At 62.6% G+C, this 224507-nt stretch carries 229 protein-coding genes, 3 tRNA genes and 1 pseudogene (2 of these 233 cut by a window edge); 109 read left to right on the top strand and 124 right to left on the bottom strand.

Features of this window, described 5'->3' with window-relative positions; genetic code table 11:
* Both G9C82_RS04725 and G9C82_RS04720 read right to left on the bottom strand, forming a co-directional pair.
* Window positions 1-394, bottom strand: partial view of a thiamine ABC transporter substrate binding subunit gene (locus tag G9C82_RS04725; RefSeq protein ID WP_127013495.1) — the 5' end (the start) only. 731 nt of this gene lie to the left of the window's left edge; only the first 394 of its 1125 coding nucleotides appear in the window; the start codon lies at window positions 392-394; its stop codon lies beyond the left edge, outside the window.
* A gap of 64 nt (window positions 395-458) precedes the next feature.
* Window positions 459-851, bottom strand: coding sequence for a DUF5658 family protein (locus tag G9C82_RS04720; protein ID WP_007188288.1), 393 nt, complete (start codon window positions 849-851; stop codon window positions 459-461).
* A gap of 122 nt (window positions 852-973) precedes the next feature.
* Between G9C82_RS04720 and pdhA the strand changes: the two genes are divergently transcribed.
* The 4 genes from pdhA to G9C82_RS04700 all read left to right on the top strand — a co-directional run bounded on the left by pdhA (window position 974) and on the right by G9C82_RS04700 (window position 4901).
* Window positions 974-2086, top strand: coding sequence for a pyruvate dehydrogenase (acetyl-transferring) E1 component subunit alpha (gene pdhA / locus G9C82_RS04715; protein ID WP_127013494.1), 1113 nt, complete (start codon window positions 974-976; stop codon window positions 2084-2086).
* Window positions 2087-2146: 60 nt separating this feature from the next.
* The gene (locus G9C82_RS04710) at window positions 2147-2851 is read left to right on the top strand and encodes a hypothetical protein (protein WP_127013830.1); all 705 of its coding nucleotides are present in this window, start codon (window positions 2147-2149) and stop codon (window positions 2849-2851) included.
* A gap of 173 nt (window positions 2852-3024) precedes the next feature.
* Complete coding sequence (locus tag G9C82_RS04705) at window positions 3025-4350, top strand: divalent metal cation transporter (RefSeq protein WP_127013493.1); 1326 nt, start codon at window positions 3025-3027, stop codon at window positions 4348-4350.
* Window positions 4347-4901, top strand: coding sequence for a hypothetical protein (locus tag G9C82_RS04700; protein ID WP_127013492.1), 555 nt, complete (start codon window positions 4347-4349; stop codon window positions 4899-4901). Before G9C82_RS04705 ends, G9C82_RS04700 begins: the two co-directional genes overlap by 4 nt.
* Window positions 4902-4938: 37 nt before the next feature.
* Here G9C82_RS04700 and G9C82_RS04695 read toward each other — a convergent pair whose 3' ends face one another.
* From G9C82_RS04695 to G9C82_RS04685, 3 genes are all read right to left on the bottom strand, one after another.
* Window positions 4939-5187 carry a hypothetical protein gene (locus G9C82_RS04695; protein WP_004963117.1) on the bottom strand — a complete coding sequence of 83 codons (249 nt, stop codon included), beginning with the start codon at window positions 5185-5187 and terminating at the stop codon, window positions 4939-4941.
* Between the two features lie 10 nt (window positions 5188-5197).
* The gene (locus tag G9C82_RS04690) at window positions 5198-5353 is read right to left on the bottom strand and encodes a hypothetical protein (RefSeq protein WP_004963115.1); all 156 of its coding nucleotides are present in this window, start codon (window positions 5351-5353) and stop codon (window positions 5198-5200) included.
* A 73-nt stretch (window positions 5354-5426) separates the two neighbouring features.
* The gene (locus G9C82_RS04685) at window positions 5427-7343 is read right to left on the bottom strand and encodes a beta-CASP ribonuclease aCPSF1 (protein ID WP_011222852.1); all 1917 of its coding nucleotides are present in this window, start codon (window positions 7341-7343) and stop codon (window positions 5427-5429) included.
* Window positions 7344-7608: 265 nt separating this feature from the next.
* Here G9C82_RS04685 and G9C82_RS04680 point away from each other — a divergent pair, with 265 nt between their 5' ends.
* Window positions 7609-8091 carry a hypothetical protein gene (locus tag G9C82_RS04680; protein WP_004963111.1) on the top strand — a complete coding sequence of 161 codons (483 nt, stop codon included), beginning with the start codon at window positions 7609-7611 and terminating at the stop codon, window positions 8089-8091.
* A 723-nt stretch (window positions 8092-8814) separates the two neighbouring features.
* Here the strand turns inward: G9C82_RS04680 and G9C82_RS04675 are convergent.
* The 4 genes from G9C82_RS04675 to G9C82_RS04660 form a co-directional block, all read right to left on the bottom strand.
* Window positions 8815-9873 (bottom strand): hypothetical protein, encoded by a 1059-nt coding sequence (locus G9C82_RS04675; RefSeq protein WP_004963082.1) that lies wholly within the window; start codon window positions 9871-9873, stop codon window positions 8815-8817.
* A gap of 79 nt (window positions 9874-9952) precedes the next feature.
* On the bottom strand, window positions 9953-11221 hold the full coding sequence (locus G9C82_RS04670; protein ID WP_007188291.1) for a hypothetical protein: 1269 nt from the start codon (window positions 11219-11221) through the stop codon (window positions 9953-9955).
* Window positions 11222-11297: 76 nt separating this feature from the next.
* Window positions 11298-11801, bottom strand: a complete 504-nt coding sequence (locus G9C82_RS04665; RefSeq protein ID WP_127013491.1) for a helix-turn-helix domain-containing protein — start codon at window positions 11799-11801, stop codon at window positions 11298-11300.
* On the bottom strand, window positions 11798-12133 hold the full coding sequence (locus G9C82_RS04660) for a hypothetical protein (protein ID WP_127013490.1): 336 nt from the start codon (window positions 12131-12133) through the stop codon (window positions 11798-11800). The genes G9C82_RS04665 and G9C82_RS04660 overlap by 4 nt, the downstream gene beginning before the upstream one ends.
* A gap of 81 nt (window positions 12134-12214) precedes the next feature.
* Between G9C82_RS04660 and G9C82_RS04655 the strand changes: the two genes are divergently transcribed.
* The 3 genes from G9C82_RS04655 (at window position 12215) to proS (ending at window position 15394) form a co-directional block, all read left to right on the top strand.
* A complete protein-coding gene (locus G9C82_RS04655; RefSeq protein WP_127013489.1) occupies window positions 12215-12937 on the top strand; it encodes a hypothetical protein in 723 nt (240 codons plus the stop codon).
* A 94-nt stretch (window positions 12938-13031) separates the two neighbouring features.
* On the top strand, window positions 13032-13817 hold the full coding sequence (locus G9C82_RS04650; RefSeq protein WP_127013488.1) for an SAM hydroxide adenosyltransferase: 786 nt from the start codon (window positions 13032-13034) through the stop codon (window positions 13815-13817).
* Window positions 13818-13939: 122 nt separating this feature from the next.
* Window positions 13940-15394, top strand: coding sequence for a proline--tRNA ligase (proS, locus tag G9C82_RS04645; RefSeq protein WP_007188296.1), 1455 nt, complete (start codon window positions 13940-13942; stop codon window positions 15392-15394).
* A gap of 157 nt (window positions 15395-15551) precedes the next feature.
* Here proS and G9C82_RS04640 read toward each other — a convergent pair whose 3' ends face one another.
* The gene (locus G9C82_RS04640) at window positions 15552-16508 is read right to left on the bottom strand and encodes a patatin-like phospholipase family protein (protein ID WP_007188297.1); all 957 of its coding nucleotides are present in this window, start codon (window positions 16506-16508) and stop codon (window positions 15552-15554) included.
* A 472-nt stretch (window positions 16509-16980) separates the two neighbouring features.
* Here G9C82_RS04640 and G9C82_RS04635 point away from each other — a divergent pair, with 472 nt between their 5' ends.
* From G9C82_RS04635 to G9C82_RS04620, 4 genes are all read left to right on the top strand, one after another.
* Complete coding sequence (locus G9C82_RS04635; RefSeq protein WP_049938701.1) at window positions 16981-17394, top strand: CBS domain-containing protein; 414 nt, start codon at window positions 16981-16983, stop codon at window positions 17392-17394.
* 154 nt (window positions 17395-17548) lie between these two features.
* The gene (gene gltB / locus G9C82_RS04630; protein ID WP_127013487.1) at window positions 17549-22096 is read left to right on the top strand and encodes a glutamate synthase large subunit; all 4548 of its coding nucleotides are present in this window, start codon (window positions 17549-17551) and stop codon (window positions 22094-22096) included.
* 180 nt (window positions 22097-22276) lie between these two features.
* Window positions 22277-23248 carry a prohibitin family protein gene (locus G9C82_RS04625; RefSeq protein ID WP_007188300.1) on the top strand — a complete coding sequence of 324 codons (972 nt, stop codon included), beginning with the start codon at window positions 22277-22279 and terminating at the stop codon, window positions 23246-23248.
* A 164-nt stretch (window positions 23249-23412) separates the two neighbouring features.
* Entirely contained in the window at window positions 23413-24396 is a 984-nt protein-coding gene (locus tag G9C82_RS04620) for an NAD-dependent epimerase/dehydratase family protein (RefSeq protein ID WP_174789835.1), read from the top strand.
* 3 nt (window positions 24397-24399) lie between these two features.
* Here G9C82_RS04620 and G9C82_RS04615 read toward each other — a convergent pair whose 3' ends face one another.
* Together G9C82_RS04615 and G9C82_RS04610 are read right to left on the bottom strand one after the other, a co-directional pair.
* Window positions 24400-25470 carry a TrmB family transcriptional regulator gene (locus G9C82_RS04615; RefSeq protein WP_007188302.1) on the bottom strand — a complete coding sequence of 357 codons (1071 nt, stop codon included), beginning with the start codon at window positions 25468-25470 and terminating at the stop codon, window positions 24400-24402.
* Between the two features lie 183 nt (window positions 25471-25653).
* Complete coding sequence (locus G9C82_RS04610; RefSeq protein ID WP_127013485.1) at window positions 25654-28218, bottom strand: glycoside hydrolase family 3 N-terminal domain-containing protein; 2565 nt, start codon at window positions 28216-28218, stop codon at window positions 25654-25656.
* 151 nt (window positions 28219-28369) lie between these two features.
* Between G9C82_RS04610 and G9C82_RS04605 the strand changes: the two genes are divergently transcribed.
* Window positions 28370-29428 carry an NAD(P)-dependent glycerol-1-phosphate dehydrogenase gene (locus G9C82_RS04605; protein WP_007188303.1) on the top strand — a complete coding sequence of 353 codons (1059 nt, stop codon included), beginning with the start codon at window positions 28370-28372 and terminating at the stop codon, window positions 29426-29428.
* Here G9C82_RS04605 and G9C82_RS04600 read toward each other — a convergent pair.
* The 3 genes from G9C82_RS04600 to G9C82_RS04590 all read right to left on the bottom strand — a co-directional run bounded on the left by G9C82_RS04600 (window position 29425) and on the right by G9C82_RS04590 (window position 33731).
* Window positions 29425-29940 carry a hypothetical protein gene (locus G9C82_RS04600; protein WP_127013484.1) on the bottom strand — a complete coding sequence of 172 codons (516 nt, stop codon included), beginning with the start codon at window positions 29938-29940 and terminating at the stop codon, window positions 29425-29427. The two genes, G9C82_RS04605 and G9C82_RS04600, sit on opposite strands and share 4 nt — an antisense overlap.
* A 120-nt stretch (window positions 29941-30060) precedes the next feature.
* Window positions 30061-31872, bottom strand: coding sequence for a S9 family peptidase (locus G9C82_RS04595; protein ID WP_127013483.1), 1812 nt, complete (start codon window positions 31870-31872; stop codon window positions 30061-30063).
* A gap of 74 nt (window positions 31873-31946) precedes the next feature.
* Window positions 31947-33731 (bottom strand): DUF2339 domain-containing protein, encoded by a 1785-nt coding sequence (locus tag G9C82_RS04590; protein ID WP_127013482.1) that lies wholly within the window; start codon window positions 33729-33731, stop codon window positions 31947-31949.
* A 128-nt stretch (window positions 33732-33859) separates the two neighbouring features.
* On the opposite strand from G9C82_RS04590, the gene G9C82_RS04585 reads away from it, so the two are divergent.
* On the top strand, window positions 33860-34918 hold the full coding sequence (locus G9C82_RS04585; protein WP_127013481.1) for a glycosyltransferase: 1059 nt from the start codon (window positions 33860-33862) through the stop codon (window positions 34916-34918).
* Window positions 34919-34966: 48 nt separating this feature from the next.
* On the opposite strand, the gene G9C82_RS04580 is transcribed toward G9C82_RS04585, so the two are convergent.
* A complete protein-coding gene (locus G9C82_RS04580; protein ID WP_004963035.1) occupies window positions 34967-36706 on the bottom strand; it encodes a Na+/H+ antiporter NhaC family protein in 1740 nt (579 codons plus the stop codon).
* Window positions 36707-36808: 102 nt separating this feature from the next.
* Between G9C82_RS04580 and G9C82_RS04575 the strand changes: the two genes are divergently transcribed.
* Window positions 36809-38674: a DEAD/DEAH box helicase gene (locus tag G9C82_RS04575; protein WP_004963031.1), complete on the top strand. Its 1866-nt coding sequence runs from the start codon at window positions 36809-36811 to the stop codon at window positions 38672-38674.
* 12 nt (window positions 38675-38686) lie between these two features.
* Here G9C82_RS04575 and G9C82_RS04570 read toward each other — a convergent pair whose 3' ends face one another.
* The 7 genes from G9C82_RS04570 to purH all read right to left on the bottom strand — a co-directional run bounded on the left by G9C82_RS04570 (window position 38687) and on the right by purH (window position 47639).
* A complete protein-coding gene (locus tag G9C82_RS04570) occupies window positions 38687-39295 on the bottom strand; it encodes a class I SAM-dependent methyltransferase (protein ID WP_004963029.1) in 609 nt (202 codons plus the stop codon).
* Window positions 39296-39396: 101 nt separating this feature from the next.
* Window positions 39397-40890 (bottom strand): globin-coupled sensor protein, encoded by a 1494-nt coding sequence (locus G9C82_RS04565; protein WP_007188308.1) that lies wholly within the window; start codon window positions 40888-40890, stop codon window positions 39397-39399.
* 137 nt (window positions 40891-41027) lie between these two features.
* Window positions 41028-43472 (bottom strand): dihydropteroate synthase, encoded by a 2445-nt coding sequence (gene folP / locus G9C82_RS04560; RefSeq protein ID WP_127013480.1) that lies wholly within the window; start codon window positions 43470-43472, stop codon window positions 41028-41030.
* Between the two features lie 114 nt (window positions 43473-43586).
* Window positions 43587-44303 (bottom strand): hypothetical protein, encoded by a 717-nt coding sequence (locus tag G9C82_RS04555; RefSeq protein ID WP_127013479.1) that lies wholly within the window; start codon window positions 44301-44303, stop codon window positions 43587-43589.
* Between the two features lie 42 nt (window positions 44304-44345).
* Complete coding sequence (locus G9C82_RS04550) at window positions 44346-44882, bottom strand: hypothetical protein (RefSeq protein ID WP_127013478.1); 537 nt, start codon at window positions 44880-44882, stop codon at window positions 44346-44348.
* Window positions 44883-44918: 36 nt separating this feature from the next.
* The gene (locus tag G9C82_RS04545; RefSeq protein ID WP_004963016.1) at window positions 44919-45905 is read right to left on the bottom strand and encodes a formate/nitrite transporter family protein; all 987 of its coding nucleotides are present in this window, start codon (window positions 45903-45905) and stop codon (window positions 44919-44921) included.
* 153 nt (window positions 45906-46058) lie between these two features.
* Window positions 46059-47639 carry a bifunctional phosphoribosylaminoimidazolecarboxamide formyltransferase/IMP cyclohydrolase gene (gene purH, locus G9C82_RS04540; protein WP_127013477.1) on the bottom strand — a complete coding sequence of 527 codons (1581 nt, stop codon included), beginning with the start codon at window positions 47637-47639 and terminating at the stop codon, window positions 46059-46061.
* 145 nt (window positions 47640-47784) lie between these two features.
* Here purH and G9C82_RS04535 point away from each other — a divergent pair, with 145 nt between their 5' ends.
* The 5 genes from G9C82_RS04535 to G9C82_RS04515 all read left to right on the top strand — a co-directional run bounded on the left by G9C82_RS04535 (window position 47785) and on the right by G9C82_RS04515 (window position 53304).
* Window positions 47785-48339: a hypothetical protein gene (locus G9C82_RS04535; RefSeq protein WP_004963012.1), complete on the top strand. Its 555-nt coding sequence runs from the start codon at window positions 47785-47787 to the stop codon at window positions 48337-48339.
* 247 nt (window positions 48340-48586) lie between these two features.
* Window positions 48587-49654, top strand: coding sequence for a zinc-dependent alcohol dehydrogenase family protein (locus tag G9C82_RS04530; RefSeq protein ID WP_004963011.1), 1068 nt, complete (start codon window positions 48587-48589; stop codon window positions 49652-49654).
* A 129-nt stretch (window positions 49655-49783) separates the two neighbouring features.
* Entirely contained in the window at window positions 49784-51166 is a 1383-nt protein-coding gene (gene purB / locus G9C82_RS04525; protein ID WP_127013476.1) for an adenylosuccinate lyase, read from the top strand.
* Between the two features lie 93 nt (window positions 51167-51259).
* The gene (locus G9C82_RS04520; RefSeq protein ID WP_004963003.1) at window positions 51260-52567 is read left to right on the top strand and encodes an MFS transporter; all 1308 of its coding nucleotides are present in this window, start codon (window positions 51260-51262) and stop codon (window positions 52565-52567) included.
* Window positions 52568-52704: 137 nt separating this feature from the next.
* A complete protein-coding gene (locus tag G9C82_RS04515; RefSeq protein ID WP_319946525.1) occupies window positions 52705-53304 on the top strand; it encodes a phosphoribosyltransferase family protein in 600 nt (199 codons plus the stop codon).
* Window positions 53305-53329: 25 nt separating this feature from the next.
* On the opposite strand, the gene G9C82_RS04510 is transcribed toward G9C82_RS04515, so the two are convergent.
* The 5 genes from G9C82_RS04510 to G9C82_RS04490 form a co-directional block, all read right to left on the bottom strand.
* Window positions 53330-54457 carry a M20 family metallopeptidase gene (locus tag G9C82_RS04510; protein ID WP_121302649.1) on the bottom strand — a complete coding sequence of 376 codons (1128 nt, stop codon included), beginning with the start codon at window positions 54455-54457 and terminating at the stop codon, window positions 53330-53332.
* Entirely contained in the window at window positions 54457-55692 is a 1236-nt protein-coding gene (lysA, locus tag G9C82_RS04505; RefSeq protein ID WP_121302651.1) for a diaminopimelate decarboxylase, read from the bottom strand. The genes G9C82_RS04510 and lysA overlap by 1 nt, the downstream gene beginning before the upstream one ends.
* A gap of 204 nt (window positions 55693-55896) precedes the next feature.
* Window positions 55897-56376, bottom strand: a complete 480-nt coding sequence (locus tag G9C82_RS04500; RefSeq protein ID WP_241244078.1) for a Tfx family DNA-binding protein — start codon at window positions 56374-56376, stop codon at window positions 55897-55899.
* 121 nt (window positions 56377-56497) lie between these two features.
* The gene (locus tag G9C82_RS04495; RefSeq protein WP_127013475.1) at window positions 56498-56869 is read right to left on the bottom strand and encodes a hypothetical protein; all 372 of its coding nucleotides are present in this window, start codon (window positions 56867-56869) and stop codon (window positions 56498-56500) included.
* Between the two features lies 1 nt (window position 56870).
* A complete protein-coding gene (locus tag G9C82_RS04490) occupies window positions 56871-58397 on the bottom strand; it encodes an aldehyde dehydrogenase (protein ID WP_127013474.1) in 1527 nt (508 codons plus the stop codon).
* A gap of 484 nt (window positions 58398-58881) precedes the next feature.
* On the opposite strand from G9C82_RS04490, the gene G9C82_RS04485 reads away from it, so the two are divergent.
* Window positions 58882-60003, top strand: a complete 1122-nt coding sequence (locus G9C82_RS04485) for a polymer-forming cytoskeletal protein (protein WP_127013473.1) — start codon at window positions 58882-58884, stop codon at window positions 60001-60003.
* 28 nt (window positions 60004-60031) lie between these two features.
* Here the strand turns inward: G9C82_RS04485 and G9C82_RS04480 are convergent, their stop codons facing one another.
* The 6 genes from G9C82_RS04480 to G9C82_RS04460 form a co-directional block, all read right to left on the bottom strand.
* Complete coding sequence (locus tag G9C82_RS04480; RefSeq protein ID WP_164734739.1) at window positions 60032-60559, bottom strand: hypothetical protein; 528 nt, start codon at window positions 60557-60559, stop codon at window positions 60032-60034.
* 289 nt (window positions 60560-60848) lie between these two features.
* Complete coding sequence (locus G9C82_RS04475) at window positions 60849-61679, bottom strand: 2,3,4,5-tetrahydropyridine-2,6-dicarboxylate N-succinyltransferase (RefSeq protein ID WP_127013472.1); 831 nt, start codon at window positions 61677-61679, stop codon at window positions 60849-60851.
* A 263-nt stretch (window positions 61680-61942) separates the two neighbouring features.
* The gene (locus G9C82_RS20855; protein ID WP_255458637.1) at window positions 61943-62074 is read right to left on the bottom strand and encodes a hypothetical protein; all 132 of its coding nucleotides are present in this window, start codon (window positions 62072-62074) and stop codon (window positions 61943-61945) included.
* A 100-nt stretch (window positions 62075-62174) separates the two neighbouring features.
* Window positions 62175-62924: a 4-hydroxy-tetrahydrodipicolinate reductase gene (dapB, locus tag G9C82_RS04470; RefSeq protein WP_127013471.1), complete on the bottom strand. Its 750-nt coding sequence runs from the start codon at window positions 62922-62924 to the stop codon at window positions 62175-62177.
* The gene (gene dapA / locus G9C82_RS04465) at window positions 62921-63841 is read right to left on the bottom strand and encodes a 4-hydroxy-tetrahydrodipicolinate synthase (RefSeq protein WP_004962963.1); all 921 of its coding nucleotides are present in this window, start codon (window positions 63839-63841) and stop codon (window positions 62921-62923) included. Before dapA ends, dapB begins: the two co-directional genes overlap by 4 nt.
* 388 nt (window positions 63842-64229) lie before the next feature.
* On the bottom strand, window positions 64230-64517 hold the full coding sequence (locus G9C82_RS04460) for a hypothetical protein (RefSeq protein WP_004962960.1): 288 nt from the start codon (window positions 64515-64517) through the stop codon (window positions 64230-64232).
* Between the two features lie 193 nt (window positions 64518-64710).
* Here G9C82_RS04460 and G9C82_RS04455 point away from each other — a divergent pair, with 193 nt between their 5' ends.
* Window positions 64711-65208: an NYN domain-containing protein gene (locus tag G9C82_RS04455; RefSeq protein ID WP_004516675.1), complete on the top strand. Its 498-nt coding sequence runs from the start codon at window positions 64711-64713 to the stop codon at window positions 65206-65208.
* Between the two features lie 147 nt (window positions 65209-65355).
* Here G9C82_RS04455 and G9C82_RS04450 read toward each other — a convergent pair whose 3' ends face one another.
* A complete protein-coding gene (locus tag G9C82_RS04450) occupies window positions 65356-65538 on the bottom strand; it encodes a hypothetical protein (RefSeq protein ID WP_007188323.1) in 183 nt (60 codons plus the stop codon).
* 589 nt (window positions 65539-66127) lie between these two features.
* On the opposite strand from G9C82_RS04450, the gene G9C82_RS04445 reads away from it, so the two are divergent.
* Both G9C82_RS04445 and G9C82_RS04440 read left to right on the top strand, forming a co-directional pair.
* A complete protein-coding gene (locus G9C82_RS04445) occupies window positions 66128-66595 on the top strand; it encodes a PUA domain-containing protein (RefSeq protein ID WP_011222890.1) in 468 nt (155 codons plus the stop codon).
* 119 nt (window positions 66596-66714) lie between these two features.
* On the top strand, window positions 66715-67200 hold the full coding sequence (locus tag G9C82_RS04440; RefSeq protein WP_127013470.1) for a hypothetical protein: 486 nt from the start codon (window positions 66715-66717) through the stop codon (window positions 67198-67200).
* On the opposite strand, the gene G9C82_RS04435 is transcribed toward G9C82_RS04440, so the two are convergent.
* Entirely contained in the window at window positions 67201-68151 is a 951-nt protein-coding gene (locus G9C82_RS04435; RefSeq protein WP_007188326.1) for an AEC family transporter, read from the bottom strand.
* Between the two features lie 146 nt (window positions 68152-68297).
* Between G9C82_RS04435 and G9C82_RS04430 the strand changes: the two genes are divergently transcribed.
* The 4 genes from G9C82_RS04430 to G9C82_RS04415 all read left to right on the top strand — a co-directional run bounded on the left by G9C82_RS04430 (window position 68298) and on the right by G9C82_RS04415 (window position 70079).
* Entirely contained in the window at window positions 68298-68687 is a 390-nt protein-coding gene (locus G9C82_RS04430; RefSeq protein WP_007188327.1) for a nascent polypeptide-associated complex protein, read from the top strand.
* Between the two features lies 1 nt (window position 68688).
* Window positions 68689-69411, top strand: coding sequence for a methyltransferase domain-containing protein (locus G9C82_RS04425; protein ID WP_127013469.1), 723 nt, complete (start codon window positions 68689-68691; stop codon window positions 69409-69411).
* 75 nt (window positions 69412-69486) lie between these two features.
* Window positions 69487-69696: a hypothetical protein gene (locus G9C82_RS04420; RefSeq protein ID WP_004962941.1), complete on the top strand. Its 210-nt coding sequence runs from the start codon at window positions 69487-69489 to the stop codon at window positions 69694-69696.
* Window positions 69697-69698: 2 nt separating this feature from the next.
* Window positions 69699-70079: a hypothetical protein gene (locus G9C82_RS04415; protein WP_004962938.1), complete on the top strand. Its 381-nt coding sequence runs from the start codon at window positions 69699-69701 to the stop codon at window positions 70077-70079.
* Here G9C82_RS04415 and G9C82_RS04410 read toward each other — a convergent pair.
* The 3 genes from G9C82_RS04410 to G9C82_RS04400 form a co-directional block, all read right to left on the bottom strand.
* Window positions 70060-70671 carry a hypothetical protein gene (locus G9C82_RS04410; protein ID WP_121302672.1) on the bottom strand — a complete coding sequence of 204 codons (612 nt, stop codon included), beginning with the start codon at window positions 70669-70671 and terminating at the stop codon, window positions 70060-70062. The genes G9C82_RS04415 and G9C82_RS04410 overlap by 20 nt on opposite strands.
* Before the next feature lie 9 nt (window positions 70672-70680).
* Window positions 70681-71007, bottom strand: coding sequence for a transcription factor S (locus G9C82_RS04405; RefSeq protein ID WP_011222897.1), 327 nt, complete (start codon window positions 71005-71007; stop codon window positions 70681-70683).
* 116 nt (window positions 71008-71123) lie between these two features.
* A complete protein-coding gene (locus G9C82_RS04400; protein WP_127013468.1) occupies window positions 71124-72218 on the bottom strand; it encodes a hypothetical protein in 1095 nt (364 codons plus the stop codon).
* Window positions 72219-72351: 133 nt separating this feature from the next.
* Between G9C82_RS04400 and G9C82_RS04395 the strand changes: the two genes are divergently transcribed.
* Window positions 72352-72639, top strand: coding sequence for a DUF5789 family protein (locus G9C82_RS04395; RefSeq protein WP_004962927.1), 288 nt, complete (start codon window positions 72352-72354; stop codon window positions 72637-72639).
* Between the two features lie 159 nt (window positions 72640-72798).
* Complete coding sequence (locus G9C82_RS04390; RefSeq protein WP_004962924.1) at window positions 72799-72999, top strand: hypothetical protein; 201 nt, start codon at window positions 72799-72801, stop codon at window positions 72997-72999.
* A 92-nt stretch (window positions 73000-73091) separates the two neighbouring features.
* On the opposite strand, the gene G9C82_RS04385 is transcribed toward G9C82_RS04390, so the two are convergent.
* From G9C82_RS04385 to G9C82_RS04345, 9 genes are all read right to left on the bottom strand, one after another.
* Window positions 73092-73256, bottom strand: a complete 165-nt coding sequence (locus tag G9C82_RS04385) for a hypothetical protein (protein WP_004962921.1) — start codon at window positions 73254-73256, stop codon at window positions 73092-73094.
* An 89-nt stretch (window positions 73257-73345) separates the two neighbouring features.
* Window positions 73346-73510, bottom strand: coding sequence for a hypothetical protein (locus G9C82_RS04380; RefSeq protein WP_007188331.1), 165 nt, complete (start codon window positions 73508-73510; stop codon window positions 73346-73348).
* A gap of 75 nt (window positions 73511-73585) precedes the next feature.
* On the bottom strand, window positions 73586-74356 hold the full coding sequence (locus G9C82_RS04375) for a creatininase family protein (RefSeq protein ID WP_004962915.1): 771 nt from the start codon (window positions 74354-74356) through the stop codon (window positions 73586-73588).
* Between the two features lie 80 nt (window positions 74357-74436).
* Entirely contained in the window at window positions 74437-76134 is a 1698-nt protein-coding gene (locus G9C82_RS04370; protein WP_127013467.1) for an alpha-glucosidase, read from the bottom strand.
* Window positions 76135-76232: 98 nt separating this feature from the next.
* Window positions 76233-77315 carry a Xaa-Pro peptidase family protein gene (locus G9C82_RS04365; protein ID WP_127013466.1) on the bottom strand — a complete coding sequence of 361 codons (1083 nt, stop codon included), beginning with the start codon at window positions 77313-77315 and terminating at the stop codon, window positions 76233-76235.
* Between the two features lie 133 nt (window positions 77316-77448).
* Complete coding sequence (locus G9C82_RS04360; RefSeq protein WP_127013465.1) at window positions 77449-78408, bottom strand: nucleoside hydrolase; 960 nt, start codon at window positions 78406-78408, stop codon at window positions 77449-77451.
* A 116-nt stretch (window positions 78409-78524) separates the two neighbouring features.
* Window positions 78525-79538, bottom strand: coding sequence for an alanine dehydrogenase (locus tag G9C82_RS04355; protein WP_011222902.1), 1014 nt, complete (start codon window positions 79536-79538; stop codon window positions 78525-78527).
* A 78-nt stretch (window positions 79539-79616) separates the two neighbouring features.
* Complete coding sequence (locus tag G9C82_RS04350) at window positions 79617-79889, bottom strand: hypothetical protein (protein WP_004962897.1); 273 nt, start codon at window positions 79887-79889, stop codon at window positions 79617-79619.
* Entirely contained in the window at window positions 79886-81439 is a 1554-nt protein-coding gene (locus tag G9C82_RS04345; RefSeq protein WP_127013464.1) for a Na+/H+ antiporter NhaC family protein, read from the bottom strand. The genes G9C82_RS04350 and G9C82_RS04345 overlap by 4 nt, the downstream gene beginning before the upstream one ends.
* A 330-nt stretch (window positions 81440-81769) precedes the next feature.
* Here G9C82_RS04345 and G9C82_RS04340 point away from each other — a divergent pair, with 330 nt between their 5' ends.
* A complete protein-coding gene (locus tag G9C82_RS04340; protein WP_004962892.1) occupies window positions 81770-82522 on the top strand; it encodes an IclR family transcriptional regulator in 753 nt (250 codons plus the stop codon).
* Between the two features lie 105 nt (window positions 82523-82627).
* Here G9C82_RS04340 and G9C82_RS04335 read toward each other — a convergent pair whose 3' ends face one another.
* Entirely contained in the window at window positions 82628-83374 is a 747-nt protein-coding gene (locus G9C82_RS04335) for a helix-turn-helix domain-containing protein (protein ID WP_127013463.1), read from the bottom strand.
* A 134-nt stretch (window positions 83375-83508) separates the two neighbouring features.
* On the opposite strand from G9C82_RS04335, the gene G9C82_RS04330 reads away from it, so the two are divergent.
* Together G9C82_RS04330 and G9C82_RS04325 are read left to right on the top strand one after the other, a co-directional pair.
* On the top strand, window positions 83509-84552 hold the full coding sequence (locus G9C82_RS04330) for a DUF1611 domain-containing protein (protein ID WP_011222904.1): 1044 nt from the start codon (window positions 83509-83511) through the stop codon (window positions 84550-84552).
* Window positions 84549-85628, top strand: a complete 1080-nt coding sequence (locus G9C82_RS04325) for a dipeptide epimerase (protein ID WP_127013462.1) — start codon at window positions 84549-84551, stop codon at window positions 85626-85628. Before G9C82_RS04330 ends, G9C82_RS04325 begins: the two co-directional genes overlap by 4 nt.
* Window positions 85629-85671: 43 nt before the next feature.
* Here the strand turns inward: G9C82_RS04325 and G9C82_RS04320 are convergent, their stop codons facing one another.
* Window positions 85672-86790 (bottom strand): polymer-forming cytoskeletal protein, encoded by a 1119-nt coding sequence (locus G9C82_RS04320; RefSeq protein WP_174789832.1) that lies wholly within the window; start codon window positions 86788-86790, stop codon window positions 85672-85674.
* A gap of 174 nt (window positions 86791-86964) precedes the next feature.
* On the opposite strand from G9C82_RS04320, the gene G9C82_RS04315 reads away from it, so the two are divergent.
* Window positions 86965-87801 carry a hypothetical protein gene (locus G9C82_RS04315; RefSeq protein WP_127013461.1) on the top strand — a complete coding sequence of 279 codons (837 nt, stop codon included), beginning with the start codon at window positions 86965-86967 and terminating at the stop codon, window positions 87799-87801.
* Between the two features lie 22 nt (window positions 87802-87823).
* On the opposite strand, the gene G9C82_RS04310 is transcribed toward G9C82_RS04315, so the two are convergent.
* The gene (locus G9C82_RS04310; RefSeq protein ID WP_127013460.1) at window positions 87824-89284 is read right to left on the bottom strand and encodes a trehalose-6-phosphate synthase; all 1461 of its coding nucleotides are present in this window, start codon (window positions 89282-89284) and stop codon (window positions 87824-87826) included.
* Window positions 89285-89613: 329 nt separating this feature from the next.
* On the opposite strand from G9C82_RS04310, the gene G9C82_RS04305 reads away from it, so the two are divergent.
* Window positions 89614-90306 (top strand): 6-hydroxymethylpterin diphosphokinase MptE-like protein, encoded by a 693-nt coding sequence (locus G9C82_RS04305; RefSeq protein ID WP_127013459.1) that lies wholly within the window; start codon window positions 89614-89616, stop codon window positions 90304-90306.
* A 15-nt stretch (window positions 90307-90321) separates the two neighbouring features.
* Here the strand turns inward: G9C82_RS04305 and G9C82_RS04300 are convergent, their stop codons facing one another.
* A complete protein-coding gene (locus tag G9C82_RS04300) occupies window positions 90322-91320 on the bottom strand; it encodes a TIGR04024 family LLM class F420-dependent oxidoreductase (RefSeq protein WP_127013458.1) in 999 nt (332 codons plus the stop codon).
* 251 nt (window positions 91321-91571) lie between these two features.
* On the opposite strand from G9C82_RS04300, the gene G9C82_RS04295 reads away from it, so the two are divergent.
* Both G9C82_RS04295 and G9C82_RS04290 read left to right on the top strand, forming a co-directional pair.
* On the top strand, window positions 91572-91904 hold the full coding sequence (locus G9C82_RS04295) for a multidrug efflux SMR transporter (protein WP_049919248.1): 333 nt from the start codon (window positions 91572-91574) through the stop codon (window positions 91902-91904).
* A 108-nt stretch (window positions 91905-92012) separates the two neighbouring features.
* Window positions 92013-92693 carry a haloacid dehalogenase type II gene (locus G9C82_RS04290; RefSeq protein WP_127013457.1) on the top strand — a complete coding sequence of 227 codons (681 nt, stop codon included), beginning with the start codon at window positions 92013-92015 and terminating at the stop codon, window positions 92691-92693.
* 86 nt (window positions 92694-92779) lie between these two features.
* On the opposite strand, the gene G9C82_RS04285 is transcribed toward G9C82_RS04290, so the two are convergent.
* The 3 genes from G9C82_RS04285 to G9C82_RS04275 all read right to left on the bottom strand — a co-directional run bounded on the left by G9C82_RS04285 (window position 92780) and on the right by G9C82_RS04275 (window position 96200).
* Complete coding sequence (locus tag G9C82_RS04285; protein ID WP_127013456.1) at window positions 92780-95017, bottom strand: amino acid permease; 2238 nt, start codon at window positions 95015-95017, stop codon at window positions 92780-92782.
* Window positions 95014-95445 carry a universal stress protein gene (locus tag G9C82_RS04280; RefSeq protein WP_007188347.1) on the bottom strand — a complete coding sequence of 144 codons (432 nt, stop codon included), beginning with the start codon at window positions 95443-95445 and terminating at the stop codon, window positions 95014-95016. The genes G9C82_RS04285 and G9C82_RS04280 overlap by 4 nt, the downstream gene beginning before the upstream one ends.
* Window positions 95446-95546: 101 nt before the next feature.
* Window positions 95547-96200 carry a TrkA family potassium uptake protein gene (locus tag G9C82_RS04275; RefSeq protein WP_007188348.1) on the bottom strand — a complete coding sequence of 218 codons (654 nt, stop codon included), beginning with the start codon at window positions 96198-96200 and terminating at the stop codon, window positions 95547-95549.
* A gap of 211 nt (window positions 96201-96411) precedes the next feature.
* Here G9C82_RS04275 and G9C82_RS04270 point away from each other — a divergent pair, with 211 nt between their 5' ends.
* Together G9C82_RS04270 and G9C82_RS04265 are read left to right on the top strand one after the other, a co-directional pair.
* Entirely contained in the window at window positions 96412-97866 is a 1455-nt protein-coding gene (locus G9C82_RS04270) for an APC family permease (RefSeq protein ID WP_007188349.1), read from the top strand.
* A gap of 3 nt (window positions 97867-97869) precedes the next feature.
* Window positions 97870-98523, top strand: a complete 654-nt coding sequence (locus tag G9C82_RS04265) for a TrkA family potassium uptake protein (protein ID WP_004962845.1) — start codon at window positions 97870-97872, stop codon at window positions 98521-98523.
* Between the two features lie 135 nt (window positions 98524-98658).
* On the opposite strand, the gene G9C82_RS04260 is transcribed toward G9C82_RS04265, so the two are convergent.
* The gene (locus G9C82_RS04260) at window positions 98659-99816 is read right to left on the bottom strand and encodes a dihydropteroate synthase (RefSeq protein ID WP_007188350.1); all 1158 of its coding nucleotides are present in this window, start codon (window positions 99814-99816) and stop codon (window positions 98659-98661) included.
* Window positions 99817-99951: 135 nt separating this feature from the next.
* Between G9C82_RS04260 and G9C82_RS04255 the strand changes: the two genes are divergently transcribed.
* Entirely contained in the window at window positions 99952-101124 is a 1173-nt protein-coding gene (locus G9C82_RS04255; protein ID WP_174789830.1) for a HAMP domain-containing sensor histidine kinase, read from the top strand.
* A 96-nt stretch (window positions 101125-101220) separates the two neighbouring features.
* Window positions 101221-102237, top strand: coding sequence for a phosphotransferase family protein (locus G9C82_RS04250; RefSeq protein WP_004962837.1), 1017 nt, complete (start codon window positions 101221-101223; stop codon window positions 102235-102237).
* On the opposite strand, the gene G9C82_RS04245 is transcribed toward G9C82_RS04250, so the two are convergent.
* A complete protein-coding gene (locus G9C82_RS04245) occupies window positions 102234-103112 on the bottom strand; it encodes a carbohydrate kinase family protein (protein ID WP_127013455.1) in 879 nt (292 codons plus the stop codon). The two genes, G9C82_RS04250 and G9C82_RS04245, sit on opposite strands and share 4 nt — an antisense overlap.
* Before the next feature lie 168 nt (window positions 103113-103280).
* Between G9C82_RS04245 and G9C82_RS04240 the strand changes: the two genes are divergently transcribed.
* The 3 genes from G9C82_RS04240 to G9C82_RS04230 are packed head-to-tail and all read left to right on the top strand — an operon-like array spanning window position 103281 to window position 106577.
* On the top strand, window positions 103281-104774 hold the full coding sequence (locus G9C82_RS04240; protein ID WP_127013454.1) for a hypothetical protein: 1494 nt from the start codon (window positions 103281-103283) through the stop codon (window positions 104772-104774).
* A complete protein-coding gene (locus G9C82_RS04235) occupies window positions 104771-105454 on the top strand; it encodes an ABC transporter ATP-binding protein (RefSeq protein ID WP_004962828.1) in 684 nt (227 codons plus the stop codon). Before G9C82_RS04240 ends, G9C82_RS04235 begins: the two co-directional genes overlap by 4 nt.
* Entirely contained in the window at window positions 105444-106577 is a 1134-nt protein-coding gene (locus G9C82_RS04230) for an ABC transporter permease (RefSeq protein ID WP_127013453.1), read from the top strand. Before G9C82_RS04235 ends, G9C82_RS04230 begins: the two co-directional genes overlap by 11 nt.
* On the opposite strand, the gene G9C82_RS04225 is transcribed toward G9C82_RS04230, so the two are convergent.
* From G9C82_RS04225 to G9C82_RS04170, 12 genes are all read right to left on the bottom strand, one after another.
* Entirely contained in the window at window positions 106574-107086 is a 513-nt protein-coding gene (locus tag G9C82_RS04225) for an HTH domain-containing protein (RefSeq protein WP_004962823.1), read from the bottom strand. The two genes, G9C82_RS04230 and G9C82_RS04225, sit on opposite strands and share 4 nt — an antisense overlap.
* Window positions 107087-107833: 747 nt before the next feature.
* Complete coding sequence (locus G9C82_RS04220; protein ID WP_127013452.1) at window positions 107834-108907, bottom strand: methionine synthase; 1074 nt, start codon at window positions 108905-108907, stop codon at window positions 107834-107836.
* Window positions 108908-108909: 2 nt separating this feature from the next.
* A complete protein-coding gene (locus G9C82_RS04215; protein WP_127013451.1) occupies window positions 108910-109908 on the bottom strand; it encodes a 5-methyltetrahydropteroyltriglutamate--homocysteine methyltransferase in 999 nt (332 codons plus the stop codon).
* Between the two features lie 62 nt (window positions 109909-109970).
* Window positions 109971-110594 carry a HemK2/MTQ2 family protein methyltransferase gene (locus G9C82_RS04210; protein WP_127013450.1) on the bottom strand — a complete coding sequence of 208 codons (624 nt, stop codon included), beginning with the start codon at window positions 110592-110594 and terminating at the stop codon, window positions 109971-109973.
* Window position 110595: 1 nt separating this feature from the next.
* Window positions 110596-111453 carry a 16S ribosomal RNA methyltransferase A gene (locus tag G9C82_RS04205; protein ID WP_127013449.1) on the bottom strand — a complete coding sequence of 286 codons (858 nt, stop codon included), beginning with the start codon at window positions 111451-111453 and terminating at the stop codon, window positions 110596-110598.
* Window positions 111454-111533: 80 nt separating this feature from the next.
* Entirely contained in the window at window positions 111534-112106 is a 573-nt protein-coding gene (locus G9C82_RS04200) for a DUF655 domain-containing protein (protein ID WP_004962808.1), read from the bottom strand.
* Between the two features lie 175 nt (window positions 112107-112281).
* The gene (locus tag G9C82_RS04195) at window positions 112282-112638 is read right to left on the bottom strand and encodes an RNA polymerase Rpb4 family protein (protein ID WP_004962807.1); all 357 of its coding nucleotides are present in this window, start codon (window positions 112636-112638) and stop codon (window positions 112282-112284) included.
* Window positions 112635-112925 (bottom strand): 50S ribosomal protein L21e, encoded by a 291-nt coding sequence (locus G9C82_RS04190; RefSeq protein ID WP_004962804.1) that lies wholly within the window; start codon window positions 112923-112925, stop codon window positions 112635-112637. The genes G9C82_RS04195 and G9C82_RS04190 overlap by 4 nt, the downstream gene beginning before the upstream one ends.
* A 113-nt stretch (window positions 112926-113038) precedes the next feature.
* The gene (locus G9C82_RS04185) at window positions 113039-113305 is read right to left on the bottom strand and encodes an elongation factor 1-beta (protein WP_004962801.1); all 267 of its coding nucleotides are present in this window, start codon (window positions 113303-113305) and stop codon (window positions 113039-113041) included.
* Window positions 113306-113307: 2 nt separating this feature from the next.
* Window positions 113308-113487 carry an HVO_2753 family zinc finger protein gene (locus G9C82_RS04180; RefSeq protein ID WP_004516620.1) on the bottom strand — a complete coding sequence of 60 codons (180 nt, stop codon included), beginning with the start codon at window positions 113485-113487 and terminating at the stop codon, window positions 113308-113310.
* Window positions 113488-113559: 72 nt separating this feature from the next.
* On the bottom strand, window positions 113560-114159 hold the full coding sequence (locus tag G9C82_RS04175) for a DUF2391 family protein (protein WP_127013448.1): 600 nt from the start codon (window positions 114157-114159) through the stop codon (window positions 113560-113562).
* The gene (locus G9C82_RS04170) at window positions 114156-115028 is read right to left on the bottom strand and encodes a 3-hydroxyacyl-CoA dehydrogenase family protein (RefSeq protein WP_127013447.1); all 873 of its coding nucleotides are present in this window, start codon (window positions 115026-115028) and stop codon (window positions 114156-114158) included. The genes G9C82_RS04175 and G9C82_RS04170 overlap by 4 nt, the downstream gene beginning before the upstream one ends.
* A 143-nt stretch (window positions 115029-115171) precedes the next feature.
* Here G9C82_RS04170 and G9C82_RS04165 point away from each other — a divergent pair, with 143 nt between their 5' ends.
* Both G9C82_RS04165 and G9C82_RS04160 read left to right on the top strand, forming a co-directional pair.
* Window positions 115172-116140 carry a sugar phosphate isomerase/epimerase gene (locus G9C82_RS04165; protein ID WP_127013446.1) on the top strand — a complete coding sequence of 323 codons (969 nt, stop codon included), beginning with the start codon at window positions 115172-115174 and terminating at the stop codon, window positions 116138-116140.
* A gap of 94 nt (window positions 116141-116234) precedes the next feature.
* Entirely contained in the window at window positions 116235-116948 is a 714-nt protein-coding gene (locus tag G9C82_RS04160; protein WP_127013445.1) for a TIGR00266 family protein, read from the top strand.
* 31 nt (window positions 116949-116979) lie between these two features.
* Here the strand turns inward: G9C82_RS04160 and G9C82_RS04155 are convergent, their stop codons facing one another.
* Entirely contained in the window at window positions 116980-117360 is a 381-nt protein-coding gene (locus tag G9C82_RS04155) for a cyclic nucleotide-binding/CBS domain-containing protein (protein ID WP_004962786.1), read from the bottom strand.
* A 102-nt stretch (window positions 117361-117462) separates the two neighbouring features.
* Here G9C82_RS04155 and G9C82_RS04150 point away from each other — a divergent pair, with 102 nt between their 5' ends.
* A complete protein-coding gene (locus G9C82_RS04150; protein WP_127013444.1) occupies window positions 117463-118572 on the top strand; it encodes a Gfo/Idh/MocA family protein in 1110 nt (369 codons plus the stop codon).
* Between the two features lie 47 nt (window positions 118573-118619).
* Window positions 118620-119801 carry a redox-regulated ATPase YchF gene (locus G9C82_RS04145; protein ID WP_127013443.1) on the top strand — a complete coding sequence of 394 codons (1182 nt, stop codon included), beginning with the start codon at window positions 118620-118622 and terminating at the stop codon, window positions 119799-119801.
* Window positions 119802-119837: 36 nt separating this feature from the next.
* Here G9C82_RS04145 and G9C82_RS04140 read toward each other — a convergent pair whose 3' ends face one another.
* The gene (locus G9C82_RS04140; RefSeq protein WP_127013442.1) at window positions 119838-120764 is read right to left on the bottom strand and encodes a hypothetical protein; all 927 of its coding nucleotides are present in this window, start codon (window positions 120762-120764) and stop codon (window positions 119838-119840) included.
* 211 nt (window positions 120765-120975) lie between these two features.
* On the opposite strand from G9C82_RS04140, the gene hisD reads away from it, so the two are divergent.
* The 3 genes from hisD (at window position 120976) to G9C82_RS04125 (ending at window position 125191) form a co-directional block, all read left to right on the top strand.
* Entirely contained in the window at window positions 120976-122244 is a 1269-nt protein-coding gene (gene hisD / locus G9C82_RS04135) for a histidinol dehydrogenase (RefSeq protein WP_127013441.1), read from the top strand.
* A 284-nt stretch (window positions 122245-122528) separates the two neighbouring features.
* Complete coding sequence (locus G9C82_RS04130; RefSeq protein WP_241244077.1) at window positions 122529-124754, top strand: alkaline phosphatase D family protein; 2226 nt, start codon at window positions 122529-122531, stop codon at window positions 124752-124754.
* Window positions 124755-124816: 62 nt separating this feature from the next.
* Window positions 124817-125191, top strand: a complete 375-nt coding sequence (locus G9C82_RS04125; protein ID WP_004962771.1) for an iron-sulfur cluster assembly accessory protein — start codon at window positions 124817-124819, stop codon at window positions 125189-125191.
* Here G9C82_RS04125 and G9C82_RS04120 read toward each other — a convergent pair whose 3' ends face one another.
* The 7 genes from G9C82_RS04120 to G9C82_RS04090 all read right to left on the bottom strand — a co-directional run bounded on the left by G9C82_RS04120 (window position 125192) and on the right by G9C82_RS04090 (window position 129099).
* Window positions 125192-125392: a dodecin gene (locus tag G9C82_RS04120; protein WP_004962769.1), complete on the bottom strand. Its 201-nt coding sequence runs from the start codon at window positions 125390-125392 to the stop codon at window positions 125192-125194.
* Window positions 125393-125439: 47 nt separating this feature from the next.
* Window positions 125440-126099 carry a hypothetical protein gene (locus tag G9C82_RS04115; RefSeq protein WP_007188371.1) on the bottom strand — a complete coding sequence of 220 codons (660 nt, stop codon included), beginning with the start codon at window positions 126097-126099 and terminating at the stop codon, window positions 125440-125442.
* Window positions 126096-126716, bottom strand: a complete 621-nt coding sequence (locus tag G9C82_RS04110) for a hypothetical protein (RefSeq protein WP_127013440.1) — start codon at window positions 126714-126716, stop codon at window positions 126096-126098. Before G9C82_RS04110 ends, G9C82_RS04115 begins: the two co-directional genes overlap by 4 nt.
* Window positions 126717-126776: 60 nt before the next feature.
* Window positions 126777-127691: a metal-dependent hydrolase gene (locus G9C82_RS04105; protein ID WP_127013439.1), complete on the bottom strand. Its 915-nt coding sequence runs from the start codon at window positions 127689-127691 to the stop codon at window positions 126777-126779.
* Between the two features lie 67 nt (window positions 127692-127758).
* Window positions 127759-128292 (bottom strand): mechanosensitive ion channel domain-containing protein, encoded by a 534-nt coding sequence (locus G9C82_RS04100; RefSeq protein ID WP_004962758.1) that lies wholly within the window; start codon window positions 128290-128292, stop codon window positions 127759-127761.
* 24 nt (window positions 128293-128316) lie between these two features.
* Window positions 128317-128649 (bottom strand): hypothetical protein, encoded by a 333-nt coding sequence (locus tag G9C82_RS04095; protein ID WP_121302733.1) that lies wholly within the window; start codon window positions 128647-128649, stop codon window positions 128317-128319.
* A gap of 210 nt (window positions 128650-128859) precedes the next feature.
* The gene (locus G9C82_RS04090) at window positions 128860-129099 is read right to left on the bottom strand and encodes a DUF5816 domain-containing protein (protein ID WP_004962750.1); all 240 of its coding nucleotides are present in this window, start codon (window positions 129097-129099) and stop codon (window positions 128860-128862) included.
* 66 nt (window positions 129100-129165) lie between these two features.
* On the opposite strand from G9C82_RS04090, the gene G9C82_RS04085 reads away from it, so the two are divergent.
* Both G9C82_RS04085 and G9C82_RS04080 read left to right on the top strand, forming a co-directional pair.
* Window positions 129166-130530 carry a bifunctional UDP-sugar hydrolase/5'-nucleotidase gene (locus G9C82_RS04085; protein WP_127013438.1) on the top strand — a complete coding sequence of 455 codons (1365 nt, stop codon included), beginning with the start codon at window positions 129166-129168 and terminating at the stop codon, window positions 130528-130530.
* A gap of 32 nt (window positions 130531-130562) precedes the next feature.
* A complete protein-coding gene (locus G9C82_RS04080; RefSeq protein WP_007188376.1) occupies window positions 130563-131009 on the top strand; it encodes a universal stress protein in 447 nt (148 codons plus the stop codon).
* On the opposite strand, the gene G9C82_RS04075 is transcribed toward G9C82_RS04080, so the two are convergent.
* Window positions 130979-132040 (bottom strand): mechanosensitive ion channel family protein, encoded by a 1062-nt coding sequence (locus G9C82_RS04075; protein ID WP_127013437.1) that lies wholly within the window; start codon window positions 132038-132040, stop codon window positions 130979-130981. The genes G9C82_RS04080 and G9C82_RS04075 overlap by 31 nt on opposite strands.
* Window positions 132041-132117: 77 nt before the next feature.
* Between G9C82_RS04075 and G9C82_RS04070 the strand changes: the two genes are divergently transcribed.
* Entirely contained in the window at window positions 132118-132852 is a 735-nt protein-coding gene (locus G9C82_RS04070) for a proteasome assembly chaperone family protein (RefSeq protein ID WP_121302736.1), read from the top strand.
* Between the two features lie 125 nt (window positions 132853-132977).
* Window positions 132978-133172, top strand: a complete 195-nt coding sequence (locus tag G9C82_RS04065) for a hypothetical protein (protein ID WP_004962734.1) — start codon at window positions 132978-132980, stop codon at window positions 133170-133172.
* Window positions 133173-133181: 9 nt separating this feature from the next.
* On the opposite strand, the gene G9C82_RS04060 is transcribed toward G9C82_RS04065, so the two are convergent.
* Complete coding sequence (locus G9C82_RS04060; protein WP_004962731.1) at window positions 133182-133403, bottom strand: hypothetical protein; 222 nt, start codon at window positions 133401-133403, stop codon at window positions 133182-133184.
* Window positions 133404-133504: 101 nt separating this feature from the next.
* A complete protein-coding gene (locus G9C82_RS04055) occupies window positions 133505-134356 on the bottom strand; it encodes a translation initiation factor eIF-2B (RefSeq protein WP_127013436.1) in 852 nt (283 codons plus the stop codon).
* A gap of 90 nt (window positions 134357-134446) precedes the next feature.
* On the opposite strand from G9C82_RS04055, the gene G9C82_RS04050 reads away from it, so the two are divergent.
* Window positions 134447-134878 (top strand): type IV pilin, encoded by a 432-nt coding sequence (locus G9C82_RS04050; protein ID WP_127013435.1) that lies wholly within the window; start codon window positions 134447-134449, stop codon window positions 134876-134878.
* Between the two features lie 27 nt (window positions 134879-134905).
* Here the strand turns inward: G9C82_RS04050 and G9C82_RS04045 are convergent, their stop codons facing one another.
* Entirely contained in the window at window positions 134906-136000 is a 1095-nt protein-coding gene (locus G9C82_RS04045; RefSeq protein ID WP_127013434.1) for a DoxX family protein, read from the bottom strand.
* Window positions 136001-136120: 120 nt separating this feature from the next.
* Between G9C82_RS04045 and G9C82_RS04040 the strand changes: the two genes are divergently transcribed.
* The 4 genes from G9C82_RS04040 (at window position 136121) to G9C82_RS04025 (ending at window position 139288) form a co-directional block, all read left to right on the top strand.
* Window positions 136121-136600, top strand: a complete 480-nt coding sequence (locus G9C82_RS04040) for an N-acetyltransferase (RefSeq protein ID WP_004962720.1) — start codon at window positions 136121-136123, stop codon at window positions 136598-136600.
* A 39-nt stretch (window positions 136601-136639) separates the two neighbouring features.
* A complete protein-coding gene (priS, locus tag G9C82_RS04035) occupies window positions 136640-137818 on the top strand; it encodes a DNA primase small subunit PriS (protein ID WP_011222943.1) in 1179 nt (392 codons plus the stop codon).
* Complete coding sequence (locus tag G9C82_RS04030; protein WP_127013433.1) at window positions 137815-138753, top strand: hypothetical protein; 939 nt, start codon at window positions 137815-137817, stop codon at window positions 138751-138753. Before priS ends, G9C82_RS04030 begins: the two co-directional genes overlap by 4 nt.
* A 103-nt stretch (window positions 138754-138856) precedes the next feature.
* Window positions 138857-139288 (top strand): hypothetical protein, encoded by a 432-nt coding sequence (locus tag G9C82_RS04025; protein ID WP_127013432.1) that lies wholly within the window; start codon window positions 138857-138859, stop codon window positions 139286-139288.
* A 37-nt stretch (window positions 139289-139325) separates the two neighbouring features.
* On the opposite strand, the gene G9C82_RS04020 is transcribed toward G9C82_RS04025, so the two are convergent.
* Window positions 139326-140411 (bottom strand): S1C family serine protease, encoded by a 1086-nt coding sequence (locus G9C82_RS04020; protein ID WP_049944580.1) that lies wholly within the window; start codon window positions 140409-140411, stop codon window positions 139326-139328.
* Between the two features lie 145 nt (window positions 140412-140556).
* Here G9C82_RS04020 and G9C82_RS04015 point away from each other — a divergent pair, with 145 nt between their 5' ends.
* Window positions 140557-140820, top strand: a complete 264-nt coding sequence (locus tag G9C82_RS04015) for a hypothetical protein (RefSeq protein ID WP_004962707.1) — start codon at window positions 140557-140559, stop codon at window positions 140818-140820.
* A 140-nt stretch (window positions 140821-140960) separates the two neighbouring features.
* Window positions 140961-143540 carry a heavy metal translocating P-type ATPase gene (locus G9C82_RS04010; RefSeq protein ID WP_127013431.1) on the top strand — a complete coding sequence of 860 codons (2580 nt, stop codon included), beginning with the start codon at window positions 140961-140963 and terminating at the stop codon, window positions 143538-143540.
* On the opposite strand, the gene G9C82_RS04005 is transcribed toward G9C82_RS04010, so the two are convergent.
* The gene (locus G9C82_RS04005; RefSeq protein ID WP_127013430.1) at window positions 143537-144733 is read right to left on the bottom strand and encodes an ABC transporter substrate-binding protein; all 1197 of its coding nucleotides are present in this window, start codon (window positions 144731-144733) and stop codon (window positions 143537-143539) included. The two genes, G9C82_RS04010 and G9C82_RS04005, sit on opposite strands and share 4 nt — an antisense overlap.
* Window positions 144734-144986: 253 nt before the next feature.
* Here G9C82_RS04005 and G9C82_RS04000 point away from each other — a divergent pair, with 253 nt between their 5' ends.
* On the top strand, window positions 144987-145706 hold the full coding sequence (locus G9C82_RS04000; RefSeq protein WP_127013429.1) for a metal-dependent hydrolase: 720 nt from the start codon (window positions 144987-144989) through the stop codon (window positions 145704-145706).
* Here the strand turns inward: G9C82_RS04000 and G9C82_RS03995 are convergent.
* Window positions 145703-147055: a hybrid sensor histidine kinase/response regulator gene (locus G9C82_RS03995; protein ID WP_127013428.1), complete on the bottom strand. Its 1353-nt coding sequence runs from the start codon at window positions 147053-147055 to the stop codon at window positions 145703-145705. The two genes, G9C82_RS04000 and G9C82_RS03995, sit on opposite strands and share 4 nt — an antisense overlap.
* 326 nt (window positions 147056-147381) lie before the next feature.
* Between G9C82_RS03995 and G9C82_RS03990 the strand changes: the two genes are divergently transcribed.
* Window positions 147382-147624, top strand: a complete 243-nt coding sequence (locus tag G9C82_RS03990; protein WP_127013427.1) for a hypothetical protein — start codon at window positions 147382-147384, stop codon at window positions 147622-147624.
* Window positions 147625-147686: 62 nt separating this feature from the next.
* Here the strand turns inward: G9C82_RS03990 and ilvD are convergent, their stop codons facing one another.
* A complete protein-coding gene (gene ilvD / locus G9C82_RS03985) occupies window positions 147687-149414 on the bottom strand; it encodes a dihydroxy-acid dehydratase (RefSeq protein ID WP_004962693.1) in 1728 nt (575 codons plus the stop codon).
* 121 nt (window positions 149415-149535) lie between these two features.
* Between ilvD and G9C82_RS03980 the strand changes: the two genes are divergently transcribed.
* On the top strand, window positions 149536-150501 hold the full coding sequence (locus G9C82_RS03980; RefSeq protein WP_011222951.1) for a beta-ribofuranosylaminobenzene 5'-phosphate synthase family protein: 966 nt from the start codon (window positions 149536-149538) through the stop codon (window positions 150499-150501).
* A gap of 98 nt (window positions 150502-150599) precedes the next feature.
* Entirely contained in the window at window positions 150600-151703 is a 1104-nt protein-coding gene (locus G9C82_RS03975) for an NADH:flavin oxidoreductase/NADH oxidase (RefSeq protein ID WP_127013426.1), read from the top strand.
* A gap of 5 nt (window positions 151704-151708) precedes the next feature.
* Here the strand turns inward: G9C82_RS03975 and G9C82_RS03970 are convergent, their stop codons facing one another.
* The 3 genes from G9C82_RS03970 to G9C82_RS03960 form a co-directional block, all read right to left on the bottom strand.
* Window positions 151709-152719, bottom strand: coding sequence for a DUF368 domain-containing protein (locus G9C82_RS03970; protein ID WP_007188391.1), 1011 nt, complete (start codon window positions 152717-152719; stop codon window positions 151709-151711).
* 106 nt (window positions 152720-152825) lie between these two features.
* Window positions 152826-153077: a hypothetical protein gene (locus G9C82_RS03965; protein WP_004962681.1), complete on the bottom strand. Its 252-nt coding sequence runs from the start codon at window positions 153075-153077 to the stop codon at window positions 152826-152828.
* Between the two features lie 91 nt (window positions 153078-153168).
* Window positions 153169-154479, bottom strand: a complete 1311-nt coding sequence (locus G9C82_RS03960; RefSeq protein ID WP_127013425.1) for a phosphoribosylglycinamide synthetase C domain-containing protein — start codon at window positions 154477-154479, stop codon at window positions 153169-153171.
* 179 nt (window positions 154480-154658) lie between these two features.
* Between G9C82_RS03960 and G9C82_RS03955 the strand changes: the two genes are divergently transcribed.
* Window positions 154659-154931, top strand: coding sequence for a hypothetical protein (locus tag G9C82_RS03955; RefSeq protein ID WP_004962674.1), 273 nt, complete (start codon window positions 154659-154661; stop codon window positions 154929-154931).
* Window positions 154932-155009: 78 nt separating this feature from the next.
* On the opposite strand, the gene G9C82_RS03950 is transcribed toward G9C82_RS03955, so the two are convergent.
* On the bottom strand, window positions 155010-155837 hold the full coding sequence (locus G9C82_RS03950) for a hypothetical protein (protein ID WP_127013424.1): 828 nt from the start codon (window positions 155835-155837) through the stop codon (window positions 155010-155012).
* Window positions 155838-156141: 304 nt separating this feature from the next.
* Here G9C82_RS03950 and G9C82_RS03945 point away from each other — a divergent pair, with 304 nt between their 5' ends.
* A complete protein-coding gene (locus G9C82_RS03945) occupies window positions 156142-156927 on the top strand; it encodes a winged helix-turn-helix domain-containing protein (RefSeq protein WP_007188394.1) in 786 nt (261 codons plus the stop codon).
* Here the strand turns inward: G9C82_RS03945 and G9C82_RS03940 are convergent.
* From G9C82_RS03940 to crtD, 7 genes are all read right to left on the bottom strand, one after another.
* Complete coding sequence (locus G9C82_RS03940; protein WP_004593290.1) at window positions 156924-157247, bottom strand: transcription factor S; 324 nt, start codon at window positions 157245-157247, stop codon at window positions 156924-156926. The two genes, G9C82_RS03945 and G9C82_RS03940, sit on opposite strands and share 4 nt — an antisense overlap.
* A 32-nt stretch (window positions 157248-157279) precedes the next feature.
* Entirely contained in the window at window positions 157280-157915 is a 636-nt protein-coding gene (locus G9C82_RS03935) for a hypothetical protein (protein ID WP_121302769.1), read from the bottom strand.
* Window positions 157908-158780: a hypothetical protein gene (locus G9C82_RS03930; RefSeq protein WP_007188401.1), complete on the bottom strand. Its 873-nt coding sequence runs from the start codon at window positions 158778-158780 to the stop codon at window positions 157908-157910. Before G9C82_RS03930 ends, G9C82_RS03935 begins: the two co-directional genes overlap by 8 nt.
* Window positions 158781-158913: 133 nt before the next feature.
* Entirely contained in the window at window positions 158914-159750 is an 837-nt protein-coding gene (locus G9C82_RS03925; RefSeq protein ID WP_004962661.1) for an HTR-like protein, read from the bottom strand.
* A gap of 81 nt (window positions 159751-159831) precedes the next feature.
* Window positions 159832-160713 carry a bisanhydrobacterioruberin hydratase gene (cruF, locus tag G9C82_RS03920; RefSeq protein ID WP_127013423.1) on the bottom strand — a complete coding sequence of 294 codons (882 nt, stop codon included), beginning with the start codon at window positions 160711-160713 and terminating at the stop codon, window positions 159832-159834.
* Window positions 160706-161590: a prenyltransferase gene (locus G9C82_RS03915; protein WP_121302773.1), complete on the bottom strand. Its 885-nt coding sequence runs from the start codon at window positions 161588-161590 to the stop codon at window positions 160706-160708. The genes cruF and G9C82_RS03915 overlap by 8 nt, the downstream gene beginning before the upstream one ends.
* A gap of 3 nt (window positions 161591-161593) precedes the next feature.
* Window positions 161594-163081, bottom strand: coding sequence for a carotenoid 3,4-desaturase (gene crtD, locus G9C82_RS03910; RefSeq protein ID WP_127013422.1), 1488 nt, complete (start codon window positions 163079-163081; stop codon window positions 161594-161596).
* A 134-nt stretch (window positions 163082-163215) separates the two neighbouring features.
* Here crtD and G9C82_RS03905 point away from each other — a divergent pair, with 134 nt between their 5' ends.
* From G9C82_RS03905 to G9C82_RS03895, 3 genes are all read left to right on the top strand, one after another.
* On the top strand, window positions 163216-164391 hold the full coding sequence (locus tag G9C82_RS03905) for a Xaa-Pro peptidase family protein (RefSeq protein ID WP_127013421.1): 1176 nt from the start codon (window positions 163216-163218) through the stop codon (window positions 164389-164391).
* Window positions 164392-164634: 243 nt separating this feature from the next.
* Complete coding sequence (locus G9C82_RS03900) at window positions 164635-164805, top strand: hypothetical protein (protein ID WP_007188407.1); 171 nt, start codon at window positions 164635-164637, stop codon at window positions 164803-164805.
* A 44-nt stretch (window positions 164806-164849) separates the two neighbouring features.
* Entirely contained in the window at window positions 164850-165059 is a 210-nt protein-coding gene (locus G9C82_RS03895) for a ribbon-helix-helix domain-containing protein (protein WP_004593281.1), read from the top strand.
* Window positions 165060-165067: 8 nt separating this feature from the next.
* On the opposite strand, the gene G9C82_RS03890 is transcribed toward G9C82_RS03895, so the two are convergent.
* Window positions 165068-165478, bottom strand: a complete 411-nt coding sequence (locus tag G9C82_RS03890; RefSeq protein ID WP_049944582.1) for a hypothetical protein — start codon at window positions 165476-165478, stop codon at window positions 165068-165070.
* A gap of 47 nt (window positions 165479-165525) precedes the next feature.
* Window positions 165526-166206, bottom strand: coding sequence for a hypothetical protein (locus G9C82_RS03885; protein ID WP_127013420.1), 681 nt, complete (start codon window positions 166204-166206; stop codon window positions 165526-165528).
* Window positions 166207-166329: 123 nt separating this feature from the next.
* Between G9C82_RS03885 and G9C82_RS03880 the strand changes: the two genes are divergently transcribed.
* A complete protein-coding gene (locus tag G9C82_RS03880) occupies window positions 166330-167016 on the top strand; it encodes a VOC family protein (RefSeq protein WP_127013419.1) in 687 nt (228 codons plus the stop codon).
* Between the two features lie 147 nt (window positions 167017-167163).
* Window positions 167164-167442 carry a hypothetical protein gene (locus tag G9C82_RS03875; RefSeq protein WP_127013418.1) on the top strand — a complete coding sequence of 93 codons (279 nt, stop codon included), beginning with the start codon at window positions 167164-167166 and terminating at the stop codon, window positions 167440-167442.
* A gap of 121 nt (window positions 167443-167563) precedes the next feature.
* Here the strand turns inward: G9C82_RS03875 and G9C82_RS03870 are convergent, their stop codons facing one another.
* Window positions 167564-167866 (bottom strand): DUF5779 family protein, encoded by a 303-nt coding sequence (locus G9C82_RS03870; protein WP_127013417.1) that lies wholly within the window; start codon window positions 167864-167866, stop codon window positions 167564-167566.
* 126 nt (window positions 167867-167992) lie between these two features.
* On the opposite strand from G9C82_RS03870, the gene G9C82_RS03865 reads away from it, so the two are divergent.
* The 12 genes from G9C82_RS03865 to pfkB all read left to right on the top strand — a co-directional run bounded on the left by G9C82_RS03865 (window position 167993) and on the right by pfkB (window position 180188).
* Window positions 167993-169237 (top strand): LeuA family protein, encoded by a 1245-nt coding sequence (locus tag G9C82_RS03865; RefSeq protein ID WP_004593274.1) that lies wholly within the window; start codon window positions 167993-167995, stop codon window positions 169235-169237.
* A gap of 345 nt (window positions 169238-169582) precedes the next feature.
* Window positions 169583-171340, top strand: a complete 1758-nt coding sequence (ilvB, locus tag G9C82_RS03860) for a biosynthetic-type acetolactate synthase large subunit (RefSeq protein ID WP_004962630.1) — start codon at window positions 169583-169585, stop codon at window positions 171338-171340.
* Window positions 171341-171354: 14 nt separating this feature from the next.
* Window positions 171355-171942, top strand: coding sequence for an acetolactate synthase small subunit (gene ilvN / locus G9C82_RS03855; protein WP_004515606.1), 588 nt, complete (start codon window positions 171355-171357; stop codon window positions 171940-171942).
* Complete coding sequence (gene ilvC / locus G9C82_RS03850; RefSeq protein ID WP_127013416.1) at window positions 171935-172966, top strand: ketol-acid reductoisomerase; 1032 nt, start codon at window positions 171935-171937, stop codon at window positions 172964-172966. Before ilvN ends, ilvC begins: the two co-directional genes overlap by 8 nt.
* Window positions 172959-173228 carry a hypothetical protein gene (locus G9C82_RS03845; RefSeq protein WP_127013415.1) on the top strand — a complete coding sequence of 90 codons (270 nt, stop codon included), beginning with the start codon at window positions 172959-172961 and terminating at the stop codon, window positions 173226-173228. Before ilvC ends, G9C82_RS03845 begins: the two co-directional genes overlap by 8 nt.
* Entirely contained in the window at window positions 173225-174646 is a 1422-nt protein-coding gene (gene leuC / locus G9C82_RS03840) for a 3-isopropylmalate dehydratase large subunit (RefSeq protein ID WP_127013414.1), read from the top strand. Before G9C82_RS03845 ends, leuC begins: the two co-directional genes overlap by 4 nt.
* Complete coding sequence (gene leuD / locus G9C82_RS03835; RefSeq protein WP_004962615.1) at window positions 174643-175287, top strand: 3-isopropylmalate dehydratase small subunit; 645 nt, start codon at window positions 174643-174645, stop codon at window positions 175285-175287. The genes leuC and leuD overlap by 4 nt, the downstream gene beginning before the upstream one ends.
* A gap of 174 nt (window positions 175288-175461) precedes the next feature.
* Window positions 175462-176202 carry a DUF6293 family protein gene (locus tag G9C82_RS03830; RefSeq protein ID WP_127013413.1) on the top strand — a complete coding sequence of 247 codons (741 nt, stop codon included), beginning with the start codon at window positions 175462-175464 and terminating at the stop codon, window positions 176200-176202.
* 95 nt (window positions 176203-176297) lie between these two features.
* The gene (locus tag G9C82_RS03825; RefSeq protein WP_121302790.1) at window positions 176298-177059 is read left to right on the top strand and encodes a response regulator; all 762 of its coding nucleotides are present in this window, start codon (window positions 176298-176300) and stop codon (window positions 177057-177059) included.
* Window positions 177060-177449: 390 nt separating this feature from the next.
* Window positions 177450-178433, top strand: a complete 984-nt coding sequence (locus G9C82_RS03820) for an isocitrate/isopropylmalate dehydrogenase family protein (RefSeq protein ID WP_127013412.1) — start codon at window positions 177450-177452, stop codon at window positions 178431-178433.
* 88 nt (window positions 178434-178521) lie between these two features.
* Window positions 178522-179283 (top strand): HTH-type transcriptional regulator GlpR, encoded by a 762-nt coding sequence (gene glpR / locus G9C82_RS03815; RefSeq protein ID WP_004962600.1) that lies wholly within the window; start codon window positions 178522-178524, stop codon window positions 179281-179283.
* On the top strand, window positions 179280-180188 hold the full coding sequence (gene pfkB, locus G9C82_RS03810; RefSeq protein WP_127013411.1) for a 1-phosphofructokinase: 909 nt from the start codon (window positions 179280-179282) through the stop codon (window positions 180186-180188). The genes glpR and pfkB overlap by 4 nt, the downstream gene beginning before the upstream one ends.
* 54 nt (window positions 180189-180242) lie before the next feature.
* Here the strand turns inward: pfkB and G9C82_RS03805 are convergent, their stop codons facing one another.
* Together G9C82_RS03805 and G9C82_RS03800 are read right to left on the bottom strand one after the other, a co-directional pair.
* Window positions 180243-181370, bottom strand: coding sequence for a hypothetical protein (locus G9C82_RS03805; protein WP_127013410.1), 1128 nt, complete (start codon window positions 181368-181370; stop codon window positions 180243-180245).
* 3 nt (window positions 181371-181373) lie between these two features.
* A complete protein-coding gene (locus tag G9C82_RS03800; RefSeq protein ID WP_004962592.1) occupies window positions 181374-182156 on the bottom strand; it encodes a class I fructose-bisphosphate aldolase in 783 nt (260 codons plus the stop codon).
* 119 nt (window positions 182157-182275) lie between these two features.
* On the opposite strand from G9C82_RS03800, the gene G9C82_RS03795 reads away from it, so the two are divergent.
* Window positions 182276-182419, top strand: a complete 144-nt coding sequence (locus tag G9C82_RS03795) for a hypothetical protein (RefSeq protein ID WP_004962590.1) — start codon at window positions 182276-182278, stop codon at window positions 182417-182419.
* Here G9C82_RS03795 and G9C82_RS03790 read toward each other — a convergent pair.
* On the bottom strand, window positions 182416-182865 hold the full coding sequence (locus G9C82_RS03790) for a DUF5799 family protein (protein ID WP_049944583.1): 450 nt from the start codon (window positions 182863-182865) through the stop codon (window positions 182416-182418). The two genes, G9C82_RS03795 and G9C82_RS03790, sit on opposite strands and share 4 nt — an antisense overlap.
* 176 nt (window positions 182866-183041) lie before the next feature.
* Between G9C82_RS03790 and G9C82_RS03785 the strand changes: the two genes are divergently transcribed.
* Complete coding sequence (locus G9C82_RS03785) at window positions 183042-184325, top strand: FIST signal transduction protein (protein WP_011222973.1); 1284 nt, start codon at window positions 183042-183044, stop codon at window positions 184323-184325.
* A 53-nt stretch (window positions 184326-184378) separates the two neighbouring features.
* Here G9C82_RS03785 and G9C82_RS03780 read toward each other — a convergent pair whose 3' ends face one another.
* A complete protein-coding gene (locus tag G9C82_RS03780) occupies window positions 184379-184774 on the bottom strand; it encodes an OsmC family protein (RefSeq protein WP_004962584.1) in 396 nt (131 codons plus the stop codon).
* Window positions 184775-184878: 104 nt separating this feature from the next.
* On the opposite strand from G9C82_RS03780, the gene G9C82_RS03775 reads away from it, so the two are divergent.
* Together G9C82_RS03775 and G9C82_RS03770 are read left to right on the top strand one after the other, a co-directional pair.
* Window positions 184879-185250, top strand: a complete 372-nt coding sequence (locus tag G9C82_RS03775; protein ID WP_004962582.1) for a hypothetical protein — start codon at window positions 184879-184881, stop codon at window positions 185248-185250.
* Between the two features lie 52 nt (window positions 185251-185302).
* Window positions 185303-186157: a UbiA family prenyltransferase gene (locus G9C82_RS03770; protein WP_007188422.1), complete on the top strand. Its 855-nt coding sequence runs from the start codon at window positions 185303-185305 to the stop codon at window positions 186155-186157.
* Window positions 186158-186231: 74 nt separating this feature from the next.
* Here the strand turns inward: G9C82_RS03770 and G9C82_RS03765 are convergent, their stop codons facing one another.
* Window positions 186232-186891, bottom strand: coding sequence for a DnaJ domain-containing protein (locus tag G9C82_RS03765; protein WP_127013409.1), 660 nt, complete (start codon window positions 186889-186891; stop codon window positions 186232-186234).
* 127 nt (window positions 186892-187018) lie between these two features.
* Here G9C82_RS03765 and G9C82_RS03760 point away from each other — a divergent pair, with 127 nt between their 5' ends.
* From G9C82_RS03760 to G9C82_RS21015, 4 genes and pseudogenes are all read left to right on the top strand, one after another.
* The gene (locus G9C82_RS03760) at window positions 187019-187567 is read left to right on the top strand and encodes a DUF1684 domain-containing protein (protein ID WP_004962568.1); all 549 of its coding nucleotides are present in this window, start codon (window positions 187019-187021) and stop codon (window positions 187565-187567) included.
* 72 nt (window positions 187568-187639) lie between these two features.
* Entirely contained in the window at window positions 187640-188500 is an 861-nt protein-coding gene (locus G9C82_RS03755) for a CPBP family intramembrane glutamic endopeptidase (RefSeq protein WP_004962566.1), read from the top strand.
* Between the two features lie 249 nt (window positions 188501-188749).
* Window positions 188750-189829, top strand: a pseudogene (locus G9C82_RS03750) (PAS domain S-box protein); the annotation flags it as partial.
* Between the two features lie 272 nt (window positions 189830-190101).
* Entirely contained in the window at window positions 190102-190410 is a 309-nt protein-coding gene (locus tag G9C82_RS21015; protein WP_319946524.1) for a GAF domain-containing protein, read from the top strand.
* Window positions 190411-190478: 68 nt separating this feature from the next.
* Here G9C82_RS21015 and G9C82_RS03745 read toward each other — a convergent pair whose 3' ends face one another.
* The 3 genes from G9C82_RS03745 to G9C82_RS03735 all read right to left on the bottom strand — a co-directional run bounded on the left by G9C82_RS03745 (window position 190479) and on the right by G9C82_RS03735 (window position 193259).
* On the bottom strand, window positions 190479-190619 hold the full coding sequence (locus G9C82_RS03745; RefSeq protein ID WP_007188426.1) for a hypothetical protein: 141 nt from the start codon (window positions 190617-190619) through the stop codon (window positions 190479-190481).
* Window positions 190620-191282: 663 nt separating this feature from the next.
* Window positions 191283-192641 (bottom strand): NAD(P)/FAD-dependent oxidoreductase, encoded by a 1359-nt coding sequence (locus G9C82_RS03740; RefSeq protein ID WP_011222979.1) that lies wholly within the window; start codon window positions 192639-192641, stop codon window positions 191283-191285.
* 96 nt (window positions 192642-192737) lie between these two features.
* Window positions 192738-193259, bottom strand: coding sequence for a response regulator (locus tag G9C82_RS03735; RefSeq protein WP_127013408.1), 522 nt, complete (start codon window positions 193257-193259; stop codon window positions 192738-192740).
* A gap of 216 nt (window positions 193260-193475) precedes the next feature.
* Between G9C82_RS03735 and G9C82_RS03730 the strand changes: the two genes are divergently transcribed.
* Window positions 193476-194429 carry a D-2-hydroxyacid dehydrogenase gene (locus G9C82_RS03730; RefSeq protein WP_127013407.1) on the top strand — a complete coding sequence of 318 codons (954 nt, stop codon included), beginning with the start codon at window positions 193476-193478 and terminating at the stop codon, window positions 194427-194429.
* Here the strand turns inward: G9C82_RS03730 and G9C82_RS03725 are convergent, their stop codons facing one another.
* The 4 genes from G9C82_RS03725 to G9C82_RS03710 all read right to left on the bottom strand — a co-directional run bounded on the left by G9C82_RS03725 (window position 194430) and on the right by G9C82_RS03710 (window position 198722).
* Complete coding sequence (locus tag G9C82_RS03725; protein ID WP_127013406.1) at window positions 194430-194810, bottom strand: hypothetical protein; 381 nt, start codon at window positions 194808-194810, stop codon at window positions 194430-194432.
* A gap of 91 nt (window positions 194811-194901) precedes the next feature.
* Complete coding sequence (asd, locus tag G9C82_RS03720) at window positions 194902-195939, bottom strand: aspartate-semialdehyde dehydrogenase (protein WP_011222982.1); 1038 nt, start codon at window positions 195937-195939, stop codon at window positions 194902-194904.
* Window positions 195940-196007: 68 nt separating this feature from the next.
* Window positions 196008-196442, bottom strand: coding sequence for a hypothetical protein (locus G9C82_RS03715; protein ID WP_004962543.1), 435 nt, complete (start codon window positions 196440-196442; stop codon window positions 196008-196010).
* A 54-nt stretch (window positions 196443-196496) separates the two neighbouring features.
* The gene (locus tag G9C82_RS03710; protein ID WP_127013405.1) at window positions 196497-198722 is read right to left on the bottom strand and encodes an AAA domain-containing protein; all 2226 of its coding nucleotides are present in this window, start codon (window positions 198720-198722) and stop codon (window positions 196497-196499) included.
* 104 nt (window positions 198723-198826) lie between these two features.
* On the opposite strand from G9C82_RS03710, the gene G9C82_RS03705 reads away from it, so the two are divergent.
* The 5 genes from G9C82_RS03705 to G9C82_RS03685 all read left to right on the top strand — a co-directional run bounded on the left by G9C82_RS03705 (window position 198827) and on the right by G9C82_RS03685 (window position 203035).
* Window positions 198827-199867: a tyrosine--tRNA ligase gene (locus G9C82_RS03705; protein ID WP_004962537.1), complete on the top strand. Its 1041-nt coding sequence runs from the start codon at window positions 198827-198829 to the stop codon at window positions 199865-199867.
* A gap of 12 nt (window positions 199868-199879) precedes the next feature.
* The gene (locus G9C82_RS03700) at window positions 199880-200569 is read left to right on the top strand and encodes a class I SAM-dependent methyltransferase (RefSeq protein ID WP_127013404.1); all 690 of its coding nucleotides are present in this window, start codon (window positions 199880-199882) and stop codon (window positions 200567-200569) included.
* A 146-nt stretch (window positions 200570-200715) separates the two neighbouring features.
* A tRNA-Gly gene (locus tag G9C82_RS03695) sits at window positions 200716-200786 on the top strand.
* A 133-nt stretch (window positions 200787-200919) separates the two neighbouring features.
* Window positions 200920-202077 (top strand): site-specific integrase, encoded by a 1158-nt coding sequence (locus G9C82_RS03690; RefSeq protein WP_127013403.1) that lies wholly within the window; start codon window positions 200920-200922, stop codon window positions 202075-202077.
* Between the two features lie 160 nt (window positions 202078-202237).
* Window positions 202238-203035 (top strand): hypothetical protein, encoded by a 798-nt coding sequence (locus tag G9C82_RS03685; protein WP_127013402.1) that lies wholly within the window; start codon window positions 202238-202240, stop codon window positions 203033-203035.
* Between the two features lie 660 nt (window positions 203036-203695).
* On the opposite strand, the gene G9C82_RS03680 is transcribed toward G9C82_RS03685, so the two are convergent.
* A complete protein-coding gene (locus G9C82_RS03680; protein WP_127013401.1) occupies window positions 203696-203896 on the bottom strand; it encodes a hypothetical protein in 201 nt (66 codons plus the stop codon).
* Between the two features lie 141 nt (window positions 203897-204037).
* On the opposite strand from G9C82_RS03680, the gene G9C82_RS03675 reads away from it, so the two are divergent.
* Both G9C82_RS03675 and G9C82_RS03670 read left to right on the top strand, forming a co-directional pair.
* The gene (locus G9C82_RS03675; protein ID WP_127013400.1) at window positions 204038-207712 is read left to right on the top strand and encodes an Eco57I restriction-modification methylase domain-containing protein; all 3675 of its coding nucleotides are present in this window, start codon (window positions 204038-204040) and stop codon (window positions 207710-207712) included.
* Between the two features lie 306 nt (window positions 207713-208018).
* Window positions 208019-208100 (top strand) — tRNA-Gly (locus G9C82_RS03670).
* Window positions 208101-208402: 302 nt separating this feature from the next.
* On the opposite strand, the gene G9C82_RS03665 is transcribed toward G9C82_RS03670, so the two are convergent.
* The gene (locus tag G9C82_RS03665) at window positions 208403-208717 is read right to left on the bottom strand and encodes a hypothetical protein (RefSeq protein ID WP_049938778.1); all 315 of its coding nucleotides are present in this window, start codon (window positions 208715-208717) and stop codon (window positions 208403-208405) included.
* Between the two features lie 385 nt (window positions 208718-209102).
* On the opposite strand from G9C82_RS03665, the gene dinB reads away from it, so the two are divergent.
* Window positions 209103-210464, top strand: a complete 1362-nt coding sequence (dinB, locus tag G9C82_RS03660) for a DNA polymerase IV (protein ID WP_127013399.1) — start codon at window positions 209103-209105, stop codon at window positions 210462-210464.
* 6 nt (window positions 210465-210470) lie between these two features.
* On the opposite strand, the gene G9C82_RS03655 is transcribed toward dinB, so the two are convergent.
* Window positions 210471-210818 carry a hypothetical protein gene (locus tag G9C82_RS03655; protein ID WP_007188033.1) on the bottom strand — a complete coding sequence of 116 codons (348 nt, stop codon included), beginning with the start codon at window positions 210816-210818 and terminating at the stop codon, window positions 210471-210473.
* 169 nt (window positions 210819-210987) lie between these two features.
* On the opposite strand from G9C82_RS03655, the gene bluB reads away from it, so the two are divergent.
* Complete coding sequence (bluB, locus tag G9C82_RS03650) at window positions 210988-211659, top strand: 5,6-dimethylbenzimidazole synthase (RefSeq protein ID WP_049919243.1); 672 nt, start codon at window positions 210988-210990, stop codon at window positions 211657-211659.
* A 169-nt stretch (window positions 211660-211828) separates the two neighbouring features.
* Window positions 211829-213760 carry a helicase HerA domain-containing protein gene (locus G9C82_RS03645; protein ID WP_127013398.1) on the top strand — a complete coding sequence of 644 codons (1932 nt, stop codon included), beginning with the start codon at window positions 211829-211831 and terminating at the stop codon, window positions 213758-213760.
* Between the two features lie 27 nt (window positions 213761-213787).
* Here the strand turns inward: G9C82_RS03645 and tpiA are convergent, their stop codons facing one another.
* Window positions 213788-214435, bottom strand: coding sequence for a triose-phosphate isomerase (tpiA, locus tag G9C82_RS03640; protein ID WP_005535122.1), 648 nt, complete (start codon window positions 214433-214435; stop codon window positions 213788-213790).
* 97 nt (window positions 214436-214532) lie between these two features.
* Between tpiA and G9C82_RS03635 the strand changes: the two genes are divergently transcribed.
* A complete protein-coding gene (locus tag G9C82_RS03635) occupies window positions 214533-215138 on the top strand; it encodes a response regulator (RefSeq protein ID WP_127013397.1) in 606 nt (201 codons plus the stop codon).
* Window position 215139: 1 nt separating this feature from the next.
* On the opposite strand, the gene G9C82_RS03630 is transcribed toward G9C82_RS03635, so the two are convergent.
* From G9C82_RS03630 to hisC, 5 genes are all read right to left on the bottom strand, one after another.
* The gene (locus G9C82_RS03630; RefSeq protein ID WP_127013396.1) at window positions 215140-215670 is read right to left on the bottom strand and encodes a multiprotein bridging factor aMBF1; all 531 of its coding nucleotides are present in this window, start codon (window positions 215668-215670) and stop codon (window positions 215140-215142) included.
* Window positions 215671-215737: 67 nt separating this feature from the next.
* Complete coding sequence (locus G9C82_RS03625; RefSeq protein ID WP_127013395.1) at window positions 215738-216979, bottom strand: RNA-guided endonuclease TnpB family protein; 1242 nt, start codon at window positions 216977-216979, stop codon at window positions 215738-215740.
* Between the two features lie 163 nt (window positions 216980-217142).
* Window positions 217143-217751 (bottom strand): CDP-alcohol phosphatidyltransferase family protein, encoded by a 609-nt coding sequence (locus G9C82_RS03620; RefSeq protein WP_011223074.1) that lies wholly within the window; start codon window positions 217749-217751, stop codon window positions 217143-217145.
* The gene (locus G9C82_RS03615) at window positions 217748-218254 is read right to left on the bottom strand and encodes an adenylate kinase family protein (RefSeq protein WP_127013394.1); all 507 of its coding nucleotides are present in this window, start codon (window positions 218252-218254) and stop codon (window positions 217748-217750) included. Before G9C82_RS03615 ends, G9C82_RS03620 begins: the two co-directional genes overlap by 4 nt.
* On the bottom strand, window positions 218251-219333 hold the full coding sequence (gene hisC, locus G9C82_RS03610) for a histidinol-phosphate transaminase (RefSeq protein ID WP_127013393.1): 1083 nt from the start codon (window positions 219331-219333) through the stop codon (window positions 218251-218253). Before hisC ends, G9C82_RS03615 begins: the two co-directional genes overlap by 4 nt.
* 256 nt (window positions 219334-219589) lie before the next feature.
* Here hisC and G9C82_RS03605 point away from each other — a divergent pair, with 256 nt between their 5' ends.
* From G9C82_RS03605 to G9C82_RS03595, 3 genes are all read left to right on the top strand, one after another.
* Window positions 219590-220288, top strand: a complete 699-nt coding sequence (locus G9C82_RS03605; RefSeq protein WP_127013392.1) for a chemotaxis protein CheC — start codon at window positions 219590-219592, stop codon at window positions 220286-220288.
* Window positions 220289-220336: 48 nt separating this feature from the next.
* Window positions 220337-220789 (top strand): hypothetical protein, encoded by a 453-nt coding sequence (locus tag G9C82_RS03600; protein ID WP_004962482.1) that lies wholly within the window; start codon window positions 220337-220339, stop codon window positions 220787-220789.
* Between the two features lie 84 nt (window positions 220790-220873).
* Window positions 220874-221452, top strand: coding sequence for a metal-dependent hydrolase (locus tag G9C82_RS03595; RefSeq protein ID WP_011223070.1), 579 nt, complete (start codon window positions 220874-220876; stop codon window positions 221450-221452).
* On the opposite strand, the gene G9C82_RS03590 is transcribed toward G9C82_RS03595, so the two are convergent.
* The 3 genes from G9C82_RS03590 to G9C82_RS03580 all read right to left on the bottom strand — a co-directional run bounded on the left by G9C82_RS03590 (window position 221449) and on the right by G9C82_RS03580 (window position 223841).
* A complete protein-coding gene (locus G9C82_RS03590) occupies window positions 221449-223080 on the bottom strand; it encodes a GMC family oxidoreductase (protein WP_127013391.1) in 1632 nt (543 codons plus the stop codon). The genes G9C82_RS03595 and G9C82_RS03590 overlap by 4 nt on opposite strands.
* Before the next feature lie 370 nt (window positions 223081-223450).
* Window positions 223451-223524 (bottom strand) — tRNA-Arg (locus G9C82_RS03585).
* A 77-nt stretch (window positions 223525-223601) separates the two neighbouring features.
* The gene (locus G9C82_RS03580; RefSeq protein WP_004962460.1) at window positions 223602-223841 is read right to left on the bottom strand and encodes a twin-arginine translocase TatA/TatE family subunit; all 240 of its coding nucleotides are present in this window, start codon (window positions 223839-223841) and stop codon (window positions 223602-223604) included.
* A gap of 543 nt (window positions 223842-224384) precedes the next feature.
* Here G9C82_RS03580 and G9C82_RS03575 point away from each other — a divergent pair.
* On the top strand, window positions 224385-224507 hold the 5' portion of the coding sequence (locus G9C82_RS03575) for a hypothetical protein (protein WP_004962457.1). Its footprint extends 123 nt past the window's final position; only the first 123 of its 246 coding nucleotides appear in the window; its start codon is at window positions 224385-224387; its stop codon lies off the right edge, out of view.

Raw genomic sequence — 224507 nt, 5'->3', positions numbered from 1 at the left:
CAAGGTTTTCGTCAACTCGGACGAGGTGGTCGGTGTTCAGTCCGAGGTACATATCCGCCTCAATGTCGACGCCGGCGTTCCGGCGCTCGATGTAGTGGTTGACCTCGTTGCTCGGTGTCTGCCAGATCAGGCGGGCGTCGAACTCCTCCTCGAAGCGCTGTTTCACCCACGCGCCTGGACTCGTCGACGGCGAGTCGACGAACGCGCTGTAGGTCCCGACGACGAGCGTTTCCTCTACATCGCCGGCGTCGCCGGTACTCGTCCCGGAGGCGGTTGACTCGTCCGTGTTCGACGCCCCGGTGCTCGATTCGTCGCTGCCGCCCAGCCCCGCACAGCCGGCAAACGAGACGGACACCGTCGCGCCGGCCGCTGTCAGGAAAGACCGTCTATCCATTACACCGTGGTCACACCCAGTGGTACTTAATCCCGCTGTTCCTGAATCCTGACGCCTCAGCGCTTCAAATGCCCGCAACAGCCGTTATTACCCCACGGTACTGCAGGATGGTGACTGAGTTGTAGGCAACGACCGCGAGCGTCACCACGGCAAAGAGGGCAAGAAAGACCGTCGCGTTGCGCTCGGAGAGCAGTCGCCATCCGGCGACCAGCCACAGCATCGCCCCGAACTTCACCAGCCAGAGGCCAGCCAGCCCGAACTCCGCAAGCATCGTGCTGACGACGGCGTTCCCCTCCTGCAGACCGACCGTGAGGCCGGTCATCGTCAGGAGGATATCTCCGACTGTTGCGACGAGGATGACGGTCCAGAGTACCGCATGGGTGTGCGATAGGTGGTGGTCTCGCCAGAACGTCACCCGCTCACTGTCCGCCGCTGGGCCCTCTTTGCCGAGCATCATGGATACGTTGGGCGGACACGGCATGAATACTCGGGTCAGGACGTCGGCGCGTGCTGGAGTGGCTCGACTGACCGGAGCCGAACACAGCTTTTTGACGGTCCTCTCCGAGTGTAGGGTACGAAATGACACAGGACGTTTTCAATCGGGCGCCCGACGACCGGGTACAGGCGCTCGATTCAGACGGTGAGATCGTCGACCCGGACCTCATTCCGGACCTGTCCGACGAGGCGCTGGTGTCGATGTACCGCGATATGCGCTTTGCCCGCCGGTTCGACGAGCGGATGATAAGCCTCCAGCGACAGGGCCGACTCGGCACCTACTCGTCGCTGGCGGGTCAGGAGGGGTCACAGGTCGGGTCGACGTACGCGCTGGCCGACGAGGACACGATCTTCTATCAGTACCGGGAACACGGCGCACTTGTGGCTCGCGGGCTCCCCTGGGAGTACGTCCTCTACTGGATGGGTCACGAAGCGGGCAACGCCGCTCTTGGCGACGTGAACGTGTTCCCGCTGAACATCTCTATCGGCGCGCATCTCCCCCACGCTGTCGGCTGGTCGTGGGCAGCAAAAAAAAGGGGCGATGAGCGGGCTGGCGTCGTCCACTTCGGCGACGGGGCCACCAGCGAGGGAGACTTCCACGAGGCGATGAACTTCGCCGGCGTGTTCGAGACGCCGACGGTGTTCTTCTGCAACAACAACCAGTGGGCTATCTCTGTCCCCCGAGAGCGCCAGACCGCCAGTCAGACGCTGGCACAGAAGGCCGACGCCTACGGCTTCGACGGCGTGCAGGTCGACGGGATGGACCCCCTGGCGACCTACTCCGTCACCGAGGCCGCCAGAGAGCGGGCTGTGGGAGCAAACGGCGGCGAGCAGGAACCAATTTTCATCGAGGCTGTCCAGTACCGCTTCGGCGCGCACACGACCGCCGACGACCCGGACGTGTACCGGGACGACGCGGAGGTCGAAGAGTGGCGCGAACGCGACCCGCTGGACCGCATGGAGGCGTTCCTCAGAAACTGCAATCTGCTGGACGACGGAAAAATTGACGTGATGGACGACACCATCGACGAGCGCCTCGGCGAGATTATTGACAACGCTGAGTCCCATGCGCCGGACCCGACGGACCTCTTTACCGACGTGTACGACGAATCGACATCGAACATTGATGAACAGCGGGAGTACTTCGAGGGCCTCCGCGAGCGCCACGGCGACGACGCCCTGCTGGAGTCCGAGTAGCCGACCGAGCCTGTTATTGCCGTCCCGTCGCTTCCGTCTACTGTGACAGAGTGGCCACCGGTGGACCCCGCCGACGCAACGGCCGTTGCACAGCAGCGTGACGAACTGGTCGCGGCGGTCCGGGACCACGCCGGACAGGTCGCCTACCAGCTCGCTCGGCTGGAGGGCGGCGACTACGGACAGGCGGACATCGAGACCGACCGCGGCGAGTGGACCGTCAAGTACGAGGGCGGCGACCTGGAGTACCTGCGGTTCTCGCCGTCGCGCGGCTCGGATACGTATGTCATCTCGACCAAGCAGCCGCCAGAGCCGGAGCCGCTAGCGACCGCGCTCGCCGACTACGACGCCTTTGTCGAGGGGTTCAACGACTACGTCGCGTCGCTCGACGGCGTGCTCGACGACGTGTCGACAGAGTTCCCGGAAATCGCAACAACCGATGGCGTCGTGGCCGAACGCGACCGTGTCCTCGGCCGCGTCCGCGAAATCTGTGACCAGATCGCGCGGGAACTCCAGCGTTACGAGGGCGGCGACTACGGGACCTTCACCGACCGAATCGGCGGCACGCGCTGGGAACTCAAATGGGACACTGACGGCGCGTCGTACCTCCGGGTCGGCGGGAGCAACGGGCTCTATCTCCTCTCGCAGTACGAACCCCCTTCGGCAGCCGACATCCGCGAGTACGCCCCGCAGTTCGCGGATTTCGTCGACGCATACAACGACCACGTCGACGAACTGGAATCGGACCTCGGAACCGTCGAACTCTGAGCCGACGCAGTCTGTACTCTTTCTGGTAGCGGTCCGCCCGGTGAGCGTGTGGTCTGTCAATTCGGCCAGCGCTTCCATTTTCCGTAATCGCAGTACAGCAGTTGAATTACTGCCGAATACCACCGAACAATATGTCGGCAGTGTTTTCAGGGGGCCTCACCCAAGCCGGAGGTATGAGTTCGACCGAAACCGTCGATAGTTCGGCTGTGAGCAGCGGGACAATCAGTGATTACGTCGAAGCGATGGGACCGTCCTGGATTGCGGGCGCAATCGCCGCCGGCCCAGCAACGATAGCCAGCCTCGTCACTGCTGGGGGTGCGTTCGGCTACAGTCTCCTGTGGGTCGTCGTCCTCTCCGCAGGGGCGGGGGCGCTGGCGCAGTATCTCGCGATGCGGCTGGGACTGCTGACCGAGCGTGGCATTGTCGCCGTCGTCGAGGACCACCTCGGCGAAACGTGGGCGTGGCTACTGGTCGGGGACGCGGTACTCGCCGCCGGCGTGGCACAGCTCGTCATCATGAAGACCGTCGCTACCGTTTCGGCAACGGTAACCGGTATCGACGCGCGCATCTGGGGCGTCGTCTGGGCGCTCATCCTCGCAGCAGGGCTGGCGGGCGGGGGCTATCGCTTCCTCGAACTGGCCGCGAAAGTCCTCGTCCTGCTGGTCGTCGTCGCGTTCGTCGCCAGTCTGTTCGTCGTGCCCATCGACGCCGGCGCGGCGGTGGCCGGACTGGTCCCCTCGGTCCCGTCCGGGAGCGCACTGGTCGCGGCCGGCATCCTCGGCGGCGCGGTCCACATCACGCTCATCACGATGCATTCCTACACGATGCGGGCACGCGGCTGGACCCGCGAGGACTACGACCTCGCGACGGTCGACGTGGGGGCGTCGATGCTGATGGCCTTTGGCATCTATAGCCTCGCCATCTTTCTGGTGACGGCGAGCGTGCTCACCTCCGGCGACCTCACGACGGTCGGCGCTGCGGAGGCCCTCGGACCGCTAGTCGGCGACAGCGCCCGCTGGCTGTTCCTGCTCGGCCTCTGGGGTGCTGCCGTGTCGACGCTCGGGGGCAACACCATCGTCCCGCCGTTCCTGCTCGCGGACAAACTCGGCTGGGGCACCACTATCGAGGATAACCGTTATCGCGGCCTGCTCGCCGCCGTTGCGCTGCTGTCTGCTCCGGGCGCGTTCATCGGCGGGAACGTCCTCGGGCAACTCGTCCTCGTGCTCGCGCTCGGCACGGTCGGCACGCCGTTCGCCATCGCCCTTGTCCTCTATCTCCTGAACTCTGCTGCGGTTCCGGAGTCGAACTCGCTGCTCGCCAACGTCGGCGGGCTGGCGCTCATCGCTGTTTCGGGCGGGTTGGCCGCGAACTTCGTTGTCGAACAGCTCGGCGGGGGCGTCGGCCCACTTTCAGGGTTCGTGCTGGCGTTCGCTATTGCGCTCGGTCTCGCTATGGCTGGCCTCGGCGGGAAGTTCCTCCGGGAGGAACTCCTCGCGTGACCGGTCTCCAGTTCCCGCTCTCGGGGTCGACGCTCGTCACTGGTCCCTCCAACGCCGGCAAGACGCGGACGACCGCGGCCGCCCTCAACGCCTGGCTTGACAGCGAGGGCACCGAGGGTGTTGTCGTCCTCGATTTCGCACCCGAACTCGAACGCGACGGGACAATTCTGGGCGGTCGCCTTGACCGCTTCACCACTGTGCCGGAGGCGGTCTGGCTCGGTCGCATTGACGCCAGTGCACCGCGGGCTGAGAGCGAGACGGCCGAGCAGGCGGTCGCGCTCGCCCGGGACAACGCTCGCCGTGCCGAGCAACAGCTGGACGCACTCCCGGAGACTCCCCGGGCGGTGTTCGTCAACGACGCGACGATTCCGTTCCAGCACGATTCCGTTGCGGTCAGCCGGCTCACCGGATACTGTGAGAAGGCGGACGTAGCCGTCCTCAACGCCTTCGACAGCAACGAGCTGGGCGTCGATGACCCGGTGTCTCGGGCCGAGCGGGACGCGCTCGACCGACTCCGGCACTGGGCCGACCGGACCGTCGACCTGTCGTAGTCACCGTCGGTCGCATCCCGGACGCGCCAGCGGCTCGCTACTGCCCGCCGCGTTTCCGGAACCAGACGCGCTCGCCGACCGGACTTTCGTCGTCGCCGATGTCTAGCCGACTGACGAACAGGTCCCGAATGGCCATGGTGACGACGAGCTCAGCTGGCTCACTGGACTCGTCTTCGACAGTGACGACACAGTGGCCATCGCGCTCCGCTATCTCGGTGATTGTGCCGACCGTCCAGCGGTCGCGGTGGTGTGACGGTTCCTGTGCGTGAATGCGGTCGTGATTCATCCGAGTTATTTCAGCGGTTCCACTCGTAGAACCACCACGCGCCGCCGAGCACTATCAGGCCGATTCCAAGCGTCGATGTCGCAGGTTCCGGGATGATGAACAGCACGAGTCCGATGAGTACCATCCCGACCGGTTCGAGCTCGTCGAGATACTGGATGATGTCCATACGTGCTGCTTCACCCGCTTGCGGTATAGAGGTTTGTCTGACTACTGACCGCGAACAGAGAGCAGCGACCGGGTCAGCGGAAGCGGAACGTTTCGAGGTTCTCCGGCGCGAAGGTCCGGATGTTCTGGTCGTGGTACAGCGACGAGGAGAGGTCCTGTGTCGCGGATTCGTCGCCGTGCACGCAGAGGATTTTCTCAGGTCGGGGGTTCATCGTCTTCACGAAGTTCTCGAGCCCTTGTCGGTCGGCGTGCCCGGAGAAGCCGTCGACCGTTTCGACGGTCATCTCCAGTGGGACCTTCTCGTTGCGTCCGCTGCCGCTGACAGGAACCTCGTCGATGCCGCGCTGGATTCGCTTGCCGAGTGTGCCCTCCGCCTGGTAGTCGACGAAGGTGAGCGTCGAATCCGGGTCCGGGCCGAGCTGGTCGAGCCAGGACATAACCGGGCCGCCGGTGAGCATCCCGGACGTAGAGAGGATGATACAGGAATCGCCGTCGGCGATCTCTTCCCGTTCCTCGTCACCGCCGTCGATAGGATTGAACCGGTCAGCCAAGAACGGGTTCTTGTCTTCGTCGAAGATGCGATCCTGCAGGCCGTCGCGGAGATACTCGGGGTAGGTCGTGTGAACGGCTGTCGCCTCCCAGATCATTCCATCAAGATGGACCGGCATCTCGGGGATGTCGCCGTTCCGCATCGCCTCTTCGAGGACGAGCATGAGTTCCTGGGACCGCCCCACGGCGAAGGTCGGAATGAGGACCTTCCCGTTGCGGTCGTAGGCGTTCTGGATGATCTGCTTGAGCTTTCGCTCCGAGTCTTCCTGGTCGGTCTGGTAGTCGTTGCGGCCGCCGTAGGTCGACTCCAGCACGAGCGTTTCGACCCGGGGGAAGTCGTTGACAGCGCCGTCGAACAGACGCGTGTCGTCGTAGTGGATATCGCCGGAGAAGGCGACGTTGTACAGCCCGTCGCCGACGTGGAAGTGACACACTGATGAGCCCAAAATGTGGCCGGCGTTGTGCAGTGTCAGCTTGATGTCGGGCGCGATGTCCGTCACGTCACCGTACTCCAGCGGGATGGTGTGTTTGATCGCCTCACGGACCATCTCGGAGTCGTACGGCGGGGTGCGGCCGTCGTCCGCGGCGGTGTCGAGGTGATCGAGTGTCAGGAGTCCCATCAGGTCCCGTGTCGGCTCAGTGCAGTAGATGGGGCCGTCGTAGCCGTACTCGAACAGGAGCGGGACCAGCGCTGAGTGGTCGAGATGTGCGTGGGTCAGGACGACGGCGTCGATGCCGTTGGTCCCGGCACCGAACGCCTCCGGAATGTCCAGATACGGCTGCTCGCCGTTGGCACCGGGCTTGTTACCGCAGTCGATGAGGATTCGCGTGTCCGGCGTCGAGAGGATGAACGCAGCGCGGCCGACCTCCCGACAGCAGCCCAGCGTCGTAATGCGGACGTACTCGTCGTCCGACATCGGCTCGCGGTGGATCTGCCGGCCGACGCGTTCGAGGATGTCACGGCGGTCCTCGCGCTCCTGTTTGAGGAAGTTCCGGACGTTCTCGACTGTCGAGGACTCGATGGGTGGCGTCCGAACGACCTCGGGTGTCCACCCGACCTCCTGCGTGATCTCACGCAGGGTCGAGCCGCGTCGACCGATGACGACGCCGGGCTTCTGTGCCTGGACGACGACTTCACCGGTGTCAGCGTGGAAATTCAGGTCCATGACGCCGGCTTCCTCGGGGATGAGCTCCCGGATCGCCTCTTCGGCCTCGGCTGGCGGGGCCAGTACGTCCGGGTCCGGTCGGACCGTGATGCGTTTCCGGAGCTTCGATGCGAGCCGGCGAACGAGGTCGCTGTTCGCGGCGAACTCCTTCGGGTCACGCGTGTATATGACGAGTTCCGGTCCCTCGTACGTGACATCCGAGACGGAGATACGGCGCGGGACTTCCTCGTCGATCGTTGCCTTCACGTCTTCGAGTTGCTTGTCTACAGTGCTCATAGCTCAAAACGGGTCATCCCGGTAGCGGGGCCGTCCACGGCTGGTGCGGGCCGACCTGGTGCCGCGGGATGTACGCTCTCTAATAAAGTCATCAGTTATCGGTGAGTTGCCTCCGGACGTGGAGAGATGTCCGGAAAACCGTCCTCTATTTCTCAGTATTCCCCTCGTGTTATAAAAGCCTTCGCAATACGGAGGTCGGAACTGTCCCGCAGTCGCCGCTCTGTGCGCCCACAAGCGGTAAGCGGCCTCCACGTGAGACCCCAGCATGCGACTGACGCCTGAAACTGTCCACGAAGAGTACGACTGGGTGCAGGAGCGGGGCGACGACGTTGTCCCGCTAGTAAACGAAACGCGAGCCTATCTGGGTTCGCAGTTCGGTGTTGACGTTGACACGCTCACAGACGACGCCTACACGGCTGCTATCGACGAGGTGTTCGCCGACGGCGACCGGGCGGTCAACGTCGCCGCGCTGGTCCGTTTGCTCCGAGGACTGGACGTTACTGACGATTACCCGGGGTTTGTCGTCGACGAACTCCTCGGCCGCGAGTTGGCGGCTATGATCGCCGGTGAGCAACCGCTCCGACTGCTTGCAGAGGCGACCTTCCACCTTGCGGACGTACGAACCCACGGCGATGACACAGCCACTGCGGGTGCTGACGATCTTGATGCTGCGCTCGCGGCTGGGGTCCAGACACGCGTCCCGGGTTGGCCGTGGCAACAGACTGAGAATCCGTTCGCTGTGGAGTGAAATCGGGTATACTGTTGCTGTACCTGTCTGTTATGTTTTCTGCCATTTAAATCCTAAATATAACGAGTATTATGTTATTTTAGGGAGGAAATATGACCCAAGAATGGGATTGTGACTATACAGATAGTCCCAATGCATGTTTGGTGAGCCGGTTCCGAGTCAGTGTCCAGAGTGCGGAGTAGTCGCTGTCCGGATACACAGGGTTGCACCGTCCTTTCACGAGCGCGGAGACGAGTGGAGCATCCGTGCCGAGTGCCGCGATTGTCACGATTACACCGAGTGGTTCGACTGACTGAAAGGGGGCCGTAAGCGTGGTGTTGCAGTCTACTGCAGCCTCTGGGTATTGCTGGAGCGGCCGTTCACATCCCTCACCGTCTCCCTATTGGGTAGTTACCATTGTACTGACCATGTAGCCTCCGAGAACCGCAACTGGCCGGTTCTGTTCTACAGTCAGTGTTGACTGTGCTGTGAGTTGTACGCTGCCGGCTTAGGTGTAATTCAGGGGGAAAATAACATTACTGACAACTGAGAATTGTGTATTAGCCAAGAGGAAACCAGACGATGTCCAACTCCAAAATACCAGGACAGTGTCCGAAATGCGGCTCAGTGAACGTCAACGTCACCAAGGTGGCGCCGTTGAACCACGACCGCGGTGAGAGATGGGCGACCCGCGTGGAATGCGACGAGTGTCCGGACTACGTCGAATGGATGGATTAATCGCGGTTAGCCGCTGGCAAACGAGAACGAAGGCGCCGTCAGGAACGCTGTCTCGTATCCCTCGTGACGAGATACCTGTGGCGGGGCGACGACGTCGACACTGACGGACGGCGCTTGCGCTGCTGTCTCGACGATTGCGCCGTAGTGATATCCGAGTTCGGGGTGGACCGCGGCGGTCAGCGCGTCTTCAAACAGCGTCTCGCTGTCGGCCTCTACGGTTCCGTCGAGGGACATCATCGGGAGGGGAACGCGGTTGTACGGCGTCCGAGCCGAGACGGCGAGGTACGACTCACCGTCGGCGAGGAACGCGGCGTCCTGCAGCCACGTAACGGCGTAGACGCCGTCACTCCCTTTGTCCGTCCCGAGGACCGTTCCGGGCAGGGCCGACACTTCGGGGACCTGCGAGGTTGGCACCATATCCATGTTCATCAGGTCGACCGCCGCGCGTTCGCCCTGTGAGTCCGGGAACTCCTCAAAGGAGAGCTGGTCGCGCGTGTTCTGGGCGAAGTCGAATTCGACCGTCGCCTCGCCGGCCTCGTTGAATCGGCCTTCGAGGGCACCCAGCCGGCGCTCGCCCATCCCGTTGACGCGGACCGAGAGCTGATAGACGCCGTCGCCGCCGAGTGCGTAGTTGTCGCCGTAGTGAAAACCCATGTTCTGGGAGATCATCGGCCACGGGGACTTGTCGGCGACTGTCTCGCCGTCGCGCTCGATTGTGATTGAGAGGCCGGCGGACACTGGGAGTACCATTTCCGTTTCGGGGTCCCAGATAGTCGCCATCAGGTGGACGCTGTCCTCGCTCCGGATGTCGACCTTTTCGGCTGTCGTCCCGGTTACTGTCCAGAACCGGTGGGGAAAGGAGTAGCTCAGTCCGACCATGTACTCGCCCGCCTGCGCTATGCCGGCCATCCCCATCCCCTCTGCGTGGGTTGGGCGGTACGTGGCGTCAGGGCGGTTCTCGACCAGCGGTGGAGCGCGTGTCGACTGGGAACTCAGCGAGCCACACCCCGCCAGGACCGTCGTGCCGGCGAGGCCGGCACTGGCGAGGAACTGTCGTCGATTCATAGACCGTCTTTGGGTCCTCATCTGAAAGACCGTTCTGGTACGGCGGCCGAAAGCAGGACTGCGTGGCTCCGCCTACCGCTCACGTGTCCGGGTTCGCTCGGGGCAGGGAACGCAGCGAGCGTGGCGGGAGCAGGTAGTTCCCGCGTCGCGTGACCGTCATATACTGGAGGATACCGTTGTTCACTCGCTGCCCGACAGCGGAGTCGTTCGCGACATCGGTGCCGTTCATCGCCTGTTTTGTCGCGACGAAGTCGGCGATAGAACGCTGTAGCGAGAGGAAGTGCAATCCCGCTTCACCGCCGTCGGTCGAACTAAAGTCCCGGCGGAGGAGCGTCGGTGTTCCGTCTTCTCTGACGCGGGACATCTTCTGTGCGTGGCCGACAACGCCCTCTCGCCGGCCGCTGTCGACCACGTCTTCTGGGCACTCACCGGCACCGTTGTCAGTGCCGAGGTTCTCGCCGACGCCCTCGACCTTGTCCTCGGCGGCGTGGGCCGGACAGAACATCTTCGAGACGCGCTGGTCTCGGGAGTCCTGTTCGTACCACTGCTGGAGTTGCAGCCGGATTTTCGAGAGGTGCTGGGTCGCGCCGCCGGCGAACGGCCCCGAATTGACCGTTACCCGGTCCTCGGAAGCCTGGTTCTCCTTGAACCCGGATTTGAATCCCATGAACAGCGGGGCCTCCTCGGGGACCGGTTCGGAGTCCGGAACCCCGTCGACGTCTTGATTCTCGGCGGGCAGACCGGCGCCGACGAATCCCGTCCGGCGCTCCGCCTCGCGCAGGACACCCTCGAAGGTAGCGCTCATCTCGTGGCCGTTCACCGTGTCTCGGTTGCCTTTCAGCGCTTCCTCGGCGGCGATAACGGCCCGCTCGTCATCGCTCGCGAGGTGTAGCAGTGCGTCTGGTGTGTCGAGTTCTGGGTCCTCGAAGGGGGCAAGCGCCATTGGTTCGGGCAGGTCGACACCGGCTACGTCGGCCTCAAAGCGGTCGAAGTAGGCCGGACTGTATGCGAGCGTGAACAGCAGTCCCTCGTTGCTCCACTCGTAGGCCCGTTCGAGGTCTCGAAGCGCCGCTTCGACCTGCTCGCGGTCGGCATCGGTCGGCGGTCCGTCGCTGGCGTAGTCAAGCAATAGGAGGACGTGGTGTCGCGACAGTCGGTGGTTCCCCGCGTCGTCCGTCGCCAGCGACGCGTCCCAGGCGTGCTGACGCGCCGGGAGAGACGAGGGGTCGTCGGTTCCCTTGGGTACAGTTCCCGACCCACGGTCGAGACAGGCAGCCAGCGCCGCGGTGCCGCCGATGGCCACGGCGCTCTTGGCGAACTCGCGTCGGGAAATCCCACGTTCAGTCATCATCGACGTTATGGGCTGCCCGTGCAATTGGATTGTGGTACAGGACTCGAAAGCACCCACTCCCGCGGAAACCGGGCTACTCGCTCTCGAACAGTTGGTCGAGTAGCCGGGTAAAGCGGTCCGACAGGCGGCTGGATATTGTGGGCTCAACTGCCGCGAGCAGTTCGACCGTCAGGTCCGGCCGACAGAGCGCCAGTGTCACCCGGCCACTGTCTCGGCGCTTTTCGACGACATCGTGCTCGACCAGACCGCTGAGGTGGTGTTCGAGCGTGCTCCGTGCGATATCAAGATGGTCCGCCACCTTGCCGGGGCGAGCGGTTTCGTACTCTATGAGCGTAAGGAGAATGTCTCTCGCCGTCTCGCGACGGAGGAAGGCGATTGCGTGGCGCTCCCATGAGTCAAATGACGACGTGTAGTAGTGCGTGCGCCCGTTGACCGACTCGCTGTGAACGCGGTCAAGCCGGGACAGGTGGTACTGGACCTGTCCTGTTGCGAGGTCCAGCGCCCGTGTTAATTCTCGGAAGTGGACGCCCGGATTCGACTCGATATGCCGGTAAATCCGAACTCTGGTGTCGCTCATAGTCCCTCCTTATCGAGGCGCTTCTCGACTGTCCGGGCGTAGTACACTGCACCGAGGACGAGGACGACAAAGACGGTATCGAGCGCGTGTTCGAGGAGATGGTGGGTCGGTGCTGAAACCACTGAAAACCCAGATAGCAGCGCAATGAGTGGGCGGACGAACAGCGCGGTGAGTGCGAGCGCAATCAGCAGATATGCACGCGTCCCGCGCTGTCGGTACGCGGCCAGGGCGAGTCCGCACAGGACTGCACCGGCCACGGCGGAGAGGACAACGACGGCGACGATGTCCCAGTTCTCGGCACCGGAATGCCCTCCAATACTGAGCAGGTTCATCAGGCCGTCACTTCGCAACCACGGTGCCTCAGTCGTTCGGTTTTGCGCGACTTTTTTATCGGACCGCTGAGACGTGGCGGTATGGACTGCATCGGCTTCATCTGCGAGCCTGAACACCCGGTGTTTGGTGCCGTCGCAGAGCGGCTCTCCGCTCGGGGGTTCGACATCCAGTTTCTCCGCCCCGGAAACCCGGTGGCCAAAGCCGATATCGACGACCTATCTGCACTCGTCAATACAACGCTCGGGCCGGAGTCATTCAGCGCCCTTCGGTACGCCGACAGCGTTGGCGTTGAGACGTGGAACGGGTTCCTGCCGACGACGGCGCTTGCCTGCCGACTCGTCGCCCTGCACGGACTGGAGCAGGTCGGCTGTCAGGTGCCGACCGTCTGGTTCGAGAAGCCCGGCTGCGATTACATCCCCCGCACTCGCTACTCTTGGGACGGTGTGCCGGTAAACAGTGACGAGGGTGATTTCTACCAGGCCTGTGTTCAGGAGGAGCCGGTGGAGTACAAGTACTTCGCCGTCAACGACGGCCGCGAAACCCATCTGCGAGCGATTCAGGTCCGGTCGGAAGTGTCCGGGCTGGACCGTATCATCAGCGAGGAGACCGTCGAGGTGACGCTTGCGGCCCGCGTCCGGGAGTTGCTAGACCGCTTCGGCGCGCGGGCACTCTGCGTCGAGTTTGTCGAAAGCGAATCGGAGTTCTACGCACAGGGTGTCGACCCCGTGCCGGGATTCGCTGGGACAGGGATGGAACGCCGCGTCGCCGACTCTATCGCCTCCCTGACAACAATCGGTGCCTGAGTCGGCGTCGTCAGGGACGCTCGATAGTTCTGCATCTGGTACCAAGGCACAAGATTATACAGGCGTACCGACGTGGTGGTGACCGGAGCTTCACATGAGCACGTTCGTTCATCTCATCGCGGATTACGGCCCGGCCGACCCGGCCTTCTCAGAAGTCGTCCATCGTCTCACTGCCGCTGACCCGACGATGACCGTTCAGTCGACCGAAGTCAAGCCATTCTCGACGGTCGCCACTGGATTCTGGATCGCGCAACTCGGCGTCCACAATCCGACGTTCGACGACCTGCTGCTTTACTCGAACACGGCACCACGAACGACAGAGTCGACGCCGGAGCGAGCCGACACCGGCGGGGCGCTCTGTTATCTCGAACTGGACAACGGCGTCCCCGTCGTCGCCGTCGATGCCGGCTACAACCTCTCGTTTATTGCCGACCACGCCACGACCTTCCGTGAGATCGAACTGCCGGCGGACACCGGTCAGTTCCGCTCGCGGGACGTGTTCCCGCGCCGCGTCGCCGAAATCGCAAACGGGAATCACTCATCTCTCGGGGCGGAGCGGTCACTCGACGACGTGCCGGCCCCGCCTGAGTCCGTGGTCTGTCACGTCGACGGCTACGGGAACGTCAAGACCTCGATCCGCCACTCAGCGTTCACACCGGAGAGCGACACAGTCACTGTCGAACTCAACGGCGAGTCCTGTGAGGCCGTCGTCAGGGACGCTGTGTCGAACGTTCCGGAAGGGTCCCTCGCTATCGTCCCGGGGTCAGCAGGCGGGGACGACCCGTATCAGGAACTGTTCCTTCGCGGCGGGTCCGCGGCGTCAACTTTCGGCACTCCTGGGCCCAGAGAGGCCCTCTCCATTCGGGCTGAACAGGCCTGATACCGGCCCCAATACAACGGTCCTCGCGGCGCGGAGTGGGGCATCGAACTGGGTCGGTCGGCGTGCCAGCGGCTCACCACCCTTCGGGGAGTTTATTAGCGCCGTGGGCCACGACACACCTAATGAGTGGCGAGCAGGAACTCGGAATTACCGAGAGCAAGGAGCATTCACCCGGCGAGTGGTACGCCGAGGTCGTCCAGAAGGCCGGCCTCGCGGACTACGCCCCTATGGGCGGGTTCATCGTTACGCGCCCACGCGGCTACGCTATCTGGGAGCGTATCCAGAACAACCTCGACGGCTGGTTCAAGGACACCGGCGTGCAGAACGCCTACTTCCCACTGTTTATCCCCGAGAGCTATCTTGAGAAAGAGAAAGACGTTGTCGAAGGGTTCGACCCCGAGGTGGCGTGGGTAACCCACGGCGGCCACAATGAACTCGAAGAGCGGCTCGCCGTCCGGCCCACCAGCGAGTCCATCATCGCGCCGTTCATGGCACAGTGGACTCGATCGCACCGGGACCTCCCGATGCGGCTGAACCAGTGGTGTTCAGTCGTCCGGTGGGAAGCAACGGAGACGAAGCCGTTCTTCCGCACCAAGGAGTTCCTCTGGCAGGAGGGTCACACCGCCCACGCCGACGAGGACGGCGCGTGGGAGGAGACGATGACCCGTCTGGACCAGTACGCCCGCCTCTACGAGGAGGTCATGGCGATGCCGCCGCTGAAGGGCCGCAAGCCCCCTCACGATAAATTCCCCGGCGCGCACACGACGACTACCATCGAGACGTTGATGCCCGACGGCAAGACCGTGCAGGCCGCCACCTCCCACTACCTCGGGACCTCCTTCGGCGAGGCGTTCGACATCACCTACGCCGACGCCGACGAGGAGGAGAACACGGCCCACACGACCTCGTGGGGACTGTCCTGGCGCGCGATGGGTGCGCTCATCATGACCCACTCCGACGACCAGGGGCTCGTCCTTCCACCAGCGCTCGCCCCCGATCAGGTCGTCGTCGTCCCGATCTGGCAGGAGGACAACAAGGACGAGGTCATCGACTACGCCGCCGACCTCGCCGCCGAACTGGACGAGGCCGGCGTCCGGGTCGAACTTGACGACCGCGAACACCGCAATCCCGGATTCAAGTACAACGAACACGAACTCCACGGCGTTCCCCTCCGTGTCGAAATCGGCCCCCACGAGGTTGAGGACGGTGAGGCCACGCTGGTCCACCGGCCCGACGGCGAAACCGAGACGGTCGACCGCGACGGCATCGCCGACACCGTTACCGACCACCTCGACACCGTCCACGCCAAGCTATATGCCAGCGCTGAGGAGACGCTGGAAGGCGAAATCCGTGAGGCTGAGTCCCGCGAGGAAATCCTCGGCACCATCGGCCAGCACGGCGGCTACGTGAAGTGTGGTTGGTGTGGCGACGAGGACTGCGAGGAGCCGATCAAGGACGCTATCGCGGCCGAAATCGTGATGGTGCCCCTTGACCGCGACGAGGAGCCGATCCACGAGGACTGCGCCATCTGTGGTGAGGACGCCGAGGAGACGGCCTACTTCGCCAAGAGCTACTGAACGGGCCCGAGCGGAGCGAGGGACCGCAGTTTTCGCCGACGTTTTGCGACGAGCGGTGCGAGCGTATCACGAGCGCACCCGAGGAAGTAAAAGGTCGGAACGAGACGGCCTACTTCGCCAAGAGCTACTGAACGGGCCCGAGCGAAGCGAGTGGGCATCAGGCGATCCGGTTCAGGAAGTCGTCGGCCTCGCGCTCGCCGCGTTCGAGTAGGTCCTCTATGAACCGCGGGTCACGGTCCACCTTCGAAGACGGAGTGTGCTTCCTGGCGAGTCGCAGGTGTCGGATCTCGACGTGTCTGTATTCGTCGGGGAGATAGCCAGCCCGTACCCAGTCGTTCACTGTTTCGATGAAGTCCAGTTCCTGGTTCAGCGAGATGTTTCCGGACAGTTCCTGCCGGCGGTCGGTGATTTCCGCCAGCGAGGTCGGGACGCCGTCGTAGGTCTGTGGCTCGATCTGGATGACCCAGAGTTCGTCGGGCTTTGGCCGCTCGCTGGTCAGGAACTCCTTGACTGGCGGGTTCTGCGAGAACAGGCCGTCCCAGTGCCAGTGGTCGTTCATCTCGACGGCCTCGTACAGCAGCGGATACGCGGCGGATGCGAGCACCGTCTCCGGGGTGATGGCGTCGTCTGAGAAGGTTTCGAACTTGCCGCTGTTGAGGTCAACCGCACCGATGGTCACGTGCGGCGGGGTCGCAGCCGCGAGCGAGTCGAAGTCGTCGAAGTCGATGTGTCGGTCGAGCAGGTCCAGATACCAATCTTGGCCGGCATTGCCCGGCACTGCGTACGGCGAGACCTCCGGGATGGGGAACATGAGTTGCCGGAGGCGCGAGCGCCAAACGAGCGACTCATTGACTAGAAACTCGCCAGGGTCGGTCGCGGCGACGTCGCACCAGACATCATCCAGCATGTCGGCCGCGCGGTCAGGGCCGGCGCTGAGCAGGCCGTACCACGCGGTGACCGCACAGAGTGCGCCACCGGAGGTTCCGCTCAGTCCCACGAGTTCGTAATTAGCGTCGACAGCGGGTAGCAGTCGCTTCAGCGCGCCGGCGGTGAACGCGGTGTGGCTGCCGCCGCCCTGACAGGCGATAGCGACGCTGGGAGCATGACCAGACATGGTTTAATTCATATACGATTGGCTCGTATAGATAGATGCCGGCTGATACTGCCGTGAAGCATATTGCCACTGCTGAGGGAGTATGCGTTCTCACGAAGGTACAGCTAGCAGTATGAAGGAAGGATGGGGTCGGGGAGCGTGTGACATTTTCCTCCGTGCCCCCGATAATCACTGCTGTCCCTATGTATATAAATCGCCGTCAGACTACAGTCATACAAACGCCAAACGGCGAACAGATACCGTCGTAGGAAATATAGTTATACAGACAGTTTACGACAGCAATGGAAGGCCGACAGTCCTGATGCAACCGACCAGTTGGAGTGGGATATCGGAGACAGGAGGCCAATAGTTGAAGGGGTGCATACGTCGTGGCGAGCGCAGAATATTAAGACCTTATATATTTCTCAGCAGGTGAAATGGATAGATATCCGGAACCAACACGGTTATATCTCGGCCTATGTTATCGACTGTCATGGACGACGTGTTTGTCGGACGAATTATGTCATCGCCTGTCACCACTGTTGCCGCCGACGCGAACGCGAAAGCGGTCGCCAAGCGGATGCTTGACGAGAACATCAGTTCTGTTGTTGTCGTCGACGCTGACGGAGCGTTGCTGGGGATTCTCACCTCCACGGACTTCGTCGAAATCGCCGCAAAGGGTGGCGATACGGCGGGGTTAGACGTGTCCGAATTCATGACGACGGATCTGGTTACAGTGACGGCAAACGACCCGGTTGAGGCGGCCGCAAGCGTGATGTTGGACCACAGTGTCCACCACCTTCCTGTCGTTGATGAGACGGAAGGAGTCGTCGGAATGTTAACGACAACTGACATGACGGCCTACGTTTCTGGTATCGAGCAGTCATCTGCACCCGTGCTCGGCTGAACACCAAGTGAACCGCCGGCCTGCAGACGACTGTTTATAAATGATGATACAGTTCGAACAATCGTTATAAATATATATTACCTAATGTGGGGTTAAACAACACTAATACCATTAGGATTACCCTCTTATAGTGGCATCCCCAGTCGTGAAACACATGGTTGAGCGACAGACAGGTCTCTCTGCAGGCGACGCCGGGCTTGCAGATCCCACGGACGAACGGTCGAACTGTGGTGTCGGAGTCGTCATGGACCTCGACGGCCAGAGCGACCACTGGGTTGTATCGGACGGACTCGAACTCCTCGACAACCTCGAACATCGAGGGACGACAGGAGCAGAGCAAGATACGGGCGACGGAGCAGGCATCATGCTCCAGATTCCACACGAGTTTTTCGCTGCCGAAGTCGACGCCGACCTGCCACCCGCTGGCGAGTACGCCGTCGGCACGCTCTTTCTCCCCCAAGACGACGAGGTCGCCGAGAGTCTGAAAGACCTCGTCGAGACGGAACTCGCCGCTGAGGGCCTCGATGTCCTCGACTGGCGCGACGTTCCCACGGACAACAGCGATCTTGGCGCGACGGCGCTCGAATCCGAGCCCGACATCGTTCAGTTCTTCGTTACCTCCGCGACGGGCAAAACCGGGGACGCCTTCGAGAACCAGCTATACATCGGCCGCCGGGCGCTCGAAAACACCATCGAGGAAAAAAAGCCGCCGGGCCACGAACGATTCTACGTCGTCTCGCTTGCAACCGATGTCGTGGTGTACAAGGGCCTGCTCAAGGCCGAACAGCTCGAAGACTACTACCCTGACCTCGAAGACGAGCAGATGCAGTCGACGTTTGCGATGGTCCACGCCCGATTCTCGACGAACACGTTGGGCGCGTGGCACCTCGCCCATCCGTATCGTCGCGTCATCCACAACGGCGAGTTCAACACGATTCAGGGGAACATCAACTGGATGCGCGCTCGGGAAACCGACATCCAGAGCGACGAGTTCGAGGGCGATCTGGAGAAGATCAAGCCCATCATCGACGACCCCGAGCAATCAGACACCGCGAGCGTCGACAACGCGCTCGAACTGCTCTTGCAGGGCGGCCGCGACCTCCCCCACGCCCTCCGGATGCTCATCCCCGAGGCCTGGCGCGGCGAGATGAACGACGTGACTGGCGACCGGCGTGATTTCTATGACTACCACGCTTCGCTGGTCGAACCCTGGGACGGCCCGGCCCTCGTCGCAGCCACCGACGGCGACCGTATCGGCGCTGTGCTGGACCGGAACGGGCTGCGCCCGTGCCGCTACGACGTGCTTGAGGACAACACGCTCGTGATGTCATCCGAAGCCGGTGCGCTCGAACACGACGCCAGCGAAATCAAGGAACGCGGGCGCCTCCAGCCCGGCCAGTGTTTCCTCGCCGACCCCGAAGAGGGACGTGTTATCCCTGACGCGGAAGTGTTCGACGACATCACCGACGACAAGTACGGCGAGTGGGTCGCCGAAGAACAGGTCGACATCGACGAGGTTGCCGACCGCGAGGACAACGCACCTCGGGACCCGTCGGACGCGCTCCGGAGCCAGCAGGCCATGTACGGCTACACGTACGACGAGGTCGACCACCTCATTGAGCCGATGGCCGAGAAGGGGAAAGACCCCGTCGGCTCTATGGGCGATGACACGCCACTGTCGGTTCTCTCGCAGTTCAACCGCCCGCTGTTCACCTACTTCAAGCAGCTGTTCGCTCAGGTGACGAATCCGCCGCTTGACTACATCCGCGAGGAACTCGTCACCTCACTGGAGTCCCGGCTGGGCCATCAGCGTAACATCCTCGACGAGAGCCAGGGCCACGCCCGCCAGCTCGTGCTTGACTCGCCAATCCTCACTGACGAGGAGACGCAGTCTATCAAGGACCTGAACGCCAACGGCATGTCCACGAAGGTCATCGATATCACCTACAAAGAGGGCGGCGACCTTCGCCAGGCCGTCGAAGACGTGCGGGCCGAAGCCGACGCCGCAGCACGGGAACACGACATTCTCGTGCTCTCGGACCGTGCGGCCAGCGAAGGCCGCGTGCCGATTCCGAGCCTCCTTGCCGTCGGTGGCATCCACCACCATCTCGTCCGCAACGGTCTCCGCAACCACGTCGGGCTCGTCGTCGAGTCCGGTGACCCGCGTGCGGTCCATCACTTCGCGACGCTCATCGGCTACGGAGCCGGCGCGGTCAACCCGTACCTGGCCTACCAGACCATCGAGGACCTGGTGGCCGGACCGGACGGCGCGGACCTGGCTGATGCCATCGATGCCTACATCACTGCCGTTGAGGACGGCCTGCTGAAGACGATGGCCAAGATGGGTATCTCCACGGTCGAGTCCTATCAGGGTGCCCAGATCTTCGAGGCCGTCGGCCTCTCCTCGGACTTCATCGCCGAGTACTTCGAGGGGACGACCTGCCGGACCGACGGTATCGGCATCGAGGAAATCGAGGACGACCTCACCCAGCGCCATGATGTCGCCTGGAGCGAGGAAGAGCCCGATATGCCGCGACAGGGCGAGTACGAGTTCCGCTCGAACGGCATCCACCACCAGTGGAACCCCAACACGGTCGGCAAGATCCAGCAAGCCGTCCGGATGGGCGACTACGATACGTACAAAGAGTTCGCCGAACTGGTCAACGACCAGAACGAGGAACTCCAGACGCTGCGTGGCCTACTCGAATTCGACTCCGACCGCGAGTCCATCCCCATCGAGGATGTCGAGCCGGTCGACGACATTGTCGAGCGCTTCGAGACCGCGGCGATGTCGCTCGGGTCGCTATCGCCCGAGATGCACGAGAACAACGCCATCGCAATGAACCGGCTCGGGGCCAACGCCAACACCGGCGAAGGCGGCGAACCGCCCGAACGGTTCGACACCGAGAAGGAGTGTACGACCAAGCAGGTCGCTTCCGGCCGCTTTGGCGTTACCTCCGACTACCTCGCGTCGGCTGACGAACTCCAGATCAAGATGGCACAGGGCTCCAAGCCCGGTGAGGGTGGCCACCTGCCCGGCAAGAAGGTCAACGAGATGATTGCCCACGTGCGGTACGCGACGCCGGGCGTCGGCCTCATTTCGCCGCCGCCGCTGCACGATATCTACTCCATCGAGGACCTGAAGCAACTCATCCACGACCTCAAGGCCTCAAACCCCGAGGCTGACATCAACGTTAAGCTGGTCTCCGAAGACGGTATCGGGACCATCGCGGCTGGCGTCGCCAAGGCCAACGCCGACGTAGTCCACATCTCGGGCCACGACGGCGGGACCGGTGCGTCGCCGAAGACCTCAATCAAGAACGCCGGGCTCCCTTGGGAGCTAGGTGTTTCGGAGGCCAACCAGATGCTCCGGGCCACCGGCCTGCGCTCGCGCATCAAGGTGACCACCGACGGCGGCATGAAGACCGGCCGTGACGTGGCCGTCGCCGCCCTGCTCGGTGCCGAGGGGTACACCTTCGGGACCGCCTCGATGGTCACCTCGGGCTGTGTGATGGCTCGGCAGTGCCACGAAAACACCTGCCCTGTCGGCATCGCCACGCAGAACGAGAACCTCCGCGAGCGCTTCCCCGGCGAGCCACAGCACGTCATCAACTACATGACGTTCGTGGCTCAGGAACTGCGCGAGATCATGGCCGAACTCGGCTTCGAGACCATCGACGAGATGATCGGCCGACCGAGCGTACTCAAGCAGCGCGACGACGTGAGTCAGCCCAAGGCCCAGAAGCTCGACCTCTCGGGAGTCATCGCTGAGCCGGCCGACAACGACGGCCGCTACAAGCAGCGCGAGCAGACCCACGAGGTCGACGAACAACTCGACTGGGACCTCATCGACGCCGCCGAGGACGCCATCTACAGCGGCGACCCGGTCGCTATCGACACCGATATCACCAACGTCGACCGTGCGGTCGGGGCGACGCTCTCGAACCGCATCTCCCGCGAGCACGCAAGTGACGGCCTCGCGGACGACACTATCCGGGTCGACTTCGACGGCACGGCCGGCCAGTCCTTCGGCGCGTTCCTCGCACAGGGCGTGACGATGGAACTGACCGGGACGGCCAACGACTACGTCGGCAAGGGGCTCTCCGGTGGGAAGCTCATCGTGAACACGCCGGATCAGGCCCCCTTCGATCCGTCGGAGAACATCGTCATCGGCAACGTCGCGCTGTACGGCGCGACGCAGGGCGAGGCCTACGTCAACGGCATGGCCGGCGAGCGCTTCGCCGTCCGAAACTCCGGGGTCAAAGGCGTCGTCGAGGGTGTCGGTGACCACGGCTGTGAGTACATGACTGGTGGCGCTATCGTCGTGCTGGGCGAGACGGGCAAGAACTTCGCGGCCGGGATGTCCGGCGGCGTCGCGTACGTCTACGACCCCGACGGCGAGTTCGCAGCGAAGGCAAACACCGGCATGGTGTCCCTGGCCGATACGCTCGAAGGCAAGGACCGCCAGATGATTACTCGACTCGTCGAAAACCACGCCGCCTACACCGACTCCGACCGAGCGGCGGAGTTGCTTGATGACTGGGACGCCGAAGTTGAGAACTTCACGAAGGTGATGCCCGACGCTTACGCTGAGGTCATCGCCGACCGCGAGCGCGACGACGTGCGCAACGAGCCGCCGGCCAAGGCCGCGGCGAGCGCCGAAGCCGCTGAGGCTGACTTCGCCGCCTCGACAGACGACTGAAGCGCCACTGTTCGACGTTTTGTCTGTCGTCAAGGGCGCTGTTTTTCCGCCACAATCGAGCCGCGTTCTGTGGTCGTAATGTGACACCGTGACAATCAATCGCTGGTCCTATAGCTGTCGGGCCAAAGTGCTGGACATGGTCCCCGTACAACCACCCGTCGTATCGCATCGGAGCACAGCATGAGTGACATCCCCGGTCCTGACCCCGATTCCGGGTCGGACATCGATATCGATGTCGGCCGTGGCCTCCGCATTGCCGTCAGCGTTGTTGTCGCCCTCGCTGTCGCAACGGCGCTGTTCGGTGGCTATCATCAGGTCCCCGAAGGCCATGTCGGCGTCCAGAAATCGTTCGGCGCGGTAACCGGCGATCAACTCCAGCCGGGCGCACACATCATCGTGCCAGTCAAGGACTCGGTTCAGGACGTGGAAATCCGACCCCGGACCTACACCATGGCCAACACTGAGGGCGAAGGCGACAGACCGTCACAAGCCGATGCGGTGACCGTTCAGACCATCAATGGGACGACGGTCGACATCGACATCACCGTCCGGTACAAGATCGAAGAAGCGGACGCGTCAGGGTTCGTCACCCAATGGCGAACCGTCGGGCAAGCGGAAGAACGACTCATCCGACCGTCCGTCCGGTCGCAACTCCGGAATGAGGCCGCAGGTATCCAGACGAGCGAGATATACACCAACGACGGCCGCGAGCGGCTTGGCGATGCGGCACAGCAGAAACTCGAATCCGCGTTTGAGGGCGAAGCGCTCGTCCTTGAAGAGGTACAGGTTCGGACCGTTGACCTCCCGGAATCGTACGACCAAGCACTCAACGACAAGGAAATCGCAAAGCAACGCGTCGAAGAGAAGAAATTCGAGATTCAACAGGCCGAACGCGAAAAGGAACGGCAGGAGATTCAGGCCGAAGCCGACGCCCGAGTTATCGAGATTCGCGGTGAGGCGCTTCGGGAGAACCCAGTTGTGCTGAAACAGCAGTACGTCCAGAGCATCGACGATTCGGATAAGGTCATTCTGGCGACTGACGACGAAGGAACACCCATCATCCTGCAGACTGGCCGGAGCAGGGGCGGGAACACGTCAAGCGCCGATACAGGGTTCTCGACGAACGTGACGAACGCGACGGCCGGCAACTGACCACAGACGCGAGGGCGCACCTCATTCGTTTTTTCAGCCGTGCTGTTCTCTGGAGAGGGTCGGTCGTCATGCCTCTCCAGCAAACGCTCGGTGTCGACTGTCAGACCGCGGCAGACGCTGGCGGTGAGCCACACTGTTTTGCTGGTCCCGTCCGAGAACGGCGTATGGACAGTGTCCTCGTCATCGGCGGCGGTCGGTTCATCGGTCGGCACACAGTCACCGAGTTCCGCGACGCAGGCTACGACGTGACAATGCTCACCCGCGGACGGCGTCAGAATCCGTTCACGAACGCTGAGGTTGCCCACATCGAAGGTGACCGACGTGAGCGGGACACACTCGAAACTGCTCGGGAGCGGGTCGACCCGGACGTAGTCGTCGACTGCGTGGCGTACTTTCCGGAGGATGTCCGAGTGGCGACCGACGTGTTTGCCGATGTCGGCGCGTACGTGTATATCTCAAGCGGCGCGGCCTACGGGGCTGAACGGACGCCCAAGCGAGAGGGGGAGACGCCGCTTGCAGGCTGTACTGCCGAGCAGGCCACAACTGACAGCGCGGAGACCTACGGGCCACGGAAGGCCGAAGGCGACCGCGAAGTGTTCGCTGCCGCGGAGGACGGCGTACAGGCGATGAGCATCAGGCCGACCGTCGTGTACGGTCCCTACGACTACACCGAGCGGTTCGCCTACTGGGTCGACCGCGTGGCCGAATACGACCGGGTCGTCGTTCCCAGCGACGGCCTCAGCCTGTGGCAGATGGCCTACGTCGAGGACGTGGCGAGTGCGCTCCGTCTCGTCGCGGAGCGAGGGACGGCTGGCGAGGCCTACAACGTCGGCGACGAGCACGCGCCGACGCTCCGGGAGTGGGTCGACCTGCTTGCCAGAGTGCACGAGACGGATGTCGAGACTATCGGCGTCGGCGAGCGCGAACTCAGGGCGGCGGGGCTTGCCCCCGACGATTTCCCCATCTACCGAGACTCACCGCATCTGCTGTCGACGGCGAAGCTCCGAAACCTGGGCTGGTCGTCGACGCCCCACGAAACGGCATTGGCGGTGACCGTCGCCGAACATCTGGAGAACGACCGAACCGGCCGTGAGTTCGGACCTGACCGTGACACGGAAGCAGCGCTTATTGACCGCCTAACCGAGTGACAACTACGCCCGGCGGAGCGTCGTGTGCTTGACCTCGTAGTCCTCTAAGAACGCACCGTATCCGCCGACGGTGATGCGGCTGTCTCCGGTATCCACGACCAGCGAATTCTCGAACCCGAAATCGCTGTTGTGGGGCGCAACGAGGTTCTGTCGGACACCGACCACCTCGCCGGATATCACTTCGAAGTCGTCGTCGGAGCCCGTCGGCCGTGCGTACAGGTCGGCGACGACGGACTCACCAGCCCGGAGCGCAAGCGTGGTCGTGAACACGACGGGGCGGAACATATCGTACCGAGCCGGGAGTGACGGGGGTCGCGAAACGAGGACCTCCTCGCCTATCGGCCAGTAATTGCCCAGGTAGGAACCAACCAACACTGCTGCGACAGCCTCTTGCGTAAACGTGATCGCGTTCGTCTCGTCGTGGTCCCAGCTGAGCATCGTCGACGGAGAGACGAACCCGCGCTGCTGGTCCGTCGCAAGCAACGAAGGCGCGCCGTCGAGGCCGATTCGGACGGCGTTGGCGATCTCCTTCAGGTCCAACTCCATCGTCGCCCGGTCGTAACTCGACAGTGTCAGGAGCACGAGGATGCCCCGCTCCCGGGCACGGCGGAGCGGGTCGCGGATATCGGGGAGTCGTCGGGCCGGGATCTGAAGGATAACCTCGCAGTCGGCCGCTTCGATGTGTTGCTCCAGCCGTTTGACGATGGTCGGTCGGGACTTGACCACCTCGAAGGTGTTATTCTCGGCCGCGGTGTCCTCGTATCGGGTCTGTACTGCCGCCTCCAGTGTGTCCAGTTCGCGTTTTAGCGCGCCGAAAGCCTCCGACGGGGGCGTCGCGCGGATGACCGTCGGCGTCCGATGGTCGTCGACGCTGACGAAGCCGTCCACGGCCAGCGAATCACAGATGTCGTACACGTAGCTTTTGGAGACCCCCGCCGTTTCGGCCACCGTTCGGGCTGTTGCCGGTCCCTTTTCGACCACGGCGAGGTACGTTTCCGCCTCCGTCTCGGAGAGGCCATACTGCTGGAGTCGGTCCCGAACGGGCGCGCTGGGTTGGCGTGTGGAGTCAGGCATGGATGTCCTGCTGAAACCGTGCTGGCTGATTCTCTGTCACTGGATCGCTGTTTCAGCTAATCTAATCGAACATACATAATGATTGGTGGGTGTGGGAGCGGGCCGGCATGTGTCTGTGCGTAGTGGGTATTCGGGGTCCGGTGCGCCGGCGGGAACACCCCGGCGTAGGTCGCGGGACCTGTCTCAGGATCTCCCACGAACCTCGTCGAGCAGGTCAACGACGTCTTCCATGGTGGGGTCGCGGCTGGTGTTGTTGCCGTTACCATTGTTCCCACTATTGCCCCGACCGGGGGTACTCCCTGACCCGTCCGGGAGGCCCGGAACGGGGTCGGGATCGGTGATGCTCGCCGTGTTCTGGACCGTGAGCGTGGCCGTCGGGCCGTCTTGGCCGACAGTAAGTTCGTACTCACCGGCTTCGACGACCTTCGGGCCAAGTCCGAGCACGTCACCGGGAACGACCTCCAGCGCCGTCAGGTCGACAGTCACGTCGACTGTGGTCAACTCGCCGGGGCCCAGCGAGACGCGCTCGTAACCGAGCAGCCGGCGTCTCGGCTGGAGCACTGAGCCATAGGACTGGGTGTTGAACACCTCGACGATGTGCTCGCCGGCCATCCGGCCGGTGTTTGTCACCTCGACGCTGACGGTCACCTCGGACTGGTTCGCCGGGTTGCCGACAGTGGGCTGAGTGACCGAGACGCTCCCGTACTCGAAGTCGGTGTAGGAGAGCCCGTGGCCGTACTCGTAGATTGCGGTGTTATCTGTCCCGCCTGTCGATGTTGGGTCGTAACGGGTGTACTGCACGGGTGTGGTACCAACGTTCTCTGGCCAGCTGAACGGGAGCTTCCCAGAGGGATTGTACTCGCCGACCAGCGTCTCGGCGATAGCGACCCCGCCGTCGCTGCCGGGCTGGCCGGCAAACAGGAGGGCGTCAAGCTGGCTAAACGTTTCTGGAGACCCCCGTGGCGAACCGGCAAGCATGACGCCGATGATCGGCGTCGAATCGTCGGTGGACTCGACGACGGTGTCGAGAAGCGCCTGCTGGGACTCGTCGAGCACCAGTTCGTCCCGGTCACCGAACCCTTCGTTGTGGGTTCCCTCGCCGAGCACGACGACGACGACATCGGATTCAGGTCCAGCCGACTCGACCCGTGACCGCTGCTCGGCGGTAAAGTCGAAGTTGCCGTTCTCGTCGCTCTGCTGGTTCTCGCCGTCGCCCTCGCCGGCCCACCAGGTGGTGTTCTCGTACGAGGTGGGAACGTGCGTGAGACTGCCGACGCGAGCGCGGAGTTCCGCTTCGAGGAGGTTCTGGCGCGGGAACGGGCCGCCGGCGCTGGCCCCCTGCCAGCCGAGCGTCCAGCCGCCGTGTTGCATCAGCGCGCGGGTGTTGTTGCCGTTGCTGTCGACGCCGGGGCCTGTCAGCAGGACGCTCTCGTCGCCGGATAGCGGGAGCGTGTCATCAGTATTTTTCAGGAGGACCATCGACTCCTTTGCCATCGTCTCGGCGGTCTCCTGTGCGCCGCCGAGCACGGTCTCGATGCGGGACTCGTCGACTGTCGGCTGCTCGAACAGGCCGAGGTCGGCCTTTAGTTCGAGGATCCGCCGGACTGCCTCGTCGATGCGCTCCATCGGAATCGCACCGTCCTCGACGAGGCTGACCACGGTGTCGATGAACTGAACCGGGCCCGGCGCGTCACCGCCGTTACCGATCATGTACATGTCGACGCCGGCGTTGATCGCCATCTCGGTCGCCGTCTCGAAGTCGGGTGCGTAGTCGTGGTTCGTGATCATCCGGTTCAGGTCGTCCCAGTCTGAGACGACCATTCCCTCATAGCCGTAGGCGTCCCGAAGTAGCGTCGTCAACAGCCAGTGAGAGGCGTGGGCCGGAATCCCGTTTATCGACCCGCTGTTGACCATTACCGTCCCGGGTTCGGATTTCAGTGCCTCCCGGTACGGCGGGAGGATGTTCGTCCGGAGGTCACGCAGCGACGTCGAGGCCGGTGCGCGGTCGTTGCCGTTGTTCGGGATCGAGTAGGCCGCGAAGTGTTTGACACACGCCGTCAGCCGGTCGTCGTCCTCAAGCGCCCGTGCTCGTACCCGCGAGACATCCGCTTCGAGTTTCGGGTCCTCGCTGATGCCCTCGAAGAAACGGCCCCAGCGGGGGTCCCGCTGTAGATCAGTCGTTGGCGCGAAGGTCCAGTGTGCGCCCATCGACGCCGTCGCCTCGCTCGTGTGCCGTTCGGCCGCCTCGATCAAGCTCAGGTCGCGCGTCGCACCCAGGTTCAGCCGTTGGGGGAACACCGTTGCCCCTGCCAGCAGGCCGTTCCCGTGTGTCGCGTCGACGCCGTAAAGGAATGGGATGTCGTGGTCGGCGTTTTCCAGGTTGTACTCCTGTAGGGCATTGATTCCCTGAACCACGGTCTCGCCGTCGAAGCTCGGCGGTTCGGCCCCACCTGAGAGGATCGACCCGACGCCGAGTTCGCTGAAATACTCGCCGACCGTGTCAACCCCGAAGCTGTCGGGGACGTTCGATTCCTCGGGTTCCGCCTCGAAGGAGCTAATTGCGACCTGCGTCATCTGGGCCGCTTTCTGCTCCAGTGTGAGGTCGCCGACGAGCGAATCGACGTCCGGTTGCGCCGCGGCGGTTCCAACACCTGCGCCGGTGGCAGCCGCTGCCGTGGCCACGCCGGTCGCTTTCAGAAACGTTCGCCGAGACGCTTGCATGCCGTCATCAGTCGTGTCATGTGCCATGACAGGCGCACCCAACCGAGGATGTTAATAATTGTTTTTGGAAAACTGGTGTGTAATATTTGTCAAAAGATTTGCCGCCGGTTCGGTTTCGGCGCCCTGACTGATGCTGCGCACCTAAACTGTTTTCACGCGTGCCCGGAGACAGGCAACCATGTTCGAGAAACGCACCTGGATCCGTCTCCCCCGGAACGTCGTGGTCGGGCACGGTGTCCTCAGCCGGACAATCGAGGCCGTGAGTGAACTCCACTTGACTGGCCGGCCGCTCGTCGTTTCAAGTCCGACGCCACACGATGTCGCCGGCAAGCGGGTCGTCGAACAGTTCGAGGACGAGGGGTACGACCCCTCCGAAATCGTCATTGAGGAAGCCAGTTTCGACGCCGTCCAGCAGGTCATCGACCACGCCTCGGAGATCGACGCGGGCTTCCTGCTTGGTGTCGGCGGCGGGAAAGCTATCGATATCACGAAGATGGCGGCCGACGACCTCGGACTGGGGTTTGTCTCGGTGCCGACGGCCGCGAGCCACGACGGCATCGTCTCTGGTCGGGGCTCAGTTCCTGAGGGGGATACGCGCCACAGCGTCGCCGCCGAGCCGCCACTGGCGGTCATCGCCGACACCGAGGTACTGGCCGAGGCCCCCTGGCGGCTGACCACTGCTGGCTGTGCCGACATCATCTCGAACTACACCGCGGTTCGGGACTGGCAGCTCGCCCACCGACTCAAAAACGTCCACTACTCCGAGTACGCTGGCGCGCTCTCTCAGATGACCGCCGAGATGCTCGTTGAGAGTGCCGACTCGATAAAACAGGGGCTTGAGGAGTCATCCTGGATTGTCGTCAAAGCGCTCGTCTCCTCAGGCGTTGCGATGTCTATCGCCGATTCTTCGCGTCCAGCAAGCGGGGCGGAACACCTGTTTTCACACCAACTCGACCGGCTTGTCCCCGACGGCGCGCTCCACGGCCATCAGGTCGGTGTCGGCTCGATCATGACCGAGTACCTCCACAGCGGCCAGAAAGGCAAGTGGAAAGCCGCCAGAGACGCACTGGCCGCCATCGGCGCGCCGACGACGGCAGACGAACTCGGCATCGACGACGAGACGGTGATCGAAGCGCTGACCACGGCCCATCAGATCCGCGACCGCTACACGGTGCTCGGGGACGGAATGAGTGAAGAAGCGGCCATCGAAGCGGCGACGGTCACCGGCGTTATCTAAACCAGTTCCGCCACCGCGATATCGCCCGCGTCGTCCCACCGGATCGACGCTTCAGCCTCGCCGGTCGTCTCAGCGCCACTGCTTTCGGCCGCGGTGCTTTTGATCTCCGCGTCGAACACGATACTGAGCCGGTACACCGTCTCGGCGTCCGGGTCCGCCTCGTTTCGCACGCCACAGATGGTCGCTCGAACCGCGTCCCGAATCGTACACGCGACGCCGGCCGTTTCGGTGACGACCCGCTCGACCGCTGTCGCCGGCCGCTCGGCCCCCTGTGTCTGGCCTTGCGGGATCTCCCAGGACCCGTCAGCGTCGCTCAGCAACACGTCGCCCGACTCGTTGTGGACGAACGCGTGCACGTCGACCTGCCCCTCCCGTGAGCGCTCGACAGCACGCTGGTACGCCTCCGAGCTCACCGAAAAGGTGGTCTGGTCCACCGGCGTCGAGCCGAACTCCTGTTCGAGACGGGCGAGACGCTCTTGCACCCGTGCTCGCGAGCGCTCGGCTATCTCCATACGAAACGGTGCTTCGGCAGCATAATAAATCCGCCTGAACACTCTCATGGTTTGAAACTACCCGGTGCACCGGTGACAACACGCGTACAGTGGACCCGCGACAACGTTAGTATGACTCGCTCAGACGTGGTCGTCGAGGAATTCGACGACAGCGGTGTACGCCTCAATGCGGTTCTCCCGCTTGCTGATGCCGTGTCCCTCGTCATCGAAAACGAGTTTCTCCACGGGAACTCCCTGTTCGGCCGCTTGCTCGGCGATTTGCTCGGCCTCGCCGACCGGAACACGCGGGTCGTTGGCCCCGTGGAGGACGAACAGCGGCGCATCGATTCGGTCGACGTTGTTGATGGGCGAGATAGATTCGAGGAACTCGCGGTCTTCGTCAAGGGAGCCGTACTCGGCCTCGCGGAGTTCCCGCCGCCAGTCACCGGTGTTCTCCAGAAACGTCACGAAGTTGGCGATGCCGACTACGTCGACGCCGGCCGCCCAGAGGTCCGGGTACTCAGTCAGTGCCGCAAGCACCATGAAGCCGCCGTAAGACCCACCCATCGCCACGATTCGGTTGGGGTCGACAGCCGGGTGGTCATGGAGCCAGTCGACGCCCGCCCGCAGGTCCTTCACGGAGTCCATCCGCCTTTCCACGTCGTCGAGGTGCGTGTAGGCCTTCCCGTAACCGGTCGACCCGCGGACGTTGGGCTCGAAGACGGCGTACCCCCGCGAGAGGAAGTACTGGGTCAGACCGGAGAACGAGGGGCGACGCTGGCTCTCCGGGCCGCCGTGGATGTCGACGATGACAGGCGTGTCGCCGTCCGCATCATTTCCGTTAGCTGCACTTTCTGGCAGCGAGAACAGCGCCGGAATCTCGCGCCCGTCGAACGAATCGAACCGAACGACCTCTGGCGCGATGAACGTCTCGCGCGGGATGCCAGCCGTCGAGGCGGCCGTCCACTGCTCGCTCTCGCCGGTTTCGGCCTCTACGACGAACACGTTGGTGTTGACCTGCCGCCCGGTGACGCTGACGGCGAACCGTTCGGCGTCGGGTCCCCACGAAACGCCCCCGGCCAGCCCGCCCGGCAGGTCCGGCGTCGGGAACGTCTCAATGGTTGTCGGCCCTTTCAGTTCGCCGACGGTGAGTTCGTTGTAGCCGTCGATGTTGCGCGAGTACACGAGACGGCCACTGTCCTTGTCAAGCGCGACGCCGTCGATGTTCCACTGTTCGTCCGAGCGGACGATGTCGAGGTCGCCCTCAAGCGAAAGGCGGGCAAGTTCGAGCGTGTCGCTTTCGGCGTCGGTGACGAGATACACCGCCTCGCCCTCCGGTCCCCACGACGCGCTCGTGTAGCGGACCTTCCCCTCGTGTGGCGTGAGATGGCTGCGGTTCCCGCTGTCGATGTCAAGCACGTAGATGTCCTGGTCGAAACTGGAGTGGGCCTCGCTGACTAGCAGTCGCTCACCGTCGGGCGAAAAGCCGCCGACGGAGAACCAGCCGTCGCCCTTCCAGATTAGTTCCGCATCGTCGCCGGTCGCGTCGCGGTCCTGTACGTAGATGTCAAAGACAGCCTCATTTCGGCGGTTCGACGCGAACGCGAACCGCTCACCGTCCGGCGACCAGCCGCCCCAGCGGTGTTTCGCGTCGGGCATCCCAGTGAGTTCGTGGATGTGCCCGTCCGCGTCGAGCCGGTATAGCTGCGCCCGCTCGTTGCCGCCCTCGTCCATGCCGAAGACGAGTTCCTGGCGTTCGGGCGAGAAGTCGACGAAGCTCACAGTGTCGTCGTAGAACGTCAACTGTTCGGGCCAGCCGTGGGGTTCGGGAAGCGACCAGAGCTGGGCAACGCCGGTCGTGTTCATCAGGAAAGCGAGCGTCCCGTCCGGCGCGAACGAGCTGCCGTAGGCGCTCCGGACGTTCAGATAGCGCGAAAGGTCGTACGCGGTCACAACCGGAGGGAGGGCAGGGACCGGCAAAACCCTTTGTGGCGGCCGTGGTCTGATTCAGCGGAACGCGGCGGCTGTTATCCAGAGAGTCGCCTGAGTGGCTCCTCACCCTGCCAGCGGGCGTACGCGTACGAGGCGACGAGGAGGATGCCACCCAGTACGAGGAACGAAAGGGTCCGGGCGAGCGTATCGAGCCCCTGCGTGTCGTAGAGGAACACCTTGGTCGTCACCAGGCCGAGGACGACGACGCCCTGAAGCCGACGACTGCGGTCATCCAGCGCGAGGCCAACCCCGACGAACGCGAGCCCCAGGACGGCCCACGCAACCGACAGCCCCGCCCCCGAAAGCTCCAGCCCCAGAAGCACCACCGCGAGCCCGGTCGCCGTCCAGGCGTACGGCGCAGCCACCGAGAGTTCGCGGTCAGTGCTTGGCACCGTCGTCGATGCGCCGCCGAACCACCGACCGAGCGCGTAGAAGACCGCGATTCCCAGCAGGTATGCGGCTGGTCGCCCCATCGCGGTCGCCAGCGGGTCCGCGAGCGAGAACGCCGGTAATTCGGTCGCGTCCACGGCGAGCAGTTTGGCGACGGTCCCGACGGCGACGAGGTGCCCGCCGACACGAACTGCCATCGCGTCGCGGCGCGACCCGAGCGCCAACGCCCCACAGAGCAGGAGGAGGAGACCGGCGGTCGCGAGGAACGGGTCGGCCGCGAGGACGACGCTGACGGCGAGTAGCACGACGGCCAGCACCCCAGCCGCGCTGTCTTGCTGTCCGAGGCGTGACTCCGTGACGGCGTAGACGCCGCCGAGAGCGAGTCCGACTGCGCCGACAGCCACCCCGTCTGGCGCTGTCGGGATGAGTCGACGAACGACGCCTTCCAGCAGGATTACGGCGAACACGGCGTTGAGCCCTGTCGTCGCCTCCACCAGTCGGCGGTGCCATCGGTCCGTTCGGTCGCTCGCACGGAGCACGTACACACCAGCGGCGTAGACGGCGAACGTCGCGACGAGAACAGCGGTGGCAACCGCTTCGGGTGGCTCTAGCCTGTCCATCCAGACGATGTGGAGCACGTAGGCCGGGAGGACGCTGCCGAGGACGAGCCGGCTCCACGGCCGGACGGCGGCGATGGTCACCAGCCCGGCCGTGAGAAGCACGACGTAGGCCGGCGAGACGACGAAGGAACCAGCATCGAGCCCGACGTAGGAAGTGACATAACCCAGCAGGAACGCCTCGCCGGCGACGGCCGGCGCGTGGTCCCGCACCGAGACAACCGCTGTGGCGGCCACGAGAGCTGTCAGGACCAGCAGAACCACCCACAGCGGCGCTCCGATGGCGGCTCGATACGAGTCGAAACCGTAGGCCGCGTAGACGCTGAAATACGCGATGGCGAGGCCGGTCCCCGCGACGAGCCGACCCCATCGGTCATAGCCCTGCCGCTCGGCGGCGTACCGACCGCCCGCGAGCAGTATGAGCCCGCCCGCTGTGCCGGTGAGCACACGCCCGAGCGGGCCGAGGTAGCCCGCCTCGATGGCCAGACGAATGAAGAAGACAACGCCGACCACCAGCGCGAGCCCGCCGACCCCGCCGAGCCACTTCATCCCGATGTCGCGCTCCCAGTTCCGCTCGTCGACAGGCGCGTCGCTGTCGGCTGTCGCGCCGGTCTCTGGCGCTGTCCCCGAATCGTCCGGGGCCTCCGATTCGGCGGCCGCCGTGTCCGCTTCAGTGGTTGCAGTTTCGTCCCCGACAGACGGAGGCGGGTCGGTGTCCAGTTTCGATTCCAGGGCGGTGATGCGTGTCTGGAGGGCATCGACCTCGGCGCGGAGGTCCCGTACTTCCGCTTCGAGGTCATCATCATCGCTCATACACTGACACGTTGCAGAGTCGCTGTAATAAACATCCAGTCGAACGACAGTTCCAACGGCTAATCCGCCATCTATCGTCGTCAACCGCGAACGGGTGGATTTTTGAGCGGCCACGTCGTCGCCCCTGTATGCGTGTCGCGGTCGTCGCCATGGAGACGAGTCAGTACCGGGACACAGTGGGCCGGACCCGGCTGGAGCGGGTGGCTACCGAACTCGCCGCTGCCGGCCACGACGTGACCGTGTTCTGTTCGCAGTGGTGGCCGGGATTCGACAATCAGCGCGAGCGCGACGGCGTCACGTACCGCGCCGTCACCGTCTCGCCGACCGTCCCCTCCTTCTGTGTCCGCCTCCCGGCCATGCTCGCCCGGTTCCGCCCGGATGTCGTCCACGTTCACCCGACGCCGTCGTCGGTCGCACTCGCGGCCAAGACCGGTGCAACGCTGTCTCGCGCGCCGCTTCTCACGGAGTGGTATGGGGACGAAGACGTGCCCGAAAGCCGCCGGGCCAACCTCGCGCTCCGCGTGTCGGACTGTCTCGTCACCCCCTCCGAACTCGTCCGCACGCGGGTCCGAGAGCGGGGCGCGACCGCGGACCAGACTGCGATACTCCCACAGAGCATCGACATGGACCTCGTCAGTGAAGTCGATGCTGGCGAGGAAATCGACGTGGTGTACGCCCACCGACTGGACGGCAGTGCGAACGTCGAATCGCTACTGCTGGGTCTGGCGGAACTCAGGCAGAAGGGCTGGTCGGCGACGATTATCGGGGACGGGCCGGAACGAGCGCACTACGAACAGGAGGCGGCCGACCTCCGTATCGACGACCGCGTGACCTTCGCTGGCGCGTGCGACACTGAAGAGCGCGTCTCGATTTATAAGGGTGCGCACGTGTTTGTCCAGACAGCGTTCCGGGAGTGCTTCGCCACAGATCTCCTCTGGGCGATGGCCTGTGGCTGTATCGGCATCGTGGAGTACCAGGCCGAGTCGTCTGCTCACGAACTCATTGAGCAGCGCGACCGTGCGTTCCGAGTGACGAACCCGCAGGAAATCGCCGACAAAATCACCGAATCGGCCGGCTTCGAACGCCAGACCGTCGACGAGTCCTGCGCCGAGTTCGACCACGCGCAGGTCCGGGCGAGGTACGAGGACCTTTACGAGAAGCAAATTGAGGATGCCGGTCTTTTCTAATCGGCACGGGGCTCAGACGCGGTGAGGACGGGGACAAATCGCCGCCCGTCAGTACGGGATGACGCGGAACCCTTCTGGAAGCACCAGTCCGAACACGAGGAACAGCACGGCCGCGATACCCGCCGCCATGAGGGCGTAAGGTGCCTGGCTCCTGACGTGGACCATGTGGTCGCTCCCGCTCGTTGAGGAGGCCAAGACGGTCGTGTCGCTGATTGGCGAGGTGTGGTCACCGAAGATGCCGCCGCTGAACACCGCGCCGAGGACCAGCGGGAGGTTCGCGCCCGTCGAGAACGCCAGCGGGATGGCGATGGGGAACATGATGCCGTAGGTCGACCACGATGACCCGTCGGAGAAACTGACGAAGGAAGTCACGAGGAAGACGCCCACCGGAATGATGAACGCCGGCACGCCGCCAAAGACGTTCGTCACGAACGACGAAACACCCAGTATCGTCACCGCGTTCTGGATGGAACTGGCAAACATCAGGATGACGGCCGCAAGGAGGATGCCCTTGAAGCCGACCATCATCGCATCAGTCGCGTCGTCGTTCGACGGGATGTCGCCCTTCCAGCGATACAGCAGGAAGCCGACGATGAGCGCGGAGAACGAGGCCAGACCGAGCTGGACGCCGCCGATGTTGAACGCCCAGGGACCGCTTGGCGGCGTGATTAGCTGCCAGCTGCCGAGCTGGAGCAGCGTGGCCCCCATCCCTTCCTTCCCCTTGACGTAGATGACGGGGCTGGCCCGCCAGAACATCGCGCCGAGGCCGACGACAATCATCGTGAGGATCGGCCAGGCGAAGTTCCGCCAGTCCGGCGTGGCAGTTTCGGATACCTCGTATTCGTCCATCTCAGCGGAAATCATCGGGTCGGCGTCGTCGCCGACGACCTTCCCCTCGTTTCTCGCCCGGGACTCCTCGGTTCCCATCCCGTAGATGTTTGGCACGACTTGCCACGCGACGAGGCCGGCGAGGCCGAGCGCGATCCACGAATAGAAGCCGGTAAACAGCGTGTTGAAAAACAGCGGCCAGACGGCCCCGGTCGCCGCGGTAACTTGCTCGCCGCCGGTGTTCACGAAGTTTGTCATCCCGGACGGCAGCGTTCCCTGACGCTGTGCCTCCACGAGGCCGCCCCCAATGAAGCCGACCATCGCCGCGCCCCACGTTGAGTAAAACGCGAGCCGGGACGCCGGCGACCCCGCTGAGTCGACGTAGTAGGCCAGCTTGGCGCGTGACACGTCGAACTTGTCGGTCAACGGTCGCATCATCGAGCCGACCACGAGGCAGTTGAAGTAGTCGTCAATGTGGATTGCGATACCGGCCAGGAACGCGGCCTTCTCGGCGTCTGCGGCGGACTCGGCCCGCGCCACCAGGGCCTCCAGCACGCCCTGTATCGCACCGGCTCGAATCATCAGTCCGATCAGCCCACCGATGGCGAAGATGGCGAGCAGGACGTTCTTGACGTACCACTCCCCGAACAGCGGGGCCGTGGCGATTATTTCCGGAACGAGCTTCAGTCCGAAGATACCGCCAAGTACGATGCCACCGACGCCGACCGTCCAGGGACTCCCGTCCTCGGCCTGTGGCTGGACGGTCGCCACCTCACCGCCAGCGGTGATCAGGTCCGATGGGACCCCCACTGCCTGTGGGTGTAATGCGCCCACAAGCACGCCTGTGATGACGATACCGACGAACAGCCCGATAAGCGCGTCTCGGGTGTACCAGGCCAGACCGATGGCGACGAGCGCTGGAACGATCGACCACGGTCCAGCCGCGATTCCCTCAACCATGCCGGCAGGTCTAGGTGGCGCTATATTAAGGTATGTATTCACACCCGCGTCAGGGACGGTCCAGACGAAACCCGTTTGAGCGTCGGTCCCCTCCATTCGGTAGTGACAGACGAGGAGCCAGCCGACCGAGACGACGACTCTGACTCCACCCCGGAACTCGAACTCGACGCCGTCTACGACGCCATCGACGCCGTCGGCCGTCCGCATCTGACGGCGACGGAGTTCTCTCGCAAAACGGATCTGACGCCCGACGAGGCACGGGCGGCACTGGAGCGTCTCGCCGACGACGGCGACATCGAGCGTCAGGACGTGTCCGAGGTCGAGTCCGTGTGGTATCCGACAGATATTGCCGAGGTGACCGACCGCGAGCGTGTGGTCCTGTTTCCCGACCGCCGGGAAGTCGTCGTCGAACATCCCGACCAGTTCACGCGAGCACAGCTCTCGCAGTTCGCCCGCCTGCAAGACACCAACCGCTCGGGCGGCTACGTGTACGAACTCCGCGAGGAGGATATCTGGGCCGCGCCCCACGAGTCCTTAGACGACCTTCTGACGACGATGCGGGACGTGCTGGGCGAGCGCTCGCCTCACCTCGAAGAATGGGTGACGAGCCAGTGGGAACGAGCCCGGAAGTTCCGCCTGAAGACTCACGAAGACGGGTACGTCGTACTCGAAGCCGAAAGCGACGACCTGATGGGCAATGTCGCACGCCCGAAACTTGACGACGACCACCTCCGAGCCCCCATCTCGGACTCGGAGTCGTGGGTCAACGAGGACGCGACCGCCGAAATCAAGCGCACGCTGTACGAGGCAGGCTATCCGGTCCGGGACGACCGTGATCTTGAAACGGGCGACGCCATCGAGATGGATTTGCGCCTGCGCCTGCGAGACTACCAGCAGGACTGGGTGGAGCGGTTCACCGAACAGGGCTCGGGCGTGTTCGTCGGCCCGCCCGGGTCGGGCAAGACCGTCGCCGCGATGGGTGCGATGGCCGCCATCGGCGGCGAGACGCTGATTCTCGTCCCCTCGCGCGAACTTGCGACACAGTGGCGCGACGAACTGGTCCGACACACCTCCCTGACCGACGACGATATCGGCGAGTACCACGGTGGTGAAAAGGAGATACGCGCCGTCACTATCGCCACCTATCGAACCGCCGGAATGGACCGCCACCGGAAGCTGTTCGACCAGCGCAAGTGGGGCCTCATCGTCTTCGACGAGGTCCACCACGTCCCCTCGCCGATTCACCGCCGGAGCGCGGACCTCCAGACCAAACACCGGTTGGGATTGACCGCCACGCCGACCAGAGAGAGCGACGACGAGGAGGAGATATTCACGCTCATCGGTCCGCCAATCGGGACGGACTGGGGCAAACTGTTCGACGAGGGCTACGTCGCCGAACCGGAGGTCGAGATCCGTCTCGTGCCGTGGGGGGACGAAACCGAACAGTCCGAGTACAGTTCCACGTCGGGCCACGACCGCCGACAGGCCGCCGCCAGCAACACCGGAAAAATCGACGAGATACGCTACGCGCTGGCCGAGAACCCGGCCGCGAAGGCGCTAGTATTCATCGAGTACCTCGACCAGGGTGAGGCTATTAGTGAGGCCATCGATGCGCCGTTTATCAGCGGCGAGACGCCACACGCCCGCCGGGAGAAGCTGTTTGACGAGTTCCGCCGCGGCGAACTGACCACGCTGGTCGTCTCCCGCGTCGGCGACGAGGGTATCGACCTGCCGGACGCCGAACTCGCGCTCGTCGCTTCCGGACTGGGTGGGTCCCGTAGACAGGGCGCACAGCGGGCCGGGCGGACGATGCGCCCCGCTGGTGACGCCCGGATGGTCATTCTCGCGACGCGAGGGACGACCGAGGAGGACTTCGTCCGCCGGCAGATGCGCCACCTCGCTTCGAAGGGCATCCGCGTGACCGAGACAGAAGCCGAGGCCGTCGAGCCACCGGCAAAGACGGAGTGAGCAGGGATAGGGCTACGCTCGCGCCCGGAAAAACGCGAACACCCCACCGAGTTCGTCGTCGACGGTCTCGACGTCGGTGACGGAGAAGCCGGCCTCGGCCAGTAGCTCGCGATTGCGCTTGCGGCCGTGGAAGCTCCAGGCCATCTCGGTCCCGGTCTCCAGCCAGTCCTCGTTGTTGCCTTCCCATTGTTCGTTGCCCAGCGCGGTCAGTAGCCGACCGCCCGGTTCGAGCACGCGCTCGAACTCAGCGAAGACGGCGGCGTGTTCCGCTCGCGGGACGTGGATGACCGCGTGCAGTGAGACGATCGCATCGAACGTGTCTGCTGGGAACGGCAGCGCTGCCAGATCTCCCTGACAGAGCCGCGGTCCGGGGACCCGCTTGCGCGCCGTTCGTAGCTGCTCGCGAGAGATATCCAGCCCCGTGACAGTGTGGTCGGCTGCGAGAACGTCCATCGCGGGCGTCCCAGCGCCACAGCCGGCATCGAGGACCCGACTCTCGGCGGGCAGACGGTCCGCGAGGGCCGCGACCAGACCGCGCTCGCGACCCTCGCCGTCACGCTCGGCCGCGTAGGTTGCGGCGATATCGTCATAGCCCTCACGGACGATGTCGCGTCGGTTCATACGCGGTGCTCTCGACAGTCCGGAATAGCTCTTTGGGTGGTGTGTGAGCGGGTACAACCCGGTTCCACCCCTCTGATTATGTGGCTGGCTGGCGCTCGAAGTTACGCTGTATCTGTGTCGAGTCGACGTGCGGTCTCGGCCACGTCCTGAATCTTCTCTGTCTGTCTTTCGTTCGTCGCCGCGAGGTCGTCGAGCTGTGCCGACATATCGTCGATGCCGCTCGACAGTTCGTCGACCATGCTGGCGACCTCCTCTGTCGACGCCGCCTGGTCGTCGGTCGCCGCAGAGACCTCCTGAATGCCCTGTGACGCCTCGTTGACCGCCGAGACGATCTCTTCGAGCCGTTCGGCTGCCGTCTCGACCTGATCGATGCCCTCAGTCACCTGCTCGGTCACGGTTTCGAGGCTTTCGACGGCGTCGACGGTCTCGTCCTGAATCTCCGTGACGGTGTCCTCGATCTGGTTCGCGTGTTCCTGTGAATCCCCGGCGAGCGTCTTGATTTCGTCGGCGACGACAGCAAACCCATCGCCAGCCTCTCCGGCGCGTGCGGCCTCGATGGAGGCGTTCAGCGCGAGCATATTGGTCTGGTCAGCGATGTCGTTTATCACTTCGACGATGTCATCGATCTCGTCGGCTTGCTCCTGTAAGCCCGCGATATCCGCCGACACCGTATCGACGGCGTCGTCGACATCGTTCATCATGGTCGCGGCCTGCTGTGCGGCTTCGTTCCCGCGTTCAGCCTTTTGTTCGGCCGATGTGCTGGTACTCGCCACCTCCTCCGCGGTCGAGGCAATCTCCTCGATTGTCGCGCTCATATCCGCAACCTCGCCCGCCACTTCGTCCATCGACTCGGATTGGGTTTCGGCCGTCATGGTAATCTGCTTGTTCGTCTGTGCGACCTCCTCGGCTGAGGCGCTCAGTTCGTCGATTGGCTCCTGTAGTCCGCTTTCGACTTCCTGCATCAGCGTTTGCTGGTCATCGATTGCCGATTCCAGACGCTGGCTGTACGAGTCGATGTAGGTGTCCATCGCGACCTGCTGGTCAAGATTCAGGAGCTTGAATACGGAGAGCGCCCGCGACTGCATTTCTTCGAGGGCCTCGTCCCGGGCAGCGTCGCCTGATTGCAGGTCTTCGACGATTGTCCGCAGGAAGTGTTCGAAATAGATGCTGTAGGCCCCAAGATATATTTTCGGGCCGAGGTCGAGCATATCGTGAATCTTCCCGATACGGGCCCGGTTCTCGAAGTACTGTTTGTCGTAGGTCCCGGCGACTAGGTCGCGGAGGTACTGCGTCTGTGTGTTTTTGAGCTGGTCGACTGACTTGGTTGACCGCCCAAAAATCTCGACAGTCTCGTCGAATGACTGCAGATGATCGTAGAAGTCGTCGACGACAGCTTCGGCTCGGGCGTTCGTCTCGTCTGCCATCGCGGTGAGATTGTCGACGTCCGACCCGTCAAATCCAGTGAATTCCTTCCGCCAGCGTATCTCTCCAGTGTCCAGTCCGATACGATCAGTAAGTGTCCCGCCGTCAACGCCGGCTCTCTCGGATTCAGTGATACGTTTCCGAGAGCCCGTACTCTCGCTCTGGAATGCCATGGCGAAAGGTCAACAGACATAGGGGTTATATGTTCGCCCCTAATTCTCACCATTGAGAAATATAAACAGAAGGGCCAAAAATTTGGGGTCGGCAGTCACGTCCGGCGATTATCCGGCCGCCTGTTCAGCAGTCAGAATCAGTCCTCGAATTTCTGTGGATCACGGGCTGCCTCGGCGACGCGAACAGCAGCAACGTTCTCCGGGACGTCGTGGACGCGAACGATGTCGGCCCCCCGTTCGGCCGCCAGCGTCGTCCCGGCGATGGTCGCCTCCAGACAGTCGCCCGCTTCTTGCCCGACCAGCCCGAACAGCGACTTGTGGGAGTGCCCAACCAGAACAGGACACCCCAGTGCCTCGAATTCCGGGAGGCGGTCGAGCAGTTTGAAATCTTCCGTGGGCGATTTCCCGAAGCCGACGCCGGGGTCGACGATAATCTGGTCGCGGTCGAGCCCGGCCTTTTCGGCGAGCAGAACGCGCTCGGTCAGCTGGTCGATGCAGTCCTCGACCACGTCGTCGTAGTGGATGTCGCTGTCCGGGTCGACTGGTGTCTCGATGGAGTGCATCACAACCACCGGCACGTCGTACTCGGCGGCGACGAGGCGCATCTCGGGGTCTTCGAGGCCGGACACGTCGTTCAGGATGTCCGCGCCGGCGTCGAGTGCCGCTCGCGCGACAGGGGCCTTCCGCGTGTCGACGGAGATGGCGACATCTAGCTCCGAAAGCCGCTCGATAACCGGGACGACGCGGTCAATTTCCTCCTCGACCGGGACTGGTTCGGCACCGGGTCGAGTCGACTCCCCGCCGATATCGAGGATATCCGCACCCGCCTCGACCATTTGCTCGGCGCGGGCGACGGCGTCCTCGACAGCGTTGTACTCGCCGCCGTCGTGGAATGAGTCCGGGGTGATATTGCAGATGCCCATGACGGCTGTCCCGTCGTCCCAGGGATACGTCGTCGACGTGTCTGGCTCTGGCTGCTGGATAGACAGCGCCGTTCGTAGTTCGTCGGCGAACGACGCGAGCCCGTCGAGCTGGCCGTCCAGCTTCTCCGCGAGGCGCTTGTACTGGGCCATCGTCGCCATCATGACCACGTCGAGGGTTTCCTCGCCCTGTCCGTCCAGCCCAGAGACGGCACATTCCCCACCCAGCGACAGCAGTTCCTCCTTGAGGTACTGAGCCTGTCGCGGCTGGACACGGGTACGCAGGACGCGGTGGACGCCCTTGCCTCGCATCCGCCAGGCCCCGGTATCGGTAATATGGGCGCTCTCGATGGTTTCCCGAGCCTCGGCCAGCGAATCCACCTGTTTTGGGACTAGCGACCGTGACCAATTAGTCCGGGCCTCCCGCACGGCGTACAGTGACCCCACCACAAGGACGGCATCGCCAGAATCTGCGGCGTCGAGTGCGATATCGAGCGCTCCTGTAACGTCGCTGCGCGTCTCGACCGTAGCGTCGGTCGCGTTCTCCACCGCGGCCGCAACGACGTGGTGGGACTCCGCCCGGTCGACGTTGGGTTGGCAAGCGACAACGTGGTCCGGGTCCGGCAGCGCCGCGGCGATGCGCTCGTGGTCCTTGTCGACCATCGCACCGATGACGACGTGGAGGTCGTCGTAGTCGAACGAGGATAGCGTCTCCGCGGTACGCTCGATGCTTCCGGGGTTATGAGCCCCATCGAGGACGACCAGCGGCGACTCGTTCATCACCTCGAACCGACCGGGCCAGTGGGCGTTTCGCAGGCCGCGTTCGAGGTCCGTCTGTGAGATGTCCGCGACTTGCTGGCACAGCGTGGCTGCGATTCCGGCGTTCTGTGCCTGATGTGCGCCCAGCAGCGGGAGGTAAGTATCGACGCGCCAGCCGGAACCGTCGACTGAGACTGCCCCTTCCAGCCCTTCACGACCGTCGTACGTGGCCGTCACGTCGGCATCGTCGCCCTTGCCGACAGTCACAACGTCGTCGGCGACCTCGCGGACGGCGGCCAGCGCGTCGCCAGTCGTCCCAGCCACCAGTGGGGCGTCCTCTGGGGCGACGTGGGCCTTGTCGTGCGCGATTTCTTCGACGGTGTCGCCGAGGATGTGGGTGTGTTCGAGCGTCACGGACGTGACAGCGCTGGCGACCGGGTCGACCACGCTCGTGGCGTCGTATCGGCCGCCGATACCGACTTCCAGCACTGCGATGTCGATGTCCTGACGGTCGAACTCCCACAGTGCCAGCGCGGTCATCGTCTCGAAGAAGGTGGGCGAGTCGTTGGCCGCGGCCTGTTCGGTCATGTCCGCTCTGACCGACTCGACGAACTCGACGAGGGCGGCTTCGGAGAGCTTCCGGCCGTTGATACGGATTCGCTCACGCACGTCGTCGAGATGTGGGGACGTGTACAGTCCGACATCGAGGCCGGCTTCCCGTAGCGTTCGTTCGACCATCCGCGCGGTAGACCCCTTTCCGTTGGACCCCGCAATCTGGACGCAGCGAAGCCCCTCCTGTGGGTCACCGAGCGACGATAGCAGGTCCTGCGTGGCATCAGTACCGGCTCGCGGGGCGAACCGGCGCAACTCGAAGAGGAAGTTCGCGGCCTCGTGGAACTCCATGGTCGGGCTATCGGAGCCGCTCGCTTTAGCCTGTCGGACTGGCACGTGTCTCCGGCGTGAAGACGCCCCGAACAGCCCGCCAGCCGTCGGCCTTCGGTGTCCTGCGAGCGACAATTACGCCTGTTCGTTCCGGTCGCGCGTGGCCCACCGACCGAGCGCGCTCGACAGAATCAGGAACGCGGCCCCAAGCAGCGGTGCCGGGTCGACCTTCGCTTCCGGCCGTTCATCCGTGTCTGTCTCATCGTGCTCCGGCTTCTCTCGCTCCAGCGTCTCCGCTCCCATCTCAGACCCGGTGACGCCAGCTGGCTCGGTCTCTCTCCCGCGGTCCTGCTGTCGATGCCCGGACTCAGTTTGTGGCATCTCTGCGGCCAGCGTTGTCTCCTTGGTCTCCGGGGTCTGCGTGTCCTCGGCCTCTTCTACCGCTGCTGTCGGCTCGAACTCCGTTTCGGTTGGCGATGGCGTGTCAACGGCTGACTCGGCCGGTGATGCCGTCGCGTCCGGGCCTTCCGTGTCCCATTCCGACGCATATTCGTCGACACTACCAACATCGGTTTCGTCAGCGTTGCGGCGACGGTACCACCAGAGTCCGGTCGTAGCCGCGCCGAGCGCGATGAGGGACAGCCCCGTGCCGAGCAGCCCCCACTGTCGCCACAGCGACCCGAGGCGGTCCGTGAGACTGGGGCCGGAATCCTCGGCCTCATCCGGCTCTGCTGGTCCCGGTGATGGGACAGCAGTGGCGTCGTCGACAACAGCGACGCCGGGAACAGCGTCAAGCACCGAGGCGACGGCGTCCCGTTCCACCTCGACTTCAAGAAACGTGGGTGCGTCCATACCTGACCTGTCGTCGGGCGACCATGTAAAACCCGCTCAGTGCTATTCCCGGGCCGGCTCGTATTCGGTGTCGGTCGCCGTGGGCCGCGACAGGTCAGTCGCGATGTCGTCATCCAGCAGTTCCGTCTCCGTCCTCTCGCCCTCGCCGAGAAGCGCCTGCAGTTCCCGCTCGTATTCGGCCTCGGAGAGTTCCCCTTCGACGTACCGGCGCGTCAGCGCCTCGTGTCGCTCCTCAACCGTCGGCTCCGGTGGCGCGAACACATCGGAGAGCCCAAGCGACGCCAGCGGTGGAATAATCGATTCCAGACGGCCGAGACCACCAGCGACGCGCTGGCTCTTCGGAACCGACGCCCGCCGGGCCAGCGCACGGACCAGCGCGACCGAGAAAACGATATCGACGCCCACGAGCAACAATGTGCCAAGCAGGAACGTGGCAAACGTCTGGACAACCGCGCCGCCACCGAGAAGCGCCCCGAGTGTTGCCACGACACCAACGATCCCAATCCCGACGGTCCCCAGTGTCGTCAGAACGACGGCGGCAAACAGAAGCAGTAGCCGGTTATCTTTCACCCAGTTCACACCAACGATAGCCGGAGGGCGTTAAAATGGTTTGTGTCAGCGCTCGTTCTCTCGTGACTCCGGATCGGTTCTGGGAACTTCGTCAGTTGCCGGGACGTATGAGCGGCCGGAGGCGGACCATCCGCCCCAGACCCACTCTCGGAGAGTGAGCTGGCGCTTGGGTCCTTCGTCCCGCGCCGTTTCGAGTCGCCGTTCAGTCGTATGGAAGTAGTTGACGACGGTCACGAGGACGACGCCACCGACGGAGTTGCCGAGGAGTACCGGCAGAACGAACTGCCAGAGGCCGACAGATAGCGCCAGTTCGCCGATGAACACCAGATAGAACATCTCCGTCGCGGAGACGACGACGTGGTAGAGGTTTCCGAACGGAATCGCCAGAAACGAGATGTATATCAACACGAGCCGCGAGATGCTGTCCCGCAGCGAGTAATCGACCCAGACGACGCCGGCGACGATGAGGCCGGCGAACACTGCCTTCGAGAACAGCGTTATCTGGGATGTCTCGATAGCTTTCTGCGCGAACCCGGCGGCAGCCGCCGCCGCGTCGGCGGAGAGAACGTTGGTCGTCGCCAGCGCGAGCGCGCCGAGCATCCCGCCAAAGACGTTCGAAATCAGGACGACACCCCAGATGCGAAGCAACGAGGGGAGGCTCGCCAGCCGTTCGAGGACGAGCGCGACCGGCGGGAGCGTGTTTTCGGTGTAGAGCTGATAATCCCCGAGAATGATGAAAACAAACCCGAGCGGATACAGGAGCGCGCTCAATATCGGGTCGCCACCGGTTTTCGCGTACAGCGACGCGTACAGCATGAACGTCACAGTGATAGCGAACCCGCCAGCGATCCCGGCGAAGAACAGCTCGCGGGTCCCAACTGTTACCTCCTCGTCTGCCGCGACAATGATGCGCTGGAATATCTCGTCGGCGGAGAACCGGTCCCGGATGACACTCCCACCCGCCGGCGCACCGCTTCGAGAGACGTCCACAGCGTCGCGGACAGCCTCCTCCCTGTCTTCATTATCTGCCATCGGTCGCTGATTCAGTATCCGGTATCAAACCTCTTTCGTTGCCGATAGTCAGCCCGGCAACGCCCCGGAAAAAGTCCGCCATCAGTCGTGACGGAACCACCGATAGACTCGCTGCACTCGTCTATCGAGGTTCGGACACCCCCTCGTTACTGCTCAGTCGTGTCTGAACGACCGCTGACCGGTGAACACCATCGCGATGTCGTGTTCGTCCGCGGCCTCGATGACGCTCTCGTCGTTCTTCGAGCCGCCGGGCTGGATGACCGCTTCGATACCGGCGTCGGCGGCCTCCTCGATACCGTCCGGGAACGGGAAGAAGGCGTCCGAGGCCATCACAGCGCCCTCGGCGTCTTTCCCTTCTGCGTGCTCGTCGGCCTTCATCGCGGCCAGTCGGACGGCGTCGACCCGGGACACTTGCCCCATGCCGATGCCGACCGTTTCCGTCCCATCAGCGAAGAGAATGCCGTTGGACTTGACGTGTTTGAGCGTGTGCCAGGCGAACAGCATCGACTCGATCTGCTCGTCGGTCGGCTCGCGCTCGGTGACGACTTCAAGATCGTCGACTGAGAGGTGCTGGGTGTCCCGCTCCTGAACGAGTCGGCCCCCAACGAGGGGCTTTTCGGTCAGGCTGTCGGTGACCTCGAAGTTCTCGTTCACATCGAGAACGCGGAGATTGTCCTTCTCGAACAGCACGTCGAGCGCGGCGTCGGTGTAACCGGGCGCGACGACGACCTCCTTGAAGGAGTCGATAATCTGCTCGGCGGTGGCGGCGTCACACTCGCGGTTCAGCGCGACGATGCCGCCGAAGGCACTCATCGGGTCCGTCGACAGCGCCTTCTCGTAGGCGTCGGCCACGGAGTCGGCGGTCGCACAGCCGGCCGGGTTGGTGTGTTTGATGACCGCGGCGGCAGGTTCCTCGAACTCCTTGATGAGGTTCAGCGCGCCGTCGGCGTCATTGTAGTTGTTGTACGACAGCGCCTTCGCGCCCTCGTTCAGCTGGTCGGCGTGGACGACGCTGGCCTCCGAGACGGTCGTGTCAGTGTACAGCGCGGCGTTCTGATGGGGGTTCTCCCCATAGCGCAGACTCGATGCGAGGTCATCCGAGACGATGCGGCGGGCAGGGAAGTCTCCGCCCTCGTCGCCCTCTACTGAGACCGTCCCTTCATCCCAGTCGATGGTGACGCGGTCCTCGGCGAACCACTCGATGACGCGCGGGTAGGCGGTGAACTCGCCTTCATAGAGCACGCGCTCTTTGAGACTGTCCTCGTCGTCATCTTCGAAGACGGGAATCGGTTCCTGCGTGACGATGGGGCCGCCGTCGACGCTTTCATCAAGGACGTGGACGGTACAGCCCGTCACCTTCACGCCGGCGTCGAGGACCTGCTCGTGGGCGTTCGCCCCGGTGAAATTCGGCAGGAGACTCGGATGGACGTTCAACGCGGTCGGTGTCCCTTCGAGGAACGTCTCGCTGAGGACGCGCATATAGCCGTCCAGCGTGACGAGGTCGAAGTCGTACTCCGAAAGGGCGTCGAGAACGCGCTCCTCGTGGGACTCGCGCGATTCGTCCGCGTCGCGCTCGACGACTTCGGTCGGGATGCCGCGTTCGGCGGCTGCTTCGAGTACCGGCGCATCTGCGTCGTTAGTCAGAACGACGGCGAACTCCGCCCCGCCCGGGGCGCGGTCCGCGATATTCATGAGATTTCGGCCGCGGTTACTGGCCATACCGGCGAGTTTCATGTGGGACTGACCGACCGGACCGTGCAAAGTTGTTGCGAAACCCCCGGCTGGACTGTTGTGTGCGACCACGCCACATTAGCTATGTCTGTATTCTCGGCGTGTACCGGTTCGGTGCGCATTTGTAGCCCGCCGCCAACTCGCCCGTATGGCGAAGCTACGGTGTCAGCGCGCGGGTGCGGTCGCCGCCGTCGGTGGTGTCGTCTGGGTTGGCTGGGCCGTGGTGCTGTCCGCGACCGGTCAGACCGAAATGAGTACCTCCATCCTCGCCGGAACCGCCCTCTCCGCACTCGGTGTCGTAGCCGGTCACTATGCCATTGAGGATTTCTACGGCGCACGGATGAAGCGGCCAGGGACCATCGGTGCGTGGGCCGGCGGCCTCGGCGGCCTCGTTTTCGCCGTCGGACAACTGGTCCGCCTCCTTTCCGGTGGTGGCGAGGCGGTCATCGCGGTCGGCGTACTCGTGCTGGTCAGCGGGTCGTTACTGGTCACCGTCGGTCTCGTCAGGACGCGCATCCAGCCGCCGTGGCTGGGCGTGTTGCTTGGCCTCGGGACTATCGCGTTCCTCGGGTTCGAAGTCCAGCCAGCGGCGGCAACCGTCTACGGCCTCGCGTGGGTCGCACTTGGACAGGACCTCTATCGCTTTGACCCACCGGATGGCCGCTTTGGCGATGCCGACGGCGACTACGGCTGGCTGAGTTGAGGATTGGCCGCTAGCGGGACCATCTCTTCACTCCCTGTCGAAGGTATTTCGATGTGGACGAAAATATGGTTACTTGATATGTGTCATCGGCTTCGGCAGCAGCGGCAGTTATCTGAAATTATTCTGGACTTAGATTGACGCAGCCGAGTAACCACAATATCAGGGGTGCGGACCTCCTCGCTCGCGAAGATATTGTAGCTCAAAAACCATAATATTCATTAGTAAGATATCCTATGTTAATTGTGTAATGCAAGCAGTACTACTAGAAGAGTTTCAGGAGCCGCTAACAGTACAAGAAGTCGAACGCCCCGAACCGGAGCCGGACGGTGCCGTCGCCGAGGTCATCGGCTGTGGTATCTGTCGGTCCGACTGGCACTGCTGGCAGGGGGACTGGGACTGGTTCGGGTACCGGCCTGACCCGCCACACGTCCTCGGTCACGAGCCGACAGGCCGGATTGTCTCTGTCGGCGAAGACGTCGAAAACATCGAGGAGGGACAGGAGGTTGCCATTCCGTTCAACTTCGCCTGCGGGAACTGCGACCTCTGTCGAAACGGGCGGGAAAACATCTGCGAGAACCACATCGGTCTCGGGTTCATGAATCAGGCACCCGGCGCGTTCGCCGAGGAGGTCCACATTCCCAACGCCGACCTCAATGCCGTTCCGCTCCCGGACGACATCGATGCGGAGTCAGCCGCCGGCATGGGCTGTCGGTTCATGACTTCCTTCCACGCGATGGCCCACCGGGCACCGGTCAGTGCTGGTGACGACGTGGTCATTCACGGCTGTGGCGGCATCGGGCTCTCGGCGGTCCATATCGCGAACGCTCTCGGCGGCAACGTCATCGGCGTCGACCTGATGGACGAAAAACTGGACCGCGCCGAAGAGCTTGGCGCTGTCGCCACCGTCAACGCACAGGAGGTCGACGACCCCGCAAAGGCGGTCAGGGACATCACTGACGGCGGGGCCGACGTATCCGCAGACGCCCTCGGTATCGCAACGACCTGCCAGAACGCCGTAAACTCGCTCCGCAAAGGCGGGACGCACGTCCAGATCGGACTAACCACCAGCGAGGAGGCGGGGATGGTGTCGCTCCCGACCGACGAGTTCGTCGCCAAAGAAATCGATTTCAAGGGGTCACTCGGGCTCCAGCCATCGCGGTACAGCGAAATGCTGGACATGGTGGAATCGAGCAAGCTCGACCCGACCGCGCTGGTCGAGGACACGGTCGACATCCATCAAGTGCCCGACGAACTGGCCGCGATGAGTGACTACAACACGGTCGGTATCCCGGTCTGCAACGAGTTCAGCAATTAACGACGCGCCCTTTTTTATCGAACCCCCGTTTCTGCCCCGTTCCACCGTCACGCCACGCGTCGCAACTACACCGCGTCGCGGTTGCGGGAGAACGACACGCTTTTTCGCGCCTCCCGCGCACACTCGGGTATGACCGAGAGAGGGCCACTGGCCGCTGTTTCGCCGCTCGACGGCCGATACGCCCGCTACACCGAACCGCTCGTCCCGTACACCAGCGAGCGGGCGCTGATGCGCGCCCGCGTCGAAGTCGAAGTCGAGTATCTCATCGCGCTTGCCGACCTCGACGCCACACCATTGTCAATCGACGATGGTCAGCGCGCGACACTCCGGGCGCTGTACGAGGAGTTCGACGACGAGGACGCGAGCGTCGTCAAGCAACTCGAAACTGAGGGGTACGGGGAGTATTCGGCGACCAATCACGACGTGAAGGCCATCGAGTACTTCATCCGACTGGGTATGCCCGACGACCTCGACGCCGCCAACTGGATTCACTTCGGGCTGACCAGCGAGGACGTGAACAACCTCGCCCAGCGGCTGCTGGTCAAGCCCGCCGCTCAGGAGGTGCTGATTCCCGAACTCCGCGAGATTCGGGATACGCTGGTGGAGATGGCCCACACCTACGCTGACGTGCCGATGCTGGCCCGCACACACGGCCAGCCTGCGACGCCGACGACGTTCGGCAAGGAGATGGCGGTCTACGCCTCGCGGCTGGGGCAGGCCATCGGTCGTGTGGAGCGTGCTGCTGAGGGCCTCTCCGGAAAGCTCGCCGGTGCGTCGGGAACCTACGCGGCCCACGTCGCCGCCTACCCTGACGTGGACTGGCCGACGTTCGCAGAGTCCTTCGTCGGCGGCCTCGGACTGGAACACGAACCGCTGACGACACAGGTCAACCCCTGTGACGACCTCGCGGTCCTGTTCGACGCGCTCCGGGGCGCGAACAACATCTTGCTTGACCTCGACCTCGACGTGTGGCTGTACGTCTCGGACCGCTATCTCGGGCAGGAGGCCGTCGAGGGCGAGACCGGGTCCTCGACGATGCCTCACAAGGTCAACCCCATCGACTTCGAGAACAGCGAGGGGAACCTCTCGAAAGCGAACTCAGACCTTCGCTTCCTCGGCGACTACGTCACAAACTCCCGGCTCCAGCGGGACCTCTCTGACTCGACGGTCAAGCGCAACATCGGGGCCGCCTTCGCCCACTGTCTCATCGGCTACAGCAAGTGCCAGAACGGGCTGGCGAAGGTCGTCCCCAACGAGCAGGTAATGGCCGACGACCTGGCTGGGACGCCAGAGATCATCGGCGAGGCCGTCCAGACGATTCTTCGCCGTGAAGGGTACGCTGACGCCTACGAACAGGTGAAGAAGGCGACGCGAGGCCGCGAGGTTACTATTGAAGACTTCCATGATATGTTCGCCGACCTCGACGTGAGCGACGAGGTGCGGGCCGAACTGGAAGCGCTGACGCCGACCGATTACACGGGCATCGCGGAGCAGCAGGCCGACGACAGCTGAGGAGCGCTGTCTGGCCGCCACCGTTTTCGGGTCGACACGTCCCCCCGCGGTAAACGCAACTATCACGAGTGTGGCCGCCTTCGTTGGCAATAGATGGTCTTCGGCACTGACACGCGGGTTCTGACGCTCGCGTTCGCCCGGATGGCGGACGCGCTGGGGAACTCGTTTCTCATCATCGTTCTCCCCCTGTACATCGCCAGCGGACAGGTGTCGCTCGCCGGTATTGCCGGCCAGCAGATACTCGGGTTCACGCTTCAGACGGAGACGCTGATCGGACTGGTGCTCTCCCTGTTCGGTCTGCTGAACAGTTTTGGCCAGCCGTTTACCGGGCGACTCTCAGACCGGACCGGCAAGCGCCGGGTTTTCGTCCTTACCGGACTGGTACTGTTCGCTATCGGGAGCGCGGCGTACCCGTTCCTCTCTTCGTACTGGGCAGTCCTCGCTGCGCGGGCGTTTCAGGGCCTTGGCGCAGCCTTTACGATTCCAGCGACGGTCGCGCTGGTCAACGACTACGCCGCGAGTGACGCCGAGCGGGGCGGGAACTTCGGCGTGTTCAACACCTTCCGGCTCATCGGCTTCGGCTTCGGGCCGATAATCGCTGGCGTCGTCATCACCGGCGGACTCGCCGCGAACGACGTGGTGACCTACCGGATCGCCGGGACCGCGATATCCGGCTTCACCGCCGCCTTCGCTATCGCCGTGTTGGGCGCTGTTGTGAGCCTTGCCCTCGTGTGGGCGCTGATTCAGGACCCGCCGTTCGAGGCAGAGGCCGGAAAAGACCTCTCGATAGCGATTCTGGACCGGGACGGCGAGGGGCTGGATTCGGTGTTCGTCCTCGGCGTCGGCACGTTCATGATGGCGTCCACCATCGCGCTGTTTGCCACGCTCGAAGGCCCGGTTCGAATGCGGCTGAATGAGTCGACCCTGTTTTTCAGCGTCCAGTTCGCCGCCGTCGTCATCGCGAACGTCGTCTTTCAGGTGCCCATCGGGCGGGCGAGCGACCGGTTCGGACGCCGGCCGTTCATCGTCGCCGGGTTCGTCATCCTCGTCCCGTCGGTGTTCGCACAGGGAATCGTAACAGGTCCGTGGCTCATGCTCCTGGCACGGTTCGTTCAGGGCATCGCCGTTGCGCTGGTGTTTGCCCCGTCGCTCGCTCTTGCCGGTGATCTGGCCGGTGCCCGCGGGTCCGGAACGACGCTGTCTGTCCTGACGATGGCGTTCGGCCTCGGCGTCGCTATCGGGCCGCTGGCGTCGGGCCTGCTGTACAACTTTGGGTCGTTCAGTACGCCCTTCACCGCGGGTGCCGCGCTCGCGTTCGTTGGACTTGTCCTGACGTACACGCAGGTCGAGGAGACGCTAGACCTCGGGCAGGAGTCGGACCAGCCGGCACCGCAGGACTGAGACCGAGGACTGCGACCGACTGCTCAGCCGGCCGTCAGCCACGAAGACCGCTAACCGGAACGATTAGGATGTACGATTCCATATAATGTGGTATGTTCACAGACCGCTCGGATGCGGCGCAATAGCTTGTAGCCGCGCTGCGCCAGCGGGATGTCGTCGGCGATGTCGTTGTCACGCTCGCACCGAACGGCGTCCCGGTCGGCAACGTGGTCGCTGACGCGACCGGACTTCCAATGGATGTCATCGTCATACAACGTATACGCGCGCCAAACCACCCTGAGTTGACTATTGGGGCCGTCGCGCCGGGCGGCTTCTCGTGGATTAACAGCCCGATGATGCGGTTCCTTGACGTGAACTGGGAGTACGTGCAGGAGGCGAAGACGCACGCGAGCGACACTGTTGAGTCACGAGCGGTCAACTACGGCGAGACGTGGGGGCCGCTTGACGTGGCCGGCAAACGGGTTCTGCTGGTCGATGATGGGATTCCGACGGGGGCGGCGATGCGTGTCGCAATTCAGCGTCTGCGAAAGGCAGGTGCGAACGAGGTTGTCGCCGCTGCCCCCGTCGCACCGCCGGACGTGCTCGATGAGGTGCGGCGGTGGGCCGACGACGTCGTCGTCCCGCTAAAACCGGCGGCGTTTCAGGCGACTTCGGACTACTACGAGGAGTTTGACAGCGTGACAGACGAAGACGCAACCACGGCGCTCTCTGACCTCGTTCAGCGGCGGTCGGCGTAGGCCAGTCCGTCGGCGAGGCCGTGGCTTAGACCAGCCGTTCGACTGTCTCCCGCACAGCTCGTGCGGCGGTTCGAACTTCCGAGAGCCGGACGTACTCGCGTTTCGAGTGCGCAACAGCACCTGTTTCGTCGCTCAGGTCGCCGGGGCCGAACACCACAGTCGGCCCGTTGTTTGCAAAATACGAGGCTTCTGTCGCGGCCCCGAACTGCCGGACCGCGCCGCCGCTAGCTTCCTGCAGTGTGCGGACCAGTTCGGCGTCGGTGTCGGTCGCAAACGCCTCGGGAAACGGCGTATCCGGGCGGATGAGGTCCACGGTGAGGCCCATCGATTCCGGGAGCCACTGTTCGAGGTGGGCCTGCAGGTCCGCACAGAATGACTCGCTGGTCTCCGGCGGGACGCTCCGCCGGTCGAACGTGATAGTGCATTCGGCTGGGACCTGATTGGTCGCCTCGCCGCCCTCCACCATCGACGGGGTGAGAATAGGGTAACCGAGCGTTTCGTGTTCGCCTGGCCCTTTCTTTTCCTCGTAACTCTCCATCGCCTGCAGTATCGGCGCGGCGGCCCGGATCGCGTTGTGGCCGCTGCCGGGGTCGGCGGCGTGGGCACTCTCGCCGTGGATGGTGACCGTCCCCTCGAACTGGCCGCGGGCGGCCGTACACACATCGAGGCCAGTCGGCTCGCCGACGATGTAGCCGTCGGCGTCGATGGTGTCAGCGAGGTGTGCGCCGCCGGTCTGTGTCGTCTCCTCGTCGGTAGAAATCGCCAGTGTGACCCGGCCGTCGTCGGGCGTCACGGTGAGGAACGCATCGAGGAGCGCCGCGAGCGGCCCTTTCGCGTCGCAGGCTCCGCGGCCACAGACGATATCGCCGTCCCCGTCACCGCCAGTGCCGTCGATAGTCTCGTCTGGCCCCGGCGGCTCTGTCCGCCGCTCGTAGGGCAGATGCGGCGGGACGGTGTCGATATGCGTGTTGAGGAGGATATGCGTTCCGTCCTCGTCGCCCCGCGAGACGACGACGTTCCCGAGGTCGTCTATCTCCGGGTACTCGCCGGCGTCTTCCAGCGTGTCGACCAGCAGCGAGCGCATGTCGTCGACGTGCTCGTCTGACCGCGTTTCGACGGCCCGCCGGTGGAACGATGGGATGTCGAACGCCATTACCGTTCCATGCGGGTCACGTCCGCCAGCGTCTCGCGTTCCCGCACGACTCGCGTCTCGCCGCCCTCGAAGGCAACTTCTGCCGGCCGTGGCTGGGAGTGGAACTGGTTCGCCAGTTCGTAGCCGTACGCACCGGCGTTGCCGATTGCCAGCAGGTCAGTTCGCTCGGGTCGAGCGAGCGGTCGGTCAGTGCAGAACACGTCGGCGCTCGTACAGCAGGGGCCGCCGACCGACACCGGTTCGGCCTCCCGCTCCGGCGCGGTGACGTTCCGGATCGGGTGGTAGGAGCCGAACATTGCCGGTCGGATGAGTGTTGCCAGCGAGGCGTCGACGCCGACGACGGTTGCCGCCGGCGTCTCCTTGACCGTGTTGACCTCCGTGAGGATGCACTCGGCGTCGGCGACAACGTACCGGCCGGGTTCGAGTTTGACCTGCGCGTCGAGGTCCCCGACCGCCTCGCGGACCTTCTCGCCGACAATCTCCATGTCCAGTGGCTCGACGTCTTCTCGGTACGGCACGCCGAAGCCGCCGCCGAAGTCGACGAAGTCCAGTTCCGCGCCGTCGGCGATGACTTCTCGGCCCATGTCGGCGACCTTCCCGATGGCCCGACAGTGGTCGTCGAGGTCGTCGTGAAGGACGCCGCTGCCGGCGTGGGCGTGCAGGCCGACGAGGTCGAAGCGCTCGCGCACGTCGGCCGCGACTTCGGGCACCTCGTCGTAGGGAATGCCGAACTTGGCGTCTTTCCCCGTCGCGACCTTCTCGTGGTGGCCCGTCCCGATACCGGGATTGATGCGGATGGCGACCCGGCCGTCGTAGCCCCGCTCTTCGAGGCGGTCGAAGGTGTCCCGCGCACCCCCCGTAATCGTCAGCCCGGGGTGCTCTGCCGCCAGTTCGACGGCACGGTCGAGGTCGCGGTCCGGCGGATTGACGGCCGTGTACTGGAGCGTGTTCGGGTCTGCGCCGGCGTCGATAGCCCGCTGGAGTTCCCCCCAGGCGGCACACTCGATGTCAGCGCCTGTCTCAAGCAGTTTCGACAGAACGGCCTGTCCGGTGTGGGCCTTCGCGGCGTACATGACGTGGGCGTCGGGAAACGCCGCGGCGAACCGCTCGTAGTTCTCGGCGACGCGGTCGAGGTCAACGACGTACAGCGGCGTGCCGTGCTCGGCAGCTACCGCCTCCAGACGCTCGTGGTCCCAGTCCGCGAGGCGGCGGACCGGCGGCGAGTCGTGGCTCATTGGGGAAACCACGGTGTCGGCGGCTAACAAGGGTTCCGTTTCGATACACGGAGCGCCCCAACTGGCCATCTCGCTATTGGCTGACGCCTAGCTGGGGCCGGCGCTGCACGCAACAATCGTCTGTCGGGACTCAACGATGCGTCGGTACGTGCGCCATGTACTTCGATTCACGCAAACAGTACTGTTGCCGGACGCTATCCCCGGTCACTCTGTGCGTTCTGCCGACTGCTCTCGAACGTGTACGACACCGTCGTTTGTCACATCGATGCGGAGTGGCACCTGCACCGTGTCCTGCTGAATCGCCCCATCGACGGCGTCATCGATGAGTTGCAACAGATTCGAGGAGCCGTAATTGACCTCCACACCGGCCTCATCACAGGCGGCATACACCGTCGGTGGAATATCGTAGATATCGGTCCCGGCTTCGATGTCAACACAAACGGGTGCGGTCAGGGTGTTTGCGAAGGCGACCGTCTGGCGTGCTTTTTCCACGTTTTCTCTCGCATTGCGCTCGATGCTTGAAATATTCGCACGTGACGTGCCGAGCAACTCCCCGATATCACTCTGACGAATATCATGTTCGCGGAGCGCAAGCACCTCCGCCTGACGACGCGTTAGCACGCTCTCGTCCGCATCAAAGCCGACAGCAGCGAGCAGTTCGTCCGGGTCGATTCGCTCATCCATAGCCACAGGTCGGTAGCTGGACTGAAAACAACGTTGTTGCCAGCCGCGAGCGGCCATCCCTGGCCGTACTAAGTAAGGTGGACTGACCCTGAGCGACAGCACAGACTGCTGACTGCCGAGTTCACTGTTCGGTAACGGACACAGCGCCTGGCGACTGCCAGCGGGTCACGTCGCCGCTTGGGTGGCGTGCCATGATAATCGATTCGGCGTCGTGTGACCGGGCGAACCGCTTTACGACGGCAGCTTCAGCGAAGTCATCCGGAGCGTCGATGTACACCCGTCTGGTCAGCCCATCCGTGTGCAGTGACACCCACCCCGCCAGCGCCAGTTCGGTTTTGGGGTCCAGTGTTCCCTCAGCAGCGTCGGGCACCACCGCCCGGTACAGTCGCTCGTGCATCCCTGACGGGACGATGTATTTCGTCCCGTCGGGGGCGATGGACACGTTGGTGGCCTCGATCTGTCCGGGCGGGACTTGCGGGAACGGGACGGTCACATCAATCGAGTGAGATATTCACCGTCTTCGTCTGCGTGTAGTGGTCGATTGTCTCCTGCCCGATCTCTCGACCGATTCCCGACTGTTTGTATCCGCCGAACGGCTGGCCTGCCGGGAAGTCGTTGTAGGTGTTGACCCAGATGTTCCCCGCCTCGATGTCTTTTGCACACTGGTGTGCCTTCGAGAGGTCTTCTGTGAGGACTCCTGCTGCGAGGCCGTAGTCGACATCGTTAGCCAGTTCGATCATCTCATCGTACTCACTCCAGCTGAATACTTCCTGAACCGGGCCGAATATTTCCTCCTGGACCGCTTTGCTGTCGTGGTCAATCTCGTCAATGAGCGTCGGCGCGACGAAGCACCCATCCGAAAGGGCCTCATCGTCCGGCTGACTTCCCCCAGTGACGAAGGCTGCCCCCTCTCGTTCTGCCTCCTCGATGTAGCCCAGCGTGCGCTCGACCTGCTCCGCGGTCACTTTCGGGCCGAGATCTGTCGACTCCAGCAGTGGGTCGTCAACAGTCAGGTCCTCAGCTGCAGTCGCAAGCTCATCCAGGAATTCGTCTTTGATATCTTCGTGCACGAACAGCCGTGACCCGGCACAGCAGCACTCACCAGTATTAAAGAAGATCGACGTAATCGTCGTCTGGACGGCCTGTTCCAGGTCTGCATCAGGGAACACAACGAGCGGACTTTTTCCGCCCAGCTCCAGCGTCACGTCGGTGATGCTTTCGGCGGCGCTTTGCATTACTTTACTCCCGATTTCTGTCGATCCAGTGAATGCTAGTTTCCGGATGTCAGGGTGTTTCGAGAGTGGCTCTCCTGCTTCCGGGCCGAACCCGGTGACGACGTTAACGACGCCGTCTGGAATCACGTCCTCCGTGATTTCCATCAGTTTGAGAATACTCAGCGGCGTCTCCTCAGCGGGCTTCAGTACGACCGTGTTCCCGGCCGACAACGCCGGCGCGAGCTTCCAGGCCGCCATCAGGAGCGGGAAATTCCACGGGATTATCTGTCCGACAACCCCGTACGGCTCCCGGAGTGTCTGGACGTGGCGGCTATCGTCGGTTTCAATAGTCCGTCCCTCGCCCGACCGGGCGAGACCTGCGAAATACCGGAAGTGGTCGATAACGAGGTCAATATCGATCCGAGCCTCGGTAATCGGTTTCCCGTTATCTAAACTTTCGAGCTTTGCGAACTCCTCGCTTCGCTCCGCAATGGCGTCTGCGATACCGTCCAGCATCGCCTGACGTTCGCCTGTGGATAGCTCGCTATACGTCTCATCGTATGCGTTCCACGCGGCCGCAACCGCGCTATCAATATCCTCGGCTGTGCCGGCTTGCACTTCTGCAAGCGTTTCACCGGTTGTCGGGTCTATTGTTTCGAATGTCTCCCCGCCGCTGCTCTGGACCCATTCGCCACCGATGTACAGCTCCCGCCGATCCGGCAGCACCTCGTTTGCCGCCTGTTCGTGCCGCTTCTTTATCGCTGACTTCCGCTCTGTGGCGCTTTGTTGCTTGCTGTCACTAGACATATCTACGACCAATATTCCATGCCGTTAACACTTAAATCTGCATGGTGGTGTAGTCAGTAGCAATTACAAAATGCCGGCTTTTAGAAGGAGTGAAACTAGTATTGGTTTCGTTCTGCCAAACACAGTCCTAAATTACAATCGACCTGTCGCCCGGGATACCGCCGAAGAACGTCGTCGGGAACCACTGTCGACCTATCCCCAAATGTCGGATAGTCAATACAGAGATACTCGCTCGGGTCCAGCCCCAGCAGCCGATGCCCACGTTCTGAGTTCCGGTGCTTCGCGCGCTTCCGCCACACTTTGAGTGTGGCTCCTGTCCTCGTCGTTTCCAGCGTCATCTCCTCCACTGGCGACGACACCGCCGCGTTTCGAACCGACCGCTTGGATCGGACGGGTACAGCCCGATTCACACTCCTTGGATAGTATTCTCGTTGCCCGATAGTATCAACCTACATTTATTATCTTTCCAATATAATCGGGCCGTATGTCTTCCAGACTTTCAAGCGGTGGCATCCGGGTCGCGACGCTCGCGGTCGTCTCGCTCGTTTTGCTCTCAGCTGTGACTGGTACCGTCGCCGCGCAGTCGTATCAGGGAGCAAGTGGAACGATAGTCATCGGACCTGACGAGACGTACGACAGCGTCGAGGGGGTCGCCGGAACGGTCATCGTCCGCGGGACGGTGACCGGCGACATCGCAACCGCAGCGGGAACCGTCCACGTCACCGAGACCGGCGAGGTGGGCGGCAACATCGAAGCTGCAGCGGGGACCGTCCGTATCGACGGCACCGTCGGCGGCGACGTGAGCGTCGCCGGCGGCACAGTCGAGATCGGTGAGACAGCACAGATCGACGGAAACCTCGATGTGGGCGCGAGCTACCTCGCGCTTCGCGGGACAGTCGACGGGACCGTCCAAGCCGGCGCGGAGGAGTTTGTCCTCGGGCCGACGGCGTCGGTCGGCGGCGATGTCCGCTACGACGCCGCAACGTTCACCCGCGCCCCCGAGGCCGCGGTCGGTGGAAGTGTGGTCCGGGACGAAAGCATCGGCGCCAGCGCCGGTCCGGAGTTCGGTGAGTTCGCGCTGCCGTCGTGGGTCGGCGTCGTCTACGGCCTGCTCGTGAACCTCCTGCTGGGCGCGATCCTACTGGCTCTCTTCCCGTCGTTCTCGGCGCGCGTCGCCGGCCACGTCGCGGAGCGCCCGGCCAAGTCCGGCGGCGTCGGCCTGCTGGCACTCGTCGCCGTTCCCGTCGTCCTCGTTGTCCTCCTGTTCACCATCGTCGGCATCCCGCTCTCGCTCGTCGGTGCCGTCGCCTTCGGGGTCACGGCGTGGGTCGCGGTCGTCTACGGCCAGTTCGCCATCGGGTCGTGGGCGCTCTCGCTCGCCGACCGGGAAAACCGCTGGCTCGCGCTCGTCGTCGGCCTCGTCGGCTTCGCTCTCCTCGGCGCGATTCCAGTCCTTGGCGGCCTGCTCGAACTGGTCGCGTTCCTGCTCGGCCTCGGTGCCCTGGCGCTCACGCTCCGAGAGTCATACCGAAACCGCGGCGCGGAGCCATCTGGAGGCCGGCAAACGACGCTTGATGAGAGCGCTGGCGACACCGCCGCGGCGTGAACGCCGGCTGACGGAGTTGCGACGACGGTCACGCCTCGCTCGCCACGCTGTCGGGAGCCCTGCGACCCCTGGCCGCGGCGTAGGTCCAGCCGAGGAGCAGGCCGTAGGCGAGGTGGGCGACGCCGACCGACGCCACGACGAGGACGCTCCCGAGCATACCTGGCAGCGGGACCAGCGGCTCCGGGAACGACTGGACCCCCAGCGCACTCATCGAGACTGGGAGCAAGAACCCTGTCGAGAGCAGACCAATCGCGGCTGCGAAGACCACGCCGGCCGCGACGCTCTCCCCGACGGACTCGATCTGGCTGTGAAACACCGGCCGGGAAACGACGAACGCGAACAGCAGGCCGGCGAGGGCGCTGTTCAACAGGTGGACGACCCATCCGCCGACCACGGTCGGCCAGCCGTACAGCGCCCCGATAAACGGCATGAGGTTCGCTCCGGCGTGGAACACGACGCCCATGCCGACGCCAGCGACCAGCCCGCTCACACCGCCAGCGACCCATCTGTACTTCGTCACCGCAGAGAGGCGAGAGACGGTATGTCTCTGGCTCATGCGACATGGTTTGTAGTATGGTAACAAATATACAGACGATTGTTCACGCCGCGGTAACGAGTGCTTGTTCGCGCGGCCATAGCAACACATCCGGTGACGATGCCCACCGTCACCCGGAGACGATACTTCACGGCTCACGACGGTTGCTCTGTCGAGAGCCGCGGTTCGCGTACCCCTCGCTGCTCCACGGCTCCCCCGCCGTTCCGCCGAGGTTCTTCGCTTCGCTCAGAACCCCGCTACTCGCGGGTCACTCCGTTCCCCGCTCGTTGTTCGAGGCGCTCGCGCCTCGCTACTCCCGAAGCGCGTCTTCTCTCTCTGTCGCTTCCAGCGTCTCCTCCTCCACATCGGTCGCCACGACAGCAGGCTTGTACGCCCCGCCGGGGATCAGGTCGTTCTCACCGACCGAGGAGTCGACGAAGCGCTGGAACGCGCGCCGCTCTGGCGGCAGTTCGCCGTACAGTACTTCATCCTCGACGAGGTCGTACACCGGAATCCGGGGTGTCAGGAGCGTGTTCTCGCCGACAATAGACCCTTCGCCGACGACGAACCCGCTGGTGACACGGCAGCCAGCGCCCAGCGACACCTCGTCCTCGACGATAACCGGCGCGTTTTCGACCGGTTCGAGCACGCCGCCGATAAGCGTATTTGCGCCGAGTTTGACGTTCTCGCCGATCTGTGCGCAGGAGCCGACGGTATCACAGGAGTCGACGAGCGTGCCGTCGCCGACGTGCGCCCCGATGTTGATGAAGGAGGGCGACATCATGATACAGTCCTCGCCGAGGTACGCGCCCCGGCGGATGGTCGTCCCGTCCGGCGTGTTGCGGGTCCCGCGCTCGCCGAGGTCCGCGGTCTCTCGCAGCGGGAGTACATCGTGGTAGTCGACGCCGCCGTACTCGCGAGCGACGGTCTCGCGGAGGCCGAAGTTCAGCAGAATCCCCTGTTTGACCCAGGCGTTTGCCTCCCACTCGCCGCCGGACTTCTCCGCGGCGCGGACCTCACCGGCTTCCAGCGCCGTGAGGAACTCCGCAAGTACGTCGAGATGGTCGTCAGTCGCGTCGGTCGCTGAGAGGCCGTCCTGTTTCCGCTGCCAGAGGTCGTCGATGTCCGCTTTGAGGCTCATGGGGTTCACTATTTCGCGGATGGTATTACTTGTCGGGGTTTCGACTCAGAGTGTCTAACAGCGGCGCGAACGTCCAGCAGTACAGCTACGTCGGTGGCGACAACCAGAAGTGGACGTTCGAGCGGCTGTAGCCTTCGTATCGCCGTCCCATCCGCATGAAGCCCCACTGTTCCGGGTGATGTCTCAATGCGGTCGACCGCGAGTACTGCGACCGAAACGGCTCGCAGTCAGACACCAGTGCTCTGGCGGCAGCTAGTACCGCTTCAGTCGGCCCCGTGACCGGGAATGTAGCCACACTCCGGGCACATACTGATTCGCGGGGCCGTTGCTTCGAACGAGGTTGCACATCGGGGACAGTCGGACGCGGGGAGTCGGACGGATTGGTTCGTAGCCATACCAGATTGTTGCAGAGAGCGACGTATAAGGGTAATTCTAATATTTATCGTAGTGTACTAGGCTGTATAATCGGGTATGAAGATCACAGCGTCAACCGTGCTACGCGTCGACAACGTCGCCGAACTCGTACCAGCCAGCGCCACGGCCGACGAGCCACGCCGCCGCATCGAGTGCGCCGGCGGAGAACACGCCGCGGTCTTCGGCCCGGTGTGAGAGCGAGAGGACTTCGTCATTGCCGGCCAGTACGAGTTCGTGCTCCCCGCGAACGTCGCCGGCCCGGCGAGCGAACACGCCGATTTCGTCGTCTTCACGGGGGGCGTGCCCTTCGCGGCCGTACACTGGTTCCACGTCGCGCTCTTCCTGAATTACGTCGAGGATGCTGCTGGCCGTTCCCGACGGGGCGTCGACTTTACGGTTGTGGTGAGTCTCCATGAGTTCGAGGTCGTAGTCGTCGAGCGTGCCGACGGCCTCGCTGATGAGACGCTGGAGGACCTGAATCCCCTGTGAGAAATTCGTGGCTTTCAGCAGCGGAATCTCCTCGCTGGCGTCTTGCAGGCGGGCCAGCCCGTCCTCGTCGAAGCCGGTGGTTCCGACAACCATCGGGACGCCCGCCTCGACGCAGGCCTCGGCGACGGTCAGCGCACCCTCAGGGACGGCGAAATCGACCACAACGTCCACGTCGTACTCCCGGAGCGCAGCGGCGGCCTCGGCCGGGTGGACGACCGGGACGTCGTCAACCGCATCCGTGTCGCTGGTCGCGAAGCCGACCACGACCTCGCTGTCGGTGGCGGCCTCGATGACGGCCCCGCCCATCTGGCCGGTGACGCCGTTGACCGCCACTCGCGTCATCGCTCGGCCTCCGCGTACTCGTCTTCGAGGTCTTCGGTTTCGAGCGTGGCGAGCACGTCACGCAGGTGGTCGAGGTGTTCGTCGGACAGGCGGGTCAGCGGCGAGCGGAGGTGTGCTGGGCCGTAGCCCCGGATTCGCATCGCCTCCTTGACCGGAATGGGGTTGGTCTCGACGAACATCGCGCGGAACAGCGGCCCGAGTTCGTGATGAATCGCTTGCGCTCGCTCGAAGTCGCCAGACAGCGCCGCCCCGACCATGGCGCAGGTGCGCTCCGGTTCGATGTTGGCCGAGACAGAGATACAACCAGTTCCACCGACTGACAGCATCGGTAGCGTCATCCCGTCGTCACCGGACAGCACCGCGAAGTCCTCGTCTCGTGTGCGCTCGATGATCTCGGAAATCTGGTTCATGTCGCCGCTCGCGGCCTTGTATGCGCGGATGTTCGGGTGCGACGCGAGTTCGGCCGCCGTGTCCGGCTCGATGTTCTGGCCCGTCCGCGAGGGGACGTTGTAGACGATCTGTGGCAGGTCGACAGCGTCGGCCAGGGTCGTGTAGTGGTCGATAAACCCCTGCTGTTCGGGCTTGTTGTAGTACGGCGAGATGAGCAACAGGGCATCAGCGCCGGCCTCGGCGGAGCGCCGCGATAGCTCTAGTGCTTCCTTGGTGTTGTTCGACCCTGAGCCGGCGATGACTGGCACGTCGTCGACGGCGTCGATGACCGCCTCGACAACCTCGATGTGTTCGTCGTGGGAGAGCGTCGCCGATTCGCCGGTCGAGCCGACGGGCACGAGCCCGTCCACGCCGGCGGATTCGAGCCGCTGGGCATCGTCTCTGAGTGTTTCGAAGTCAATACTGCCGTCTTGATGGAATGGCGTGCACATCGCTGGGAACACGCCGTGGAAGTCAATCGCTGTCATTGCTGTGTGTCTGGTGTCGCTGTGGGTTCGGTTGTCCGGTCGGAAACGGTGCGGTAGCCGGCCGATACCGCCGGCTGTTGTGTGTCAAACGACCTGACCCGAGACGGAGTCGCCACGTCCGCCACGAGTCGCTAAAACGTCGGCTTGCGCTTTGCGCGGACGACGCCCTCACCGGGGAGCCATGAAGCGGTTCCGGACTGACGGCGTCGTCGCATGGTCGAGTAACTGCGTGTGACTGACTTAGCTTTTGTGTTCTCGCGGTCGCCGTTCACAGTGTGTTCGAAGCGCTATCGAATCGTGGACGGCGCGACTGCACCTGTAAAGTTGAGTTCTGCCTGAAACAACCGGTCAGTAGACGTGCATATTGGTCATACCCATTTCCTCGCGCTCAGCCCCAGATTGATTCTGGAACCGAGATGAGGAGAATAACGAAGACAACGAGCGTCCCGAGGCCGAGCATTCGCAGGACTCCCGCTGAACGTCGTCGATTCGGGGGCAGGAATTCCGCGAACCCAGAGAACGCAAACGCGATACCCAAAAAGAGCATGTTGTGAGGGCCGTCGAGTACAATACCGAAATACACCCACCCAAGGATGCAGATGAACGAGAAGAGTGAGAAAAGGAGCCCCTTCTGCCGTCCGTCTGGCTCACGAAATAACATTCGCTGAATTGTCATACACATACTGACAGACGGTTGATTTAATAAATCGTCCGGCTGCACTGCCCGGATATCCGGTTGCTGTATTGATATATTCTCTGCACGGATAGAACTGCTGAACCGACAACAACTGGTTAGTTGGGGCATAATTACCCTGCTGTTTCACGTTTGTATCCCGAAAGCATATTCGGGCCGATAGCCAATACCTGATATGACAGTTTCCCAGCCGGGACAGCGCGTGGCCGTACTGGCCGACGCGCAAAACCTCTATCACACTGCCCGGAGTCTTTACTCGCGGAACATCGACTACGAGGCACTACTGGAAGAGGCCGTTGACGGCCGCGAACTGACCCGTGCTATCGCCTACGTCATCCGAGCGGACTCGCCCGAAGAAGAGTCGTTTTTCGAAGCGCTCGTCGACATTGGCTTCGAGACACGCATCAAGGACATCAAGACGTTTCAGGACGGATCGAAGAAAGCCGACTGGGATGTCGGGATGAGCCTCGACGCCGTCTCGCTGGCGAATCACGTCGATACAGTAGTGCTCTGTACCGGCGACGGGGATTTCGCTCGCGTGTGTCGATATCTCCGCCACGAGGGCTGTCGCGTCGAAGCGATGGGATTCGAGGAGTCGTCCTCCGAAGACCTCAAAGCGGCCGTTGATGGATTTATCGACATGAGCGACGACTCCGACCGGTTCCTGCTGTAGCCGAATCAGTGTCTGGGCGGTCGCTCCGCCGCTCTGTCCACTGCTGTTTACCCACGTAACCGACATTCTCCCGCGGTTTTCTGCGGTTCGACGGGCCTACAGCTACGATGTTTGGGTTACTGTCGAAGGAAAAGGTTCTCTCGGCGGTTAGACCGGGCGACCGTCTTCTGACGTTCCAACGAGGAGCGCTCCGGCGGCCAGCCCCAGCGCAGCCAGCGCTCCGGCAGCGGCCGGGATGCCGATGTCGATTGCCCCTGTACCAAGGATGAGCACGGTGCTGATCGCCAGCAGCACAGCGCCCAGAATTACTTTTCGCGTGTCTGTAGCCATATCACCAATTCCTAAGAAGTCATCCGGTATAAATTTCCCCAAAACCGATGGAGGAAAGTATGGTACAGGACAGCAATACCCATATTTCTCCTGCGAAACGCCATCGCTCCAGTTCGGCAGCACGGTATTTCGGGCCCACCTGCACAACTGAAGCAGTACATACATCCCCTCGTAGTGCCCCCGACCAGTTGGGTCATAGCGACAGCATGTTGCCACGTGTTGAGGCGTGTCGGTACACCCTCGCGGCTGCTCGTCACGGACCAGGCGCGAGATAGAGACCCACTGCAGTTCCAGGCATCGTCGTCGGACCTCCGACACGGATTGGATACAGAGGCACACGCCCCGCACACTCGGGCCGGGGCGAGTGACGGAGCGAACCACTGGCATTCCGGTTCGAGTCTGTCACCCAGAGGGCCGGACCGCTGATTCGGAACGGACCGGGGGGAGTGGCACTCAACATCGCCACACAATTTCTGTCGGCCGTGGTTCGGGCAGCCACGGTCTGGCACACATTTCGTTTCGGATTCCACTGGATAGTGGCACGGACGGAACCGAAAGGCGGTTTATCACCCGGCATCGAACACGGGCAATGAGTGACGATGAGTTCCGCGGGCTCCGGCGTGCAGCCGACTACCAGTTCGGCGGTGGCGGCGGGACGGCGCTGTTCGCAGGTCCCGATACCCTCGACGTAACACACACCAGCTCCGGCCGTCCGCGGCAGGTCCATGCCACGGATGGCCGGATCGCTACGTACGGCGACGACGGGCGCTTTCGGCTCGGACTCGCCGGCGGGAACCGGCTCCTTGATGCATTCGACGGGCCGCGACACCGCGTGGTCGTTGGCGACGAGAGCGAGCCGTTCATCCGCGAGGGCCGCAACGCCTTCGCGAAGTTTGTGCAGTCCGCCGACAGCGCCCTCCGTCCGGGCGACGAAGCCCTCGTCGTCCACGAAGACGGCTATCTGCTCGCCGTTGGCCGCGCGGAACTGCCCGGCAGCGGCATGGACGACTTCGAGACGGGGATGGCCGTGAAAGTCCGGCAGGGTGCAGAGGACTGAGACGGAGTGGCGTCGTGACCGCCCGGTACGTGCCGACCCCGGGGTTGGGACTCTCCGGCCCTGCTCGACACCATCCCGTATGACAAAAAGCATTTGCTGCTCCCGTCGGGACGAGCGATATGCGCCGCCGCACCCTCCTCGCCGCGCTCGCGCTCTCCCCAGTCGCCGGCTGTGTTGCGCCCGGTGACGACACGGCGACGAACGGCTCGACGACACCGACAGCCACAGCGACGCCAGCGGAACAGTCGACAGCACCCGTGACCGAAACACCGCAGGACACGCCGACACCGACAGTAACGCCCGCCCCCGACGACCCGATCCTGTTTATCATCGACAACGACACGGACAGTGAACAGACTGTCACACTCACCATCACACGGGACGAAGCGACGGTGCTCGATGAGACGGAGACGCTGGTTGCCGGCGAGTCCGTCGAGTATGACCCGACCATCGGTGCGACCGGAACATACACGATTACCGTCGCGGTCGCTGGCGGTCCCAGCCGGACTATCGAACGGAATATCGGTCGGTTCGCGGTCAGCAGCGGCTCGAATCACTTTGTCGATATTACCGCTGACGAGATCAGAATATACTGGGAAGAGTAGTCACAGCACCAGTCCCGACTGGAGTAGCCACACTAGCAGCGTGACCGTTACGGCACTTGCGATGGTCGTCAGGAACACCGTTGCACTGACGAGTTCGCTCGGCGACTGGTCCCCTGTCCCATGGCTGAACGCGCCAACGAGGATGATGGTCGTCACGCCGGTCGGTGTCGCCAGCAGTAGCACGACGACCCGCGCGACCGTCTGGTTCTGGAACCCGACTGCGAGCACTGCGGCGAACGCGAACACTGGCGCGAGCAGGAGTTTCAATGCGCTGGCGATACCGACGGACTGGAAGTCGCTGTTCCCGTCGACGTTCGAGAGTTGAATCCCGAGGATGAGCAACATCACTGGAATCGACGCGTTGCCAAGCAGTTCCAGCGTCTGCATCACTGTCGACTCCGTCGGCGGTACTGCGCCGACCCACCGGAGTGCCAGCGCCACGACGACGGCGTAGATGAGCGGTACACCGAACACGCGACGCATATCCGCCAGCGGGCTGCCGCCGCTGCCCCGCGCGGCGATGTAGATGCCGACGGTGTAGAGCAACACGCCCTGCAGTGCGGTCACGAGGACGGCCGTGCTCCGCCCCGTCGCACCGAAGGCGAAATCCGCCAGTGGAATGCCGTAGTTCCCGGTGTTGGGAAAGATAGACACGAGGACAAACGCGCCCAGCAAGGGTTCCGAGTGGCCCGTGAGGCGACCGACACCCTCTGCGAGGAGGACCATTGCGGCGGTGAACAACACGACGGCGAGGACGACGCTCAGAATCGTGTCGCCGGCCAGCGAGGACGTGGTCAGGCTGTGGACGACGAGCGCCGGTGCGAGGACGTACACCGTGATGGTGTTGAGCGCGTCGGGGTCGGTGCCTTGCAGTCGGCCGAGCGCGAAGCCCGCCGCAGCGACGGCGACGACCGGGAGGATCGCCGTGGCGAAGATAGACAGCAGTGACACGGCGGGGATGCACGGGCGAGCCTTAGAATCGTTACGAAGCCGTGGGTGTGTGCCGGTTTCGTCCGGTCGACGGGCCTGTCCCGCGACAAACGTCGGTCCGAGTCCGGGTCGCTACGCTTTTCTGCCCTGCCCCGCCAGTCCTACGTATGTTTGGCGGAGGCGGCGGGATGAACCCGCGCAAGATGAAGCAGATGATGGAACAGATGGGCATCGACATGGAGGACATCGATGCGCAGGAAGTAATTATCCGCACACCTGACGAGGAACTCGTCTTCGACGACGCGGAGGTCCAGCTCATGGAAGCCCAGGGCCAGAAAACGTATCAGGTCGTCGGCGAGCCTGAGAGCCGCGAACTCGGCTCCGGCGAAGGCTCGGCCGCGGCCGACGACGCCGACGAGAGCGGCAGCGACGCCGGCGTTGACGAGGACGACGTCGAACTCGTCGCGATGCGGGCCGGCGTTGACGAAGACACCGCGCGAGAGGCGCTCGAAGCCAACGACGGCGACCTCGCGGACGCGGTCGACGAACTGGAGTAACGTGGCGTACCTCTTCGTCCACGAAGACCGCGAGTACCTGCTGGACCCCGGCGAGCGGTTCGAATCCGACCTCGGCATTCTGGAAGTGCCCGAAGACGTGGAACCGGGCGATGTCGTCGAGACGCATCTGGGCACCGGCTTCACCGTCCGTCGGTTGCGCGGCCCGGACCTGTTCACCCACCTCGAACGCACCGGCGCGCCGATGATGCCCCGCGACGTGGGGCTGGTCGTCGGCAAGACCGGGGTAGCCGCTGCGGACCGTGTCCTCGATGCCGGGACCGGGACCGGCATCCTCAGCGCGTACATGGGCCGTATCGGCGCTGACGTGGTTACTTACGAGCAGGACCCAGAGTTCGCCGAGGTCGCGCGCCAGAACATGGAGATCGCCGGCGTCGCTGATACCGTCGAGGTCCGGACCGGTGACATTACGGACGACCTCGACGACCTCTCGGGCTTTGACGTGCTGACACTCGACACCGAAGACGCACCGGCCGTGGTCGAGCGAACGCCTACGCTGCTGGACCGCGGCGGGTCGCTGGCGGTGTACTCCCCGTTCGTGGAGAACACGCGCGAAGTCGTCGCAACGGCCACCGAGGTCGGACTCGATGGCGTCGAAACGCTTGACACCATCCAGCGGGAGATGGACTTCGACGACCGAGGCTCCCGCCCATCGACCGGTGGCGTCGGTCACACCGGATACCTGACATTCGCGCGGCGGCCCTGACGGCCTCCGTCGGTCTGCTCACCCCCTGTTGTTGGGGTCGACTTTAAACATGTAGGAGTGCGTATGGTATACTGCATGAGCGAATCAGAGACGCCGATGGAGACGACAACCTGGCCAGACCTCGCAATCGGGCTCTACGACCGCCTGACTGGCCGCAATGCCGAAATAACGTACGACTTCGACGACATGGAAGTCGATGTCCCGAGCAAGGCCGGCGAGGACGCCGAGCACGCTCGCTGGCGGGTCGACGGCACGCTGACCATCACGACACGCGACAACGACTGACAGTGGTCACCACGGCGAAGGCGGTCGGTGATCTGTTCGACCTGATCGAGCGAAAGCCGGACCTCCTCGTCGACGCCGACCTGACCGTCGAGCGGGACGGGGTCGCGTTCACCGTCCGCGGATACGACGACCTCGTCGCCGTCGACTTCCCGTCGTTCGGGGCGGCGCTCGATCTCTGGCGGGATCGACTGGTCGGAGGACGGGACGCCGCCGCGGCGCTGGCCGCTGCCGGACTGACGGCTGAAATCCGCGTTCGCGGAGCGCCCGTTGCCCGCCTCGGCGCGGACGCCGTTCCGAGTTCGCTTGCAAACCGACTCGGTCTCGGGCCGATCCAACTGTTCCTCGACGGCGCGCTCCTGGCGATTACGCCACGGCGCGAATGAGGGAAAGCAGTTCGGCCCGGTAGTCCGACGGCGTCCGCCGGAGCGGTTCAGGCGGACTTTCCACACTCAAAAGGGTCGCCAGCGACCGGTCGGGATACGCCCCAGCGGCGATACGGAACCCATCGCCGTGCCAGACGCCAACCCAGCCGGTAATCGACAGCGTCGCGTCGATCGCTTCGAGATCGAGTTCGGCGCTGTAGGTCCGGAGCCGCGCTCGGTCGCCGCTGTCCACGCGGACTCGTTCTCTCCGCCCGCGCTCGATGGACTCGAACCCCCTGTCGGCCAGTTCATCGGCGAAGGCTGACTGGGCCTCTGAGCGGACTGTCGGGAGAATCATCGCCGGTCCGATGCCCGGCGCAAGCGGCGGGGTAAACGATAGTGCGGTCGCGAAAAAGAACCGCCACTGGTGGTCGAGCCCGATTGCGTCCCGGACGGCCTCACGCGTCTCGGCAGCATCGTACACCTTCGTCGCCCCCTCGACGCGGGCTGTCGGTAATTGAAAGACTGTTTCGACGCTCTCGTCGACGAGCTCCCAGCCGCCATCGCGTAACTGGTCAGCGGGTACGTCCGGGTACGCGGGGTCAGTGGGCACGGGCTGGCCTCAGTGGTCGTCCTCTCGCCACTTGTGTTCGCACTCGGTGCAGGTGAAAAACCGAGTCTCGGACTCGTCGGCCGCGCGGATCTGCTTCATTTCGTAGAAGGCCCGCTCGTTGCCACATTCGGGACAGCGAGCGCCCGTCGTCGGCCCCATGTCTTCGGCATCGACCTCGGAGGTGTCGACGACTTCCGACTCCTCTTGGCCCTGCGTGGTGACGGCCATCTCCTGTTCGGCCTCGGCGTTTCGAGCCTTTTCGTAGCCGCAGCTACCACAGACCCAGCGCTCGTCGTCCGTTTTCATCATCGAACCGCATTCGTCGCAAAACTCCATTGTAGTACCACCGTTTGCTTGCCGACCGTGTTAAACACCCGGTTTCGCCCGGGCCGTTCTCTCTCCGTGTTGCCGTGTAGTGTGGAACGAACAATAAAATCGGCGTGTCAACCGTCTCAGTCGTTTCGAACCCACGCCGAGCAGGCTTCCATGTCGTCCATGACTTCGCCGTGGAACGAACAGTACGGCTCGATGTCGCCGTCCTGCATCACATACTCGAAATGCCGGCAGTTCCCGCAGTATGTGTCTGGTTCGCCCTGATGGACCGCCGTCTCGGTAATCGCATCGCGTCCCGTCGTCGCCGTACCGCCGTCAGCCGACGGCGTTGCTTCCGGGCCTGCCTCAGCTATTCTCGGGTCGAGTGTGTTCTCGGAGGGGCCGGTCTGGTCTGCTCCACTTGAAGCGGTAGTTTGCTGACCGGTGCTCGAACGAGTGTTCGCCTGACGGCCCGACTGTCGCTCCGTCGCTGTACCGCTGCCCGACTGTCGATTGGACCGCGTGCTGCGGTCAGATTGCGTGTCCCCCGTCGGTTGCCGACGGCGGCTGTTGGCCCTGCGTGTATCGTTCGAGCGCTGTCCGGTCCCGCCGTCGCTGACAGCGCCCTCGGTACCCGTCCCCGGCCGATTCGTCTGCGTCTCGACTGTGCCGTCCGGGTCCTGTCCGAAAAATCCGATGCCGCCCAGCCCCGGGAGCGTTCGGGCTTCTTCGACGAGGCGAATCGTTCCTTCCTCGGTCACCTCCATGCGTGCCGTCCCACCGGGGTCGTTTCGCGTCTTGAACGTCGCAAGCGACGCGAACAGGCACCAGAACGTTGTTACGATACCAGCGAAGTAGACGACGCCGGTAAGCAGTGCCAGCAGCGGGTCGCTGCTGGTCCAGCTGTAGGGGTACAGCGACTGGAACAGGCCGACGCCGCCCGCTGCGACACCTGTTCCGCCGAGCGCAGTCAGCCGGATTCGACGACTGGCCGGCAATACCGCGAACACGCCGAGAATAACCGACGGCAGCCCGAGCCCGGCGATGATACCGGCGACTCGCCTGGCTGCGTAAGCGTCCAGCCCGTATCTGTTTCCGAGGGCGGTCGTTGCGAGTGCGATTGCCCCGACGAGTCCGGCAACACCAACGAGAAACAGAGCCGTCCCGACGAGTTGCTGGCGACGCGATGCGACGCGTCCAACCTCCCCTTCGTACACGTCGGTGAGACTAGTCATGCAGTACACTACTGCTACATCCGATAAAACTACCCGTCAGACAGATGCATGACGCGGGCACGCGCGTACGCAGTCCGACAGATACGCGAGCCGTTCCGAAAGCACTAATCGGACCCACGGGCACTGTTCGGGTATGAGCGACGACGAAAGCGAGGACGCGGAGGAGCCGGCTGTCGAACTCGGCGATGGACCCGACGTTACCGGTGCGCCGCTTTCCCGCGTCTCGGCCCGGCTCACCTGGGGCATCGAACACAGCACTATCGTCGACCGCGAGGGTGACACGACGGTTCGGACGCCCGACGGCCCGCAGGAACTGGCAACGGTGCTTGAGGACGTCGACGTGCCGTATTTCTCCGACCGCCAGGAGTTCGAGAGTGCAGTCCGAGATGTCCTCGGGACCGGTCCTGTTCCGACCGAGTAATCTGGGTAGCGGACTTTTGTCTGGCCGGACATGGCTACATCATCTGGTCTAGCAGTGGTCCGTCTGACGACATGGGCCGTGTGGCACTGCTTTCTACGCGGCATTCCGCCATCGTATTTGAACCACAGGGTTTGATACCGTCTGTTGTGGAGACAGCGTGTGTTCCGTAGGAGGGGGATGTCTTGGAAAGAGCAAACGGCATTCGCTATCTGGGGACTCGGGGTTATCATCGTTCTCCGAACCCTGTATGATGTCTTCGGCGTGGAGGGGCGCGAATTAGCTATCGTTGCTGTTGTCCTGTTCTTTGGCTCGTTCTACGGTGTGTTCATGCCAGTCTGGCGACGGCTCTCTGCGGAGTGAAGCACAAGAAGAGCGTCTGTGCGGTCACAGCGGGTCAGCGGTCCGACGCAGTACGGTTCGCTACCGTAGCGCCACAACACAACAGCGTACAGTTACCGCATATTTTCGAGCGCACACACTGTGTCGGAGATAATCCACTCCGTCTCACAGTCGGCGTGCTCGATACTGAGCGCGTTGAAGGTCTCTCGTCCGTCATCGACCGTTATTTCGAACGCTCGGCTACGAAGCGACTCCGGATGGGGACTCGGTGGGGACACACATCACCCTCATAGGGTGGGACCGATAAACGAGTCGATTCGCGGCGAGAGGGCCGTAACGCGCCGATTGGCCGCCGTCTGGCGATTGGTCAGGATTCGGCTCGGTCGCTCACTTCGGCTCTGCCGCGGCGCTTCCCGAACAGGTACGCGGCGACAATGAGTGCGAGGGGAACGACGAGAAACAGTCCCATCATGACGAGGAGAATGACCAGTTCGATAGCGCCGGGCATTCCGGGAAACAGGAGGAGGGCCATACCCATCGTACATCCGCCCGTCGCAAAAAGCCACCTGCCAAGCGAGCGGTGGGACTCGCCCCCACGGCGTCAGGCTTAGACGTGTGGCTCCGGCAGGAGGTCGTCGAACGCCTGCGCGTCCAGCCACTCACAGAGCCTGACAAGCTGTTCGGTCGCGGCCTCGAACATCTCCGCGCCCTTCTCGGCCGTCGCGTCCGTCTGGTCGCCCAGAACGCCGTTGTCGGTGTTATCGGCGGCGTCGTAGAAGGTCCGTGAGCCGTATTTGTTTGTCTCTGCCGCCTCGACGCTCGGAATCCCGCCGTCCCGTGCGTCTTCGAGGCGGTCGTCGTGAACCAGTTCGGAGCGCAGGTGTTGAATCATGGCCGTCTCTTTCGGCCCGCCGTGTGGCCCGTTCTGCTCGAACAGGTCGTCCACGAGGTCCGGGATGCTCTCGTCCCACATCCACTCGATAGCGTACAGCACTTCATCGTCCCGGAGCCGGCGGCCGACCTCCCGGAGGTGCTCGATATTCCCGCCGTGGGCGTTCACGTAGATGACCCGGTCGATGCCGTGGTACGCCAGATTCCGAGTGAACGATTCGACGTAGTCACGAAACACCGGCGCGTCGACCCACATCGTCCCGTTGAACTGCCTGTGATGGGGGCTCACGCCGACGTTGATCGTCGGGGTGCAGAGGTAGCCAGTCCTGTCGGCGGCTTCCCGGGCGAAGGCTTCCCCGATGAGGTGGTCGGTCGCCAGCGGGAGGTGCGGCCCGTGTTGTTCGGTCGATCCGAGCGGGACGAGCGCGAGCGACTCCGTCTCGAAATAGTCGTCGAGGTCCGGCCAGGTCTCGTCAGCGAGATACATATCACGTGCTGGAACGGGCGAGTCTTCAATCTGTGCCTCGTGACGACCGTTACGCTGGGAGTAGGCGAGGGAGGACGTGCTCAGTCGAATAGCTCGTAGACGCGAGCGTCGTACGGCGCGAGCGTCACCGTTCCCGGGTCCGTGTCGTCACAGTCGTAGTTGCCCTCGAGCAGCGTCGCATCGGCGTACTCGACCGGGAGGTCGAGGGTCTCCGTTGCGTCGTCGAAATGCAAGACGACGAGGATTCGCTCGGTTCCCGAGTCCGCCGACAACGACCGTGTGAAGGCGAAGACAGTTTCGTGGTCGGGGAGCAGGTCGGTGTAGTCCCCGTACACCAGCACGTCCCTGTCGGCGCGCAACTGGATGAGCCGCTGGTAGTAGCTGTAGACGGAATCCACATCGGCTTGCTGGTCGGCAGCGTTGATCTCTCTGTAGTTCGGATTGACCTGAATCCAGGGGTCGCCGTCGGTGAAACCGGCGTTTTTCGAGTCGTCCCATTGCATTGGCGTTCGAGCGTTGTCGCGGGTCCGGTAGCCGACGATGTCTTTCACGTCATCGTACTCCGCAACGCCGTCTCGGTCGAGTAACTCTCGCGCGTGGTTGATCGCGTCCACGTCGCGGAGGTCGTCCATCGTCTCCCAGTCGGCGTTCGTCATCCCGAGTTCCTGCCCCTGATAGACGTATGGCGTGCCACGGAGCGTGAGGATGAACGTTCCGAGTAGCTTTGCGGATTCCCGGCGATAGTTCTCGGGGTCGCCGTAGCGGGAAACGCTCCGCGGCTGGTCGTGGTTCTCCCAGTACAGCGTGTTCCAGCCGTCCGCCGCCAGCCCGTCCTGCCAGCGGCCGATGATACGCTTCAGTTCCGGCAGGCTCCAGTCACCGACAGACCACCGCTCGCCGTCAGCGTAATCGAGTTTCGTGTGCTGGAAGTGAAACGCCATGTCCAGCGGGCCGTCTGTGTCGGCGTACTCGAGAGCCGATTCGACGGTGAGCTGTGGCATCTCCCCGACGGTCATCACGTCATAGTTCGATAGCACTTCCTCATCTAACGCCGTCAGGTACGACAGCATCTCCGGGCCGTCGATGAAATGCTCGGCGCCGACCCACTCGCTGTCCGGGTCGCCGTCGGGCAACCCCTCGACTTTCGACAGAAGGTTGATGACATCCATCCGGAAGCCGTCGATGCCCTTCTCCAGCCACCACTCGATGGTGTCGAAGATGTCCGTCCGGACCGAATCGTTGCGCCAGTTCAGGTCCGGCTGTGAGGTGTCGTACAGGTGGAGGAAGTACTCGCTGCGCTCCTCGTCGTACTCCCACGCGGATCCCCCGAAGAAGGACTCCCAGTTGTTCGGCGGCACGGGGTCGCCGTCTTCATCTGTCCCGCCCTCGCGCCAGATGTAATAGTCCTCATACTCCGGGTCACGCTGGCGGGATTTCCGAAACCACTCGTGCTGGTCCGACGTGTGATTGACGACGAGGTCCATGACGAGCCGCATATCCCGGTTGTGGACCTCTTCAACCAGCGCTTCCCAGTCGGCCATCGTCCCGAACTCGTCGTAGATGGTCTGATAATCGCTGATGTCGTAGCCGTTGTCCTTCTGGGGAGAGTCATACACCGGGTTGAGCCAGATGACATCGACGCCGAGGTCGGCGACGTAATCCAGGCGCTCGATGATGCCCTGCAAGTCGCCGACGCCATCGCCGTCGCTGTCGTTGAAGCTCCGGGGATAGATCTGGTAGACGACTGCTTCCTTCCACCAGGCGCGCGCTGCGGTCATACACAGGGGTAGCCTGACACGTCGCTTAAATCCACGGGTTCATACAACACCCGTTGTAAACTGCTTACCCTTGCCGGGCAATGGGGGACCCAGTACCGCTACAGTTCCAGCACCGTGTGTCGCGGCAGTTCGAGGTCGTAGCCGACGGGCGAAACCGTCTCAGTCGGCCAGTCGCCGGTCCCGGACAGCAGTTCGATGTCGTCGTCGGAGACGAGATACGTGTCTTCGCTCTTTGTCCCGTCGATGGTCGGGTTCCAGGCGTACCCATGTGGCAACGCGACCTCGCCCTCATGTCCAGGCGTGGCGATCCACTCACGGCCGGCGAAGCCCGTTGCGCCGCCCTGATGATGGTTCTGCCACTCACCCTCCCAGCCGACCGCGGCGTAGGCGTCCTGAATCGCGTCGAACACGTCGCCCGCTGTGCCGCCACCCTGACCGACCACCTGTGTCGCGGCCAGCGCAGTGGTCTCGACGCGGGCGGCCTTGTGGGTTCGCTCCATGAGCCACTCCGGCGGGTCGAACGCGACTGCCCGGGTGGTGCTGACGTGGAGCCCGTCTCGCTGGACGGTCACCGATATGAGCGCGTAGTCGCCGAGTTCAGTGTCAGTCGAGGTGTAATGGCGGTATGATTGCGCCCGCTCGGCGCTGCCAACGAGCACGACGGGCGTGGCGATGCCCCGGCCTTCGAGCTTCTGTCGAAGCACCGCGGTCACATCGAGTTCGGTATGCGAGGGTTCGACTTTCCGCGCGACAGCCTCGACTGCTTCAGCCGTGTCTCGCGCGAGGTCACGGCACTGCTTCATCTGGGTCTCGGTCAGCGGCTGTCGGAGTTGTGTGGCGTCGACTGACTCGAAGCCGGGGACATCGAAATCAGCCGCCGCCGGGGCCGGACTCGCATCAGCAACAGCCTCGGCCAGTGACTCCGCGTGCCAGTCGAACGTCGCAACGGTCACATCGCCGTCGAGTTCCTCGTCACGGAGCCGCGGCGCTTCGATGTTATTGGCGACGACCCGTACGCCGTCGCCGTCGTAGCCCGCGGCGGCGACGCCGATGTCACCCTCCCGGTCGACGACATTGTCGCCTCCCCCTGTGAGCCATGCGAAGGAGTTCGGTCGGGCGAACCAGACGGCTTCGAGTCCCGCTGTCCGGAGATACTGGTCGAGTCGGTCTGTGAGCGTCATACCCTGACATGCCTCCGGCCCCTAGTAAAAACCAGGGACAACACGCGACAACAGGACTGCTGCCACGGGTCCCGCACAGCGGCAACGACGACACACTCTGTTTACTACTATCGCATCCGGCTTCGGTTCCACTTCACTCAGCGATGCCGCTGTCAGGGTCCCGGGACTGGAGCAGCGAGTACATGACGGACTGGAAGGCGTCGCTGTCGACAGATTCTACGACATGGGTGTTCGGGTCCCCGTCGGTCACACCGTTGACGTCGACGCTGGTGTACCCGCGGGTGAGCCCGTCGCGGTCGTCCACCGCGACGTGGTACGTCGACACCGCCTCGCGGAGTTCCGGATACGCCAGCAGCGCGGCGGTGACGCTGTCCGGGAGTGCCGTCCATCCGGGGTCGTCGGGGCCCTCGCTGTTGAACGCCCGGGCCTGCTCGGTTACCGATTCGAAGAACGACGCCAGTTCAGTGTCGAACGCCGACACCGCCTCGAACTCGGAGGAGCCAAACACTGCGTCTCGAAGACACACGCCCCAGTCGACGAGCGTCACCTCGAAGGCGTCGAACACGCGTTTGGCAGCGTCGGGGTCGACCCACAGATTGAATTCCGCGGCAGGAGTGACGTTTCCCTCACAGTTGACGTTCCCGCCCATCACCCACACCTCATCGACAAGCTCCGGAAGTTCAGGCTCGCGGGCGTACGCCAGCGCCAGATTGGTCAGCGGGCCGATGCAGAGCAGCGTGATTTCACCCGGGGCCGCCCGACAGCGGTCGACGATCTCATCTGGTCCAAATCCGCTCGCTGATTCGATGTCCGTTTCGGGAAACAGGTCGCCGCCGAGGCCGTCCTCGCCGTGGATATACGCCGCGTGTTCGAACTCCTTGAGAAGCGGCTGTCTCGCCCCTTCGTAGACGGCCACGTCGAGGGAATCGGCGAGTTCGAGCGTGTACTTCGCGTTCTCGACCTCTCTGTCGAAGGGCACGTTCCCGGCAACGACCGTGATAGCTTCGACGGTAACTCGGTCACTGAGACAGGAAAGGAGAATCGCCTGTGTGTCGTCGCCCGCGGTGTCCGTATCGATGATGACGCGTCGCATACCCGCTCATCGCAGGGCCCATACAAATGTCTCGGGCCGCAACTGTGTGCCACATCGACACTCCGGCACTCGATAGCGACGGATGAACGACCAACCGACGCCGTGAACCGCCGGGATTACACCATTTCGAGGCGGTGTCCGCTGTCGTCACCGAGCGATTCGTACACGATACGCGCGGCAGCAATGTCCTGAATCGCGAGACCGGTCGAGTCGAAGACGCTAATCCCGGACAGGTCGTCACGGCCCGGCGCGTTCCCGACGACGATCTCGCCGAGTTCGGCGTCGATATCCGACTCGTCGATTTCGCCCGTGCTCCAGGGGACGTTTATCTCGCCGGAGTGGGTCGTCTGCTCGAAGTCGTCGATGACGAGGGTCGCCTCACGGATGACCTCCGTGTGGAGTTCCTGCTTCCCTTCGGCGTCGGCACCCATGGCGTTGACGTGGGTGTGCTCCCCGAGGTCCTCAAGCGTGACGATGGGGTCTTCGACCGGCGTGACCGTCGACAGGACGTCACACTGGGCGGCCTCCGAAATCGTGCCTGCTCGGACGTCGAACTCGTCGCCGAAGGTGTCGATGAACCGCTGGACACGGTCGTCGTCGAGGTCGCTGACGATGACGGACTCTATCGGTCGCACCTGGGAAATGGCCTCCAGTTGCGTGTAGGACTGGACGCCAGCGCCGATGATGCCGAGCGAGGTCGCGTCCTCGACGGCGAGGTGGTCCGTCGCCACGGCGGCGGCCGCACCGGTTCGCTTCATGGTCAGTGTCGTCGCGTCCATCACGGCAAGCGGGAAGCCGCTCTCTGGGTCCGTGTACACGAGCGTCCCCATCACGGTCGGCAGGTCGAACTCGTCGGGGTTGTCCGGGTGAACGTTCACCCACTTGATGCCCGACGCTTCCCAGTCGTCCGTTTCGAGGTAGGCCGGCATCGACCGGAAGTCCCCGTTGTGCTGTGGCAGGTCGATGTAGGACTTCGGCGGCATCTGCGCCGTGTCGTTTTCGTATGCGGCGAACGCGGCCTCGATGGCCGGAACGAGGTCCGCCATCTGGACGGTCGCTTCGATGTCCGTGCTGGGGACGATAGTCGTCTGGTTGTCCTGTCGTGCTGTGGAATATAGTGAATTGCTCATAGTGTTGTGAATGTATTATATCGGTTTATTTGACCGCGCGATACTGATTCAGTGGCTGCTCGGCTCTCTGTGGCACTCCTAGAACGACCCTTGAGACAGCGTCTTTCTGTGAGTGACACGGCCGCGGTGCTCGCCGTCGTCGAACGATTCGACCTTCGCGAGCACACGACAGCCAACGATATCTGCCTCGCCGTTTTCGAAGTGAAGGCGAGTCTCGCCGACCTGTGCGACCAACTCGCCGGATTCCTCGTCGAGTTCGGTGACGTACACTTCTATCTCTTCGCCCGCCTCGAACGTCGGCGTGGTCGACCTGAAGGACATCCCGGTGAGGAACTTGCTGAACATACTCATAGACGGGTCACATCCTTGGATTTGCGGTCAGTGGTGTACTCGAGCCCGAAGCCGGTCAGCGCGGAAACGAGGAATACGCCGAACAGGAACCAGCCGTGGAAGACGTACGGCCACACCTGCACGGGGTTGACAATCATCGCACTGGTGAACCACTCGTACTGTCCCGGGAGACCCTGTAGCGTCGCGAAGCCGATGAGGACGCCACCGCCCCACGGGAAGATGTATCCGAGTGCCGAGGTGTTCGCGTCGAGGATGTTCGCCCGGCGGTAGCTGTTGATATTGTACCGCTGGCCGATGCGGGCGATGTACGGCGCAATCGCGATTTCTGCCGCCGTATTGATCGTGATCATCGAGTTGACGAGGGCGGTGCCGACCACCATCGTCGTCTCGGCCTTTCGAACGCCCGTTGCGACGTTTTTGAGGAGCCATTCCTGTATCGCTTCGAAGCCACCGCCGCGGATCATGATCTCCGATCCGGCGACGATGAGCAACACGAGAACGATTAGCGGGAAGAAGCCAGCTGCACCGTTGTAGATCGAGCCGGTGACACCGGCGTTCTCTGCCGCAACGACTTCAGCGATTGGCAGTCCGCCGGCCCAGCTCGCGGCTGCTGACGTTTCGGGAACCTTGAACAGCAACACGTCACTCAGCGGTGCGAGACCGAAGACGACGTTGAACACAACCGCAACGATGAGTCCCCACGAGATCGCTTCGACAATGTGTCGACCCATGACTGCCGTCACGATGACGACGAGCATGGAAATGAGATGCAGCAGTCCGGCTGGTTCGCTGTTCTGGACGAACAGGTCCTGTGCTTGCTGGGAGATGTCCAGCCCGGCCATCGCGTTTCCGGCGAAAACGTACGCCGCAAGCGCCAGTACTGCCGCAACAACGGCGTACTTGAACCGCGACGCGACGACGCCGCCAATATCAGCGTCTTGGGTCACCGCGCTCACGATCGTCGTATCGCTGACTGGCGCGAGGTTGTCCCCGAAGACGGCCCCGGAGAGAATTGCCCCGAACAGCAACACCGGGTTCGCACCGAGCAGGATACCAGCCGGGAAGAACAGCGCCGAGAAGGCGACTGCTGCGCCGTAGCCGGTTCCGATACCGGTCGTGAACAACGCTGCGAGGATGAACGTGGCGGCCGGGAACAGCGCGCCCCCGACGTCGGCCGCGTTCGCTGCCCAGACAAGCCCGCCGACGAAGCCGCCTGCCTGGAGCGTGTTCGAGAACATCCCTGCCCAGAGCCACGCGACAACTGCTGTCGCGGCGACTCGCTTCGTCATCCCATCGAAGATGGTGTTCGCGTAGTTCTTCCAGTCCCCTTTGGCGAAGAACATCCCGACGATGAGCGCCACGAGCATTCCCGCGACGAGTCCAGTCGTATCCCCGATACCGAACAGGCCACTCTGGACAATCGCCCACAGGATAAACAACCCTATGGGAATAACACTCATCCACCGTCCGCCGTAGAACTCGATTGCTTCGACATCCGGGCCGGAGATCTCTTCGATCTCTGTCCCATCGCCACTATCCGTGTCTGACATACATTCTGTGCCTCGTCAGATACACACGCAAAAGTTCATGATAATAGCTAACTCACCGGTAACAAATCATTGGAGCCGCCTCTGGTAAAGTCTCATCTCGTCACGAGCGCTGTAAATATATAAAAGTCCACTTCTACTGGATTTTGGGAGACGTATCGACCCTGTATATAGCCCAAATTGAAGGGAGAGATACTAATTTCATGCACATTTCTGCAAAATATAACTCATAGTAATCAGACACCCAATAGACATCATATTCTGGAATAATATTCACCGAATCTGTTCCACTATGACCGGACTTTTTTATATCGGTATCAAGTTCACAGTAGTATGGATAGCTCTAGCGGTCGTCGTCTCCAGACGACCGAAACCTCCCTCGCAATCATCGATGCGGTAAACGAGCTGGGGGAGGCTCGAATGAGTGAGCTTGCGGACCGGCTGGACCTCTCGACGAGCACCATTCACGTCCACCTCAAGACACTTCTAGACCAGGAGTATCTGGTCAAACGAGGCGAGCAGTACCGACTCGGCATGAAGCTGTTCCATCTCGGGGAAGGCGCTCGAACCCGGAACGAGTGGTACGAGGTCGCCCGTCGCAAAACACACGAACTCGCCGATAGCTGTGGTGAGGAGGTCACGTTTGCCATCGAAGAGTACGGGCGTGCGATAACGCTGTTCAACGTCGTCGCTAACGTCCCGTCGAAAGGGTTCCAGGTGGGCCGGTACTACTACCTGCACAACTCGGCAGTCGGGAAGGCGATCCTCGCCGCGTTGCCGGAGACCCGAGTCAACGAGATTCTCGACCGGTGGGGACTGCCCGCTGAGACCGAGTACACGGTCACCGACCGAGAAACGCTTCTGGAAGACATCGCCCGCACGGAAGAGCGCGGGTACTCGGTGAACGACCAGGAGGCAGTCGAGGGGCTTCGGTCGGTCGGCGTGCCGGTCACCGCCCCACACGGCGGCGTTCTCGGCGCACTCGACATCTCCGGCCCGCTGTATCGGCTGCCGCCGAACGATGAACTCGCATCGATGCTGCAGGACGTTGTCGATGAACTGGAGTCGGAACTCGGGGTACAGTAGCGCTCAGTCGCGCCTGTCGTCACAAGCGAGGAGCAGCTGTGTGACGCCGATTCTGTGACCACAGACGTGCCAAATCAACGTACGGCCTGCGCGGCTCTACTGCCATCAGTCTCGGTCAGTGCCGCTGGGACCGAGAAGCGTGGCCTCGACCTTCCGGAGATGTTCGTGAAACGTCGTCTTCGCGATACCGAGTTCGTCGGCTAGCTCACTTCCGCTTACCGCTCTCGGGTAGTCGTAATAGCCGCGTTTGCGGGCTAGTTCGAACACTTCCCGCTGCCTGTCGGAAAGTTGCCGGACAGCCAGTCCGTCCCGCTCCCTGCTACCGGTGGTCGCCGACGTGATCTGTGTGACGGTTATCGTCGCGTCCTTCTGTGCGCACACGGCGTCGAGTTTCTCCTGTATCGTCGCTCGCGATTCGTCGATAGCGACTGTCCAGTACTCGGTTCCGTCGCGGATTCGGATCGGCTCCTGATTCATGAACCCGTGTGAGACCAGCGCGTCGTGGATGCTCTCTTCGGGGCCGTATTCGACGAGGAGCGTCCGCGTCGCTTTGTTTACCGGTGCTGATATCCCGCCGAAACTACGGCGGGTATCCATTTCCGTGACTGCATGAGTGTGGTCCGACGCTCGGGTCGCCGCAACGAGCGCCTCGACCACGGCTGCCGACTCAGCGTATGCGACGACGTGGGCCTTGACCTTCCCGTCGACTAAGTACGCAGCGTTGACCAGCAGTCTGGCCGCAGTGGCCGCCGTCACTTCCCGCATCCAGCAGTCAGGATGCTCCAGTTCGAGCGTCAACTGGAGGCCGCCGCTGGACGGAGCAGCGGTCATATCGGAGCTGTCAGTGTCCATTCTTTCTGGGTTCTGGGACGTGGTCTCGCTCGCCTGTTCTCGCTCTCATTACGGGTTGTCGTCCTCCACCGACGGTAACGATGCCACACATGTAAGGCTCTGGTTTGTCAGTCACGCCCGCGGTGTGCATCAGTATGGACTTGCGGCGAAAATACGACGAAGACACGCCCGCCATTGTACTCGCAGAGGGGGAGTTCGGACACCCGGAAGGGAAGACGGCCAACGGTATCGTTATGCACGGAGAGCTGTTCGACGTGCAAGCCGTCGTGGACTCGACGTGTCCAAGCTCCTACGCCGGCGCGGCTCTCGATTGGTCGGCTGCTGACGACGTGCCGGTCGTCGAAACCGTCACCGAAGCGCTGAATCAGGCTCCGGACGCGGCCGTCCTTGTCATCGGTGTCGCGCCCGCTGGCGGTGACCTTCCAGAAGCGTGGGTTGAGGCCATCCAGCGCGCGATGGAGCGCGGCTGTGATGTTGTCTCTGGCCTGCATGTCTTCCTGAGTGAGCGCCCAGTCTGGACCGAGCGCGCCCAGCAACACGGTGTCGACCTCGTTGATGTCCGGAAACCACCGTCCGTATCTGACCTGACCCTTGGTGATGGTCGCGGGGACGAGGCCGACGCAGATGTCGTCCTGACGATGGGGACCGACTGTGCGGTCGGGAAGCGAACGACGACATTCGAACTGTACCGTGCGGCGACCGAGGCCGGACTTGACGCCGGCTGGGTCGCAACGGGTCAGACCGGCATCCTCGTCGGCGCGGACCGCGGTGTCGTCATCGACCGGGTTCCGGCTGACTTCGTCTCGGGCGTCGTCGAGGACATGGTGCTCGATGTCGCAAGGGACCACGATATCGTGTTCGTCGAAGGACAGGCCGCCCTCACGCACACCGCATACGGTGGCGTGACGCTTGGGTTGCTCCACGGAGCGGCCCCCGATGCAGTCGTGCTAGCCGACGACCCCTCGCGGAAGGCCCGGTCCCACTTCGACGACCTCACCGTGGCCGGCGTCGAGGCCGAACGCCGCGCAATTACCGACCTCACAGAAACGACAGTCGCCGCCCTCTCCACGTGGGGCGACCCGGAGGCGGAAACCGCCAGAACAGGGCTTCCGGCGGCGAACATCTACGACGATGACGGCCCGGAGACACTCCTTGCGGCCGTTCTGGGGGCGCTATGACTCGTATCGAGCGCGTCTCCGCCGAACCGCTTGAGCACGAACTCGATGAGCCGTTCGGAATCTCACTCGGAACCCGAGAGAAAGCACGGAATCTGGTCGTTGCAGTGGAGACTGACTCAGGTATTGTCGGCCACGGGGAAGGGTCCCCGTTACCGCCAGTGACTGGCGAGACGCAGGCAGCTGCCGTGGCGACTGCTCGGTCGGTAACGTCGATGCTTGAGGGGGCTCCACTCGCTGACTACCGCGAACTTGTCGGCGAGGTGCGGGCCGCAGTGCCCGGAGCGGTTTCGGCGCTGTTTGCTGTCGAGACGGCACTGCTCGACGCCTACTGTCGCGACCGCGGTATCCCGCTTTCGGAACTGTTCGGCGGCGCGCCGGCCTCAGTTACCACCGACATCACCGTTCCGATAGTTACGCCTGACGCGGCAGCCGAACGAGCCACGCGTGCCGCGGCTGCGGGCTTCGACCACATCAAGATCAAGACCGGCGGGGCCATCGACGACGACGTTGCCCGAACGGTTGCGGTCGCGGACGCTGCACCCGACGCGACGATTACGGTGGACGCGAATCAGGGCTGGACGCCGAAGGCCACAGAGCAGTTTGTCGACGAGGTGACGGCGGCCGGGGTTGACCTCGCCCTAGTCGAACAGCCGACGCCGAAGGACGATATCCGCGGTCTCGCGAGGACCCGCGACAGACTCTCGGTCCCCGTCGCCGCGGACGAGGCCGTATTCACGCCGGCGGATGCGACCGCTGTGGTTCGTGACGGGGCCGCCGACGTGATCAACGTCAAACTCGGAAAATCAGGGCTCCTCGGGGCAGCGGCGATTGCGGCCATCGCTGAGGCCGCTTCCCTCGATTGTATGCTCGGCTGTATGCTCGAAGGCGCAACCGGGATTGCGACGAGTGCCCACCTTGCCGCTGGGCTCGGTGCCTTCGACTACGTCGACCTCGACGGCCACCTGTTGTTTGAGGAGTGCCCGCCATCGATGTCGTCGGGTCCGCGTATCGATATCGACGGGCCGGGACACGGCGTTTCACCGCCGGCGGCTGTGTCAGAGGCGACTGAGAACTGAAGCTGCGTGGCTCGATTTCACACGCAAAATAGCGTCCGAGCGCTTACTCTGCGGACTCTGCTGCCTCTTCGACGTCGGGACTGTCCTCGGACGTATCGTTGCTAGTCGCTCCGTCTGTATCTCCGTCGTCGGTTGTCGCACTGTCCACAGTGGCAGGGTTGTCGTCGGCTGTATCGGCCGCCGGCTCGGTATCGTCAGAATCGCTCCGTTCGATGGCTGGCTCCGTAGTGTCAGTGTCAGCTTCGAGCGATTCGGCCATCTCCGCCATTGCTGCAGCGGACTCGTCCGGCCGGTCTAGCACTGTCTCAGTGTGCATCCGCATCTCCTCGCTGGCCCGGATTGTTCCGTCCACCGTCGCGTTCTCGTGGAGTTCGACGGTCGTCCCGGAGATATCGCCCCAGACCTTCGCGCCCGGGCCGACGCGGACGGTGCCGCTGCGGGTCGTTACATCCCCTTTGATCTCCGTGCCCCGGCCGACCACGATATCGTCTTTCGCGCGCAGGCTCCCGAAGACGACCGTATCACGGCCGACTTCGAGGGACTTCGCGCGGATGTTGCCGTGGAGTCGGCAGTCGTCGCCGACCGTCGCCGGCGTCGAGACGCGCCAGGCGTCGTCCGAGACGCTCGCACCGCGTGGAATCAGAACCGGGTCGTGCTCGTCACTCCCGTCGTCTAACATCTCGTCGATTACCTCTTCGGCCGCGTCTTCCTCGCCGATGCGGAGGAGCTGTGAGAGATAGACAAACAGGAAGACGATGGTCGGCATCGGGTTGCGGATGACGATCCAGCCGTTCGCCTCGAACCCGTTCTCGATGTCCACGTCGTCGCCGATATCCAGGTCGCCAGCGACACGGAGTTCGCCGCCGATATGTACCCGTTCGCCGATGTAGGCGTCCTCGCCGACAAGCACGTTGTCCGCCACGTCGCACCACATATCGAGCCGACAGTCACCTTCGGCTTCAATGTGGCCGTCAAAGCGGACTCGCTCGTCGGCGATGACTGTCCGCCCGCGCACGCCGAACTCCACGGTCGACTGGCCGCCGACGATGACGTCACCGTCAGTCACCAGGTCGTGTTCCTCGACAGTCGTCCCGTCAGGAATGTCGAGTTCGGACAGCGGGTCGGAGCCGAGAGGCACGGTTTCTATAGCGGTTTCGTTCATATTAAACCCTCATGACGTGCATGACGGGCGTCTGACGCGGGTCAGACGGGAACGGCATCGCCGCGGTTTCGCGCTGGCGGCACAGTCAGTGGCGGGGTATCGAATCTCGACGATAGGGGAACGTGACAGCTGAGCGGCCATAACGAACTAATTCGCTGCTACAGTGACTCCAGTATGTTACTCGAACGCCGCCACCTCTCGCTTGCACTTGTGGTGCTATTGATAGCATCCGCTGGCTGTAGCGGGCTGTTCGGCTCTGAAACGGGCACGGGCACATCTGAGACACCGACCTCGGCTGATGCCAACGGCCCCGCACCCGGTTCGTCCGGCTTCGACGCGGGGGCCATCGAACGTGGACACTTTGAGACGCTGTCGAACTCGTCGCTTACCACCTCGCTGTCGTTCCAGCTTTCGACAGTCCGGGACGGGAAGAACCGGTCGGTGTTCATCAACCGAACCGTCGCTATCGACCGTGAGAGCGACCGGTCGCTGGCCAGCGGTGAACTGGTGCAGGCCAGCGGTGACACGCTGGCAACGACGACCTACACCGCCGACGGAACTACCGCTGAGCGGCGAGTCCTCGCCCGCGGTGAGGAGGAGATGACGGACTACCGCTCCGCATCACCGCCGTACGACGGGCCGGTCCAGCCGGTCAACGAAAGCAGCGTCATCGACCGCTCACTGCTCCAGTCGCTCGGGTCGGACATCAACTGGACCTACGCCGGAACCGAGACGGTTGACGGTGACAGCGTCTCGCGGTTCGAAGCGACCGGGAGCAACGTCACTGGCTTCGCGGCCGACAACGCTGTCTCGACGAACGTCTCGGCCAACGGGACGACGGACACGGCCAGTGCAACGGTTCTCGTTGATGGGGACGGCGTCGTCCGGTCGTTCCAGTACCGGGTGACCACCGAGCGGGACGGCCAGCCGGTGACGGTGACGCTGTCGCTCTCTGTCTCGCAGGTCGACGACACCACCGTTGCGGAACCGGACTGGCTGGCGAACGCGTAGCGCCGGTAACCGACGGCAAAGACTACAGCGACTGCCCGGCGCTGAACTGTCTGGCGACCCACTCTGCACTGTCGAGCGTCTCGACGCTGTGCTGCAGGCGCGAAAGCCGGTCACTGGTTTCAGCTTCGTCCAGTTCCAACGCCCGCTCGATGGCGTCCGCAATCGCCTCGATGTCGTGTGGATTGACCGTCAGCGCGCCGTCGAGATGGGTCGCCGCGCCAGCTAGTTCGCTCAACACGAGCGCCCCATCGCCATCGGTACAGGCGACCGGGTACTCGTGGGCGACGAGGTTCATCCCGTCGCGGTGGGGCGTCACGACCGCGACCTCTGCGGCCCGGTACAGCCCGGCGAGCGTCTCGTTGTCGAGGTTGGCCTCGGTGTAGACGATGGGTTGCCAGTCGTCGGTTCCGAACCGGTCGTTGACGCGTTCGATGGCGTCGACGACGTCCGCTCGGTACCGTCGGTAGGCGGCGATTCCCTCCCGTGTTCGGCTCGCCTTCTGCACGTACGTGAATTCTCCTCGCAGGTCCGGCCGCCGGTCCCAGAGGTGTGCCAACGCCTCAATCCGCTCGGGGATGCCCTTCGAGTAGTCAAGCCGTTCGACGCCGAGCGCGAGACGGATTGACGTGTCCGAGCGGCTGCCGCCCAGTACGGTATCCCGGATACTGGCCACATCAGTGGCCCGCGCTCGGTCCCGAACCCCCCCGACGTCGATACCCAGCGGGTTCGCGACGGCGCGCGTCCTGTCACCGTCGCGAGTAACTGTCCCGCTGTCCGTGTCGACGGTCACCGCAGGGAACGCGCTGTCGACGCAGTGCAGGAACTGCTCGGCGTACCCTGCCGTGTGAAAACCGATGATGTCGCAGGCCAGCAATCCGTCAAGCAGCGCGTCGCTGTGGGGGCAGTGCCGGAACACCGACGGCGCGGGCCAGGGGATATGCCAGAACTGCAACAACGTCTCATCTGGCCGTCGCTCCCGGACCAGTCTGGGCGCGAGCGCCAGGTGGTAGTCCTGGAACCAGACCGGCTGGCCCGCATCGGCGACCGTATCGACGGCCTCAGCAAACTGCTCGTTGACGGCGCGGTACTGCTCCCAGTAGGCCGGCTCTGCCCATATTCGACCCGTATCCTCGTGGCAGAGCGGCCAGAGCACCTGGTTGGCGTAGCCGTAGTAATAGCCCTGCACCGCCGCGTCGGAGAGCGGGACGCGTTTCAGGTCATACGCGGGGTCCGATGGCGGTACTTCCACGATGCCTTCGTCGGCGACGGCCATGTCGGCGTCGCCGCTACCCCAGGCGACCCAGGTACCGCCCCGTGACTGCATCACCGGGTCGAGTGCGCTTGTCAGGCCACCGGCTGCGGACTGGACCTGTATCTCGCCGTCGTCGTCCCGCTCGTGGCTATACGGTTCGCGGTTCGAGACGACCACGAGCGAGTCCGGAACTGCATCGTTCTGCGCGTTTCCTGACACTCCCGGGCCCATTTGCCGCTGGTAAGGACTGCCCCGTCTTGAGGCTGTCGTGGAGCGCTGGCGTAGCGACATAGCGTAACAAGTCATCGCTGCCTGTGAAGCCCGCCATCTGTGTCTGACGGTAAGAGAAAACTTATACCGGAGGCCTCGAAAGAAAAGGGTGAAAGCCGAAAGGGCACCCGGGTAGGGGTACACGGACGTGCCATTTCGGCTCAACTCGGTTTATCTGGACACGAATTCGGCAGCGACAGCTACGCTGTGGGGCATTTGTGTGTGGGTGCGATATGACTGGCTCGGTGAACAAGACAGAAACACGCCCCCCGCGTAGTGCGTGACGAGAAATGGAATTTCGCACCTGGGAACCAGTGTACGAGGCTATCCTCGACGACTTCGGCTACCCTCGTGACGGCGACGAGCGCGCCTGTGACCGCTTCGTCGAACTGCTCGGTGACGACAGGACGTACGACCCGGCGAGTCTTGGACTCGACGGTGCAACGGTCGCCGTCGCCGGGGCCGGCCCGTCGCTCGAATCCGAGGCCGACCGGGCAGCCGACGCCGATATGGTCCTCGCGGCCTCCACGGCCGCCGACCGCCTCCGGGCGGAAGGCGTCGCCATTGACTGCATGGTCACGGATCTGGACAAGAACGCCGACACCGGGCGGGAACTGACAGCTGCCGGGACACCAGTCGTCGCCCACGCTCACGGTGACAACATCCCCGCACTGGAAACACACATTCCGGCCTACGACAGCGAGTTCGTTGTGCCGACGACACAGGCGGCCCCTGCCTCGCCGGTCCGCAACTACGGCGGCTTCACTGATGGCGACCGTGCTGCGTTCTTCGCGGACCACTTCGGTGCTGCCTCGCTGGTGTTCCCCGGCTGGGACTTCGAGGACCCGTCTGTGACGGCCGAAAAGCGCCAGAAACTCCGCTGGGCCGAGCGCCTGCTGCGCTGGCTGGAACAGCGCCGCGGCGAGCGATTCGACGTGCTTGACGGCCGACGCGACGATATTGAGCCGGTCGCTACCGACTGAAACCGCCTCGCAGACTCAGGGCGCTAACACGTCGATGGTCGTGTCGATAGTGTCTCGTTCTGCAGCGCGGGGGAACGAGATGTTGATTGCGTCCACGCCATCGATGTCCTCGAACTGTGCGATGCGGTCGCGACAGTCCTCGGGCGTGCCGGCAACGGCAATGCTGTCCAGTAGCTCGTCGCTGATGGCATCGACGGCGGCCCCCTTGTTGCCCGACCCCCACTGCTCAGCGATTTCGTAGGCGGTGTCCTCGTATCCCTGCCGGGCCAGCGCGTCGCGGTAGAAGGTCCCCATCCCGCCGATGTAGAAGGCCACGTGCTGACGGGCCAGTTCCCGGGCCTGCTCCCGGTCGTCCATCGCACAGCAGGTCAGCGACAGCGTCACCCGCTGGTCGGCGCGGTCGCGGTCGCCGAGGTCCGCGCCGTGCTCGAAGTCTTCCAGCCGGTCCCGCAAGCCGTCCGCGGTCAGCATGAGTGCGTGCCAGCCGTCGGCGAAGCGACCGGCGAGTTCGACTGATTTCGGCCCGAGACCGCCAGCGTCCACGGGCGGCGCGGATTCGGGCGGGTCACAGCGCAGTCGGAACCCGGACAGGGAAAAGATGTCCCCGTCGTAGTCGACGGTCTCACCGGAGAGCACTAATTTCATGATGTCGACGGTCTCCCGCGTGTACTTGAGCGGGCTCTCGAACTCACGGCCGTGCCAGCCCTCGATGACGATAGGCCCGGAGGGTCCGACGCCGGCGCGGAAGCGGCCGTCCGAGACTTCCTGTAACGTCGCCGCGGTCTGGCCGAGCAGCGCCGGCGACCGCGAGTACACGTTCAGAATCGAGGAGCCGAGGCCGACCGTCGACGTATGTTCGGCAATACTGGTCAGCGTCGTCACCGCGTCCCGCCCCCACGTTTCCGGGAGCCAGACCCGGTCGTAACCTCGGTCCTCGGCCTGCTGGCTCATCCCGACGAGCGTGTCGACCGACGGCTGGGCTGCGACCGGGAGATACACGTCTCGCGCTGTCATCTGTCGCCCTCCACGCGTTGTGCGGTGACCGGGCAGACTCCTGTTAGCGACTGGAACATATGTATCTGAGACATGGCTCGCAGTGCGGCCGCACGGGAGATAAAGCCACATGAGAGGGGGAGTGTCGCCCGTTGTCCGCGGTTTATTGACAGGGAGGTGACCGGGTTGGCAGCGTTTCGGGAGAGGAGACTGCGGACCTGACGGCAGCCGAAATGTATATTTTCTGTCCACAATTCTCGGCGAGTGAACCCGTGAATCCCTATGCCCTCCTCGGAGCCGCGATTGTGTCCGAACTGCTCGGGACAACGTCGCTGAAACTCTCGGAAGGCTTCTCACGCCCTGTCCCCAGCCTCGGGGTCGTCGTCGGCTACGGCCTGGCGTTCTATCTGGTGTCGCTGACGCTTGAAGACCTCCCCATCGGCGTTGTCTACGGCACCTGGGCCGCGCTGGGAATCGTCGGTGTGGCCGCAATCGGAATTGTCGTGTTCGACGAGCCTATCGACCTCCCCGGTGCTGTCGGCATCCTGCTCATCATCATCGGTGTGTACTGTGTCAACGTCCTCTCGGAGATGTCTGCGCACTGAGCGGGACCCGGTCACGACACGCCCAGCGTCGAGAGCGCGCTCGTGCCTGACGGCTGTGTGCCTGACTCGGCGACCGGCTATATGAGGCACCCGGTTCTACGGGTGCCTATGCCGTTCGACCCGGACCGCGTGACGACGATCACATTCGACTCGTACAGCACCATCGTCGACGTTGAGGCCGCCCAGAAAGCCCTCGCCGACCGGGTAGACGACCCCCAACCGGTATCCCGGCTCTGGCGCTCCCGCTCGCTGGCGTACACGTTCCTCGCGAACCAGATTGACGCTTACAAGCCGTTCTACGAAATGAACCGCGATGCGCTCCAGTACGCGGTAGATGCTCACGGTGTCGACATCACGACCGAAGAGCGCGACGAGATTCTTGCCGTCTACCACGAACTGGACGTGTTCGACGACGTTCGTGACGGCATGAACAAACTCTACGACGCCGGCTACGACCTCTATGTCGTCTCGAACGGCAACCCCGAGATGCTCGACTCCATGGTTGACTTCGCCGGTATCGGCGGCCTGCTCGAAGACACCGTCAGCGCCGACGAGATCCAGACGTTCAAGCCAGCAGCAGAGCTGTACCGTCACGCAGCAGAGAGAACGGGGACCGAGATCGAGGAGATTGCCCACGTCACTGCGGGCTATTTCGACGTGTACGGGGCGATGCACGCCGGGATGCAGGGTGTCTGGGTGAACCGCGACGACGGGCCGTGGGACGCCTTCGCCGGCGAGCCGGACTTCACTATCGGGTCGTTCCACGATCTTCACGACGAACTGATGTGAAGCGTCGAAAAGGCAATTCGCGGTTCTGGTTCGGTGGTTACGTCAGGAGATAACGTCGCAGGCGTCTCAGGGAAAATACCGGCTACTCAGAACAGTCGCTCAATCAGGCCACGGTCGCGGCGTTTCTCCGTCAGCAGGACCGAACACTCCACGTCGTCGACAACGTCCAATACGAGCGATTTCGAGACGAGTCGGCGAAGCAGACCCTCCTCGGTCGCGCCGATGAGGAGGAGCGTTGCATCGGTGGCAGCGTTCCGGATAGCAGTCTCGACATCCCCGGACTTGACGAGGCGATCTGCGTCTTCCAGCCCCTGCTCGGCTGCCCATTCTTCGAGGAATCGCTCGCCTGCCTCGCGGTCATCGTCGACGTTGAGCAGCGTCACGTCGGAACCGTATTCGGACTGCAACAGTTTCGCGATGGCGGCTGACAGCTCGGAGTCCGGTCCACCGGCTGTCGGGAGCAGGATGCGAGAGGGGTCGAACCCGCGGTCACGGAGCACGAGGAAGTCACAGGGGACTGTCTCTGTGAGTTCGTCCATGGCAGACTCCGCCCGCCCGGGCGAGCCGTGCGCGTCTGGCCCCCATCCCATCACGACGAGGTCCGCCGTCTGTGTGCGGGCGGCGTCGAAGATAGCCTCGTAGGACTTGTGCGAGAGGATCGTGTGTGTTTCGACATCGACGCCGAACGTCTCGGCGTCCTCGCGGGCGTTATCGAGCAGTTGCTGTGAGCTCTTGTCGATCTCATCGGATCGGTCGGCGGCAGCCGAAAGCGCCGTCTGGTCGGGGACGGTGACGATGTGGGTCGCGATTACGGTTCCGCCGCGCTGTTTGGCGATGGCGCTGGCGAGCGTGATGAGTTCCTGTTCGTGTGCGGGATTTGCCAGTGGGACCATCACGCGATACTGGCCGCCGTCGGGCTGGACGCCGGCAGCAGCACTAACGGCCGCGTCGGGCATCTCGTCGGACTGTGAAATGATGTGTTTCGACAGAATTCCCTGTTTTTCTGTACGCGAACGGGCGTAGAAGCCGTACCACAGTATCGCCGCGGCGGCGATACCGAACGAGAGCAACAATGCGTCTCCGGCGACGAACACCAGTAGTGCGAAGGAGAGGACGACACCGAGAACCGGTAACAGGGGATACAGCGGCACCACGAAATCCGGCGTGTACTCCTCCGGGTTCACGTACCGCATGACGATGAGTGCGACGTTGAGCAATCCATAGATGATGAGATGCAGTCCCGACGCAGCGCCCGAGAGCAGCGTCAGATCCCCGATCACGATAAACAGGAGAATCAGGCCGCCGGTAATGCCGATTGCCCTGTACGGCGTCCCGTAGCGGGGGTGTATCTCGTTGAGGGCCGGCGTGACGATCCGGTCACGCCCCATAGCGAAGTTGATACGCGAGGACGCGAGGATAGAGGCGTTGGCGCTAGACGCTGTGGCGAGCAAGCCGCCGAACAGGAGTGCACCCCCCATTGCGGCCCCCTGAATGTAGTCCCCGACCTCGACGACGGCGATTGGGTTCTCGGCATCGGAACTGATGATGTCCGCGATGAACCCCTGCGGGACGGCCGCGCTCATAATCACGAGGACGAGCGCGTAGATGACGGTCACGATGACGACGCTGCCGATGACTGCCCGCGGAAGGTTCTTTCCGGGGTCTTTGATCTCCTCGGCCACGCTCGTAATCTGGACGAATCCGAGATAGGAGACGAAGATGAGTCCCGTGGTCTCCAGAGTCGTAACCACGTCCGTCGCGGCCGGGAGGTTCGACGGTTCTGCCCGGAGCGTCCCGAGGAACGTAAACACGGTGAGGATACCGATAAGCAAGACGACGATGATGTTCTGCAGCCGGCCGGTCTCTTTCGCGCCGACGTAGTTGATGAGAACGAAGAAAGCGCCGCCGGCGAGTGCCACCAGTTTTACGACGGTAATCGATACCGGGCCGACTCCGACGCTACCGCTGAGACCGAATATTCTGGCGATATATCGGCCGAACCCGACCATGTAGAAGGCGCTGGCGAAGGCCAGCCCGAGCCAGTTGGCCCATCCGGCGACCGACCCGAATATGGGGCCGAGCGCGTGGTTGACGTAGTAGTAGGCCCCGCCCGAACGCGGCATCGCAGTGCCGAGTTCGCTGGCCGACAGTGCCGTGAACATGGCGATGATGCCGCCCAGTACGAACGCTACCGACGCGAGTGACCCGGCCTTGAGGATCGCTTCTCCCGGTAGGACGAAGATGCCAGCACCGATCATCGTCCCGACACCGATGGTCAGGGCCGCCAGTGGCCCGAGGTCCTTGGCAAGGTCCTCCTCGCTCATGTCTCCTCCTCTCGGGGCAGCGCGATGACGGGACGGTCCGCCCCGGTCACAAGTTTCAGGGAGATATCACCGGAGAGAAACTGCATGAGCCGGTTCCCGCCACGGGACCGATAGGCGATGGCGCTGGCGTCCACCTCGTCGGCTGCCTCGAATATCTTCGCCGCGATATCTCGACCGTAGGCGGTGTGGTCGTCGGCGTCAGGGAACACGGACCGGACAGCGGCGTACGATTCCTCGGCTAAGTCTTCTGATTGTTCGACCGGTGTCTTGTCAGGGACGCCACCGCCCTTTTCGACGACGTGAAGCGTGGTCACGCTACTCGGTTCGTACGGTTCAAGCGCCTTCGCTGTCGCCAACGCATCGTCTGCATTGGCGACAGGGAGAACTACGTGGTCGAGGATATCCCTGTCCGTGGACTCACTGCTCATGGTGGTGGGTGAATCCACTCGCTGTTAAGGGTACGTATCCACTGTTTCGAATATGAAGAAATAACAGGAGATGGCGGACGGAACTCCGACAATTCAGATCACTACCCGCGCATAAGCTTCAACACTTCGTCGACGACATCGGTTTCGACGGCGAGAATATACTGCTCCTCAGCCTTCAGAACCGTATCAGCCCCCGCGAGTTCCGTTCGGTCCGCCGTCGAGATCAGCAGGCTGCCGGACGGAAGCGCAATTTCGTCGAGACGACGCCCCGCCACAGGAGCGGACGGGGCGACGGTCACCTTGATGATATCGAGGTCTGCGGTCGGATAGACGAGTGTCCGGATGTCTTCCCCGGTCAGGATATCAGCCGCGTGGTCCCCACCGAGATATTCGGGTAGCAGCGTTGCGTCGACGACTTCATCGTACTCATGATCCGCCTCCGTCTCCGCTCTCGCGATGGTCCGAATCGAGGGCGCGTACTGCTGGGCTTCCATGCAGATGGCGAGGTTCGTGCCCGGTTCGTCGGTGAGCGCTGCGATAGCGTCGGCCTCGGCCAAGTCGGCCTGTTGCAGAATCGACGGTCGCGTGGCGTCACCGTGGATGACCGGCCCGATATACGCATCTGACAGCGCCTCGACGCGCTCCTCGTCGGACTCGATCAGCAGTACGTCGTGACCCTGATCGACGAGGTTTTCGGCGGTCTGTTTCCCGACGCGGCCGCCGCCGGCGATGACGAATCGCTTTGTCTGGGCCATTAGCCTACTGTTGACAACGTGCCACCTTCAATGCCCCGACAGTTCCAACCGACTGAGAACACAGTCGGCCGTACTGGGGGCCAGTCAGCAGAAGCTTTTATCAAATCCCCTCACAGTTCTTACAATAGAAGAACTAACCCCGGTACTCAAATGGACCGAATAGAGTACATACAGCGTATGATGGACGGCGCGCCGATTACAAACAGGATGCATGAGTAAGAGCCAGACGCGGTCGCCCGAAGCTGAACTTGGGCTACTTGACGCGACGATGATCGGGATGGGTGCGATGATCGGGGCCGGTATTTTCGTGTTAACGGGGTTGGCTGCCGAAATCGCTGGACCAGCCGCGATCCTCGTTTTCGCACTGAACGGCGTCGTGACGGCATTCACGGGACTTTCCTACGCGGAGCTTGCCGCCTCGATTCCGAAAAGCGGCGGTGGCTACGCGTTCGTGCGGGAGATATTCGACGACTTCGCCTCGTTCATCATGGGCTGGATGCTCTGGTTCGCCTACATGATTGCGGGGGCACTGTATGCGCTGGGCTTTGCGCCGAACTTTCTCGAACTGTTGCACGTCTACGACGTGGTCCCGTCACCGGACGAGATCGGCGCTGTTGCAGTTCCGGTCATTGATGTCGGGCTCCCACCGGCCTTTTTGCTGGCGTTTATTGCGGTTCTGGGCCTCGTGGCGCTCAACGCCGTCTCGACGGCTGCCAGCGGTAGTGTCGAGACGATTTTCACAATCATCAAAGTCTCCATTCTGGTCGTGTTCGTCGCGTTCGGGCTCACTTCACCGATGTTTTCCGGGGCCGAATTTCAGCCGCTGTTTCCGGAAGGGAGTGGAGCGGCTGCCGTCTTGCCGGCGATGGGACTCACTTTCATCGCTTTCGAGGGATACGACCTCATCACCACTGTCACGGAGGAAGTACAGAACCCGCGGGAAAACATCCCCAAAGCGATTTTTATTAGCCTCGCTGTGACTGTCGTCGTCTATCTGGCCGTTGTGACAGTCGCCATCGGGACGCTCGGGGCCGAGGGACTCGCCGACGCTGGCGAAGCCGGCATCGCCACGGCAGCAACATCGTTCATGCCGACCGGGTTACCGATTATCCAGAACGGTGGGGCACTCATCGTCTTTGGCGCTGTGTTCTCGACGCTCACTGCCCTCAACGCCGTCGTTATCGCGTCGTCACGCGTCGCGTTCTCGATGGGGCGTGAAGGGCAGTTACTCCCCTCGATTGGCCAGATACACCACCGCTACGGGACGCCGTTCGTCGCCATCCTCACCAGTGCCATCGTGATGCTTGGCTCAGTCGCACTGCCGACACAGAGCGCCGGCAATATGTCGAGCCTGTTCTTCCTGCTCTCGTTTATCATCGTCAACGTCGCGGTCATCAGACTCCGCAGGGAACGACCGAACATGAACCGGCCGTACGAGATGCCGTTCTACCCGGCACCGCCGATAATCGGTATCGCACTCAATCTGATTCTGACGGGGGTGCTGATAGAGTTCCTGCTCCGGACGGATCCACTGGCACTGGGACTCAGCGTCGCATGGATCTTGCTCGGCGCAGTCGTGTATTTCGCCCTCAAACGGATAAGACAGCAATCGGACCGTGAACAAGCGACTGCCGTCAGCGAAATAAAACCCGAGGCTGAAGACTAACTCATGACCCGAACACTCGATATTATCATCGCAGGCGGTGGACGCGTCGGTTTCCAGACAGCCGAGATACTCGCCGACCGCGGTCACGATGTGACGATTATCGAACGCGACGAGCGGATGGTTTCGGATATCGCCGATCAGTGGGTAGCGACGGTTATCCAGGGTGACGCGACGAATCCGGACATCATAGAACAGGCAGGCATCGAGCGAGCGGACGCAATTGCCGCGCTCACAGGTGAAACCGGACTGAACCTTGCGGTCTGTTTAGCTGCTGCGGAGCTGACGCCCAACATCCGAACGATTGCACGCATCGACCGCACAGCCGGTGAGGCGTACACCCGATTTGTCGACGCGGTGGTCTTTCCCGAACGAGCCGGTGCGAGGGTGGCAGCAAACGAAATCTTGGGGAGCGATGTCCAGACGCTTGCCGACGTGACTGGCACCCTCGATATCATGCTCGTCCGCGTTACTGACGGCGCTCCGGCCGCCGGAAAAGCACTCACAGACGTCCGCTTTCCCGAAGGCACCGTCGTTGTGTCCGACGATAACGGTGAGCGGATCGCCCGTGCCGACACGACCCTGACACCGGGGAGCCGCTACGTTATCGCCGTTGAACCTGATGTCGTCGATGAGGTACTGAACTTGATGCGCGGCTAGTGACCCGCAGTCAGCCTTCCCTCATCGCTGCGCGCTCCGTGTGATACGCTCGTTTCCACGGACAGCCGCGGGCAGTCGGGATGCGACGCAGGAGTGCGTGAAAATCTGTCGCTGCAGTACGACCAGCCGCGGCACTTAGACGCGCCGGGATAGCGAGGTCCGTAGTTCGCCGGCAAGCTCCCGGTGCCCGTCTTCGGCGAGGCTGTCGGTGACGACCTTCAGCGCAGCCGCGGAGCCGCCGACGTAGAGACTCCCGCCGTCTTTCTCGACCACCACTACATCAGTCACTTCGGCGACGGCCCGGAGGCTTGCCCGGGCGTCGTCGGTCACATCCCCGAGCAGGAACGTGAGTGTCGCGCCGTCGTCGGTCCCGCCGGCGACCGTCTCGCCGAGCGCCTGATGACGCGCCACTTCCCGCAGCGTCACGTCGGTCAGTTCCGCCACGGTGGGACCGGAGTCGGTCTCCGGTCGTGTCGTCCGCTCGTCACCGAGCGCGTCGGCCACTTTGACCACGTCGTGGGTTTCACGAGTGTCGTGGGTTCGGATGATGTGTGCGCCGCGTTCCGCTTCCATCGTCGCCGCGGCCAGTGATACGGCGAGCTGGTTCTCCGTCTCGGGCTGGTCGGCCAGATCGCCGAGGAAGTCCTCGCGGTTGGTCGCGGTGAGCATCGGCCGGTCGAAGGCGCGGAACTCCCGGAGGCGGCGGAACATCTCCCAGTTGTCCTCGAACTCCTTGCCGTCGTACCAGCCGCCGAACGCCGGGTCGATAATGGTCTTATCCGTGAACCCGTCCCGCTGGAGCGCCTCGAAGATGTCGTCGATGGTTTTCAGCGCACCGGGACTGGCCAGGTCCGGCGGACTGGCCATCTTGACGACCGGCATATCGTGGTCTTCGACGACACCTTTCATCTCCGGGTCGGCGAAGCCACACACGTCGTTGATAAGGTCGAAACCGTGGCCGATCGCTTCCTCGGCCACCTCAGCATAGCGCGTTTCGAGCGACAGCGGCACGTCGGCGTCGAGTTCGTCGACGAGCGGCGCGACCTCTTCGAGCCGGTCTTTCTCCATCTCGACCGGTTTGGACTCGTATTTGGGGTTCGCTGACTGGAGGCCGACATCAATGATGTCCGCGCCGGCGGGGACGAGGTTCTCCTCGATAGCCTCGGCGGCTTCCGCGGGGTCCAGATACACGCTCGGCTTGTACCCGGAGTTCGAACTCATGTTCAGCACGCTCATGACGCGTGTCGGGTGACCATCGCCCACCGGGAGGCCATCGATTTCGACCGTTCGCATACCGCTCTCTGAGGACTGTGGATACAAAGGTCTCGCGGCATCGGCGAAACGGCAACGCCACGCGACATATCACTGATACAGAATCACCGAGTTTTTATATTCATGCATGAATTGTACGGGGTGGGTGGGGAGTTAATGATCAGATTCGATCTCGATTCGTTCGAGGCTGTAACACAGCAGCTGATGGCTGCGGAGTCCGAGCGGGAGATCTGTGAGATCGCAATGTCCGGAGTTTCGTCTGTGTTCGACGTGCCACTCGGAGCGCTGTGGCTGTATGATAGCGACGCTTCGGAACTGCAGTTGGCTGCGTCGACGGAGCGGGCGGACGAGGTGTTCGACCGGCCGGTGACGTACCGACCCGGCAACAGCCTCTCGTGGGAGGCGTTCGAGCAGGACGATGTCCGGACGTACTCCGAACTCGACGACGAGCGAAGCCAGTACAACGAAAACTCCCCCGTCAGTAGCGAGATCATTCTGCCGCTCGCCGAGTACGGGGTTATCAACATCGGGTCGCTGACCCCAGTTACATTCGACGATGAAACGGTTCGACTCGCGCGGATGTACGCAACGCACGTTCAGGCGGCACTGCAGAAAGCCGAGCGCGAGCACGACCTCCGCGTCCAGCGCGACCGGATGGAACAGCTCATTGGCGTCGTTTCACACGATCTCAGAAACCCGCTTCACGTTGTCGAGGGGCGACTCGAACTCGTTCGAGAGACCGGCGACCTGTCCCATCTCGACGATGCGGCGGAAGGCGTGGCTCGCATGGAATCGCTCATCGATGACCTGCTGACCCTCGCAAAGAAGGGGTATGCGGTCGAAGACCGAACAACGATTTCACTTGACACCATTGTCGAACGGACGTGGGAGATGGCCAGAACAGCCGACGCAACGCTGAAGATCGAAGGGTCCGCCCCGGTGTTCGGTGACCAGAACCGCCTCAAACAGGTGTTCGAGAACCTCTTTCGGAACGCGGCGGACCACGCTGGCGATGACGTGACCGTCTGGGTCGGTCCGCTTGTCGGCGACGGGGCAGCCGAGAGAGACAGTGCGAACGAGCGAGGCGAGGGCCGAGTGACAGGTTTCTACGTCGCTGACGACGGACCGGGTATTCCAGCCGACAAACTGAACGATGTTCTCTCGGTCGACGCCTTCTCAGGCAGTAACAACGGCCTCGGCCTGTCTATCGTTGCCCAGATCACCGACGCCCACGGCTGGGACATCTCGGTGTCTGAGAGCAGGGCCGGCGGCGCACGATTCGAAGTGACCGACGGGACGAAACCAGTCTCACCGTTTCACTCCTGGTAGCACGGAACTGGCGACTGACAGCGTCTGAACTGGGTGCCAGTGCTGTCCGTGGTGGGATTGACAGATTTATTTGGTCGCCCACTGTATGGTAAGTCAGTGCAGACCCCGGAACAGGACATCGAAGCCGTGCTCAAAGAGTCAGGCCCGGAGTACGAAGGGTTCCAGTTCGAGACCCCGGGTGGGGGCCACCAGAGCGATGTCTACATGGTAACGCTGCGCCACAACGGCGAGGCGTACGAGGTGGTCGTGAAGTTCAAGCCACAGGGCGATGTCCCGTTCGCCGTCGAACCCTGTCTCCACGACTTCGTCGCCGGCCGGACCGATGTCCCTGTTCCACGCATCCTTGTCTACGAGGACAACCCCGACGCCGATGTCCCGCCGTATTTCGTCACCGAGCGTATCCACGGCGAGAATCTGGCCGAGGAGTTCGCCGGGCTTTCGACTGCGGACCGACGGCGGGTGCTGGCCCAGTCCGGCCGGATACTCGGCGATATGCACTCCGAGATCGGGTTCGAGGCGTTCGGTCGGCTCACGCTTCATGACGACCGGATCATCGTGAGTGACTGGATGGGCAACTGGCAGGAGTACTTCGAGAGTCTCACCAGATCCCACCTGTCCCACCTCGATGGGACGCCCTTCGAGGACATGACAGACCGGGCGTGGGACTGTATCGAACCGGCCCTGAGTATGGTGCCCGAAGACGGCGTTCCGCGGCTGGTACACGACGATTTCAGGCCGGCAAATCTGATGTTCGAGCAGACGGAGGAATCGCCGATTACAGCTGTCCTCGACTGGCAGGACGTACTCGCGGCGCTACCGGAGTACAACCTCGCACAGACCGAGTTCCTCTTCATCGACTCGTCGTTTCAGGACCCGGAACGGCGCGAATCGCTCCGAACGGTGTTCCACGAGGGATATCAGGAGATGCGCCCGATGGAGTTCGACGAGGGGTACGAGCAGCGACGGCCCCTCTACCAGCTCTCGACGCTCCTGTGGCGGATGGCCGGCTTCGAGGCCGTCTTCGACGACAAGTCAGGCCTTGCCGCCGCTCGGGCCGAAGCCCAGTACCGCCAGCAGTTCGAGCGGCTCGTCGAGGAGATACAGACGAATTAGGCCGTTTCGGGCGGTTGGCCGCTGTCGACAAGCTCCCACACGGACTCCCAGTCGAGTGTCGTCTGTGCGCCGGATGACTGCGCTGCGAGTGCGCCACAGGCGTTGGCGACTGCGAGCGCACGCTCCGGGTCAGTCTCCTGTGCGCTGGCGAGCAGATACCCGGCAGCGAACGCGTCGCCCGCGCCTGCAGTGTCCACAGACTCTATTGGATACCCAGCGTTCGTGACCGTTTGGTCGCCGATGTGGGCCGTTGCGCCGCAGTCCCCGTGCTTGACCACAACTGTCGGCACTGTCTCGAAGAGCCCGCTGTCTCTGGCGTGGTCGGCCTCCCGGTCGTTGCAAAACAGGATCTCCGCATGTGAGAGCACCGATGAGTAATCGCGGTATGGAAGCCGCCGGCCGGGGTCGAAGCTCACCGGAACATCCGCGGCCGCGGCGTCGCGTGCGAGCGTCGCAGCCGTCGTCGGATTTTGGCCGGTCAGGTGGAGGTGGTCGGCCTCGGCTAGGGTCTCGGCCGGGAGGTCCGACGCGTTGAACGCCTCGTTGGCCCCGTCGTTTCCAAGCACCGCGACATCGCCGTTCTCGTCCACGATGAGGTATTTCATGGCCGTCGCCTCGTCCGACTCGATCAGCAACGTCTCGACGCCGGTGGCTGCCAGTTCGCGCCGGGCCATGGTGCCGTGGTCGTCCCGGCCGACGCTACCGAGGACTAGCGGGTCCGCATCAAGTCCGGCCAGTGCGACGGCCGCGTTCGATGCGCTCCCCCCGCTAGACTGTGACCGGTCAGTGATGCGCCCCTCGCCGTCGGGCTTTGGAAGGTGGTCGACGTGGAGCGTCACGTCCCAGTTGACGTGGCCGGCACAGATGACGCGCATATCCACGGCTGGGAGGGGCGCTATCATAGCAGTTTCCCACTGCGGTCTATGCAGCATATTTAACACTGACCGGAACGGACCGGCGCACATGGTAACGGTCCCCGATAGCGTCCTCCCAATGAGTTGTCGGACCAGCATACGATTACTACAGCCAGAGGTGACTGCGTGATGCGTCACGGTGTGGCTGTACTCGCCTGCTTGGTCATCGTCGGCTCGCTTCCGCTGTCAGTCGCCGGCGCGAGCGTCAACGCATCGATATCAACCGTTGACGTGTCGCCGTCATCGCCAGCGCCGGGCGAAACCGTCACGTTCGACACGACTGTCCGGAATCTTGAGAGCAGCGATGCCCCGCTCGAAATCAACGATATTGCAATCCGGAAGTCGGGCGGCAGAGGAATCACAGAGTACGAACGCGTCTCGGACCTTGGCTCAATTTCGCCGGGCAGCACACTGGAAGTACCCCTGACCGCCTCGTTTGATTCGGCTGGAAGCAAGGACCTCCGCGTCATCGTGTACGGCCGTGACCGCAAGACCGGAGACAACATCGAACTCAAATATCCGGTCCAGTTGAACGTTCAGGAGCGGCACCCGCAGATGGATATCACGGCTGACGACTCTGTCGCCGGCGTTGAGTCGACCGGCGAGGTCACCGTCGCAAACGGGCTCGACACCCAGATAACGAACGTTGAGATTGTCGTCGAAGGCGATGGCGTCAAGATGACAAACAGTCGGACAGTCCGGTCAAGCGTCGCAGAGAACGGCTCGATTACAGCCCCGTTCCGGTTCCGACCCGAATCTGCCGGCGAACACTCACTGACCGCAACGATTAGCTACACTGTTGACGGAGACACTACCCGTAGCACGACACGGACGACAGTCATCGATTCGGACCCGCTACGGAACAGTGTGGAACTCGATACGACTGCGGTCGGCAGCGGCACTGACCGCGCGTTGCGGGTCGCGGTCTCGAACGGGGCCAACGCTCCGCTCTCGGATGTCATGATTAGTGCAACGTCGGAGAACGCGTCGTTCCAGCGTGTCCTGCTTGAGAACATCTCAGCGAGTACGACCCGACAGGTGCGACTGAACGCCACGATGGACGAACCCCGTGCGGATGTCACTGTCACGGCCAACTACGAACTCGGGACTGAAACGGAGCAGATGACGACCGAAACGACGCTCCGATCCGTCCCGGGAACGATCGACCTCACCGGTCTGGACGTGATCCGACAGGGGGGACGCCTCCAGATTTCAGGGAGTGCAAGCAACGTCGGGTCGACGGATGCGGACAGCGTCCTCGTCAGCGTCGTCAACACTGAGAGCGTCACTCCGGCGACCCCGAACCGGGATTACTTCGTCGGCACGGTCCCGGCCAGTGACTTCGTCTCCTTCGACGTGTACGCCCAGACGACGGGGAATGTCACGTCGGTACCGCTGGAGGTGACCTACCTCGTCGACGACACGCGGAAGCGACAGACGTTCGACGTGGATATCGACCGGATGGGCGCTTCAGCACAGCAAGCGGGCCAGGACGACGACAGCGGGGGCGGTGACCAGAACAGTATGCTGCCGGTGTTCATCGCCGGCGGCCTGGCACTACTCGTCGTCGTCGGTGTCCTCGTGCGCCGCTATCGCCGCGGTGACGACGATATCGAGGTATGACGGTTATCGACGCACAGGGACTGGTCAAGCGCTACCGGACCGGCGGCCAGACCCTCTACGCACTCGCGGGTATCGACTTCACCCTCGAAGCCGGCGAGTTCGTCTCGATTATGGGCCCCAGCGGCAGTGGCAAGACGACCCTGCTTAACATCCTTGGACTGCTAGATACGCCGACAGAGGGGACCGTCCTGCTTGAGGGGCAGGACGTGACCGGCCTCGGCGACAGCAAGCGGACCGCGCTCCGCAAGCAAACGATAGGGTTCGTGTTCCAGCACTTCTATCTCCTGCCGACGTTGACTGCTGTCGAGAACGTCGAAGTACCACTGCTGTTGGACAGTGACCCGAAAGTCAAAAAACGGGCCAGAACGCTCTTAGAGCGGCTTGGGCTCGGTGACCGACTGGGCCACAAGCCCGACGAACTCTCCGGCGGCCAGAAGCAACGCGTCGCCATCGCCCGCTCGCTCATCAACAGCCCGAAGGTCGTTCTCGCCGACGAACCGACGGGTAACCTCGACAGCGAAACCGGGCGGCAGATACTCGACGAGTTCCAACGCATCGCCGACGAGGACGACGTGGCAATCGTCGCAGTCACCCACGACGACCTGGTCAACGAATACGTCGACCGGACCGTCCATCTGGTCGACGGCACCATCGGGAGGGAACGAAAAAATGGCGGGTAGGTTCTTCCCGGCCGCGCTGATGGCGCGGCGCAACCTCACGCGAACGAAGATGCGGTCGTTGCTGGCGTCGCTGGGTATCGTCATCGGCGTCGTTGCCATCGCTTCGCTGGGGATGTTCGGCGTCGCGCTCCAGTACTCGTTTACCCAGAACCTCGGCAACGTCGGAAACCAGCTCACGGTGTATCCGAACTCCGGCGAAAACATCACTGAACTCACCGAACGAGATATACGCTCGATCCGCCGGGAGGCGAGCCCGACAGCAACTGTCTCACCGGTGAAGACCCGCGTGGAGCCGGTGTCGTACAACCGCGAGGACGCAGTCAGGGAAACAATATACGGCGTTGAGAACCCGGCGGAGTTGTACGAGGCCAAGGAGGGGCGGGTATCGCCGTTCCGGTCCGGTGCGCTTGTCGGGTCGAACGTCGCGGAGGAGCACGACCTGCATCCCGGGAGCCAGATCACCGTCAACGGGACCAGTGTCCGTATCCGGGCTGTGCTCGAAGAAGGTGACCCGTTCTCCTCGACGAACCCCGACAACCGAATCATCATGCCGGCGACGTCGTTCAGCCAGCGTGGCTACTCGGAAGTGTACGTTATCGAGTCGACCGGGACACGGGCCAACGAGACGGCAATGGGGATCCGCGACGCGCTCAACGACCGTGAGGAGCGGGTCTTCGTGCAGGAACTGGGCTCGCTCGTCGACACCATCGAAGAGCAGTTCCAGATCATCAACACCGTCCTCGCCGGCATCGCATCGATTTCGCTGCTCGTGGCCGGCATCTCGATTCTCAACGTCATGCTGATGTCCACTGTCGAACGCCGGGAGGAAATCGGCGTCCTCAGAGCTGTCGGCTATCAGAAGCGGGATGTCCTCAAAGTGATGCTGATGGAAGCGACGCTGCTTGGGTTCCTCGGTGGCGTCGCTGGTGTCATTCTGAGCCTCGGTGCCGGGCTGGCGATAAACCACTACGCCGTCGGTGACGCGATGGCCGTCTTCAGGCTACCGAACGCCTGGTACGTCGGTGCGGCGTTCTCCTTCGGGGTGCTGACGAGTATCATCAGCGGGCTGTATCCGGCCTGGAAAGCAGCGAGCGAAGAACCAGTCGACGCGCTACGCGGTTAAATCGTCGCGTCGACGCCCGGTTCCAGCAGCGGGTCGGTCCGGTCGACCGACAGGGAGTCGAACTGCGCGAGCCAATCTTCGTCGCCGCGCTCGAAAGCCTCTAGCGCGTCGCCGACAGTGTAGGTCCGTTTCTCGTCCGAGCACGGGAACACGCCCTCCAGGTCGTCGCCGTCATAAATTGCCAGCGAGACGACTGGGAACACGACCACGTCGTCGACGCGGTCCATCCCGACGTAGCTCCGGTTCCGCCGCTCGAACGCCGGTTCGAGCGAGTGGCCGTTCTGGCCCGCCCAGTCTGTGAATTCCTCGTATGTCTGGATGGCTTCCGACCGCTTGTCCTCCGCCATCGTCCTGATCCGCTGCCACTCACCGGCGACCATCGACTCGCTGAACACGCCGTTGGCCTCCAGTCGCTTCACCCGATTGAGCACCTGCTGTTGTGCGTCGAACGTGCCGTACGTATCTCCACGAAGATACAGTTCTGCCCGAAGATGTGTGTCCCCTGTCATAGTTTTCTCATCGCTAGCTTCTCCAGAGACCCTCAAAACTCTTTCCCAGACTTATGTGCTAACACACAGCACGAACTATATTCGAGAATCATTGGTTTGAGGCGCTCTATATCCATAATATAGGGTATTCACCTGACTATGGAATACCCTTATACTATTAGTACATCAACAATTATATTCCTCTTGGGTCGATGTTAGTTTCGATGTCTGTCGAACAAACGTACGGTGTGTCTCTTCCAGTTTAGACGGCAAATTCACAAATTTATAAGAAAGTAAATAGTTGTCTTCCGGGTGCCTTGGTGTTCAAGCATTCCCGTGACGGACAGTTCGAGATCGCGCTGGTCGGAGTTCCACAGTTCTTGGTCGACCCCGCACCCGATATGGTCGCCAGATGTGTCTGCTACATTTGCCGGTTTAGGGGCCGCCGCGTGCGAGAATGTTCGATAGCTGCCGAAATCAAAGCCCACCTTCGTCGAAATACAGTCAACCGTGCACCGTGAGCAGACTCCTGTCGGTCGCTCAGCCCGCGCTGCTCGCGGGTCGCTCCATGCACGGCTTCACCGATTCAGGTTCGAAGCGCAGCGTGTCCCGCACCCTTCGCTTGGTATTCGAGAGCCCGCACCACGTTCGGACTCTCGCTACTCGTTCGCTACAAAACAGTTGACAGCTCGCGGTCGAGACTGCTCACCGATTCAATCGTCCGCTACACAGACGCTTGACAGTTTGCAGCCGAGACTGCTCACCGATTCAATCGTCTGCGTGCGCTTCCGCACCACTCGCAACGATGTCGATCTCGCCGGCGTCCAGCTCCTCTTCGATCTCGCGGGCCGCCTGCACCATGTTTTCCATCTTGCCGTAGGCGACCTCACGGGGCAGGAGCTTCACGCCGCAGTCCGGCGAAACGGTGAGTCGCTCCGGGGGCACGACTTCCAGCCCCTTCTTGATGTTCTCCTTGATTTCCGCAACGGACTCGACCTCTGCGGTGTGGGCGTCCAGCACGCCCATGGCGAAGTCCTTCGTGAACTCGTGCTCTTTGAACACGTCGAGCTGGTCGTAGTCGCCGTTTGCGAGTTCCAGATCGTACTCGTGGACCGGGTAATCCAGAATTTCGGGGTAGATGCGCGAGTAGTCGCCGTAACAGACGTGCAGGCCGAGACGCACGTCGTCAGGGATCTCGTCGACAATGCGTTCCAGACACTCGCCGACGATGGCGTGGTCGTCCGGCGTCGTGGCCAGTGCCGGCTCGTCGATCTGGATGTATCGAGCGCCAGCCTCAACCAGCGCCTCGATCTCCTCGTTGACGAGGTCGGCCAGTTCGTAGGCCAACTGCTCCTCGCTGTCGTACACTTCGTTGAACGACCAGTTGGCGAGCGTGTACGGCCCTGTAATCGGAACCTTGACGGGCCGTTCAGCGACCTCGTCAGTAAACTCGAACTCCTCGACGAGCCACTGCTCGCCGTACTCGACCTCGTCGGCGACGCTCGGCTTGTCGAAGTAGTTGTGGCCCCACACCTTCACACGGCCGTTGAACTCGTAGCCGTCGATGCGGTGGGCGAAGTACTCCACCATCTCGTTGCGGCGCATCTCGCCGTCACAGATGACATCGAGGCCTGCACGTTCGTGCTCGTGAGTGATGAGCCGCGAGGCGTCGTCTTTCGATTCCTCCCACTCGTCCTCGCTGAAGTCGGCGTCCTCGTCCTCGAACAGCTCGCGGGCACGGTCGTGCCACTTGGGCTTGGGGTAGGAGCCGACGACGGTCGTCAGCAGGAAGTGGTCGTTCGGGTGATCCGCCGGTTTGAACTGGTCTCGTGGTCCTGTCATCGTTATGCCTCCGCCGCCTCCAGATCCGCGGCGTTTGCGAGCGCTTCGAGCTTATCTTCGAACTTGTTCACCGGGAGATAGAACGTTTCCGTGTTCGCCGTCGCGTAGACGGTGTCGTAAGCAGTGTTGGTCTGCTGCTCGAACCAGTCGATTCGGTCCCGGATCGTTTCGGGCGACTCGACGAGCGTGTTCTGGCCGTCGACAACGCCAAGCGCCACGTCGTCCTTGGTGCCGTACTCCTGCACGTTGTAGACGGTCTGGTCGTGGTTCGCAACGAGGTCGAAGCCGATGGCGTCCACGTCGGCGTCCATCAGGTGCGCGTAGGCCTTCTCCTCGATTGCGCCCCAGTAAGTGTGAGCGACGACCTCGGCGTCGGCGGCTGAGGCGACGGCGTCGATTGCTTCGGCGGCGCGCTCGTCCTCGCCGTCGGCGGGTGCGTTCTCGACCAGCGACGGTTCAAGCAGGAACAGCGTCTCGACATCCGGGAAGGCGTTTACTTCCTCGACGAGGAAGTCGGCGATAGCATCGAGGAACGCGGCGTCGTCACCGTAGTGCTCGTCCGTCGCGAGGTCCGCAAGCGAGTACGGCCCGGGGAGTACGGCCTGAAGGCCGTTGTCGACGTGCTCGGCGGCCGCGCCGAGGTCTGCGGCAACGTCGCCGCCGTCAGCACTCAGGTCGCCCTGTACGACCGGCTCTCGGTAGAAATTGTTGTTGTCGTAGTAGCGGACGATGCCTTTCGTCTCCACGCTGTCGTGGACCGCGAGCGGGTGCGCAAGCATGTCGTCCCAGCGGAGTTGGCCCTCGACCACGCGGTCGAGCCCGGCGTCCTGCTGGATGGTGATGACGTTCTCGCGGGCCTTGTCGTAGGCCGCGACAACCTCACCGGATTCGTCGCCCGAGATGAGGTCGGTCTTCTGATGGCCCTTCAGATCTGCCAGTTCGTCCTTGGCCCAGTCCGGGAGCGGAAAGAGCCCAGGGGTCGTGGCGATTACCTGTGTCATTGCCAAGGAGTAGTCAATGACGGGCTTTAATATTTCCTATTCACTAAAATGCTTAACAGTAATCAATCTCGATAGAACCGCAGGACGACGAGGGCCTCGTATGGGTGTTTCTCACTCGCAAGCTGCTCGCTCGCCAGCCCGTGTTCGCTCGCGTACGCTCGCACTGCAGCCGGGTCCGTGAGACTGCTGACGAGCATGAGTGCTTCGCCGCCCGGAGCCAGCACGCGCTCGACAGTTTCGAGAAACGGGTCGACGAGTCGCCGTCCGTCGTCGCCACCCGACAGCGCGTGCTCCATCCAGTCGTCCCACTCCTGTTCGGGCGGCGTCGGCAGGTACGGCGGATTGAACGCGACAAGGTCGAAGGCGTCCGCCCGGAACGGCTCGACGAGGTCGCCGCGAACGACCGGGACGCCGTTGTCGGCTGCCTCTCGACAGGCCAGCGGGCTCACGTCGACGCCCACCGCCCGTGCCCCGGCGTCGGCAAGCGTCGCGGCGACATAGCCGGAGCCCGTCCCCACATCGAGGACGGTATCGCCCGCCTCGACTCGCTCGCGGGCCGTCCGGGCCAGCAGGTCCGAATCCTCCGCTGGCTGGTACACCGACTCGACGCCCCGCTGGTCGGCCAGCGAAGGGCGGCTGCCGGAACCGTCGCCCCCGTCGCCGCTGTCGTTCGCCTCTTCACCCATCTCAGGCCTCCGGCTGCCCGACCTCGTACGCGAGTGTCGCCAGCGTGGCGAAGTCGGCCGGCGTGAGCTTCCCGGCGCGGGCGCTCATGAGGTCCTCGTCAGCGGCCTCAACTACTGTGTCAGGGTCGCCCAGCCCGGAGATGTGGGCCGTGTTGCGGACGGCGTTGCGCATCGTCTTCCGGCGCTGGGTGAACACTGCCTTCAGGAAGTCCATGAAGAAGTCGTCGCTGGGGACGGTGTAGTCGGGTTTCCGCGGCAGCGTCCGGACGAGCGCACTCGTCACACGAGGCTGGGGGTCGAACGCTTCCGGCGGCACCGTCTCGACGACCTCCACGTCGGCGTAGTGGCCCGCCGTAACCGACAGCCGCCCATAGTCGTCCGTCGCCGGGTCGGCGGCCATCCGCTCGGCGAACTCCTGCTGGAACATCAACAGAAGCGGGCGCTGTTCCGGCAGCAACCGAAACGCGATCTCAGAGGATGCGCCGTAGGGTAAATTCGAGATGCTGGCGGTGAAATCGGGTACGTCAACTTCAAGCGCGTCACCCTCGACGATAGTGAGCCGGTCCGCCGCGACCTCCTCGGTAAATTCCTCGCGGAGATGGGCCGCGAAGTCCGGGTCGCGCTCGACTGCAGTCACCCGCTCGGCCGTTGCGAGCAGGCGGTCGGTCAGCGCACCCGGGCCTGCGCCGATCTCCAGAACGTGCGAGAGGTCTATGTCCGCATCAGTCGCGTATTCCGGAATTCGGTCCAGTACCCGGTCGTCGACGAGGAAGTGCTGGTCCTTCCGGGTGTCGGCCCGTTTGCCGGCCCGCCGGACAAGCGCGTCGGGGTCCCGAGTCCCTGTCTCAGTCGTAGTCATTAGCGAGCCGTAGCGGGTCGCGGTAGAAAAGGGTCGCCTTGTGCTGGTGGCCCTACCCTAGCTGCTTGCAGCCGACAGTGTTACGAGGACTGTTCCTCGCGCCGGACGAACAGTCGGTACTTCAGGTCGTCATCCTGTAGCTCTTCGAGTATCCGCTCGACAAGCGTCTCCTTGGGGCTGTGGAGGCCGCTGACGCGCTCTTCGAGGTCTTCGAAGCTCTCGAAGGGCTTTCGCTTTCGCTCGTCGAGAATCGTGTTCCGGAGTTTCTTCCCTATGCCCGGCAGGAGGTTCAACTGGTGGAGTCGAAGCGTGATCGGCTGGGCGTCGTTGTAGAAGTCGACGAAGCGCTGTTCGTTCGCCTCGACAACCTCCTCGACGGCGTAGTCGAGCTCCGAGCGGGCACCGCTCGGAATATCCTCGAACTCGACTTCCGTCACGCGACCGAACTCTGTCAGATCAATGCGGTCACCGAACGCGATATCGGCATCCTTGTCCGCAAGCTGCAGCTCGTAAATGTAGAACTCATCGATGTCGAGCGCGTACGCGAGCGGCTCCTTCTGGTGCTGTGGCCGGTCGTCTCCAGGCCGCCCGTGCGGGAGGACATCGAGGACAGCCGCCATCATAGTGTCGCCGCCGCTCTCCGATTCAGTCATGTCAGGCAGTACGAGCACAGCACACTTAATGCCGGTGGATGCCCCCAACCGCTTCACGGGACGCCGTCGCTCTCTTCGTGTTCGGTTCGACGGCAGCGGAAAGCGACCACTGTTCGCGTGACTGGTCGTTGTCGAAATCAGAGAAAGAGCAGCGGCAGCCGAACTGACGGCGTCGTTACGCGTACTGCTTGACGATGTTGATTATCTCGTCGAGTTCGTCGCCGTCGAGCGTGTACCGCTCCTGAGCGAACACGGCCCGGAGCTCGTCGCGGTCCAGCGGTCGGAGGTTCGCGATCTTGTAGGCCGTCGGCGTGTCGACCTTCTCGAGCTCTTCGAGCTCTTCGACCAGCTGCAGCGACTCCTCGGGGTCGAGGAGGGCAAACCGGTTGACGTGCTCGATAGCCCGCTTGAGCTCGTAGCGCATCTCGCGGTCCTCGTCCGCGGCCCGCTCCATCTCGAGGTCTTCGAGTATCTCCTTGGTCTCCGCGACCGTCAGGAACTCCTCACTGACTTTTTCTTTGAATATCGTCATTCTTGCCGGCGCAGGTGCGCAGCGGTGACGATGATGGTCTTCTCTTTGCCACCGTCGACGATATCGACCTTGTACGCGTCACCCTGCTTCCCCTCGACGGTTCCGGTCTGGCCGTCAAACCGCGGGTGGAAGCGCCCGTTCGGCACGGACGGGTCAATCTTGAGGTGGACTTTCTCGCCGTCGTCGAACTCTTCGACGGCGCGCTGGGGCGGCGAGGTGCCGCGGTCGCGGGGCTTGTTCTTGAGCTTGCCTCGTGTTCCTTCGAGAGGTCCGTTTGAACTAGGCATTCTTGCTCTTCGCTAATCCGGTCGCCCTAATAAAACGTGCGTTCCGTGACTGTCGCCAGCCACGCGTTTGCAGTTGCTACGGAGCCGAGTAGAAAACGACAGCGACGAGTCGATTACAGGCGACCGGTGCTCTCGATGGAGACCGACTCGACGTCATCGACGTTCGCAAAGGCCTCTTCGACGGCTTCCGTGCCACCAGTATCGTCAGGGACGATGACCGTTGGCGTCAGCGCGACGAGGCCGAAGGCGACGTCCTCGCGCTCGAATCCGTTGATCTTCGTTCCTTCGGGAAGCACGCCCTCGAGACGCTCCTGCAGGTCGTCGAGGTCGACTTCGGGGCTCTCCGGCATGACCTTGATCTTGGCTGCTACTTTCCCCATTGTTATGGCCCCATGAAGCCGCAATCCGGGCATTTGTAGAGGTTGCTCTGCTTCCGGCAGGTGGCACAGCGGTAGATCTGCTGGCCACAGTCCGGGCACTTGAACGCGGCGGCGTTCGTGCCGGCGATGTTGATGCCACACGAGACGCACTTGCGCGCCTGTTTCTGTTGGCTCTCGCTCATACCACTCCGTATCCGACCGCGGCTTTTAACGATTGCCAAACGCGACCGCCACCGCGAGTGACTGCCATGGCCCTAGTTCCCGGGCAGAATGTCCCCGAGCGCAGCGCCGATCGCCATCGGGACGAACGCCACGGCACAAATACAGGCCGATTCGTAGACGACTGCGGGGTCGGTCGACCACTCGACCAGCCCCCAACCAGTAAGCAGCGCGACGGACACGACGAGTGCCGTCCCGGTGACGCCGACGAGTCGGCGGGGGATGACGCCCAGTATTCGGTTCGCAACACGCACGTCCTGAAAATCAGCGACGTACAGAATTGAGATGACTAGCCCGATTGCGATGATGACTGTCGCGGCGAGATACAGCGGGTGCTGGGCGATGTGAAGCCCAGCATCCACTGTTCCGCCTTCGACAGCCATCGGAATCCCGAACAACAGCGAGCCAAGCAGTGCTTCCGCGAGGTCGGACCGCCCGAAGCCCCAGACGACCCGACCAAAGGTCGCAGGCTCGTGGTCCTGTGAATCGGCGGCCGCACGCATTGCATCCCGGACCTGCCGTCGCTCGTCTTCGGAGTCGACGAGCTGTTCTAGCTCCTGAAGTTCGTTGAACAGCGTCGCGAACTCGTCGTCCTCTCTATCCGGTTCGGCCGGGGGGTCCTCCTGCGTACTCATCTGAGATCGGGCTCGCTATCTCGCGTTGGCACGTCTGGGTCCGGCTCGGCACCGGTCGTCGGTGTGCCGTCTTCCCAGACGTAGAATCCCTCGGCGGTGACTGCGCCGCGTTGCCCGTCTGCGACCTTCTGTCGGAGCAGCGCCGGGGGCGCAAACCGTTCATCAAGCCGTTTGGAGAGGTCTTCGAGCGCTGTGAGCACCGTTTCCAGCCCGTGGCGGTCGGCGCGGACGAGTGGCCCGTCGCGGTCCGACTCCCCGCGCTCGAACGTCCGGTCGATGTCACGAATCCCGGCGACGCCATCTTCGACCATCCGGATCGCTTCGGCGATGGCAGCGAGTTCGAGGCGGAGCGCGGCGAACCCTGGTGTGTCTCGCACGACGACTGGCGACGCGTCCAGACTTTCGACGAAGTCAGTGACGCGGTCGCGGGTCGCCGCCGTCGTCTGCTCGGCGATGACGACCTCGACGATAGCGCCGTCTGGCGGGTCGACGAGGTTGAGGCCAACGGCACGGTCCGGGCTCCGCAGGCCAGTAGCGACGGCAGTCACCGACAGTGACGTGTCGCTGACGGCGATGATCGTCTCGTCCTCGACCATGGTCTCAGTTTCGGCGACCACCTCTCGATGGCTCTCCGTCCCGCCATTGGTTGCGTCGATGACGACATCGCTGCCGCTGACGGCGCTTTCGAGTCCGGTGGTTCCGTCGATACCGGCCGAGAGGTCCCTGTTGAATGCGCGCCGGATCTCGTCAACCCGGTCCATCACGTCCGACGCATCCGTTCCCCGAAGACGCACTTCGTGGCCCGCACGGACACATCGCTGTGCGACATCCCGCCCCCGCTGTCCGGTTCCGAGTACGGCCACAATCATGACAGTACCACCGCACTCCCGGCGTTAATCCTTTACGCCGCGGTCTGTCGCGGTCCGCCTCTGGTCTGTACTGCTTGTGGGCTGGATAGCGAGGCCGGAGCGACGGCAGTACGCTTTTTTCGACACCGGCTGTATCGCCGCGCATGGACATTGGTGTACTGACGGTCCCGCTGGGCGGACAGTCACTCGATGACGCGCTGGCGTATCTCAGCGACTTAGGCGTCGACGCGGTCGAACTGGGGTGTGGCGGCTTCCCCGGCGACGACCACCTCGATCGGCAGGCGTATCTCGACAACGAGGAGAAACAGGCCGAACTCGAGGCGCTTTTAGACGAACACGACCTCCGGGTGAGCGCGCTGGCGACACACAACAATCCGCTTCACCCGGACGACGAGCGCGCCGCAGAGGCCGACCGGGAACTCCGGGAAGCGATTCGGCTGGCCGACCAGCTCGACGTGAACACCGTCACGGGGTTTTCGGGGCTGCCCGCCGGCGGACCTGACGATGAGGTCCCGAACTGGATTACCGCCCCGTGGCCGACCGAGCACGCCGACGCCCACGAGTACCAGTGGCGCGTCGCCGACGAATACTGGTCGGACCTCGTGGCCCATGCGGGCGCACACGACGTAGATCTCGCCATCGAGATGCATCCCAACATGCTGGTGTACGAACCCCGCGGGCTGCTGGAGTTGCGCCGCCGGACGAACGACCGCATCGGCGCAAACTTCGACCCGTCGCATCTGTACTGGCAGGGTATCGACGTGACCGAAGCCATCCGCCTGCTCGGTGAGCACGACGCCATCCACCACGTCCACGCCAAGGATACGAAAGTGTACGAGTCAAACGCCCGCGAGAAGGGCGTGCTGGACACCGCGCCGTACACGGACGAGGCGGACCGGTCGTGGCTGTTCCGCTCTATCGGCTATGGCCACGACGAATCTCACTGGAAAGACGTCGTGTCGACGCTGCGGATGGTCGGCTACGACGGTGCACTTTCTATTGAACACGAGGACTCGCTGACCAGCGCCCGCGAGGGGCTCGAAAAGGCCGTCGACGTGCTCGACCGCGCTGTCTTCGAGACCCAGCCCGGCGACGCCTACTGGGCTGAGTAAGCAATAGAACCAACGAAGCGGCTTTTTTTTGACACTTACTCTTATATACTGTCTGTGAGATACTACGACTGGATTCCTGTATCCAGTGACACTTATGGACATCGAACTCACACACAAGCCCTCGTACACGCACGTCCGCGCTGCCCTCGACAGCGGCGAATCGATACTCGCCGAACCCGGCGCGATGGTCAGTCACTCGCCGACTATCGAAATCGAAACGACGACCAGCCGGGACGGCCTCCTCAGCTCCGCGAAGTCGATGCTTGGCGGCGAGTCGCTGCTCGCAAACGAGTTCACCGCCAGGGGCGGTCCCGGAACCGTGACGCTCGCGCCGCCGACGCCCGGTGACGTCCACCACCACGAACTCACGGGCGAGACGCTGTACGCCGTCGACGGGGCGTTCCTCGCGTCCGACCCCGGCATCGACATCGACTCCGAGTTCGGCGGTATCAAATCGCTGCTGGCCGGCGCGAGCATCACGCCGCTGGCGCTGAAAGGGACCGGGAACGTCCTCATCGAGGCCTTCGGCGGACTGGAGACCGTCGAACTCGACGCTGGCGAGTCCTACACAATCGACAACGACCACGTCGTCGCCTGGGAGGAGTCAGTCAACTTTGACGCCCACCGCGTCGGCGGGCTGAAGTCGACGCTGCTCAGCGGCGAGGGCCTCGTGATGGACTTCACCGGCCCCGGAACAGTCTGGTATCAGACGCGCGGCCTCGGCTCGTTTACCTCGGCTATCGCTGACGCGCTGCCCGGAACGGGTGACAACGACGGTGATGCGTCCGGTCTTGACGACTTCATCTGACTGTCGGAAGTCCGCTGGAGAACAACCCGCTTCAGGAGAGCGCTTGCGTGATGTCCGTCGACGACACCATGCCGACGTAGTCCTGATGCTCGTCGATGACTGGGAGGTGCTTGATGTCGTAGGTCGTCATCATCGCGGCGGCCTCGCCCAGTTCGAGCGAGGTCGTCACCCGCTCGACCGGCGACGTCATCACGTCGCCGACGGTCGCCGACGAGAGGTCCTTCCCGCTTGCGACGGCATCAACGATGTCGGTGGTGGTGATGATGCCCGCCTCTGCCCCCGGCACGAAGATGCCGTTGATGTTCTGCGCTTGCATCTGCGTCGCGGCCGCTTTGACGGTTTCGTCGGCAGAAATCGTCTCTAACGGCGTCGACATGATATCCTCGATACGAACGGTCGTTTCAGTGGCCATGGAGTATCAACACGGGCATCCGGTTTTGGCTTTTCCCTCGGGGCGGCCCGCTGCCCTGCCGTCACCATGAGCGTTATTTCGGCCCCGAGTGAACAGCCGGGTATGACCCTCGATATCGGTATGCTCGGCTACCGCTTCATGGGCAAGGCCCACGCAAACGCGCTGGACCGCCTGCCCATGTTCTTCCCCGAAGCGCCCGCCGTCAACAAGGACGTGCTCGTCGGCCGCGACGAGGACGCGCTGGCCGACGCGGCCGACCAGTTCGGCTTCGACCGGACTGCAACAGACTGGCGGGCTATCGTCGACGAGGTAGACGTGTTCTACAATCTCGGCCCGAACCACGTCCACGCCGAGCCGTCCATCGCGGCGCTAGAGGCCGGTACGCCGACGTTCTGCGAGAAACCGCTTGCGCCCACGCTCGATACGGCTGAGGAAATGGCCGAGGCCGCTGCTGACGCCGATGTGCCCGCAGGCGCGGCGTTCAACTATCGGTTCGTCCCGGCCATCCAGTACGCGAAGGGGCTCATCGACGACGGAGTCCTCGGGGAGATTCACCACTTCCGCGGGCAGTACCTTCAGGACTGGCTGGTCGACCCCGAGGCCCCGTGGTCCTGGCGCAACGACGAGGAGATGGCCGGCAGCGGGGCGCTCGGCGACCTCGGGTCGCACACGGTCGACCTGGCCCGGTTCCTGCTCGGTGACGCCGCCGGCGAAATAACAGACGTGAGCGGCCATCTCCGGACGTTCACCGAGGAGCGCCCTGTGGAGGGCAGCGACGAGACGCGCCCGGTGACCGTCGACGACGCCTACAGCGCCCAGATTGCCTTCGAGAATGGGGCGATGGGGACACTGGAAGCGTCACGGGTCGCCAACGGCCACAAGAACGCCCACACTATCGAAATCGAGGGGTCGAAGGGCGCAATCAAGTTCGACCTCGAACGGCTGAACGAACTGCAGGTGCTCACCGAGGGTGACCGCGGCTTCCAGCAGGTGCTTATCACCGACGAAGACGACCCCTACGTCGACCACTGGTGGCCCCCCGGCCACGTCATCGGCTGGGAGCACACGTTCGTCCACGAGAACTACGAGTTCCTCTCAACCGTGGCCGATGGCAGGCAACAGGAGCCGTCCTTCGCCGACGGCCTCGCCGCACAGCGAGTCCTCGACGCCATCGAACAAAGTGACGACCGCGGCGAGCGGGTCAGCCTGTAGGGCCGCGAACCGAAACCCCCTTTCGGCGGCCACTGGTAGGTCCTGCCATGCTCTCTATCGCGCTGGCCGGGAAGCCGAACGCCGGCAAGTCTACTTTCTACAAGGCGGCGACGATGGCCGACGTGGACGTGGGGAACTACCCGTTCACGACCATCGACGCCAACCGCGGGGTCAGCCACGTCCGAACGGAGTGCCCCTGTCTCGACCGGGAGGAACGCTGTGGTGACGATAACTGCCGGGACGGCAAGCGCTACGTCCCGGTGGAGCTCATCGACGTGGCCGGCCTCGTTCCCGGGGCACACGAGGGGCGCGGCCTCGGGAACCAGTTCCTCGACGAGCTGTCGACCGCCGATGTGATCCTCAATGTCGTCGACGCCTCTGGTGGGACTGACGCCGAGGGCGAACCCGTCGAAGTCGGCGAGCACGACCCTGTCGAGGATGTCCACTTCGTCGAGGAGGAGATGGACCTGTGGCTCGCCAGCATCGTCGAGCGCAACTGGGAGTCAATCGAACGGCAGTCCCGGTCGCCGGATTTCAAGCTCGACGAATCGCTCGTGGATATGCTGGCCGGCGTCGGGGCCTCCGAACTCGACGTGGCACGGACGCTCCGTGACCTAGAGTACCCCGAGGACCCCATCGCCTGGACCGACGAGCACCGCGAAGCACTGGCGACAGAGATACGCCAGCGGACGAAGCCGCTCGTCGTCGTCGCGAACAAGGCCGATATCGCTCCGGAGGGAAACATCGAAGCCCTGCAGGAAGCCGCCGATGTGGTCGTGCCCGCGACCGCCGACGGCGAACTCGCGTTGCGCAACGCCGCACAGGCTGGCGTCATCGACTACGACCCGGGCGACCCGGAGTTCGATATCGTCGGCGACGTGAGCGACCAGCAACGAGAGGGGCTGAACCGCATCCGTGGCGTGATGGACGACTGGGGCGGCACCGGCGTTCAGGGCGCTCTCGACACCGCCGTCTACGACCTGCTCGACCATCTGACGGCCTACCCTGTCCAGAACGAAACGCACTGGACCGATGGGCAGGAGAACGTCCTCCCCGATGCATTCCTGCTGCGACAAGGAGCAACCCCGAAAGACCTTGCGTACGCTGTCCACTCAGACATCGGCGACGGCTACATCCACGCCGTCGACGCCCGTGAGAACCGGCGCATCAGCGATGAGACGGAGCTTGAGGAGGGAGCGGTCATCAAAATCGTCAGCGACGCGAACTGAGCGCGCGGACGGCGCTACAACCGCCATCTCGGCCACCTATTTCGGCAGCAGGTCCCGAAGCGTTGCCCGAATATCCTCGCTCCCGGGACTCTGTGGCACTTGCCCGAGCACGTCCTGACCGAGTCGCTCTGTCGTCGCACCGACTGAAAGCCTGTCCAAGAGCGACCCGTATTTTAGCGCCAGTCGCGGCGACACGTCGAACAGCAGGTCACGCTTCCCGATGAGCGAATGGGTTATCGACAGAATTTCGACGGCGTTGTCGACGTACTGCTGTCTGGCGTCGTCGTCACCGTAGCCAGCCAGCGCAGCCAGCAGGAACTGCTCCAGTTCGGCCTCACGGTCGTGGAGCGCTGGCGGGTCCGAGAGGACGGTCGTCCCGTCGGGCCGTTCCGGGAGCATACTCCGGCGCGGCGCATACGAGAGGACAGCACCAGTGGTGGGCGTGGTTGCAGCGGGCAGTGGTACAGACAGGCGCTTCGAGGGGTTCGTGTCGGTGAAGACGACGTGGAAGTTCGCTGGTTCGCCGCGCACCGGCTCGTCCCAGCCGTCGGGAGTATGCGTGTAGCCGCGTCGGAGCGCCTCCCGGAGCGTTCGCTGAATCCGTCCGCCGTCGCCCTGTAGGTCCAGATGGAGTACAACGGGGCTGTCACCGCTCTCGTCAATGAGGGACCAAAGGGCCGGAAGCGCGTCCGCAGCGCCGGCCGAGAGTTCGTAGCAGGCCGCGCCCTGCTCTGCGGCTAGCAGTCGGGCGAGCGTACTGCCGCGCCAGCCAGTCAGGTCGGCCACGTAGAACCACGGGAGCGTGTGTATCGGGCCGACTGCGGCGTCGCCGGCCGCCGTGTCGATAGTTGGCGGGACCGTTTCGAGATAGCTATCAATAGTCGCTAGTTCGGGGGCGAAATATTCGGTCGTCGCCGGAGGGAGGTCGGTTGTCCGGCGACGATGGTCGTCGACTGAAGCCATAGTCTGTGTAGGCCCGAGTACCGGAAAACGGTGACGAGAGAGCGACTGACAGTGAGTCGAACATTCGCGACAGGCATGTGCGTCCCGACAGCCTCTGATTCTGAAGTCACTCTTGCCCGACGAATCGGTCCCTCTCTCCCGCACTCCGCTCCATTGCCGTTGCCAGCCGACGAAGGGAAACCCGTTTTTTGCCCCGTCCCGAATCAGGCGTATGAACGTACGGACGATAGCTGACCTTGGTCCCGACGAACGGGCCGCTTTCTTCGAACGCGACGCCGGTGTCGACGCCGTCAGAGACGATGTCCGCGATATTGTCTCGCAGGTCCACGAGGAGGGCGACGTGGCGCTGCGGCGCTTCGCCGAGGAGTTCGACGATGTCTCCGTGGGTAACATCGACATCACGGACGCCGCCGAGCGGGCCTACGAGGAAATCGACGACGACGTGCGCGAGGCCATCGAAGACGCCGCGGCGAACATCCGCGCGTTCCACGAGCGACAGGTCCCCGAGGACTGGCGCGACGACTTCGAGGGGCGTGAACTGGGCCGCCGATTCCGCCCGCTCGACAGCGCTGGGGTGTACGCCCCCGGTGGCACGGCGGCCTATCCCTCCAGCGTGCTGATGGGCGTCATCCCGGCGAAGGTCGCTGGCGTCGAACACGTCGCCGTCGCCACCCCGCCAGCCGAGGAGGTCAACCCCGTAACGCTGGCTGCCATCCACGTCGCCGGTGCTGACGCCGTCTATCAGGTCGGCGGCGCACAGGCCATTGCGGCGCTGGCCTACGGGACCGAGACCGTGAGCGCGACGGACATCGTCGTCGGTCCCGGCAACCGCTGGGTCACAGCAGCGAAGGCCGAGGTCCGTGGCGACGTGGCAATCGACTTCTTGGCCGGCCCCTCCGAAGTTATGGTCGTCGCCGACGGCGACGCGGACCCGGAACTGGTCGCGGCAGACCTCGTTGCACAGGCCGAACACGACGAGAACGCCTCTGTCGTCGCCGTCACCGACGACGCGGACCTCGCCGAGCAGGTCGTCCATGCCGTTGACGAGCAGGCTGACGGCCGGGAGCGCGAGGCAGTCATCCGCGCCGCACTGGACAACGACGCATCTGGCGTCCTCCTCGCTCGTTCGATGAGCGAAGCCGTCCTCTTCGCCGAGGAGTACGCCGCCGAACACCTCTCGATTCAGGCCGCTGACGACGAATCGCTCCTCGAACGGATTCCCTCCGCCGGGTCCGTGTTCCTCGGCCCGTACAGCCCCGTTGCAGCCGGCGACTACGCGACCGGGACGAACCACGTCTTGCCGACCGGCGGCAACGCGCGGGTCACCGGCGGTCTCTCCGTAGACACGTTCGTCCGGTCGACGACAGTCCAGCGCCTCTCCGAGGATTCGCTGGGCGACATCGCGGACACGATTACGACTCTCGCCGAAGCCGAAGGGCTGGACGCCCACGCTGAGAGCGTCCGCAAACGGTTCGAGTAGCTGCCACACCGGACAGCACAGTGGCCGTCGATATATCGGTGTGAGTCCGTCGGTACTCCGTGCTTTCGTCAGATGCGTGGGTAGGACCACACCGCGTCTGCGTTGCTGCCGGGTCACCGAATAGCCTGCAGCATAAGGTGCTTGATTTTACAGGTATCGATACCTATTGCGCCCGGTGTATGCGTAACTCGCAACCCAGAAACAACATACCCGGAACGAAGAGATACAACTATAACATATCAATATTATAAAATTTTAATCGGCGTCTGGGGCGGCAGTTAGGCATGAGGCCTACGGACCTCCCTGAAATAGACACAACAGCACAGAACCGGCGAACGTTCATGCAGCGAACTGGCGGCGTTTCGCTGGCGGCTGTGCTCGGACTGTCTACAAGCGCCAGTGCGATGGTGGACGACGACGGCAACTTCGAATCGGACCCGTACACGTTAGGGATCGCATCCGGTGACCCGCTCCCTGACTCTGTCATCATCTGGACGCGGCTCGCCCCGAACCCCCTCGAAGCGGACGGTGCGATGCCCAGTGAGACATTCAGCGTCGAGTGGACGGTCGCCACTGACGAAGGGATGAGCGATATCGTTAACACCGGGACCGCGACTGCCGAACCGGACCACGCGCACACTATCCACGTCGACGCAGACGGGCTTGAACCCGCTACCGAGTACTACTACCAGTTTGCGTGCCGCGGTGAGACGAGTCCGATTGGCCGGACTAAGACCGCGCCCGCTGCCGGCGCGTCCGTCGACGCGTTTCAGTTCGGCTTTGCTTCATGTAACCGCTGGGTCGATGGCCACTACACAGCATTTGGGCAGATGGCTGAAGACGAGCTTGACCTCATCGTCCATCTGGGAGACTACATCTACGAATACGGCATCGATGTTTCAGAATCACCGCGCGAAAAGTCGCTCCCACAGGAATACAAGAAGGAGACGACGGATCTTGACACCTACCGACTCCGTTACGGCCTCTACAAATCAGACCCGAATCTGCGAGCCGCTCACGCCAGCGCCCCGTGGCTCGTTACTCGCGACGACCATGAGGTCGACAATAACTGGGCAGGGAACGTTCCGCAGGACCCCGACAAGCAATCTACTGAGGCGTTTATACAGCGCCGCGCGGCGGCATTGAAAGCGTACTACGAGCATCTGCCGTTCCGGATGGAGCAAAAGCCCGACGACGCCAGCCAGAAGCTCTACAGGTACTACGAGTTCGGTGACCTGCTCGATTTCAACGTCCTCGATACGCGACTCTACCGGTCCGACCAGGCCTGTGATGACGTGTTCAATAAGGTCGACTGTGCGGAGCGCTTCGAGGAGGACCGAACAATCCTCGGGGACGCACAGGAAGAGTGGTTGCTTGAGAATCTTTCGGCCACTGAGACGACGTGGAACGTGCTGGCGAACCAGCTTCCCTTCGCGACGATGGACTTCAAGCAGGGGCCAGAAGAAGGGTTCCGGACAGAGCAGTGGGACGGCTACGTCCCCGAGCAGAATCTGGTCAAAACTGCGTTTGAGGAGGACGCCAACAACCCGGTGGTCATCACCGGTGATTTCCACTCTCACTGGGCGAATACGCTTATCAGTGCCAAAGACGGCTCCAGTGAACCAGTTGGCGCGGAGTTCGTCGGGACATCAATCTCGTCGGGCGGGAACGGCACCGACATGGACGACTTCGGTCGCTACGTCGTCACAGAGAACGACAACGTAGAGTACTACAACAATCAGCGCGGCTACGTCCGCTGTACGGTCACGCCTGACAACTGGACGACGGAGTTTCAGGTCTTAGAGTACGTCGACGAACCCGGTGCGCCGATGCGAACGGATGCAACAGTTGAACTCACCGCAGGCCAGCCCGGCATCCCCGATGACAACCCGTTGATCCTCGCCGACTCTATCGCCGTCGGCAACGGCAAGAACGGGACGGCAGAACTGACCGGCCGCTGGCTGGAGACAGGACTCTCAGGCGCAGCGATGACTGTCACTATTTCTGACCCCGAAATCGCAACGATAACAGGTGTGACAGTCGCTGACCCATTCAGTATCTCCGAGACGGACGTTGCCAGTGATGGAGCGTCCGCCGATATCCGGTTTGCCGATGTGGAAAAGAACGCCCAGTCAGTTGTCGGTGGCACTGACACGCGACTTGCCACGCTCGACATCCGCGGACAGAGCGCCGGAACGGCCGACATCGAAGTGTCGGTCGACAGGCTGGATGACGACAGTGGTACTGCGCTCGTAGCGAACACGGAACTGGGTGTTGTCATCGTCGGCCCGCCGCCGGTCACCGGGAGCGACGAGCCGACCGACCCCGACGGCGACGGCCACTTCGAGGATGTCAACGGCAACGGGCGAGTTGACTACGATGACATCCAGCTGTTGTTCGACAGCTTTGACGACGACAGCGTCGCGCTCAACAAGACGGCCTACGACTTCAACGAGAACGGCAAGCTCGAATACGACGATATCGTTACGCTGTACAGCGAGGTCAACTGAATGGGGGGCGTTCCCCCTGTGCCGGCGTCACTGTTAACACGTTCGGGCGTCCACGTAAGTGTATGAGCAGCACAGCGGACGACGGCGACCCGAACCTCGGGGGCGAAGACGTAGCCGTCACCGAGCAGGCAGCGGGAGAGGCACTGGACCTCCTCGAAAGCGAAGGCATGGATGTCGAAGAATCTGGGCTCCGTCTGTACGTCCAGCAGGGCGGCTGTGCCGGACTCTCCTATGGGATGCGGTTCGAGCACGCACCCGAGGAAGACGACGAGGTGTTCGAGCGCAACGGGCTCCGCGTGTTTGTCGACGACGCCAGCATCGACTACATCGAGGGGTCAGTCCTCGACTACGAGGGTGGCCTGCAGGGAGCCGGGTTCCACGTCAAGAACCCGAATGTGGTTAGCGAATGCGGCTGTGGCGAGTCCTTCCGGACGTAGCTACGCTTCGAGCTCGAACGCCACGACGACCTCGGCCTGGTACTCGCGGCCCTCGACGCTAGCGATCTCGACGCCCAGTTCCTCCACTTCCACCCATTTGAGATTGTCCAGTGTGGCCTCCGCGCGCTCGATAGCATCGTCGGCGGCTTTGTCGAAGCTTTCCGAACTGGTCCCGATGAGTGTGATCTTTTTGAAAACCATCTGCGTGCTATTCGTTCACACAGATATGTGATAAAAGTACGGACAGGTCACTGCGACTGCCGGTTCAGCAGTGTCTCGACGTGACCGACCACGTCAGTGAGGTGTGCTGTCCCCCAGATAGCCACGATAATGGCTCCGATAGTATCAAACACGAGATCGAGCATCGTGTCGGTGAGCCCGAACTGTGTCAGAATCGTGTCGTTCCCGGTCGCCGAGGCAGCAAGCGTAATCGAGAACTCGATGACCTCCCAGAACACGCCGAAGGCCATCACGAACAGGAGGAGGAACACGAACATGAACCGCGAGGGAATCGAGATCTCGTCAGTGTGCTCGTCGAGCGCACGAACGGTCGTGTACCCGACTGCGGCGACAACTGATGACGAGAGGGCGTGGGTGAAGTGGTCCCACCACCAGATAGTGACGTAGAAATTCTCCTCGGACCCCGGGAGGCCAACAGTCCCGAGCGCGTGGAAGAACGCCGCCGAGGTAATCCACAGCGTCAGCGCGGGGTCGAGTGCAATGCCGTAGTCCCGCTCCAGCAGCGCCGGGAGTTGCGTGACGAGGATGGCGACGCCCGAATTGACGATGATGCCGACGTTGCCCCGCTCGATACCAACCGCGAAGAGGCCGATGAGAGCCAGTGACAGACTTCGCGAGAGCCGTTGCTGTGTCGCCGTGCTGATGCTGAAGCGGTCACGGACCCTCATAGGTCAGGCTGGACCTCCTCGGGGACGCGGCTGGTCCCAGCCTGCCGGCGGACGTAGTACGCGAAAACCACCCCGGCACCGATGCCGGCGATGGTCGATGCGACGAACTCCCACATTATCGCTTCCTCGATGACGTGTTCGGACACCGTCGGATCGAGGATGAAGGTGGTCCCGAGAAACTGGTCGGCTACCCAGCGGACGACGGCCCAGACGCCGGCGGTAGCCATCGTGGTGATGGCCACAAAGACGACGGCGAACCGGGGCGTCATCCGGACAGGGGTAAAGAGCTGGAGTTCGACGGCGAGAATGAGCGCGATGGCGGCAACCGAGAGATACGTCGCGAGATTACCGGTCATCGAGAGCGTCGCAAACAGCCGGCCGACAACGGGTGACGCCGCCAGCAAGAGGATTTCCCAGGGTAGCATGGCGTCCCGGTTGCGCAATAGAACTGGCGGAAAGAGCGCTAACGCCGCAACGACCGCCGCGAATCCGGCCCACAACAGGTCGGCCTGAACGGCACTTGTCACTGACACGGCCGCGAGCATAGCGACGATGCACCACGCCGCGAGGGCGTTGACGCGCTCGTCCCGGAGCAACCGCGCTACGTCTCGGCTCATATTGGCTGGTGCATCCCGACTGGAAAAACCCTATCGACCGATATTGGCGGAGGGATTGTTTCAGATGGCCCCGTACGCCATGGCGTACGCGAGCGCAGCGATGGACACTGCCGCCAGCCCCGTCACGACGGTCTCCAGCCAGTCGACACCGTCACTGAAGGGCCGAGTCGGCGCGCCGACGACGCCCAGTGCGAGGACGCTGAACACGAAGTGCGCCGACTGTTCGAGCGTCGGTGCGGGCATGAACAGGACGGCTGCTGCATACCCCAGTCCCAGCGCTGCCCGCGGACGGACGAGTCCGGTCAGCGTGTAGCCGCGGAGGTGGACGTACGTCCACACGGCGAGCCACACCGTCGCAAGTTCGATAGCGAACGCCGCCAGAAGGTGCGTGGTCGGGTCGGGGTGGAGCATCACCCGCTCGGCGACGAGTGTCACGTCGAAGGGGTAAAACAACGGGGGCGGGCCGCCGGTGAAGAGGTCGCCGAACGGGTGAGTAAGGAGTCCCAGTAGCGCCAGCCCGGTCACCGTCGGGGGGCTGACATTGCGGGACTGTGCGACTGTGGCGACACCCAGTACGGCCAGAACGAACACGAGCATCACGAGCCCCGCGATGGGACCGCTGACTGCGCCCGTGAGAACGGTCAGTACGGCGCCGATGGACAGCGACCCGATTCGGGTAGCCCGCGAGTTACTGGCCCAGAGGCCGGCGGCGGCGGCGAGTGCCGCCCCTAACAGGAGCGAGTGTGTCGGCCCACGGTGGACGACGTTTGCTGTTTCCCAGAAGCCGTCGGCCGTCAGGTTCTCGGCGGCCCCGACGAGTAGCCCGAAGGGGGCGTAGACGATATCAACGTCGGGAACTGCGGCGAACAGGCCGGCGATGACGCCCAACTGGACCGCTCGCTCACGGGAGAGCCCAAGCCACCACGCGGCGAGGGCGCCGAGGGCGAACGCAAGTAGCGCGTGGCCGACGAACATACGTCGAATATGATGTCGATAGGCTTAAACACCACGTGTGAACGGGTAGCGCGGCCCTCACCCTCGCTCAGGACTCGGACTCGACTTTCGTCCAGCGTTCTTCGATGGCCGCGTTGGCCCTGACAACGGTGTCACCGTCGACGCGGAACCGCGTCTTCCGGAGTTCGATGGCGGCCACCTCCCCGGTGGTGTCGCCGGCTTTGACGGTGTCGCCGGGGTTGAAATCGGGGTCACGGAGGAGGTAGACGCCGGCAACAGCGTCCTTGATCATCTCCGATAGCGCGTATGAGACGCCAAGCGCGAGGAATCCGGTCGCAGTTCCGAGAGACGCGGCGATGGCGGTCAGGCCGACGATAGAAAGGAACGACAGCGCTACGCCGAACCACAGGAACACGAGTACGATCACCGACAGAAACTGTCGGTACACGGGGGATTCGCCGGGCAGCGACCGTTTCAGAACGGCCCGGACAACGAACATGATCGCTTTGATGCCTACCGCAGCGATCGCAAGAAAGACGAACGCGGTTATGAGGCGCGGAAGTGCGTCAACAACGTTCGTAACTAGCTGTTCGAGCGCTTGATTGATGACACCGACTTGCACGCCGGATGGTGAAGGGAGAGGCCCCTAAGTGTTGGCGTCAGCCGACATGGCTGTATCGCCGGGGTGACGGACCACCTCGTAGTCGCCGTCCTCAGTAATCCCGATGACAGCCCAGTCATAGGATACGTCCTGCCGATTGAGGCGGCGGCTGAGGTGCGTCGCATCGTCGGTGCGTGTGACGAAACAACGCAAGTCGCCGCCCTCGGGTATCGGGTCCTGCGAGTCGAGCACTGTGACAGTGACGACGCGCCAGTCGCGTTCCGCTCGCAGTTCGGTGCCAGTGCGCGACACGGTGTATCCGAGGTCGTCGAATATCGACCGGGCCTGCTCGTCGAGTGATGTGGTAACGGCCCCCATCTGAGATCCAGTACCACTGGCTATCTGATAAACGTTCCCACTGGCCATGCTGTTGACAGTTCTCCCGGGGAAACGGCCAGGGAAACAAACGAAATCGGCAGCGCTACCAATGAGACAGGGACGCTTGGTGGGTGATTCGACTCGGCACAGGGGCTGGGGTAGACCTAGCTCAGTGGCCGGCGTAGGCAGTTCGGCCGCGCAGGCCGACTACTACTCGTGAGCGGCGTCCCACTCTTCGGCCTTGCGGAGGTTCGAACAGTCGTTACAGCGGATGCGTCCCATCGAGTCCATCGCGTTGTTGAACGTCTCGCAGTTGCTACAGAAGTAGCCCCAGCGGCGCTCGCGGTCGGCGTCGCGGTAGACGACGTAAAACGCGCCTTTCGTACCGGTGTCGCCGTCGCTCCGGTCGACGTACAGCGTCTCTCCATCGGGACCGTCGAGTGCGTCCATACGGACTCATGACGCGCCAGCGGCTAAATCGCTGCGGAAATCATTAATGGCTGGTTCCCGTGCACTATGGGTGTGAGTCCCCGGATCATCCACTACTCCGACGTGGAGAAAGCGTACGATACACCCGAGCGAATCGGGCGGTTTGCGGGGACAGTCGCCGCCGCTGACGGCCCGGATGCGCTGGTGGTCGGCACTGGGGACAACACCGGTCCGGGAGTGCTGTCGCTGGTCACCGACGGCGAGCAGTCGCTCGACCTCTTCACCGCGCTGACGCCCGCGTTCGAGACGCTGGGGAACCACGATTTCGACCACGGACTCGCGATGACGCGGGAGATTATCGCACGGTCGCCACAGACGTGGCTGACTGCGAACGTCGAACAGGACGGCGAGCGGTTTGCCAGACGATTGACCCGACCGTGGGCGAACCGGACCGTCGACGGAGTGCAAGTCGGCTTCGTCGGTGTCACCAGCCCGGACACGGCCTCGGCCAATCCACAGGCGACGACGCTGACGTTCACAGATCCGTTCGAGGCTGTCAGCGAGGCGGCCACAGCGCTTCGGGACGCCGGGGCGGAGGCTGTTGTCGTGCTCTCACATCTGGGCCGGATTGACGAGAAACTGGCCCGCGCCTGCGACGTGGACGTAATCCTCGGCGGGCACGTCCACGAGCGCCGCATCGACCGTCTCGACGGGACGCTGCTCACCAGACCAGGAGCCAACGGCCGGACCGTCGTTGAGGTCGACCTTACCGGACCGGAACCGACTGCACAGTTCCGCGAGACAGCTGATGGCCCTCTCGATGACCGCGTCGCGGCGGCAATCGAAGACAGGCTCTCCGCAGCGGGACTGCACGAGGTTATCGGTCACGCCGCCGACCCCATCGACCGTAGTCAGGCGACGACCTATGGCGGCGAGTGTCGGCTCGGCAACCTCGTTGCGGACGCGTACCGATGGGCGACGGGCGCAGATGTGGCCCTCCAGAACAGCGGCGGTCTCCGAAACGACACGGTTCCGCTCGATGGGGCGCTGACGGTCGCCGATATGGTTTCTGTCGTCCCCTTCGAGGAACCCCTGACAGTCGCCGAACTGACGGGGGCGGAGCTCCGGACGCTGTGTCGACAGGGGAGCGGGCAACAGGTCGCGTTCGGCGAGCCGGACTGGTGGCACGCCCATTTCAGCGGCGTCGAACTGGTCTGGAACGATGATACACAAACCATCGAGCGACTGCAGGTCGACGGGCGACCGGTCCGCGACACCGAGACGTACACGCTCGCGACGAGTAACTACCTCTACTACACCGAGCTGGAGTTCCCCGTCCTCACTGAATCACACCGGGTCAGCGTCGCTGACGTACAGTACGAGGCGCTGGCCGACTACGTCCGCGAGACGGACATCGCCCCGGCGGTCGACGGACGACTCACTCGTCGCTAGCGATTTAAACCTCGGCGCGGTACGTTCCGCCGATGCCACAGGTCGTCGTCCCGGTCAGATACCCACTCTCGGAGAACTCCCGAGCCACGCTCGCGGAGGCCATTCAGATCGCCGACGCGGAAGATGCGGACCTCACCGTCCTCCACGTAAATCTATACCAGAATAGCCACCACGTCGACCGGACAGAGCTCAAACGCGCCGTCGAGCAGTCGTTCGGCCACGTCCCGCGGACGCGGTACGTCGTCCGGTCGGGGATGCTGGTCGAAGAGACGATCCTCGATGAGGTCGCTGCACAGGACGCCGATATCGTCGTCATCGGGAGCAAACAGGCGAGTCGCTGGCGACAGATGATCCGACGGCTGGTCGACGACCCCGATGTCGAACAGTTCCTTCGCGAGGAACTCGACTGCGAAATCGTCACCGCCCAGCCGGATGCCCAGTCCAGCCGTCACTCGTCGCCGAGTTCATCGGGATCCTGACGCGGCGGGACCGGCGCGTCTCCGGTGGCCGTGTGGGACCGGTCAACGCCGTCAAGCCCGCCCAATCCGTTGGTGAGTGAGACGTTCATCTCCCCGCTGGTGTCGTCGAAGTACAGGTGGGAGTGTGGATAGGCGATTTCGACATTTGCGTCTTCGAGCCGCCGCCAGATGTTCGTCTGGACTCTCGAGCGGGCAGCAAGCAGCTTGTACGGTTCGGTCACCCAGTACCGTAATGTCAGCAACACGCCGTGGTCGGCGAAATTATTGATATACACCGTCGGCGAGGCGGGGTACCGGGCCGCACCGACGCGGATGTCCGGCCCGCCGGAGATGACGTTGTCCACTTCCCGGGCCGCCGCTTCGATGAGGCTCCGCGCGACGGCGATGTCACTCTCGTAGGTGACCATTACGTCAAGCGACAGCCGCGTTCGTGAGTCCTCTGCCGAGTAGTTGACGACATCCCGCTGGCGAATCTCCCCGTTGGGGATGACGAGAAACGTGTTGTCAAGGGTGAACACTTTGGTGTGTCTGAGTGTGATATCTTCGACGAACCCTCGCTGGCCAGTGTCGGCGAGTTCGATCATATCACCGATCTCGTATGGCTGGTCAGCCAGCAAGAAGACGCCAGAGATCAGGCCCCCGAGAATCGGGGCCAGCACGACACCAACCACGGCAGAAAACACAGTGACGGAGAGTGCAATATCACCCAGTTGCAGACCGTAAATGCCCAGAATGGTCAGCAACGCGAAAATGTACACACCGGCACGGATGCCGCGAAGCGCTGTTCGAGTGAGACTTGGCCGCCGGAACTGCTGAGCGACGCGCCGACCCAGAAGACGGACGAGAACGCGGGAAACGACAATTGCCAGCCCGATGACGATCAGGGATTTCCCGATGTTGGCAATCCATATCGGGATTTCGAAGGGGAGCAATCCACCGATGTCAGTGGCTACCTCTGTCGCCACTTCCGTCGCGGCTTCGGTCGGCGTCGGAGTGGGTGTCTGCAACGGCCAGACAAGGCCAAAACGCATGACATGGAATCAATCCCGCCACGAGAAAAGGATTCCCCTCCCGAACTACTTAGCCATCTCACTCCGTTTGAGGTAATATGTCTTCAGATGACATCTCGGTGGTCCTCTCAGACGACCGACCACCGGTAGATACGCTGGCAGTCGGTGTCTCTGAGTACGGCCTGGCCGGCCTCACAGCCGTCGATTATCTCGCTGACCAGCACTCGATGCGCGAAGTCGGCCATCTGCGGACGTCGGAGCCGCCGTTCAGTACCCCTTTCGAGAACGGGACCCCGAGACATCACACACGGCTGTATGTCGATGAGGCGTCGTCGTTTGCTGTCTTAGTGGGTGAGCGGTTCGTGCCGCCGGCTCAGGCCGGATCGCTCGCTGGCGCAATTGCGACCGCGGGGAGAAAACTGGAGGTTTCAGACATTACGATGCTCACCGGCGTCCCCATCGCACACGGCCCGGACGACCACGTCCCGTTCTACATTGCAACGCCGATGTATCAGGAATCGTATCTCAACGACACCGACATCAGACCAATGGGAAATGGGTTCCTCGACGGACTGAGTGCCGAGCTAGTCACGCGCGGAATCGATGAGTCGCTTCCAACCGGTGTGTTCACGACGCCAACCCACCCACAAGCGCCCGACGCAGCGGCCGCAATCAGACTGCTCACTGCGTTGAAAGAGAGCCACTCGATCCAGATTGACACTGGTCCACTGGAGAACTTCGCTGCGAACATCGAGGCCCACTATCAGGCACTTGCAGAACGGATGGACGCCGCCGATTCCGACCAGTTCGCTGATGACCGAATGTACATGTAAAGGGTAAAATTTGGCACGAGTGTCCACATTTACTGGGATTTAAACTATACTAATTCCACATTGTGCGTGAACAATCAAACATTCTGCCGACACATTTTTGAGCCTACAGCGCGTTCTTTTCTTTGATGACCTCCACCGAAATCTACACGACCAGCGCGGTCGACTCAGACCCACCACCACAGACGCGGTCCAAGACATCGCTGTTCTGTCCCGACTGCGGTCACGAGAGCGCAGTGACTGGCGACTGGACAGCCGAAGCAACCGAGAACAGTTTGTTACTCCGGTGTCCGGACTGTGACACCGTCGTCCAACATCGGTAGACTACGTACTTACCCCTCGTCTTCTGTAGACGAGGAACGACTGGCGTTCTCGGTAGGCGGATTCACTTTGATGAACCCAACAACGAGATACACCACTGAGCCGGTAGCCAGTATGAGCAAGAAACCCGCTCCTGAAGAACGCTGCAGACTCACACCAACAGTGGCAAGCGTTGCAACGAGCACGGCGGTACACCGACGGATCGTCTGGCGGAGGAGGGCAGTGTCGTCCATATATGCTTCTTCACTGCCAGCAACAAGAACCTTCGAACCTGCGTTCCGTTGCCGGGACCCGCCCTGCTGGCCAGTGATGCCGGAACGAACGTACAGCAGTCTCAGTACTCGTGGACCCCGTCGTCAGTGACAACTGTATCCAGCAGGTGCGTCGGCGTGGCGTCGTAGGCCGGGTTTGCGACCTCGAATCCGTCTGCCGGCTCCCGGAGCACCTCCGACAGTGGCCGAATCTCGTTTTCGAAGGCGAATGCCCCGTCGACGTACTTTGCGGCGGCCCCGACGACCGTCACCGGAACGTCGTTGTCCGCCGCCGCCGTCGCAATCGGATACGTGCCGATGCGGTTGTACAGCGTGTCGTCGACGATGCAGTCCATGCCGACGAGCACGCGGTCGACCTCTGGCATGAAGTGCCCGGCGGCGCTGTCGACGATAAGCGTCACGTCGACCCCGTCCCGGTCGGAAAGGTGGCGCGTCATCTTTCGACCGAGGAAGCGCGGTCGGGACTCCGTAACGTACACCTCGAAGCTGTGGCCGGCTTCGATGGCGTCGTCGATGGCCGCAAGGACGGTCGAGGAGAAGTCATGCGTCAACAGCACGTCGTCATCGGCGATCTCCGACACGGCGCGGGCAGCGGCGCGGTCTTTTGACGACTCCACCGAGTCGATAACGTCGTCGATAGCCTCGTTGGTCAGTTCCTTGGCGGCCGCCACGCCGTCGGGCTCCGCATCCGAGACGGTGTTCACGATCCGGTGCTGGGTCGTATGGAGGGAGGCGTGTGAGGGGTTCGCTCTCCGGAGGGCGCTGCTGTTCCGGTCGAGCGAACGGAGGTAATCCTCGACCGTCGGGTACTCCCTGTCAGTCAGGTCCCGGAGCGCCTGGGCGGCTTTGACTGCGACCACGGAGGAACTGTGGGTCTGCATCTCCGAGATCTCCTCGACAGTCTCGTCTATCATACCGGTGGCTGTGAGTTGAACCGATATGTGTCTTCCCCTCGCCGTCGAACAGCATTTAACGCCGTCTCACATTAGGAGTGATAGACGGCTATGGGACAGTTCAGGACTGAGACAGTCGGGATGACAGAGGGCATCGGTGTCGCCGTCCTCATCGGACTGACGCTACTCGTCACGGCTATTGTCGGGCTGAACGTCCTCGTCATCGAGGACGACGACGGCGGCGGCCCGCAGGCGAATTACAGCTACGACTACATCTCAGATAATCAAGTCCTTATCGTCACACACGAACGCGGCGACGAGTTCAAAGCTGGGAACGTCGACATTCAGGGCCCTGACAATCGGGTTACATGGGCAGAAGTGGCTGGCCGAGACTCGGAGGCAACTGTCGGACCCGGCGATGTTGTGCAATTGAGCAGCGGGAGTGCCTATCAGCAACAGGTGAGGGCACAGGACACAATCACGATCTATCATAACGCGAGCGGGAATCGGACCCGGCTGGACCAGTGGAACGGCACGAACTGACCAGCACGGTCAGCGTTTCAACCCGGCTCAGTCCGCCGAAACGACGCTCTCCCGGTCGCTCTGTGCCGGCCGACCGAACCAGTCATCGAGTGAGAGCGGCCCGGCACCCATCGTGAACACCGCCGAGGCCATTCCGAACAGCGTGATGTGTGCGAGTACCGGGTCGTCAGGCAGGCCGAACAGCGTCGTGGTGAACAGGACAAAGGAGACAGCCGCGGCTCCGCGGGTCATGAAGCCGAATATCAGCACTAGGCCGACCAGCATCTCAGTCAGGCCAGCACCGAGCACCCACATGCCAGGGTCGACGGGGACGACGGCGGTGAGATTGTACTTTTCGACGACCAGAAGCGCCCGTCCGGGTTCAGCGAGTTTCTGGAACAGTCCGAGATAGATGAACGTCACACCCATGCCGACTCGGATGATGACTGGGACGTACTCACGATACGTTGCCGTTGTTGTGTCCAGAAACCCCTTGAGATGGTGCACCGGGTCAACGCGACCGTAGTAGGTCCCGTCAGTGCTGGCGACCCGCTGGAGCATATGGTCCGCGCTCGGACGACCACCGCCAAGAATCAACAGTGCCAGAAAGGCCGGCACGTACTCCATGGCGAGTACGACACCGGGGTCAACGCTCAGCGCCCAGCCGAAGGTCACCAGCCCAATCGTCGTGACAATACGGGTCGCAAGTCCGAACAGGAGTGTGAACCCCAGCCCGATAAACAGGATGCGGACGACCGGGCTCGTTGCGGGGTCAAAGGTCACCGTCGGGGCGAACAGATACCCCTGAAAACCGGCGCCGACGAGTGGCAGCCCCACGCTGAGTCGGAGCATCCACGGGACGAGGTCTGCGTAGCCGACGAGCACGTCCCGAAGGATGACGATGTCTGCAATCGTCGGTCGGACCCAGAGATACGCCGCGAGGCCGCCAGTCACAGCCAGTCCCGAGATGCCGAAAACGGCCGCATTCACCGGGTTCGATAGCACGGATATCGCAAACGCCACTGCATCAAGGGCCTCGCCCGGCCCTTCCGTCACGTAGTCGACGTGTGCCGCCGCAGGTCGCGAAAGGAGCGTGAGCACGAGCGCGACAGTGCCGATAAAACTCGGTATACGCGTGTCCATACATGAGAATTCGTGCGCTATCTACCTAATCCTGTTCGTCCGGTCCGTGAAACTGGACGCTTAGACACCCCTCTCTGTAGGCGGTGGAATTATATCCACGCCTCCACTACTTATACGGCAGTGAGCGTCAACATCGAGACACAGATCGTCGAACGCGGGGACGACGAACACGTCGACGCGGCGTGGCGGCTCAAGGAAGACATCCGGGAGTCCGACGGCGTTCTTCGGCAGCGACGGGGGTTCTTTCGCGACGCCTACCGACGGTCGACCACCTATCTCTACATCGACCGCTCCAAAGACCGCCTCATCGGCTTCGCCGCGGTTCGACGCGACGGCTACATTCTCTTTCTCGCAGTCGGTGACGAGTACAGGGGTCACGGCTTCGGCAAGCGGCTGGTGGCCCGCGTCGCCGAGGACTACGGCAGCGTGACCTGTCACGCCCGGGCGACAAATCGGGAGGCACTCGGGTTCTACAAACACATCGGCTTCGAGATCACGCGGCGCATCGACAACTACTACGAGGACGGCGGCGACGCCTACTACCTCAAACTCGGCGAGGACTCGATTACGGACAAACTGTCGAAGTTCCTGCGCGGCTAAGCGAACGCTTTTCAAGGGACCTCCCCAACGAGGTAGCCGATGGAAGAGCGGACCCGCGCGTACCTTCGTGGCCGGTTCGGCGACCACTACCGACAGGCATCCGTAACGCCGCCGCCGGCCGCGAACGAACGTGAATGGGGGTTCATCCCGTGGACCGAAGGCCCCGGCGAGACGATGGTCCGCCATCGCTCGCTGCTGGACCTCGGCGAGATCGAGGATTTCCTCGGCCGCCGGAAGCCCCGCCACGTCTACTTCTCCGCGGGCCGCTACGACGAACCGAGCGCCTCCACGATGTCGGACAAGGGCTGGCGCTCCTCTGACCTCGTGTTCGACCTCGACGCCGACCACCTACCCTCCGTAGTGCTGGGCGAGGACAGCTACGCCGAGATGCTCGCAAAGTGCAAGGACGCGTTGCGCAGGCTGCTCGACTTTCTGGAAGACGATTTCGGCTTCGATGACCTGACTATCGTCTTCTCCGGTGGCCGGGGCTACCACGTCCACGTCCGTGACGAGCGTATCCGCCACCTGGAGCGGGACGCGCGCCGGGAGGTTGTCGACTACGTCCGCGGCATCGGGCTGGAGTTCGACGAACTCGTGGACGAGGAATCCGTCGCCGGCACGGCTGGTCGGTCCAGTCCAGCCCAGAAACGGACACTCTCGACGGAAGGCGGCTGGAGCGCCCGCGCCCACCGACACATGCTCGCCGTCGTCGATGACCTGCTCGCGATGGAGGAGGCCGACGCGCTCGAACAACTGCAGGAGTACGACGGCATCGGCGAGGGGAAGGCGACGGCGGCGCTGAACGCCGCCCGGTCGAACTACGAGCAACTGGAAGCCGGCAACATCGACGTGCATCCGGCGTTCTACCAGCTGGCGAAGATTCTGCTCCACGAGGTCGTCGCGGCGGACAACGCACCGATCGACGAACCGGTGACGACGGACACGAACCGGCTCATCCGCCTGCCCGGCTCACTCCACGGCGGCAGCGGGCTGGAGGTTCAACGAATCGACCGCGACGACCTCGATGCGTTCGACCCGCTGGTCGACCCTGTCCCGGAGACGTTCCGGGGCCACGACATCACCGTTGAGGTGACCGACGGCGGCCTCGTCGAACTGGATGGCGATAGCTTTACACTGGAGGCGGGTAATCAGACTGTACCAGAGCACGTGGGCGTGTTTCTCATGGCCCGCGGGCGTGCTGAGAAGGGGAAGGAATGAACGTAGACGAGCTACAGTCCGTCCAATCGCGGGAACGCCAGACCGACCAGCTCCAGCAGCTGCGCGAGACGTTCTACGAGGACGCCGGGCAGTTCATTCAACAGCTTCGGTCGGAGCGCGACCGCGCGGCCGAGCGCGCCGAGGACCCCTTCGACTCGCCCGAGGTCAACCGCCTGACGGACGACATCAAGACCGCTGAACAGACCGTCGAAGCGGTCTACGAACGGCGCGTGGGCAAAATCGTGAAGATGGCGTCGCTGGCAGCGGCGGACATGCCGACCGAGGACGACGGTCTCACACAGGAGGAACGAGACCTGTTCGAGACGATGGTTGAGGCCATCGAATCCAACCGAGGCCACGTCCTCGATGTGATCGCGGGCGAGGCTCCGACCGGCGCGGTCGGCGACGAGCCGAACTCGGGCGAGCGACAGGCCCCTGACCCGGACCCACAACAGACGGCAGACGAGGCGACAGCCGGTGAGCCCGAGCAGTCGACGCCGGACACCGGCGTTGACGCGGCTGACATGATGGGCAGCGGTGGGGACCAGTCCCCGCCAGCAGCGGATTCCGACGCACCAACGCCGCCGCCCGAGCTGGACACGGGCAGCAACCCCACGGCCGACGGCCAGACTGACCCGGCGGACGTGCCGGCCGGCGACGACGTTCCTGCCCCGCCAGCTGAACAGAGTGCTGAGTCGACCTCCGGCCCCGCGGCGGACCCGACGCAGGCTGGCGGCGGAACGCAGTCACCAGCCAGTGCTGACACGGGGGCCGCCGACGTAGACCGGCGCACGGTCCGCATCACGGACGACGTGGGCGAGATATTCGGCGTCGACCAGCGCGAGTACGACCTTTCGACGGACGACGTGGTGACGCTGCCGGCCGATAACGCCAACCCGCTGGTCGAACAGGACGCCGCCGAGCCGTTAGAATAAGCCGATGCGATGGGGGCGAACGGGCCGCTGTGTGAAACGCCGCTGGATACCCTGTTCTGCGGCAGCGGCGGACTATTTATATACAGTCGTTCAGTTGATACGTATGAACACGCACGTCCGCATCGTTGTTGCCCTGCTCCTCGGTGCACTCGTATTTGCTGTCACGACGGTCGCGGTAACCGCTGGCTTCGAGCCACAGATAGAGTTCTCGCTGCTCATCGGACTTCCCGTGGGTGTGTCGGCCGGCCTGACCGCGCTGTTTGCCAGTTACGTCCTGCTGTGGCACCGCGATCAGGCGGCCGCCGGTACGGTTTCCGGGCGCGCTGTTCGCCTTCGGCTGGCAGCGCTGGCGACCATTGCGGACTTCGTCACGGTCACCGCGGCCGGCGTTGGGCTCTACGTGGTCCTCGGTAGGAGTCTCGGTATCAGCCTGCTTATTGCGGGGCTTCCAGTGACACTGCCGCTTGCTGCCGCCGTCGGCTACCTCGTGGCCGGTGGCAGCCGTAGCGAACAGGGTGAGGTCCAGACGCAGTAACCGCGGTCTGGACAGCGGATTCGGCTGCCGACGTTCGTTACGGCTCCGGTCTGGTCCCGAGCGTGAGTTCGACTGTTTCCTGTGCGCCGTCGCGCTCGACCAGTACGTCGACCGTCTCGCCGGGGCTGGTCTCCAGTGCAAGAAAGCTCCCCAGCGCCTGCCGCGTCGGCGTCGGGGTGTCGTCCATCTGTCTGACCACGTCACCGCCAGTGGGAATTGCTGTCCCCGAAATCGTCGTCTCCCCATCGCTTCCCTGCAGAACGCCCGCCGCCGGACCATCACTGACCACACGAGTGATATACACTCCCGACCCGGGGTCCAGATTGTTCGCCTCAGCGACTCGCGGCGACACACTCCGGAGTCCAACACCCATGTACGGGTGGTCGTAGTCGCCGGTCTGGATGAGCGACGGCACGACGCGCTGGGTGAGCGGGGCGGAGATGGCGAACGCGACGTTGTCGCCGCCACCTGAGTTGATGACACCGACCACGTCACCCTCAAGCGTGACGAGCGGCCCCCCGCTGTTGCCGGGGTTGACCGGCGCGTCGGTCTGGACCGCATCGGCGATGGAGAAGTTGTTGGCGCTCTGGAGCGTGCGGTCGACGCCACTGACAATGCCCGCGGACACTGAGCCGGATAGTCCGAAGGGGTTCCCGATAGCGACGACTTCGGTTCCGACTGTGGGTTCGGTCTCGACAAACGAGAGAGGGGTCACGTCCGGGGTCGCACCGATGCGGAGGACCGCCAGGTCGCTGTACACGTCTGCGCCGACGACGGAGGCAGTCCGCCAGCCAGTGTCAGTAAAGCGGACGTAGTACTCGTCCCCGCCCGCAACGACGTGTTCGTTCGTGACGATATGCTCGTCGTCGATGAGGAAGCCGCTCCCCTGCCCACCACGGGAGTCCTCGGCGTACACCCTGATCGAGACGACGGCATCGGCCACCTCCTGATACACGTTGGTGTAGACGCTGTCGGACTGTGCAACCGCGTCGGCTGACTCCGGCTGCTCTCCGGTGTCACTGCCTGAGTCGCTGCCGGTCCCGGGACTCTGACAGCCGGCCGTGGCTGCGACGGCTGTCCCGAGGGCTCCTAACATCGCCCGGCGAGTGAGAGACTGTTTCATACTGGGGCGTGGGTCTGTGCCGCGAAAAAGGCACGGTCAGAACTCTTTACCGCAACCAGAGTGCCTGATTGCCGTGCGCGCTGACTCTCAGTTCGGCCCGCAAGCGGGCACAAACTACAATCGTCCCGATTGCATACGGGGGCGCATGGCAGAGGATTCATCGGGAACGAACACGCCGACACCGGGGTTCGTGTTGCCCGGACTGCGATGTGGTGTCGAGATGGCACTCGTCGGGACGATTGTCCTGCTCATCGGCCTCCCGACCGAGGAACCGATACGGCTGGGAATCGTCTTCCTGTCGGCGCTACTGGCAATGACAGTGGTACTGTTCTGGGCAGTCGGCCGGCATATGCGGCGCTGGATCCGGTACGCACAGGGGAAGCCGACGCGGACGACGCCGTTCGACTGAGAGCGGCGACCGCCCCGGCTAGATGTAGAGTCGATACTGCCCGTTTTAATATCTCAACCGGAGTATTTTATTAACTTATTGCACCGTTGGACCTGTTTTTAGCAGCCGAATTAATAAGACAGGGTAGCCTAGTCCGGGTAATGACAGAGTCCGACGGTTGTTCGGATGGCGGTGCGTGTGGCGGCGCGAGTGCCGACGGTCCCCCTACAGCAACGCACTCGCACGATGGGCCCCACGTCGCACAGCTGTCCGTCCCGGAGATGGACTGTCCCTCCTGTGCGGGAAAGGTCGAGTCGAGCGTCCGTGAACTGTCTGGCATCAAGGCCGTTGACCCACAGGTAACAACGGGTCGACTCACCGTTGAGTACGACGAGACTGAGACGGACGTGGATGCGATAGCGGCGCGCGTCGAGGCGGCGGGCTACACCGTCCCAGACGACGGCGGCGAGACGCTGCGATTCAGCGTTCCGGAGATGGACTGTGCTTCCTGCGCTGGGAAGGTCGAAAGCGCGCTCGGTGGGGTCGACGGCATCAGAAGCGCCGAAACACGCCCGACCACCGGGACGGTCGTTGTCACGTACGACCGGGACGCGACGACGGAAGGAGACCTCGTGGCGGCTATCGAGAGCGCCGGCTACGAGGTCACGGAGACGACGGGCGAGGACGACACGGGGACCGGACAGCCGGACGAAAACGGCTCGCTCTGGACCAGTTCGAGAGCGCTGAAGACGTGGGCCAGCGGCGTGTTCGTGGCCTTCGGCCTCCTCTTCGAGTTCCTGTTGCGCGGCGCGAACGCGCAGGTGGGAAGCGTGCTCGGCTCGCCGCTCCACGTCGCCGATATCCTGTTTCTCATCGCGGTAGCGACCGGCGGCCAGGAAATCCTGCGTGGCGGCTACTACTCCCTGAAAAACCGGAATCTTGACATCGACCTGCTGATGTCTATCGCCATTCTGGGCGCGCTCACCGCCAGTCTGGCCTTCGGCGAGGCGCTGTATTTCGAGGCCGCGACGCTGGCGTTCCTCTTCAGCATCGCGGAACTGCTAGAGCGGTACTCGATGGACCGCGCGCGGAACTCGCTTGCGGAACTGATGGACCTCTCGCCCGACGAAGCGACGGTCAAACGTGACGGAGCCGAGGAGGTCCTGCCTGTCGATGACGTACAGGTCGGCGATGTCGTCGTCATCAGGCCCGGCGAAAAGATTCCGATGGATGGTGAGGTCATCGACGGAACCAGCGCGGTGAATCAGGCCCCGATTACCGGCGAGAGCGTCCCGGTCGACAAGACCGAGGGCGACGAGGTGTACGCTGGAACCATCAACGAAGAGGGGTATCTGGAAGTGCAGGTCACGGCGGCGGCCAGCGACAACACCCTCTCGCGCATCGTTCAGATGGTCGAAGACGCCCAGTCGAACAAGACCGAGCGCGAGCAGTTCGTCGAGCGCTTCTCGGCGTACTACACGCCGGTCGTCGTCGCCTTCGCCGTTCTTGTGACGCTTTCGTCTCCCGCCGTATTCGGGGTGGCGTGGTCGACCGCGGTCGTGCACGGACTGACGCTGTTGGTGCTTGCCTGTCCCTGCGCATTCGTTATTTCGACGCCCGTGTCGGTCGTCTCAGGTATCACCAGCGCCGCGAAGAACGGCGTACTCATCAAGGGCGGGAACCACCTCGAAGCGATGGGTGATGTCGACGTGGTCGCCTTCGACAAGACGGGGACGCTGACGAAAGGGGAACTGACCGTCACCGACGTGGTTCCGCTGAACGGGAACACCGAACAAGGAGTTCTGCAGTGCGCTCGCGGGCTCGAACAGCGGAGCGAACACCCCATCGGCGAGGCCATCGTCGCGGAGGCGGGCACGACCGGCGTCGAAAGCGCCGACGTCGATGACTTCGAGAGTATCACCGGCAAGGGCGTCCGGGCGGACCTTGACGGGACGCCCCACTACGCTGGGAAGCCGGGGCTGTTCGAGGAGCTCGGCTTCGACCTCTCACACGTTCACGCCACTACCGATGGCGGCGTCGTCACAAAAACGGCCCAGCAGCTCTGTGAGCGCAACAACTGTCTGGACCTGCTGGAAGACGCCGTCCCCGAGCTTCAGGCCGAAGGGAAGACGGTCGTCATCGTGGGCACGGACGAAGAGATAGAGGGCATCATCGCCGTCGCCGACGAGGTACGCCCGGCGGCGAAAGCCACCGTCTCACGGCTTCGAGAGCTGGGCGTTGAGCGGACGGTGATGCTGACCGGTGACAACGAACGCACTGCGGGGGCTATCGCCCGGGAGGTCGGAATCGACGACTATCAGGCCGAACTCCTGCCCGACGAGAAAGTCGCCGCTATCGATGACCTCGTTGCCGAGTACGAAAACGTCGCGATGGTTGGAGACGGCATCAATGACGCACCGGCACTGGCGAGCGCGACCGTGGGCGTCGCAATGGGGGCCGCTGGCACGGACACAGCGCTTGAGACGGCCGACATCGCCCTGATGAGTGACGACCTCTCGAAGCTTCCGTACCTGTACGAACTGGCGAACGACGCGAACGGCGTCATCCGGCAGAACATCTGGGCCAGCCTGGCGGTCAAGGCTGGGCTCGCGCTTGCCGTGCCGTTCGGCGTCGTTCCCATCTGGGCTGCTGTGCTGGCCGGCGACGCCGGCATGACAACGGCCGTGACCGGGAACGCGATGCGGCTCTCACGAGTCCGGTCGGAGAGCGGCGACGGTTAGATATCGCCGGCGCGGATGTCCGCGATTCGCTGGCGGTCATACAACGTCTCTTCGTCGTCGAACTCGTCCGGGAACAGCTGTTTTGCGGCTCGCTCTGTCTTCGAGAGGTTGATAATCGGCCCCTGGTACATCCCGCCAGCCGGGTACACAGCGCCGTTCTGCACGGCAGTGAGCTGGCTCGCTGTGTCATGGTCCTGCAGAAACGAGCGGTACGTATCCTCGAACGCCGTATCCTGGAGATGGGTGTCCGTGTACAGCAACAGCACCTCCGGATCGATTTCGAGGAGCGGCTCGTAGTCGATCGTCCCTCGGTCGGACGTGAAACTCTGGATCTCGCTCCCGGCGAGCGCATCGCTCACACCCAGGTCGCGCCAGTGCTTGTATGCCGTTCGGTCCCCGAGCCGGTACGGATAAAACGTCTCCGGCTCGGTCGACCCCGGCGAGAGGAGCGCGATTTCCGGGCGCTGGTCTTCCGGGGGGAGCCGTTCCTGCAATCGGTCGAGGAACCCTTCGTGGAGACTTGAGAGTGCCCGGAACCGGTCCTGTCGCTGGAACACCGCGGCTACCTTCTCGGTCGCTTCGTACAGGCTGAAGTACGGATAGTCCTCGTGCCAGGAGTACGTCGAGAAACTGGTGTTCCCACAGAACGGGCCGACGCGTTCGTGCATCTCCTCGACATCCGACCGGTCCCAGTTCGGGATGAGATTCACCATGTAGTTGGGGTCGATGAAGTGAACACCGGCGTCGATTTCGAGTAGTAGTTCCTTCGAAATACCGTCCTGCCAGAGTGAAACCATGTCCTCTTTCGACGGTGAAAGTCCCGGCACATCCTCGTAATGCCATGTTCGGTACTCCCCGGTGAGAACGACCGCGCTCGGTTTGGTCAGGCCGAGTGCGACGCCCATATCGGCCCAGCTGGCGTTTTCTGCGACCCACGTCTGTGGCACTGTCTCGAATGACACCTCTCCCACTGGTTCGACGGTGACGCGGTAGGGTTTGTCCGTGGCCGCTGTATCCGTTGGTTCGGATTCCGTTGTTGTTGTGGCCGTTTCCGTGGCTGTCTCCGAGTCCGACGGGTCTGAGCCGCTGCTTCCCGTACACCCAGACAACAGTCCTCCAGCGAGGACCGTCCCGCCGCAGGTGATGTATTTGCGTCGTGTCAGCTCCGACTGGTCATTTGAATTACTCGACATGATTTTAGGCTAGACTAAAAATTATAAAACGGCTTCGGTTCCCGTCCCATAGAACGCTCCCATCGAAGCGTGGCTACCGGTGGGGCCAGTGCAGTCAAACGGACAGACTGGGAACACGCTGAAAGACCCTTCGGATAATCACCATGACTGGGTGCTGCCAGCGGTGATAGCTTGGGACCGGTCTCTCGCTCGGACACCACAGAGCCAGTCCACTGTAATATTAAGTAGACGCCACGAGTAGCGTCCATCCGGTATGGAACTCACATGGTACGGCCATTCGACGTGGCACGTGACAGTCGACGACACCGAATTGCTCATCGACCCGTTTTTCGATAACCCACACACAGACACCGACCCCGAAGAACTGGACCCGGACTACGTGTTGTTGACCCACGGCCACGCCGACCACATCGGCGACGTGGACCGCTACGAGGGCTGTGGGCTCGTGGCGACGCCGGAGGTCGTCGAGTACTGCAAGGACAACTTCGGCGAGTTCAACGCCGTCGGCGGCATGGGGATGAACCTCGGCGGCACTGTCGAAATCGGCGACGCGTTCGTCACGATGCACCGGGCAGACCACACGAACGGCATGGAAACCAGCTACGGCGCGAGCGGCGGGATGCCAGGCGGGTTCATCATCTCCGATACGAAGCCGACACAGGTCAGCGACGCAGAGTCGACGACGTTCTACCACGCCGGCGACACCGGTCTCATGACAGAGATGCGCGACGTCATCGGCCCGTTCCTTGAACCGGACGCCGCGGCGGTGCCGGTCGGCGACCACTTCACGATGGGACCGATGCAGGCTGCCGTTGCTGTCGACTGGCTGGACGTCGACCACGCATTCCCGATGCACTACGACACGTTCCCACCCATCGAAATCGAGGCGCAAGACTTCGTGAACGAGGTCAAAGGCACCGGAAGCGATGCCGACGTTCACGTCCTTGACGGCGACGAGACCTTCGAGCTTTAATCCGGTCGTTCCACGTCGGTCACGGTAAACCGTGCGCCGCCGTTCTCGCTGTCACCGACCGACAGCGACCACCCGTGTTCTTTTGCGATCCGGTTGGCGATGTAGAGTCCGAACCCGCTGTTTTGTTTCTCTGATGCGTACCCCGCCTCGAACACCCGCTCCGGTGGCGAGACATCAACACCGGGCCCATCGTCCGCGACGAAGAATCCAGACGACGTGGCCCCGACGCGTATCGCAACGTCGGGGCCGCCATGTTCGACAGCGTTCGAGAGCAGAATCTCAACAAACAGGCGCATCGACTCCGCGTCTGCCAGCAGTCGCCTGTCAGATGTTACTTCAAGCGACGCGGCTTCGAGCGACAGCGAACTCCATACGTCCCAGACGACCGTCGAGAGCCACTGTTGTTCGGGTTCGAACGTCGGCGAATCACTTGAGGCCAGCGAGACGACCTTATCAACAATCCCGGAGAGTTGGTCGATAGAACGCTCGACTGCGTCGACGTGCTCGTCATCGGCCTCGATTTGGGAGAGATGGCCGGTCGATACCTGCAGTTCGTTTCGGAGTTCGTGTGCGGCCAGCAACGCCACCTTCCGGAGGCGTTCGTTCTGCTGCCTGAGGAGGCGTTCGCGTTCCTTCTGGTCGGTGACATCCTGCGTAATGCCAATAAGGCCGGCCAGCTCGTCGGTTTCGTCGTACCAGGGGACCTTCGACGTTCGGAGGTGTTTCCCCATCGACGGCGAGAACTCATGGACATCAAGGATGTCGGTCCCGTCGTTGATGACCTGTAAGTCGTCGCCGCGTGCTGCATCCAGATACGTCGCCCCGGCGGGGAGTCCGTCTTCGTCTCGCCGGCCAAGCAGTTCCGGGGGTGCGTACGAGGAATCGTTGAGCAGCAGATAGTGCCTGTCAGTGTCTTTTACGTACAGGTGTTCGGAGTTCCGTTCGAACATCGTGGCGAGAATCGTCTCCGGCCGGGAAGCCGGCCGTGCGGCCATTGTCTCACTGTTTTCGAGCGCCTCACCGACTGCGGCTGCCAGTTCCGGCGAACCCAGATCGTCGGCAGCGACCGTCTGAATATGGCCTCCACGGTCCGCTGCACTGCCGTACATGATCACTGGGAGGTTCGGGTAGAGGCCGGTGGCAGCCTCCGCCAGATGTCCGCCCGCCATCCCCTCACACGTCACCGGGACGACGAGGCAGTCAACCGCAGTACGTAGCAGCGTTGTATCGACGCATTCGGGTTCAGCCGTATCGACCGTGACGTCGATTGCTGCCTGTTCAAGTGCCGCCTGTAACTGCTCTCCGGCAGCAGTCTTGGTAGCGATGAGGAGGACAGTCGGCGGGGACATCAACACGCCCACGATTTGTACTGGGATTGTAAATAGGTTTAGCAGTCATGATGAAAATAAAACAGGATACAACAGCGGAACGACCCCTCCAGCCGATACTGGACACCGCTACCCGAAGCGACCAGCCGACTTCCGGATTGGCCCGTTACGTGAACTGAAATGCTCACTATAGGCCAATCTCATGTCACGATGGTTGTCTCTCGACCAGAGAACAGTGGCGTGATATTCGATAGAACGGGCCGTTGACGGGGCAGTCGATAGTCAATACTGACACACACTTGAAAGGATTCACAACATCCGAGTATCCGGGCGGCGTATAGTCAGGTGTGTCCGAAACGTACGTGTGCGCCCGATGTCAGGACGCCGTCGAGCGAAACTTCGAGGTTCGGTCGATCATCAGGACCTGCAGCGAGTGCGGCGAGAACGGTCGGTTCCTCCACAGGTCGCTGGTCGAGTCACTTTCCGAGATCGCCACGGAGAACCAGCCGGATGGCTGGGACCAGATGACACTGGACGAACGGTTCGAAGCGGCGCTCAAAGAGGGCCTCATCACGGTCACACGGAAATAAGTCTGTACTGCCGGACTGACGGCGCTGTTCGGTCCGATAAAAACTCTGAGCTCGTTAGGCTCTCAGTCCCACTTCGCGCCGGGGTTCGTCACCGCACCGTTGGCCGCGGAGCCGAAATCATTGTGATACTTGGCCAGTACGCCGCTGTCGTACGTCGGTTCTGGGTCGTAGTCTTCGAGGCGCTGTTCCATCTCGTCCTCAGTGAGGTCGACTGACAGTTCGTGGTCGTCGATGTCGATGGTGATGGTGTCGCCGTCCTCCAGAGCGGCGATTGGGCCGCCGACGAACGCCTCGGGGGCGACGTGGCCGATAGAGAAGCCGCGGGTCGCACCGGAGAAGCGGCCGTCGGTAAATAGCGCCACGTCCTCTGCGTGGCCCTGGCCGGCGACGGCAGAGGTCACGCCGAGCATCTCTCGCATCCCGGGGCCGCCCTGTGGCCCCTCGTTGCGGATACAGATCACGTCCCCGGACTCGACGTGGCCCTCCTGAACGTACTCCATAGCTCCTTCCTCCTGCTCGAACACGCGGACCGGCCCCTCGTGGTGGAGGTGGTCCTCGCCGGTGATTTTGATGACCGCACCGTCGGGCGCGAGGTTGCCGGAGAGGATGCGGATTGCACCGCGCTCGTGGATCGGGTCCTCGACAGTGTTGAGATAGTCTACATCGAGGTCCTCGACCGTTGGCGGGTCGATCTGTTCGAGTTCCTCCGCGATTGTGTTGCCCGTGACCGTGAGCGCGTCACCGTGGAGCAGGCCGGCGTCGTTCAGGGCCCGCAACACGACCGGGACACCACCGACCTCGTGGAGGTCGTTCATGACCCGCTCGCCGCCGGGCTGAAGGTCGGCGATCTTGGGCGTCCGGGCGCTGATTTCGTTGAACGTCTCGATATCGAGGTCGATGCCGGCCTCCGCCGCGAGCGCGAGCAGGTGGAGAACGGCGTTGGTCGAACCGCCGACCGCGACCTGCAGGGCGATGGCGTTCTCGAAGGACTCGCGGGTGAGGAAATCCGAGGGACTGCGGCGTTCCTGAACCACCTCGACAGCGAGTTCGCCGGCCCGGCGGGCCTCCTCGTAGCGGGACTCGTGTTCGGCCGGCGGGGAGGCCGACCCGAGCGGCGCGAAACCGAGCGCTTCGGAGATAGATGCCATCGTGTTGGCGGTGAACATCCCGCCACAGGAGCCCGCACCGGGGCAGGCATGGCGTTCCATCTCGTCGAGTTCGCCTTCGCTCATCTCCCCGTCGGCGACTGCGCCGACGCCCTCGAAGACGTTCTGGATAGTGACCTCACGCCCGTCGTGCTCGCCGGGCATGATGGAGCCGCCATAGAGGAAGACGCTGGGCAGGTCCGTCCGGATGGCAGCCATCATCATCCCGGGCATGTTCTTGTCACAGCCGCCGATGGTGACGATGCCGTCCATGCGCTCGCCGAAGGTGACGAGTTCGACTGAATCGGCGATTATCTCACGCGAGATGAGCGACGCCTTCATCCCCTCGGTCCCCATCGAAATAGCGTCGGAGATGGTGATGGTCCCGAACTCGATTGGCATCCCTTCGGTGTCGTCGATACCATCGTAGGCGGCGTCGGCCACGTCGTCGAGATGGACGTTACACGGCGTGATGTCTGCAGCGGGGTTCGCAACGCCGATCATCGGCGAGGAGAGGTCCTCGTCGTCGTAGCCCATCGCGCGGAACATCGCGCGGTGGGGGGCTTTCTCGTATCCCTCCGTCACCTCGGTACTCCGCAGGTCCGGGTCTTTTTCCGGACGTTCTTGCCGCTCCTGATTGCTCATATTTCACCGAGGCCATGGGCAACCTTAAATAACTTGTACTCGCGCTAACGTCCCACATGAGAGCACGGCGAAACCCACCGGTGACAGCAGGTTCTTTTCTGTCGGGAACTTCCGCCGCGGTATGCCGACGGTCACGACCGCTGCGCGACTTCATTTCGGGTTTCAGAACCTCTCGCTCGCCCACGAGCGCCTCTATGGCGGTGTCGGGCTTGCCCTCGACGAGCCGCGGCTGACCGTCGAGGCGACACGAGCCGACACAGTCCAGTGTGACGACCCGGCGACCGAGCCGTACGTTCAGCGCGTCGTCGACGTGCTTGACGTTCCCGGCGCTGCTGTCTCCGTCGAGGAGCGGTTCCCGCGACACGTCGGCCTCGGAAGCGGCACACAGCTCTCGCTGGCGACGCTCATTGCCGTCGTTCGGGCCTACGACCGGACCGCTGACGCACGGACCTACGCGCCGCAACTGGGACGGGGCGGCCGAAGCGGCGTCGGCGTAGCCGCGTTCGAGTCGGGCGGATTCATCGTTGACGGCGGTCACCCAACGGAGCGGTTCACGGCCGAACCCCCAGCGGAAGGCGACTGGGATGTGCCGCCAGTGCTGGCGCATCACGATGTGCCCGCACACTGGCGTTTTGTTATCGTCGTCCCGGACACCGACCCCGGCCAGAGCGGGAGTGCGGAAGACCAGAGTATGCGGCAGGCCGTTGAGCGCGCCGACCCCGGCATCGCCGACGAGATTTCGACGTTACTGACTCGCCGGGTTCTTCCTGCGATTGCTACCAGAGACCACGACGACTTCGGGCAGGCCGCGGCGCGGCTGGGCCGACTCAACGGCGCGTGGTACGCTGACGAACAGGGCGGCGTCTACCGCCCGCCAGCCGGCGCACTCGTCGATTCACTGGCGAGCGCCCCGGTCATCTCCGGGGCCGGCCAGAGCTCTTGGGGGCCAACCGTCTGGGGACTGACGACAGCGGACTACGAATCGGAGGCCCGTGACGCGGGTGTGCTGGCACTCGATGCGGCCGATGTCGACGGAACGGTTCGCGTTGTCGCGCCCCGGAACACCGGTGCGTCGCTGACTGAATAGGGACCAAGCGGCGGGCCGGTCAGTACCAGTCGCCGGAACTAACGACGATGCTTGCAGCCGCCAGTGCGGTTATCCGTCTCGCCAGCGAATCCTCGGCGATGACTGCATTGTTCTCACCGCTGGAACTCCGCGAGACGACAGTCCCGAATCGCGTCATGGTTTCACCGATGTGCCAGTACTCCTGTGACGCCCGCGACGGCCTCGCCACCGACTGGCACCGCACCCACCTCGGCTCCCGTGCCGTCGGCGGCGCGGGGCTGGTCATGACCGAAGCGACCGCCGTCGAAGCTCGCGGCCGCATCTCGCCGGAGGACCTGGGTATCTGGAGCGACGAGCACGCGGCGGCGCTGGAACCGATTACGGAGTTCATCAGCGAACAGGGCAGCGTCCCGGGCATTCAGCTGGCCCACGCTGGCCGGAAAGCATCCATCGAACGACCGTGGGATGGGCACGACCCGCTCCAGCCTGACGACGGGGGCTGGGAAGTCGTCGGCCCGAGTGACGACCCGTGGCCGTACGAGGACACTGAGGCACCGCCGACGACAGCGCTCGACCAGGACGGTATCGAGGCTGTCATCGATTCGTTCCGCACCGCCGCCGAGCGTGCACTCAACGCCGGCTTCGAGGTTGCAGAGGTCCACGCCGCCCACGGCTACCTCTTGCATCAGTTCCTCTCGCCAGTGACGAACCACCGCGAGGACGACTACGGCGGCGACTTCAAGGGGCGTACGCGACTGACACGGGAGGTTACCGCTGCCGTCCGCGAGGTCTGGCCCGACGACAAGCCGGTGTTCGTCCGTATCTCGGCGACGGACTGGCTCCCCGACCGCGACGCATGGACCGTCGAGGACTCCGTGCGCCTGTCGGACCGACTCGCCGACATCGGTGCGGACTTCATCGACGTGAGCGGCGGCGGCATCCACCCCGAATCCCGCCCCGATTACGCCGGCCCGAACTACCAACTCCAGTACGCCGAGCAGATTCGAGCGGAAACCGAGTCGGACATTGCTGTCGGCGCTGTCGGCGGCATCACGACGCCCGAACAGGCCGAAGCCGTCATCGCTAATGACCGGGCCGACATGGCTATCGTCGGCCGCGAACACCTCCGGGACCCGTACTTCACGATGACTGCTGCGAAGGAACTCGACGCGACCGACGAAATAGAGGGGCCGCCACAGTACCGCCGCGCTTGGGGCTTCTGACTGCCCTACACCTTATCGAGGTCGAGGTCGACGGCGTACCAGTCGAGCACGAGCAGGAAGGCCGCGCCGACGGCACCAGCGGCGACGAACGCGATGAGCACGTCCGTCGAAAAACCCACTTTCTCCTGCACTTCCACGACGGGGGCGCGCAGCGCGCCGACGACGAGCGCGACGAGGAAGGCCAGCGTGGCCCGGCGGTTGTAATCAAGCGCCCGCCGGACGACGCGCGCGATGGTGAACAAGCCGACGAGTCCGCCGAGAATGAACGTCACGACCGGCACGGCGGTCGTGGTCACGTCTTCGGTTGGGCCGCCAGTAACGAGCGCGATGAGCGCGTCGACAAACTCACTGAGGGCTGTCGACATGCGGGTGTACTGGCCGAGGATAATGAGCAACAGCGACCCCGAGATGCCGGGCAGAATCATCGCGCTAACGCCGACCATGCCGGCGAAAAAGACCAGTGCGAGGCCGCCACCATTTGTGGCGGCGTTCGAGACGCCGGACACGTAGAATGCGACCAGAAAGCCGACGACGCCGGCCCCGGCCTGGAATGGGGAGTCGACTGTGAGACTTCGCAGTAGCACTATCGCTGAGGCGGCGATGAGCCCGAAAAAGAATCCGAAGAGGAGTGCCGGCGTCTCCTGACTGGCGATGTGGACAATTCGTGTCACGATGACGACAGCGGTGGCGACGCCGGCGACCAGCGCGAGGAGGAACCAGATATCTATTTCGAGGAGTTCGGAGAACGCGCCACGGACATCGACACCGCCGTCAACGGGAGCGAGTGCGCGAAAGAACTGCACTATCCGGCCCGGGGTGACGGCGGTAATCGCAGCAATGAGTCGCTCATAGACCCCGGCGATAAGCGCGATTGTCCCGCCAGAGACGCCGGGGACGCCATCGGCACTGCCCATACAGAGGCCGATGAGAAACGTTCGAAGCCACGCACGGAGCGGCGGCACCGAGCCCCGAATCGTCGGCAGGTCGCTTGGGTCCCGGTCGGGATGAGTGGTCATCACTGAACGCTTCCAGCATCACGCTCAAATCCCTTGTGGAGTCCCATCGTGTTATGGAGCTATCACAACGACGAAACTGCGGCTGAACAAGTAGTCCGCGACAGCGCTAGCTCCGCTGCGATAGCGTGAGCACGCCGTTCCTGAGTGTCTGGACTGCGCCGGCGGCCGGCAGGTCGATGTCGAACTCCGTCTGGAGGTGCGGGGCGTCGACGGCCACGATAGCCTCCGTTCCGATGATGTCAACTGTCACGTGGTCGTCGCTAACCTGAAGTGAGTCGAGGTCGACGGCGACCGTCCAGCCGTCGTCGTGGTCGGTGTGCGAGACGTGTAGCGGCGACCGTTCAGTTTGTGCATCCATTCGTCATCCATGAGTATGTGTTACACACATAAAGGTCCCCGTTCGGCGCGTGCCAAAGGGCGCGGTGCAAGACAATGCAGGCACTCTGTCCTTACAGGGCCGGGCCGAGATAGCCCCACGCTTGCAACCGATCCCCGTCGCCGTCGATCCAGCGCTCGCCGATGTCGTCGCGGTAGTAGCGGTTCGGGATACGGATAGCATCGACGCGCTTGTAGGCCTGCTCGCGGGCCGCCTGCATTGTTTCGCCTTTGCCCGTGACGACCAGCGGCATCCCGCTCTCGCCGGCGACCCGCCACTGCTCATCAACCCGCTTTGCGTCCTCGATGTGGATACCCTCACGGCTGTCGGATTCGAAGACGACCGCGGCGTTGCGGGAGTTCTCATCGTAGGTCTCCTCGTCGTCGAACGGGAACGGCGGGAGGACGACCCGAACCGCGACCTGATATCCACGATGGACCTCCAAGTCCGGGTCGCGCCCGTGTGCCAGATCGAGGAAGAACTGGCCCGTTTCTGATTCAAACGACTCTTCTTGGAGCGCGATGGTCGGATAACCAAAGCGCGGCGTGAACTCCAGCGGATAGATGCCGGTCTCGTTGACGATGCAGTTGATGTCGATGCTGCCGACGTACCCCTCGTCGGCGAGCCAGCCTTCCACCTTGCCGAGCGTCTCCGCGAACAGTTCGTTCCGGCCCGCCCAGAACATCGAGGTCCCCATCTCGCCGGTCGAGGGACCGATGTTGCCCGGGAACAACTTCTTGTGCTCGAAGTTGAAGTTGACTGGCTCGACGAACGAGTCGCCGTTGAAGAACCCGCAGACGGCGATTTCGACGCCCGCAACTTTCCGCTGTAGCTGGAATCCTTTCATCCGATGGCCCCACGCCTTCTTGTAGGCACGAAGCACGTCGACGATATCACTGCCGTCGTCCTCGTTCCCGACGTAGAGGAGTCGCTTGACGTTCTGGACTTCCCCAAGCGGTTTGATGACGTACGGGGCGGGGTTCTCCTGTACGTGTTGGATGCCGGCGTCGAAGTCCTCGAAGACGTGGTGCTCGATAGTGTTGACACCGTGGTCTTCGAGTATCTCCATCGCGTAGCCGCGGTCTTCTTCGAGCGCGTCCGTATTGGGCGTCCCGCCGACGACGGCGTGACCTTCGGCCCGGAGTTCCCGTGCGATTTCGCCGGTACCGATATCGCTGCCCACCCAGATGTCGTCGAAGATGACGACATCAGCCCAGTCGAGGTCCCCTCGCCAGTCGTCAGTTTTCGGGACGAACCCGTCGGCGATCTCCTGATCGCTGTTGGCCTCGATGTAATAGCGAACGTCGTGTCCCTCCTCGGTGACCTGCCACGCAATGTCGCCGATGAGCGCTGCGTCCAGCGAACAGAAGAGGAAATTTGCCATAGCACGTCTGCGAGCGGGTGCGGGGTAAACGTTGTCCGTCGTGCCGACCGCAGGTCATCCTTATGCCGATTGTTGCACGCAGGAGTGTCATGCCGGCCCGTTGGACACCCATTGCTTATTTAAATAAACCCGCTCGCGTAAGCCGAATCGTTTTAGTCCCCATCTGTAAATTGCCACGTATGACACGCGACGAACTCGCGTCCGCGAGTGAACTGCTCGAATCGGCGGCCGAAGACACTGGCAGCGATGAGGCGAGCGAACGCCTCGCCGAACTCGCCGACCAGCTTGACAGTCTTGCGACTGACGAACGCGGCCCGGACCACGGTCGACTCGCCCGCATCCAGTCGGCGCTCAACGACCTCAGTAGCGGTGACGCGGACGACGTGACCGAAGCCATCGAAGACGCCGACGACAAGATCAACGAGTACCGGTCCGACCTCGAAGGGGTCTGAGGCGGCGCTTCTGCGCCAGCGCATGGCTGTCTGGTAACTTTCTGCGAGGCAAAGTCGGTTTTCGAACGCGATAGAGCACTACGATTCGGTTGCGGTTTCCTCGTCGACCGGCTTGATTCGGTGTGTCGCGTCGTTGTAGTCTTTCGGGGCTCGTAGTCGGTAGATGACTTCGCGGGGTTCCGTATCGTCGACGTACGGTGTTTTACCGTCGTGCGTGATGACCGCTGTCTCTTCCGGCTTCAGTTTTCCGTCAAACCGGCCGACTGGCGCGTAGGCGACGCGTGGACCGGTTCGGTTGAGTGCAATGACGTACCGACCAGCGGTGTCGCCCGTGTTTGTGACCGTTATCGAAAGCGTTGGCTTGGCGGGCTCGGTGACCTGCTCTGGCCCGCCAAGCGTGATATCGAACGAGGGGAGCGGGATTTGGAGTCGGTCTCGAACTGCCTCCGGTGGCGTCCACTTCCCGCCGGGCCAGGACAATTGAGTATCGCTGGCTGAGCCGGTTTCGGGGAGGTTGAAGACCAGCGGCCCACCGGTCTCGGTGAACTGTCGGCCCCACTCGCCATCGCGATACAGGCCGTTCCTGAACGTCTCGGGGCTGTACGTCGACCCGTCGAACCTGAGTGAAAACGCGGTGCGGTCTACTCCCGAGCCCCGGATAGTTGTTGTCAGCACGAGGAACTGGCCGTTGGCTGGCTGGACAGTGATAGAGTCGGTACCCGGGACCACGACGCCGGGCATCACCGCGGCGTCGGTAACCGTCACCGCGGGCGGCGGCCCGGTGTCAGTTTCGCTGACGACCGGCGACCGGACCGGCGTCACTGTTTCGGTGTCAGCAGTCTCACCCTGACATCCAGCACCGATGATAGCCAGTCCACAGAGTGCCAGAACACGACGGCGGTACATGACTCTGGGTTGCCCTGCCCTGAATAAATGCCTTCAGAAGGCTCAGATTCTGTTTTGACCGACCGTTCCCCGTTCGACCGGAACCCACCTGCCTCCTCGCTCTCCATAGTCTGTGTTACCGAAATTCAGGCACGGTCTGATTAAATAACATGTTAATTAATGTTTGTGTCTAACCAAAAGCTTTTGACAATTCCGTTGGTTTCGGTCAAATGTATATCAGGTTGGGGGAATTGGGTGGCGGCACCTTCCCTACGTGGTGATATCAATGAGCAAATCAACGAAGGGCCGAACGGCCCCCAAATCGATGCGTCACAAGCAAATACTCGACGTAGCGGCCGAGAACCCTGAGGCGTCCATCGCAGAGCTTGCGGCCGAAGTACCGAGCGCGACAGCGGAACTGGTCGAACGGGTCCTCGAAGAACACGGCGACCCGGCTGAAACCGACGAGACGGACTCGTCCGACGAGTCACCGGCTGAACCGTCGGCGGGGTCACAGTCGCATCCGGCCCCCGAGGACCTCTCGTCGACAGAGCGCGAGACGCTCCGGGCAATTCAGCAACACCCCACCGCGTCCCAGCGAGATCTCGCAGAAACGCTCGGCGTCACCGCTTCGACCGTGAGCAATCGCGTCAACGGCATCGACGGGTTCGACTGGACGAACCGCGAGGCGTTCGCAAACGCTGTGTTCTGCGAGCAGGAGACCGGGTCGGCGACCCCCTCCGGTGAGACCGAAACCCCAGCATCCGACAGCGAATCATCGGAGTCAACAGACACCCCAGATGACGCCGACGGTCGGGTGTCAGAACCAGATACCGCGTCCGACAGCACCGAGTCCTCTATCGCGGCAGCCGAAACAGCAGCCGGCGAGGTGAACACCACACTGACAACGTTCCAGTCGACTGTTGAGGACCTTTCCGAACAACTGGCCGAGCTCGAAGGGCAGGTCGAAACCATCGCGGATGGCGGCGGATCGCCGCAATCCGACCCGTTTCAGGACCCCGAACTCGTCCATAAGGTTGTCCACGCGTGTATGGACTCCGAGAAAATATCCGAGGACGAAGAGCTCCGGATTCTAGATTCGCTGCTCTAGTTGTACTCACGCCACCGGTGGCCACATTCTTGGCACTTGAAGAATCGCGTCGGCGGTTCGTCGGCTGACCCGGTCTGTTTGATCGTGTACCACGCTTTGCCGTGCCCGCATTCCTCACAGGTCACGTCGTCGGCCGTGGGCTTCCCCTCGAAGTTCGACCCCTCCTCGGTCTCTATCAGTTCGTCGTCGCTCTGTTCGTCCGTGCTGACGAACGCCGCCGCGCGGTCCTCGTCTTTCGCGACCCGCGCGCCACAGGACTGGCAGACCATCTCGTCACCATCGGCGTGCATCATCGAGCCACAGTCGTCGCAGAACTGCATACACGCCCGTCCGACACCGAGGCAAAAAGCCGTTACTGCTCGTCTTCGATCTCGTGTTGCTCTGCGACCACCGGACAGTCCAGCAGCCGGACCGTCTCCATGTCGAGGAACTCCATGATTTCGGTCCCGTCGTTCGTGCAGTGTGCGTTCGGCGGCGCGGAGAAGTGTTCACACTGCTCACAGTAGCGGTGTTTCGACACCTCCGCGTACCGGCTCTCTGGTGTGGTTTCGTTATCGTCGTCCGCGGCGATTTCTGCCCACACCTTATCCGCGTCGATGTGGTCGACATCGACCCGCTCGAACGCGCTTTCGCCGCTCCCGAAGGGGTCTTCGCCGCGCTCGTCCATTCCCGAGAAGGGGTCATCTGAATCGGGTGACGATCCAGAAAGTGGCCTGTCAGAGTCAGTTGCCGAATCTGAACGAAACTCTTCCGTGTCGACGGCTGAGAGCAGGTCGTCATCATCAGTTGCACTGGGACCCGTCTCGGACATATCGTCGGTCGGTTCGTCGCTCGATTCGATGTCGGTCCAGCTATCGTCGGGTGGCTGGCGTGCGTCTGTCGAGTCGTTCGCGCCGTCAGGCCCCGCATCGAGGCGCTCGAACGGGTCGCCCTCGCGCTCGTCGCCGGAATCGAGTTCTTCGAAGGGGTCTCGTTCGTCGTCACTCATTGGTCTCGCCCGGTTCAAGCTGTGCTGCGGCCACCAGCCGCGCCTTCGAGCGGATAATGCCGCCCTCGGGTCGCACGTCCGACACTGTCGTGTTACAGTGCGGACACTGGGGTTCGGTCAGGAGCCCGATATCGACCTGCTCGTCACAGTTCGAACACCGTGCCGTCGAGATGTTCTCCTGTGCCGCGGCGCGTTTCAGCCGGTCGACCGCTTTCTGGTTCTGGTCCCGGCCGCCATGGTCGTCGCGGAGGTCGCTGACGACCCAGGCGACGCGAGTGAGTTTGTCTTCGACATCGTCGAGACGGGCGTCGATGTCGGCGACTCGCTCGTCCTGCGTTTCGACCGAATCGGTCAGATCGCCTCGAAGCGCGGTGAGTTCCGTCTCCATCGCGTCAATCTCCTGTGAGAGTGCCTCGATGCGGTCGAACTCCTCGTGGCTGTGGTCAGCCGGCGCTTTCGCGTCAGCCTCCCGTTTGACCTGCACGACGCGCTCGCGAACGTCGTCGATTTTCGTCTGAAAGTCCGCTTCGAGCGCGTCAAACCGATCGGCAAGCTGGCGTTCCACCGTATCGACGATATCGGGGATCTGGGCACTCACAGCGCTCTCGGTCGCCGCTTCGACTGAGCCGTTCAGCTTCTCGTCTACGGTTGCGGCGACGACGGCATCCAGTTCGTCCGACGACGGCTGGAGGTGGTCGCCCATTTCGCCGTCCGAATCGGCTGTTGTCATGTATGCGGCCAGCAGTTGCTCCATGACGGCGTCGCGAGGCACGCCGAGTGCCTCGGCTTGCTCGGTCAGCCACTCGTCTAGATCTGCAGATAGCTCGACGTACACTCCCCCGTCATCAGTCGACTCGGAGGACATTACGACACCCTTGACGAACAACACTGATAAGGGTTTACCGCCGATTTCAGATACCGAGAGTGGAAGCGACCACGCAGCAGCGTTCTCGTTGTTCTCTGCCGACAGCTACAGCCAGTTGTCCCGCCGACTATCGCTATCGAATCTTGCGCACGTCGCTGATGTCGAAGCCGGCATCGCCCAGTTCAGTCTCGAACTGCACGATGTCCTCGTCCTCGATCTGTGAGAGGACGCCACGGAACTGCTGGACGACGAGGGTTCGGGCGCGAGTGGAGCCGCCGGATTCCCACGCGAACTCCATCGTGCCGTGGGAGGCGTCGACGAGTTGCCCGTGTCGCACCGTCGACAGCGTCTCGGGATTGATGTGCAAGAGGAGCAGACAGCCCCACTGATGGGCCGCCTTCTGAAGCCCCTGAACGAGTGAGCTGATGTCCGACCACTCGATTTCCTCACCCATGGCGCTGACAAGATCCGATAGCGAGTCGATGACGACGAGGTTGTTCGCCGCCACCTCGTTCAGCACCATGCCGAGCGTCCCGAGCAGGTCCTCCCGCTCGTGCCGCGCCCGGAGGTCGGTGATCGATGCGGTTTCGCTGGCGTACCAGTCCCGTGGCACCGGACTGATGTGGAAATATCGCTCTGAGAGGTCGTGGAACTCGACCGCCCGGCTCCCCTTATCGACCACATCGTCGTCCATCGCCAGCCGCATCTCGCTGACCAGTTGCGATTCGTTTGTCGTAAACGAAATGTAGTGGACCTCGTCCGGGGCGACAGCGTCCGGCGAACGGTCGCCGTAGTAGAGGTCGTGCAGCTCCGTGTCTACCTGTTCGAGCCCGTTGATGAGTGCGCTCGTATGCATGAACTCCCGGGAGCCAGCGCCGGCCTCGCCGGAGAGCAGGACGACGCTCCCCGCGGGCGCTCCACCGTTGATGATGGAATCAAGCTGGCGGATTCCAAACGGGATTCGATCCATACGTCCACCTACCTACGCGGTTGCTTAAACGCTTGGCCTGTCTCGGCGGCCGTGACAGGCGGGCAACAGCAAGCCACGAGGTCACCGCCAGACGGCACGGCCGAGCCGGGTTTCTGAGAGGTCGAAGTCGAAGCGGTCCGTCCAGAGGAGGCCAGCCCCCAGCAGCGCGGCCAGACCGACAGGCACCCAGTTCGCGTAAAAAAGGTTGATACCGCCCCACAGCAGGACGAAGCTCACCAGGTCATCGAGCATGAACGGGCAGTCCCGGAGTCGCTGGCGGAGCCCCGCGCGGTCGAACCCGAAGTCGAACAGGAGGACGGCGACTGATCCCGACAGGAGCCAGCCGGCGTAGTTCTGCCACGGGACGCCGTAGAACTGCGGCATCTCGTAGATCCAGAAGCCGATGGCCACAGCACCCGGATCAAGCACGAGGTCAACGAGCATGACCGTCGCCAGCGTCGCCAGCAGCCGGACCGCGGTTGACGCCGCCCTGTTGCCGAGCAACAGCAGGACGAGCAGGTAGGCATTCAGGACTAGCGGGAAGAAGAAGACCGGGAGCCCGAACGGTACCTCACCGAGCAACATTGGGCCGAGGTCGACGCCGTAGATGAACTCGCCGTAGGGCCAGCCAGTCCGGACGCCGACGAGTTCGATGCCGTACGAGTAGAGTGTCAGCGCGACCAGCGCCAGCCCGGCACGGCGGTCCACGAGCGGAAAGACGCCGGCCACGAGGGGCAGTCGCATCACGAACGTTCCGAACAGGACGAAGTAGGGGTTGAACGCGAGCGGGTCGGGCAACAGTCCCTCGGCGCTGGCAAGCAGGGTGACAGCGCCGACGAGCGGGAAAACGACGGCGATGGTAAATCGGTTCTCGGTGACGAACTGGTCGAACTGCGCGGTCGCGTCGGTCTTTGTCTCCGGGAGCGTCCAGCCCGCCAGCGTTCGGTCTTCGCCACTACCCATACAGCATCACCCACAACGCGATGAGCGTGAACACCATCCCGACAACGGTGTTGATCGCGGGATACCACCAGTACGCCTCGTCGATGTCGACGCCGATGCCGAGAATTCCGAAGACGAGGCCGGGATAGACGAGCAGTATCAGTCCGAACACCCAGTGCGTGTACGTGAACACGAACGCGGCCGTGAGCCAGCACATCACGCAGTAGTAGTAGGTGTTTGACTCGCCCAGAAACGTCGCCGTCGTCTGGATGCCGGCCTCGCGGTCGGGTTCGATATCGGGAATCGCCGAGAAGGTGTGCATCCCCATCGCCCAGAGCCACGCGCCGGCGACCGCTGTCGCTGGCGGGGCCACCCCTTCGATAGCGGCGTAGCCGATGACACCGGGCAGGATGTACAGGCCGTTCGAGATGGAATCAAGGAACGGCGTCGTCTTGAACCGCAACGGCGGGGCCGAGTACTCGATCGACAGCCCAATCCAGGCGAGCAGGGCCACGACCCCGAGCGTCGGCAGTCCGAGAACGAACAGTAACGCGAGCGCGCCGCTGGCGACGACGATGGCTGTGATAGCGGTGTCCCCGCGGTAGCTGACCTCCCGGCCCTCGTCTTTCTTGGGATTGTGCTCGTCGATGTCGGCGTCGAAAATGTCGTTGACGCCGTAGAGGAACACGTTCCCAGGGATGGTGAAGTACAGAAACAGCGCGATAGCCAGCGGCGAGAACAACTCTCCCGGGCCGTCGGCCGCGTAGCTGACGCCGACGATGACCGGGCCGCCGAGGTACAGCCAGAACCGCGGCCGGGAGAGCCGCAACAGGTAGCCCACAAGCGTCTCCTCCGGCGGAATGACGGCGGTAATGCGGTCGGTCGGGAGTTCGGGCATTACTCAGGCGATATCCTCGATGAGCGCCTCCGCGGTGTGTTCGCCGCTGATGAGACACATCGGCACGCCGATGCCGGGCGTCGTGAACGACCCCGTGAAGTAGAGGCCGTCGACGGCCGACGAGCGGTTGTTGGGTCGCAGCAGGGCGGTCTGGCGGAGTGTGTGTGCCAGCCCGAGAGCTGTGCCCTCCGTGGCGTTGTACCGCTCGCCGAAGTCGGAGACGGCGAACTGCTTCTCGTAGACGATGCGGTCGCGCAGGTCGACGCCGGTGTTGTCGGCGATGTCGGCCAGAATCTTCTCGCGGTACTCCTGGCGGATCTCGTCGCCGTCGTGCAGCCCCGGCGCGATGGGGACTAGGACGAACAGGTTCGAGTGGCCGTCGGGGGCGACGGTGTCGTCGGTTTTCGAGGGCACACAGAGGTAGTACGCCGGGTCATCGGGCCACGCGGGCTCGTCGAAGATGTCGTCGAAGTGGGGGTCCCAGTCCGTCGGCAGGACGAGCGTGTGGTGCTTCAGGGGCTCCACGTCGCCCTCGACGCCCATGTACATGAGGAAGGCGGACGGCGCGTACGTCTTGTCGTCCCAGTAGTCGTCGTCGTACTGGCGCTCGTGGTCGGGCAGGAGTTCCCGTTCGGCGTGGCCGTAGTCGGCGTTGACAACCACTTCGTCGGGGTGGGTCGTGTTGCCGTGGACTGTCTCCACGAGGAATCCATCCTTCCGCCGGGAAATCTCGTTGACTTCGGCGTCGGTCTCGTAGGTGACGCCGAGTTCCTCGCCGAGTTCGACAAGGCCGTCGACGACCGCGCCGACGCCGCCGTCGGGGTAGTACACGCCGAGGTTGAAATCGACGTGGCTCATCATGTTGTACAGCGCTGGCGTCGTCCGCGGAGAGCCACCGAGGAAGACCAGCGTGTACTGCATGATCTGCTGGAGCTTCGGGTGCTCGAAGTAGTCCTCGACGTGGCTCTGCATCGTGCCGATGAGCTGGAGACCGACCGGCGCGGCAGTCATCACGTCGAGGTCGACCCAGTCGCGCAGCTCCGATCGGTCCTCATAGACGAACTTGTTCATCGCCGTCTCGTAGTGGCGTTCGCTCGTCGCGAGGTAGTCCCGGAAGGCCTCGCCCGCACCGGGTTCGTACTCCTCGAATTTCTGGGCCATCTGGTCGTTGTCGCCGGTCACGTCGATCTGGTCGCCGTCCTTGAAGAAGACCCGGTAGTGCGGGTCGAGCCGCTGGAGGTCGTAGTAATCGCGTGGCTCCTTGCCGAAGTACGCAAAGAAGCGCTCGAACACGTCGGGCATCAGATACCACGACGGACCCATATCGAACCGGAACCCATCCACCTCCAGCCGGGAGGCGCGACCCCCGAGTTGCTCGTTTTTCTCCAGTAGCGAAACGTTCGCATCTGCGTCCGCCAGATAGCACGCAGCGGAGAGCCCACCGATGCCGCCACCGACGACAGTCACGTCTTCACCGGACAAGTCACTCATTACTAGTACTGAGGGGCTGGAGCGTCAATAAATGAGCGGCCAAACTACATCGGTATGGTATTCGTGGTCATATATCGGACCACCGAGCGACTCAGTGGGAGACGTATATGGGGATGGGGGACAGACTGACACGTATGGAACCTGACCTCACAGCACTGGACGCATATCTCGATGACGCCGGCGTCGACGGTTACCTCCTCGATGCGGATTCTGAGGTGTCAGACCAGTATTATCTCTCCGGCTTCGACGCGCCGGACCCGTTCATCACGCTGTACGACGGTGACACACATCTGCTCTTCCCGCGGAGTCTGGAGTTCGGCCGAGCCAAGCGCGAGTCGCGGGCCGAGACCGTCGAACGCTACGTCGATTTCGACCACCAGAGCAAAGTCGAGGAGTACGGCCCTGACGGGGCCGTTTCACACGTTCTCGCAGATTTCCTCGCGGCCTATGACGTAGATAGCGTGGCCGTCCCGCCGCGGTTCCCGCTCCGGACCGCAGACAGCCTGCGCGAACGTGGTGTCGACGTGTCGGCAGACACCGACGGCATCGTCACGGAGATCCGAGCAACCAAGACCGAGACAGAAGTCGACTACGTCCGGACGGCACAGCGGGCCAACGAGGCGGCAATGGAGGCTGCTGAATCGCTGCTCGAAGCGTCGGACATTGCCGAAGACGAGACGCTCGAAGTTGACGGTGAGACGCTGACGAGCGAGCGGGTGAAAGAGGAGATCGAGGTGACGCTGCTCCGGCACGGCTGCTCGCTGGACGAGACTATCGTCGCCTGCGGGGCGGACGCTGCGGACCCTCACGACTCTGGGAGCGGGCCGCTCGTCGCCCACGAGCCGGTTATCATCGACATCTTCCCGAAGGACAAGGCGACGAAGTACCACGCCGACATGACGCGGACATTCGTGAAAGGCGAGCCCAGCGAGACGGTGCGCGAGTGGTACGACCTGACCGAACGCGCGATGGAGGCCGCGTTCGACGCGCTGGAACCCGGTGCGACCGGCGCGGACGTACACGACGCGGTCTGTGACGTGTACGAGGACGCCGGCGAACCGACGCTGCGTGACGACGACCGAACGGAGACGGGATTCATCCACAGCACAGGCCACGGCGTCGGGCTGGACGTCCACGAGCTTCCACGGCTGGCGCCGAACGGCGGCGAACTCGAACCGGGGCACATCGTCACTATCGAGCCCGGCCTCTACGACCCTGCTGTCGGCGGGGTCCGAATCGAGGACATCGCCGTCGTCACTGCCGACGGCTACGAAAACTTGACCGAGTACGAGATCCAGTTTGTGGTCTGAGGTAGTTGAATCGGCCCGAAAGCTATAGTTGCAGTTTCATTCTGGCCGCCGTTACTCTATGATACTCCTTTTCAAACGGCTTGTTACCACACAACAGTATTTCTGCGCCACCATCATGAACATTTATTATGGATGGGTCAAAAGGTGGTGGTACCCAATGCTTGTATCAGATGTACGCCCTGCACGCGACACCCACACTGCACTGCCTACAAACCACAGACGCCGGCCGACACGACCCCCAGGATGACAACACGAATCACGACCCCCCGAAACGAGGACTCGTACCCGACAACCACGCTGCCCTTTGACAACGCGGACGACCAGTCTCGGTCCCGCCGCGCGCCAAAGATGTTCTCGCCGACCAATCACGCCACGATGGGCCAGTTCGACACTGAGGCCACGGACCCGCGCTAAACTGGGACACAACGCATATCCCGCAGGCAAACCTCCGTGTCGATATGGCTGATTACACCACAGTATCGATTCCGAAGGACCTCGCGGAGCGCGTCGAAGAGACCATCGAAGGGACGAGTTTCTCCAGTACGTCCGACCTCGTCCGGTTCCTGCTCCGGAGTATCGTCGTTGAACACCAGCGGGAAGGGGAACTGACCGAAGCGCAGTTTCAGGATATCACTGACCAGCTGCGAGACCTGGGCTACTTGGAGTAGCTAGGTCGCTACTGCGGATACTTCTCGGGCGGCTCGATGTCGAGAATCGTGACATCCTGCGCTTGCCCGGCTCTGTCAAAGGCTCCGAAGGCGTCGATATCCCACGGCGGGATGCCGACGAAAATCACTTCATGCAGGTCGTCGGTCTTGCTAACACCCATGTACCCCTCAGGATGGGAGACGAACCGGCCCTGCGTCTGGCCGGCTGGCGTCCCCAGGTCGACGCCGAACACTGCCTTCACTGAGGCCCCGGCTGAGGGGAGATAAAAGTCAGTGAACACCGGCGTCTCGTCCGGCAAGTCTGTGTCAGGAAGCTCTCCAGCAGGCGTGACGGCCAGCGAAATCGTCACGTCGTCAGGTTCGGCCTCGCTGGCGAGCCGTAACAGCGTCTCGACGAGTCCGCGTGTGACGTAGACCACGCCATACTTTCGCACGGCCCGGGTAAAACGGCGTCGTTTGACCCGATTTAGCCGAGCACGAGCGACTTGAGGTTCTTCGCGTACAGCCCCGGCGTTCGGCCGCGGGACCCGCGAAGCGCGTAGTCGATGGCCTCGGCGGCGTCTTCCATCACACCTTCTCCGTGCCCGACCAGCACTCGTTCGGGGTCAAGCCGCGTGAGCTTCTTCGGCGGGAACAGGCGCAACATCGGGTGGACACCGAGTCGTTCGTCGCCGGCGAGGAAGTAGTCCGCCGCCCCGACCGCTTCTGGGACGACGAGCGTGTCGTCTTCGTCGCCATACAGCGCGGCCTCTTGCCAGAACGAGTTCTTGATGATCTTGTGGACGCCGTAGTCCGTGCCCGGCAGTTGTTGGTGCATGCGTTCGACCGGTGCGTCGATATCTTCTTCGACACCTGACATCCAGTCGGGGATATACACCGGCACGTCGTGTCGATTCGCAACGGCGGCGCTGTCGCGTTTGTGCCGGTCTAACAGAATGACGACGCCAGCCACCTCGCCGAACTCCGCGAACAGGTCGTCGATACCGTCGACGTCTATCGGGTCGGCGACGAACACGCCGGCATCCGTTTTGAGGACGTGACTCGCCCGGACCATCATTTCGTCGGGATACGGGATGTAGCTCACCCCGCGTTCCCAGCGGTTCGTCTCCATCCAGCCTGCGGTTTCGTCCTGACTTTTTATTGGCATACCTCTCTGTACGAGCCTGACGCGAATAAATGGTCGAGAACGGGAAACACGTATGCCGGGGGTTGTTCCGCCGGCGAGGACGGCGTCCACAGCGGCTTTGTCGGTGGCGGTCGAAGCGCCGATATGCTCTCATCGCCCGCCTGGATCACGCTAGAGGTGAAGTATCCCGACCGTGCGACGGCGTTCTACGAGGCCTTTCTGGAACTCGACGTCGTTTCAGAGGCTCCAGACGAGGCCGTGCTCGCGGCCGGCGACACCGAACTCAGACTCCGCGCTCCGGGAACGGTTCCGCGCGGTGGGCTCCACACGCATTACGCGCTCACAATTCCCGAGCGGGAGTACGATGACTGGTACGACCGCCTCGACGAGCGCTTCGATCTGATCGAACACACCTTCGGAGACGCGCGCTCGCTGTACTTCTACGACCCACAGGGCAACTGCGTGGAACTCGGCGAGCGGGCGGTCGACGGCACTGGTGTCTCCGGCCTATTCGAACTCGTCCTCGAAGTCGAGGAGTTGTCCTCGGCGGTGGAGTTCTACACCACGCTGGGCTTCGAGCTGGTCGACGACGGCCGCGACGAAGGCCGGGTCAGGCTGTCGACCGGCGACCTCGACCTAGAGTTGTGGTCACCACGACTCGGCATCGCCGACGCCCGCGGTGGCGTCCACGTCGACTTCGGTGTCGTCGCCGAAGACCCGAAATCGACGGCAAGGGAAGTCGCTGACGACGCGCTTGCGGTCACATCGGTCGACGAGGGCGTCCGAATCAGGGACCGGGACGGCCACTACCTGACGCTGGTATCAGCGTAGGCGGCCGCTGGTGTCGGCGTGGCCGCCCAGTGATATTCGGGGATGCACTCGCTGGATGCGAATATAATGACCTCCCCTGTACTAGTAGCCGTATAGGCCCCTCATAGGTAGGTTCTTTTCGTATCGAGAGCCACGTTCGAGTCGAGGATGTCCCTGACTGACTCCCGGACTGAACACGATGTCCCCGCGAAGGCGACGCTGTTCTGTCCGGACTGTGGGCACCAGAGCAGGTACGACGGTGACTGGGCTGTGGTCGAACGGTGTGGTAGTACGCACTACCGCTGCCCGGATTGCCACACCCAGATCACGACCCGACCGCGCCACACTGACAGTGGTTCCCCTCGTTTCTTTGACGCCTACTGGCAAGCGTGGAACCACGGTATTCGCGTGTGGCACGGCCTGTTGCAGCGACTGCTCTCGCCGTGAGCGGTCGTGCTAGCTGTTCTGTCGTCGGCCGAAATCGCTACGCCCGTGGTTTCGATAGACATCACAGAGAACTGAATCGCCCACGACAGCACCGCTCCGTGGATGCAACCTGTTGTGTCGCTCAACCCAGCCGCTCAGAGTCGATGCTGACCCCCGGCGGCGTCACAATCAGGAACCCGCGGAAGTGCATCAGTTCGCCGCCGGCCTCGCGGACCGGTCGGGCGAACCCGGCTGCAAGCTCGTTCAGGTCGCCCTCGACGTTGAGGACCAGTACCGACCCGTTCTCGATGGTGTCGATCCACTGGTCGGGCGATTCCGATCCGTCAAGGACGCCGAGCACGACGCGATTGCTACCGGCCCCATCACGGTCCTCATCCATCTGGTCCTCCACGGCCTGTAGGTCCAGCCCCTCGAAATCACTCATAGCCACACACATGGGCGGATAGAGCAAAAATCCTCCCCACCTGTCTGACGCGCGGCAGTCGCACTGGCCGCGGTCGTACCTGTGTGACGTGTGTACGCATCACCGCCTTATGGACAGGTATAAATAGTGGAAGCATCCAGTTACGGGTGCTTATGTCCAACAACGAGGGCACGTCGGAATCTCCGGCGGATCGAGTTCTTCCAGGGCACACTGGATTCCACGTCTGAGATAACAGACGCACGGATTTTCGACACCACGCTGCGCGATGGTGAGCAGTCACCACGCACGTCGTTCAACTACGAGGACAAACGCGAGATAGCCGCGCTGCTCGACGAGATGGGCACCCACGTCATCGAGGCCGGGTTCCCCGTCAACTCCGACGCGGAGTTCGAGGCAGTGCGCGACATCGCCGAGTCCACGCGAGTGACGACCTGCGGACTGGCGCGTGTGGTCGAGAAAGACATCGAGGCGGCTCTGGATTCCGGTGTGGACATGGTCCACACCTTCGTCTCGACGTCGGACGTACAGTTGCAAGATTCCATGCACGCGACCCGTCAGGAGGCACTCGACACTGCCGTCGACTGTGTCGAGATGATCAAAGATGCGGGCGTCGAATGCATGTTCTCGCCGATGGACGCGACTCGGACTGACGAGGACTTCCTCGTCGAAGTCATCGAGGCCACGTCCGCGGCGGGGGCGGACTGGATCAACATTCCGGACACGTGTGGGGTCGCCACGCCGCGGCGGTTCTACGACCTCATCGAAATCGTCGACGACTGCACCGATGCCTACATCGACGTGCACACGCACGACGACTTCGGACTGGCGTCGGCCAACGCCATCTCCGGCTTTGAGGCCGGAGCCAGCCAGGCGCAGGTGTCGGTCAACGGGATCGGCGAACGCGCCGGCAACGCGGCCTACGAAGAGGTCGTGATGGCGCTGGAGTCGCTGTACGATGTCGACACCGGAATCGACACCACCCGCATCACAGAGCTGTCGCGGATCGTCGAGGAGAAGTCTGACATCGGGGTGCCGGCGAACAAGCCTGTCGTCGGGCGTAACGCCTTCTCCCACGAGAGCGGTATCCACGCTGCCGGTGTCATCGAGAACTCCGACACGTTCGAGCCGGGTGTCATGACTCCCGAGATGGTCGGGGCCACACGCGAGCTCGTGCTCGGCAAGCACACCGGAGCCCACTCGGTTCGGGAACGGCTCGTCGACGCCGGATACGACCCGAGCGAGGCGGAGGTCCGCGAAGTGACTCGCCGCGTCAAGGAGTACGGCGCGGAAGAGCAGGTCACCATGTCGGTGCTTGAACGGTTCGCCGAGGAGATCGGCGTGACCGAGGAGAGCGAGGAGGTCCGGGCGTAGGCCAATGACCTCGCTTCCGGCTGTCACTACGAGTGAGCAGCCACCGGTGAGTACCCGGTTTCGAGCGGTTGCCCGCCAACAGCTATCACAGAACGTTTATTATTCGGGACGAACTGCATTCGGATGTGATGACCGCGGCTGCTGGGCGTCAGGTTCGAACCCCCACCAGCACCGCGACCGCTATTCTCGGCGTGCGTATTGTAGGGGCACTATAGCCCCTCTCTTTACCTTTTCACCCCCGGCCGAATCGATTCGTCATACCACCACAGAGTCATCAGTCATGCACGCAGCACACACATCACCGCGGTATCGACCCCGAACACGAACAGACGGAGGGATGACACGATGAGCGAGCGCGCATCCGTCCCCAAGGAAGAGGAAGAAACAGAACCAGAAACCGAACAGGAGCCGGTCACAACGGGCGCGCAGTCGGTTATTCGCGCGCTCGAAAACGCCGAGACCGATTACGTCTTCGGCGTTCAGGGCGGTGCAATCATGCCCGTCTACGACGCGCTGTACGACTCCGATATCAACCACGTCACGATGGCCCACGAACAGGGGGCCTCACACGCGGCGGACGCGTACGGCGTCGTCACCGGCGACCCCGGCGTCTGTTTCGCCACGTCCGGCCCCGGGGCGACGAACCTCGTGACCGGCATCGCCGACGCCAACATGGACTCGGACCCGGTCATCGCGCTGACCGGCCAGGTCCCGACGGAATTCGTCGGCAACGATGCGTTCCAGGAGACGGACACGGTGGGCATCACCCAGCCGATCACGAAGGAGAGCTACTTCGCTGCCGACTCAGACACTGTCGGCGACGATGTCAGCGAAGCGTTCGCGCTCGCTGACGCCGGCCGGCAGGGACCGACGTTGGTCGACCTGCCGAAGGACGTGACTCAGGGCGAAACCGAGGTTGAACCCGGCTCCCCCGAGACGCCGGAGACCTACGAGGTGCCGGAGGAAGCCGACGACGAAAACGTCCAGGAGGCCGCAGAAGCTTTAGCCGAAGCCGACCGCCCGGTCATCCTCTCGGGTGGCGGCGTCATCAAGGCAGACGCATCGAGTGCGCTCCGTGAGTTCGCAAAGGAGTACGAGATTCCGGTCATCACGACGATGCCCGGCATCGGCTCCTTCCCCGAGGACCACGAACTCTCGCTTGAGTGGGCCGGGATGCACGGCACCGGCTACGCCAACATGGCGATTAGCAACACCGACTGCATGCTGGCCATCGGGACGCGCTTCGACGACCGCCTGACCGGCGGCGTCGACTCCTTCGCCCCCGACGCGGAGGTCATCCACGTCGACATCGACCCGGCCGAAATCAGCAAGAACGTCTACGCTGACTACCCACTCATCGGAGACGCCCGGAACGTGCTCCGGCAGCTGTTCGACGCGATGCCGCGTGCGCCGGACGCCGACGAGTGGCGCGACCAGTGCCAGACCTGGAAAGATGAGTACCCGATGGACTACGACACGCCCGACGACGAGCCGCTGAAGCCGCAGTACGTCGTCGAGCAGTTCTCGGAGATGACGCCGGACGACACTATCGTCTGTACCGGCGTCGGCCAGCACCAGATGTGGGCCTCCCAGTTCTGGGAGTACACCGAGCCCCGGACGTGGGTGTCGTCCCACGGTCTCGGGACGATGGGGTACGGCGTGCCAGCCGCCATCGGTGCCAAACTCGCCGCGCCGGACCAGGAGGTCGTCTGCTTCGACGGCGACGGCTCGTTCCTGATGACCGTGCAGGGCCTGTCGGTCGCGGTGCGTGAGCAACTCGATATCACCTACGTCGTCCTGAACAACGAGGCGGTCGGGATGGTCCGCCAGTGGCAGGACGGCTTCTACGAGGGCCGCCGGATGGCCTCCGAGTACCCGTGGATCCCGCAGTTCGACAAGCTCGCCGAGGCCTTCGGCGCACGCGGGTTCACGCTCGAATCCTACGACAATGTCGAGGAGACGATACAGGAAGCACGCGACTACGACGGCCCGAGCGTCATCGACGCCCACATCGACCCCGGGGAGAACGTCTTCCCGATGGTCCCAAGCGGCGGTGACAACGGCCAGTTCGCGCTCAACGAAGACCATCTGGACATGATCTAACAATGACTGGAGGAATGCCAGGCCCCGCGCCGGACGAACGGATGCGCCCGAAGGGCCGACGCAACACGCAGGGAATCCGCGTCGACCCCGAGGCCGAAGTGACACACGAACCGCGACAGGCGGTGCTGTCCGCGCTGGTCAAACACCGGCCGGGCGTGCTGTCGGAAGTGTCAGCGCTGTTCAGCCGACGGCAGTTCAACATCGAAAGCCTGACCGTCGGGCCGACAGTCGACGACGACACAGCCCGGATGACGATCCTCATCGAGGAGCCGGAACCGGGGATCGACCAGGCGAAAAAGCAACTGCGGAAGCTCGTGCCAGTCATTTCGGTCAGGGAACTCGAAGGCGAGGCCGTCCGCCGGGAGCTCGCGCTGGTGAAAGTCAGCGGCGAGAAGCCCGACGATGTCAATGCGGTCGCCGATATGTATAACGGGCAGGCAGTCGACGCGTCGACCGACTCGGTCACCGTCGAGATTACGGGTAGCAAGCAGAAGATCGACGCCGCCATCGAGGCGTTCAAGCAGTTCGATGTGCAGGAAATTGTGCGAACCGGGGCCGCCGCACTGGAACGCGGCCCGAAAACATTAGAGAAAGATGTCTGACGAACTTACCACAACAGTCTATTACGACGAGGACGCTGACGTATCGACAATCAACGATGAGACCGTAGCCGTGCTGGGTTACGGGTCGCAGGGCCACGCCCACGCGCTGAACCTTCACGAGTCCGGCGTCGACGTAATCGTCGGCCTCCGACAGGACTCTTCGTCGTGGGCTGACGCCGAGGACGCGGGCCTCCGTGTCGAGACGCCTGACGTGGCCGCCGGCGAGGCGGACCGCGTCGTGATGCTCGTCCCGGACACGATTCAGCCGGCCGTCTACGAGGCCATTGAGGACGAACTGGACGCCGGCGACACGCTCCAGTTCGCACACGGCTTCAATATCCACTACGGCCAGATTGAACCGCCGGAAGACGTCGACGTGACGATGGTCGCGCCCAAATCGCCCGGCCACCTCGTCCGCCGGACCTACGAACGCGGCGAGGGGACGCCGGGTCTCATCGCGGTGTATCAGGACGCGACCGGCAACGCCAAGCAGGAGTCGCTGGCCTACGCGAAGGGCATCGGCTGTACCCGCGCTGGCGTCATCGAGACCTCCTTCCAGGAAGAGGTCGAGACGGACCTCTTCGGCGAGCAGGCCGTCCTCTGTGGTGGCGTCACCGAGATGGTCAAGGCCGGCTTCGAGACGCTGGTCGACGCCGGCTACGCGCCGGAGATGGCCTACTTCGAGTGCCTGAACGAACTCAAGCTCATTGTCGATCTGATGTACGAGGGCGGCCACATGGGCATGTGGAACTCCGTCTCCGACACGGCCGAGTACGGCGGCCTGACCCGCGGTGAGGAGGTCATCGACCGTGAGGGCATGGAGCAGATCCTCGAAGAGGTCCAGAACGGCGAGTTCGCTCGCGAGTGGATCAACGAGAATCAGGCCAACCGACCCGCCTACAAGCAGTATCGCGACGCCGAACAGAACCACCAGATCGAAGCCGTCGGCGAGAACCTGCGCGAACTGTTCGCGTGGGGTGAGGACGCCGACGCAGAGAAGACAGAAGCCCCAGCAGATGACTAACGAACGCACGGATCCAACGGACGGCAAACAGAGCGAATCGCGCACAACGATGGGGAGCATCCAGCACACCCACCCTGAAACCAACGGAACCTTCGGCGCGGTGTTCCGCCGCGGCCCGGTCGTGGCCGCCGACGGCGGCGAACGCGGCGCGGAGGAGGAGGAGACTGACGAGACGATGGAGGACATCGACCACGAAGCACCCGACGAGGGTGTCACCCGCGCGTACGAACGCGGAACTGAAGGACGGGACGAGACAGTATGAGTCAGGGAACGCTGTACGACAAGGTATGGGACCAGCACAAAGTCACGACCCTGCCGAACGGCCAAGACCAGCTGTTCGTCGGGCTGCACCTCATTCACGAGGTCACCAGCCCGCAGGCTTTCGGCATGCTCAAAGAGCGTGGTCTTGAGGTCGCACGCCCGGACCTGACCCACGCGACGGTCGACCACATCGTCCCGACCGCCAATCAGGACCGGCCCTACAGCGACGACGCGGCCGAGACGATGATGGCCGAACTTGAGGAGAACGTCCGCGACGCCGGTATCCAGTTCTCTGACCCAACGACGGGCGACCAGGGTATCGTCCACGTCATCGGCCCGGAGCAGGGCATCACCCAGCCCGGCAAGACCATCGTCTGTGGTGACAGCCACACCTCGACCCACGGCGCGTTCGGCGCGCTCGCGTTCGGTATCGGGACGAGCCAGATCCGCGACGTACTGGCGACCCAGACCATCGCGATGGAGAAACAGAAGGTCCGCAAAATTGAGGTCACCGGCGAACTCGACGAGGGCGTCGAGGCAAAGGACATCATCCTCGAAATTATCCGCCGGCTCGGGACCGAGGGCGGCGTCGGCTACGTGTACGAGTACGCCGGCGAGACAATCGAGAACCTCGACATGGAAGGTCGGATGTCCATCTGTAATATGTCCATCGAGGGCGGCGCTCGCGCGGGCTATGTCAACCCCGACGAGACCACCTACGAGTGGCTCGAAGAGACGGACTACTTCCAGGAACACCCCGAGAAATTCGAGGAACTCAAGCCCTACTGGGAGTCCATCCGCTCCGACGAGGACGCCGAGTACGACGACGTGGTCGAAATCGACGCGGGCGAACTGGACCCTGTCGTCACGTGGGGGACCACGCCCGGCCAGGGCATCGGTATCGACGACCCGATTCCGGAACCCGAGGATCTGGCCGACGACAAGGTCGACACCGCCCGCCGCGCCCAGAAGCACATGCGCGTCGAGCCCGGCGAGACGATGGAAGGGTACGACATCGACGTTGCCTTCCTTGGCTCCTGTACCAACGCTCGGCTGCCTGATCTCCGCCGCGCGGCCCGCATCGTCAAGGGCCGTGAGGTCGCCGACGACGTGCGAGCGTTCGTCGTCCCCGGCAGCCAGCGCGTCCAGCGCGCCGCCGAGGAAGAAGGCCTGAAGGACATCTTCGAGGAGGCCGGTTTCGAGTGGCGCAACGCCGGCTGTTCGATGTGTCTGGGCATGAACGAGGACCAGCTGGAAGGCGACGAGGCCTGTGCTTCCTCCTCGAACCGGAACTTCGTCGGCCGGCAGGGCAGCAAGGACGGTCGGACCGTCCTGATGAACCCGCGGATGGTGGCTGCGGCGGCCATCACCGGCGAAGTGTCTGACGTGCGCGACCTGAAGGAGGTGACCCTGGCATGAGCGACGCGACTGAGGACATCCCTGAAGTCGACTACGTCGAGGGGTCTGGCATCCCGATCCACGGGAACGACATCGACACGGACCAGATAATCCCTGCGCGGTTCATGAAGGTCGTCACCTTCGACGGGCTGGGCGAGTTCGCCTTCTTCGACCTGCGGTTCGACGACGAGGACAACGAGAAGGACCATCCGTTCAACGAGGAGCGGTTCCAGGACTCGAACGTGATGGTGGTCAACAACAACTTCGGCTGTGGCTCCTCCCGCGAACACGCGCCACAGGCCCTGATGCGCTGGGGCATCGACGCCATCATCGGCGAGGGCTTCGCCGAGATTTTCGCCGGAAACTGTCTGGCGCTCGGCATCCCGACGGTCACCGCCGACCACGAGACGATCAACGCGCTCCAGCAGTGGGTTGATGACAACCCCGACGGCGAGATTGAGGTTGACGTGCGGGCGGAGACTGTCACCTACGGCGACAACGAGATCAACGTCAGCGTTGACCGCGCCCAGCGCGAGGCTCTCGTCGAGGGCAACTGGGACACGACGGCGCTGATGAAGGCTAACAAGAACGCTATCGAGGAGACAGCCTCGCAGTTGCCGTACCTCGATCAGACGCGGTCGGATATCGAAGCGGACGATTGACGCGAGGTCACTTTGTGACCTCGGTTTGTGCGAACGGCAGAGCCGTGCGCGCAGTGCGCTCATTTTGAAGCGCCGATATCCAGATCGCGGAGGGCAGCTACTACCGTCGGCCTCTGTCGATTTCTCCCTTGGAGATGGCAAGACCAATAGCTGTGCGGGGCGCGTTCTTCCTGCATGGACCAGATTCGGGAGATACACATCGCGCCGCTGGGGCACGAGCGTGACCGGATCGCCGAGCCGATTCACCAGCACAACGCCGACGACGTGTACCTCCTCACAGCGACCACAGAGCTGTCACGGTTGACGCCGTACCAGCAGGCACTCGTCGAGGAACTGGACGCCAACGGCGTTAGCGTCGAACTACACCGAGCGGATTTACACGACCTCTACAACGTGCTGGCCGAGGTCACGACACTAACTGCGGACCATCCCGAGGACATCGTGCGCGTCAACGTCTCGAGCGGGCCGAAGGTGGCGGCTATCGGAAGCGCCATCGCGTGTATGGCGACGGCGGCGACGGCATACTACGTCCATCCCGAGGAACACGTCCCATCGGTCGCTGTGGAGCCACTCACCTGCGGGATGGAGCGCGCGGAGGTCCTCCCGTCGTATCCCATCGAAGCTATTTCTCGTGACCAGGTCGCGGTGCTGGACTATCTCAAGCGGACAAATACGGACACCTACACCGCAAAAAAGTCGGACCTCATCGAGTTCGCCGAGGACGCCGGTCTTTCGTTCATCGACGACGCCGACCCGGCAAACGAGAAGGCGAAGTTCGCGCTGTTGAACGCGAACATCGTGGACCCGCTGGTCGAGGACGGCTACATCGAAGTCAACGATGTCGGACGGACGAAACAGGTTGCACTGACAGAGACCGGTGAAAACGTTCTCCAAGCGTTCCGACACAAACTCTGAATATATGTCACACAGACGGTTGTAACACGCAAGAAACAGAACCTAATGCTTTCATAGTTCCACATTATATTTGAACACAGTTGGGCGACGCCCACATGAACCACTTCTCGATAGATGACATCAGGGTACTCCACGTTGACGACGACCCCGGCTTCGCCGAAATCGTCTCAGAATTCCTCGAACGGGAAGATGACGCCTTTTCCGTGGAGACCGCGACGAGCGTCGACGATGCACTGGTGATGCTTCAGGACACCCAGGTCGATTGCGTCGTCAGCGACTACGATATGCCCCAAAAGGACGGACTGGACTTCTTGGAACTGGTCAGGGATGACTACCCCGATCTCCCGTTTCTCCTGTTCACCGGCAAGGGATCAGAGGAAATCGCGAGTCGAGCGATTTCGGCCGGCGTCACTGACTACCTCCAGAAGGAGGCCGGAACGGAGCAGTACACCGTATTGGCAAACCGAATCAGGAACGCGGTCCGGAGCGCACGGGCCGAAACCGCGGTCCAGCGCACGGAGGACAGGTACCACAACCTCGTCGACACTGCGCCGATCCCGATTCTCCTTTTCGACCGTGACTGGAAGGCCCTGTACGCCAACGAGGCGGCCATAGCGTTCCTCGATGCGGACTCCTTCACAGAGATAGCCGGAAAGAAGGCGAGCGACTTTCTCCATCCTGACGAGAGGGACGCGGCCAGAAAGCGGTTCCAGCGGCTGATGCGCGAGGGCGTCTCGGTTCCGGAACGAGAGTACCGCGTGATGACCGCCGAGGGCGAGGTGAAGACAGCGACGATTGCCACCGCACCCGGCTACTACCGCGGCGAGCAGGTCGCTCAGGCGATGGTGTACCGATAGCCGGGAGACAATTGCATATTTAGAATGTTGGACGACGCCGTTTGTCTGTCTCAGTCCGTGGATTACACCAGTAGTAGCAATTGTATTGATAGTATACATAGTATCAACTGTTTCTGTAGTATTGAGATAGAACCTACATAGTCGCCATCGCTACGAACAGTTGCGCACGGGTCGCCAGCGATCACCCCCGATTCGCTTCGGCCCTCCACACGCTCACGTCGTCCGCTGGTCACCCGTGCCATCCCCCTGAGCGTGTCCGTTTTCTGTGTTGCCGAGCCGATATCGCACCCCGTTCACTCGCGTGTGGAGCGCCGCCAGTTCACAGGAGACGTTCGGAACCGATACGCCGGAACCGAACGACTTTCACCAGCCGGCTACGTGCCTCCCGCTATGACACACGAGATAGCCGTTATTCCGGGCGATGGAATCGGACAGGAGGTCACACCCGCCGCGGTCGAAGTGCTGGAGGCCATCGACGGCGTCGACTTCGACTTCGTCGAGGGTGAAGCCGGCGACGCAGTGAAGGAAGAAACCGGCGACGCGCTCCCGGAGGAGACGCGCGAACTGGCGGCCGACGCCGACGCGACGCTGTTCGGCGCGGCTGGCGAGACAGCGGCCGATGTCATCTTGCCGCTCCGGCAGGTCGTCGGTTCCTTCGCAAACGTCCGCCCGGCCCGCTCGTATCCGGGACTCGATGCCGTCCAGCCCGACACTGATATCGTATTCATTCGGGAGAACACCGAGGGTGTCTACAAGGGCATCGAGAGCGAGATTTCGGAAGGCGTCACTACCTGTACGCGGGTCATCACCGAAGACGCCTCTGAGAAAATCGCCGAATACGGGTTCAGCTACGCGAAGCAGAATAGCTACGACGATGTGACGATTGCCCACAAAGCCAACGTCATGCGCACTACAGACGGGCTGTTCCTCGATGCGGCCTCGGCAGTCGGCGAGGACCGGGACGCGTCCTACGATACGGCGCTCATGGACGCGCTTGCGATGCATCTGGTCATGAACCCACAGGATTACGGCGTCGTCATCTGTCCGAACCTCGCCGGCGATATGCTATCGGACCTCGCCGCGGGCCTTGTCGGCGGCCTCGGCCTGCTGCCGTCGGCCAACATCGGCGAGGAGAACGCGCTGTTCGAGCCGGTCCACGGCTCCGCCCCGGACATCGCTGGCGAAGGCATCGCCAACCCTTCAGCGATGATTCTCTCCGCAGCGATGTTGCTCGACCACCTCGGCTACGACGAGCAGGGCGATGCAGTTCGGACGGCTGTCGAGTCCGTGCTCGATTCGGGGCCTCGAACGCCGGATCTGGGCGGCGACGCATCCACTGAGGACGTGACCGCCGCGGTTATCGACGCACTGTAAGCAGTTTTCTCGCGTTCTATCTGGGCAGAAACAAGCACGGCCCAATAGAAAGAGGTAAAACCGAAGCGAAACAATCACAGCCGAAAGAATGCTCCCGGCCGAGCGAAAGCGCACTATCGTCCAGTTGGTGACAGAGCGAGACGGCTGTTCAGTGTCGGAGCTGGCCGCGGAACTGGAGTTCTCGAAGGCGACGATACGCCGTGACCTCCGGGACTTGGAATCACAAGGCCGGATCGAGCGGTCCCACGGCGGCGCGGTGCCGGCGTCCTCCGTCGGGACCGAACGCCCCTACGGCCAGCGTGAGGTTGACCACTACGCCGAGAAGCAGGCGATTGCGGAGCGGGCCGCTCAGGAAGTCCGGGAAGGGCAGGTGGTTTGTTTCGATGCCGGGTCGACCACAATGGAGGTTGCGCGTGCGATCCCGGATACCGACTACGTCGCGGCGACGAACATGCCGGACCTCGCCACTGAACTGGCCGAGGGGGATGTCGACACCAAACTCACCGGTGGGAGCCTCCGACCGCGAACCCGCGCGCTCGTCGGCCCGACGGCCGAGCGCGCCGTCGAACGGATGAACTTCGACCTGCTGTTTCTGGGGACGAACGCGCTCGACAGCGCCGCCGGGCTGTCGACTCCGAACGAGGACGAGGCGGCGATCAAGGAACTGATGGTCGAGCGTGCCCGCCGGGTCGTGCTGGTCGCCGATGCGTCGAAGTTCGGCGACCGGAGTTTCGTCAGCTTTGCCGCTCTGGATGAGGTCGATCTGCTTGTCACCGATGCCAGCCCGCCCGGGGCGCTCGCTGCGGCACTCGCGGACGCCGACGTGGCTGTCGAGGAGGTCAGCACATGATTGTCACCGTCACCTACAATCCCGCGGTCGACCAGACGATCCAGTTCGACGAGCAGATGGCTCCCGAGCGTGTCATGCGGGCCAACAAAGCGCAGTTCGACGCCGGCGGGAAAGGCATCAACGCCGCGCAGTTCCTCACCGCGATGGACCGGCCCTGCGTTGCGATGGGACTCCTAGGTGGGTTCACGGGGTCGTTCATCAGAGAGACGCTGCAAGACGACGGCGTCGAGACAGCCTTCATCGACGTGGACGGGACAACGCGGCTCAACACCACCGCTATCGCAGCCGCGGAGGAGTACAAGCTAAATCAGGCCGGCCCGACTGTCGGCGAGTCGATTGTCGACGCGCTGCTCGAACAGGTGCGAGCGCAGTCCCCCGACCGCGTACTCATCGGTGGGAGCCTGCCGCCGGGGCTGTCCCCCGATGCTATCGACCGCATTGCGGCCGGTGGCGACTGGGAGACCATCGTCGACACCGGCGGCGATGTCCTTCGAGAACTCGACGCGCAGTATGGACTTTGCAAGCCGAACCGCGCCGAACTCGGGGACGCGACCGGGGCCGACGTCTCTACCGTCGAGGGGTGTGCGGACGCGGCGGACGCGTTCCGGGACCGGGGCTTCGACCGGGTGCTGGCCTCCCTCGGCGCGGACGGCGCGGTCCTTGTCGGCGACACAGGCCGACTGTACGCGGAGGCGCTCGACATCAATGTTGTCGACACCGTCGGGGCCGGCGACGCGCTCCTCTCTGGCGTCCTGAGCGCCTGGGAAGCCGGCGCGGACGACGAGACGGCGCTCCGGACCGGCGTGGCCGTCTCATCGCAGGTCGTCCAGCGGGCCGGCACGGCCGTTCCGGACCTGAACGATATCGGCTCACTCCGGGATGGCGTGACGGTCCGACGGCTGTAGCAGGCGGAAACTGGTTTTGGCGGCAGTCGAAAAATCAGAAACGGTGCGGACCGCTCAGAACTTCTCCAGATACTCGTCGACGAACGCGCGCACGTCGGCCAGCGACGGCTGGTCCGCGGTCCGGACGAAGTAGCCGGCGACGGCGTTGCCGACGACGACGGCGGCCGCAGGCGAGAGGTCGGCGATGCGGGCCAGCCCCAGTCCGGCGTTGAAGTGGTCGCCGGAGCTGGTCGTCAGCTCCGGGTCCGAGACCGAAGGCACGGCCACGCTGTCGGTGCCCGCGGCGGTGACGACGACCGACTGCTCGACGCCGTGGCCGACGAACCAGGTCGGTTCCAGCGCCTCGAACACTGCCTCGGCGTCGTCGGCGAACGACCGCTCGGCGTCGCCGGCGTAGGCGTCCGCGAGGACACCCGTTTCGGCACGGTTCGACGTGACCACCACGTCGGTCACTTCGTCCAGCCGGCCGATGGCCTCCCGACCGGCGCGCAGCCGGTCGGCGTCGAGTTTTCGTACGTCACCGGGGTCGACCAGCACGGTCTTGGGCGGGTCGTCAATACCATCCCACAGGGTACGGAGGCCGTCGAAGACCGTCGGCAGGTCTGGCGTCTCTGACCAGTAGCCAGTTCCTAACAGGCTCGCGCCGTCGAGTTTCTCGGCCAATCGGTCGTGGCCGAAGGCCGCGTCGAGTTCGGCCCAGTCAAGCGACATCGTGTCGCCGATTTCCGTGAGCATGAGCTTCCCGTCGTCGAACTCGACAGCGTCGGTGACGCCGGGTTCACCCAGCGAATGGAGTTCGTACTCGCCGAACTCCGTCTCGAATGCGTCGTGGACCGGGTCGCCGTACATCCCGACCATCACGGGGTCGAACGACCAGCCGCCGAAGGCCCGCGCGAGGTGGCTGGTGTGGCCGCCGGTTCGGCTGCCCTGCTGGAGCCACTCGAAGGAGAGCGAACTGTCGGCGGCAACGGAGCGGTCGATACGGTCGCCGAAACTCTCCAGTGTAGCGAGGCGCTCGTGGCTCTCGGGGTCGATGCGGTCAGCGACGACCTCTCGGACGCGGTCGAGGTAGCCGTCGAAACCGAAGACGACCTGCCCGGTATCGATAGCGTCGGGGAGCGCGTCGCTGGTGGGCAACGCCTCATCCGCTGTGGCGACGGCTCGGCGCGTCTCCTCGTCCATGGCCTACAGGACGTCGTCGGCTGTCGCGTCCTCGAAGATGACGCCTTCGAGTTTGTCCAGAATGTCGTAGGGGTCGTCGCGCTGCCAGACGTTGCGGCCGACCGCGAGGCCGGCGACGCCGACGTCCATGCAGTCCTCGACGAGTTCGAGGAAGTCGCGGTCCGAGGTCTTCGACCCGCCGGAGAGCAGGACGCGGTTGTCTGCGGCCGAGCGGACGGCGTGGGCCATCGCTTCCTTGTCGCGCGGGTACTTGACCTTCGTGAAGTCAGCCCCGAGTTCGAGCCCGATTCGGGCCGCGTAGGCGATGGTCGAGGGGCTCCGGTGCTCCTTGATGGCCTGTCCGCGCGGGTACGACCACATCGCAATCGGCAGGTCGTGGTCGCGGGCGTTCTCCTGCACCGGGCGGAAGTCTTCGAACATATCGGTCTCGCGGTTGACACCCGGGTAGACGGTGTAGCCGATGGCGTCAGCACCGAGTTCGGCCGCGTAGTCGACCGACCAGTTCTGGGGCGAGTACGGGTCGCCCATCCAGAGGTCCGAACCGCCGTTGAGCTTCGCCAGCAGGTTCACGTCGTCCTCGTAGCTCGGGTAGTACGTTTCGGCGAGGCCCTTCCCGACAGCTAGCGCCGTCACGGCGTCGTGGGTCGCCATCTCGAACACCTCACGCGGGTCGAGGCGCTCCTCGACGCCGCTGAACTGCTTGGGACCGTGTTCCAGCCCGTGGTCGTGTGCTAACACCAGCGTCTTGTCGTTCCGTACGAGCGGTGAGTCACCCAGTGGTCGCATGTGTCATGTTTCTACCCAGAACGACCATTAACCGTTTTCGGTTCTGATTTGTTACTACTGTTCGCGTTTGTTTTTGAGCGAGGGCGGGAATTAAGTGTGTTCCAGTGAAAGGTTCGGTTATGCCATCCGTGGAACTGGACGCCGAAACAGTGGCGCGCCTTGACGACCTCCGTGTCGAGGACGAGTCGTACGACGAAATCGTGACGGAACTCATCAACATCTACGAGGCCGAGGAGCTAACACTGTTTCACAGCGGCGACTAACCCTGGGCCTGCTCACAGACGGACTTCCAGCGCCCGTTCGACTCCAGTTTCTCCTGCAGTTGCTCAGCGTACGCCTGTGCGAGCCGTGCCGCCTCTTCCTCCTGTTGTTTGTTCCCGCCACCGGACCCACCTAGTCCAAGCGCGTCCTTGACACCTGAGAGGAGACCGCCGCCTGAGCCTCCGGACTGGTCACCGCCGGGACCGCCCATCGGCCCTTGATTGGCGACCCGTTCCATCTCGGGCATGACGCTAGAGAGCTTCGACGTATCGGCGACGATTCGAGCGGCGTCTGGGTCACCCGGGTTCTCGATCTCGAACTCAACGGCAGTCATCACCAGCCCCCACTGCTGGCTTGAGAACGACGACGCTTTGACCTGTTCGTTGAACCGCTGGTCGACCGCCATCCGTTCGCCGGCGATGCGGTCGGTCCAGTTTGAATCGCTCATAAACTGGTGTTTGCGGGCCGGCGGTATGAGCGTTTCCCGCTCCGTGCGGTGTTCTACGGTAAAAAGTACCGTGTCCGGGCCGACTGTTACGGCGCTGACTGCCGCGACCGCTACGTATTATTGTCTCCAAAACGGTTCCAATATGTTAAGTTAGCTCATGATATACTTGTATCTCAATGACTACTGAGTTTGGGACAGGGCAGGCGACGGGGGACTCGGGAGATGCAGCAGCGATGGACGCCATACGGGAAGCTATGGCCGACATCTCGGCCAGCGAACCGGACTTCTGTCAGATTTTCTGCTCCCCGGCATATGATTACGATGCGGTACTGTGGGGTGCGCGAAGTGTTGTCGGTTCAGATACCGAAATCGTGGGCTGTTCGTCTTCCGGGGAGTTCACTGAAACCGGCTCGGGGAACGGAACTGTTACAGTCGGCGTCGTTTCGTCGGACTCGATGCGGTTCTTCTCCAGCATTTCGACTGAACTCAGTGCTGATCCCGAACGCTGTCTGTTCGAAGCCGTTCATGACCTCCCCGCGAGCGGCGACCCTGCTGTCGATGGGTATCCGCATCGGACGATCATCAACCTCCACGACGGCATGGCCGGAATCGGAAACAAGGTCACGCGACTCACCGAGCAGTACCTCGACGACGAGGAGACGCCGGTCGTCGGCGGGTCTGCGGGTGACGACCTCCAGTTACAGCAGACCCACGTCTTCCGGAACGACCGCGTCGAGACGGACGCCGTCGTCCTCACGCTCATCGCCGCAGAGGACGCGCTCCCGGTGACCGTCAATCACGGCCACGAACCGATCTCCGAGGCGATGACGGTAACCCGTGCAGAGGGAAGCACTGTGTACGAACTCGACGGCAGACCTGCCTTCGAAGCCTGGCGGGACGCGATTCGGGAGGACGCGATGGAGACATACGATATCGATGTCGACGAGCTGGAGGCGGGGTCGGAAGACCTTGTCATGTTGCTCGGTCGCTACGAGCTCGGTATCGAGTCGGAGCCAGAATCTGACGCGGACGGACTCGCTTCCCGAATCAAGACCTTCATCGAGAGTAAACTCATCTCGACGACGGGATACAACATCCGATGGCCGGGCCATACAACCGACACCGAGGGGCCGCTGGACTTCGCTGTCACTGTCTCCGAAGGAACGGAAGTGGTGGTGACACATAGCAATAAATCCGACCAGGTGTATGCGGTCCGGAACGCCGCCAACAACGCTGTCAATGAACTCCGCGGCGGAAGCGTCGCGGGTGGGTTCGTCTACGACTGTGCCTGCCGTGCGATGATTCTCGGCGAGGATTTCGATGACGCCGTCGACACGATTCACAGCGCTATCGACGCGCCCTTCGCCGGCTTCGAAACCTACGGTGAAGTCTGCTCGGCCGACGAGGATTACACTGGCTATCACAACACTTCCTCAGTCATCCTGCTGTTCCCGGAGTAACGACTACGGGACTGCGACCAGCGAAGAATAAACGCCACTCTTGTTCCTGTCCCTCAGACGCCGGACTCGATGGTGATTTCGGCGTGTAGCTCATCCTGCAGCGCCGAGTGGACGTGACAGATGTCCTCGGCGAGTTCCACGATATCCTGCTCTTCGTCGGCGAGTGACGCCTCGACCTCGACGTGGAAGTCAATGTATTCCAGGTCGTCGTCCTCATCGAGACCCGCAGCGACCTCGACATCGACGCTGCCGATGTCCTCGTGGCCGTACTTGTCGGCGGCGACGCGCAGTGCCGGGATATAACAGGAGGCGTAGTCGGCGGCCAGAATCTCGTTCGGCGACGGGCCGTTCTCGCTCAGCGCATCGACGATAAGTTCCCACTCGCCGTTGATAATACTCTCTACTGTGTATCCTTCCTCGCAGGTGCTCTCGACTTCGATATCTGCCATAGCAATCCTGTGGACACGGCCCTCCCCCTAAACGTTTCCTGCATGGCATTTCTGTGCGGGGCACTGCCGAAGGATAATACACTTCCAGCCCGTACAAAGAGGCAATGGAACACCTCGCACCGTCGAACGTGCCGGTGTACGCGACGCGGGAACACCAGCGCGAGATCTGGGAGCGCTGTCGGGACCGTGGACACCCGGTCCTCGCCGTCAGAGAGGCGACGCGGGGATTCATCGTCCGGTACGACCTCCAGCACCTGTCCTATGAGCTCTCTGACGCCACCGTTCAGGCGCTTCGGGACCGTGTGCGGTCCCGCCGACCGTACCCGACGACGACGGACCCGATCTCGGAGACGGAGGGCGTCGGCGGCGAGGCCGGCCCGGTGTCCGGCGAACTCCACGCGGGTACCGAACAGGCTGCCAGAGAATTAGCCTCGCACATCTCTGGGTTCGTGCTGGACCGGTCGAACTGGCGGTAGTGCCGAACCAACACGGCTGTGGCTTTTTTACACAGCCGTGCCTTGTTGCCCTATGGCAGTCGCCCGACACGAGACCGGTCCGTTTGCGACCGTGAGTGCCCTGGCCTCGCAGGTACATCCGGTGTTCATGTTGCCACCGCTCGCGACGTCGCTGTTCGGTGGGTTGCTCTCCGGTGGGTTCTGGCCACCGGTGGCTGTGCTCCATGCGGGCGCGATGTTCTTCGCCGTCTACACGGCCCACGTCAAGGACGGCTACGTCGATTTCCACGTCCGTGGCGAGGACGACGACCATCCCCTCACTGGTGCTGGCTGTCGCATGGCGCTGGTCGGTGCTGGTGTCGGCTTCGCGCTCTGTACGGCGGCCATCTGGCTGCTGGTCGGTCCCGGCGCGGCACTGCTGACGCTTCCGACCTGGATTATCGGCTACACCCACGCGCCGCAACTGGATATGAATCCCGTCGGCGCGACGATGGGCTATCCGGCGGGTATCGCGCTGGCGCTACTGGGCGGCTACTACGCGCAGGTGACGACGCTGACGCCGCGTGCCGTCGGTCTCGCGGCCGTGTTCCTCCTGTTGCTGACCGGCATCAAGATCATCGACGACGAGCAGGACTACGACTACGACCGGTCGATACAGAAACGGACCGTCGCTGTCGTACTGGGTCACCAACGCGCCCGACAACTCGCGCTCGGCCTGTTCGGAGTGGCCCTCCTTGGAATCGTGGGGCTGTCCGTGGCATTGCCCGGTATCCCGCCGAGTGCTGCGGCGGCCGCGCTCGTCTTCGGGGCGGTCGCGGCTATCGCTCAGCGAGGCGACCCCGAAACTGCGACGATGCTGCTGATTCGCGGGTCGTATCTCTTGTTGGCCGTCCTCGTGACCGCTGTCTGGTTCCGGCCGCTAGCGTGAGGACGTAGCTGTTCTGGCAGTCATGTGTTCGCTGGCTGTTCGAAACTGCTATCGCTCGAAACCGCCCTCGTCAGTCAGCCCGACACGTGTGTGAGGACGTGGGTCGCGGAGACGACCAGCGAAATCGTTACCATCGAGACAGCCATGACACCGGCGACGACCGGTGAGAGGTTCCCGGTGAGGCCACCGACTGCGAGCAGCACGGCGGCAATGATCGTACAGACCAGCAGGGCCAGATGGACGAATAGCCACGGACCGATACGTCGCAGTGAATCGAGCAGCGTCTCGACTCCCGACGGCTGTGTGGGCCGAACTCGCTTACCGGGCCGGTAGTACTCCGTGGCAGTCCCGTAGCCCGTGCTCCCGCCCCGAGTCTGGGTGGGCCGCTGTGTCGCTTTCGCCGCTGCCTCGCCCGTCGTCTCTGCATCGGCCCGCTGGTCGACGTACTGCTGTGCGATGTCACTGACACCGCCCGTGGCTGTGCCTCCGTCCGCGCCGCTGTCGACGTGCCTGTTGACGTATGCGTCGTGACCGAGTCGGTCGTATCGCGCTCGCTCGGCCTCATCAGTGAGCACGTTCTTCGCCTGCGTGAGTCGCTTGAACCGTTCTCCGGCGGCAGGGTCGTCACTCACGTCCGGGTGATGCGCTTTCGTCTGCTCCCGGTAGGCGCGGACTATCGTCTCTTCGGTGGCATCTGGGTCCACCCCCAGAATACCGTAGAACGTCGCTTCCATACACACCCCTGTGTATTTATCCAGTTGGACTAGGCGTATAATAAGGTATTCACTCCCTCACGCTACGATATCGCTCGTCTGTCGCCGAGTCGCCGGACTGAAACTGCGTGGCCACCACCGTCTCTGTATGGACGAAGACACCGAGGACTGGGAGACACAGTTGCAAGCCAACCGGGACGAGAAAGACCGCTTTTTTTCCGAACACCGCCAATCACCGATTCCGCCGGAGGAACGCGATGATTTCGACGGACTCAGCTACTTCGACCCGGACCCCGACTATCGGGTCGAAGCAACGGTTACCGTCCACGAGACACCAGAATCAGTCGATCTGGAGACGAGTGACGACCGAACAGTGCGCTATCTCCACGTCGCAACGCTCTCGTTCGACCTCGACGGCGAGTCCCGCGACCTCCATGCGTTCCGGCAGGCCGCCGACGAGTCACGGACGCTCTTTGTTCCGTTCCGGGACAAGACGACCGGGCAACAGAGCTACGACGGCGGCCGGTACATGGAACTGGAACCCGACCGCGACCTGAGTGACGGCGACGAGATTACGCTGGATTTCAATCTCGCGTACTCGCCGTTCTGTGCCTACAGCGACACCTTCTCCTGTCCGCTCCCGCCGGAGTCAAACTGGCTCGAAACTGCGGTGACGGCCGGGGAGCGGATAGACTGAGGCGTCTTTGCCGGCAGTCACGACACCAACACCAAACGAATTGTTTACACATCGCCACGACCAAGACAGTGTATGGCAACGGCGACCCGCGACCGTCCGATTCTGCAGGCCTTCCAGTACGGGTTTACGCTTTTCTCGGCGCTTTCGCTGGGTGTGATAGGACTCGGGTTCGGATCAGTCCTGCTCCTTACCATCGCTTTTTCCCTGTCACTCGGCGCAGGAGTCCAGATAACCGAAGTACAGACACTGGTTCTTGGGTTGATAACGGTCCAGGGAATCGGCTGCCCGGTCATCGCATACACGTACATCAAACTCAGGCCGGTGATCAGAGCGAAGCTCCGTGAGGTATTCTCGTATGCGCCAGACACCGGAGCATTCAGTATCGGCATTTCTGTGCCGAGCCTCCGTGAGGTCGGCATCGTCGTGCTGGGCTACGCCAGCGCAATGGGCGGGCTCGTAGTGGTGGCTGTCGTCATCACGGCGCTCGTCTCGATGTTCGGGATAGAACCGGCAACCAATCAGGCAGCGGAGACCGGGATGGAGAACCCCGATGTCCTCCTCCTGTTGATTCCCGCCTCCTTCCTCCTCATCGGCCCGGGCGAGGAACTGCTGTTCCGCGGCGTCGTTCAGGGCCGCATCCGGGACTACTTCGGCCCGATTTCGGGCGTCGCCATTGCAAGCGTCATCTTCGCTGGTATTCACTACCCTGCCCTTAGCGGCGGGTCGGTCACGGGGAAGCTAGTCGCGGTGAGTGCCCTCCTCATTCCGTCACTCATCCTCGGCACAACCTATGAGTACACGGACAACATCGTCGTCCCGTCACTCATCCACGGTGCATACAACGCCACGCTGTTTACTGGTCTGTATGTCACCGTGAAGTTCAGTGGTGAACTCTCGTCCGCCGCGAACGTCCTCAGTAGCAGCGGGTTCTGACCGACCCTGTCACAGCAGGGCCGTGCTGTCTGACGTTTGTAAATCATGTGGTTAGTTTCCTGACCTTTACACGCAAGGGAAGATGACATTCGTGTTCGACAAGTACTTCTTAAAGCCGGTTTTTGGGACTTTTATACTCTCTAAGACAGAATTAGCATTCTGTCTATCACCCGATTTTTACCCAGTGACAGGCGATACATTGATGATATTACTTTGAAATGACAACCCTCTTATTGCAGTTTTCGCACAATGTTTAAACAGATGGCTGGTTCAGTGCGTGTCTTACATGTCGATGACGAACCGGACTTTGCCGATCTAACTGCGGCATATCTCGAGCGGACCATGGATTCACTCACCGTCGACACCGCGATGCGGGCCGACGAGGTTATCGCGGACCGTCCGCAGGACACGTATGACTGTATTATCAGCGACTACGATATGCCTGGCATGAATGGGCTGGCGTTCCTCGAACGGATTCGCGAGGACGCACCGAAGCTTCCGTTCATTCTCTATACTGGGAAAGGCAGTGAAGAGATCGCAGCCGAAGCAATCTCCGCAGGTGTTACGGACTATATTCAGAAGGAACCGGGAACGTCTCAGTACACGGTGCTAGCAAACCGGGTCCAAAACGCCGTCGAAGCCCGCAGAGACGAACTGCAGGTCACGCGTGGGCACCGCGCAATGAACGCGGCTTGGGATGGCATCAGCACGCTGGACCACGAGGGCCGATTCACGTATCTGAACGACGCCTACGCGGCCACGTTCGGCTACGAGCGCGAGGAGCTTCTGGGCGACCACTGGCAGAAAATCCACTCGGCAGAGGGCCTCGAAACGGTCAATGGTGAAATCCTCCCGGCTGTCGACGAGACCGGGACGTGGACGGGTGAGACACTGCTCGAACGCGCCGACGGGACACAGTTCATCGGCGAACACACCGTCGCGAGCATCGAAGATGACGGTGCTGTCTGCGTGGTCCGTGACCGGACTGACCGCGAAGAACTTGACAAACAACTGCGACACGAGCGCGAACGGTTCCGGCTGCTCGTCGATGCGGTCGAGAATTACGCGATATTCCTGCTTGACCCCGACGGTCTCATCCAGTCGTGGAACGTGGGTGCAAAACAGCTCACCCAGTACGAGGAATCTGATATCCTCGGCGAGCATGTCTCGACGTTCCACACCGAGAAACAGGTAGCCGACGGCATCCCCGAGCAACTGCTGCAAGAAGCCGAGGAGTGCGGTAAGGCCATCGACCGCGGGCTCCGGGTTCGGAAGGACGGGAGCACGTTCTGGGCCGATGTGACCGTCACGGCGCTCCAAGAAAACGGCGACGCCCGCGGCTTTGCGAAAGTGATCAAGGACATCACGGGGCAGATCGAACGGGAGCGACAGCAGGCAATGGCCGAACGCTACCGGGAGAAACTCTACGAGATCACGAACGATTCGGATCGCCGGTTCGAACAGCGGTTAGTGGACGTGCTGGAACTCGGTGTCGAGTATCTTGATGTCGACCAGGCCCATCTCGTTGCAATCGACCCTGAGGCGGGAACGCATGAAATAATCGCCATTAGCGGCGACCCGTCTCTCACTACCCCGGCGATATCACGTCGCTTTCCGAGACCTACTGCCGACGAACCGTCGACTCCGACGGTCTGCTCTCTATCTACAGCGCCGAGCAGCAGGGTCTGGATGACGACCCCGCATACCAGCGGTACGGTATCGGCTGTTACCTCGGTGCGAAGATCGAAGTTGACGGTGAACTGTTCGGGACGGTCTGTTTCGTTGCTCGTGACCCCCGGTCGGGCCAGTTCAGACAGGACGAACAGGCCTTTGTCGAACTGCTCACCCGCTGGTTCAAATACGAACTGAGCCGACGCGATGGACAGATACAGTGGCCGTTAAAGATGTGAACATGTGAAACGTCTCCTTGTCGGGCGACGGCTCGCGCTGACGTACGGCCTGATTGATAGCGGGTAGGTCAGTCATCGACTGCAGCCTGTTCGGGCTGTCCGGTTTCGGATCCGGAGTCGTATTTCACCTCTATGTACAGCAATGCGACGATGGTGAGTGTTGCGAGAGTTTGCACGGCAACGGTCATCGGCGCCAGTGGAGCGAACATCGTCTAATCTACAAATATAATGTCAACCAAACAATATTTAAATGTTACTGCAAATACTTTTGTCGTACTGGGATCGACCGTGAGAAAATACGACGCAACCCTGAGTGAATCATTACCCCTCGAACGATAGTGGTCGCCTAACGATATTACTGAGGCTGTAAAAATGACAGACATGGGTCTACTCGATGGCCATAGTCCCGGGAGCACCGGCATCAATTATTCCTGAATATCCGACTAACAGGGTGCAACTACGGAAATACCTGCCTCAGTGACACACTAGAGCCAATGTGGACAGTGTCAGTACTATTTCAGACGTACCCACTAACACACTTGAAATGTACGCCCGGAACACTAACGTCCGGCATCATCCTCGGCGGTGTGCCACGTCAGCCGGCAAACCCTCGTGCCGGGCGGGTCGCCGGATACGGCGACCGATTGCGCGAGCGGCGTCAGCCGCGAGCGCGGGTGATTACGGCGTAATCACCGAACGCCCAGACGGTGCAACCGTCTGGCAGGTCGTTGAATAACGACCAGATGCGGTGTGAACCGCGGTCATGTCGCGTGCCCGGGTTCTCCGGGTCGTCATTGTCCCGGTGACGGGTCTCAGCCGGGGATTAAAGGCACGCAGCCGTAGTTAGCCGGTCGCACACCTAAGGGTGACGTTCAGACGGCGTAGTCGTCTTCGCGCAGCTGGACGTACTTGCCGTTGCGGGAGGAGAACTTCCCCCATTTGTAAGCCAGAACCATCTTGATGCCGTTGTAGCCGCCACGGAGCGCCGCATCGGCCTTGATTCCGCGGGCGTCCATCAGGTCGTTGGCGGTCCTAAAGGCTCGGTCCCAGTCGCCGGGCCGCCAGTCTCGAACCATGTCCGCGAAGGTGACGTTCCGGAGGATTTCGTCGCCGATGGCGTCGTGCCAGGCGTCGTTGTACCGTTCGAGGCGATCGTTCGCGGCGAGGCGGCCGGCGATTTTTCCGGTGCGAACGGCGACGTGGTCACCGCCCTCGTGGAACGCCGAGGTGGTCCCCATTGCCCCACCGGCCACAGCGATGCCAGCACCCACCGGGGATTCTATCGGCCGGGTCGAGGAGATGGGGTACGTTTCGGTCCCCTTCGATTTCCCGCGCTCTTCGACGAGCGGGAAGTCGTCGAGGTCGTACGCCTGAAACTCCCGTTCGAGCAGTCGCTCGATGTACTGCCGGCCCTGCGGGATGCTGTCGTCGCTCGCGTTGAGGAGGTCCCACTCGGCGCTGTCGTAGGCGTCAATATCCAGCCCGATGGGCATCGTCAGACCGATGCGGGCGACGGAATTGTCGTTCGGGAAAATCCACGGGTACGCCGTGTGACCGGGCATAATGCCCCACCAGAACTCGATGAACTCCGGTGTGAACAGCTCCTCTGGCATCCGGCGGTGCTCTTGATAGGCGATGTGGTTGACCTTGTTCGACGGCATGATATCGGCCATCGTCTGTCCGGCCGGGAGGAACTGGTCGAGCGTGCCGCCGGTAATAGTCCGCTGTGGGCCGTCGGCGAGAATCACGTACTCGGCGGCGATGTCTTCGCCGTTGGCCAGCCGGACGGTGTGTCGCGGCGAATTCCGGAGGTCTGTCTCGACGCTGGTGACGCTGACGCCGACGCGGTAGTCTGCGCCCGCGTCCGTCGCCCGCTCACGAAGCCAGTCGTCGAACCGCGCTCGATGGAAGGTGATGCCGAAGCCGTCAGCGCTGGAACTGATACCGGTCTCGGTAAGCGTCATCTCCGTCGAGGGGCCGTAGAACTTCGCCCCGTCGAGTTCGCTCAACACCACGTCTTCGGGGAACTCCGACCGCGGGATATCCATGATGTCGAACCAGTAATCGAGCAACCCGGCGGCGTCCGTCGAGTCCGGCCCCGTCCCCTCGCGGTCGGCTCTGGGGACCCCCTTTTCGAGGAGGACGGCGTCGGCCCCGTGGTTGGCTGCAGCCTCGGCCGCCGACGACCCGGCCGGACCACCACCCACAATGGCGACGTCTACGTGTTCCATACCCGCTACGGTGTCCCGCGCCCGCTAAAACCTATTGTCTTGCATCGAAACTGGGGTCTGACGCGCTCACCTGACTGAACTGGAACGCACTGTGCCCTACGACTCGGACACTGCGTCGGCGAGTGATACGTCGTGTTGTTCCAGCCGTTCGACGGCCCGCCGGTACGCGTCGCTCTCTGCGAGCGCTGTGGCCCGTACAGCGTCGGCAACTGTTGCCCGCCGGTCGGCAAGTCCCAGAAGTTCCCGGCGTTGTGCCTCGTATTCACATCGGGTCCGGACCGTCGAAAGTACTGACAACAGAGTGTCCCGGTCAGCGGGCTTTCTGAGATACGAGTCGACTGGAATATCCAGAATATCCACGTCCGGCTTGACGCTACTTATCATCACGACAGCGGGGGTAACTGACCGCTGCCGGAGCCTTTCGGCGACCGTTTCGCCGCTCAGTTCCGGCATCTGCCGGTCCAGCAGTACTGCATCAACTGAGTCGTCGACGCACTGCAACCCCGTACGACCGTCACCAGCCTCTATAAATTCGTATTCCTCCGGAAGCCAGAGCTTGTAGAGCTGTCTATAGTCTTCGTCGTCATCGATCACCGCAACGCTCGTCGATTTCCCCATTCCTTGAACGCTGTACGCTGGCCATCCTACAAATATGCTAAGATATCGGCGTACTATTACTACAAATTTTACTAATTCAGGCTGGTATTTCTACCGTTCTCTAACTATAGCAATAGCAACACTATCTCTGGCGGACTATCAACAGACTGCCGGCACCGTTTTGAGGCCCCCGCGTGGAGCAGACGGTATGGCTCTGCACGCCACAGGAGAGGTTCAATGGCCGACATCGTCGTGACGCGCTACGGCGTTCACGGAATGCCGGTCGACCAGTACGTGACAGCGCTCCGGGAACGACTGCCGGAGTGGGATGTCGCCGTCGCAGAGACGCCCGAAGCCGAGCGGGACTTGATTGCGGATGCGACAGTTCTGACCGGCAACGATGTCTCGCCGGAACTGGTCGATACTGCCGACTCGCTGAAGCTGTTTGCAGGGACATACGCTGGATACGACCACCTCCCACTCTCGGACCTGGCGGACCGCGACATCGCGCTCACGACGGCCTCCGGCGTCCACGGGCCGAACGTCGCCGAGAACGTCGTCGGCTCGTGGCTCGCCTTCGCTAGGGGCTTTTTCACTGCCCGTCGCCACCAGCGCGACCACGTCTGGCAGTCGTTTCACACCGACGACTTCGCCGGTAGCCGCGTCTGCATCGTCGGGCTGGGAGAAATCGGCGAGGCCATCGTCGACCGCGTGCAGGGGTTCGGCGTGGAGACCGTCGGTGTCCGCTACTCGCCGGAGAAAGGTGGCCCGACCGACGAGGTGTACGGCTTCGACGAGATCCACGAAGCGGTCACCGACACGGAGTACGTTGGGCTCGCCTGCCCGCTCACCGACGCGACGCGCCACCTTATTGACGCGGCGGTGTTCCGGACGATGCATCCTGACGCCGTGCTCACCAACGTGGCCCGCGGCCCAGTTGTCGATACCGACGCGCTGGTCAGTGCGCTTCAGCGCAACCACATCGGCGGCGCGGCACTGGACGTGACCGACCCCGAACCGCTGCCCAGCGGCCATCCGCTGTGGGACTTCGAGAACGTCCTCATCACGCCACATAACGCCGGCCACACGCCGAGCTACTACGAGCGGCTGGCCGATATCGTCGCCGAGAACGTCCAGAAGGCCGAGCGAACCGGCGAGTGGGACGGGCTCAGGAACCAGATCGAACTGTAGTCACTGCCGGCTGGCGAGATAGCCAGCGCGGGCTTCGTACACCAGATACGAGACGACGGTCACACCGAACACGCCGCCGAGTAGGTGCGCGACTGTAACGCTCCCGAGGCTAGTGCTCCCGACGGTACCCTGCAGCAGTTCGACTACGGCCACTACCGCCGCGAGCCCAATGTACCGCCAGCGGGCCGCGACCGGAAGCGTCTCGCTATCACCTGCCAGCGCGAGATACAGGTGTGTGCCAGCCAGAACGGCGAAGTACGTAGCTGCGACGAGCACGACCGAGGCAACAGGGCCGAGCGGAACCGCCCGGAACAGGAGCGCCCAGGAGACAATGACCACGCTCACCAGTCCAATCTGAAGCTTCGTATCGCGGGAGACCATGTGTACGCAGTCGATACTGATCGTGAAAAGTGTCTACCTGGCGACCGGATCTCGGTCAGTTCCGAAAAACCGCACTCGGCGAGGCCGACCGTTACAGATAGCCGCGCTTGTTGAGCAGTTCGCCGTTCAGCACGCTCGCGCCCGCGGCACCGCGCATCGTGTTGTGTGCGAGGCAGTTGAACTGGACGCCGTCGGTCGTCTCGCGGAACCCGCCGACTGCGACGCCCATGCCGTCCTCGACGTTGCGGTCAAGGCGTGGCTGTGGGCGGTCGGGTTCCTCGAACACCGTGATGAGTTTCTCCGGCGAAGACGGCAGGTCGATGCCGGTCACGGACTCCATCGCGGCCTCGGCGTCGGCCGCAGAGATGTCCTCAGCCGTGTCGGCCCAGACGTTCTCGAGGTGGCCGTCGAGCGTCGGGATGCGGTTACAGGAGGCGGCCACGTCCATCTCGTTGAGCTGGACTTCTGCGCCGTCGAACGAGCCGAGCAGTTTGCGCGATTCGCTCTCCATCTTCTGCTCTTCGCCGCCGATGTGTGGGATGGCGTTATCGATGATTTCCATCGACGTAACGCCGGAGTAGCCCGCGCCGGAGACGGCCTGCAGGGTCGAGACACGCACGTCGGTCAGGTCGAACTCGCGGTCGAGGGCGGCCAGCGGCGGGACCATCGTGATCGTCGAGCAGTTCGGGTTCTTCAGGAGCGCGCCGTCCCAGCCGCGCTCGTCGCGCTGGACCTCAAGGAGGTCGACATGGTCGGCGTTGACTTCGGGGATGATGAGGGGCACGTCCTCGTCCATCCGGGCGTTCGAGGAGTTTGACGAGACTGTGTAGCCGGCTTCACAGAACTCCGGTTCGACTTCCGCGCCGACGCTCGACGGGAGCGAGGAGAAGATGAGACCGACGTCGTCGGGCACCGAATCCGGGTCGGTGGCGCGGACTTCTAACCCAGCCACGTCCTCGGGAATCGGGGAGTTGACGCGCCACTTGGCGGCGTCCTTGTATGTCTCGCCAACGCTCGCGTCGCTGGCGGTCAGTGCTGCGATTTCGAACTCGGGGTGGGGGTCAAGCAGCTGGATAAGTCGCTGCCCGACTGCGCCAGTCGCACCGAGCACACCTACGCGTACAGTCATCGCTTGACACACGGCTACGGGTGGTCAAAACAGTTTGGATACGAAGCCATACCGCCGCCCTCGTCGGGTTACTCGTTTTCAGTGTCTTCGAACACCCATTCGATGACGCGGGCCTCGACGAGGTCCCGCTCCTCGACGTAGGGGTCGTCGCGATTCGCCAGCGCCTCCTCGGCCTCGGCGCGCATCTCCGCCTCGATTTCCGTGTGGTCCGGCTCGTCCCGAATGTCGTTCAGCAGCGCCTCGAAGTCCTCCCGGAGGTCGAAGGAGGCGCGGGCGGCGTTACACCGGGACAGCGGGCTCATTCCGGTCTCTAACACGAGGTCCCGCACCGTCTCCCAGTCGGAGCCACAGAAATAGATGGACACCTCGCCGACGATGTCCTGCCAGGCGATGGGGTCGGCGTGCTTGAGCAACGGGACCGCCCGCGGCGGCAGGTCCAGACGGGTCTTCGTGTCGGGATTCCCGCACAGACAGCAGGCTTTCTCCGTTTTCCCCGTGTACATGTGCGACAGTTGGGTCGGAGATATTTGGACCCATCGCAGTCGGACGGTGGCTCTCTACACCGGAATGAACTCGGGGTCCACGTCATTCAGGCGGTCGGTGTTCGAGACGAACTGATAAAAGTCGCTGTAGAGGTCCGTACACTTCCCGTCCACGTCGTAGCGGAGCGTGTGCCAGTCGGCGACAACGGCGCAGTACTGCTTCGCTCGGGTGAGCGCGACGTTCAATCGACGGGGGCCGTCGACCGGCCGCCCGAGGAACCCGACGGTCCCCTCGGCGTTGCTTCGGACGAGCGAGAGGACGATGGCCGTCCGTTCACCGCCCTGAAACGAGTCGATGGTGTCGACAGTCACCCTGTCTCCAGCGTCGGTCCGCTCTGTGAGCGTCTCGCGGATACGTGACACCTGCGCGCTGTACGGTGTGATGACGCCGATTTCGTTGGCCGGCACGTCCGACAGCAGGTCCTCAACGAGATGCGCGACAAGGCGGGCTTCGGTGGGATTGGACTTGGAGTGCCCGACGGTCTCGACCCGCCCGCCGACGTTGTACCCCTCTATCGCTGGCCGGTCGGGAAGCGGGTCGATGGCCCGGCCGTTCCGCAGCGTGCGGTCGTAGAACCGCCGGTTCGGGAAGTACGCGATGTCTCGGTGCATTCGATACTGGGTCTGTAGCTGAAGGCCAACACCGTCGTAGACGCCGCCGTCGGCGTAGAGATGCTCGAACAGCGAGTGGCCGTAGCTCGATTCTGGCGGTTCATCGCTGGCGCTGTAGGGCGGGAGCTGTCGATGGTCGCCGGCCAGCACGGCGCGGTCGGCCCGGACCAGCGGGATACACGACGCCGCGCAGGTGGACTGTGTCGCTTCGTCGAGCACGACCAGGTCAAACTCACGGGCGAGCGTGGCGGCGCTGTTGTTTGTCACAGCCACTACGTCGGCCCGCCCGGGCACGTCGCTGTAGGCGCGCCGGACAACGTCGTTTGCCGACTGGCTCGCGTTCACGCGGTCGAGCGTGTAGTCGCCGTCGCCGTGCTGGCCGTAGGCGTGCAGCGACTGCGGGTCGGCCTCGTCGCTCCTCGACGACCCCGCCACGAGGTTGTCGACGGCCTGATTCGAGTCCGCACACACCAGCACGTCCTCACCGGCCTGTGCAGCACGCCGGACGATTTCGACCAGCGTCCGCGTCTTCCCGGTCCCCGGCGGGCCGTGAATACAGAACAGGTCGTCGGCCAGCAGCGCGTGCTCGACGGCCAGTTGCTGCTCCTGATTCAGTTCCGCGTCGAACTGGTTGCTCCGGGCGGCTGCTCCGTTTGAGAATGTTATCGGCCGGTCGCCGGCGAGCACGTCCCGGAAGCGGTGGTCGGCCAGCGAGTCAATCGCCTCCCGTTCGCGGTCAAACGGAACGGGATTGAGCACTGCTGTGAGCCCGTAGGTGGTGTCACCGTCGGTGAGTGCGCTTTCGAGCGTCGTCGCACCGTCGACCTCGGCCCAGTCCACCGCGACCCAGACCGACCGGCCGCGGATACGCTCGACTGTCGCTGGCACCGGGAACGGGCCGTTCTCTCGGGTCCCGTCCACGTCGTGAACCAGCACCTCGTTTCCCTCGTGGATGCCAAACACCGACTCTACGACAAACGCCCAGTCGCCGTCCTGCCTGGCGGCGACATCCGCGGGCGGGTCGACGTGGAACCGGTATGTGCTGTCGTCTCGGCCCCGCGCATGGAGTTCGGGGACTGCGTCGCCACCGGCCTCGTACACCCCGTCAGGTGAGCGCCGCTCGGCGCGCTCTCGGTTTTGCCGGCGAGTCGCCTCGCGTTCGCGCTCAACGTGGGAACGCAAGCCGTCGAGCAACTCTGCAGACGGGATCGGATTTCGGGCCGGTTCGCTGTCGTCTACTGGCGAGTCGTAGGAGGGTGGGTACGTCTCCGGGACGTAGTCGGAGTGCCAGAAGCGGATCCGGTCGGCCAGCCCCGTGGCTCCGAAGGCATCCGCGTCGACGAAGTCCCGTTTGCCGTCGCGCTCGAAGACGAATATCCCGCCGTGGAGGGAGTGGTCGGTGAAGGCGACGAACTCGTCGGTGACCTGCGCCGAGTTCGGTTCGTGCAGCGGGATACAGACCCAGTCCTCCTCGGGGTGGGCAAGTTCGTCGTGATGGCCCGCAAACTCGGCGACCGGCCGCACAGGGACGACATCGCCGTGGTCGTCGAGGGCGTCGTTGTCGGGGACACACAGCGATGCGCCGTCGAGGTCGAAGGACCCGATGACGTGGTCGAACAGGAGCGACATCTACCCCCGAATGTGCCCTGCTGTCATAAAACAGTACGGCCCACCTCGACAGCCCGTCACACCGGACAGGAACGTTTTAATCGCCGGACCGGTCACACATCCGTATGGATACCGCCGAGCGACTCGATCTGGTGACGCGACACACCACAGAGGTCGTCACCGAGGACGAACTGCGGACGCTGTTCGAGGAGAGCGACCCGTCGGCGTACATCGGCTACGCGCCGACCGGCGAGATGCACATCGGCCACTTCACGACGATGCGAAAGCTCGCTGACTTCCTGCGGGCCGGCGTCGACGTGACGGTTCTCATCGCGGACCTGCATGCTCACCTCGACGACAACAAATCGCCTTTCGATCTGCTGGATGCCCGTTCGGCCTACTACGAGACGGCCATCGAGGGCATGATTGAAGCGGCCGGCGCGGACCCCGAGGACGTGACCTTCGTCCGCGGGACCGACTTCCAGCTCGACGAAGAGTACACGCTGGAGATGTACCGGATGGCCGCCGAGACGACCATCTCTCGTACGCAGCGCGCGGCCAGCGAGGTCGTCCGCGAATCTGAGAGCCCGAACCTCGGCGGACTCATCTACCCGCTGATGCAGACGCTTGACGTGAAGGCGCTGGACGCCGACATCGCCTACGGCGGCGTCGACCAGCGCGGCATCTACATGCTCTCGCGCGAAATCCTCCCGGACCACGGCGGCGAGTCGCCGATCTGTCTGTTCGCGCCGCTGCTGTCGGGCCTGTCCGGCGGCAAGATGAGCGCCTCGGACGAAGCGTCGAAGGTCAACCTCACAGACAGCCCCGATGAGGTCGACGAGAAAATCAATCAGGCGTACTGCCCGGCCGGCGAGGTCGAGGAGAACGGCGTGCTGGAGTACCTCCAGCACCTCGTCTTTCCGGTGCTGGACGTTCGCGGCGATTCGTTCGTCGTCGAGCGCCCGGAGGAGTACGGCGGCGACCTGACCTACGAGAGCTACGACGAGGTCGAATCGGACTTCGTCAGCGGCGAACTCCACCCCGCCGACCTGAAGCCGTCGGCCGCCAGCGCGATCTCGGACGTTATCGACCCGGTTCGGGAGCGACTGGCCGACGAAGACGAGCTACTCGCCGAGGCCTACCCCGAAAAGTACGGCGCGGAGTGACGCGGTCGACCGATGTCACCCTCCCATTCGAGCGGCGACAGTGACGACCCGGCGCGCTCGCGGGCTGCCGTCCGCCGGACCTACGAGGACATCGGTGACCACTTCTCGAAGACCCGCGAGTACGCCTGGCCGGAGGTCGAATCGTTCGTCGACGAGTCCGGCAGTGTCGGGACGGCGCTCGATGTCGGCTGTGGCAACGGCCGCCACGCGGAACTGCTCGCGGGGGTCGCTGACCGCGTCGTCGGCCTTGACGCCAGCCGCGCGCTCCTGCGGGCGGCGACCGACCGCGTCGGCGACAGCGTTGCGCTACTGCAGGGCGACGCGACCCGCCTTCCGCTCGCTGCCGGGGCCGTCGACCTCGCGGTGTACGTCGCGACGCTGCATCACCTCCCGTCACAGGCCGCCCGTCGCGCCAGTCTGGACGAACTGGCCCGCGTCCTCGCGCCGGGCGCTCGGGCGCTCGTCAGTGCGTGGAGCACGGCCCACGACCGCTTCGACGCCGACCCCGACGCGGACGAGGGCTTTGACACGACCGTCGACTGGACGCTCCCCGGCGGCGAGACGGTCCCGCGGTTCTATCACATCTACGCGCCGGCCGAATTCGAGCGCGATGTCGCCGACAGCGACCTCCGGCTCGTCTCGATGGAGCTGTCAAGCGGCAACTGTTACGGGGTTGTCGAGCCAGAAGGGAAACGCACTTAATTGCCTTCCATCTATGAGGGTATACGTTCGCACTCGGGCGAAACACAGTCAACCGAGCCTGTGCCTGCACGAGTGAGCGGCGGAGGTGAGCAAATCCGACGGATTTGCGAACGACGCCGCGCGTGAACGAAGACGCGAAGCGATGAGCGGCGGTGGTCTAGTGGTAGGACCTGAGCCTTCCAAGCTCATGGCCCGGGTTCAAATCCCGGTCGCCGCATTACGCCTTCTAAGCCGTGAAAACGGCAAATTACCGAAGTAACAGCCTGAAAGATACAATTCGCAAATCAGTCCTAACGACAATCGGTAAAACCGCAAGACGGCGGTACGATTGGCAGAAACTCAGGCTCAAGATGCAAATCGACGACACCCACGACGAAGAAATCGACCTACCAATACCACCAGTCGCGCGCGACACCGAAAGCGCGCTGGAGAACTACTCCCCTATGATTCAGCAGGACTACGAACGGTTCAAAATCGACCTGCTACGCTGGCTCCTCAACGAGGGAAAAGACACCTATCGGCGAGAAGGCTTCGCAGAATCGACTGTCAAGACTACACACTACAAAGTTGAAGAGGCATACCGATGGCTCTGGGAAACCGAGGGTGAATTCACCAAGGAGATAACACCGCATCAAGCGACGGAACTGCTCGACCAGCTCATGAGGAACTCCCCACACCCGGATAGCTACGTCCACACCTTCGAGAAGTGCATCCGGCGACTGTTCAAGTTCTTCCGTGAGCAGAAGAACCGAGAGGTCGAAGAATGGGAACACGACATACCAATCGAACCATCTCGGGGGTCTGACGACAAGGAGCATACGAAAGACCGCTTCTACCCGGAAGAGATGAACCGCCTCTATGAAGTGTCGCTCGATGAATACTCCATCAAGAGCTACTGGGCAGCGGAACCCGAGGAGCGAGCAGAACTAAAGCGTTTCATCGCCCAACAACAGGGGGTTAAGCTCGGGGAAGTGGATGAAGAACACTTCAAAGAAGCCTCCTCGTGGAAGTATCCCTCTATCATCGCTGTCAGTGCCGACCTTGGGCTTCGACCCATCGAAGTAGGGAAAATGAAAGTAGACTGGCTCAACCTTCCACAAAACACTATCAACGTCCCTGCATCAGAGTCCACAAAGAATAAAGAGTCCTGGGCGTGCGAAATTTCGTCTAAGTCCCGCAACGCACTGGAGAACTGGATGCAGGAGCGACAATCCTACGAACAATACGACAACAGTCCCTACCTCTGGCTTACGAAATACGGGAACCAGTACAAGTCCCGCTCGCTGAACAAGGTGCTGAACACACTCATGGAGCGAGCTAACCTTGATGAGGGGAACCGGACATTGTCGTACTATTCTTTCCGCCATGGTGCAGCTTCCATTTGGACCGAGAAAGAGGGAATCGCTAAGGCTGCTGAACAGGTCCGGCACTCAAACTTGAGTACTACAAAAAAGTATCTCCGAACGAACGAGCGGAGTGGGAAGAACTACGCCAACAACAAGTGGTGACATAGGCCCTTGACAAGAGGGGCATGTTACATCCCTCTCACACCATCTATATACGGCTGGCTCCCGTCTAATTAGTACGGAAAATTTCTGACAATAGCTACCCTTTGAGTGACAGCAGTATCGCTCAGTATTGTAGCGTTGTCGCGCACCCTAATTAAACATGATTGACACAAAATCCATCAGCGATGCATCTATACCGATGAATGAACCTTCCGACCCACGAGCTTTTACAGTTGAAGTTGACCCGTCTCCCGATACCTTGCCTGCGGAAGATTCGAGCACCGAAGGACGAGGAAAAAAACAGAGAGAGTCCCTTCGCATTGACGCTGCTGCGTATAGAGCGCTTAAGAAACCGGACACGGACTGGGCTACGACCATCAACCACACCGAAGTTCGTGGACAACGATGGCGTGCAGACTTCCTTTATCGTGATAGGGAGAAATACTTCGAAATGCTCAGCGCAATTAATAGGGGAGAGCAGAACGGACCAACCTGGGAGCATAGTGAACTCCAGACGTACGAACTCCGTAAGCACCTCGTAGAAGTCATCGGCGAGATGCTAAATATGACTGGTCGCCAGATTGAGCAAGCCATTGCAAGGGCAACGAATATTGATGGTCAAAAGTTCGGTCAACGTCTGGAGTTGCTTGTCTTCTGTACGTGTGCTTATGTTGTCCATCGAGACGAAACGGATTACGCAAAAAATCGGCACTATCATCCCAACAGGGACGAGAACGATAAGTTGTTTGAAAAGGTGGCCGAGACGTTGGAGCTGGCAGAGTTCCGCATCGAGAACGTTTGTCGAATGTTCGACCAGACATTCACGAAGGAACTTCCACCAGTCAAGTTTGACGACCGGAAGCCAAACTGGAAACCGAATTCCCACCCCAACAAGCGAGTCGTGGATTCTGTCTCCAAAGGTGTTCAAGAAGGACACCGCTGGAAGGGTGGTATATAAACCCCTGCGCATTACATTAAAGTGGAAGGTTGTAAATAACAGCTGAAAGCACTTCTCTCAAAGGACTATTTCGGGAATGGCTGATTTTGAAATTGAGTTCATATGTTTCAACCCATTGACGGGTTTAAGGAGTTTAGTAGTGTTGCAAATAAATTAAATATAACTAATGAAATTACTACAACTTAGTGATAACTCTATAGCCACTCAATGCGTTTAAATTTAACACTAAAATTAAAATAGAATTAGATGCCTATAAACCAGTCAATGAAATGGGATTTAGAAGATTTGTAGCAAAAATATCTCATAGTACGTACTATTTAATACTTCTTGTAGATTGAAGATTAATGGGCGAAACTATAATCTGAGCTGGGTGCATGTATTCAGCGCGATTTTAATGGTGTTCACAGGACTGTGAGGTGTTACTATTGCATTCTGTGTGTATGGCGCATGTTGGTACGAAACCCTCACAAGCACTGACTGAGCGATTCTGTCTAAACATTGGGAGGAGTTGGAACATTGGTCATGGATTACAGCGCGCATATAGGCAACTTCCTCTCCGAAATTTCTCCTCTCAGGTCAGATTACACCAAGTTTTATTCATAGCCATACATAATGAAACCGGATGTATGCATGGAGGTAATAATGCCCTTACTTGAACAGCTACCAGACATCTAAGAACTCGTCAGCGACTTCCACATCCTCGTTATTAAGGTCGTACATGTTGCGGAGAATTACGTTGTCAAGTTCAGCCTGCAACTCTTCGGCTTCACCTTCCCCCTCAATGCGTCGATTCTCGCAAGTCCTACCTGGTTGGTGTTCCCCGTGGATATCAGCGGGTATTTTTGAGTTCTGGATTGGCATCTTCTGCCTCAGACTCCGGGGATACACTCACAACCTCGGTCTAAACATCGGTACTACCGAAACGGACCAATAGACGGATGCGAAAACACTACCTTACCGGGTCGTTTCTGAATCGAACAGTTGCGATTCAGGGATTTGTGTATGACTGGAACACACGGGGACGACTTTATCGACGAACTCATCGAGGAGTACGCTTCCCTCTACGAGGAAATTGAGGACGGGGAGCGGCGCGAGCTTGACCTACGTTCTCGACTCATCCGGCGACTGTTCTGTAACGCTCTCGGATGGGAGCATAGCGAGTACGCTCAAGAGGACGACTGGAACGATGTTCGATTTTACGACGAAGATAGAACGCCTGTAATCATCATCGAGGGAAAGAGGCGAGAGGTTGACATTAGCGAAGGTGTCCCCCAAGTCTTTCGCTATGCTTCAGAGACACCCTATGCCGACCTCCTAATTTCCACCAACATTGATTCATTCCGTCTCTACCGGCGATGCGAACCGACTCATCCCGACGCAATCACCCACCACGGGGTAAGTGCCCGCCTTGTTACCGAGGTTGATTTTAAATCCATTAGCGGGGCCAACAGTCGTGTGGCAAGTCACGAAGACCTCTCTCACGGACAGCAGCAGTCGTTACAGAAGTTGGCCGCTCTCCGACGCGAGGAAGTCCTAAATGCCGACCGCTACGAGGACTTTTCCTTCGAGAACCCTGCCGACATTGGCGAGGACGAAGGCTTCCGCGAACTCATCCGCGTTCTCGGTATCTCCTTGGATGAGTATTTTGTTCCCTATGCATCCCAAACGTTCGACCAGTATTGGAGCCGCTACGAGGAGTACGAGAGTCAACGCGACGAACTCGAAAACCAAATCGAACGACTGGAAGGAAGCGACCATGACGAAGCGGAGGTCGCAGAACTCCGAACGCAGTTGAGCAAACTGAACGACGAGTACGAAGAGTACGCTCAGTTCCATAACGACTTCAAGACGTGGGTTCGCCTCAGCGGTCGGCAAGACGAGGACTTCGAGGACAACAAGCTCGTCTTCTGCCGAGAGAGCGTGTACGTTCAGCTAAACAAACTCCTCCTCATCCGGATTGCCGAGGACAAAGGACTCACAAACCGGATGGTAAGCAACGGCGGAGTTGAGGATTACTTCGAGTTTTGGGACGACTACACGAAGTACGTCGAACGCAACTATGTTGACCTATTCGAGCTGGCCTCCGAGGAACTAAGCGAAATCTACGAACATCTATTCGCCCGGCGTATCTTCGATTGGGAGATTCGAGACGACTCCGACCTCGATGAGGTGATTCAGCGAACGCTATGGCACTTGAACCACTTCGACTTCAGCGAGGTCAACCGAGACATACTTGGCCACCTCTACGAGGAACACCTCTCTCCCGAAGAAAGGAAGAAGCTCGGAGAGTTCTACACGCCGACGGCGATTATCGACCTGATTCTGGACAGCGTCGATTACACGCCGGACGAACCACTCGAACGGGAGGACTACGACCTTTTAGACCCCGCGTGCGGGAGTGGTGGATTCCTTGTACGGGCCGCTCGTCGTCTTCTCGAACGGCTTGACCGGAAGGACGTACCGGCGGGCGAGACAATCGAGATTGTCCGTCAACGACTCCACGGCTTCGATATTAACCCGTTCGCCTGCCATATAGCGGAAATCAACCTCCTGTTCCAAGTCATCGACAAGTACCAGACAGCGAAAGAGGAGAACCCGGACTTCACGCTCGATGGGTTTAATATCTACCAGACGGACTCCCTCCGTTCGGACAATCAGGCATCTCTAACGGCGCTTCACAGTAGCGAGGTACAACGCCGATACCGAGAGGAACGTCGGGAAGCAAACCGACTCAAAACTCGGAGCGATTACCGCTTTGTTATCGGGAATCCGCCGTATGTCCGGATTCAGAATATCCCGAAGGGGCCAGCACGCACCGAATACGATGATTATGACGTCTCTATTTGGAACTACGACCTAAGTATTCTGTTCTTCCGGAAAGCAGGAGATTGGCTTCGAGAGGGAGGACAAGTAGGCTTCATCACCTCAAACAAGTTCATACCGAACCGCTATGGACGAGATATTCGACCATATCTCGCTCAGAACTTCCGTTTCAAGTATCTGATTGATTTCGGGGATTACGAGGTCTTTGAGACCCCGCAGGCGTATCCAATCATCTTCAGCGGTGAGAGAGTCAACAAAGACGAACGTTTCCGGTCTCCGGAGGAGTTCCAACCCGAAGACTACGTGTTCACCTTTGCTGAGGCTACCGACACACTACCTGAAATCTCTCAGACAGCTATTCGGGCGGAAGTCAAGAACGGAAATGAATCTACCAGCGACGGCAAGGAAGACTCCACCCTGACAACACCGGGGCGAGAGATTGGCGAAGACCCACCTGAGGGACGTATTGCGGACATTATTTCTGCTTGCCTTCCAACTGCCGCTGATAAGAAGCCGCCTGCATGGGAAGAAGTGGAAGCCCGTCTCAAAGAACTTGTACCCGATAGTGCGTTTGAGCAGGCCCCCCTCCACGCGTTCTCTGTGCCATCCTCAATGATTGCCGGGGAAGATTGGCGATTCGTACCTGCCGACGAGGAGGAAGCACTTAATCAGATTGAGGAGAACGGGACACCGATTCAGGAATATGCTAAGGGGGAGAAGTTGGCTAAGAACGGTGTCCAAACTGGTCGAAACCCTATTTTCCTCATCGACGACGAAACCATCGAGAAGTACGAGATTGAGGATGAGCTTGTCAAACCGTTAGTCGCAGGGGAGAATATTTTCCGCTGGCACTCCGAAGTGCCTGAAAACCCTAAGCTCCTATACACTACCCCGCACACCAACTTAGACGAATATCCCGGTGCGGAGGAGTATCTTCTCGACCACAAAGAAGACGGGGATGACCAGAAGGGTCTGGCTTCCCGGTACTGCGTAACGGATGGAATTCGAGAGTGGTACGAATTGGCAGAATATAGACCAGATACCTTCGGACAACCCCTCATTTTCACTCCAGATATGAGTTACTATAGCAACTTCTGGTATGACAACTCTGGTAAAGTCTACGGCCTCAACTCCGTATATGTACTGTATCTGATTGAGAAGATGAAACCATACTACCAGTTAGGGATTCTCAACAGCAATGTCGCGCAGTTCTTTATCCGGCGTATCGCTTCGAGCTACGGGAGCGATTACCTGAGGTATCAATGGGACTATATGAAGAAGGTTCCCCTGCCCGACCCGTCTGACGTTCCTACCGAATTAGTCGAGAAGGTCAAAGACGCCGCCGAGGAGCTTTCCGACCTCCGTGAGGAATACGTCGAAGCCAAACAGCTTCAGGATAACCCGTCGGAGCTACTGGACGAGTTCGAGACGAAGTCCCTGTCCTACGCCGGATACATCGACCGGCTTGGTTTTCAGGACTTGGAGGGAGAACTACACCCAAACCTCGATGCGGAGACCATCCGTTTCGGAGTGACTGGGGCAAGTATCGAGTTCAACGACGAGCGAGCCGCTGAAATCGTATACAAACTGTTACAGGTCCTCGAAGTCGCTACGGGCGATGAACTCCGGAGTCTCGAACTCCCCGCGCTCAAAGAAGACCTCATGGCGGTGTACGAGCGTTACGAGGATGCACGCAACACCGTCGAAGAAGCTCCGGAGGAAGCGAAAGACCTCGAACAGGAGTACAACGAAGTCGTGTACGACCTCTACGATTTGGACGAGGACACGAAGGAAATCATCCGCGACCGCGTTGCCCGACCTGAAAATCCGCTTGAACCGCGAGAAATCGATTAGCTCCGACCCGTTCGACAGTTCTCGCTTCCCGTTTCTCACACACGGTTAGCAGGAGAAGCCGTCGGAGAGTTCCGCACAGTCACACGTAGCAGTACTGCTTGGTTGGGAGAAAGAATTGCTGTAGTGATTCATTGAGCGAGTGTTTTTGGTCGTGAATCCGGTGACGAGCATGGAGATTTGACCAATTTTTGCGGTTAGGACGGGATTCTCTGGAGGTCAAGCCCCCGGGTCTACCGAAGCTTTATTACAGCTATCGGATGTTAGTGTAGGTACTGCTGTTGCGTTAGGGAGAAGGCGGAAGCGGTTGCCGGTAGAGCCGGTGAAAACCGGCGATATAGGACCTGAGCCTTCCAAGCTCATGGCCCGGGTTCAAATCCCGGTCGCCGCATCCTGCGAGGAACGGACGTGACGAGCGGATGCTGTACGGAGGGATTTGAATCACGCGAGACGAGTGCAACGAGTCTCGCCATCGGGTTCAAATCCCGGTCGCCGCATTTTGCTGCGAGTACAGCCACGAGCAGCAAATGCTGTACAGAGTGATTTAAACTACGGAAAGCCGAGCGATAGCGAGGATTTGCAGTCGAGTTCAAATCCCGGTCGCCGTACTGTGCCACAGACAGTGACGACCAGCCGAGGCGTCTGAATTTCGCCGCGTTCGTTCTCTGGTCGACTCCGCAACTGCCGACACCCTCACTCCGGTTCGACGGCAGCCTGCTCGAACTCCTCCCAGTCGTCGCCCATCCACTCTTGCAGGCGGTCGGTGACGCCGGCAAAGTCCTCGCCGTCCTCAAAGGACTCAACGACAACCCAGCCGTCGCCATCGCGGTCGTAGCCGAGGCTGTAGCCATGGTCCCCGTTGATAATGACGACGAACGCGGCCACTACATCGAGGTCAGGGAAGAACCCGACCGGCGCAAACCCGTAGTCGTCGTGCTGGGCTTCGAGGGCCGAAATCTCGCTGGTCGAGAGCGGTCTATCCGGCAGCGAGTCCGTCAGTTCGGTCATTACGTCGCAGTCGTGGGGAGAGGACTGAAAGCGTTTCGAGCGGAGCGCGCTCAAAGTGTGAGCTAGATATAACTTCAGCCAACATTGAAGTGCTATCATGTCTTTTGTTAACATGGAGCTTCCTACGCTCCCGGCGGGAACGACCGTCGTACCATCCGGGATTGGCATCGGCGGACGACAACTCGCCGGTGGAGCAATGGCCACTCCACCGGCCACGTATCGCTTTGCAACCAACGGCGTACAGAGCATCTGGCACCCCACCCCCACCCCACCACTTTCCCTGCGCCCGTTTTTCGAGGGGGATTCGATACACCAGACTACGACTTGACCTGATTGGCTCGGCGAGGGCCGGTGGGGTTTTCTGCCAGTACGCGTAGCGTCGGGTATGGACGCTGCGCGGCTCCCCGGGACCAGCGGCCCCGAGCAGATAGTCGCGCACGTCGATATGGACTGTTTCTACGCCGCCTGTGAACAGCGGCGGGAGCCCGCACTCAGAAATGAGCCACTCGTCGTGGGGATGGGCTACGAGAACGGCGCGACCCACGGGGCTGTTGCGACAGCGAGCTACGAGGCCCGAGCGTACGGTGTCGAATCAGCGATGGCCATCTCCGAAGCACTGGAACGCCTTCCACGGAAGGTTGAGGCTGTTGCAGACCCGGACCTCACTGTCGAAGACGCCGGCTTCTATCGCCCAGTTGACATGGATTTCTACGAGTCCGTTGCTGCGGATGTCCGGGAAATCCTCCATACCGAAGCGGATGTCGTCCGCGAGGTGAGTATCGACGAGGCGTATCTGGATGTGACCGAGCGGGTCTCATGGAAGACGGTCAGGTCGTGGGCGCAGGACCTGAAAGACACAATCGAGTCCGCGGTGGGCGTGGTCGCGAGTGTCGGCGTTGCCCCGACGATGAGCGCCGCGAAGGTGGCCAGCGACCGCGACAAGCCGGACGGCCTGGTCGTCGTCGAACCGGGGGCCGTCCGAGAGTTCTTCGATGACCTCCCTGTCGAGGACGTGCACGGCGTCGGCCCGGTCACCGCCAGAGAACTCGCCGCACTCGATATCGAAACCGCGGGGGACCTCGCGGCCGCTGACCCGGAACTGCTGGCCGAACGCTTCGGCGAGCGCGGTCGTGAAATACGCCGCTACGCCCGCGGTGAGGACGAGCGCTCGGTGACGCCGAAAGGCGACCCCAAGAGTCTCTCACGGGAGTCCGCGTTCACTGACGCGACGACCGATATAGAAGCCAAGTGTCGACAGGTCCGCACCCTCGCCGATGCCGTCGCTGACCGCGCCGAGCGAAAAGGCGCGCGGTATCAGACTATCGGCATCAAGGTCGTGACGCCGCCGTTCGATGTGAATACGCGGGCCCGGTCGCTCCCCGGTCCAGTCGAGGAGCCTGAACTGGTCAGACGCATCGCGCTGGACCTGCTCGGCGAGTTCGCCGACGATCCCGTTCGGAAGGTCGGTGTCCGTGTTTCGAACCTGGACTTCTCTGCCGGCGAACAGGCCAATCTGGACGGGTTTGGCGGTGACAATGGTTCCGAGGAGGCGTCCGGTAGTTCCCGCACCAGCAGTACCCCAGCGGCAGCCGACGAGTTGGATGACGACGGGCAGGTCGGACTCGGGACGTTCGTTGCGAACGACGGGGATACCGAGGCTGTCGAAGACACGGCGGGCGAGGGAACAGACGCCAGTGAGACGCATATCTCGCTCCCGCCCGGCCAGACCACGCTCGCAGAGTTCTAGACGTTCTCAGGCGACACCGTGTTCCAGATTTTCCAGCAGCTTCCCGACGAACAGGCCGGCTCGCGGCGAAATAGTGTCATCAGCTGGGACATCCGTCGGATGTGCGGCCAGCGTGTCGACGAACCGCTGGCTGTGGGTCATTGCGTGCAGCATATCGACCACATCGACCACCAGCCCCTCGTCGCTGGTGTCCATCCCGGCGTAGCGCTCTTTCTCCGCTTCGGTGTAGGAAATCGTCCACGCCGGGCCACCTGCGGCCGCGACGATATCGTCGAGCGGGGCCACTTTCAGGGGACCGTCGTCACTCCCGACGTACACGGTTCCGTCCTCGACGAACGTCTCGTATCTGTCCATAGACAGCCCAGCCGAACAACCGTGTCAAGGCATCCCACCGCAATAGCCGTTACCCCGTCCTGAACTGACCGGTAGCCACCACGGTCTGCCCTGCATTCGGGTCTCGCTGTATTCGGGACATTCGCTGGCCAGCACAACCGGTATACAACTGTCGTCTGTCATGGAACATATGGTTGAGTTCGGCCCCCGAGACCGCGAGGCAGTCTACAAGTCCATTTATTCGCGACGGGACATCAGACGATTTGTCGGCGACCCAGTTCCCGAGGAAGTACTCGGACGGATTCTAGACGCTGCCCACAACGCGCCCAGCGTCGGGTTCTCGCAACCGTGGGATTTCATTGTGATAGAAGACAAGCAGACGAAATCAGCGGTCGCAGCGATTGCCGAACGGGCGATAGCCGCCGCACGCGAAGGCTACAAAGAGCCGCGCAAATCAGAGTTCGGCCAGTTGAAACTGGAGGGAATAACCGATGCGCCGGTGAATATCTGTGTTACTTGTGACCCCACACGTGATGCGCCACACGTTCTCGGCCGGAACACGATGCAGCGAATGGACGTTTATTCGACGTGCCTTGCCGTGCAAAACCTCTGGCTCGCTGCCCGTGCTGAGGGCATCGGTGTCGGCTGGGTCTCATTTCTGTATCCTCACGAACTCCGTGATGTGTTGAACATTCCACACCACATTCAACCCGTGGCCTACCTCTGTGTCGGATACCCAGAGGACGGCTTCCCGTCCGAACCAGTACTGCAACAGGAAGGCTGGCGTAGTCGTATCGACAGATCTGAACTGGTCCATTACGACGAGTGGGACCCCAGTCGGACGCCCGAAACGAAGTCATAGCGGCGTCGGTAACCGAAGCCCCGTCGGTAGCACACGAGAATTTGAAGCCCGAGCGAGCGAAACCTCGGACTGGCTTCGAACTGCTTGCTGCGTCCAGACCTGTTCCACAGCTGATGGGCGTCTGACGGAGAGTTATGGGGCCTGCGCGTCTCATTCGTGACAGAAACGCATGGCAGAGACCGAACAGATAACTGTCGCGACGACGAGCGCGGGGCCGGGTGGGACCGGGGAGCCGGGCGAGACCGTCAATCTCCCGGTGGTGGAGCTGCTGACCGGCCGGGGGTTCATCACCGGCAAGAGCGGGTCTGGAAAGTCGAACACGGCGAGTGTCATCGCCGAGAAACTGCTTGACAACGGGTTTGGACTGCTTATCGTCGATATCGACGGCGAGTACTACGGTCTGAAAGAGGAGTACGAGATACTCCATGTCGGTGGCGATGAGGAGTGTGACATTCAGGTCACGGACGACCACGCCGGCAAGATCGCTTCGCTGGCGCTTGAACAGAACGTCCCCATCATCCTCGACATCTCGTCGTTCCTTGACGAGGAGGAAGCAGAGACGCTACTGACAGAAGTCGCCAAGCAACTGTTCGCGAAGGCAAAAAAACAGAAACAGCCCTTCCTGATGCTCGTCGAGGAGTGCCACGAGTGGATGCCGGAGAAGGGGTCGATGGGCGAGGTCGGGAAGATGCTCATCAAAATCGGGAAACGCGGCCGGAAACACGGGCTTGGCATCGTCGGCATCAGCCAGCGCCCGGCCGACGTAAAGAAGGACTACATCACACAGTGCGACTGGCTTGTCTGGCATCGCCTGACCTGGAACAACGACACGAAAGTCGTCGGGCGCATTCTTGATAACAAGTACGCTGACGCCGTCGAGGACTTAGACGACGGCGAGGCGTTCATGATGAACGACTGGGCCGAGCAGGTCAGCCGGGTCCAGTTCCACCGCAAGCAGACGTTCGATGCCGGTGCGACGCCGGGTCTTGACGACTTCGAGCGCCCTGAACTCAAGTCCGTCAGCGACGACCTCGTCTCCGAACTGGAGACCATCAGCGAGGACCAGCAGGAGACGGAGAACCGCATCAAGGAACTCCGTGAGGAACTGGACAAAAAGAATTCCCGCATCGCCGAACTGGAGGCAGAACTGCAGGACGCCCGGGACCTCTCGCGGATGGCCGAGCAGTTCACCGAAGCAATGCTGGATCAGGCCGAGGACTACAACCCCGGCCGGACAGAACAGGAGAAGATGCGTCGCCAGCGCGAACGGTTCGCCGACCAGCAAGCGTCGGACGGCGACACAGACGCCGTCAGTGAGGCGGACGCCGACGGTGAGCAGCCCCCGGAACCAGACGAGACCGCTGACGCCACGTCTGGCGGCGGATTTGGCGATGCGTTCAGTGCCTTTGCCGAGGACGGGGCCGCGATGAACGGCGGCAGCGCCAGTGGCGGCGCAGACGCGAATGGAAGCAGTGCGGACGCCGGACAGGAGTCGGATGCTAGCAGCACGGACGCTGAATCGGCGTCAGACTCCAGCAGTGTGGACGCTGAACCGACATCGAACGGTCACGCTGCGAACGCCGACGTAGTGGCGAACGGGGCCGTCGCAAACAACGGTGCGGTGGCCGCGCCAGTCAACGACCAGGCTGAGACAGAAACTGCTGAGGCTGATGACGAAGCTCTGAGGGCGGCCATCGCCGAGGCCGTTGAAGCTGAGCAGTCGGACGAGGCAACGGGGTCCGCTGACAGCGAGACGCCAGCCGACTTTGACGGCCCTGCTGTCTACGGCGACCTGCAAGCCGATATCGAGGAGTTGGACCGAAAGACCTGCCGGATGCTCGCGTACTACCGCGAGCAGGGCCCCGGGACGCCGCTGAACGCACATTTCTCGGCCGGTGGCTCCGGCGACCGGACGGCGGCCTATGCGCGAAACAGAGAACTCCGGCTCCGCGGGCTGGTCGAACACGTTGGCCGCGGACAGTACGACACGCGGCTGGCGGCGCTGGTTCAGGAGGAGAGCGACCACCGGCTCGACGACAACGAGGTCGAGTCAGTCGTCTCTCGACTCGAATCGGTTTTTCTGGACGGGGACAGCGACTGAAAAGGTAGTACTGCGACGCCGTCGATTTTACAGCAGCGGTTCGACGAGGTCTTCGAGTGCGGCGCGCGGGTCGTCAGCCTTCGCAACGCCGCTTGCCAGTAGGACGCCGCTCGCGCCGAGGTCGCTCGCCGAGACGAGGTCTTCGCCGGTCGAGATGCCGGCCCCACAGAGCACGTCCACGTCACCGTTAACGCGAGCGGCAGCATCGACTGCGCCGGTCACGATATCTGGGTCTGCCTTGCTGACGGGCGTGCCAGTCCCGATGAGTTCCGGTGGCTCGACGGCCACACCGTCAGGGTCGAGCGCGGCGGCCGCGCCGATCTGTGCGGGGTTGTTCGCACAGACGATCGTTTCGAGGTCCGCGCGGTCGGCGGCGTCGAGTGCCCCATCGATGTCCGCGAGCTTGAGCCGGTTTTCGGAGTGGTTCAGCAGCGTCCCGACGGCACCGGCGTCTGCAGCGGCCTCCGCGAGGGTGCTGCCGGTGTGGCTGCCGTGCTCGACGGCGCTGACGTGCTGAGCCCACGTTTCGACGCCGGTCTCCGCCACAGCGCTGATCTGGGCAGCCTGTGGCGCGACGGCAACGCGAACGCCGGAATCGTCGCTGACGTCAGCAGCAGCGGTTGCTACCTCGACTGGGTCACACGGGTACGCCTTCAGATTGACAAGGACGAACATACAAAACGCACCGGTTGCTGTGGGGAAATAGATTGCGAAGCCGCCGCTTGGCGTCCCTACCACTGTGCCTCCGTTCCTTCCCGGCCCACCGCCCGGGGTGACAACTATTAGGGTTCAGCCGAGACAAGAAACGAGACAAGCCGTGACAGCAGGGGATGACGACACACCGACCGTTCTGATAGTCGAGGACGAACAACACCTGGCCGACCTGTACACCGATTACCTGGCCGACCAGTACCACGTACAGACGGCTTACAGCGGCGAAGAGGGATTAGAACTGCTGTCGACCGATATCGACGTGGTGTTACTCGACCGCCGGATGCCGGTCGTCTCCGGCAACGAAGTGCTCGCACAGATTGAAGAGCAGGGGCTCCGGTGCCGCGTCGCGATGGTTACCGCCATCGACCCCGACTTCGACATCATCGAGATGCGCGTCGACGACTACCTCGTCAAACCTGTCACCCGTGACGAGCTACAGGAGGTCGTCGACCGGCTGTACAGTATTCGGGAGTACAACGACCGACTCCGGACACTCACATCAAAAAAGCTCAAGCGCAACGTCCTCCGCGTCGAGAAAACCGACCGGGAACTGCAGGACAGCGAACGGTATCAGAAACTCCAAGACGAGATTGAAACTATCTCGTCGAACGTCGAGTCACTCGCCGACGAACTCGACGTAGAGAAAGACGACCTCCAGTTGTAACCTAGTCCTTCCGCTTCACGACGTCGCCGAGCGTGTACTCGCCGTCGCTGCTGCCGCCGGACCACTCGGTCTCGTCGGCGCTGCCGCCGGCGCTCAGGGAGATTTCGAGCGCGCTTTCGAGTTTCTTCTGGACGTCGTCGCTGGGCAGGGAGTTACCCTGTTCGAGCTTCCGGATCAGGCTCGCCTTCTCGTTGAGTTGCTTTGCGAGTTCCTCCTGGCTGAGTCCCTGGGACTCCCGGCCCTTGCGGATCCGGTCGTGGTAATCCTGTGCGACCTCGTCCATCTCGTCGAACATATCCCGACGGCGGCCACCGGACCCGCCACCACCCGAGGAACTCGACGAGGAGGACGAACTCGACGACGATGACGAGGAGGACGACGTCGAGTACTTCGTCGACGTAGACGACGTCTCCTCCGTTTTGACCTCCGTGCCGAAGTCGGTACACTCGTCACAGACGTCGAGTTCGGCTCCCTCGATTTTGACGCGGTTCGGAGACGAAACCTCCGTCCCGCACATCTCGCACTGAACCATACCGACGGCTTGGACGGGGCGCGGTTTGAATGTTGCCCTGCGCACGCTGGCGCGGGGAATCCTGTTCTCACGTAGACAGGCTTCCTGTTTCGATGACGTGACTTACAGACATTCGCTGAAGATCAGCGGTGTCCGTAGCGGTCACAGTCTCCACAGGCGTTGATTCGGGCCATCCCAGCCCTAGTTCAGAAAACCCCCTTTGCAAGACGTTCATCGCTGCATTCGCATCCCTATCTGTCTCAAACCCACATGATGGACAGGAGTGTTCCCGGACCCAGATGGACTTCGATGACTCCACACCACACACCGCACATTCTTTTGTCGTCCCTGCCGCTTCGACCTGCACAACGTGCGTACCGTACACATCGCCCTTGTATTCAAGCAAAGTGATAAACTGTCGCCACGCCGCATCCTGCTTGTTCCGACCGTTTCCATCCGCTCGAAGCATACTCTGAACGTTCAAGTCCTCCACAAACACGGCATCGTACTCCTTGACGAGCCACGTCGTTATTTTGTGCTGGTAGTCCAGTACTTTCCGGTGGATGTCGCGTTTGGCCTTCGCCACTTCGACTCGCTGATTCTCGTAGTTGTTCGACCCATGTTCTTTCCGCGAGAGTTTGCGGTGCGCACGTCGGAGTCGTTCGTATTCGCCTTCGAGGTCGAGCCAATCCACGGTCTTCCCGTCGCTGGTATGGATGTAGTTCAAGATGCCGAGGTCAATACCCACGCTGTTGCTCGGGTTGAGTGAGTCCACATCGGGCTTCTCGGGCAAGTTAGGGTCGTCGGTTTCCAACCCAAAGGAAACGAACCACTCACCGGTAGTCTCTTTCTTGAACGTGGCTTCCTTTATTGAGGAATCAGCAGGGATTGGACGGGAGTACCGTATTTTGACCCATCCGACTTTGCTGAAGCGAACGTACGCAAACCCGTCTTGGCCCCTCTTTTCATCGAGGTCGAAACCAGACTGGTTGTACGTCACGCTCCGGTAATCGGTAGGTGCTTGCCGTTTGAGACGACCGACGGTGTGCCCGTTCTCTTTTTGTTTACGAAGGTTCGAGAGGTTGCGGTGGAAGCGGGCAACGGTAGCTTGCGCGGCTTTCGAATACGTTTCCGCGAACACTGGCCATTTTTGCTTCCACTCAGGGAGTTTGTTGTTCTGGTCGAACTCACTCGGCTTAGCATCCACGGGGCTGTTCGTGTAGTCCCATCGGACGTGGTTGTATAGTTGGCGATGAATATCTACCTGATGTTCCAGTTCGTCCGCTACCCCTTCTGTCGGATAGGCACGGTAGCGGTAACTGTGTTCCATCGCTATCCTTGATTGTCGACATGTTTATTTAATGGTTTGTGACATGGAGTTTCGGCTTCATCCCCGTTCATGGTGTGTCGGGGGGTTCGCCACGCTGATCAGTATAAATAGTGCACTGGTCGTTCTCAGCGGGATGCCGGTCCGTCAATTGCTGAACCGATGTTCAGTCGAGCGCCCGCATCGCGTGATAGAACCGCTGGGCGGCGGTAACGTGGCCGACAACGGCGAACACGACCAGCAGCCAGCCGACCAGCGTCAGTCCGGCCAGTGCGTTCGGGACGAACGCCGCGACGCCCGTGACCACACCGACAAGTGCAAGCCGGTCAGCGCGACCGAGCAGGCCGCCGTAGACGCGGTCGAGGCCGACCGCCTGTGCCTGCGTCCCGAGATAGGAGGTCATCAGGACGCCAGTGACGGCGGCGATGCCCAGTTCCCACTGGCTCACGCCGGCGGCGAGGCCGACGATGATGCCGATGTCGGCGTAGCGGTCGAGCACGTGGTCCAGCAGGTCACCGCCCGAGGACGCGACGTTCAGTTCCCGCGCGAGCGCGCCGTCGACGAGGTCCAGCCAGCCGTTCAAAAAGACGAGAACGGCACCGCCGAGATACAGCAGGGGCTCCCGCGCCGCAACGGCGTACACTCCGCCCGCTCCAAGGGCCAGCAGAAACGCGATGACGCTGACGCCGTTGGGTGAGAGGCCGGCCACCTTGGCGGCGCTGACGAACGGGCCAAGCGCGCGGTCGGCCAGCGGGCGGAACTTGTCGAGCGTCATAGCCAGTCGATGTAGGAGACAGTCCCCGCACTCGGCTCGCGTTCACCGGCCACGACGGCCTGAATCTCCTGTGCCACCTCGTCGGGGTCCCGGTCCGTCGTCTCGATTTCGTAGACGGACTCCATCCCGTGCTCCTCGACGGCCTCGCCGAGGATGACATCGAGCGATTCCGATTCCGCGTTCTCGTAGGCCTTCGAATCGTCGTCGCCGCGCTCACGAAGCCGCTCGACGATGGTTTCAGGGTGGGCTCGCAGCACAATCACCCGGTCGGCGGCGAAATGATGCGCGAGGTGGGATTCGAACAGCACGTCGTCGCGGCTGTCAAGCCACTCCGACAGCCTGTCGAGGTCCGCGACGAGGCTCCCGCGGTCCTCGTCGATGCCCGTTGAAAACCCCTCGTCCTTGATGATGTCATTGAGATGGAGGACATCGAGGTCTGTGTCGAGGTGTTCCGCTGCCGTGGTCTTGCCTGTCCCCGGAGTGCCGGTAACGGCGACTCTCACGCCTTAACCTCCTCGATAACCTCGTTCAGTACCGAGACGGCGCGTTCCGTGTCCTCGCGCGTTCCGCAGGTGATACGGATGCATTCGGGGAGCCCGAACGAGGAACAGTCGCGGATGATGACGCCGCGCTCCTGGGCGGCATCCGCGATGGCCGACGCGTCGCCGACCTCCGCGAGGATGAAGTTCCCCGCGCTGTCCCAGGTCGGTGCGTCGAGTTCCTCGGAGAGGTACTCCCGGGCCCACGCGGCGGTGTCGACGGAGCGCTCGACGTGCTCGTCGTCGTCGAGCGCCGCCAGTCCGGCACGGCAGGCGAGTTCGCTGGCCGAGAACGGCGTGTTGATGCGGGCGTAGGCATCGGCCCAGTCCTCGGGAACGACCGCGTAGCCGAGTCGAATCCCTGCGAGTCCGTACGCCTTCGAGAACGTTCGCAGGAGCGCAACGTCGTCGCGGTCGGAAAGTAACGGCCGTTTGCTCGGTTTTTCCGTGAACTCACCGTAGGCTTCGTCGACAACGACGAGGGTCTGCTCGTCGGTTTCTTCGGCGATAGTCCGGACTGCCTCGGTCGTGAACTCTGCCCCGGTTGGGTTGTGCGGACTGGTGAGGTAGACGATGCGCTCGCCGTCGTAATCTTTCAGGACGGTGTCGGCGGTCTGGGCGAAGTCGTCGGCCTTCGAGAGCGTGTACTCGTTGACCTCGCCGTGGTGATAGCGGGCGCTCATCGCGTAGTACGCGAAGCCCGGCGACGGGACGAGCACGTCCTGCCCGGGGTCGAGCATGGCTCGGGCGAGGCAGTCGAGCGCGCCGTCGCCGCCGTTGCTCAGCCACACCTGTTCGGGCGTTACGTCCCACATATCCGCCAGTTCGTCGACGAGGTCGGCGTGGGAGGCCTTCGGATAGGAATGCATCCGTTCGGCCGACCCGCGAATCGCCTCGACGGCGTCCGGGCTCGGCCCGAACATGTTCTCGTTTGACGCCAGCTTCACCATGTCGTCCGGGTCGAGACCGAGTTCCCGGGCGACCTCCTCGATACCGCGACCTGCCCGATAGACAGTGTGAGCGGAGAGGTCCCGTGGTTCCATGGCTGTGCAAAACGGACGGGGCGGCTTAAGCGTGCTCACATCGGGCGTGGCCGTGGCTCCCCAGCGCGTATGGCACAGAAATTCGATGGCGGCTTTCCGTGAGAAACCCGTCGATGACGGGTAAGACACGGAATAGCACGCTCCCCACCAAATCCCTGTCAGTCAGTGGTAATGAGGGTTACGGTGGCCCACCGTCGGGTTGCCGACCCTACAGCCACCGAAAACGGTAACACATCATAGGTCCTGATACTGTGCAATGCCGCTTCTCATCGATATTCGGAAACTCACACTCATCACCAGACTCATTCAGGACGGGGCCGAGCAGGTCGCCGATTCGCTGGCGACACTGGCCGGCGTCGACGCCGCCGTCGAGATCAAGAGCCTCTCGTTTGTCCAGCCGGAGGACATCGCCACCGAGATGGGCGGCGGGACCATCTACAGCGCTCGTGTTCGGCTGACAGAGCCGCCGTACGGCGTCTTCCTGATGACATTCGAGACGGAGACGGCCGCGGAGATCGCGGAGTTGATGACCGGTTCCAGCGTTGACGACGGGTTCACACAGCTTCACGAGTCCGCGCTGCAGGAGATGTGTAACATCCTCACCTCGGGCTTCATCGACGGCATCGCGAACACGCTGAACGCGACAATCAACATGGGGACGCCAACGGTCGTACAGGACGACGCGACCGAGATCGCCGACAAGGCGCTCTCCCATGTCCGCCGGGACTCGCTGACTATCGTGCTCGACTCGCTCGTCGACATCAAGGAGAGCGATGTGGCGTTTTCACTCCGCATCTTCCTCATCCCCGATCCCGGCTCATTCGTCCACCTTATCGACCAACTGGACTACGACACCGACCGGGAAACGCACATCTCTGCCGACACCGACGCAGTCAAAGAACTCGATATGTCAGGTGATGCGGACGCGCTCGATGCCTTCGATTCCTCAAAGTAGCTGTGTCGAACCCACGACGTTGAATAGGGTCGCGTCCAACCGCCGCATATGAGTGTCGTAAACGCGGCTGTCTTCGGGGTACACCTGATATTCGCCGCGCTGTGGGCTGGAACCGTGTTGTTCATGACTTATGCTATTCTCCCAACGGCGATGAACGGCGACTCTTCGCCGGGACCGCTGTCAGCGATTACCGGGAAGCTCCGGACGGTGTCCCGGGCGAGTGCGACGCTCCTGTTTCTGACGGGTGGGCATCTGGCAGCGACCCGCTACACCGCCGAGTCGTTGACGGGAACTGGTCGCGGCCACCTCGTCATCACGATGATCGTCCTGTGGTTCATTCTGGCTGGGCTCGTCGAGGTTGGCGCGTCGAAGCTCAGCGACGGCTTCGACCAGCAGAAGGTGCGCGAACCGGCCCGGAACGCACGGCCGTTCCTGCTGGGGGCGTCTCTTGTGTCAATCCTCCTCCTGCTTGACGCCGGCGCGATTCTCGGCCTGTACTGACCGGCCGACATCTCGGTTGCCGCTTCTTCCTCACGCATACCTGTATCAGCAGATACAAATCACCATCCGGCATACCAGCACGCAATGTGGCCGTGGGGACATCTCGCCGTCGCCTACCTCGTCTACGTCGTGTACACTCAGTTTGACCCGACCCGTCGCCAGACAGCGGCCACGCTGACCGCGTTGGCGGTGGGGTCGCAGTTTCCGGACCTGATCGACAAGCCCTTCGCCTGGACGTTCGGCGTCTTGCCGTCCGGGCGGTCACTTGCCCATTCGCTGTTCACGCTCCTCCTTGTTGCCGTAGTCTTACACCGGCTCGCAGTCCGATATCGCCGAACGGACCTCTCGACAGCGTTCACGCTCGGTGCATTCGTACACACGCTGACTGATATGGGCCCGACAGCAGTAATCGGGGTGCTTGGCGGTGACCTGACACAGCTTCAGTGGCTTCGCTTTCTCGTCTGGCCGCTCCAGCCACCGCCGCCGTACGCCAACGACACCTCCTTCGTTGAGCAGTTCGCCTCGCTCTCGTTCGACCCGTACGTCCTGTTTCAGTTCGGACTGTTCGGCCTCGCTGTCGCCGTATGGCTCGCTCACGGCGCGCCCGGGCTTCGGTCGGTCACCCGGCGGAGCAAAGCAGCGTTCACCGAATCTGCAGACTAGAGTCGTTCAGAAACGTGGTCAGCGCACTTCAGCGCGAGCGCGGCGATGGTCAGCGTCGGATTCATCGACCCGGCGGTAACGAACACCGACGAGGACGCAATCGAGAGGTTCGACACGTCGTGGGTCCGTAGCTGCGGGTTGACCACGCTCTCTTCAGGGTCGGTCCCCATTCGCGTCGTCCCCATGTGGTGATACGCCGGCCCGGTGTCAGCCGGCCCGACCGTCCACGAGATGTCGACGCCCAGCTCCGACAGCACGGCGTGTTGAATCTCGTTCGCCCGCGAGAGCGACCGTTCCAGCCGGTCGCCCCACGACCACCGGATGTCCGGCACCGGGTTCCCGTGGTCGTCCGTCGTTGACGTGTCCAGCGTTACGCGGTTTTCCTTCCGCGGCGGCTGGCCGACCAGTCCGCCCATCGCGATGCTGTTGCCGTAACTCTCGCGGAGGCTCGACAGCAGCGTATCGCCCCACTCCTCGCCAGAGAGCGCGAGTTCGACCGGCGACGGACCGGCGTAGTTCAGAAACTCCAGTTTCAGCGGCGACAGCGCCTTGTCGGTCGCCGCAACGACCGTCTCGCTGTCCGCGACACGCTCGACTGCCTGCCCGGGGTCGTCGTAGAACTGATGGCACTCGCTCGTGAGAAAGCCGACGTGGTTCTGGCGTGTTTCACGGTCAAGCGTGCCGCCTGCCCCGGCGAACAGATGGTCCATGAAATAGTGACCGACCAGTCCAGAACTGTTCGCCAGCCCGTCCGGGTGGTCCTCGCTCGCCGACAGGAGAAGGAGTCGCGGCGTCTCGACGCCGCCCGCCGCGATGACGAACTCGCGGGCCATCTGGCGGTGTTCGGTTCCGTCCGGCGTTGCGTAGACGGCCGCCTCGATGCGTCCGTCGGCGTCGGTAACGAGGCGCTGGACCGGCGCGCGGTCGACAACGCGTGCCCCTCTGGCTTCCGCGTCCTCAATGTGGACGCTGGCGTCGTATTTCGCGCCGGACGGACAGACCGGTTGGCAGGTCCCGTAGCCGACGCATGGCCCCCGGCCATCGTACGGTTCGGAGTTCCGGGCGTTAGGAACGGAGTGCATCGTGATGCCCAGTTGCTCGCAGGCCTCAGCAAACAACGAGTCGCTGTATGATGGCGGGAACCCGGGCAGCGGATATGCACCGTCTCGCGGCGGTGCAAAGGGGTTGTCTGCGTCGCCGGCGACACCTAGCGCCCGCTCAGCGTCGGCGTAGTACGGCCGCAGGTCGTCGTAGCTGATCGGCCATGCCGGATCGTCGGTGTCGTGGCTCCCGTCGAAATCCGAGGGGTGCAGCCGCATCACCATCCCCTGCCAGTGCAGCGTCGACCCGCCGACGCCTTTCACTCGTGAGATGTTCAGCGGGTAGTACCGCTCGCCGCTCGCACTGAACGCGTCGCGGTCGCCGCCCATCTCCCAGACGGACCCGTGGTCGCCGGGTCGGATTGCCTCTTCCATCTGCTGCTCTCGGTTCGACCTGTCGAACCGCGGCCCGGCCTCTAGCACGACCACCCTTTGTCCGTCGCTGGCGAGCTGGCTCGCGATAAGTGCCCCTGCCGGCCCAGCCCCGATGACACAGACATCTGCCCGCTCGGACGGCTCCCGGTCCATTTCAGCAGGAGTTAGGCAAGCCTAAACTTATACGTTGGCATCTCAGGTGCCGTGTCTGGTGGCGACGGCTCGGTTCGCTTGTTGGCTCGCTGTTGCTTCCGAAAGTGGGCGTGGCGGGACTGAGCAAACACGACGCGTTTGCGAGCTACGCGAGACCCGTCTCGACGGCTCTCACGGGATTCGAACCGGAGCAAGACGGTCGCCTCGCTTCGCTCGGCGCTGCGACTTGCAGGGTTCGAACTCCGTGCCCGTTCGCTCGTCGCGTCCGCTCCTCGCAGAACGGGCGTGGCGGGACTGAGCGAAACCGCAGGTTTCGCGAAGGTCGCCACGGCCGCGAGTGTGTTTCGAGCGAATGCGAGAAACCACGAAGCGGGCGTGGCGGGATTCGAACCCGCGTTCTAGGGGTTAGGAACCCCTCGCCCTAGTCCACTAGGCCACACGCCCTACCGGGTGGTCGATTGAGCGGTGAAAAATCCTTTCGTTATCACTGTGGCCCGCTGAAAACGGAGAAGTGGTCGAGATTACGTCTCGGTTTCCGTCGCCGTTTCGGTCGACTCGGCCGAGTCCACGGTGGACGCATCGGTCCCTTCTGCAGCGCCGCCGTCGCGCATTTCTTCGAGTTCCTGTTCGACTTCTTCTCGCCCCTTCTGGAACTCACCCATGGCTTCGCCAGTCGACCGCGCTAGTTTCGGAATCTTGTTCGCGCCGAACAGCAGGACGGCGATGAGGAGGATGACCATCATCTCCGTCGTCCCGGGCATCCCCGGGAACAGTACTCCGGATGTCCCTAACATTGTATCCGAAGGTTACGTGGTTGCTATTATAACCTTTTTGCTCAGGACGGCCTCCTGAGTGATTCACTGCCAGTGGGACTGACGCTGCGCTGACATCGGGCAGAGACAGGATATGTGACACAGGCGAGGCGGACCCACTCAGTCTGTGGAAACGGCCTCGCCGGGAACTGCCGGCGAGGCCCGACAACGGGGTGTGAATCGGACGGGGTAACGCGAGGCACCAGGTCTCCGACCGTTCCATGTCGCTGGTCTGGGTCGGCACGTCGACAGACGGACTACACCATGTCTACGGGACCAGATTGATAGCTGAGGGACCCAAGTGACACGGCTTGCGTGGCCATGTGCTACGTTCGTGGGCTGTCCGTCTGCGGGTTCGCACCCGCGGCACTGGCTACATCGCCCTGTCAATTCATTATCCGCTTGTTAATCTACTTCACAGCGGGAACAGCCCTAGCGAGATGCCTCCGCCGCCCGGGGATATAACTGCTATCGGGCGCTCAGAGATACCAGATGCCGGCCGATAGTCACACGATGGAAGTCAGGAGCGGGGAAGAAGTAACGATTCGACCGATCAAACCCGTCGGGGAGGACGTTGTTCGGGTTGACATCGAGGCTGAGGGGGTGTGGCGACTC

The organism is Haloarcula sp. R1-2, from assembly GCF_011627385.1.
GTDB lineage: Archaea > Halobacteriota > Halobacteria > Halobacteriales > Haloarculaceae > Haloarcula > Haloarcula marismortui.
This window is presented reverse-complemented; position numbering and strand designations above follow the sequence as displayed.

Excerpts from the sequence above, each read along its gene's own strand:
- G9C82_RS04720 (WP_007188288.1), bottom strand. The coding sequence starts at position 851 with ATGATGCTCGGCAAAGAGGGCCCAGCGGCGGACAGTGAGCGGGTGACG.
- pdhA (WP_127013494.1), top strand. The coding sequence starts at position 974 with ATGACACAGGACGTTTTCAATCGGGCGCCCGACGACCGGGTACAGGCG.
- G9C82_RS04705 (WP_127013493.1), top strand. The coding sequence starts at position 3,025 with ATGAGTTCGACCGAAACCGTCGATAGTTCGGCTGTGAGCAGCGGGACA.
- G9C82_RS04695 (WP_004963117.1), bottom strand. The coding sequence starts at position 5,187 with ATGAATCACGACCGCATTCACGCACAGGAACCGTCACACCACCGCGAC.
- G9C82_RS04690 (WP_004963115.1), bottom strand. The coding sequence starts at position 5,353 with ATGGACATCATCCAGTATCTCGACGAGCTCGAACCGGTCGGGATGGTA.
- G9C82_RS04685 (WP_011222852.1), bottom strand. The coding sequence starts at position 7,343 with ATGAGCACTGTAGACAAGCAACTCGAAGACGTGAAGGCAACGATCGAC.
- G9C82_RS04680 (WP_004963111.1), top strand. The coding sequence starts at position 7,609 with ATGCGACTGACGCCTGAAACTGTCCACGAAGAGTACGACTGGGTGCAG.
- G9C82_RS04675 (WP_004963082.1), bottom strand. The coding sequence starts at position 9,873 with ATGAATCGACGACAGTTCCTCGCCAGTGCCGGCCTCGCCGGCACGACG.
- G9C82_RS04670 (WP_007188291.1), bottom strand. The coding sequence starts at position 11,221 with ATGACTGAACGTGGGATTTCCCGACGCGAGTTCGCCAAGAGCGCCGTG.
- G9C82_RS04665 (WP_127013491.1), bottom strand. The coding sequence starts at position 11,801 with ATGAGCGACACCAGAGTTCGGATTTACCGGCATATCGAGTCGAATCCG.
- G9C82_RS04660 (WP_127013490.1), bottom strand. The coding sequence starts at position 12,133 with ATGAACCTGCTCAGTATTGGAGGGCATTCCGGTGCCGAGAACTGGGAC.
- G9C82_RS04655 (WP_127013489.1), top strand. The coding sequence starts at position 12,215 with ATGGACTGCATCGGCTTCATCTGCGAGCCTGAACACCCGGTGTTTGGT.
- G9C82_RS04650 (WP_127013488.1), top strand. The coding sequence starts at position 13,032 with ATGAGCACGTTCGTTCATCTCATCGCGGATTACGGCCCGGCCGACCCG.
- proS (WP_007188296.1), top strand. The coding sequence starts at position 13,940 with ATGAGTGGCGAGCAGGAACTCGGAATTACCGAGAGCAAGGAGCATTCA.
- G9C82_RS04640 (WP_007188297.1), bottom strand. The coding sequence starts at position 16,508 with ATGTCTGGTCATGCTCCCAGCGTCGCTATCGCCTGTCAGGGCGGCGGC.
- G9C82_RS04635 (WP_049938701.1), top strand. The coding sequence starts at position 16,981 with ATGGACGACGTGTTTGTCGGACGAATTATGTCATCGCCTGTCACCACT.
- gltB (WP_127013487.1), top strand. The coding sequence starts at position 17,549 with ATGGTTGAGCGACAGACAGGTCTCTCTGCAGGCGACGCCGGGCTTGCA.
- G9C82_RS04625 (WP_007188300.1), top strand. The coding sequence starts at position 22,277 with ATGAGTGACATCCCCGGTCCTGACCCCGATTCCGGGTCGGACATCGAT.
- G9C82_RS04620 (WP_174789835.1), top strand. The coding sequence starts at position 23,413 with ATGGACAGTGTCCTCGTCATCGGCGGCGGTCGGTTCATCGGTCGGCAC.
- G9C82_RS04615 (WP_007188302.1), bottom strand. The coding sequence starts at position 25,470 with ATGCCTGACTCCACACGCCAACCCAGCGCGCCCGTTCGGGACCGACTC.
- G9C82_RS04610 (WP_127013485.1), bottom strand. The coding sequence starts at position 28,218 with ATGGCACATGACACGACTGATGACGGCATGCAAGCGTCTCGGCGAACG.
- G9C82_RS04605 (WP_007188303.1), top strand. The coding sequence starts at position 28,370 with ATGTTCGAGAAACGCACCTGGATCCGTCTCCCCCGGAACGTCGTGGTC.
- G9C82_RS04600 (WP_127013484.1), bottom strand. The coding sequence starts at position 29,940 with ATGGAGATAGCCGAGCGCTCGCGAGCACGGGTGCAAGAGCGTCTCGCC.
- G9C82_RS04590 (WP_127013482.1), bottom strand. The coding sequence starts at position 33,731 with ATGAGCGATGATGATGACCTCGAAGCGGAAGTACGGGACCTCCGCGCC.
- G9C82_RS04585 (WP_127013481.1), top strand. The coding sequence starts at position 33,860 with ATGCGTGTCGCGGTCGTCGCCATGGAGACGAGTCAGTACCGGGACACA.
- G9C82_RS04580 (WP_004963035.1), bottom strand. The coding sequence starts at position 36,706 with ATGGTTGAGGGAATCGCGGCTGGACCGTGGTCGATCGTTCCAGCGCTC.
- G9C82_RS04570 (WP_004963029.1), bottom strand. The coding sequence starts at position 39,295 with ATGAACCGACGCGACATCGTCCGTGAGGGCTATGACGATATCGCCGCA.
- G9C82_RS04565 (WP_007188308.1), bottom strand. The coding sequence starts at position 40,890 with ATGGCATTCCAGAGCGAGAGTACGGGCTCTCGGAAACGTATCACTGAA.
- folP (WP_127013480.1), bottom strand. The coding sequence starts at position 43,472 with ATGGAGTTCCACGAGGCCGCGAACTTCCTCTTCGAGTTGCGCCGGTTC.
- G9C82_RS04555 (WP_127013479.1), bottom strand. The coding sequence starts at position 44,303 with ATGGACGCACCCACGTTTCTTGAAGTCGAGGTGGAACGGGACGCCGTC.
- G9C82_RS04545 (WP_004963016.1), bottom strand. The coding sequence starts at position 45,905 with ATGGCAGATAATGAAGACAGGGAGGAGGCTGTCCGCGACGCTGTGGAC.
- purH (WP_127013477.1), bottom strand. The coding sequence starts at position 47,639 with ATGAAACTCGCCGGTATGGCCAGTAACCGCGGCCGAAATCTCATGAAT.
- G9C82_RS04535 (WP_004963012.1), top strand. The coding sequence starts at position 47,785 with ATGGCGAAGCTACGGTGTCAGCGCGCGGGTGCGGTCGCCGCCGTCGGT.
- G9C82_RS04530 (WP_004963011.1), top strand. The coding sequence starts at position 48,587 with ATGCAAGCAGTACTACTAGAAGAGTTTCAGGAGCCGCTAACAGTACAA.
- purB (WP_127013476.1), top strand. The coding sequence starts at position 49,784 with ATGACCGAGAGAGGGCCACTGGCCGCTGTTTCGCCGCTCGACGGCCGA.
- G9C82_RS04520 (WP_004963003.1), top strand. The coding sequence starts at position 51,260 with ATGGTCTTCGGCACTGACACGCGGGTTCTGACGCTCGCGTTCGCCCGG.
- G9C82_RS04510 (WP_121302649.1), bottom strand. The coding sequence starts at position 54,457 with ATGGCGTTCGACATCCCATCGTTCCACCGGCGGGCCGTCGAAACGCGG.
- lysA (WP_121302651.1), bottom strand. The coding sequence starts at position 55,692 with ATGAGCCACGACTCGCCGCCGGTCCGCCGCCTCGCGGACTGGGACCAC.
- G9C82_RS04500 (WP_241244078.1), bottom strand. The coding sequence starts at position 56,376 with ATGGATGAGCGAATCGACCCGGACGAACTGCTCGCTGCTGTCGGCTTT.
- G9C82_RS04490 (WP_127013474.1), bottom strand. The coding sequence starts at position 58,397 with ATGTCTAGTGACAGCAAGCAACAAAGCGCCACAGAGCGGAAGTCAGCG.
- G9C82_RS04485 (WP_127013473.1), top strand. The coding sequence starts at position 58,882 with ATGTCTTCCAGACTTTCAAGCGGTGGCATCCGGGTCGCGACGCTCGCG.
- G9C82_RS04480 (WP_164734739.1), bottom strand. The coding sequence starts at position 60,559 with ATGAGCCAGAGACATACCGTCTCTCGCCTCTCTGCGGTGACGAAGTAC.
- G9C82_RS04475 (WP_127013472.1), bottom strand. The coding sequence starts at position 61,679 with ATGAGCCTCAAAGCGGACATCGACGACCTCTGGCAGCGGAAACAGGAC.
- G9C82_RS20855 (WP_255458637.1), bottom strand. The coding sequence starts at position 62,074 with ATGGCTACGAACCAATCCGTCCGACTCCCCGCGTCCGACTGTCCCCGA.
- dapB (WP_127013471.1), bottom strand. The coding sequence starts at position 62,924 with ATGACGCGAGTGGCGGTCAACGGCGTCACCGGCCAGATGGGCGGGGCC.
- dapA (WP_004962963.1), bottom strand. The coding sequence starts at position 63,841 with ATGACAGCGATTGACTTCCACGGCGTGTTCCCAGCGATGTGCACGCCA.
- G9C82_RS04460 (WP_004962960.1), bottom strand. The coding sequence starts at position 64,517 with ATGACAATTCAGCGAATGTTATTTCGTGAGCCAGACGGACGGCAGAAG.
- G9C82_RS04455 (WP_004516675.1), top strand. The coding sequence starts at position 64,711 with ATGACAGTTTCCCAGCCGGGACAGCGCGTGGCCGTACTGGCCGACGCG.
- G9C82_RS04450 (WP_007188323.1), bottom strand. The coding sequence starts at position 65,538 with ATGGCTACAGACACGCGAAAAGTAATTCTGGGCGCTGTGCTGCTGGCG.
- G9C82_RS04445 (WP_011222890.1), top strand. The coding sequence starts at position 66,128 with ATGAGTGACGATGAGTTCCGCGGGCTCCGGCGTGCAGCCGACTACCAG.
- G9C82_RS04440 (WP_127013470.1), top strand. The coding sequence starts at position 66,715 with ATGCGCCGCCGCACCCTCCTCGCCGCGCTCGCGCTCTCCCCAGTCGCC.
- G9C82_RS04430 (WP_007188327.1), top strand. The coding sequence starts at position 68,298 with ATGTTTGGCGGAGGCGGCGGGATGAACCCGCGCAAGATGAAGCAGATG.
- G9C82_RS04420 (WP_004962941.1), top strand. The coding sequence starts at position 69,487 with ATGAGCGAATCAGAGACGCCGATGGAGACGACAACCTGGCCAGACCTC.
- G9C82_RS04405 (WP_011222897.1), bottom strand. The coding sequence starts at position 71,007 with ATGGAGTTTTGCGACGAATGCGGTTCGATGATGAAAACGGACGACGAG.
- G9C82_RS04400 (WP_127013468.1), bottom strand. The coding sequence starts at position 72,218 with ATGACTAGTCTCACCGACGTGTACGAAGGGGAGGTTGGACGCGTCGCA.
- G9C82_RS04395 (WP_004962927.1), top strand. The coding sequence starts at position 72,352 with ATGAGCGACGACGAAAGCGAGGACGCGGAGGAGCCGGCTGTCGAACTC.
- G9C82_RS04380 (WP_007188331.1), bottom strand. The coding sequence starts at position 73,510 with ATGGCCCTCCTCCTGTTTCCCGGAATGCCCGGCGCTATCGAACTGGTC.
- G9C82_RS04375 (WP_004962915.1), bottom strand. The coding sequence starts at position 74,356 with ATGTATCTCGCTGACGAGACCTGGCCGGACCTCGACGACTATTTCGAG.
- G9C82_RS04370 (WP_127013467.1), bottom strand. The coding sequence starts at position 76,134 with ATGACCGCAGCGCGCGCCTGGTGGAAGGAAGCAGTCGTCTACCAGATC.
- G9C82_RS04365 (WP_127013466.1), bottom strand. The coding sequence starts at position 77,315 with ATGACGCTCACAGACCGACTCGACCAGTATCTCCGGACAGCGGGACTC.
- G9C82_RS04360 (WP_127013465.1), bottom strand. The coding sequence starts at position 78,408 with ATGCGACGCGTCATCATCGATACGGACACCGCGGGCGACGACACACAG.
- G9C82_RS04355 (WP_011222902.1), bottom strand. The coding sequence starts at position 79,538 with ATGAGCAATTCACTATATTCCACAGCACGACAGGACAACCAGACGACT.
- G9C82_RS04350 (WP_004962897.1), bottom strand. The coding sequence starts at position 79,889 with ATGAGTATGTTCAGCAAGTTCCTCACCGGGATGTCCTTCAGGTCGACC.
- G9C82_RS04345 (WP_127013464.1), bottom strand. The coding sequence starts at position 81,439 with ATGTCAGACACGGATAGTGGCGATGGGACAGAGATCGAAGAGATCTCC.
- G9C82_RS04340 (WP_004962892.1), top strand. The coding sequence starts at position 81,770 with ATGGATAGCTCTAGCGGTCGTCGTCTCCAGACGACCGAAACCTCCCTC.
- G9C82_RS04335 (WP_127013463.1), bottom strand. The coding sequence starts at position 83,374 with ATGGACACTGACAGCTCCGATATGACCGCTGCTCCGTCCAGCGGCGGC.
- G9C82_RS04330 (WP_011222904.1), top strand. The coding sequence starts at position 83,509 with ATGGACTTGCGGCGAAAATACGACGAAGACACGCCCGCCATTGTACTC.
- G9C82_RS04325 (WP_127013462.1), top strand. The coding sequence starts at position 84,549 with ATGACTCGTATCGAGCGCGTCTCCGCCGAACCGCTTGAGCACGAACTC.
- G9C82_RS04320 (WP_174789832.1), bottom strand. The coding sequence starts at position 86,790 with ATGAACGAAACCGCTATAGAAACCGTGCCTCTCGGCTCCGACCCGCTG.
- G9C82_RS04315 (WP_127013461.1), top strand. The coding sequence starts at position 86,965 with ATGTTACTCGAACGCCGCCACCTCTCGCTTGCACTTGTGGTGCTATTG.
- G9C82_RS04310 (WP_127013460.1), bottom strand. The coding sequence starts at position 89,284 with ATGGGCCCGGGAGTGTCAGGAAACGCGCAGAACGATGCAGTTCCGGAC.
- G9C82_RS04305 (WP_127013459.1), top strand. The coding sequence starts at position 89,614 with ATGGAATTTCGCACCTGGGAACCAGTGTACGAGGCTATCCTCGACGAC.
- G9C82_RS04300 (WP_127013458.1), bottom strand. The coding sequence starts at position 91,320 with ATGACAGCGCGAGACGTGTATCTCCCGGTCGCAGCCCAGCCGTCGGTC.
- G9C82_RS04290 (WP_127013457.1), top strand. The coding sequence starts at position 92,013 with ATGCCGTTCGACCCGGACCGCGTGACGACGATCACATTCGACTCGTAC.
- G9C82_RS04285 (WP_127013456.1), bottom strand. The coding sequence starts at position 95,017 with ATGAGCGAGGAGGACCTTGCCAAGGACCTCGGGCCACTGGCGGCCCTG.
- G9C82_RS04280 (WP_007188347.1), bottom strand. The coding sequence starts at position 95,445 with ATGAGCAGTGAGTCCACGGACAGGGATATCCTCGACCACGTAGTTCTC.
- G9C82_RS04275 (WP_007188348.1), bottom strand. The coding sequence starts at position 96,200 with ATGGCCCAGACAAAGCGATTCGTCATCGCCGGCGGCGGCCGCGTCGGG.
- G9C82_RS04270 (WP_007188349.1), top strand. The coding sequence starts at position 96,412 with ATGAGTAAGAGCCAGACGCGGTCGCCCGAAGCTGAACTTGGGCTACTT.
- G9C82_RS04265 (WP_004962845.1), top strand. The coding sequence starts at position 97,870 with ATGACCCGAACACTCGATATTATCATCGCAGGCGGTGGACGCGTCGGT.
- G9C82_RS04260 (WP_007188350.1), bottom strand. The coding sequence starts at position 99,816 with ATGCGAACGGTCGAAATCGATGGCCTCCCGGTGGGCGATGGTCACCCG.
- G9C82_RS04255 (WP_174789830.1), top strand. The coding sequence starts at position 99,952 with ATGATCAGATTCGATCTCGATTCGTTCGAGGCTGTAACACAGCAGCTG.
- G9C82_RS04245 (WP_127013455.1), bottom strand. The coding sequence starts at position 103,112 with ATGCGCGTCATCTGTGCCGGCCACGTCAACTGGGACGTGACGCTCCAC.
- G9C82_RS04240 (WP_127013454.1), top strand. The coding sequence starts at position 103,281 with ATGCGTCACGGTGTGGCTGTACTCGCCTGCTTGGTCATCGTCGGCTCG.
- G9C82_RS04235 (WP_004962828.1), top strand. The coding sequence starts at position 104,771 with ATGACGGTTATCGACGCACAGGGACTGGTCAAGCGCTACCGGACCGGC.
- G9C82_RS04230 (WP_127013453.1), top strand. The coding sequence starts at position 105,444 with ATGGCGGGTAGGTTCTTCCCGGCCGCGCTGATGGCGCGGCGCAACCTC.
- G9C82_RS04225 (WP_004962823.1), bottom strand. The coding sequence starts at position 107,086 with ATGACAGGGGACACACATCTTCGGGCAGAACTGTATCTTCGTGGAGAT.
- G9C82_RS04220 (WP_127013452.1), bottom strand. The coding sequence starts at position 108,907 with ATGACAGGACCACGAGACCAGTTCAAACCGGCGGATCACCCGAACGAC.
- G9C82_RS04215 (WP_127013451.1), bottom strand. The coding sequence starts at position 109,908 with ATGACACAGGTAATCGCCACGACCCCTGGGCTCTTTCCGCTCCCGGAC.
- G9C82_RS04210 (WP_127013450.1), bottom strand. The coding sequence starts at position 110,594 with ATGGGTGAAGAGGCGAACGACAGCGGCGACGGGGGCGACGGTTCCGGC.
- G9C82_RS04205 (WP_127013449.1), bottom strand. The coding sequence starts at position 111,453 with ATGACTACGACTGAGACAGGGACTCGGGACCCCGACGCGCTTGTCCGG.
- G9C82_RS04200 (WP_004962808.1), bottom strand. The coding sequence starts at position 112,106 with ATGACTGAATCGGAGAGCGGCGGCGACACTATGATGGCGGCTGTCCTC.
- G9C82_RS04195 (WP_004962807.1), bottom strand. The coding sequence starts at position 112,638 with ATGACGATATTCAAAGAAAAAGTCAGTGAGGAGTTCCTGACGGTCGCG.
- G9C82_RS04190 (WP_004962804.1), bottom strand. The coding sequence starts at position 112,925 with ATGCCTAGTTCAAACGGACCTCTCGAAGGAACACGAGGCAAGCTCAAG.
- G9C82_RS04185 (WP_004962801.1), bottom strand. The coding sequence starts at position 113,305 with ATGGGGAAAGTAGCAGCCAAGATCAAGGTCATGCCGGAGAGCCCCGAA.
- G9C82_RS04180 (WP_004516620.1), bottom strand. The coding sequence starts at position 113,487 with ATGAGCGAGAGCCAACAGAAACAGGCGCGCAAGTGCGTCTCGTGTGGC.
- G9C82_RS04175 (WP_127013448.1), bottom strand. The coding sequence starts at position 114,159 with ATGAGTACGCAGGAGGACCCCCCGGCCGAACCGGATAGAGAGGACGAC.
- G9C82_RS04170 (WP_127013447.1), bottom strand. The coding sequence starts at position 115,028 with ATGATTGTGGCCGTACTCGGAACCGGACAGCGGGGGCGGGATGTCGCA.
- G9C82_RS04165 (WP_127013446.1), top strand. The coding sequence starts at position 115,172 with ATGGACATTGGTGTACTGACGGTCCCGCTGGGCGGACAGTCACTCGAT.
- G9C82_RS04160 (WP_127013445.1), top strand. The coding sequence starts at position 116,235 with ATGGACATCGAACTCACACACAAGCCCTCGTACACGCACGTCCGCGCT.
- G9C82_RS04155 (WP_004962786.1), bottom strand. The coding sequence starts at position 117,360 with ATGGCCACTGAAACGACCGTTCGTATCGAGGATATCATGTCGACGCCG.
- G9C82_RS04150 (WP_127013444.1), top strand. The coding sequence starts at position 117,463 with ATGACCCTCGATATCGGTATGCTCGGCTACCGCTTCATGGGCAAGGCC.
- G9C82_RS04145 (WP_127013443.1), top strand. The coding sequence starts at position 118,620 with ATGCTCTCTATCGCGCTGGCCGGGAAGCCGAACGCCGGCAAGTCTACT.
- G9C82_RS04140 (WP_127013442.1), bottom strand. The coding sequence starts at position 120,764 with ATGGCTTCAGTCGACGACCATCGTCGCCGGACAACCGACCTCCCTCCG.
- hisD (WP_127013441.1), top strand. The coding sequence starts at position 120,976 with ATGAACGTACGGACGATAGCTGACCTTGGTCCCGACGAACGGGCCGCT.
- G9C82_RS04130 (WP_241244077.1), top strand. The coding sequence starts at position 122,529 with ATGAGGCCTACGGACCTCCCTGAAATAGACACAACAGCACAGAACCGG.
- G9C82_RS04125 (WP_004962771.1), top strand. The coding sequence starts at position 124,817 with ATGAGCAGCACAGCGGACGACGGCGACCCGAACCTCGGGGGCGAAGAC.
- G9C82_RS04120 (WP_004962769.1), bottom strand. The coding sequence starts at position 125,392 with ATGGTTTTCAAAAAGATCACACTCATCGGGACCAGTTCGGAAAGCTTC.
- G9C82_RS04115 (WP_007188371.1), bottom strand. The coding sequence starts at position 126,099 with ATGAGGGTCCGTGACCGCTTCAGCATCAGCACGGCGACACAGCAACGG.
- G9C82_RS04110 (WP_127013440.1), bottom strand. The coding sequence starts at position 126,716 with ATGAGCCGAGACGTAGCGCGGTTGCTCCGGGACGAGCGCGTCAACGCC.
- G9C82_RS04105 (WP_127013439.1), bottom strand. The coding sequence starts at position 127,691 with ATGTTCGTCGGCCACGCGCTACTTGCGTTCGCCCTCGGCGCCCTCGCC.
- G9C82_RS04095 (WP_121302733.1), bottom strand. The coding sequence starts at position 128,649 with ATGGGGGCCGTTACCACATCACTCGACGAGCAGGCCCGGTCGATATTC.
- G9C82_RS04090 (WP_004962750.1), bottom strand. The coding sequence starts at position 129,099 with ATGGACGCACTCGACGGTCCCGATGGAGAGACGCTGTACGTCGACCGG.
- G9C82_RS04085 (WP_127013438.1), top strand. The coding sequence starts at position 129,166 with ATGGGTGTGAGTCCCCGGATCATCCACTACTCCGACGTGGAGAAAGCG.
- G9C82_RS04080 (WP_007188376.1), top strand. The coding sequence starts at position 130,563 with ATGCCACAGGTCGTCGTCCCGGTCAGATACCCACTCTCGGAGAACTCC.
- G9C82_RS04075 (WP_127013437.1), bottom strand. The coding sequence starts at position 132,040 with ATGCGTTTTGGCCTTGTCTGGCCGTTGCAGACACCCACTCCGACGCCG.
- G9C82_RS04070 (WP_121302736.1), top strand. The coding sequence starts at position 132,118 with ATGTCTTCAGATGACATCTCGGTGGTCCTCTCAGACGACCGACCACCG.
- G9C82_RS04065 (WP_004962734.1), top strand. The coding sequence starts at position 132,978 with ATGACCTCCACCGAAATCTACACGACCAGCGCGGTCGACTCAGACCCA.
- G9C82_RS04060 (WP_004962731.1), bottom strand. The coding sequence starts at position 133,403 with ATGGACGACACTGCCCTCCTCCGCCAGACGATCCGTCGGTGTACCGCC.
- G9C82_RS04055 (WP_127013436.1), bottom strand. The coding sequence starts at position 134,356 with ATGATAGACGAGACTGTCGAGGAGATCTCGGAGATGCAGACCCACAGT.
- G9C82_RS04050 (WP_127013435.1), top strand. The coding sequence starts at position 134,447 with ATGGGACAGTTCAGGACTGAGACAGTCGGGATGACAGAGGGCATCGGT.
- G9C82_RS04045 (WP_127013434.1), bottom strand. The coding sequence starts at position 136,000 with ATGGACACGCGTATACCGAGTTTTATCGGCACTGTCGCGCTCGTGCTC.
- priS (WP_011222943.1), top strand. The coding sequence starts at position 136,640 with ATGGAAGAGCGGACCCGCGCGTACCTTCGTGGCCGGTTCGGCGACCAC.
- G9C82_RS04030 (WP_127013433.1), top strand. The coding sequence starts at position 137,815 with ATGAACGTAGACGAGCTACAGTCCGTCCAATCGCGGGAACGCCAGACC.
- G9C82_RS04025 (WP_127013432.1), top strand. The coding sequence starts at position 138,857 with ATGAACACGCACGTCCGCATCGTTGTTGCCCTGCTCCTCGGTGCACTC.
- G9C82_RS04020 (WP_049944580.1), bottom strand. The coding sequence starts at position 140,411 with ATGAAACAGTCTCTCACTCGCCGGGCGATGTTAGGAGCCCTCGGGACA.
- G9C82_RS04015 (WP_004962707.1), top strand. The coding sequence starts at position 140,557 with ATGGCAGAGGATTCATCGGGAACGAACACGCCGACACCGGGGTTCGTG.
- G9C82_RS04010 (WP_127013431.1), top strand. The coding sequence starts at position 140,961 with ATGACAGAGTCCGACGGTTGTTCGGATGGCGGTGCGTGTGGCGGCGCG.
- G9C82_RS04005 (WP_127013430.1), bottom strand. The coding sequence starts at position 144,733 with ATGTCGAGTAATTCAAATGACCAGTCGGAGCTGACACGACGCAAATAC.
- G9C82_RS04000 (WP_127013429.1), top strand. The coding sequence starts at position 144,987 with ATGGAACTCACATGGTACGGCCATTCGACGTGGCACGTGACAGTCGAC.
- G9C82_RS03995 (WP_127013428.1), bottom strand. The coding sequence starts at position 147,055 with ATGTCCCCGCCGACTGTCCTCCTCATCGCTACCAAGACTGCTGCCGGA.
- ilvD (WP_004962693.1), bottom strand. The coding sequence starts at position 149,414 with ATGAGCAATCAGGAGCGGCAAGAACGTCCGGAAAAAGACCCGGACCTG.
- G9C82_RS03980 (WP_011222951.1), top strand. The coding sequence starts at position 149,536 with ATGCCGACGGTCACGACCGCTGCGCGACTTCATTTCGGGTTTCAGAAC.
- G9C82_RS03975 (WP_127013426.1), top strand. The coding sequence starts at position 150,600 with ATGACTGCATTGTTCTCACCGCTGGAACTCCGCGAGACGACAGTCCCG.
- G9C82_RS03970 (WP_007188391.1), bottom strand. The coding sequence starts at position 152,719 with ATGACCACTCATCCCGACCGGGACCCAAGCGACCTGCCGACGATTCGG.
- G9C82_RS03965 (WP_004962681.1), bottom strand. The coding sequence starts at position 153,077 with ATGGATGCACAAACTGAACGGTCGCCGCTACACGTCTCGCACACCGAC.
- G9C82_RS03960 (WP_127013425.1), bottom strand. The coding sequence starts at position 154,479 with ATGGCAAATTTCCTCTTCTGTTCGCTGGACGCAGCGCTCATCGGCGAC.
- G9C82_RS03955 (WP_004962674.1), top strand. The coding sequence starts at position 154,659 with ATGACACGCGACGAACTCGCGTCCGCGAGTGAACTGCTCGAATCGGCG.
- G9C82_RS03950 (WP_127013424.1), bottom strand. The coding sequence starts at position 155,837 with ATGTACCGCCGTCGTGTTCTGGCACTCTGTGGACTGGCTATCATCGGT.
- G9C82_RS03945 (WP_007188394.1), top strand. The coding sequence starts at position 156,142 with ATGCGTCACAAGCAAATACTCGACGTAGCGGCCGAGAACCCTGAGGCG.
- G9C82_RS03940 (WP_004593290.1), bottom strand. The coding sequence starts at position 157,247 with ATGCAGTTCTGCGACGACTGTGGCTCGATGATGCACGCCGATGGTGAC.
- G9C82_RS03935 (WP_121302769.1), bottom strand. The coding sequence starts at position 157,915 with ATGAGTGACGACGAACGAGACCCCTTCGAAGAACTCGATTCCGGCGAC.
- G9C82_RS03930 (WP_007188401.1), bottom strand. The coding sequence starts at position 158,780 with ATGTCCTCCGAGTCGACTGATGACGGGGGAGTGTACGTCGAGCTATCT.
- G9C82_RS03925 (WP_004962661.1), bottom strand. The coding sequence starts at position 159,750 with ATGGATCGAATCCCGTTTGGAATCCGCCAGCTTGATTCCATCATCAAC.
- cruF (WP_127013423.1), bottom strand. The coding sequence starts at position 160,713 with ATGGGTAGTGGCGAAGACCGAACGCTGGCGGGCTGGACGCTCCCGGAG.
- G9C82_RS03915 (WP_121302773.1), bottom strand. The coding sequence starts at position 161,590 with ATGCCCGAACTCCCGACCGACCGCATTACCGCCGTCATTCCGCCGGAG.
- crtD (WP_127013422.1), bottom strand. The coding sequence starts at position 163,081 with ATGAGTGACTTGTCCGGTGAAGACGTGACTGTCGTCGGTGGCGGCATC.
- G9C82_RS03905 (WP_127013421.1), top strand. The coding sequence starts at position 163,216 with ATGGAACCTGACCTCACAGCACTGGACGCATATCTCGATGACGCCGGC.
- G9C82_RS03900 (WP_007188407.1), top strand. The coding sequence starts at position 164,635 with ATGACAACACGAATCACGACCCCCCGAAACGAGGACTCGTACCCGACA.
- G9C82_RS03895 (WP_004593281.1), top strand. The coding sequence starts at position 164,850 with ATGGCTGATTACACCACAGTATCGATTCCGAAGGACCTCGCGGAGCGC.
- G9C82_RS03885 (WP_127013420.1), bottom strand. The coding sequence starts at position 166,206 with ATGCCAATAAAAAGTCAGGACGAAACCGCAGGCTGGATGGAGACGAAC.
- G9C82_RS03880 (WP_127013419.1), top strand. The coding sequence starts at position 166,330 with ATGCTCTCATCGCCCGCCTGGATCACGCTAGAGGTGAAGTATCCCGAC.
- G9C82_RS03875 (WP_127013418.1), top strand. The coding sequence starts at position 167,164 with ATGTCCCTGACTGACTCCCGGACTGAACACGATGTCCCCGCGAAGGCG.
- G9C82_RS03870 (WP_127013417.1), bottom strand. The coding sequence starts at position 167,866 with ATGAGTGATTTCGAGGGGCTGGACCTACAGGCCGTGGAGGACCAGATG.
- ilvB (WP_004962630.1), top strand. The coding sequence starts at position 169,583 with ATGAGCGAGCGCGCATCCGTCCCCAAGGAAGAGGAAGAAACAGAACCA.
- ilvN (WP_004515606.1), top strand. The coding sequence starts at position 171,355 with ATGCCAGGCCCCGCGCCGGACGAACGGATGCGCCCGAAGGGCCGACGC.
- ilvC (WP_127013416.1), top strand. The coding sequence starts at position 171,935 with ATGTCTGACGAACTTACCACAACAGTCTATTACGACGAGGACGCTGAC.
- G9C82_RS03845 (WP_127013415.1), top strand. The coding sequence starts at position 172,959 with ATGACTAACGAACGCACGGATCCAACGGACGGCAAACAGAGCGAATCG.
- leuC (WP_127013414.1), top strand. The coding sequence starts at position 173,225 with ATGAGTCAGGGAACGCTGTACGACAAGGTATGGGACCAGCACAAAGTC.
- leuD (WP_004962615.1), top strand. The coding sequence starts at position 174,643 with ATGAGCGACGCGACTGAGGACATCCCTGAAGTCGACTACGTCGAGGGG.
- G9C82_RS03830 (WP_127013413.1), top strand. The coding sequence starts at position 175,462 with ATGGACCAGATTCGGGAGATACACATCGCGCCGCTGGGGCACGAGCGT.
- G9C82_RS03825 (WP_121302790.1), top strand. The coding sequence starts at position 176,298 with ATGAACCACTTCTCGATAGATGACATCAGGGTACTCCACGTTGACGAC.
- G9C82_RS03820 (WP_127013412.1), top strand. The coding sequence starts at position 177,450 with ATGACACACGAGATAGCCGTTATTCCGGGCGATGGAATCGGACAGGAG.
- glpR (WP_004962600.1), top strand. The coding sequence starts at position 178,522 with ATGCTCCCGGCCGAGCGAAAGCGCACTATCGTCCAGTTGGTGACAGAG.
- pfkB (WP_127013411.1), top strand. The coding sequence starts at position 179,280 with ATGATTGTCACCGTCACCTACAATCCCGCGGTCGACCAGACGATCCAG.
- G9C82_RS03805 (WP_127013410.1), bottom strand. The coding sequence starts at position 181,370 with ATGGACGAGGAGACGCGCCGAGCCGTCGCCACAGCGGATGAGGCGTTG.
- G9C82_RS03800 (WP_004962592.1), bottom strand. The coding sequence starts at position 182,156 with ATGCGACCACTGGGTGACTCACCGCTCGTACGGAACGACAAGACGCTG.
- G9C82_RS03795 (WP_004962590.1), top strand. The coding sequence starts at position 182,276 with ATGCCATCCGTGGAACTGGACGCCGAAACAGTGGCGCGCCTTGACGAC.
- G9C82_RS03790 (WP_049944583.1), bottom strand. The coding sequence starts at position 182,865 with ATGAGCGATTCAAACTGGACCGACCGCATCGCCGGCGAACGGATGGCG.
- G9C82_RS03785 (WP_011222973.1), top strand. The coding sequence starts at position 183,042 with ATGACTACTGAGTTTGGGACAGGGCAGGCGACGGGGGACTCGGGAGAT.
- G9C82_RS03780 (WP_004962584.1), bottom strand. The coding sequence starts at position 184,774 with ATGGCAGATATCGAAGTCGAGAGCACCTGCGAGGAAGGATACACAGTA.
- G9C82_RS03775 (WP_004962582.1), top strand. The coding sequence starts at position 184,879 with ATGGAACACCTCGCACCGTCGAACGTGCCGGTGTACGCGACGCGGGAA.
- G9C82_RS03770 (WP_007188422.1), top strand. The coding sequence starts at position 185,303 with ATGGCAGTCGCCCGACACGAGACCGGTCCGTTTGCGACCGTGAGTGCC.
- G9C82_RS03765 (WP_127013409.1), bottom strand. The coding sequence starts at position 186,891 with ATGGAAGCGACGTTCTACGGTATTCTGGGGGTGGACCCAGATGCCACC.
- G9C82_RS03760 (WP_004962568.1), top strand. The coding sequence starts at position 187,019 with ATGGACGAAGACACCGAGGACTGGGAGACACAGTTGCAAGCCAACCGG.
- G9C82_RS03755 (WP_004962566.1), top strand. The coding sequence starts at position 187,640 with ATGGCAACGGCGACCCGCGACCGTCCGATTCTGCAGGCCTTCCAGTAC.
- G9C82_RS03745 (WP_007188426.1), bottom strand. The coding sequence starts at position 190,619 with ATGTTCGCTCCACTGGCGCCGATGACCGTTGCCGTGCAAACTCTCGCA.
- G9C82_RS03740 (WP_011222979.1), bottom strand. The coding sequence starts at position 192,641 with ATGGAACACGTAGACGTCGCCATTGTGGGTGGTGGTCCGGCCGGGTCG.
- G9C82_RS03735 (WP_127013408.1), bottom strand. The coding sequence starts at position 193,259 with ATGGGGAAATCGACGAGCGTTGCGGTGATCGATGACGACGAAGACTAT.
- G9C82_RS03730 (WP_127013407.1), top strand. The coding sequence starts at position 193,476 with ATGGCCGACATCGTCGTGACGCGCTACGGCGTTCACGGAATGCCGGTC.
- G9C82_RS03725 (WP_127013406.1), bottom strand. The coding sequence starts at position 194,810 with ATGGTCTCCCGCGATACGAAGCTTCAGATTGGACTGGTGAGCGTGGTC.
- asd (WP_011222982.1), bottom strand. The coding sequence starts at position 195,939 with ATGACTGTACGCGTAGGTGTGCTCGGTGCGACTGGCGCAGTCGGGCAG.
- G9C82_RS03715 (WP_004962543.1), bottom strand. The coding sequence starts at position 196,442 with ATGTACACGGGGAAAACGGAGAAAGCCTGCTGTCTGTGCGGGAATCCC.
- G9C82_RS03710 (WP_127013405.1), bottom strand. The coding sequence starts at position 198,722 with ATGTCGCTCCTGTTCGACCACGTCATCGGGTCCTTCGACCTCGACGGC.
- G9C82_RS03705 (WP_004962537.1), top strand. The coding sequence starts at position 198,827 with ATGGATACCGCCGAGCGACTCGATCTGGTGACGCGACACACCACAGAG.
- G9C82_RS03700 (WP_127013404.1), top strand. The coding sequence starts at position 199,880 with ATGTCACCCTCCCATTCGAGCGGCGACAGTGACGACCCGGCGCGCTCG.
- G9C82_RS03690 (WP_127013403.1), top strand. The coding sequence starts at position 200,920 with ATGCAAATCGACGACACCCACGACGAAGAAATCGACCTACCAATACCA.
- G9C82_RS03685 (WP_127013402.1), top strand. The coding sequence starts at position 202,238 with ATGATTGACACAAAATCCATCAGCGATGCATCTATACCGATGAATGAA.
- G9C82_RS03680 (WP_127013401.1), bottom strand. The coding sequence starts at position 203,896 with ATGCCAATCCAGAACTCAAAAATACCCGCTGATATCCACGGGGAACAC.
- G9C82_RS03675 (WP_127013400.1), top strand. The coding sequence starts at position 204,038 with ATGACTGGAACACACGGGGACGACTTTATCGACGAACTCATCGAGGAG.
- G9C82_RS03665 (WP_049938778.1), bottom strand. The coding sequence starts at position 208,717 with ATGACCGAACTGACGGACTCGCTGCCGGATAGACCGCTCTCGACCAGC.
- dinB (WP_127013399.1), top strand. The coding sequence starts at position 209,103 with ATGGACGCTGCGCGGCTCCCCGGGACCAGCGGCCCCGAGCAGATAGTC.
- G9C82_RS03655 (WP_007188033.1), bottom strand. The coding sequence starts at position 210,818 with ATGGACAGATACGAGACGTTCGTCGAGGACGGAACCGTGTACGTCGGG.
- bluB (WP_049919243.1), top strand. The coding sequence starts at position 210,988 with ATGGTTGAGTTCGGCCCCCGAGACCGCGAGGCAGTCTACAAGTCCATT.
- G9C82_RS03645 (WP_127013398.1), top strand. The coding sequence starts at position 211,829 with ATGGCAGAGACCGAACAGATAACTGTCGCGACGACGAGCGCGGGGCCG.
- tpiA (WP_005535122.1), bottom strand. The coding sequence starts at position 214,435 with ATGTTCGTCCTTGTCAATCTGAAGGCGTACCCGTGTGACCCAGTCGAG.
- G9C82_RS03630 (WP_127013396.1), bottom strand. The coding sequence starts at position 215,670 with ATGGTTCAGTGCGAGATGTGCGGGACGGAGGTTTCGTCTCCGAACCGC.
- G9C82_RS03625 (WP_127013395.1), bottom strand. The coding sequence starts at position 216,979 with ATGGAACACAGTTACCGCTACCGTGCCTATCCGACAGAAGGGGTAGCG.
- G9C82_RS03620 (WP_011223074.1), bottom strand. The coding sequence starts at position 217,751 with ATGACGCTCGACAAGTTCCGCCCGCTGGCCGACCGCGCGCTTGGCCCG.
- hisC (WP_127013393.1), bottom strand. The coding sequence starts at position 219,333 with ATGGAACCACGGGACCTCTCCGCTCACACTGTCTATCGGGCAGGTCGC.
- G9C82_RS03605 (WP_127013392.1), top strand. The coding sequence starts at position 219,590 with ATGCCGCTTCTCATCGATATTCGGAAACTCACACTCATCACCAGACTC.
- G9C82_RS03600 (WP_004962482.1), top strand. The coding sequence starts at position 220,337 with ATGAGTGTCGTAAACGCGGCTGTCTTCGGGGTACACCTGATATTCGCC.
- G9C82_RS03595 (WP_011223070.1), top strand. The coding sequence starts at position 220,874 with ATGTGGCCGTGGGGACATCTCGCCGTCGCCTACCTCGTCTACGTCGTG.
- G9C82_RS03590 (WP_127013391.1), bottom strand. The coding sequence starts at position 223,080 with ATGGACCGGGAGCCGTCCGAGCGGGCAGATGTCTGTGTCATCGGGGCT.
- G9C82_RS03580 (WP_004962460.1), bottom strand. The coding sequence starts at position 223,841 with ATGCCCGGGACGACGGAGATGATGGTCATCCTCCTCATCGCCGTCCTG.